This is a genomic window from Streptomyces sp. NPDC101776 (genome assembly GCF_044766845.1).
Classification (GTDB): Bacteria; Actinomycetota; Actinomycetes; order Streptomycetales; family Streptomycetaceae; genus Streptomyces.
On sequence record NZ_JBIWMV010000005.1, the window covers coordinates 230,687 to 461,372 of the forward strand.

The window sequence follows — 230,686 nt, forward strand, 5'->3', positions numbered from 1 at the left end:
CCGCCCAGGGTGCGACGGTCGCCGTGTGGGACCTGGACGGCACGAACGCGCACGAGACGGCCGACGCGATCGGCGAGGCGCGCGGAAAGGCGGTCGCGGTCGTCGGCGACGCGGCCGACGCCACGGCCGTGGCCGCCGCCGTGGACCGCACGCACGCGGAGTTCGGTCCGGTCACGATCCTGGTCAACAACGCCGGGATCACCAACTACGTGCCGTTCCCGGATCTCACCGAGGAGACCTGGGACCGGATGATCCGGATCAACCTCAAGGGTCCTTTCCTGGTCACACGGGCCCTCGTGCCAGACATGCTGACGGCGGGACACGGGCGCATCGTCAACATCTCGTCCTCGTCCGCCCAGACCGGCGGTCCCGCGGTGTCCCACTACGCGGCGTCGAAGGGCGGGGTGATCGGCCTGACTAAGGCCCTCGCCAGCGAGTTCGCCGACACCGGGATCACCGTCAACAACGTGGCACCGAGCCTCATCGACACCCCCCTGCTCCGCGAGGGCTTCGACCCCGACGCACTGGGCGCGACCATGCCCATGAAGCGGGCCGGCCGACCCGACGAGATCGCCTACCTGGCGTCGGACGAGGCCGGCTACGTCACGGGCCAGACCCTCAGCGTCAACGGCGGCCGCTACTTCGTCTGAGCGGCCACGGGCAAGGCCACGACCAGGGCAACGAACCACGCCACAGACAAGGGACGACCATGACAGAGACCGTGCCGGACACCGCACCGACGCAGGAGTTGCCGGACTTCCCGGCACCCAGGTCGGGCGCCTGCCCCTTCGCTCCCCCGCCCGACCTTCTCAAGCTCCACGACACCGACAAGTCCGTGTTACGGGTGCGGAGTTGGGACGGCACCACCCCGTGGCTGGTCCTCACCCACGCCGCCCAGCGCGCGATCCTCGCCGACCCGCGGATGAGCGCGAACATCGGTGCGCCGGGATACCCGCACACCACCGCGGCCATGAAGGCGCACGCGGGCGAGATGCAGCCGTCGATCAACAACACCGACGGTGCCGAACACGTCCGCTGGCGGCGGATGTTGACCAGTTCCTTCACCCGCCACCGGATGCGCAGGCTCCAGCCGGCGATCCAGCAGATCACCGACGACCTCATCGACCGGATGCTGGACGGCCCCAACCCCACCGAGCTGAACGAGGCCCTCTCGCTGCCCCTGCCCTCGCTGATGATCTGCGAGCTGCTCGGAGTGCCGTACGAGGACCACGCGTTCTTCCAGAAGCACGCCGGTGTCACCAACGCGGTGAACAGGACCCCGGAAGAGAACGCGGCCACGGCGGGCGCCCTGCGCTCGTACATCGCCCGGCTCATCGAGGCCAAGATGGACGACCCGGACGAGGACGTGCTCTCCGACCTGGGGGCGCGGATCAAGGCCGGTGAACTCTCGCTGGAGGAAGCCGCGCCGCTGGGGCACATCCTGCTCGTCGCGGGCCACGACACGAGCGCCAACATGATCACGCTGGGGACGGCGCTCCTGCTCCAGCACCCCGACCAGCTCGCGGCGCTGCGCGAGAACTCCGGCGACCCCGACTACGTGGCGAAGGCCGTCGAGGAACTGCTGCGCTATCTGACCCTCCCCCACCTGCTGGCCCGCCGGGCGGTCGTCGAGGACCTCGACTTCGAGGGCGTGACGATCCGCGCGGGCGAGGGCGTCATCGCCAGTCTGCCGGCGGCGAACTGGGACCCCGAGGCGTTCCCCGACCCCGGCGCACTGGCCCTGGACCGCAGCGCGTCGCACCATCTCGCGTTCGGCTGGGGCCCCCACCAGTGCGTCGGACAGCAGCTGGCCCGCATCGAACTCCAGGTGGTCTTCGGCACGTTGTTCCGCCGCATCCCCACCCTGCGCCTGGCGGCCGGTCTCGAAGACCTGTCGTTCAAGGAGGACTCGCAGGCCTACGGCATCTACGAACTCCCCGTCGCCTGGTGACCGCCGATCCCGCACGGCACGTACGACAGACCCGAGAAAAGGGAGGCCCGTCATGACCGACGGCGGCTTTCGCATGACCCGCCTGTACCACCCCAGCCATCATGTGACCGATCTCCGGGAGGCGGAGGCGTGGTTCGAGCGCGTCTTCGGACGACCGAGCCGGCCGATGGCCGAGATGCTGCGCGGCGCACCCGCGAGCGAGGGCTATCCGACCGACTACTCGACGTTCACACCGATCCAGGACGTCCTCTTCGACACGATCGACCCGAAGCGCTACGTCCTCGACGGCGTCCAGCGCTACCCCTCGGTCGACCAGCCGCACCTGAAGGGGTTCGGCTGGTACGTCGACGGGATCGGCGACGCCTATCGCGCGCTGAGGGCACTTGGCATCGGCATGGTCGGTCAACTCGACCAGATCGCCGAGGGAGACGACCCCCCGACCGCGCCCAACTCCCCGATGCCGATCTTCTTCACGGTGCCCGAGGACGCGGGCCTGCGCTACGAGTTCCTCCCCCAGATCCCGTTCCCGCTGGACCACCGGCTCGCCCCGGACTGGGAGTTGCCGCCGGTGTCCGACGACGATCCGCTCGGCATCGAGCGCTGCTCGCACCACACCGTGCTGACCGACCGCGTCGACCGTGCCCTGCGGCTGATGGTCGACGGCCTGGGCGGGACGGTCGTCCACACGGGACGCAACGACGTGCTGGGCACGCAGAGCACCTACGTCCACCTGTCCGACGCGGTCTTCGAGTACGCGGTGCCCGACGAGGGCACGGCGGCACACGCCGACTGGGCCGCCGGGGCGCCCAACGACACGTACCACTCGATCACTTGGAAGGTCGCCGACCTCGACCGGGTCGCCCGTCATCTCGAAGCGCAGGGCGTGGGAGTGCGGACGCGGACGGACGACACGCTCGTGACCGACGCCGCCACCGCGCTCGGCATTCCCTGGGGTTTCACCACCCGGCTGACGGCCGGCGACCCGCGCAGGGGGTGAGTGAAGTGGCGGTCCCTACAGGGGACTTGCGCCGGATGGATGTGGATCTGGTGGTGATCGGTGCCGGGGTCACCGGTATCCATCAGCTCCAACGGGCCCTCGACACAGGGCTGTCCGCGCTGCTGCTGGAGGCCGGTACCGGGGTCGGCGGGGTGTGGCACTGGAACCGCTATCCGGGCGCACGCCTCGACTCGGAGAGCTACACCTACGGCTATCTGTTCTCGAAGGAGCTGTTCGAGGGCTGGGAGTGGCGCGAGCGGTTCGCCGGGCAGCCGGAGAACGAACGCTACTTCAACTACGCCGTCGACGCGCTGGGCCTGCGTGACCGCATCCGGTTCGGGGCGCGGGTCAACTCCGCTCTGTACGACGAGACTTCGGCCACCTGGCTGGTGCGGGCCGACGACGGCACCGAGGTGCGGGCGCGGTTCGTGGTCGCGGCCACCGGTGTGCTGTCGGTGCCGGTCTTGCCCGACGTGCCCGGCCGCGAGGACTTCGCGGGCGTGGCCCATCACACCGGCCTGTGGCCCGACACCCCGGTCGACTTCGCGGGCAAGCGGGTCGCGGTGGTCGGCACCGGTTCGAGCGGCGTCCAGGTGATCCCCTCCATCGTCGAGGACGTCGCCTCCCTGACGGTTTATCAGCGGTCGCCGAACTGGTGCACCCCGCTCAACAACGAGCCGATCAGCGCCGACCAGCAGGCTCAACTGGCGTCCGGCTTCGAGGAGTTGCGCGACACCCTGCACGCTTCGGCGAGCGGGTTCCTGCACGAGCCCCGCGATCGTACGGCCTTCCAGGACTCCAAGGACGAACGCTGGGCGGTCCATGAGCGGATGTGGAACAGCCCGGGCTTCGCCAAGGTGATCAGTCACTACGCCGACATGCTCACGGACAAGGCGGCCAACGACGACTGGTGCCTGTTCATGGCCGAGCGGATCCGCGAGCTCGTCAAGGATCCGGCGACGGCCGAGAGGCTCATCCCCACCGACCACGGCTGGGCCGGGAAACGCCCGCCGTTCGTGACCGGCTACTCCGAGACGTACAACGATCCGAGGGTGAGCCTCGTCGACCTCCGGGAGAACCCGTTCGTCCGGGTGACGCAGAGCGGGATCGAAACGACCGACGGGCTGCGGGAGTTCGACGTCATCGTCTGGGCGTCGGGGTTCGACTTCGGCACCGGCGCGCTGAACCGGATGGGCGTGCGCGGTCGCGGCGGGCTGGCCCTGGAGGACTACTGGGCCGACGGGCCGCGCACGTTCCTGGGGCTCATGAGTCACGGCTTCCCGAACTTCTTCTTTCCCGGCGGCCCGCACGGCGCGGCCGGCAACAACCCGCGCTACGCCGAGGACCAGGTCGACTTCATCGCCGACGCGATCGTCTATCTGCGTGAGCACGGCCATCGGGCGATCGAGGTTCCCGCCGACACGGAGGCGGGCTGGAACGCCATGGTCGAGGAACTCGCCGTGTATTCGCCCTTCGGCGAGCACAGCTATTTCTACGGTTCCAACATCGCCGGAAAGCCCCGGCGGTTCCTGCTGAATCCCGGCGGACGCCCGAAGTTGCGCGAGTTCATGGGCGAGGTTCTCCAGTCGAAGTACTCGCGCTTCCTTTCCTGAACTGGACCGGAACCGGACCGGAAAGAAGGCATGGTTATGCCACAACACCTATTCGACGACCGCGTCGCGGTGGTCACCGGCGCGGGACGCGGAATCGGGCGGGCCTACGCCCTGCTGCTCGGCGAGTTGGGCGCGAAGGTCGTCGTGAACGACCTGGGCGGCTCGATGGAGGGCTTCGGCTCCGACACCGGTCCGGCCGAGTCCGTCGCCGCGGAGATCAACGACGCGGGCGGTACGGCGATCGCCGACACGAGCGACATCTCGACGGCCGAGGGCGGCCGAGGGGCCGTAGCAGCCGCTGTCGAGGCATTCGGGCGGATCGACGTCGTCGTCAACAACGCGGGAAACGTACGGTTCGCCGGTCTGCCGGACATCGACGCGGCGAACATCGAGAGCCATCTCGCGGTCCACGTCCTCGGCGCCTTCCACACCACCCGCGCCGCCTGGCCGTACATGCTGGAACGGAACTACGGCCGGGTCGTCCTCACCGGTTCGATCGGCATGTTCGGGCTTCCGGACAACCTCGGTTACGCCACCGCCAAGGCGGCCGTGATCGGGATGGCCCGCAGCATGACGGCGTCGGCCGGCGGCCACGACATCAAGGTCAACGTCATCGCCCCCAACGCGATGACGAGGATGGGCGGCGGCCCCTCCGAGGGCATGGACGCGCTGCGGGAACAGGGCCACTCGGGCGGCAACGCGATGGATCCCGCGCTGGTGGCGCCCATGGTGGCGTATCTCGCCCACGAGGTGTGCGACGTGAGCGGTGAGGTGTTCCTCGCCGGAGGCGGACGCTTCGCGCATCTCTTCGTCGGCGTGACCGAGGGCTGGCTGCCCGCCGATCCGCTCAAGGTCACGGTCGAGGACATCGCCGGGAATCTGGACCGGATCAAGGACCACTCCGGCTATCACGTGCCCGGCGATCTCATGGAATGCGTCGGCCGTTACATGGCACATCGGCAAGGAGAAGAGGGACAAGCGTGAGCGCAGAGAAGGTCTGGCCTCATCACGAACTCGGCAAGAAGCTCAACAACTGGGGTCGCTGGGGGGACGACGACGAGATCGGCACCCTGAACTTCGTGACCCCACAGAAGCGGATCGAGGCGGCTCGACTGGTCCGCACCGGCAAGGCGTTCGACCTGGGCATGGCGTTCGACAGCGACGGGCCTTTCAAGTCAGGAGGGTTCCGCAACAACCCGATCCACGTCATGACGCTGCTTCCGTCCGACACGGCGTTCGCGCAGGACGGTCTGATCTCCGCCGACGACATGATCGTCACCGGTCTCCAGGCCGCCACCCAGTGGGACGGTCTCGCGCACGCGGGCTACGGCGGGGCCTTCTACAACAACGTGCCGGCCGCCGCGGTCAACAACTTCCAGGGCGCCAGCCGCAATTCGTTCCACAAGGCCGTCGACCGGCTGATCTCCCGGGGCGTGCTGCTCGACATCGCGCGGCTGAAGGGCGTGGACCGGCTGGAGGACTCGTACGAGATAACGGAGGCCGACCTGCTGGCCGCCGAGGAACGCCAGGGCGTGCGCGTCGAGTCCGGTGACATCGTGCTGTTGCGCACGGGCTCCTACCAGTGGTTCCTGGAGGGCGACCGCGAGCACTTCCTCGGCAACGCTCCCGGGCCCTGTCTCGACACCTGCAACTGGCTGTACGAGCGCGAGGTCGCGGCGCTCGCGATGGACAACCACTCGGGCGAGGTGTGGCCGAGTCCCGTCAAGGGCGCGACGATCCCGTTCCACCAGGTGGTGATCCGGGACATGGGCCTCACCCTCGGCGAGATGTTCAACTTCGAGGAACTGGCGGCCGACTGCGAGGAGGACGGCGTGTGGGAGACCCTGTTCTGCGCGCCAGGGCTGAAGGTGACGGGTTCCGTCGGCTCCCCCATCACTCCGATCGCCCTCAAGTAGGCGCGGCCGTGCCGGAGTTCGCCGAGGTGAACGCGGGCGTGCGGGCGACGATCGGCGCGCACGCCCAGGCGCAGGACGAGGGCCGCACCGCGGACATGGTCGCGCTGTATGTGCCGGACGCCGTGGTCGAGATACCCGGCTTCGCCGCACTGGTGGGTGCCGACGCCATCCGGGAGGCGTTCTCGCAGCCGGGGTGGCGACCCGATCCGAGCAGGCCCCAACGCCACATGGTCGGCAACACGCTCCTGACGGAGTGGGACGACCGTACGGCGAAGGCGACCAGCGATGTGGTGCTGCTCGTCCACGACGGTTCCGCGTGGTCGGTCGCCGTCGTGGCGCGTTATCACGACACGTTCGAGGAGTCGGCGGGGCCGTGGCTGCTGCGGCGCCGGGTGGACGAGTACGTGGGCGATCCGCCCTGACCCCGGGGGGCATGGCAGCAGGTCGGCGCGATCCCGTTCCCGGTGGTCGCGCCGACCTCGCCGTGCCTAGCGTGCGCGTACCGCGTAGGTCAGGTGCGTCACGCGCGACGACGGCTCCGAACGGACGGGCTCCAGCGCGACCTTGGACGCGTCCACGCCGTCGAACAGGCGGGTGCCGGCACCGAACAGCACGGGCGACAGCGTGATCGAGAACTCGTCGACCAGGCCGGCGTTCAGGTACTCCAGGATCGTCGCGCCGCCGCCTGCGATACGGATGTCGCGGTCGCCGGCGGCCACGCGGGCCTGGTCGAGGGCGGTCTCGATGCCGTCGTTCACGAAGTGGAACGTGGTGCCGCCGGGCCGCTCCCACGGATCACGCTTGGTGTGCGTCACGACGAAGACCGGGGTGTGGAAGGGCGCGTCCTCCGGCCATGACCGCTCGCCGAGGTCGAACATGCGCCTGCCCATGACGCTCGCGCCGGTGCGCTCGAACGTCTTTTGCGCCATGTCGTTGTCGAGGCCCTCCTCGCCGCCCTCGCCCAGCTTCAGGTTCTCCCGGAAGAACCGCAGCGGGAACACCCACTGCTGCAACTCCGTCCACTGCGCCATCCAGCGCCGGACGTCCGGGTCGTCCTGCCTGTCGGGCGAGAAGAGCTCGTCCTGGGCGGGCACGGGCTCGGGTGCGACGAAGCCGTCCAGCGACATCGACACGCTGAAGAACACCTTTCCGGCCATCAGCTCTCCTCCTCCTTCTTCTGCTCCGTGAGACCGGCGACGTAGGCCGCCAGTCCGCTCAGGGTCTGCTGGCCGCCCTCGATCGCGTGGTACTTCTCGACCGCCTCGTCGCGCAGTTCCTTGGTGGGGAACACCGTGCGCATCTCGATCCGGGTCGCCGCGCCGTCCGGCGTGAACGTGAGGACCGACCGGAAGGCGTTCGGGTCGTCGCGGGACTCGCCGTGCAGCAGTGCGATCCGCTCGGGCGGGGCGATGTCGGTCCAGGAGATCCACTCCTGGTAGTCGGTCCCGTCCGGTCCGTGCATCACGAAGTCCCACACCCCGCCGGCGCTGAACTCGAAGGACCGCGTGGTGGTGGTGAACCCCTCCGGACCCCACCATCGCGACAGGTGCCGGACCTCGGTGAAGGCCTCGAAGACCAGCTCCCGTGGGGCGTCGATGACACGGGAGATCACGATCTCCCGGTCGGCCGTCGCCGGCTCCGCCCCCGTTTCCCGCCTTGCCGCTGCCATGGGTCATTCCTCCTGACGTGCCTGTTTGAGGTCCTGCACGTAGGTGTCCAGCCGGTCGAAGCTCTCGTTCCAGAACCGCTCGAATCCGCCGGCCCACTCGTGGACCGGGCGCAGCCCGCGGGCGTCCAGGCCGTACAGGCGCTGCTTGCCCGCCTTGCGGTCGCGCACCAGCCCGACCTCCCGGAGGACCCTCAAGTGCTTGGACGCCCCGGGTTGGCTCATCCCCAGCTCCCGGGCCAACTCGGTCACCGGCCGCTCACCTGTCCGCAGCAGTACCAGGATCTCCCGGCGCTGCGGTTCCGCGATCGCGTTGAACACGTCCGACGTCGTCGCTGCTCGTGCCATGCAGTCATCGTATGCCCATATCGGCATGCGTCAAGCCGGGAGCGAGTCGGAGGGCAGCCCGAGCGTCGACAATCTCAGAGCTGCACGACGATCATCTTCGTCGCGGTGAAACCGTCGAGGGCCTCGACGCCCTTCTCCCGGCCGTAGCCGGACTTGCGGAACCCGCCGAACGGCAGTTCCACGCCGCCGCCCGCGCCGTAGGTGTTCACATAGACCTGGCCGGCCTCCACTTCGGCGGCGACCCGGTGGGCGCGGCTGAGGTCGTTGGTCCAGACGGCGCCGAGGAGGGCGTATTCGGTGCCGTTCGCGAGGGCGACGGCCTCCTCCTCGGTCGAGAAGCGCATCGTGGTGAGGACGGGGCCGAAGATCTCCTCCTGGGCGATCGGTGCCGCCGGGTCGACCCCGTCGATCAGGGTCGGCATGAAGTAGGCGCCGTCGGCCAGGCCTTGGGGCTCGGCGGCCGAGCCGCCGAAGACGATCTCGCCGGTGCCGGCCGACCGTACATAGCCGCGTACCCGGTCCTGCTGTGTGCGGGAGACGAGCGGGCCGAGGTCGGGGTCGTCGAGGCCTCGCCCGATCGTCACCTCGGCGAAGTGCCCCGCGATGCGCTCCACCAGCTCGGCGTGCACGCTCTCGTGGACAAGTACCCGTGACCCCGCCGAGCAGGTCTGTCCGGCGTTCTGGAGGATCGCGGCCGCCGCGACCCGGGCGGCCTTCTCGACGTCGGCGTCGGCGAACACCAAGTGGGCGGATTTTCCGCCGAGTTCGAGCGTCACCGGTGACACCCGCTCGGCGGCGGCCGTGGCGACGAGTGCGCCGACCCGGGTGGAGCCGACGAAGCCCAGATGGTCGATGCCGGGATGGGCGGCGAGCGCGGCACCGGCCTCGGCGCCGAGGCCGGTCACGACGTTGAACACCCCCCGCGGCAGGCCCGCTTGGACGGCGAGTTCGGCTACGGCGACCGCCGTGCGCGGGGTCTCGTCGGCGGGCTTCACGACGGCGCAGTTGCCGGCGGCGAGGGCCGGTGCGACGCCACGGGCGAGAAGTTGCAGGGGGTAGTTCCAGGCGAGGATGTGGCCGGTGACGCCGTGGGGTTCGCGGCGCGTGTACACGTGGAGGTCGGGGCGCAGGGGCAGGCTCAGGCCGTAGTACGAGTCGATGGCGCGGCCGTAGAAACGGAAGTAACGGGCGCACACCCGGGCGTCGTTGCGGGCCTGGGACAGTGGCTTGCCGGAGTCCTCGCTCTCCAGGCGGGCGAGCTCCTCCGTCCGGCTCTCGATCAGGTCGGCCAACCGGCAGAGCAGGTCGGCGCGTTGCTCCGGTGTCGTGGTGCGCCACGCCCGCTGTGCCGCGCGTGCCGCGGTGACCGCCCGGTCGATCTGCTCGGGGGTTCCTCTGGACACCTCGCCGAGGGAGCGTCCGGTCGAGGGGTCGATGTTCTCGTAGACCTCGGGTGTCCCGACCGACACCCCGTCGATGAAGGACTCGGTGACGTGCTTCAAGTCCCCTTCGCTCACATCGAGTTGACTCATTGGGGTCTCCCGTTCCAGTACCGGTGTTCCGGATCGCTTCGGGCTTCAGATCACGCCCTGCTCGGACAGTTCCCGGCGCCGGTCGGCGTCGAGGCCGAGGAGTCCGCCGTAGATCTCGTCGTTGTGTTCGCCGAGAGCGGGGCCGAGGTGGCTGATGGCTCCCTGGGTGGCCGAGAAGCGGGGTACCGGTGCCTGGACGCGCATCGCGCCGAGCTGCGGGTCCGGGACCGACCGGTAGACGTCTCGGGCCACCATCTGCGGGTCGGCGAGGAGTTGGGCGGCGTGGTAGACGGGGGCGGCGGCGACGTCGGCCGCCTCGAAGACGGCCATCGCGTCGTCCAGGGTGTGGGCGCCGATCCAGTCGGCCATGATCGCGTCTATCTCGGCGGCGTGGCGCAGGCGTTGCTGTGCCTCGGCGAACCGTGGGTCCTCGGTCAGTTCGGGGCGCCCGACCGCCTGGAGGGCGCGCTTGGCGATCGTGGGGGCGCTGCCGGACATGGCGAGCCAGTGGCCGTCCTTGGTGAGGTAGACGTTGCGCGGTGCGCTGATGTCCCAGCGGTTTCCCGTGCGGTTGGGGACGCTGCCGAGTTGGTCGTAGGTCAGGACCGACTGTTCCAGCAGCCGGGCCAGCGGGTCGATCAGGTTGATGTCGACGAGTTGACCGTCGGCTCCGTGCACGTCGCGGTGGTAGAGAGCCATCATCACCGCGTAGGTGGCGGTGAGTCCCGCGACGCCGTCGGCGAGCATGAAGGAGGGGAGGGTCGGCGGGCCGTCCGGGCTGCCGGTGAGGTGGGCGAATCCGCTCATCGCCTCGCCGAGGGTGCCGAAGCCGGGGCGGTCGGACTTCGGGCCGCCCGCTCCGTACCCGGTGACGTGGACCATCACCAGGCGGGGATTCTCGGCGGCGAGACTCGGGTAGTCCAGGCGCCACTTCCGCAGGGTCGACGGGCGCAGGTTCAGTACGACGACGTCCGCCTGCCGGGCGAGCCGGCGCAGCAGGTCCCGTCCGGTCTCGTGGCGCAGGTTCAGGGTGACGCTCTTCTTGTTGCGGCCCACGCTCTTCCACATCAGGCCGACGCCGTCCTTCTGGGCGCCCCACTGCCTCAACGGGTCACCGCCGTCGGGCTGTTCGACCTTGATGACGTCCGCGCCGTGCTCGCCGAGCCAGGTGGCGATCAGTGGTCCGGCGGCGAGGGTGGCGGCGTCGAGGACGCGGAGTCCGGCCAGTGGTCCGTCACTCATGGTGCGTTGCCTGCCTTTCTGTTGGTCGTCGTCCAGTGGTGCTCCGGGCGAGTTCCGCGTGCGGCACCTCCGAGGGTCGGCGCGTGCGGGCCGGGGTGAAGTCACCGGCGGCGGACCCGAGTTGCCGCATCGTCGCGCCCATGGGACGGACCGCCACGCTAGTGCGGCTCGCGTGCTCGCCCCGGGTGCGTTCCCGCTCAGCGGGCACGGGACATGACGCGCACCGGGGACCTTCCTATGTTGATCGGGAGCGCCTCGGCGCTTCTTGTGTCGATCAAGGGACGCCCAGGCCTGCCGGGTGACGCGTCGTCAACCCGCCCTGGGCGTACGCCATATGACGAGGAGCGAAGCATGCGGACCGACTCGGCGCCGACCACCGCGATCACCCGGCTCGCGGCGAAGCAGGAGATCACGGAGGTGCTGTACCGGTACTGCCGTGGCCTCGACCGTATGGACCGCGCGCTCGCCGACACCGTCTGGCATCCCGACGGCACGGCCGACTACGGCCCTTCCTACCGGGGATCCGCGGCGGGTTTCCTCGACTTCGTCTGGCCTTATCACGACCAACTCGCCGCGCATTCGCACCTGGTGTCCAACGCGCTCGTCGAGGTCGACGAGGCGGCGGAGACCGCGGCCAGCGAGTCCTACGTCTCGGTGTGGCTGCGGACGCGCCCGGTCAACGGTCTCGTCACGGACCTGTTCCATCGGGGCCGGTATGTCGACCGCTGGTCGCGGCGGGCGGGCGTATGGGCCATCGACCACCGGGCCTATGTCGGTGACCTCTACCGCGAGGTGGCGCACCTGCCCGAAGCCGTCGAGGCGCCCTCGGGACGTCGGGACGGCACCGACCCCTCGTACGAGGTGTTCCGCTGACCCGACACGGCACCGGCCTCGGATCACCGCCCCTCGCCTCCCTGTTCACGAAAGGCCCCGATGACCACGTCACGCGGTGACCAGTTGACCCTGGTCGCGTTCCTCCAGGCGTCCAACGTGTCCGTGTACTCCGGCTCCTGGCGCTATCCCAGCGCCGCCGCGGACTTCCTGGACCTGCGCTACTACCAGCGGATCGCGCGCGTGCTGGAGGAGGGCATGTTCGACCTGATGTTCTTCGACGACCGGCTGGCGATGCCGACGATCTACGGCAACTCGCCCGCCGACGCGGTCCGTTACGGTGCGCGCCCCGTCAAGCTCGACCTGAGCACGGTGCTGGGTGCAGTCGCGGGCGTCACCGAACACATCGGTCTGGGCGCGACGTACTCGACGACCTACTACCAACCCTTCCATGTGGCGCGGACGTTCGCGACGCTCGACCACCTCAGCGGCGGTCGGGCCGCGTGGAACGTCGTGACCTCGGTGAACGACGCCGAGGCCCAGAACTTCGGCCTGGACGAGCACCTCGAGCACGACAAGCGGTACGACCGGGCCGAGGAGTTCGTCGAGGTCGTCTCGAAGCTCTGGGACTCGTGGGAGGACGACGCCATCGTCGGCGACCGTACGGCCGGGATCTTCGCCGACCCCGACAAGGTCCACGAACTCGACCACCGGGGTGAGTACTTCAGCGTGCGCGGGCCGCTGACCGTGCCGCGCACCCCGCAGGGGCGGCCGGTGATCATCCAGGCCGGGCAGTCGGGCCGGGGCCGGCTGTTCGCGGCCAAATGGGCCGACCTGATCTTCACCGCCGACCCGAGCCAGGAGATCGCGCGCGAGCACTACCAGGAGCAGAAGGACCTGATCGCCGAGGCCGGACGGGACGCGGACGCCGTACGTCTGCTGCCCATGGTCTACACGATCGCCGGCGAGACGGAGGCGATCGCCCGGGAGAAGGAGGCGCTGTTCCTCGACGAACTCGTGCATCCCATGGCCTCGTTGACCCTGCTGTCCGAGGTGACCAACCACGACTTCGCGGGCCACTCGCTCGACGACGTCGTCACGGACGAGCTCATCGACTCGGTCTCCGGGATCCGCGGGCTGGTCCAGGGGGTACGGCGGCATCTGGGCGACCGTCAACTGACCCTGCGCGTGCTGGCGAACCACCGGGCCACGCTGCTCCAGGGCCCGCGTTTCGTGGGCACCGGGCCGCAGATCGCCGCGCAGATGCGGCAGTGGTTCGAGTCGCGCTCCTGCGACGGTTTCGTCCTGGCCGCCACCCATTTCCCCGGTGCCTTCGAGGACTTCGTGCGGCTGGTGGTGCCCGAACTCCGTCGGCTGGGGCTCGTCCGCAGCGAGTACACGGGCAGCACCTTGCGGGAGAACCTCTCCCTGGACCGCCCGGCGAACCTGTTCACCGAGGAAGAGGCCACGACACGATGACCGTCCCTCCCCTGCGCCGCTCGGAGCTGGCCACCCCCGCCTCCAACGACCACATGTTCGCCAAGGCCGCCGCCTCGGACGCCGACCTGGTCTTCCTCGACCTGGAGGACGCGGTGGCCCCCGCGCTGCGCGAACAGTCCCGGGGCAAGGCCGTACAGGCGTTGAACGAGTACGACTGGGGCACCACCGTCCGTGCCGTGCGGATCAACGGGATCGACACGAAGTGGGCCCACGGCGACATCATCGAGGTGGTCGAGGGGGCCCGGGAGAACCTGGACACGATCATCGTCCCGAAGGTCACGGCCGCGCGGGACGTGTGGTGGGTCGACGTGCTGCTGAACCAGTTGGAGGAACGGCTGGATCTGCCCAAGCGGATCCGGCTGGAGGTCCTCATTGAGGACGTGGCCGGCGTCGCGCACGCCGAGGAGATCGCGACCGCGAGCAACCGGCTGGACGCCGTCATCTTCGGCGCGGGCGATCTCTCGGTGTCGCAGGGCGCCCGGGTGGACACCAACTTCCGTCCACGGGAGCCCTATCCGGGCGACTTCTGGTACTTCGCGCGGATGCAGGTGCTGACCGCGGCGCGCATCGCGGGCATCGCGGCCATCGACGCCCCCTATCCCGACTTCCGGGACCCGGCCGGCTACGAGGAGGACGCGCGCTCGGCGGCCTCCCTGGGGTTCGACGGCAAGTGGGCCATCCATCCCTCGCAGATCGAGATCGCGAACCACGTCTTCCGCGCGAGCGACGACGAACTCCGACGGGCCCGGCGCGTCCTGGAGGCGTATCGCGCCGCCGAGGCCCAGGGCCTGGGCGCGACCAGCGTCGACGGTCAACTCGTCGACGCCGCCCACGTGAAGCTCGCGGAGAACGTCCTCGCCCAGCACGCGGCGGTCACGGGCTCAGGCCGAGAGAGTCCGCAGCGGTAGTTCGACGATCGCGTACGCGAGGAGCGCGCAGGGCACCGCTGCCGCCAGGGTGAGCGCGCGCTCCCGGTGTGTGCGGGCCAGCAGCAGGGGGAGCAGGACGAACACCGTGCCGCAGGCCCAGGCCTGCGGCATGTAGTGCAGGACCCGGGCGTACATCGCCCCCTCCATCCCGAAGAGTCCGGCGAACGCGGCCAGTCCCGCGATACGGCTCCACGCGCGCGTGCCGTGTCGCCACGCGTGGGCCGCGACCCCGAACAGCGGTCCCGCCACGCAGGCCATGCCGAGCCAGACGAGCGGGAAGTACAGTGAGCCCATGCCGTCGCGCCCGAACTCGGCATAGCCGTAGTACCCGACGACGAGCCCAACTTCCGCGCACAGTCCCGCTGTTACGGCCCGGAGTGCCGTACCCCGCTCGGCGAGCAGTGCTCCGGCGACGAACGCGGCGGCCGACCAGACGGCACCGGAGTTGGCGAGCTGGTTCCAGGCCCCCGGGAGCCATCCCTGGGCGAGGTTGGTGAGCACGCCGAGCAGCAGCCCGCCGACTGCCGCCGTCGTCAGGGCGGCCCCCGCACCGGGACTCCCGACCTCTTCCGCCAGGTCGTCCGGGATCGCCGTCGCCGCCATGCCACCCTCCACGGTCACGCTCGCTTCCGACGCACCGCGTGTGCGCCGCGACGGACTATACACACCACGTATACGTGCGGTGTATAGCCGTCCGGTGAAGCGCATCGCGGAACGCTCAGGGGCGAGTCTCGGCGGCCTGGACCCGTAGCCGTTCCCGCAGTTCGTACTTGCGGACCTTGCCCGAGGGGGCGAGCGGCAGTTCCGTCACGACCTCGACGCGCTCCGGTGTCTTCTGCGGGGCGACCCGGTGCCGGGCGAACAGTTCGCGGACCTCCTCGATGTCCAGCGTGCCGCCGTCGAGGACGACGAACGCGGCCACGCGCTCGCCGTAGCGCGGGTCCGGCTCGGCGACGACGGCGGCGTGGCGCACCCGGGGATGGGTGGCGAGGATGTCCTCGACCTCCTTGGAGGCGATGTTCTCGCCGCCCCGGATGATGATGTCCTTGATGCGGTCGGTGATGGTCAAATACCCCTCCGCGTCGAGCCGTCCGACGTCGCCGGTGCGGAACCAGCCGCCGGGCACGAACGCCGACGCGTCGTGGACGGGGTCGCGGTAGCCGACGAACTGGCTCGGGCCGCGGGTCAGGACCTCGCCCTCCTCCCCCGCCGGCAGCTCACGCAGCTCCTCGTCCACGATCCGTACCTCGTCGCCGAAGCGCACCACGCCGTCGGTCAACGACCGCTTCGACGCGGGGGCGTCCAGCGGGGAGGTCGCGCAGCGCGGATGCTCGGTGCTGCCGTAGGCGCGAGCCACGACGATGCCGGCGGCGTCGGCCCTGGCGACCAGCGCGGGCGGTACGTTGGCGCCGCCGACCTGGACGAAACGCAGGCTGGAGATGTCCCGGCCGTGCTTCTCGGCCGCCGTGAGGATCGCCTCGACGTGCAGCGGGGTGCCGCTGGTGATGGTGCAGCGGAACTCCTCGACGAGTTCCACGGCGTGGGCGTCGTGCCAGCGGTCCATGTGCACGGTGTCCGTGCCGCCGGTGATTCCGCAGCACGCGGCGAGCAGGCCCGCGACATGGCCGGAGGGCCAGGGGATAAGCCGGGTGTCGCCCGGTGCCGTCTCGTTCATCAGGTCGCCCTTGCGCAGTTCGCGCAGCAGCGAGTTGTGGGTGTGCTGCACGCCCTTGGGCACGCCGGTCGTCCCCGAGGTGTAGATCACCGCGCACACGTCGTCGGCCCGTACGCCTTCGGGTGGTCGTATCTCCCCCTCCCCCGCGAGGAGTTGGGCCCAGGGAACAGTGTCCGGCGCGGGCCGCTCGCCGGTCATCACGACGTGCTTGAGGGCGGGTCCCGGATCGAGGCGGGCCAGGCGGGCGGTGAAGTCGATGGAGCGCCAACTGTCGGGCAGGATCAGCACCTTGGCGCCGGCGTCGCGCAGGATGGCGCCGACCTCGGCCGAGTCGTAGATGTGGGTGATGGGCAGCACGACGGCGCCGACCAGCCAGGCGCCGAAGTACGACACCACGAGTTCCTGCCGGTTGGGGATCTGTACGGCGACCACGTCACCGGGCTTCACTCCCCTTCGGCGCAGTCCGGCCGCCGCGCGCCGGCCGAGGGCGAGCATGTCGGTCAGGGCGAGCGTGGTGCGCGTCGCCTCCGAGGCGAACACGAACCGCGTCATCGGGAAGCGCGTGCCCGCGTCCTCCAGGGTCTCGGCCATGGTGCGCGAGGAGTGGTGGCCCTCCTGGTACCAGCGGTCCCGCAGCGCCGCGAGGTCGTGCTGTCGCTGTTCTGGTGTCACGGGGGTCACTCCTGGATCCGGATCGCGAGTGCGGGGCACACGGCCGCCGCGGTACGGACGTCGTCGGCCACCTCCGGCGGTGGGTGCTCGGTCAGCAGGACGACGACGCCGTCCTCGTCGCGCTGGTCGAACACGTCCGCCGCCGCGGCGACGCACTGCCCGGCGGCGACGCACTTGTCCTCGTCGACGACGACCTTCATGAAGCCCTCCCAAATGGCTTGGCGTACGGACCCGGGCCGCGCCTCCCCGGCGGGGAGACACGGCCCGGATCACGCTGACTCAGTGGTAGCGGGACAGGGGAACCCGGGCGACCATGCCGTCCACGGCACCGCCCTCACGCGCGTCGGACCAGGTGACGTAGGCGTACTTGCCGTGGATGAGGATCCGCGACCACTCGTCACCACCGCTGCCGAGGAAGGTGTACGGCTCGCTCGTCCGGTTGACCTTCACGGTGCGGGGGAAGGTCTTGCCGCCGTCGAAGGAGACGGTGGAGTAGGTGTCGACGAGCCCGCCCGCCACATGTCGCCACATGATGCCCAGCGTTCCCCCGGGACCGAAGTCGATCCAGGGCTTGGACGCGCCCGGTGCCGCGACCACGGCCGGACCGGTCCAGGTGCGGCCCGCGTTGTTCGTGACGTACACCTCCACGTTGTCGCCCCGGGGCAGCAGCAGCGCGAACCGGTTGGTCCTGGTGGGGTCGGCGGTGACCCAGGGGATCGGGTCCGACGCCAGCACTCTGGTGTCCGGCACGAGGTCGCCCGAGGGCGGTGCGACCTGGACTCCGTGGCTGTCGGTGACGGGGTACGCGGTACGCGGTGAAAGTCAGCGGTCCGCCGTGATGGGTTGGTCGATGGGCGGCGGCGGCACGCTGGAGAGCGCCGCGAACACGCCCTCGCTCAAGGCGGCCATCGCCCTGACCCCCTGGGACATCACCAATCCCGCCGGCCAGATCACGGTACCCACCATGATCTTCGGCGCCGACGGCGACAACGTCGCCCCCGTCTCCGCCTTCGCCCTGCCCGCCTACAACGCGCTGACGAACGCCCACGACAAGGCGTTCGTCGAGCTCAGGAACGCCGACCACTTCACCTTCGCCAGCCCCAACACGACCGTCGCCGAGTACAGCATCGCCTGGCTCAAACGCTTCGTCGACAACGACACCCGCTACGACCAGTTCCTCTGCCCGACCCCGAGCGACCCCAACACCGTCGCCTTCCTGAACACCTGCCCGCTGTAACCCCGACGAGAGTGCGGCGGGCACGGGCGCTCACCGGCGCCCGTGCCTGCCGCGACGTCGCACCGTCTCCGATTCCGATGACACTCCTGATCCACTGACGAGGCGATGCCGCGATACCGGTCCGACCCGATGCGACTCCGACCTGCTTGTTCCACTGGAGGGCGAGGCCATCGGAGTTGCCTGACTCGGCGACTTCGCTGAGCGCTTCCAGGAAGATTGCCCGTCCGATGGGCCCTGCGGACTGGGGCGACCTCTCCGCTCGGCGCGTGCGGTGAGGCGTCCGGCCGGTCCCGCTACTTCACGCCATTGCCGTCGGAGTGCCGTGCCCTGCTCGGAGTTGGACGGGTCACGATCCTGGAGGCGGAAGGTACGCGGCGCTCGGCGCCAGGTCGCGGCCGACCCTGCGATCCCGACTTGGCGCCACCGGGTTCCACTCCGTGCCCCCGGAGTCGAGACGGCGACTGCGTCAGCGGATAGCGCGCAGCGGCCCGGTGCAAGGACACGCCGGCGAAAGCGAGCATCTGGCCCCAGCCCGGGGGCAGTTGCGACTGAGAGACGCTCATCTCCAGCGGCAGACGCGAAGGCCGGCTGCGCCATCGGCCCGATGATCGCGAAGAAGGTGCGCCAAGGGCCCGCCCCGTCGAGGCGGGCGATTGTCCCGTTGCGGGCGTCCGTTCAGTCGTGGCGGGGCCCTCCGGCCGCGATCTCGCCGGAGCCCCGCTCGATCAGCCGGGTCGGAACGGTGACGATGCGGGTGGGTGACTGGTCGCCGTCCAGTCTGCGGAAGAGCATCTCGGCGGCTGTCCTGCCCAGTTGCTCGACGTCCTGGGCGATGACGGAGATCCCGGGGCTGAGCAGGTCGGCCAGGGGGAAGTCGTCGAAGCCCACGTGGGCGACGGTGTCCTGCAGGCCGAGTGCGCGCAGCGCGCGCAGCGCCCCGATGGTGACCAGGTTCTGGCTGGTGAACAGCGCGGTGGGCGGGTTCGGCAGCGCGAGGAGTTGTTCGGTCGCGCTGATGGCGGACTCCTCGCTGGCCCCTGTGTGCCGGACGATCTCGTCGGCGTACTCGATGTGCTCGACTTCCAGGGCGTGCCGGTAACCGGCGAAGCGCTGGGCGGCGGTGGGGATGGTCGCGCGGTCGCCGAGGTAGGCGATGCGACGATGGCCGGCCCTCAACAGGTGGTTGACGGCGGCGAGGGCGCCCTGCCGGCTGTCGGAGAGGACGGTGTCCGCGTCGAGCAGGCTGGGCTCGCGGTCGACGAAGACCAAGCGGGTGCCCGAACGCTGCTCGCTGATCAGATAGCTGTGGTCGCGGCCGGCCGGCACGATCACCAGGCCGTCGACCCGCCGGTCGATGAGAGCCTGGGCCAACTCCCGTTCCCGGGCCGGGTCCTCGTCGAGGCTTCCGACGAGGACGAGCACTCCGCGCTCGCGTGCCACGTTCTCGACGGTGCGGGTCAGGGCCGCCGAGAAAGGGTTCGCCGAGTCCTCGACGAGCATGCCGATCGTGGCCGTCCGGCCGTCTCCACGGCGCAGGCTGCTGGCGGTCAGGTTGGGCCGGTAGCCCAGTTTGTCGGCCGCGTCACGCACCCGGGCGGCAATGGCCGGATCGACGGTGGGAACCCCGTTGACCACGCGCGACACCGTCTTGATGGCGACGCCGGCCAGCGCCGCCACCTCGCGCATGGTGGGACGGCTGCGGGGGGACCGGGGCGGCGACTCGCCCAGAGTCATCGTTGTCTCCAACTGATTGCGCGTTACCTACTCGTTGCCGACCCATGTCTACCAGTGCCTTGACGCGCTCGTCCATACGGGCCCAGTATCCCGTCGAGTCAACGTTGTCTCAGCGTCGACCACGGGACGGCTCCGAAAGGGATCACGCCATGAACCTCTCCTCCAGCCAGGCCTCGGGCCTTCGCAGTCGGCGCACCCGGGCGGCAGCGATCGGCATCACCGTGTGCCTCGGCGCCACCCTCGCGGCCTGCGGTTCTTCCGACGGAAGCTCCTCATCGTCCGGCAGCGGGAAGGTGGGCGTGTCACTGATCCTCAAGACACTGAGCAACCCGTACTTCGTGAGCATGGAGAAGGACGCCAAGACACAGGCCGCCAAGGACAACGTGGGCCTCACCGTGGCGGCGGGCACGTCCGACGGCGACACCCAGACCCAGATCACCGCCATCGACAACGCCGTCTCGCGCGGCGACAAGGGCATCCTGATCACCACCAACGGCGACGCGGTCAACGCCGCGTTGAAGCGCGCCAAGCAGGCCGGCCTGTTCGTGATCGCCCTGGACACCGCGCCGAACCCGGCGAACGTCGCGGACATCACCTACGCCACCGACAACGAGCAGGCGGGCAAGCTCGACGGCCAGTACGCGGCGGCGGCCCTGAACGGCAAGCCCGCGGTCATCGCCATGCTCGACCTGTTCAACAACCAGGTCGTCTCGGTGGACATCGACCGCGACCACGGCTTCCTGGAGGGCATGGGCATCGACCCGGGCAGCAAGACCGAGAACGGCAAGGAGGCCAAGTCCGGGAAGTACACCGGCGGTACGGGCGGTACGTACACGATCGCCTGCCACCAGCCCACCCAGGGCGCCATCGACGGCGGACGCACCGCGATGGAGAACTGCCTGTCGGCCAACCCGGACATCAACGTCGTCTACGCGATCAACGAGCCGGCGGGCGAGGGCGCGTACAACGCGCTGAAGGCGGCGGGCAAGGAGAAGAACGTCGCGATCTACGCGATCGACGGCAGCTGCTCGGGCCTGAAGAACGTCACCAGCGGCAAGTTCGCCGCCGACGCCGTGCAGTACCCGGGCAAGATGGCGGCGCTCGGCGTCAGCTCCATCGCGAAGCTGGCCCGTGGCGGCAGCAAGCCCGGCGTGACCACCGGCAAGTCGTTCTACGACACGGGCACCGCGCTGGTCGCCGCCAAGTCCATCGGAGGTCTGACGGTCCAGTCCCCGTCGCAGGCCGCTTCCGCCTGCTGGGGCAGCTGACCCGGTCGGCCGCCGGTGCCGCCGGTACGGCGCCGGCGGCACACCCGCACCACACGCGCCCATGAGCCCCTACGAAGGCCCGCACGAGGGAAAAAACCGGAAGGACCCCCTGTGACCACCCACGTGGACAGTGAAGCGACACCGGCACCGGCGGAGGACTTCCTCAACCGGCCCGCCACGCCAGCCCAGCGCATCCACTCGGTGCTGCACCGCCAGCCGGCACTCAGCCCGGCGATCGTCCTGGTGCTCGCCGCCATCGTGTTCTCCCTGGTCAACGACCGCTTCTACGCGTTGCAGAACCTGTCGCTGGTCGCCCAGCAGACGGCCGTCATCGGCTCGCTGGCCGTCGGTCAGACCGTCATCATCCTCACGGCCGGCATCGACCTGTCCATCGGCGCTGTCATGGTGCTCGCCTCGCTGCTGATGTCGAAGCTCGTCGCGGACAACCACCTGCCGGGAGTGGTGGCCCTGCTCGCGGGAGCGGCCGTCGCCATCGCCGCACAGGCCGTCAACGGGCTGCTGGTGACCAGGATCAAGCTGCCGCCGTTCATCGTCACGCTCGGCACCCTCAGCATCTTCACCGCGATCACGCTCATCTACGCCAAGGGCCAGACCGTCTCCCTGCAACCGGGCAGCATCCTCATGTGGAGCGGCGAGGTCGTCTCCATCGGGCAACTGAACCTGACCAACGGCGTTCTGCTCATGATCGGCCTGTACGCGGTGATCGGCTACGCGCTGCGCTACACCGCCTGGGGCCGCCACCTGTACGCCGTCGGCGACGACATCGAGGCCTCCCGCCTGGCCGGCATCTCCGTCAACCGGGTACTGCTGAGCGCCTACTTGGTCGGTGGCTTCGCCATCGCCGTGGGCGCCTGGATCCTGGTCGGCCGGGTCGGCGGCGGCGACCCGAACAGCGGCCTCAACGCCAACCTGCAGTCGATCACCGCCGTCGTCATCGGCGGCACCAGCCTGTTCGGCGGACGCGGCGTGGTGCTCGGCTCGTTGATCGGCGCGCTCATCGTCCAGGTCTTCGTCAACGGTCTGGCACTGGCCGGGATCGACCCCAACTACCAAGTCCTGACAGTCGGCGTCCTGGTGATCGCGGCTGTCTCCGTCGACCAGTGGATCCGGAGTGTGAAGTCGTGACCACCACCGCCCCCGTTCTCGAAGCCAAGGGCCTGGTCAAGGTCTTCGGCCGGGTCGTCGGCCTGAGCGACGTCGACCTCACCCTCTACCCCGGCGAGGTGCTCGCCGTCATCGGCGACAACGGCGCCGGCAAGTCCACCCTGATCAAGTGCCTTTCCGGGGCGCTCGTCCCCGACCGGGGCAGCATCCTGGTCGACGGATCCGAGGTGAGCTTCAAGCGGCCGCAGGACGCCCGCGAGGCCGGCATCGAGACGGTCTACCAGACACTCGCCGTGGCCCCGGCCCTGGACATCGCCAGCAACCTCTTCCTGGCTCGCGAGATCCGGCGCAAGGGTGTGCTCGGCTCGGTGTTCCGCATGCTCGACACCGGCGAGATGAAGCGTCAGGCGTCCGACCACATCAAGCGGCTGGGCATCAGCACCCTGCAGAACATCAACCAGGCCGTGGAGACACTGTCCGGCGGCCAGCGGCAGTCGGTGGCCGTCGCCCGGGCGGGCGCCTTCGGCGGCCGGGTCGTCATCCTCGACGAACCCACCGCCGCCCTGGGCGTCCGCGAGACAGGCCAGGTGCTCAAGCTCGTCCGCGACCTGCGCGACCAGGGCCTGGGCGTCATCCTGATCAGCCACAACATGCCCAACGTCTTCGACGTCGCCGACCGCATCCACATCCAGCGCCTCGGCGGCTGCGCCGGAGTCATCACCCCACGGTCGCACTCCATGGAGGACGCGGTGGCCATCATGACGGGCGCGAAGAAACTCGTCCCGGAAGCCGGCTGAGAGGCAGCGGCGGGATGGCCGACGAGTACCGGATCGCCGAAGGCCGCCTCGGCGGCGAACCCACCGTGACCGTCTCCGCGCCGGAGGGACTCGTGTGCGCCGTCCTCGCCCTGCGCGGGGCGACGCTGTTGAGCTGGCAGGTCGGACGCGGAGCGGCCGGGCAGTTGACGGAACTGACGGACGGCTACCGCGACGAGGCCGAATTGCTGTCGCAGGACGGCGTGCGAGCAGGCCTGCTCGCGCCGTTCCCCAACCGCGTAGCCGACGGCCGTTACCACTACGGCGGCCGCGACCACGACCTGCTGCCCGGCCGCCGCGCGGACCGCCTGATCTACCACGGTTTCGTCAGAGAGTTGCCGTTCGAACTCATCAGTGCCACCACGACGGCCGACTCCGCTCGCCTGCTGCTGCGCACCACGAGCATCAGACCGGGCAGGTACTCCGGCTACCCGTTCGCGCTCGACCTCGACGTGGAGTACACCATCGGCCCCCGCGAACTCGGCATCGAGATCCGGGCGACGAACGTGGGCGGCACCACCGCCCCCTACGCGTCGGGATGGCACCCGTACTTCACCCTCTCCCGCCCCGTCGATGACCTGGTCCTCCAGATCCCCGCCCACACCCTGATCCGCACCGACGCGTCCCTCATCCCCCTGCGCGGAAAGGACGCCTTCCTGCCCCTGGACCGCTGCCCCGACCTGGACTTCCGCACGCCCAGGCGGCTTGGCGACGCCGTCGTCGACGCCTGCTTCGCCGACCTGGCCCCCGGCCCCGGCGGCCGGACCGAGACGGTGCTGAGCGACCCCGTGACCGGCGACGGACTACGGGTGTGGCAGCACGGCGGCTACCTGCACGTCTTCACCGGCGACACCCTGGCCCGCGACCGGCGCACCTCCATCGCCCTGGAACCCGTCGAGGCACCCACCGACGCCTACAACCGTCCTGAACACGCCACCACCCTGGCACTGGAGCCCGGCCGGCAGCGGGAATTCCGCTTCGGTGTCACCTATATGCCCTCAACGCACTGAGCCTCTGTCAAGCCAGCGGTGCAGCCCGCGAGTTGGACTGTCCTGCGCAACGGCGAAGCTCTTGGTAGACGGGTAGTCGACCAAGGCGCGGGTGTAGGGATGTTGTGGAGCCCGGTGCCCTGGCCGAGATACTGCGTGAGGTCCGCTCCACGGTGCCCGGCGCGGTCGTCGGCACCACCACGGGTCTGTGGACCTGTTCGGGCCCCGAGGAACGGTACGCGCTGCTCGCCTGTCCACGGAATTCACCTTCCCGACGACGCCTTGGCGTCGGACAACAGGGCCCTTGTCCGCGCCGCCCGCGCCGTGGCGACCTGACGACGGACGAGACGGTCCCGCGCTCGCCGTGGACGGCCGGCGCGGGACCTTTGGCGGTCGACTCAGCGAGCGGTCAGCTTCCACAGGTGGTCGGCGGTGCCGTTGTCGGACCACTGCAGGACCTGGGCGCCGGAGGTGGTGCTCATCTGGTCGACGCCGAGCAGGAGTCCGCTGTTGTAGTTGGCGATCTTGGCGTAGCCGTCGCGGGCGGGGATGACCTGCCAGAGGTGGTCGGCGGTTCCGTTGTCGCCCCAGATCAGGGCGGTGCCACCGTTACTGGTACCCGCGTTGGTGATGCCGAGCAGCAGGCCGCTCTTCTGGTTGACGATCTTATAGAGGCCCTGGCCCGCGGCCACGAGGGTCCAGTTCTGGTCGGTGCCGGTGGTGGACGTGGCCTGGACGACCGAAGTGCCTTGCGTGGTGGCCGCGTTGAGGGTGTCCAGGGCGAGGCCGCTGTTCTTGTTGGTGATCTGGTAGCGCCCGGCCAGGGACGTCGAGGTGCCGCTGGGGGTGATCGTCAGGTGGTAGCCGTCGGTGGCGTTCATCGTGACCGGCACCGTGATGGAGCCGTTCGAGACGGAGTAGTCGGTGTCGGAGATCGTGATCGGACCCGGGGAGGCGGTGGTACGGCCCGTGTCGGGGCTGTACTCCAACTTCACGTGGACGGTGCTGCCGTACGCCGGCAGGGAGGAGAGCCCGTTGACCGTGACGGCGCAGGAGCCGGTGCAGCCACCCGCGACGACGCTGATCTGGTTGCCCGCGCCGTTGAGGGAGGCGAGACCGTCGATGCCGGTCTGGGCGGGCGGTGTGGTGGTGAGCATGTTCCCGGACATGCCGCCGTACCACTTGTACGTCCAGTAGGAGCCGTTGGGCGAGCCGCCGGTGTCGGTCAGGGTGTCGCCGAGGGTGCCGTAGTGGTTCCAGAAGGCCAGCTCGGCGTCGCGGACTCCCGCGCGCTCGAACTTGGCGGCGTAGCCGACGAGGGCGCCCGAGTTACCCATTTCGGCGGGCGTGCCGTACTCCTCGATGTCGATCGGGCGCGGGCTGATGCCGAGGCTGCTCTCCAGTGAGCGGTAGGCCGCGACATGGGCGGCGATGGCGGAGCTGCCCTGGAGCTCGTGCCAGGCGATGACGTCGGGGACCGTACCGCTGGCCTTGGCATCGGTGAGGAACGTGGTCATCCAGGACTGGTTCCACACCGAGTAGCTCGGGCCCTGGATCGGGGTGGTGGTGTCCTTGGCGCGGACCTCCTTGAACGTACGGGCCCAACCGGCGTCGAACGCCCCCGCGTTGGCGGTGTCCCAGGTCCAGTCCGGCTCGTTCCACAGCGCGTACGCGCTGATGTTGCCGGCACCGGAGGACTTCACAGCGGCGACCTGCTGGTCGACCGCCGAGAGCCAGTTGCTCCAACTCACCCACTGGTAGGGGAAGTTCGGGTACCAGTCCGGCATTCGTACGACGACCTTGGCACCCGCAGCCGCGGCCTTCGGGGCGACGACCAGGGCGTCGCCCGCGGGTGCGGGTTCCCCGTTGGGGAGTTGGCTGCCGCCGGGCGCCATCTGGACGAACGTGTTGGGCTTCAGGGCCTGTACGAGGCTGTCGGTGGGGGTGCTCGCAGTGGCGAGGCCGTAGAGGCTGCCCGTGCCGACATGGGTGACGGAGCGGAGGTTCTGCGCGGCGTTGACGATCAGGGTGGTGGACGAGGTGGGGGTGGCCTGGGCGGGTGTGCCCGTCAGGGCGACGGCGGTGGCGGCCATGGCTGTGGCCATCGCGGCGGCGCCGACGCGGCCGAGGGGCGCTCTCGAACGGTGGCTCAGGTATGACATCAGCGGCTCTCCTGAGGAAGGGGGGACTTGACGAGTGCGGTGCGGTGACATGCGGAGGCGGCTCGGAGGGCAGCCGACCGATGGCCGGGAGTGACGGCGCGGCATCGGCGGCCCGCGGCCCCGCCCGACCGGTGGGCCGGGGGCGGCCGGCACTGTGGATCAGTCCTTGACCGCGCCGGCGGTGACACCCGCGGCCACATAGCGCTGGGCGAGGACAAGGAGGACGGCGGCCGGGATCGACGCGACGACGGCGGTGGCCATGATCGCGTTCCACTCCTGGTTGTTGTTGCCGATGTACTTGTAGATGCCGAGCGTGATCGGCCGCCAACTGCCGCCGCCGTCAAGGGTGTTGGCGAAGACGAAATCGGACCAGGCCCACAGGAAGCTGAAGAGCGACACGGTGACCACCGCGTTGCGGCTGACCGGCAGCACGACGGACCGGAAGGTGCGCCAGGTGCCGGCGCCGTCGATGCGGGCCGCGGAGATCAGCTCGTCGGGGATGCCCGACATGAAGGCCGTGAAGATCATCACGCCGAACGGCACGGCGATGGTGGAGTCCGCGACGATCAGCCCCCACCAGGAGTTGAGCAGACCTAGGTCGAGGAAGATGCCGTAGAAGCCCATCGCCATGACGATGCCCGGGATCATCTGGGCTACCAGTAGGGCGAGTCCGAGGGTGCCTCCGCCCAGCGGGCGCAGTTTGGCCAGGGCGAATCCGGCCGGGGCGGCGAGGACCAGGGTGAGGGCCACCGTACCCAGGCCGATGAGCAGGCTGGTGCCGAGGTAGGGCAACTGGTCGTTCAGGACGGCCCGGTAGCCCTCGAAGGTGGGGTGCAGGGGCAGCAGGTCGGGCGGGGTCTTGCGCATGTCCTGCTGCGGGGTGAGGGACACGTTCAGCATCCAGTACACCGGGAACAGCATCACGGCGGTCAGCAGGACGCCGATAACGGTGTAACGGCGCTTGCCCGTACGGGACTTCACGCTTCCTGCCTCCTCTGGACGCGGATGTACAGCAGGCCGAAGACGAGCGCGATGAGGATGAGGATGTTGCCGACGGCCGCGCCGGGGCCGAACTTCGGCAGCAGCGTGCCGAAGCCGAGCTGGTACGACCAGGTGGCGAGGGTGGACGACGCGTCGCCCGGACCGCCCTTGGTCATGATCCAGATCAGGTCGAACACCTTGAGGGTGTAGACCAGCCCGAGGAGCAGGGTGATCGCCGACACCGGGCGCAGCAGCGGGAAGGTGATCCTGCGGAACTGCTGCCAGGCACCGGCCCCGTCCAGGGACGCGGCCTCGTACAACTCCCCGGGAATGTTCTGGAGTCCGCTGTAGAGGATGACGAGGTTGAACGGGATGCCGATCCAGATGTTCGCGATGACGACCGAAGTCAGCGCCCAGTTCGGCGAGTTGAGCCAGTCCACCGGGGACACGCCCACGAGGTGCAGGGCGTAGTTGATGACTCCGGACTCGCTGTTGAACATCCACGACCAGGTCGACGCCGACACGATCAGCGGCAGCAGCCAGGGGATCAGGAACAGGGCACGCAGGGTCGCGGCCAGTCGGAAGTGCCGGTTGAAGAAGACGGCGAGGGCGAGCCCGGCCACGTATTGGAACGCGATCGACGCGAAGGTGAAGATCAGGGTGTGGCGCATGGCCGGACCGAACGTGGGGTCGTCGAGGACGGTCCTGAAGTTGTCGAGGCCGGAGAAGGGCGCGTCCCCCTGCACGAACGACCGGACGGTGTAGTCGCGCAGGCTCAGGTCGAGGTTGCGGTAGAGGGGATAGAGGTAGAAGGCGGCGAGGTAGGCGACCAGTGGGGCGATGAAGGCCAGCGCGGTGAGTCGGCTGCCGCGACGCTGTCGGCGCCGCAGGTCCGACGCGTCCGTCCGTTGTCCGGTGCCGGTCGCCCCGGACCTGGCCGGGGACCGCTGCGAGCGGCGGTCGACGCGGGCGATGGTCATGCGTACTCCTGGCTGAATGCGGGTGGCGAGTCCGGGCGGCGGGGTGTCCGGGGGCGGCGGTTTCCGGGCGGGCGCGACTTCTGGGCAGGCGCGACTTCTGGGCGGGCGGCGATTCCGGGCGGATGCGGTTTCCGGGCAGGCGGCGATTCCGGGCGGGTGCGGTTTCCGGAGAGGTTCGGGAGCCTGTGTCAGCCCTTGCTCGCGGCGGTTTGAGCGGCGTCGAGGGCTGCCTGCGGGCTCTTGCCGCCGGAGAGTGCGTTCTGTACGGCGGTCCACAACGGCTGGGAGATTGTCGGGTACTTGGTGCCCAGACCGTCGCTGGTGCGGCCGCGAGCCGCCGCCACCGCGCCGACCCACGCCTTCAACTCGGGGTTCTGCTTGACCTGTTGGGCCTGCACCTGGGCGGTGGGCGCGACGTACGTCAGGGTCGTGTCGGTGGTCAGCAGGTTCGCGGAGTTCGTCAGACAGGTGACGATCTTCTTGCTGACGTCGTAGCGGGAGGAGTCCTTCTGCACGGGGACGGTGACGAACTCGCCGCCGGTCGGCACCGGGGCCGAACCGCCGTTCTGCCCGGGGATGTTGATGACGCCGTACCCGAAGCCGGCCTTGTCCGCGTTGCCGAGCTGCCAGGTGCCGTTCTCGCTGAACGCGTAGTCGCCGGTGGCGAACTCCTGCCAGCTGGTGGTCTGGGTGTTCTGCAGCACGTCCTTCGGCGCGTATCCGCCGTCGACCCACTGCTTCCACAGCGACAACGCGGCCACGCCCTTCGCCGAGTCGAGCTCGGTCAACTCGCCGCCCGCGCCCCAGAACCACGGCAGGAACTGGAAGCTGCCCTCCTCCGTGTTGATCGCGGAGAAGGTGATGCCCTTCTTGCCCGCGGACTTGACCTTCTTCAGCGCCGCCGTGAGCGAGGCCCAGTCCTTGATGGACGCGGGGTCGACGTGGGCCGCGGTCAGGATCTTCTTGTTGTAGTAGAGCGCGAGGGTGTTGGCGCCGATCGGCACCCCGTAGGAGGCGTTGTCGATGACGCCGGCGCCGAGGATGTTCTTCTGGATCGACGACGTGTCGAGGCCGAGGTCGCCGGTCTTGTTGAGGATTCCCGCCTCGACGAGCGTGGAGACGACCGGGTTGTCCACCAGCATCACGTCGGGGGCGTTGCCCTGCTGGGCGGCGAGCAGCGCCTTGTTGCCCAGGTCCGTGGTGTCCATGCTGGTGCGCTTGACCTTGACCCCGGCGTCGGTGCCGCACTTGGTGACGAGCTTGCCCCACGCCGAGGAGGCGTCGAACTGCGGATACGGGTCCCAGAAGTTGTACGTCCCGCCGGTCTTCCCGGAACCGGAGGCGGAGGAGTCGGAACCGCCGCCGCAGGCGGCGACAGCGGTGAGCGCGCCGACGGTGGCGACGGCGGCGAGAAGGGTGCGGCGGGTGTTTCTCACGGTGACCTCGTTGTCTTGGTGCGGCTCGTAGGAGGGGACAGGGGACGGGTGTTGCGGGGTCAGGAGGTGGGCAGCCAGACGCGCATGCCGCCGTCCTGGCGGTTGGCCCACGCGTAGTAGGGAATGGCGGTGAGCTCGAACGGCGCGCCGTCCGTTGCCGGTGCCTCGCTGTCGGCGGAGGTGTACGGCCACCAGCCCGCGTCGGGGAGTTGGCGCCGCCGGCCGATCGCCGTCACCGTCGTCACACCGCCCAGCAGGTCGGGCCGGTGCCGCACGGCGAGCGGACCGGTGCGGTCCAGGACGATGTCGTCCAGTCCACCGCCGGGGTTGTCCACCTGCTCCAGGCAGTAGACGAGCGGCCCACGCTCGATCGCGACGCAACCGCGCACGGCGTCCACGCGGGGGTCGGCCGCGGTCAGGCGCGGCGCGAGGGCGAGTTCGAGGACGACCTGGTCGCCCGGGGCCCAGGTGCGCTCAAGTCGTAGCCAGCCGTCGGCCACGGGGGCGTCGGTCTGGTCGTACTCGGTGTCCCCGCACCGCACTCGGTACTCGGCGCACCACTGCGGGACGCGCAGCGAGAGGGTCCAGGGGCGGTCGGCCGGGGTCTCCTCGACGGTCAGGCTGATCGCGCCCTGCCACGGGTACCCGGTCTCGACGCTCACCGCGACCGAGCTGCCGTCGAGGTCGCCCGTGTAGCGACCGGTCGTGTACTGGTGGATCTGGAGGCCGCCGGTGTCGCTGGTGGCGAGGTAGTGCTCCAGCGAGGCCAGCAGCCGCATGACGTTCGGCGGGCAGCAGGCGCAGCGGAACCAGCGGGTGCGGCGGGCCGACTGGTCGCCGCCGGGGTCGGTGTGGCCGTCGCGGACCTGGAGCGGGTTGACGTACAGCCAGCTCTCGCCGTCGAGCGACACCCCGGCGAGGAAGCCGTTGTACAGGGTGCGTTCGATCAGGTCGGAGTAGCGGGCCTCGCCGGTGAGCAGGGCCATCCGCCAGCTCCACAGGACGGAGGCGATGGCCGCGCAAGTCTCGCAGTACGCACGCTCGTTGGGGAGTTCGTACGGGTCGCCGAAGTCCTCCTCGTCGTGATGGGCGCCGAGGCCGCCGGTGAGATGGGTCTTGGTGGTGGTCATCGCCCGCCACAACTTCTCGCCCGCCGCCCGGAGTTCGGCGTCCCCGGTCTCGGTCGCCAGATCGGCGGCGGCCGCCAGCAGGTACAACTGCCGTACGGCGTGGCCCTCCACGGTGTCCGCCTCGCGCAGTGGCACCCGGTCCTGGCAGTAGGCCTCGCCGCCCAGCAGGCCGTGACCGAAACGGTCGACGAAGTAGCCGGCCAGATCGAGGTAGCGGCGCTCGCCGGTCTCCCGGTACAGCTCCACAAGGGCGGTCTCGACCTCGGGGTGGCCGTCGATTCCGTCGATCTCCTTGCCGCTGCCGGGAAGGCCGAACACGGAGTCGATGTGGTCGGCGAACTTCAGTGCCACGTCGAGGAGTTCGGGCCGACCGGTGGCCCGGTGGTGGGCTACGGCCGCCTGGATGAGATGACCGGCGCAGTACAGCTCGTGACCCCAGCGCAGGTCCTTGTACCGCTCGCCGCCCTTGACCAGTTGGAACCACGTGTTGAGGTAGCCGTCGGGCTGCTGGGCATCGGCCACCAGGGAGACGATCCGCTCCACATCGGCTTCCAGCCCGGCCGAGGATCCCTGGGCCAACTGCCAGGACGCGGCCTCCAACCACTTGTAGACGTCCGTGTCCACGAACGGGTACGCGCCCCGGAACTCGCCCTCGGTCGCGCCCGCCGCCAGCCTCAGGTTGTGCAGATTGCCCGCGGACTCCAGCAGTTCGGGGCCCTGCGGGAGCGAGACACTCGCGTTCACCTCGCGACGGGTGCTCCAGAAGCCGGCGCGTACCTCGACCGCGGCAGGCGCGAGTGCGGCCTTGGCGCCCGGTCCGAGACGGACTGGTCCGAGGCGGACCGGCCCTGGGAAAGTGCCTGCCTCTTCGGACGGGGCCGGGGCCGAGGAGGAAAGCGCGGTGGAACGTGGGCGGGGCATGGCTCTCCGAAGAGGTAGGTGGGAAGCGGGTCGGGGAGCCGACGCGCGACGAGCGTCAGGGCCGCAGGACGTCCCTGAGGTCGGACGGGCTTAGCTCCATCTCTCGGACTCGCTGAGGAAAACGTTTTTCTGCCCGGAAAGGTAGGAACGGGTCCGAGTGCGCGTCAAGGGCTGTGGCAAACAATTTCTCTGCTCGGCCAGATCTGGCCAGCTGCCGCGAACGATGCCAGGATGCGTCTGACGACGTCATCCAGGAAAAGGGTTGCGTGTGACCGCCGTGCCAAGTCTTCCGCCCACCGGGCGGGCAAAGCTCACCGACGTAGCGAAACTGGCCGGCGTCAGTGTCGGGACAGCCTCAAAGGCGCTGAACGGCAGTGGGAGCATGCGCCCGGAGACCCGGCAGCGGGTCCTGGACGCCGTCGAAGAGCTGGACTTCCGGCCCAATCAGCAGGCGCAGAGCCTGCACACCGGCCGCAGTTGGACCGTCGGGCTGATGACGACCGACGGCATCGGTCGCTTCAGTACGCCCGTCCTCCTCGGGGCCGAGGACGCGCTCGGCGCCGGAAAGATCTCCGTGCTGCTGTGCGACACCCGCGGCGACGCCATCCGCGAGCAGCACCACCTGAGCAATCTCATGGGCCGCCGGGTGGACGGCATCATCGTGACCGGCCGAAGGACCGACCCGCGCCCGCCGCTGAAAGGTGTCGAGCCGATCCCGACGGTCTACGCGCTCTCGCCGTCCACCGACCCGGACGACATCTCCGTCGTGTCCGACGACCGGAGCGGCGCACAACTGGCCGTCGAGCACCTGCTGGCCACCGGCCGCACCCGCATCGCGCACATCACCGGCCCGGCCCACCACGCCGCTGCCCGCGACCGGGCCCACCACACCCTCGAACTGCTCAAGCTCTCCGGCACGGAACTCGCCACCGGCCGCGTCCACTTCGGGGAGTGGAGCGAGGCATGGGGCCGCCGCGCCGCCGACGCGGTCCTGCGCACGGCACCCGACACCGAGGCCTTCTTCTGCGGCAACGACCAGATCGCGCGCGGTGTCACGGACGCGCTGCGGGAACGCGGGGTGAGCGTGCCCGCCGACATCGCCGTGGTCGGCTACGACAACTGGGACGTCATGGCCCTGGCCTCGCGTCCGCCCCTCACCACGATCGACACGAACCTGGCCGAGGTCGGCCGCCAGGCCGCCCTTCTGCTGCTGGACGCCATCAGCTCCAAGCCGGCGCCCGGCCTGCACACCGTTCCCTGCCGTCTTGTCGTCCGCGAATCCACCTGAGCCGTTGTGGACGGGGCGGGGAGGACCGAGCACGGATGGTCCGGGGGTGTGGGGTGGCTCGGCCGAAGCCGTGGAAAGTCGATGACGCGTTGCGTGCGGTATTCGAGCCGCTGTTGTCCAAGGCTGAGCGTCGGGCCCGGCCTCCGGGACTCGAGCGACATCCGGACCGGCTGGTGTTCCGGGGCATCCTGTTCGAGCTGCACACCGGCATCTCCTGGTAACACCTGCCGCAGGAACTCGGCTTCGGCTCGGGCATGACCTGCGGGCGCCGCCTGGCCGAGTGGACCGAGGCCGGGGTATGGGCCCGACCGCACGATGTCCTCCTTGCCAGGCCGTGCCACCGGCGCAGGCAAGCGCGGCCGGCCTCGGCGCCGCCCGGACGTGGTGCTGGGTGACCGTGGCTACGACCACGACAAGTACCGCCGACCGGTCTGGGACCTCAACGTGAAGCCGCTGATCGCCCGCCGCGGTCTCCGCCGTCGACGCGGACCCGATCAGCGCGGCTCGGCCACGGTGCGGCGGACGATGAGGTGCGGAGCGAGAACGACCTCTCGGGGCTCCGTACGGCCCTGGTCGAGGCGTTCCACGGCGGCGGCCACCGCGTAGCGCGCCTGCTCCTCCGCTCCCTGGCTGACCGTGGTCAGGTCGAAGCAGCTCAGGCGGGAGAGTCTGTCGTCGTCGTATCCCGCGACGGACACCTCGCCGGGGACGGAGACACCCGCACGGGCGAGACCCGCCAGGACACCGATCGCGCTCTGGTCGTTGAACGCGACCACGGCGGTGGGCAGTTCACCCGCTTCGAGGAGGTGGCGGGCGGCACGCTCGCCGGCCGCCTCGGTGTGGTCGCCGCGCAGCACACTGATGTGCGCGTCCAGACCGTGGCGCCGCATGGCGGTGCGGTATCCGCGACGCCGGTCGGTGGCGATCACGCCCTTGCCGCCGTCGACGTACGTGATCTCGCGGTGCCCGAGCGCCACCAGTCGGTCGACTATCTGCCCCACGCCGTCGTCGTCCGCGGTACGCACCACGTCCAGTTGTCCGTCCTCGATACGGCGGCCCACGACGATGACCGGCGCCTTGCCGTCGAGTGCGGCGAGCGTGTCGACGGGGGTGGTCGGGCCGAGCAGGATCAGTGCCTCGCTGCGGAAGGCCAGCAGCGTCTCGACGGCGGTGCGCTCGTCTCGGGTGCGGGTCTGGGTGCTCAGGACGAGGTCGTAGCCGACCTCCTCTGCGGCCGAGTGGAGGTGCTCGACCAGGTCCGCGTGGAAGGGGCTGTGGATGTCGACCATGACGCCGAGCATCCTTGTGCGCCTGCTGGCCAGCAGGCTGGCGGTGCGGTCCACCTGGTAGCCGAGGTCCGCGGCGGCCTTCAGGACACGCTGCCGAGTGCGTTCACTCGGACCCGCCACACCGCGCAGCACCAGGGAGACGGACGCGGTGGACACACCTACGCGTGCCGCCACGTCCTCCAGCCTCGGGCGCTTCTTCGCGGCTGTCCGGCGACGTTCCGCCCCGACGTCCTCCACTGTGCCTCCCGGCCGCAATCTTCTCGCGCAACGCCCTTGACACGCTCTCGAAACGAGTCGATAGTACCAGGAATTAAAGCGCTTTAAATTGTCCTGATGTTCCGACGAAGACCGTTGGCGCATCGCCCGCGATCGGCGGGGACACTCACTCACCGACGACACCGCCCACAAGGCGAACAAGCGGTCACGGCCGGCGCGTCCGGCCGCCACAGCTCCCGGTGAGCCGCCTCCGATCCCCCGTCCCGAATCCCGACCCCGGCCCATCAAGCAGCTGCGGACCTACCGCCCTGCTACCTCTTTCAGTCGCACAGCGAGGTGCACGAACCATGAGCCGTACATCCCTTCCCCGCTCCCGCTCCCGCAGAGTCCTCCCCGTCGTGGCCGCCGCCACCGTGGCCGCGCTCGCCCTCGCGGGCTGCTCCAGCGACTCCGGGGGCAAGAAGTCCGAGGAGTCGACCGGCAACGCGGCGGCGGGCAAGGCCACCACTCCCCGTATGACGATCGCGATGGTCACCCACGCACCCTCCGGCGACACCTTCTGGGACACCATCCGCAAGGGCGCCGAAGCCGCCGCGGCCAAGGACAACGTCAAGCTCATCTACTCCAACGACGAGACGGCCGCCGACCAAGCCAACCTGGTGCAGAACGCGATCGACCAGAAGGTCGACGGCATCGCGGTCACCCTCGCCAAGCCCGACGCCATGAAGGCCGTCGTCGCCAAGGCCGAGCAGGCCGGCATCCCCGTCGTGGGCTTCAACGCCGGGCTGAGCGAGTGGAAGAAGCAGGGCCTGCTGTCCTTCTTCGGGCAGGACGAGGCCGTCTCCGGCCAGGCACTCGGCACCAAGCTCAACTCCACCGGCGTCAAGCACACGTTGTGCGTGATCCAGGCTCAGGGCGACATCAACCTCGAACAGCGCTGCGCCGGCGTGAAGAAGACCTTCAGCGGCAAGACCGACATCCTGTACGTCAACGGCACGGACATGCCGTCGGTGAAGTCGACGATCACCGCCAAGCTCACCCAGGACAAGACCATCGACGACGTGGTCACCCTCGGTGCGCCGTTCGCACTGACCGCCGTGCAGGCGGTGTCCGACGCGGGCAGCAAGGCGAAGGTCGCCACGTTCGACCTCAACAAGGACCTCATCTCCGCCATTGAGACGGGCACCATCCAGTTCGCCGTCGATCAGCAGCCGTATCTCCAGGGCTACTTGGCGGTCGACTCGCTGTGGCTCTACAAGACGAACGGCAACTACAGCGGTGGCGGTGAGGCCCCTGTGCTGACCGGTCCTGCCTTCGTCGACAAGACGAACGTCGCCAAGGTCGCCGAGTTCGCCGCGAAGGGCACCCGGTGACGGGCATGACCCAGCACGCCGAGCCGGCGGTGACCTCACCGCCGGCCCCCGGCCCGAAGGAAACCGACGGCCGGACCTCTGAACGGCCCTTGCCGATAAGGCTGTTGGCCCGGCCTGAAGTCGGAGTCTTCCTCGGGGCCCTCGCGGTGTACGTGTTCTTCTTCGCCGCTGCTCCGCCGGTGCGCGAGGGCGCCTCGATGGCGAACATCCTCTACGGCTCGTCGACGATCGGGATCATGGCGCTGCCGGTGGCACTGTTGATGATCGGCGGGGAGTTCGACCTCTCCGCCGGTGTCGCCGTCATCACCTCCGCCCTGACGGCGTCGATGCTCAGCTACCAACTGACCATGAACGTATGGGTCGGTGTCATCGTCGCGCTGCTGGTGTCGCTGGCGATCGGGTTCCTCAACGGCTGGATGGTCGTCAAGACCGGACTGCCGAGCTTCCTGGTCACCCTGGGCAGCTTCCTGATCCTGCAGGGCGTCAACCTCGCGGTGACGAAGCTCGTCACCGGGAATGTCGCGACCGACGACATCAGCAACATGGACGGCTTCGACCAGGCGAAGAAGGTTTTCGCCTCGTCGTTCGAGGTCGGCGGCGTCAACGTGAAGATCACCATCGTCTACTGGCTGGTGTTCGCGGCGATCGCGACGTGGGTGCTGATGCGGACGAAGTACGGCAACTGGATCTTCGCGGTCGGCGGGAACAAGGACTCCGCCCGCGCCGTGGGTGTGCCGGTGGCGTTCACGAAGATCTCGCTGTTCATGCTGGTGGGCTTCGGTGCCTGGTTCATCGGGATGCACCAGCTGTTCTCCTTCAACACGGTGCAGTCCGGTGAGGGCGTCGGCCAGGAGCTGATCTTCATCTCGGCGGCGGTGATCGGCGGGTGTCTGCTGACCGGCGGGGCCGGCTCGGCGATCGGCCCCGTCTTCGGGGCGTTCATGTTCGGCATGGTCCAGCAGGGCATCGTCTACGCCGGCTGGAACCCCGACTGGTTCAAGGCGTTCCTCGGCGTGATGCTGCTCGGCGCCGTCCTCATCAATCTGTGGGTCCAGCGCACCGCGACCCGGAGGTGACCTTCATGACCGACAACACGACCGGCACCCACGGTGCGATCCTGACCGACACCGTGCCCGAGGGCGGCGACCACCCCCTCGTCCAACTGCGCAACGCGGGCAAGGCCTACGGCAACGTCCGTGCCCTGCACGGCGTCGACCTCACCGTCCGCCCCGGCCAGGTCACCTGCGTCCTCGGCGACAACGGCGCCGGCAAATCCACGCTGATCAAAATCATTTCCGGGCTGCACCAGCACACCGAGGGCGAGTTCCTCGTCGACGGCGAACCCGTCCACTTCACCACCCCCCGCCAGGCACTCGACCGGGGCATCGCGACGGTCTACCAGGACCTGGCGGTCGTGCCGCTGATGCCGGTGTGGCGCAACTTCTTCCTCGACTCCGAGATGACCAAAGGGCCCTGGCCCGTCCGCCGTCTCGACATCGAGCGGATGAAGAAGACCGCGGACGAGGAACTGCGCAACATGGGCATCGTCCTGGACAACCTCGACCAGCCCATCGGCACCCTCTCCGGCGGCCAGCGCCAGTGCGTCGCCATCGCCCGCGCCGTCTACTTCGGCGCCCGCGTCCTCATCCTCGACGAACCCACCGCCGCCCTCGGCGTCAAACAGTCCGGTGTCGTCCTCAAGTACGTGGCAGCGGCCCGCGAACGCGGACTCGGAGTCATCTTCATCACCCACAACCCCCACCACGCCTACATGGTCGGCGACCACTTCAGCGTCCTGCGCCTGGGCACCATGGAACTCTCCGCCGAACGCAGCGACATCACCCTCGAAGAACTCACCAACCACATGGCCGGCGGCACCGAACTCGCCGCACTCAAACACGAATTGTCCCAAGTACGCGGCGTCGACATCGGCGAACTCCCCGAAGGCGAGAACGTCACGGCCCCGGCCGAAATCGCCAGCTGACTGCGCCCCGGACACCAGCCGCACCCCGCGCGAGCGGACCGCTTCGTCCGACGCACCCCCCCCGCTCCCCCTATACCCGAAGGCATTCCCTCATGAAGATCGCCCTCGACCCGTACATGATCCGTCATGTCCCGCTGCTCGAACTGCCCGGTGTGGTGGCCGAGTTGAGCTACGAGTGGATCGAGTTGTCGCCCCGCGAGGACTTCATCCCGTTCTTCCGGCACCCACGGGTGGACGACGCGACCGTGCGCAAGTTCCGCAAGGCGCTGGACTCGGCCGGCGTCGGGATCTCCTCCCTGCTGCCGCTGTTCCGCTGGTCCGGTCCCGACGAGGACGCCCGGCAGGCCGCCGTGCGCTACTGGAAGCGGTCGATCCAGATCGCCTCCGAACTGGGCGTGGACAGCATGATCTCGGAGTTCAACGGCCGGCCCGAGGAAGCGGACCGCAGCGAGGCCCAGTTCTGGAAGTCGATGGACGAACTCCTCCCGCTGTTCGAGCAGGAGGGCATCCAACTCGCCCTGGAACCGCACCCCGACGACTTCATCGAGGACGGCCACCAGGCGGTCGACTTCATACGGGGCATCAACCACCCGAGCGTCAGCTTCCTGTACTGCGCCCCGCATACCTTCCACATCGGCGACGACGCCCCCGGGATCATCCGGCACGCGGGCGATCTGCTCACGCATGTCCACCTGGCCGACGCGTTCGACCACAACGCATCCTCCGGCAACCGCTACATCCTCAACCCTCCCGGCACCACCGCCCGGATCCACCAGCATCTCGACATGGGCGAGGGCGAGGTCGACTTCGGCGAACTGTTCCGGGCCCTGCGGGACAACGACTTCGACGGCACCCTCACGGCGTGCGTCTTCGCGTGGGAGGAACGGGCCAAGGAGTCCTCGTTGTTCATGCGCGCGAAGATCGACGAGTACCTCGCCGCAGCGTCGTAACACACCATCGACATGACATTTCAGCGCGGGCGCAGCGCTTCGCCGGATTTGCCGAGGTCTCCTCCTTCGGCGGTCACCTCGGCGGCAGCGGCCGCTACGACTTCCCGGCTACGCCCGAGTCAGCAGACCGGGAATGCTCCGGCTTCGGGCTCCTGACTCTGAAACCGGGCGAGGCACACACCCTGTCGACCGGAGACTCCGAGTTCCTGGTCCTGTATCTGCCGCGCGCCTCCGCGGCCCTGATCAGCAGTGCGGACGGTGGGACGTTCGCGCTGCCCTCCGCCCGTACCGAGCGGAGCTCACTCTCCGCTCGGTACGGGCCCAAGGAGGACGTGTCCGTCGTGCCGCTCGGCGCCGGGGCGGGCGCCCGTCAGGTCACCAACCACTGCCCACGTCGTGCCACTCCTTCCGCGGCTGGGAAGCCGCTCTCATCGGAGACTCCCCCGTCCACGGCACCGAGGGCACCCGCACCCGCACCCGCCCCGAGGTCGTCACCACCCGTCGGCCGCAGCCCGCCAAGCAGGTCGCCGCCGGCTTCGATTTCCCCACCTCCAGCTGACCTCTCTTCTCTTCTCAAGGGACACCTCATGACCTCCTCCGCCAAGCCCTTGTCCGTCGCGGTGATCGGAGCCGGTATGGCCGGACGCAGCCACGCCGCCGGATACCGCAACGTCAACACCGTGTTCGGGGCTGGGCTGCCCCCGGTCCGGTTGGTCGCGATAGCCGACGCCAACACCGCGCTCGCCGAGGACGCCGCCCGCCGCTACGGCTTCGAGAAGGCGCCGCCGAGCTGGGAGGCCGTCGCCGAGGACCCGACGATCGACGCCGTCAGCATCGTCGTAGGAAACGCTTTGCATCGGCCGATCGCCGAGGCGTTGGTCGCCGCCGGAAAGCATGTGCTGTGCGAGAAGCCGTTGGCCGGTTCGCTCGAAGACGCCCGTGCGATGGCCGAGTTGGAGCGGTCGGCCGATGTCGTCACCGCCGTCGGATACACCTTCCGCCGCTCCCCCGGCATCGCCGCGATCCGCGACCACGTGCGGCGTGGCGAGCTGGGTGACCTCACCCTGTTCAGCGGACGCTACTGGTGTGACTACGCCACCGACCCCAGGGGGCCGCTGAGTTGGCGTTTCAAGGGGGGTGCCGGTTCCGGCGCGCTGGGCGATGTCGGCTCGCACGTCATCGACTCCGCCGAGTACGTCGCCGGGCCCATCACCTCGGTCTCCGGTGCCACGCTCTCCACGCAGATCCCGAAGCGTCCGCTGCCGCTGGGCGCGGTCGTCGGGCACAACGCGGCTCCCGTCTCCGACGAGTTCGGCGAGGTGGAGAACGAGGACACCGCGTCCTTCACGGCCCGTTTCGAGTCCGGGCTCGTCGGCACCTTCTCCGTCACCCGCACCGGTTTCGGGCTGCCCAACGGGCTCGCGTTCGACATCCTCGGGGTCGGCGGGCGGGCCGCGTTCGACCAGCACCGGCCGGCCGAGTACCTCTTCGACGACGCCCAGCCCGAGGCCCGTACCCGGGGTGCCCGCCAGATCATCGCCGGGCCCCAACTGCCGTACTTCGCGGGCGGGGTGCCGATGGAGGCGCCGGGCGTGGGCGCGAGCAACGCCGACAACTTCACCTACCAGGCCCGTGCGTTCCTCGACCAGGTCGCCGCAGTCGCCGAACCACTGCCCGCCTGCGCCTCGTTCGCAGAAGGGCTGCGGACCATGGAGATCATCCGCGCGATCGTCGAGTCCTCGCAGGCCGGCGGCGCCGCCGTCACCGTCGCTCCCTCCGTCTGACCACCCGCACCGCACCCATGCCAAGGAGTACCCGTATGTCCCTCAAGCTCGGCGCCTACACCGCCTGTCTGCACGACCGCCCCCTGGCCGAGGCCCTCGACATCCTCAAGGAGAACGGCCTGACCTCCGTCGAGGTCAACACCGGCGGGTTCATCCCCTCCCCGCACTGCCCGGTCGACCTGCTGCTCTCCTCGGTGACCGCGCGCGAGGAGTACCTGGCGGCCTTCGCGGACCGCGGGATGGAACTGACCGGCCTCAACTGCAACGGGAATCCGCTGAATCCGCTCCCCGGGGTCGGCACGAAGCACTCGGACGACCTGCGCCGTACGATCCGCCTCGCGGGCCTGCTCGGTGTGCGGCACGTGGTCACCATGTCCGGCACCCCGGGCTCCGACCCCGACGCCAAGTACCCCTCCTGGGTGGTGAATCCGTGGGACGGCGTCTACATGGACGTCCTGGACTACCAGTGGGGTGTGGCGGTCGAGTTCTGGAAGGAGATCGACGCGCTGGCCCGGGAGAACGACGTCCGGGTCGCCATCGAGATGCACCCCCACAACCTCGTCTTCTCCCCCGTCACCCTGAAGCGGCTCGTCGACGCGACCGGCGCTACCAACGTCGGTGCGGAGATGGACCCTTCGCACCTGATGTGGCAGGGCATGGACATCGTCGCCTCGATCAAGTGGCTGGGCCCGCTGGTCTTCCACGCCGCCGCGAAGGACGCGACGCTCTGCCCCGGCGCCGACATCCGCGGCGTCCTGGACACCTCGTTCACCCGCGTACCGGCCGACGCACCCGACAAGGTGCCCACCGGCTACGGCTTCTGGTGCAACTCCTGGCCCGAGGACCCGGCGTGGAAGTTCGTCGCCGTCGGCGTCGGCCACGACGTCGCCTACTGGACCGAGTTCCTGCGCGCCCTCGCCGAGGTCGACCCGGACATGGCCGTCAACATCGAGCACGAGGACGCCGCCTACTCCCAGACCGAAGGACTCGCCCTGGCCGCGAAGAACCTGCACGCCGCGGCGGCCGCCGTCTAGGGCCGACTCCCCAACGCCGTACGGGACCGCGCCCGGTCAGCCGGGCCGGTCCGCCGTCCTCGGCCACCCACCCTCACGACGGCGACTCAGCCGTGGCTCTCGAACTCGTCCGGCTCATCCGTGGTCCTCCGTAGGGCGCGTGAGGGCATCGCACGGCGCGGTGCCCTCGGTCCTGGCCTCCAGGGCGCGCACCACGGCCACCATGTCCTCGCTCCCGTGACCCCGCGCGACCGTCTCGCCGTACAGGGCATGGCAGACGTCGAGGAGCGGGGAGGCCAGATTGGCCTCGCGGGCGGCCTCCGCGATCAGCCGGTTGTTCTTCAGCACGTCCGCGGCCGCCGCCTGGACGGTGAAGTCGCGGGTCACCAGCTTGGGCCCCTTCATCCGGGAAACGGAGCTGGCCAGCGGTCCCGCGTCCAGGACGTCCCGGAGCAGGCTCTGGTCGAGCCCGTGCCGGTCGGCGAAGTGGAAGGCCTCGGCCAGTCCGGTGACCAGCGTGATCAGGAACAGGTTCACCGAGAACTTCATCAGCAGGGCGCCCGGAACCGCGCCGCAGCCGAACGTCTCCTGGCAGACGTGGACGAGCAGCGGCCGTACGGCTTCCACGGCATCGGCGTCCCCGGCCAGCATGCCCACCAACTTCCCCTGCTCTGCGGGGACTCGGGAACCGGAGACCGGAGCCTCGACGTATCTCCCGCCGGCGGACCGGATGTCGTCCTGGAGGCCCGCCGAGTACTCGGCCGAGGTCGTGCCCATGTGGACGAGGGTGTGTCCGGCTACCCGTGGGACGAAGTCCGGAGTGCCACGGCCCAGCACCGCGTCCATGGCCGTCTCGTCGGCCAGCATGAGGAACACGATGTCGTCGGCCAGGTCGAAGACCTCGGCTGGGTCCGCCGCGATCTCGGCCCCGGCAGCCGCGACGGGTTCACATCGGCCGGGCGTGCGGTTCCAGACCACGATGGGTGTTCCCGCGCGGGCGAGGTTGAGCGCCATGGGCTGCCCCATGACTCCGAGGCCGACGAATCCCACGTACGCCACGATGTACCACCGTTTCCGTCCTGCGACGAAGCGGAACGTCTCCGTCGTCGCCGATCATGACGGCCGTCATGGTAATCCACTCTATGACGACGGTCATAGAGTGGACTCCGGACAGCACGCGGAACGGTGACGGAGGTCGGGGAGAGCGATGGCAGAGGTGTCCGGACATGGGCCACGCGAGCGGATGGTCTTCAGCGCGGCACAGCTCATCCGACGCGACGGCGTCGCCTCCACCGGCATGCGCGAGGTCGCCGCCCACGCGGGCGCGCCGCGCGGTTCGCTCCAGCACTACTTCCCCGGCGGCAAGGAACAGCTGGTCAACGAGGCGGTGAGCTGGGCGGGCCGCTACGCCGGCAACCGCGTCGCCCGCTTCCGCGACGCGCCGGCCGAGCCGACGCCGAGCGGGCTGTTCGGCGAGATGGTGCGCCAGTGGACCGACGAGTACGAGAGCGCGGGTTTCGCGGGCGGCTGCCCGGTGGCCGCCGCGACGGTGGACTGTGCGGAGACGGTCGTCTCCACGCGGGAGGCCGCGGCCGACGCGTTCACCGCCTGGACGGGCCCGGTGGCACAAGCCCTGGTGGACATGGGCGTGCCCGAGAAGCGGGCGGGTTCGCTCGCCACACTCATGATCAGCGCCCTGGAGGGTGCCCTCCTCATCGCCCGGGCCGAGCAGGACGTCCGCGCCCTGACGACCGTGGCCCGTGAACTCGGCCCGCTCCTCGACTCCGCGACGGGCGAGGCCGACTGAGCGGTTGCCCCATCAGGCCCCCGCCACGGCTGTCGTGGTCACGAAGTTCTTCCCGCCCGTGCCGTCCAGCTCAGTGCGGCGGCCCTGGCCAGATGCAGGTGTGCGCGTTCCTCGGGAAGTCCCGGCCCGTGCATGCGGTCGTGGTGAAGATGCAGCAGCTCCGGGAGCAGGTCCTGCGGGGACAGCGTGCCCGCGTCCTCAAGCGCGCTGCGGTAGGCGGCCAGCGCGGTGCGGCGTGTGGACCAGCTCGCGGTGACGCGCGCGTCCAACACCGGGGTGCCGGGCGCCTGGAGCAATGTCGTCAGGGCGATGGTCTGGTCGTAGACCGCTCGGGGCGGGGCGCTCCTTTCCGTGTGGGTGTGCCCGACCAGCCAGCGCATCGCCTTCGCGTCGTCCCCGAGCAGGCCGACGGCGATGTCGACCATGCTCGCGGCGGTGACCGCACGCGCGTCGGGAGCCTCCGGGCCGGTCCGCGCCGTCAGTTGGGCGAGGACGGCGGCCGCGTCGGCGGCAAAATACAGCTCGGCCGCTTCCATCGCCGCGGGGCCGCCGAAGCGCGCGGTCTGCGGGTAGTACGTCTCCAGGCTCGCGTGGGTGATCAGGCCCGCGTTCCGAAGCCGCCGGGTCCACTCGCCGACCTGCCCGACGACCGTGCCGAGTGAGCCGGGCGCGCAGGACAGCCGGAGACGGAGGTGGTCCTCGGGATCGCGGTGGCGGACGAACCACCAGCGGGGCTCTCCCAACTCCCCCAGCAGGGACGGCAGATGCCGGGTCAAGAGCGCATCGTGACGGTCGCGGTGCCCGTGCAAGCCGATGGCGAGCAGGTTGTCGCAGCCCGGCAGACGGCCGTGCTCCCGACCGACAGGATCGACGACATCGCCCGACCCGCGGACGGGTGCGCGGGTCCCGTCCACGGCGGCCAGGGGGATGACGATCTCGTGGGCGCGCCCGCCGGTCCAGCCCAGGTCCCCGGGTTCCGGTGCGGCACGCAGCAGCGCCTTGCCGTCGCGCTCCACATGGGTACGGAGCAGGACGCGGTGCGAGGGTTCCGCCAGGTCCAGGTTCATGCGCCGGTCTCCGTCACCCAGGTACACGTGTTCGGGCAGGAGCACCTCACGACGCCACTCGGCCAGAGCCTTGTCCCACTGCGGCCACGGCGTCCGCGCGTCGGGCAGAACGTCCTGGCCAAGTGTCCAGCGCGCCGGGGACAGGACCGTGCGGCCGTAGCGCAGCGCGGGGAGGAACGGCAGGCCGGAGACGGCGGCTCCCCACGAGAACCCGGTGCACGGGACGGCCAGTGCCACCGGTGCCTCGATCAGGAACCGCGCCAGCGGATGGGTGTGCCGGGTCAGATCCACCGCGTTCAGCAGCATCGTGTGCACCGGGCGGCTGCGGGAGACCGAGACCAGGTGCAATTGCCCGGCATCGGCGGTCACGGCCAGGTCCGTCACCGGCAGCCGGCCCGTGTCCGGGCCGTGGTACTCGCCGAGGGGGATCACCCACTCCGCCATCTGCGGGGTGTGCGCGACGTTCGCCGAGCGTATGTACAGCGGGGTCGTATTGATCTGCGCGATCAGCGCGCCCTGTTGCACGCCGGGCAGGCCGGCGTACACGTCGGTCATCCGGCGGCGGTCGTCGGCGTCGAACAGGTGGAGAAAACGCCCGGTGGCCGTTCCCGCCGCACGGGCCACGCCGACGACGTGCAGCGTGAACTCCCCTTGTTCCAGGGCGGATACGCTCGCCGCGTGGATCCGCACGGTCACTTCGGTGCTCGGCTGCACGGGCCGGCCGGGATCCACCACCGCCAGTTCGTCGATCGCCGCATCATCCAGTCGGACCTGCCGGCGACGCCTTGTCGCCGCGGTGTACGCGAGCGCCAGCAGCCGGCTGTCACGGGCGGTCAGCGTCGGGCCCGTCGTAGTAGCTGTGGAACCGAGGTAGCCGGCCGGGTAGCCGAGAGAGTCGATGGCGTCCAGGACGGGCACCACCGCTCCCGGGCCGTAGCGCTCGAGAAAACGGCCGTGCCAGACGACCCACGCGGGGCTCAGTGCCGCCCTCGGTGCCAGGCGGGTCAGCGCCGCGGCCGCCGACGCCGCCTCCTCGGCCACCGCCTCCGGGATCACCAGGTCCCAGTCCAGTCGCAGATCGAGGGCGAGCGCGGGTTTCGCAGCGGGACTCAGCCGTCTCATCACGGCGCTCACCCGCGCACGTTCAGCGCGAGCACCCACACCCGCGGCGGTCGCGTCGTCGTGCCGTGCCAGTCCCTCCGCGACCTCGCGCAACTCGGTGAGCTCAGCCTCGGGCAGGTGCTGTGCGTGGCCAAGCAGAGCGGCGATCGGATCGGAGGCCATGACCGCGGGACGCAGGCTGGTGATCAGGAATCGTTGTCGCACGAGGTTCGCGAGCAGGTTCTCGATCGCGGTGGGAGAAGCGTCCGGGAAGCCCGCGGAGAGAGTATCCGCGAGAACTGCCCACAGAACGGGCGTCCGTGCGCCGTCCATGGCCATGCGCACCGGCCCGGACGCGCGTATCCCCACATGCACGGGGTCGCCGCCGTGCGCACTGCTCGATCGGTGCTCGATCATCAGGCGTCCGTCGCGCTCGAACGCGAGGCTGGAGGCGAGCAGCGTCAACTGGGGTCGGAGCTCGCGGTGTTCCTCCAACCGATCGACCAGAGCCGCGGTCCACGCGGTGTCCGGTCCGGTGACCGCCCGGTGGCCGGAGCCCGCACGCAGCAAGGGAGTCGCCCCGGTACGAGCGGCCTCGACACCGGCGAACAGGCCGAAGGGAGTGGCACGTGAGCGGGCACGCAGCAGGTAGCGCAACACCGACAACACCGCGCGCCGCACGGCGGGTTCCGGCACCGGATCGCCGACACATATCTGATGCACCCGCCTCGCCAGGTCCGGGCTGGAGAACTCGACCGCGATGGCGAAATCCGTTGCCTGCCACAGGTGTTGAAGCCATGCCCGCCACGACTCCGTGTGCGCGGACGGGCCGTTCAGGTCCGGCCAGCGCACCGGGTGGTCCGGACACCAGACCGCCGCCCGCACCACGGCCGCATCGACATGGCGGTACAAACGGTCCTCCAGCAGCTCAACGGCGGTGCCCTCCATACGGCGTTGTCCGCGATTCTTCCGAACCACCCGCTGCCGAGGGCGATTATGAGTCATGGTCATCGTCGCGGGTGCTGCGCCACCCCGGTGCCGCAGAGTCTCCATGAGCCGCTGAACTGGCTGAATGCCGTCCCAACTAAACGACGACGTATGGGCTGTTGACGGACGTGCGGTCTGGCTTAGCCTGGGCGCCGCACACGGCAAACGGCACATTCCCATCACGTTGACGAAGGGGAGAGAATCATGACCGCTGTGTCTCCTGAGAAACTCGCCGATGAGGAATTCGGTGAGCTCGAAGAACTCCAGGTGATCGATTCCAGCGAGCTGAAGCTCGGCGCGGCGTACCACACGTACACCTACATCGCGGCGGAGAGCACGGAGGACATCCCCGACTAGGACGTCCGGGAGCCGAGGCAACTCTCCGACGGACGAGACCGGTGGGACGAGGAGGTGGGTCGTGCCGTCCAGCCAGTCGGCGGACCCTACCCGCACCGACGTCCTGTTGATCTTCCCACCGCAGACCGAGGCCAGGTTCTTCCCGTATCTGAGCCTGCCCTACCTGACCGGCCATCTGCGGCGCCTGGGTCGGCGGGTGCACCAGGCCGACTTGAACATCGCCGTGCTCCACGAGCTGCTGCGAAGTCCCGCGCTGCTGGACGACGCGGTCCGCGCCCAGGACACGGACGGCGACGCTACGGCCGTGAGCGACTGGTACCGCCGGGCGGTGGCCGACGTATTCGCCGCGCACATCGGCGAGTTGCGCGCCCACGTCCTGCACAAGGAGCCGATCGGCGAGCTGGGCCCGGACCGCGCGGTCCGGCTCGCCACCCTGGCCCTCGAGTTGCTGGTCCGCGACACCTTCCTGGTGCGGACCTGGGAGGACCTCGGCCGGCTGGACGACGCCGTACGCCGGACCGCGGAGCAGCCGCCCACCGCGTCGGACGTACCGATCGCATCGCTGCACCACCTCGTAACCGAGCTGCTCGACCGGCATCGTCCCCGGGTGGTCGGCCTGTCCGTGGCGTTCTTCAGCCAGCTCGCGCCCGCGCTGCTGATCGCCGCCTGGGTCCGGCGGCTGGCGCCGGACACCCAGATCTGCCTGGGGGGCCAGCAGGTGATGCTCCGTCACGACAGCCTCGCCCGGCTGCCCGGAGTCCGAGAAACGGTCGACGCCCTGTGCCCGACCGCTGGGGAACAGCCGCTCGAACGCTGGCTGGACGCGCTGGACGGAACGGTTCCGCTCACCGCCGTCCCCGGCATGACCTGGCTGCCACGCTCCGGGGCCGAGCCGCGCACAGGGCCCCCGGTGACCCTGCGCTTCCGTGACCTCGGACCACCCGACTTCACCGGACTGCCGTTCCGCTCCTATCTCAACGACGCCCTGGAACTCGCGATCGTCTCGTGCGTCGGCTGCTACTGGGGGCGGTGCGCGTTCTGTTCGTACGGCAACCGGTCGCTCCCGCAAGGGAGTTACCAGCAGGGCACCGCGACCCAGATCGCCGACGCCGTGGAGACCGTCGTCCGCGCCACGGGTACCCGTTTCGTGTCGGTCGCGGACGAGAACACCAACCTGCGGCTGATCCAGAGAGCGATGCGCGCGGTACGCGAACGCGGCATACGGGTCCGGTTCGGCGTGCGCAGCCGGCTTGAGTCCGCCCTGACCGACCCGGGGTTCTGCCACGATCTCGCCGCGGTCGGCTGCGCGATGATCTCGGTCGGCTACGAGGGCACCTCGCAGCGCCTGTTGGACCGGGTGGACCGGGGTGTGCGCGCGGCCGACTACCAGCGGATCCTCGACAACCTCGACGCGGCGGGCATCACCGTCCGGTTCACCGTGATGGGCCAGGTCCTGGACGAGACGCCGGACGAGTTCGAGGCGTCCCTGCGCTTCCTCGTCGACAACGAGCGGCGGATCGGCATCGACGCGCTGGAGCTGATGGTGGCGGAGCCCGGCAGCAAGCTCGTAGGCAGCCCGGAGGAGTACGGGCTCACCCTCGACACGTCGGACCGCCTCGTGGGCAACCCCGAGCTGAGCTATCTGTCCGGCCGGGTCGGCCACCCGCTGTCCGTCTCCGGCGGCCCGACGCGCCCCGAGGCCCTGAGCCGGCTGGTGCGGATCTTCGACACCGTCAGACCGGGCCGGGCGAGCGGCCCGGCACCGTCGCGCCGCACCCCGAACGGCCATGGCACACCCGCCGTCGCGGCCCTGCGCCCGCACACGTGGGTGCGCGCCGTGCCCGCGTACGCCGACGACCGTACGGCCGACCGCGTCACCCTCGCCGACCTCGTCCGGGAGCGGTTCTACGCACTCCCCCGCAGCGACGTGGAACAGCGCCCCGACGGCCTGCTCACGGCCCGCACCGACCGCGGCCGCCGACTGCTGGCCCGCCTGGTCGACGCGGCGGCGGGCACCCCCGGCCCAGCACATTCAGCCAACCCGGCCCCCTCAGCCAGGAGTTCGTCATGACGCACCCGCCGCGCACCGCACCCGGCGGCACTCGAACCGTCACAGTGACCGAAGCCCCGGGCCGGATGGGCCTGGGGGTCCTGATGGACATGCCATGGGGCGGCGGACGCCTCGGCAGGCGCGGCATCGGATTCGTGGAGAGCGACGACGGCGGCGGAGACGTCACCGACCGGGTCCGCGCCTTCCTGCACCGCCACGGCGGCGACTTCGCCTACTCGGCCCTCGCGTTCCAGCCGCGCTCGCGCGCCCGCGTACGGTCGGCCGACTACGTGCGCGCGTACGACCGCTTCTTCGCGGCGGTGCCCACCGGGCTGGCCCGCGCCTTCCACCAGACCGAGTTGAACATGGGCACGCCCGAGCGCTACGACCGCCGCCCGGCCGCCGAGTTCACCAACGAACTGGCCGCCCGCTACGGCTTCTCCTGGGTGGTCGAGGACCTGGGGATCTGGAGCCTGCGCGGCATACCGATGCCGTATCCGCTTCCGCCGCCGCTGACGGAGCCGGGCCTGGAGATCGCCACCCGGAACGTGGCGGAGGCGGCCCGGCTGCTCGATCCGCCGCTGCACGTCGAGTTCCCCGGCTTCACCGAGGGCGGTTCGTTCGTCCTGGGGCACATGGACGCCTTCGAGTACTTCGCCCGGCTGGCGGACGACGCCGATGTGCGGGTGACGCTCGACGTCGGCCATCTGCTCAGCTACCAGTGGCTGAGGGGACGTACCGGAAAGAGCATGTACGACGGGATCGAGGCCCTGCCCCTCGACCGTTGCCGTGAACTGCACTTGTCGGGCTGCCAGATCGTGGGCGGCAAGTTCCGCGACCTGCACCACGGCGTCCTGCTGGACGAGCAGTTGGAGCTCACGGAGTATCTGCTGCCGCGCTGCCCGAACCTTCTCGGGGTGTCCTACGAGGACCCGATGTACCGCGAGAACGGGCAGTTGGTCGAGAAGTCCCGGCGGAACTACGCGCGGCTGCGGGACCTGGTCGTCAACTGGCAGCACGGGGAGGCGGCGTGACCGCGGTGGAGCCGGGCGCGTCGCTGGACGGCGAGCAACTGACCGACCTGCTCATGCGGTTGCTGCTGGACGCGGACCTGCGGGCCCGGCTCGCCGACGAGGGCGCCGAGGCGGTAGCGGCGGAACCCGGCGAGCTGGAGTGCCTGGCCTCCGTCGACCTGGCCGAACTGGACACCACGGCGCGGCGGTTGCGCTCCCAGGTCTGGCGGCCCGGCAGCGGTGGCAGCCTCGCGACCACGTTCCCGCGCAGCCTGCGGCTGCTCCAGGAGGCCGATGCCACGGAGTCCGACCTGCTCACCGGCTTCCTCGGCTCACCGCACTTCGCCCGGTACCGGCTGATCCCGTACACCGCCCCCGGGTTGTCGGCGGAGGAGGCGTTCGCGTCCTACCTGGTGGATGGCGTCGGGTCAGGGGTGCTGCGCGACACCGTGACGCACGAGCTGATGATCGCCCTGTTCACCTCGCTGACGTGCGAGCAGCCGCTGTCGTTCGTGATCGAGGCGGAGGGGATCGTCCCCACCGACCGGGGCCATGCCGCCGTGCGTGCGTATGCGGTGGCGTCCGTGGCCACTTGGGCGGCCACCACCGGTGGGCGCCCTTCCGGGGAGACCCAGGGCGCGGACGAAGTGCACTACGCGTACTTCACCACGTCCGCCGGGCTGGCTCACGGCGTGGTGTCCGGCCGGGTGGCGGACGCCTTCGAGGCCGAAGCGACGGACCGGCGCGAGACCGCGCGGCGGGCACTGGCACGCCGCGGACTGTGGTGACGGGGAGAGGAACCGCCTTGCACATCGTGTTGGTGGACATGCCGTGGTCGTCGCTCGACGCGCCGTCCCTCGCCCTCGGCATTCTCAAACGCCGGATCCTCGACGTCTTCCCCGACGGCGCCGCGGACGTCGAAGTGGTGCACGCCAACCTCGACTTCGCCGACTGGGTGTCCGCTCGTACGGAATACGGCTTCGACGAGTACGAGTTCTGCTCGACCTCGTACTTCTCCGGCCACAGCGAGTGGATCTTCTCGGCCGCGCTCAACGGTCAACCCCGTTGGCGGGTGGCCGAGTTCACGGAACACTTCGGCGAGAAAATGCCGGAGCACATGCTGGCCAAGGCACGGGAACTGCACGAACTCGCGCCGCTGTTCGTCCGGGAGACTGCCGCCAAGATCGCCGCCACGGCACCGGACGTGGTCGGCTTCACCACCACGTTCGCGCAGAACGCGGCGGCCCTCGCCGCGGCCCGCGTGGTCAAGGAACTGGCACCCGGCACCACCACCGTCTTCGGCGGCGCGAACTGCGACGGCCCGCAGGGCGCAGCGCTGCACCGCAACTTCGAGTACGTCGACTTCGTGGTGCGCGGCGAGGGCGAGATCGCGTTCCCACGACTGCTCGCCGCGCTCCGCGACGGCGACGCCGACGACCTGGCGGCCATCCCCGGCCTGTGCCGCCGCGATGAGCGGGGCCGGTCCGTGGCCCACCCCATGGACGCCGCCCCGCTGCCTCCGGGAGCACTGGTCACCCCCGACTTCGGGGACTACTTCGAGCGGCACGCGCAGTCCACCGCGGGTGGGTGGGTGGAGCCGCGGCTGGTGGTGGAGGCCTCGCGCGGCTGCTGGTGGGGCGAGAAGCACCACTGCACCTTCTGCGGCCTCAACGGCTCGTTCATGGAGTTCCGCAGCAAGGACCCGCGGCGGTTCGTGGACGAGATCCTCGGCCTGGTCGAGCGCCACCGCATCCTCGACGTGTGGGTCACCGACAACATCCTCGACATGGCCTACCTCAACTCCATGGCCCCGCTGCTCCAGGAGTCCGGGTACGACCTGCGGCTGTGCTACGAGATCAAGTCGAACCTGCGGCGCGAGCAGTTGGCGACGCTGTACGCGGCCGGAGTCAGCTACGTGCAGCCCGGTGTGGAGAGCCTCAGCAGCCGGGTGCTGAAGCTGATGGACAAGGGGGTGACCGGCTGCCAGAACGTACGGCTGCTGCGGGACGCGGAGACCGTCGGCGTCAACCTCAGCTGGAACTACCTCTACGGCTTCCCCGGGGAGACCGACCAGGACTACGACGAGATCGTCGAGCAGTTGCCCGCGCTGCACCATCTCGGACCACCGGCCAACTCCACCCGCCTGAAGGTCGAGCGGTTCAGCCCCTACTTCGACCGGCCGGAACTGGGCTTCGCCGACCTGCGCCCCGCCTCGCACTACCACCACATCTACGACCTGCCGGAGCACGAACTCGCCGACCTGGTGTACATCTTCGACTCCACGAACCAGGGCATCGCCGGCGGCTGTCTGGACCGGCTGCGCACGGCCGTCGCCGACTGGACGCGGGCGTACCCGCGCAGTCGCCTGACCCACTGCGACCTCGGCACACACATCGTCCTGGTCGACACCCGGCCGGACTTCTCCTGGCGGCTCCTCGACCTCACCGACCCGTTCGAGGTGACGGTGTTCCGGCTGCTCGACACACCGCACAGCCCAACTGCACTGCTGCGCAAGGCCGCTGCCCGGTGCGCGGACGCGCGGGAGCCGGCCGGACAGGTGACGGAGGAGCGCGTCGCCGAGCTGCTGGCACGCTGGCGCGCCCTCGGCCTGGTCTTCGCCGAGGGCGGTCATCACGTGCAGGTCGCGCCCGCGGTGGCCAACCAGGACCTGCTGCGGCTCGACGACGCCGGACTGCACGGCGACGACACGGCGCTGGTCCCGGCTCTGGCAGCCCCTTCCACGGGAGACACGCGATGAAGCCGGAGCTGACGCTGTGGAAGGACCGCGACCCGGCGGCCATGCGCCTGCCGGGCATCCACTGCGGCACCCTCGACGGACCGCCGGACAACCCGGTGGACGCCGTCGCCCAACTCGCCGCCGACGGCGTCCAGTTCGTCCAGGTGCACGAGTCCGTGGACCTCACCGATCCGGACAGCGCGTCAGCGGTAGCCGTTCTCCTCGTCATCCGGGAACTCACCAGCCACGGCATCGCGGTGGACTGGACCCTGCGTATGCCCGACCCGGCCGAGTGGCAGGCTTTGAGTCATCTGCACCCTCCTGCGGCCATCTTCCGAGGCTCGCGGGGAGCGGAGAACGAGGACCACGTGGTCACGGCATGGCGCGGCTCGTTCCACATCGCGAAGTGCGGCTACCGCTGCGGCCCCGGTTTCCTGGAGATCCGCGACCACCGCTGGGGCTCCTTCCGGCGCCTGGTCGTCAACGCCCCCCGGAGCACGGCGTTCCAGGGGCTGCTGGACGGCGTCCCGGTGGTCGCGTCGGCGTCGACGGAGCGGGTCCTGGAGCGTCATCTGCGCGAGAACCTGCTCCATCGCGCCGGGCGCCACCTGTGGTGGACGCCGTACCGCCTACGACGCTGGCCGCTCAGCACGACGATCCCGTAGGAACCTCTCGACCCACCGTTCCGTCACCTCGTCGGCCTGACGCCTGATCCCCGGAGCCGGCAGCGACGCGGGGGCGCCGACACCGAGGAAGTCGAGACAGCCCGACAGGCCCGCCTCGTAGTCCGCGACGAGGTCCTCGTAGACGACGGTGTGGGGCGTGACACCGTGCCGGCCGAAGTAGTCCTCCCAGACCGCCGCGTCGCGGTCGAGCATCCGCAGATGTCGGCGGATCTCCTCATAGCTGTACCGGGGAGCGGCACGCGTGCTCCCCTCCGGCAGAAAGGTCCCGTCCAGGATCCAGACACCGGTCTGCTCGGCCATGGTGTACGACACGGCCTGCCGCAGCCGGTCCCCGCGCTGGATCCAGATGTACCGGGGTGCCTGGAGGACCTCGTACGGGTCGATCTCCAGGTTCCCGAGATGTCCCGCGTGGATCCGCAGCCCGAACACGCCGTTGGGGCTCGTCCGGTACGTCATCAACCGCCGCACATAGCCCGCCGCCGACTCCTGCGGATCGCCGGAGTCGAACCCCCACCGCTCGAAGTAGTCCAGCACGAAGGCGTCGGCGAAGTAGTCCTCGGCGAAACCGGCCAGCCCGGTGTGCCACAGGGCGCGGGCGAGCATGTTGCTGCCGCACCTGGGTGTCGACGCCAGCACGTAACGGACCGGCGGCAGACCGGAGAAGGGCGGGAAGTCGAACTCCGGACCGTTGGTCCGATAGCGCAGCACCATGAGAACACCTTCGCGCCCGGCACGAGTCGTTGTCACCGGGTCCGTCGCGTTCAGCGCGCGGTGCACAACAGCGAGCCATCGCAGTCTCGGGCCGCGAGCTTGCACCTCCGAGCAGCGACTACGACGATGCCCATCCCCGCCGATCCGTACAGCGTGACCAACGTTCCCTGCCAGTAAAGACTGCGTCGCTTCAGCTCTTGGCCGAACATCACCTGCCGGTAGGTGCTGGTGCCGATCGAGTGGCCGGTCTCCGTGTCGTAAGAGAGCTCGCACCTGTCGCCACGTCTCATGGGCTCGGGATGAGACTCGCCGTCCGCGCCCAGCACAAGCCCTGGGCAGTCGGCCCCGTAGGCCGATCCGGCTCTCAGGAGCGACACCGCCCCCCACAGCAGCGGAATCAGAAACAGGATGAGGAACGCGACTCTGTATCGCACGGCGTCACCTTCGACGGGTACAGCCCTCAACACCAGCTCGGAGGGCCGGAATCGGTACGGGGGTCGGATGTGAACCTGGAGGGACGGCACGGCCCTCGGATGCCGCACGAACTCAGTGGGTGATCCGGAGCTTCGACTGACCGTGCGGAAGCTGTTCCCAGTCCTCCATGAAGTGGGCCTTCAGGCCGTGTTGTGCGGCCAGCGCGACGAGGGTCTCGGTGCGGTAGTAGAAGTCCTCCCGCAGCACGTGGTGTTCCCGGCCCTCCGTGCGGTCGAAGGTGAAGTCGAACCAGCCGCCCGGTGCCAGGACGCGGCCGACGTTGGCGAGGCATTCCTCGATGACCGGAAGCGGGGAGTGCGAGAACACGCTGTGCGCGTGGACGACGTCGAAATGCGCGTCGGGCAGGAAGCGCAGGGTCAGGTCCTGTACGGGCGTGAGGACGGGGAGGCGCTTCTGCAGGCCCATCTCGACGAGCGTGTCCTGCGCGGCGGCCAGGATGTCGGGCGAGATGTCGAGGCCGTAGTAGTGCCCGGGATCGAGGTGGCGGATGAAGCGCCAGCCGCCGCGCAGGTTTCCGCAGCCGATCTCCAGCATGCGGTGCTCGCGGCGCAGACCGTGGCCGAGGAGGTAGTCGAACTGCATCGCGCCCAGGGCCAGCCAGCGTTCCCGGCCGGCGCTGCCGACCGCCGCGTCCGGGTCGGCCCGGGTGTCGGAGCGCATCACGGCGCGGTAGTAGGAGACGTGGTCCGGGTGACGGTGGCGCAGCCAGGCGTCCCGGGTGGCACGGGCCAGGTGGCGGGGGACGCGCTCGGGGTGGCGCAGGGCGTAGCCGATGCGGTGGCTGAGGGCCGCGCGGTTGGCGGTGAGGTTCTTGGTGGGCACGAGGTCGTCGCCCTTCCGAGGTGGGTGGTGGGGTGGTGATGCCAGCCTCGGTGCGGCGACGGGGTGCCCGGCTCGGTCAAGGGGCGCTGATCCGGCGGCGGTTCGGGTGATCCGGATGTCAGCCGATCGGTTGATGCGCCGTCCCGTCCATCGCGTTAGACACGAAGGATGGAGCACACGAGACAACGCGCGACGGCACACATCGATCCGGAGGAACGGCTGTTGCCCGTGGTCGTGCACGCCGCGTTCTTCCTGCTGCTCGGCTCGTCGTTCGTGCGCTTCCTGACCCGTGACCAGGGAGGGGTGCGCGCAGACTGGGCGCCGGCGCTGTACGCGGTCTTCTGTCTGCTGTACGTCCTCGGGCAGTTCCTGGCGCCCGCACCCCGCCCGGGGTCGGCGCCCACCGTGCGTCATCTCGCCTGGCTGGGTTCGGTGTCGGCGGTCTGGACCGTGCTGCTCGCCCTCGCGCCGAGTGCCACCTGGTGCGCCATGCCCCTGCTGTTCGGCGGCCTGTACGCGCTGCCCCCACGGTTCGCGGTGCCGCTGGCCGCCGCACTCACCGCGCTCGTCGTCGCCTCCGAGATACGGGTGGCCGACGGCACGCTCAACCCCAACATGGTCGTCGCCCCGCCGGCTCTCGCGGCGGTCGCCACCGCCGTGCTGGTGCGGTTGCGGCGCCAAGCGGTCCGCCAGCGCGTCCTGATCGACGACCTGGTCCGCACCCGTCGCGACCTCGCGGCCACCGAACGGCGGGCCGGCGTCCTGGCGGAACGGCAGCGGCTGGCCACCGAGATCCACGACACCCTCGCGCAGGGCCTGTCGAGCCAGCAGATGCTGCTGCAGGCGGCCGAGCGCGTGTGGCGGACCGACCCGGAAGCGGCCCACGGACACATCCTCAAAGCCACCGAGATCACCTCCCGCGGCCTCGCCGAGGCACGCCGGTTCGTCCACGACCTGGCACCGGCCGACCTCGTCGAGCACTCCCTGCCGGCCGCCCTGGGTGCGCTCGCCGAACGGGAGAGCGGTCCCGGCCTGACGGTGGAGTTCCGGTTCGACGGCGATCCGGGCCCGCTGCCCCAGCGGGCCGAGGCGGCCCTGCTGCGCATCGCCCAGGGCGCGTTGGCCAACGTCCGCGAGCACGCTGCCGCCACCCGTGCCGCGCTGACCCTGACCTGGCTGGACGACCAGATCTCCCTCGACGTCGCCGACAACGGCCGCGGTTTCGACGCCACCGCTCCCCCGGTCTCCGCGCCCGGCCGGACACGCGGCCACGGACTGCCCGCGATGCGGATCAGAGCCCGGCAGTCGGGCGGCACCCTGAACGTGGAATCGACCCCCGGCGAAGGAACTGTCGTCTCGGTCGCCGTACCCGTCGTCCGTGATCTGCGCGAGGAGCTCGTCCCGTGAACACACCCGCACCCGTACGCCTGCTGCTGTGCGACGACCACGCCGTCGTACGGGCCGGGCTGCGCGCGCTGCTGTCCAGCGCCGACGGCATCGAGGTGGTCGGTGAGGCGGGCAGCGGCGAGGAAGCCCTCGCCATGGCCGCCCGGGTCCGTCCCGACGTGGTGCTGATGGACCTCCAACTCGGGGACGGCATGGACGGAGTGACGGCCACCAGGAAACTGACCGCCGGGGAAGGCCCTCGTGTTCTGGTCCTCACGATGTTCGACACGGACGCGGACATCACCCGTGCCGTCGAAGCGGGCGCCACGGGCTACCTCCTCAAGGCCGAACGTCCCGAGGAACTGTTCACCGCGATCCACAGCGCCGCATCCGGTCGTACGACGCTGTCGGCCCCGGTGGCCGACCGCCTCCTGGACCGGATGCGCAACCCGCGCCCCACTCTGTCCGAGCGCGAGCGCGAGATCCTCGGCCAGCTGGCCCGCGGCCTGGGAAACCGGGACATCGCCCGGGCCCTCTTCATCAGCGAGGCGACGGTCAAGACCCATCTCGGGCGGATCTACGGCAAGTTGGAGGTGGAGACGCGGGCCGGGGCGGTGGCCGTCGCCAAGGAGCGACGGCTGCTGTCATGACGCCGCAGCGCCAGAGCTTCCTGGTCGAAACCTCCCAGGGCCTCTTCACCCGGCCGCGACCGTCCTCGGACGCACGGTCGGCTGCGCCGGCCATGGGTCGGCCACGGCCGCCGCAGCCCCGACCTGGTACCCGCATGTGTCCGGGGCGCGTCAGCGGCGTCGCTGGTCCGCGCGGAGTTCGAAGTCGCCGTAGCTGTTGTCGACCGGGTTGACCGTGACGCCGGGGGCGACGATCTCGTCGATGGCGTCGAGCACGTCGGTCGACAGGGTGATGTCGGCGGCGGGCAGGAAGGCCTCCAACTGGTCCATGGTCCGCGGTCCGATGATCGCCGCGGTGACGCCGGGGTGGTTGACGACGAAGGCGACGGCCAGCTCGATCAGGGTGAGGCCCGCCTTCTCCGCCAGAAGCGCGAGCTGTTCGACGGCGTCGAGCTTGCGTTGGTTGGCAGGGGTGCTCATGTCGAAGCGGGCCTGGGGGCGGGCGGCGGAGGCGGGGCCCTCGGCGGCGTTCTTGCGGTAGCGGCCCGACAGCCAGCCGCCGGAGAGCGGGCTGTAGGTGAGGGTGCCCATGCCGTGCCGGCGCACCGTGGGCAGCACGTCCTCCTCGATGCCGCGGACCAGGATCGAGTACGGCGGCTGCTCGGTCACGAACCGCTCCAGGTTCCGTTCGCGCGCGACCCACTGGGCCTCGACGATCTGGGAGCCGGAATAGGACGAGGAGCCGATGTAGCGGATCTTTCCCTGGCGCACGAGGTCGGAGAGGGCGCCGAGGGTCTCGGCGACGTCCGTGTCGGGGCTGGGGCGGTGGACCTGGTAGAGGTCGATGTGGTCGGTGTCGAGCCGACGCAGGGAGTTCTCGACCTCGCGGATGATCCAGCGTCGTGAGCCGCCCCGCTGGTTGGGGTCGTCCTGGCCCATCGGCATGAAGAACTTGGTCGCCAGGAACACGTCCTCGCGACGGCCCTTGAGGGCCTTGCCGACGATCTCCTCCGAGACACCGGCGGAGTACACGTCGGCGGTGTCGACGAAGTTGATGCCCGCGTCCAGGGCACGGTGGACGACGCGGATCGAGTCGGCCTCGTCCTCGTTGCCCCAGGGGCCGAACATCATCGCGCCCAGGCAGAGCGGGCTGACGTGGACGCCGGTGCGGCCGAGCGGTCGGTAGTGCATGAAGTGGTTCTCCTCGGATGTGCTCGGTGGTCGTCTGTGGTGGTCAGTCGTTCGCGGTCGGTACGACGGTCCCGGCCTTCGTCCAGCTGGCGAGCAGGCCCAGGGCCTCCGCCGCCGGGGAGTCCGGTTCGGGCGTGTAGAAGTTGAGGCGCAGGCCGGGATCGGCCGGCAGCTCCATCGCCTCGTAGGGCAGTGCGAGATCCCCGACCAGCGGGTGGTGCAGGTTCTTCACTCCCGAGCGGTGGAACTTCACGTCGTGGCGGGCCCAGCGGCGGGCGAAGTCGCCGCTCCTCGTCGTGAGTTCGCCGATCAGGTCGGTCAGTGCCTTGTCGTGGGGCGCGCGTCCCGTCTCGATGCGCAGGAACGCGACCGAGTCGTCGGCTCCCTTGTCCCAGTCGACCCAGAAGCCCTGGCTCGCGGGGTCCAGGAACAGGAAGCGGGCGCTGTTGACCGGGCCGCGCTGGGCGAACAGCGGCGAGTCGAAGAGGGGCGCGTACAGCGCACGGCCCAGTGTGTTGGCGGCCAGGATGTCGAAGCGCGCGTTGCGCACGTAGGCCGGAACATCGGTCATCGAGTCGAGCAGGCGCAGGATCGTGGGCCGTACGCGGGACGCGGTCACCGCCGGACGGCGGCCTGAGGGTGTCGCCGCCCGGGCCAGGTCGTAGAGGTGGGTGCGTTCGGCCTCGTCCAGTTGCAGTGCGTGGGCGAGGGACTCAAGTACCGAGTCCGACGCGCCGGAGAGGTTCCCGCGTTCGAGGCGTACGTAGTAGTCGACGCTCATCCCCGCGAGGAGCGCGACCTCCTCCCGGCGCAGGCCCGCGACGCGGCGGTTGCCGCCGTAGACCGGCAGTCCGGCCTGTTCGGGGGTGATCCGCGCACGCCGGGTGCTCAGGAACTCACGGACCTCGGCGGCCACGCTCTTCTTGTCTCTGTCTGCCATGGTCCCGTTCCTGACATCGCTCCGCCGTCGACGCTCACGCCCCGGGCGGACGGTCCCGCCTCGGACTTCACCGTAGGCCGGTCCGCGAGGACCTGCGAGGTACTGCCAGTACCTGGAAGATCAGTGACTCCCACGGACGCGCCCGCGCGGGGTCGTCTCCAAGGGAACCGAGAGGCCGGGGCCAGAAGCGGTCCCTCACCCTGAGACGGCGGCGAGGGACACCACCATGAGCGCAGCACTCGAGTACGACGGGACCCGACATTCGTATCGGGCGGGTCGTAGACCCGGCCCGCGAGGAACCTGCGGCCCCGGTCCGGGCGACACTGATCCTCGCGATCGTCTGCGTCGGCAACTTCATGGTCGACCACCTGACCGCTCTGCTCGATGCCACCACCGTCGTCCCCACCGCCAATCCGTTGGAGATCCACCCCTACTTCCGTCCCGGAAGACCCGGTCGTCACCGCGATCGCCGAGAACATCGACGCCTTCGACTTCGCCCTCACCTGGAGGAACTGAAGGCCCTCACCACCTACGGGCGTGCCGTCCCGGAAGCCCGAGATTCCCGCCAACACCCTGAAATCGGCGCGGACTTGGGCAACGAACCAACTCGGACGCGTCGGCCGCCAGGGCCGAATCGCCGCGCCACCCTTGCCGAAGCCGTCCGCAGTACGGACGCGCAGGTCACCGTTCGTACGGACGGAGCAGGCGAAGTCAGTCACGCCCGAGCGGCTCGACGGCGATCAGCACTGCGAACCCCTCGGTCGGCAGAGCCACCCTCAGCGCCCGACCGCCCTCGTCCCATGTGACGACCGCTCGCTCCCCGGCCTCGAACAGCACCCGGGGCCGGGCGTTCACGGCGGCTGCGGGCAACGGGACCGTCACCGTCGAAGGCGCCCCATCCCGGCGCCACAGGGAGAGGGGTGTCATCCCGTCCCGCGCGACCAGCGCCAGGGCGAGCCGGCCGTCACGCCAGCCCGGCAGGTCCAGCGGCCGGTGCGGGCGGGTGTCGGGCAGGAGGTGACGGTAGCTCTTGTACGTGGTCAACGCCGCCCGCACCAGAGCTATCTGATGCTGCGTCAGTTAGTCGGGGCAGCCGCTGAGAGGGACCCGCCCGAACAACGCCGACACCAGCACCGTGCCGAGTTCGGCGTCCGTGTGGCCGAGTTGCGGGTAGGCCCAGATCGCCCCCTGTTCCGAGGTGACCGCGGTGGGCGCGGCGGCGGCGAGCGCAGGGATCAGCCGGAAGTCCCGCTGATCGGTGACCGAGTGGATGGGCAGCCGGGCCGGAAGAGGATCGCGTGGTCGGTGCGACTGCCGCCGGCCGCGCAGTTCTCCAGGACCAGGCCGGCATGGCGGTCGAGAACGTCGTCGAGCCGGCGGAGGTACGCGCGGTTGTGGCCGAGCTCTCCCCCGCCTGGCCAACGACAGCACCCTGGCCTATCCCGCTCTCGTCACCTCGCCGACCCTCAGCGCCGCCGCCATCGCCATCGGCAACATGACCGACGGCGACTTCAACACCACCAGCGGCGATCCGCAGGCCCCGTTCGTCCTCGACTTCGGTGTCGACTACCGCTTCACCGCGACTGCATTCGGACTCCAGGCGCGCTACAACTTCGCCAACCGCTCGCAGGGCGCCAACGTCTACGGCTCCAACGACAAGCTCACCTGGACGAAGCCGACCGTCACCGAGACCACCGACACCACGGACGACGACTTCGCGATGGAGACCATCGACGTCCTCGACACTCTGCGCGAGGTGCAGTACCGCCAAGGCCCAGACGATCCTCCCGTGGCAGAACCTGGCCCGCACCGACACCTCCGGCGCCCCAGTGCCGTACCGGTACATCCGCCTGTCGGACACGAACATCATCGGCGTCGTCGAACTGCGGTTCTTGGGCGCCTGCACAGCACCCGGCACAAGCTGACGGCTCACCGTGCGGTGACGTCCGTGCGTCGGTTGTCCGGCTTGAAGGGCAGCGTGGTGACCGTCGCCCGGATCTCACGCTGCGGGGTGCCCGGGCGGCCCCACAGGACGACGACCTCGGTGCCGGGCGTCGCGTGCGCGGGATCGAGTACGCAGAGCGAGATCATCGCCCGCAGGGTCGGGCTCACCGTCCGGCCCGTGGCCACGCCCACCGGGTCACCCGACACCAGGACCTGGTCGAAGTGGGGACCGCGTCCGCGCGGCATCTCCATCTGGTCGGGCAGGTCGGCCTCGCTCAGGAGCGAGGTGAGGATGCCGGCGACGTCCTGTCCGTTCCAGCGCAGACCTGCCAACTGCCGTGTGGGTACGGCGCTTTCGGCATCCCTGACGAGTGCGTCCCGGCCGATGAAGTCACGGTCGGGGACGCCCTTGCGGAAGCCCCAGCCGAGCTCGCCCGGCTTGCGGAAGTAGTCGGTCACCCCGCCCGTCGGGACGAAACTTCCGGTGGGCACGCCCTTGCGGAACTGCCTCGGCGCACCCGGTGTGAGGATCGACGCCGGCAGATAGTCCAGCCCGTTGGTCGCGATCCCGGCCTCGATGTGCTGAACAGGCTGGGCCCGGAAGCCGAGTTGGCGCATGCCGACGTCCTGCCCGCTCGCCACGACCGCCGCCCAGATCTCGTTGGCGTGTGCGGTCGGCCCGTGCAGCTCGTACCCGAGTTCGCCCGAGATCCCGGTACGCAGGACCCGTACCGGAACCCCGTCGACCGTCGACATACGGCTGCGGCTGAAGCCGATGTCGCGGAGGTCGTCCCCCGTCAGCTTCTCCAGCGCGTCCAGGGACGCCGGACCCTGGACTCCGAAGATGAACACGTCGGGGCTGAGGTCGGTGGCGGCGGCGTCCCAACTGCCCTGGCTCAGCTGCCACAACAGCCAGTCGCAACTCCCCGCGGTATAGACGAACTCGTCAGGTCCGAGTCGGCACAGCACGCCTTCCGAGGCCACCCAGCCGTTCTCGTCGAGCTGCACATGGTGCTTGATCTGCCCGGTCTCGAAACGGGACAGGTCCCGCATCCCCAACCGGCTCAGGAACGCGAGCGCCTGCGGGCCGTGCACCTTCACCTTGTGCAGAGAGCTCCAGTCGCCGACGTAGCACGAGCCGACATGGGCGGCGCTCTCCTCGACCCAGTCCGAGTACTCCTCGGGGAGCAGGAGCTGCGCGAAGCGGCCGTAGGTGCCGCGTGTGTTGCCCTCGTCCTGGGCCGCTGCGGCCGGGCTGAACATCGCCGGGCGCTCGGTGATGAACGGCGCGCCGTTCAGTCGGAGGACCGCTTCGTAGGTGCTGCGCTGCTGTGAGACAGGGTTCATTTCACTCTCCGTCGAGTGGCGGTCGTCCAGGGTGCCGTCCGAAGGGTCACCCCGTGCTAGATCGATTAAGTCGGACCGTAACAGGAGGTCCGTGGCGAGGCGAGAGTCATGACGCACCGTTGATCGGTCGCGCGGCGCAAGCAATGCGGAACTTCTCCGTGATGCCGGTCGGTCCCGCCACCCGTGGCCATACGGACGTCACCACCCGATCGTGGGAATCGGGTTCTCCGCGAACCACTGGGCGAGGAAGTCCAGGAAGACCGTGATCTTGCGCCGGGTACCCGGGCCGGGTCCGTGGATCGCGTAGAGCGGCCGGTCGGGGGCCGCCAGTTCGGGCAGCTGGACCTGCAGGGCCCCGGAGCAGACGGTCCATGGCGTTCCTCCGGTCGTCCACGGCGCCGGTGTCCCTCCGGGCCGTGTCGAACACGGGGTGATGCGGCGGGGCGGAGCCGGGCGACACATTTACGGCCACTAAATCGATCTAGTGACCGTAACAGACGCCCCTCATGACCGGGAGGTTCTGGCGTCCCGGTGCGCGCCGGGTCGGTTCGCCCCGCCGCATCGCCCGCGAGTCAGTGCTTCTTCGTCGCGAACGGACGTGCCATGACCGTTCCGCGCACCCGGGTCTGGGCATGGCGCTCGACGGCCGGGTTGGGCGAGCCGCCGTTCGGCTCGCCCCAGACGATCTCCACCTGGTCGCCGGCCGCGGCCGTCGGGCCGATCGTGCCGAGCGAGATCCAGCCGCGGACGTTCGCCGAGTACGAGGTGAGCATCGCCGCGCCCACGAGTTCGCCGTCCTTCTCCACCCGGTCGAACTGGCAGGCGGTGTAGAACGCCGCCGGCATCTCCATGTACTTGAAGCGCCCCTCGCCCTTCTCGTACATGCTCGCGAAGATCCTGCCGACGTCGTCGCGGTTCCAGAGCACCCACGCCTTGCGGCGGTGCGGCCGGTCCTTGATCGCCTCCAGCCCCTCACGGCCGACGAAGTCGTGGTCGAACTTGAGGATGTGGCCGTAGCCGAGGTCCCACGGGGTGGTGTAGTACTCCTCGATCCGGTCGGCCACGAAGCTGCCGCCGAGGGCGAGGTTGCCCTCGAACGAGCGCGCCGACTGCCACTCACGGAACGCCTTCGTGTCCTCGCCGGAGTAGGTCGCCGGCAGGGTGTTGGCGATCCAGCCCGACTCGGTGGCGACCGAGGCGTAGGCGCGGGCGCCGATCTGACGCAGGCCGTACTCGGCGCCGGCCTCCACGAGCAGGTCACGCACCGCGTCGATGTCCGCGTAGGGCCCGGTGAACTCGTAGCCGGGGAAGCCGGACATGCGATGGTTGAGCGCGGTGACCTCGTGCGGGCCGATGTTGAAGCGGCCCATGGTGAAGAACGGGATGTCCGGCATCGGGCCGCCGTTGACCTTCTCGAAGATCGCCGCCGCATGCGGGCCCTGGAGCTGGAGGCGGAACAGGTCTCGGCCCTTGGGGTTGTTCACGGTGCGCTCGTCTCGGCGGACGGTGACGTCCCAGTCGCCGGTGGCCGCGTTGAACTGGACCCAGTTGAGGGCCGGCGGCCGGCCGACGATCCGGACATGGCGGTCGCCGACGCAGAACAGGATGCAGTCGCCGATCATGTAGCCGTCGGGGCGGACCGTGATGAGCTGCTTGGCACTCCCGGGGCCGAAGCCCTGGAAGCTGTTGGCCCCGAGGTGTTCGAGCAGCCGGTACGTGTCGGGTCCCTGCACGACGAGGTCCGTCATGTGGTGCGACAGGTCCATCAGTGCCGCACTGTTGCGCCACGCCTCCTGCTCGTCACGCCAGTTGCTGAACTCGGCCTTTATCGGAAACGGGTACGCCCCAGAGCGCCCCTGTCGAAGCAGGGCGAGCGCCCCTCCAGCCTTATTGATCTCTTCTTCGAGACTGGGCATGGGATTCCTCTCGGTCACCGGTGCGCAGCCTCGTCGCTGCGCCCTGCGACCGTACAACAGATGACTGCAAAGTTTTAAGACGTCTGAAACAATGTTCTCGGGCGGATACTGACGTCCCGTACAGACGGAGGGCGACGATGGCTTCAGCGAAGGACAGCACGGGTCCGGCATGGCAGGACGGACTTCCCCATGTGCTGTGGCGGACACAGCAGGCCGTGCACGGTCGCCTTCAAGACGCGCTGGACGGACTCGACGTCACGGTGACCCAGCTCGGCCTCGCCGTTCACCTCGACGAACTCGGTCTGATGTCCGCCTCGGACCTGTCCCGGCTCTTCCACATCACGCCGCAGAGCGTGACGACGGCCCTGTCGCAGCTCGAACGCGTCGGGTGGGTACGGCGGTTGCCGCATCCGGTGCACAAGCGCGTCATCCTGCACGAACTCACCGAAGCGGGCCTCGCCGGAGTCGCGGACGGCCGGGCACGCATCGCCGAGGTCGACGGCGCCCTCTCCGAGATCCTGGGTGACGGAGGCAAGGACGAGGTCGTCGGACAGCTGCGGAAGCTGCTCTTCGCGTTGGAGGGGGAGGATCCCGCGTACTCGGGGATGTGGCCGGTGGTCCGCACCACGCCGTGAGCGACGCGCGCCCCCGGCGGTCACACCGACGCGCGTGCCACGATCCGGCCGGCCACCGGCGCCAGCCCTCCGGTGCCGATGCCCAGGGCGTTGCGGGCGGCGATCCGTCCGAGGACTTCGGCGTCGATGTGGACAGTGGTGAGCGCGGGCGTGGAGAGCGAGCCGTACTCGGTCTCGTCGAAGCCGATCACGGCGATGTCCTCGGGCACCCGGAGCCCGAGATCCCGGAGGGCCGCGAGGCTGCGCTGCGCGATGTCGTCGTCGAAGGCCGCCAGCGCTGTCACGTCGGGGTGAGCCGCCAGGAACGCCTGGATCGCCGCCGCACCGGCGTCCCTCGGCCTCGGTACGACGATGCGTTCCAGGGGCGGAAGTCCTCGACGCCGGGCGGCTTCCTGGGAGAAGTCGAGCCGGGCCTCGGTGAGCGGGAAGTCGTGGTCGGGCATCGCCAGGGCGATCCGGGTGTGCCCGCGGTCGACTAGGTATCCGAGTTGCAGCGCCGCGTTGGCGGCGAACCCGTTCTCCCAGTCGTCCTCGGTCGGTTCGTGGCCCTGCATGTAGGCCTCGCCCAGCCGCAGTACCGCCCGTGGCGCGATGGTGTCCAGGACCTTCTGCGTGGCCTCGGGGATCGAGTGGCCGTGCCGGACCAGCAGGATGTGGTCGTGTTCGGCCAACTCCTCGTCCAGACCCCGGACATAGCTGCGGGAGAAGTTGCCCTCCATGCCCCAGTCGACGTTGAGCACCACGATGCGCGAAGACCCCTCGCGCAGTGCGCGGGCGATCCCGTGCGGGACGTACCCCAGGTCCTGGGCGGCCTCCATGACCCGTTCCTTGGTGGCGGCGGAGATCGTCTGGCGCGGGTCGTCGTTCAGGACGAAACTCACGGTCGCCCGCGACACACCGGACGCCTTGGCCACGTCGGTCAACGTCACTCGGCCCGAACGGCCCATGCCCGCGTACTCCCCTCGTCAGCCGTGCACACTGCACGCCCCCGTCGGCAGGCATCACCAGCCGGCCTTCGGCACGTCGGGTTTCACTCTACGCGCTAGATCGATTCAGCCCTCCACGACAAGACACCGGTCGGACGAACCTCCGCTCGCGACGGACAACAACCGGCGTGCCTTCAGTTCGGTCTCCTCCCATTCCCGCTCGGGTTCCGAGCCCAGTACGGCCGGTTCCCTAGATGGGCCCCGACTCCAGCTCTCTCCCGGTGCGCCTCAGGAAGAGTTCCGGCGAGGCGGTGGCCACCTCCACGCCCTGGCGGGACAGGCGGACGACACCCGCGTAGGTGCGGGATTGTGCCGTGCCAGCAGGCCGGAGAGTGCCAGGACATCGGTCTCCGGCGCGATCGGGGCGGACAGCACCCGGCACAGAGTGGCCTGGTAGACCTCGCCGGCGGCGATGTGCTCGCGGATGCGCGTCACGCCGTCGGTGTAGGCGACGCGGTCGAGTGAGGTGGTCCACGCGTCGGGACGAGGGCCACGCCACGGCACCGTAGAAGGTCGATGGTCGGGCGTCCGTCGTACGTCGCGGAAGTGGGCGCATGTCAGGCGGCCCTCGAAGTCTGTCACCACGGCCCAGAAGCCCTGGGAGTCCAGCGCGGCGGCGTCGTGGGTGACGTCCGCGAGACCGGTGGCGAGGTGTCCCCCGAACAGGGCCAGGGCAGGGAAGTCGTCCATTCCGAACCTCCTTCGTCACGAGCAACTCCCCGCTGTCGAGCCGATGTTCCGGCCGGTGCTCACGCCGCGACGGCCTCGGCACCTGAACTCCACCGGGCTGCTTGCAGCGTGTTGACCAGCAGCATGGCGATGGTCATCGGGCCCACGCCGCCGGGGACGGGGGTGATACGAGCGGCGATTCCGTCGAGCTCGTCGGAGCGGACGTCGCCGGTCAGGCCCGAGGGTGTCCGGTGGATGCCGACATCGATGACGACGGCGCCGGGCCTGACGTGTTCGGGGCCGATGAGCCCGCGGACGCCGGTGGCGACCACGACGATGTCGGCGGGGCGCGTGACCGCGGCGAGGTCGAGGGTGAACTCGTGCGCCACCGACACGGTCGCCCCGCGCCGCAGGAGGAGGTGGGTCAAGGGCTTACCGACCAGTTCGCCCCAGCCGACGACCGCGACCTTCGCCCCCTGGAGCGGAACCCCTTCGGCATCCAGCAACGCGATGACTCCGCTGGGCGTGCAGGGGCGCAACCCCCGCTCCCCGCGGGCGAGGAGGCCGAGGCTGGCGGTGGTGAGACCGTCCACGTCCTTCGTGACGGGGATGCGGTCGATCAACGTGGCGGCGTCGAGCCGTGCGGGCAAAGGGAGTTGGAGCAGGATGCCGGAGACCTGCGGGTCGGCGGCCAGTTCGTCGATGACGGCGGCCACGTCGTCGTGGGTCGCGTGCCGGGGCAGGTGGCGGTGGAAGTCGCGCATGCCGGCTTCCTTGATGGCCCGGCGTTTCGCGGCGACGTACACGGCACTGGCCGGATCGTCGCCGACGAGGACGGTCGCCAGTGCGGGGACTCCTCCTGACATCGTGGCCGCGGCAACCTCCTCGGCGACCTGCGCGCGGATCCGCCGGGCGATCGCGGTGCCGTCGATCCTGGTGGTCATGGTCGGACCGCTTTCTTGTGGTGACGAGGAACGATTCGCCGGGGCCGCAGGGGCGCGCTGTACGCGGTCGCCGCGACCACGGTCGTTCGGCGTGCGGGGCGGAACTTCCGGCCGCTACGCGAAGACGATGGTGTGGTTGCCGTCGCGCATGACCCGGTCCTCGGCGTGCCACAGCACGGCGCGGGAGAGCACCGCGCGTTCCACGTCGGCGCCGCGGCGGGTGAGGTCGGTGGCCGAGTGGGCGTGGGTGACGCGGACGACGTCCTGCTCGATGATCGGGCCCTCGTCGAGGTCCTGGGTGACGTAGTGGGCGGTGGCTCCCACCAGTTTCACGCCCCTTTCCTTGGCCTTGGTGTAGGGCCCGGCGCCGATGAAGGCGGGCAGGAAGGAGTGGTGGATGTTGATGATAGGGATGCCGACGTTCTCGATGAAGTCTCCCGAGAGGATCTGCATGTAGCGGGCCAGGACGACGAAGTCGACGTTGCCCTTGAGCAGCCGCAGGTGTTCGGCCTCGGCGGCGGACTTGTCGGCGCCCTGGCAGGGCACGTGGAAGAAGGGGATCCCGAAGCCGCGGACCTCCTCGGCCACGTCGGGGTGGTTGGAGATCACCATGGCGATGCTGACGGGCAGTTGACCCTGCCGGTGCCGCCAGAGCAGGTCGAGCAGGCAGTGGTCGGACTTCGAGGCGAAGATCGCGACCCGCTTGGGCACCGACAGATCGCGCAGGGTGTAGCTCAGTCCGAACGCGTCGACCAAGTGCTCGTCGAGTTCGGCGCGGAGTGCGGGCAACTCGGCCTGGAGACCGTCGAGTCCGAAGACCGTGCGCTGGAAGAAGGCGCCGCCCTGCGGGTTGTCGGAGTACTGGTCGAGGGAGACGATGTTCGCGCCGTGGCGGCTCAGGACGGACGTCACGGCGGCGACGATGCCGGTGGCGTCGGCGCCCTGGAGGACCAACGAGGCCTGCTGGGCAGGGCGCTTGGCCGTGGCGGTACGGGCCGGGGCGTCTTGGGTGAGGGTCATGCATGGCCGTCCTTCCGGAAGCGGGCGGCCCAGTCGGAGGTGGCCTTGAGCCCGCCGAACGTATAGAAGTGGATCTTCAACTCGCCGTGGCGGCCGGGGTCGTGGGCCGCGGCGAGGTCACGCAGGAAGCGGTCGGGTCCCGCCGTTCCCATGAGGTTGCTCAGGGACAACCCGTATTTCTTGACGACCGAGGCGCTGGTCCCGACTCCGAAACGAGCCGCGTACGACATGAGCCGGCGCACTCCGGCCGGCCCGGGGACGCCGATCCGGACGGGGAGCTCGACACCTCGGTCCCGGACCTGTTCGACCCAGGCGAGCACCGGCTCGACGTCGAAGCCGAACTGCGTGATGATGCCGCCCTCCAGGGGCTGGGCGGCGAGCGAGGCGTGCTTGTCCCGCAGCGCGGACCAGAGCACGCCGTCGTCGATCGAGGGATGGCCTTCCGGATATCCGCTGACGCTCACATGACGGACGCCGTACTCCTGGAGCAGGCCCGTCTCGATCAGGGACAGCGAATCGGCGTAGGGCCCCTCGGGGTCCGTCGGATCTCCCCCGACGACGAACACGTTGTCGGACGTACCGTCGTCGCGCAGGCCGGACAGGAACTGCTCGAAGTCGGCGCGCGAGCCCAGGCGGCGGGCCGATATGTGGGGCACCGGAACGAACCCGAGCCGTTTGACCGCCCGGGCCGCCTCCAACCGCATCCGGAGGTCCTCGTTGCCGAGGAAGGTGACATTGATCCGGGTGCCCTGCGGGATGCTGTCGCGGGCCTCTTCCAGTTTGGGGACGTCCTTCCCCGTCATCTCCAGGGAGAAGTCCTCGAGCAGCGAGGTACCGACCGCTGTTCGTACGGTGCTTGCGGGATTCATCGTCTTTCGTCTCACTCTCTCGTCTGCGGGGCCGAGTTCAAGGGCGCGCCCGCGGCACCGCCGGCGCGGCCCGGGCGACATGACGTCGCGTCAGGGCCGGGCCGGAACGGTGCCGCACGGTCGGCCGGGGTCAGCGGTCGCGGCGGTAGAGGGTGCGCGCGTGCTGGTTGAACGGGGAGGGCTGGACGGTGGCACGGATGCGGGGGAAGCCGAGGTCGGCCTCGGGGTCCGTGCCGGAGCCGGGGTGCTCGCCCCAGACCACCGTCACCTCGGTGCCCGGCGTGGCGTGTTCGGGGTCGATCAGGGTCTGCGCCAGCACCGCACCCACCGGGTCTATCGAGGCGCTCTGCATGGTCACGCCGACCAGACCGGTGGCGTTCTCCACCCGGTGCCGGGCGTAGGAGAGGACGAAACCGGGGGCCTCGCCCTGTCCGACGACGGCGCGCACGTCGTCCGGGTCGAGGACGAGGGTGACCTTGGTGCGGAGCGGTTCGTCCCTGGCCTTCAGCAGGGCGTCCCGGCCCACGAAGTCGTGACCGAAGTGGATCACCTTGCCGTAGCCCAGTTCGTACGGGGAGACGTAGTAGTCCTCGATGTCCTCCGAGAAGTAACTGCCGTTCAGCGGACGCTTGCCCTCGATGCCGAACAGGGGAAGGTACCTGCGGTATTCCAGCAGGTCCGGGTCGGTGTAGATGGCGGGGACGGGCGAGGGGATCCAGCCGCTCTCCACACTGGGCGTGGCGTACGCGAGGGCGCCGATCTGGATCAGTCCGAGCGGCTCGCCCGCCTTGAGGAAGGCCTCGTGCACGTACGCGGAGTGCTCCCACGGGCCGATGAACTCGAAGCCCGCCTGGCCGGCCATGCCGTGCCGCAGGGCGCGCAGGGCGCGGCCGTCGAGGGAGACCGCGGCGGAGTGGAAGAACTTCGTCTCCGGCAGCGGCCCGCCGAAGACCCGCTCGACGAGTTCCGTCGCCAGCGGTCCCTGGATCTGGTACCGGAACAGCTTCGGATCGCCGCCGCCCGGACGGAAGGCGGAGGACGGGTCGGTGACGAAGCCGACGTCGTAGCCGCCCTTCTCGGCGTGGTACTGCACCCAGTGCTGCGCGGCCGGGATCCCGCTGAGGAGGTACTTGTTCTCCCCCTCCCGGGCGAGGATCCCGTCGGTGACGATATGGCCGTGTCGGGTGACCGGCACGTACTGCTTGGCCTGTCCGATCGCGAACTTCTCGAAGTTGTTGGCCCCGTGGTCGGCGAGCACCTTCGTGGCGTCCGGTCCCTCGATCCACATGTCGAACATGTGGTGCGAGAGGTTGAGGAGTGCCACACCCTCGTGCCAGGCGGCCTGCTCCTGGCGCCAGCCGGAGTACTCGCGCTCGACGACTTCGGGGGTCCACGGTTCGGCATCGGGCTGCCACAGCAGCTTGATCGGCGAACCGGCCCGGTCGATGGCGTCCTGGAGCGTGGGGATTGCCATGGTGACTCCTTGCTCGTAGCGACTCTCAGCGGTCTGACCCAGGAAAGCTAAATCGATCTAGTACGACAGCGAAGGACCCCTTGTCCGGCTCGACAAGTTCCGGGGACCGCCCCACTGAAGCGATCTGATGAAAAGGGCGGAGCGACCTCGCTCAAAGCGAGTGCCGGTCGGCAGGTTTCCTACGGCGCCCGGTCGAGGTGTGCGCGGAGGCGGCGGCCATGCGCACCGCGTCCAGGCCGGCGCGGACATCGTGGACGCGCACGCAGAACGCGCCCGCGACGGCGGCGAGCGCGGAGACCGCCGCCGATGCCACGTCCCGCCCCGCGGGCGGCACCTCACCGGCGCCTCCGGCCGCGAGGGCCGCGCCGATGAAGCGCTTCCTCGACGCGCCGACGAGCAGCGGACACCCCAGGCGCCGGAGAGATCCCAGGTGGGCCAGGAGCGTCCAGTCGTGCTCGGGCCTCTTGGCGAAGCCGAGTCCCGGATCGAGCACGACACGGGCCGGGTCTACTCCCGCGTCCGCCAACTGCCGGACACGTAGGCCGAGTTCGGCGATGACGTCGTCGACGACGTCTCCGTACTCGGCATGGCGGTCCATCTCGCGGCTCGGCGCACGCCAGTGCATGGCGATGTACGGAACACCGGCTGCGGCGACGGTCGACGCCATGGCCGGGTCGGCCAGGCCGCCGCTCACGTCGTTGACCAGACGGGCGCCCGCCTCGACGGCGGCCCGGGCCACAGGTGCGTACATGGTGTCGATGCTGGTGCACACGCCGGCCCGGGCGAGTGCGCGCACCACGGGGACGGTACGGGCGAGTTCCTCCTCCAGACCGACGGGGTACGCCCCCGGCCTGGTGGACTCGCCGCCCACATCCACGATGTCCGCGCCCTGAGCGGCGAGTGCCAGTCCCCGGTCGACGGCTCGTCCGGTGTCGGCGTACAGGCCGCCGTCGGAGAACGAGTCCGGTGTGACGTTGAGGATCCCCATGACCAGACATCGGCCAGGGCGGGGCAGCCCTTCGACTTCGGTACGCGTTCCCGGCCGCCTGACGGCGACGTCTTGCATGGTTGGCATCGGTGGCAACCTCCTTGATCCCGCGTCCCGCCGCGAGAAAGGATTACTAAATCGATTAGGGCGTCAGGTTAACGGAGAAAGCTTAATCGATCTAGTGCTTCGGGGCGACCAACTTTGCGGGGCGGGCGAGGGGGCTTCGCGGGGGCTGTATCGGCACCGTCGCGCGCCTCACCGCGCAGCAGACGGCCTCAGTCCACAGAGATCGCCGCGAGCACGGAAGGGATCGTCTTCACTTCGGCCGAGCGGACGAGGTCCGCCATCATGGCCTCGTACTGGTCGCCGACGTAGGCCTGACGGACCTGTTTGCGGGCCTTGGCGAAGGTCAACGTCTGTACGCCGGAGCCATGGGTGGTGGAGCTGGTGTGGTGTCCGAGCTGGAACTCGCTTCTGTGAGCCGCGTAGTAGGCGCGCAGCGCGCTGTCCGGGGTCTTGATGACGCCGGTCCGGGACAGTTTCTCGGCGAGGTCGAAGTCGATGTTGCCGAGGATGTAGGTGAAGTAGTTCGGCTCGGTGTACTGGACCGGCCCGTAGATGACCTGGTGTGCGGCGACGGCCTTCTGTCGACGGGCGTTCTCCGATCGCCAGTTGACCAGGAAGGCGGCGTACGACGGGTTGTCGAGCAGGCCGTGGCGGTGGGCGAGAGTCAGTTGGACTGTGGCTTTGGTGACGTCGGCCAGTGCGTGCTTCTTGAGGTAGTCGGCGGGGGTCTGGCCGTCGTGCGCGGTGGTCCAGAAGGCCGGGCCGTCGTCGGCGCCGTACTTCTGCTGGAAGTGGCTGAAGGTGGCCGCCCGCTCCTGGGCGAGGTACAGGTTCAACTCCCTTACGGGGATGGCCTGTCCGTCGATCGTGGCGACCGTGGTCGCGAGCGCGGGGGCTGCGGCTGGTTTCGGGGTGCTGTGCGTGGTGAGCAGGGAGACGGTGGTGATCGCCGCCGCGAGGGCCAGTGCGGTGGCGGCGAGCAGCCACCATGGCAGCGGGCGGTGTTGCGGGCGGGTCGGCGTAGGCCTCGGGCGGGTCGCGGGCTTGCGTATCTGACGGACCTTCGTACTCATCCCCTGCTCCTCCAAGTCGCCATGGGCGGTGGCGGGGGGGGGGCCCCCCCCCCGGGGGGGGGCGCCCCCCCCCCCGCCGGGGGGGGGGGGGGGCCCCCGGGGGCGCGGGGGGGGGGGGGGGGGGGGGGGGCGGGGGGGGGGGGGGGGGGTGTGTTTTTGGCCCCGACGGGCCCACCCCCCCCCCCCCCCCCCGGCCCCCGGGGGGGGGGGGGGGGGGCGCCCCCGGGGGGGGGGCGGCCCCCCCCCCCCCCGCCTGGTGGGTGCTCGTAACCGGCGTCAGCCGGCGGCGAGTTCCGAGATCTCGGTGGTGGTCAGGGCTCGCTGGTAGAAGTGGACGTCGTCGATGTAGCCGTTGGTGAAGTCCACCTCGTTGGTGTTCCACCAGGCGCTGCCGATCTGCGTGGCGCCGACGGCCTTCCAGGGCGAGGAGAACGAAGTGCTCGACTGGAGCGTGCCGTTGACGTACAGGCTGATCGTGCCGGCGCTCGCGTCGTACACGCCGGTGACGTGGTACCAAGTGCCGGTGCTGGCCGACGAGTTGGCGACCACCTGGGTGTAGGCCGCGGATGTCGAGTCACTGGCCCGCTCGGTGAACGCGAACTTGCCGCCCGTGAGTTGGAGGTAGAAGGGGCTGATCGTGCCGCCGTTGATGCTGGCGATCGTTTGGTTGCCGCTGACGGTGTTCAGCTTGACCCAGGCCGCCACCGAGTAGCTGGCGCTGGTGTCGATCACGGTCGCGGGGATGGTGACCTGGCTGGCGGTGTTGCCGGACAGACTGACCGAGTTGCCGCCCACCTTGCCGCTGCCGGTCCAGGCCGAGTTGCCGACGAGGCCGCCCGGGGCGCTCAGCCCCATGAAGTTGGCGGTGCTCGCGCCGCTGCCCTCGTCCAGCTCGTAGTAGGCGGTCGGCACGGTCGCCAGGGCGACGGCCTCCTGGCCGCTGACGGCCTTGGAGTACATGCGCACGTCGTCGATCGCGCCGTTGGTGAAGTCGACGTTGGCGCCGTTCCACTTGCCGCGGCCGATCTCCGTGTCCCCGGTGGCCTTCCAGGCCGAGGTGAACGAAGTGGAGCCCTGGAGCACGCCGTTGACGTAGAGCTTGATCGTGCCCGCGCTCGCGTCGTACACCCCGGTGACGTGGTACCAAGTGCCGGTCGATGCCGAAGAGGTGGCCAGCACCTGGGCGTAGGTCGAGGACGTGGAGTCGCTGCCGCGGACGGTGAACGCCAGCTTGCCGCCGGTGAGTTGGAGGTAGAAGGGGCTGATGGTGGTGCCGTCGATGCTGGCGAAGGTCTGGTTGCCGCTGACGCTGCTCAGCTTCACCCAGGCCGCCACCGAGTAGCTCGTGCTCGTGTCGATCGCCGTGGTGGGGACGTCGACGTAGCTCGTGCTGCCGCCGGTCAGACTGACGGCGTACGAACCGACCTTGCCGGTGGTCCACGACGCCCCGGCTTGCAGGGTCGCGGTGTTGGCGTGGTTGGTGGCGTCCGCCGACGTCGTCCCGGTGCCCTCCTCGAAGGGCCAGGTCGCGCCGTAGCTCTGGGTGGCCGCGACGCCGCTGCCGTTGTAGGCGCCGATGTTGGGGGCGGCCGTGGAAGAGACGGTGTTGCCGAAGAAGTCGGTGCCGCCGTTGCCGGATACCAGGGTGCCGGCGCCGATGACCGGTGAGGTGGACTTGACCTTGTACGCGACGGCTGTGCTGATGCCCGTGCCCGCGCCGCCGGGGGCGATGAACTGTGGGTCGGTGGTGATCGCCGAGGAGTCCGTCGGCTGGGTGCTGTCGTGGTGGCCGTAGAAGTTGTTGTGCGTCCAGGTGCCGGAGGAGGAGTAACTGCCGCCTGAGCCTTGGTTGTCGATGATGTTGTTGGAGAAGGTGACGTTGTTGCCGGCCGCGGTGGTGTTGGTGACGGCGCCGTTGTCACCCGGCCCCATGTAGATGGTGTTGTTGTACACCTTCGTGGTGCCGCCGGAGGCGATGCCCTCCAGGGTCGGCAGGACCGCTCCCATCGCGCCGTCGTTCTGGCTGATGTTGTAGCGGACCACCGAGTTCGTGGCGCCGAACGTGCTGGAGCAGCAGTACTCCTGGAACCCGAACGGGTTGTCGTGGCTGTAGTTGTACTGGATGACCACGCCGTTGTTGTCGTGGTCGATGTCGAAGGCCTCGCCGTCCCACAGGGCACGCCACTGGCGGGAGACCTCGTTGTTCTGCCAGACGCCGCCGTTGTTGAGCGCCATCCAGTAGCCCGCGCCCGAGTAGCGGTAACCGCTGTTGGTGGTCGTGTTGTTCTGCACCACCGGGGAGTCGCAGTAGACGCAGACCACGTCGTTGCCGCCGAGGTCGGACATCGTGTTGTTCTGGATGACGACGTTGGTGGTGACGATGGAGTGCCCGGTGCCGTTGAGCGAGCCGATGTAGATACCGCCCGCGTCGTCACTGTTCAGGGTGTTGCCCTGGATCAGCAGGTCGTTCCAGCCGTTGGTGGTGTACGAGTCGCTGAGGTTCGCGGCGATGCCGGACGAGGTGCTGGGCTGGACGGTGCCGTTCACGGTCCAGTAGCCGAGCACGTTGTGGATGTTGTTGTTGAGGATGTGGATCCCGTTGAGGATGCCGCTGGTGTCGTTCTGGAGCTGGATGCCGCTGCGCAGCGCGGCGCTCGTGGTGGTGTTGGTGATCTCCAGGTTCTGGATCGTCCAGTACTGCTGGTTGTCCAGGTAGACGGCCGCCGAGGCACCTCCGCCCGCGATGATCGGGGCCGAGCCGGTGCCGTAGTTGGAGACGACGATCTGGCTGCCGCTGGAGCCGGAGCCCTGGGGTGCCAGCTTGCCGGTCCAGGAGCCGCCGGCCTGGAAGAGGATCTGGTTGCCGGCCACGAAGGTGGTGGCGTTGACGTTGGTCAGGGTCTTCCACGGAGTGCTGGAACTGCATCCGTCGTTGCTGTCGCTGCCTGCGGACGAGGAGACGTAGTACGTGGTGCAGGTCGTCGCCGCGTGCGCCTCGGTGGTGGGTACGATCGCGAGGCCCACGGCGGCTGCCGCGCTCGCTGCCGCCGCCAGAAGGCGGTGTCGCCATCTTCGCATTGCGTTCCTCTTTGAACGTGAGCGGATGTGTGAGGTGGTGCGGACCGGTGGTCACGACACGCGAAACCGGGCAGGTGGGAGCGCGCGGTGGCCACCGGCCGATCGGGGAGGGGAAGGGGCTCGGGACCGGGTTCAACCCTTGACGGCGCCGCTGAGCAGGCCTGACATGATGTGGCGCTGCACGGCCAGGAAGAAGACCACCATCGGGACCAGCGCCATGACGCTGAGCGTCAGGAAGGCCGGCCAGTCGACCTGGAACTGACCCACCGAGGTGTAGACCTCCAGCACGATCGTGCTCTTGGCGGGGTCGCTCAGGTACACGTTCGGGGTGAAGAAATCGTTCCAGATCCACATGGTCTGGAAGACCGCCACCGTCACCAGGATCGGCCGGATCAACGGCAGCACGATCCGCCAGAAGATCATCCACGGGCCGCAGCCGTCGATGCGGGCGGCCTCGATGATCTCGAAGGGCAGGGTGGCCATGTACCCCTGGATGATGAACCAGCAGAAGATCGAGCCCGCGCTGTAGACCAGCACCAGTCCGTTGAGACTGTCCACCAGGCCCAGGTGGACGAAGAGTTGGTAGACGGGGATCAGGGTGGACTGGGTGGGGATCACGAAGGCGATCAGCAGCAGTTTGCCGAAGCGCTTGTTGAATCGGGTCGGCCGCATCATCAGCGCGTAGGCGGCCATCGCGCCGATCAGCACCATCAGGGCCACCGAAACCACGGTGACGTACGCCGTGTTGGCGAAGGCCGCCGCCACCGGGACCTGGTCCAGGACGCGCCGGTAGCTGGAGAAGTCCGGCGAGGTCGGCAGGCCGAGTGGGGAGGCCGCCGTCTGCTGCTGCGTCTTGAGGGTGTTGACCAGGACGTAGTAGAAGGGCAGCGCCATCACCGCGGACAGCGGGAGCATGTACCCGCTGGTCAACCAGCCGCGATGGCGAAGCCACATGAGTACGGCCATCAGCGGAACCTCCTTTCCAACCGCCGGGTCGCGGCCAGTTGGGCGGACAGCACGGCGGCGACAGCGAGCAGGAAGAGCATGCTCAGGGCGGCACCGAGGCCGTAGTTCCCCTCGCTCACGCCGCGTTGCACGAGCACCTGCGTGAGGGTGTAGGTGGAGTAGCCGGGGCCGCCCTTGGTGAGCGTGAACGGCAGGTCGTAAACCCGCAAACCGTTGATGAGCAGCAGGAACTGACTGACCGTCATGGCCGGTGCGAGCAGCGGCAGGGTGATGCGGAAGAACTGCTGGCGTGGGGTGGCTCCGTCGATGGTGGCGGCCTCGTAGTAGTCCTTGGGAACCGACTGGAGGTAGGCGAGGTAGAGCACGGCGTGCCAGCCGACCTGCGCCCAGACGCCGACGAGAATCACCGAGACCTTGGCCAGGTCGTTGTCCGACAGCCATGGCACCGGGCCGACGCCGAACAGGTTCCCCAGCACGGAGTTGATCACCCCGGAGGACAGCGGGGACAGCACGAACGTCCACACCAGACCCAGGATCGCCATGCTCGGCACGGCCGGGAAGAAGAACGCCGCGCGGACCAGATTCCGCCCGGGGAAGCGGCGGTTGAGGACGGCCGCGAGCGGGATCGCCAGCACGGTCACGACGATCGTGGTGGCGATGGCGTACAGCAGGGTGAAGCCCAGGCCGCCCAGCATCGTGGGGTCGGTGAAGATCGTCCGGTAGTTGGCCAGTCCGATCCAGTGCCGGTGCGGGGAGAAGCCGCTGTAGTCGGTGAAGCTGTAGTACACCGACTCGGCCAGCGGGACCAGGAACAGCACCACCAGCACGACGGCGATCGGCAGCAGGAACGCCTGGGTGGCCAGCCGCTCGCGGGTCCCGCGGCGGGTGGCGGGAGGGCGGGCCGGGCGCGCGGCGGGTGCCGCGGCGCGGGCGCGCACCTCACGAGGGAGGCCGGAGGTCTCGGTCGCCATGGTGCCGCTACTTCCCGTCGAGCTGCTTGAGCTTCTTGTCCAGGAGCGCCGGGATGGCCTGCGGCTTGATCTTGCCCTGCACCATGGTCTGCATCCGGGCGTTGAGCTCCGCGCTCAGCTCGCTGGAGTGCCGCGGCCAGGCCACGACCGGCAGGTAGATCTTGCCCGAACGGGCCCCGGCGGCCTGGTTGGTGAGGGCCGCGGTGACCGTCGGCGTGTAGTCGGCGGTGGTGGTGATGGCACCGCTGGAGGTGCCGTACGCCTTCACGCCCGTCGGGCTCGCCATGAACTCCAGGAACTTCAGGGCCGTTTCGGGGTTCTTGGCCTTGGCGTTGACGGCGTAGCCGGGGCTGGCGGCGCCGGTCCAGTAGGTGGTGCCGGACTTCAGTCCGGGGATCGCCTCGGTCTCGAAGGACAGGTCCGGCGCGCTCTTCTGCACGGACGGGACGTTCCAGGTGCCCGCGCCGAACATCGCCACCCGGCCGGCCGCGAACTCACTGACCACCTGATCGCCGGTCAGGCCCAGGATGCTCTTGGGCGTGAGGTTGTCGGTGTAGAGCTTGCTGTACGCGACGAGGGGATCGGTCCACGTGTCGGCGAAGGTGGTCTTGCCGTCGAAGATGTCCTGGTCCGGGAAACTGCCCTGGTCGGCGAAGTAGCCGCCGAGCAGTCCCCAGAGGGACATGAAGTTCCCTTCCTGGACGGTGTCGTAATAGGGAGTGATCCCCTTGTCCTTGAGCTTGCGGCACAGGGCGAGGAAGCCGGTCCAGCTGTCGGGGAGTTCGGTGGCGCCGACCCGGGCGAGCAGCGCCTTGTTGTACATGATGCCGCCGGCCCAGGAGGAGATGGACAGGCCGTACACCTTGCCGTCGACCGTCATGAAGTCCCGGTTGGCCGAGTTCATGGTCTTCAGGAAGCTCTGGCCGGACAGGTCCTTGACGAAGCCGCCGCCGACCGCCTGCTTGTCCTCGGCGGTGAGGATGAAGACGTCGGCCGCTGTCTTGGCCTGCAACCGGGTGGTGAGGGTGGAGACGTACTGCGGGACCGGCGGCGCGTAGGAGAAGGAGACGCCGAGGCCGGTCTCCTTGGTGAAGGCGCTGAGCACCGGCTTCATGACCGTCTGGGTGTCCCAGGAGAAGAAGGACACCGAGCCCTTGCCGGAGCCGGCCGTCGCGGTGCTGGTTGAGCAGGCGGTGGTCGCGAGCGCGCTGCCACCCAGGAGCGCGGCGAGCGCGCTGCCCTGGACGAAGCGGCGTCTGCTGAGGTGCGCGGGGCCGGCCCCGGTGCTGTTGAGGGACATGGCTTCCTCCTGAAGGAGACGTAAGGGGGAGGGGATCAGCGGGGAGGGAGGGGATGAGGGGGTGGTGCGGATCAGGGCAGCGGGAGGGCGTCGAGCGCGGCGGTGTCCCGGTCGAGCAGGAGCCGGTCGCCGTGGCGGGTGAGCCGCACCACCGAGCGGCGCTGGCGCGGGCCGTGGCTGTCCAGCAGTGCCGCGTCCCGGTCGGGGTGGGTGAAGTAGAGGACCCAGGCGGCGTCGGCACCGGCGACGACGTCGACGTGGTGGCCGATGCCCTGGTCGCCGGGGCGGGTGCCGGAGCCGTCGAAGAAGCGGCCGGCGGGGGTCCAGATGTCCAGGTCGGCGGAACGGAACACGTCCTGGCCGTCCTGCACGACGACGGGGTCGGTCGGGCCGGCGTGGACGGGATCCTCGTACAGCGGCGCGGGGGCGGGGAGCGGCGAGGTGGCCATATGGTGCCCTTTTCCTACCGGCCACGGCCGGCTCTCGGGGAAGCGGCATCAGCATGTCCGCCGAGTACATCGTCGTCAATACCTTTGTGTCTGTGTTTTTTCCTCCGGGTTTCGCCGCTGGACATGTGACGCCGATGCCAAGACCTCGGTTTGCCCAGCTCGAAGGCGAGGATCGGGGCCGTAGGCAGGAAACACGGGCGCTCCGGACGACATTCTCGGGATGCTCGCCATGACAGGAGTCGTTGACAACGTTGAATCTCCGATGCGATGCTCACGCCACCCCAGACCTCACACAGACGAGGAGACGCCACCGTGCCGCATCGCATCCGCTACGGTCCCCAGGTCCACGCCGAGCACGACCGTGCCGCACTGCCCGGACCGGCCCGGGACGGAGCATAGAGTTCTGCCATGTCCACGATGCATGACGTGGCCCAGCGGGCCGGGGTGTCCCTGAAGACGGTCTCCCGGGTGGTCAACGAGGAACCCAGTGTCAGCGAGCGGACCCGGCAGCGCGTCACCGCGGCCATAGCCGAGCTGGACTTCCGTCCCAACGCGGTCGCCCGCAATCTGCGCACCGGCCGGACCGGCCTGGTCGGACTGGCACTCCCGCGCCTGACCCAGCCGTACTACTCCACGCTCGCCGAGGCGATCATGCGTGAGGCCGAACGCCATGAGCTGACCGTGCTGATCGAACTCACCGACGGAGACGCGGAGGCCGAACTCGAGCTGGCCCGTGAACACGGACCGCACCTGGGTGGACTGCTGATGTGCCCGCTGGGGCTGTCGGACGCGCAGGCCCGGACCGTCGCCCAGACCGTTCCGACCGTCTTCATGGCGGAACGCGCCTACGACGCCCCGGTCGACCGCGTCGCCATGGCCAACCAGGAGGGACTGCGGGCCCTGGTCGGCCACATGGTCTCCCTGGGGTACACCCGGATCGCGGTGCTCGGCGCCGACCACTCCGGCCGGCCGGACCAGGCAGCCGCCCATCTGCGGCTTGCCGGCTACCGGGACGGGCTGCGCGAGGCGGGCCTGCCCTATCTGCCCGAACTGGTCCACGAGGTGGGTACCGCCGACTGGAACCGTGAGGCGGGGGCGGCAGGGGTACGCCTGCTGATCGAGCGCGGCATCCGGTTCGACGCGGTGGTGGCCTTCGCCGACTCCATGGCGCTGGGCGCCCTGCACGCCGTACAGGAGGCGGGGTTGAGGATCCCCGCGGAGGTGGCCGTCGCCGGTTTCGACAACATCGACGACGCCCGCTACTCCTATCCGGCGCTCACCTCGATCGGCCCGGGCACGGCGCAGATCGCCCGTGAGGCGCTGACGCTGCTGATCGACCGTATGAACGGCACGGCCACGGCGGACACTAGCCGGCTGATCGTGGCCGACTTCGATCTGACGGTCCGCGAATCGACGCTGGGAGGAATGTCAGCATGGGGCGGGGCGTGACGATGAGCACCGTGGCCGAACGGGCCGGGGTGTCGACGAAGACGGTCTCCAACGTCGTCAACGGCACCGGCTCCTTCAGCGAGGAGACCGAGCAACGCGTCCGCGCGGCCATCGAGGAACTCGGCTACCGGCTCAACCCCTTTGCCCGAGGCCTGCGTTCCCGGCGCACGGGCACGATCGCCCTGGTGATCCCCAACGTCTACCAGCCGTTCAACGCGGAACTGGCCGAGCAGATCATCAGCGCCCCGGAGGCCCAGGGACTGAAAGTGGTGCTCGCGCCCACCCGGGGGGACGCGCGACGGGAGCGGACCCTGCTGTCCACGTCACACGGCGAACTCGTGGACGGGGTCATCTACGTGCCGCACGCCCTCGCCCCGGAGGACTACCTGTCGCTGCCCGTGGCTCAACCCACGGTGGTCCTCGGTGAGCGCCCCGCCGAGGCCGCCGGGCTGAACCTGGACTACGTCGAGATCGCCGACGAGGAGGGCGCGCACGCGGCCGTCGCCCACCTGCTCGCCCAGGGCCGGCGCCGCATCGCCGCCATCTGCGAACAGACCGGCCCACGGGCCGGCGGCCGACGACTTCACGGCTACCGCCGAGCGCTCGAAGAGGCCGGTGTCGGCTACGACGACTCGCTGGTCCTCGGTGTGGACAACGCCGACCTGTGGTCGGCAGGCGTAGGAGCCGCGACCCGGCTGCTGCGTACCCGCGTCCACTTCGACGCCCTGTTCTGCTACAACGACGTGGTCGCCATCGGCGCGCTGTCCGTACTGGAACGCAGCGGGATCGCCGTCCCGGACGACGTGGCGCTGACCGGCTTCGACGACATCGACGCGGCCCGCTTCACCTCACCGCCCCTGACCACCGTCGACCCGCAGCGCGGGGCCATCGCCCGCAAGGCCGTCGCGCTGCTGCGCTCCCGCATGGCCCTGAGCGACTTCCGCGAACTGCCCGGCCGGACCGATGGCGCCGGGTTCGAACTCCGTGTCCGCGCGTCGTCGTCCGCGCGGACGAAGCCGACGGACACCGGCCACACGCCGTGACCCCGGCGACAGTCCCGGCCGCCGCCCGGGCATGAGCTCGCTCCCCGCCCGGGATCCCACTCCCCCGCGCCGCCCCTTGAAACCACCCACTCGACATCCCTGGAGCACGTCCATGTCCACTGCCACCGCGGTCATCAACCTCGACATCGAGGGCCCGACGATCAGCCGCCATCTCTACGGCCACTTCGCCGAGCACCTCGGCCGCTGCATCTACGGCGGTTTCTGGGTCGGAGAGGACTCGCCGATACCCAATGAGGGCGGCATCCGGCTGGACGTCGTGCAGGCGCTGAGGGACCTGAACATCCCCAACCTCCGCTGGCCGGGCGGCTGTTTCGCCGACGAGTACCACTGGCGGGACGGCATCGGGCCGCGCGAGGAGCGGCCCCGGATGGTCAACACGCACTGGGGCGACGTGGAGGAGAACAACCACTTCGGCACCCATGAATTCATGGCCCTGTGCGAACTCCTCGGCGCGGAGCCGTACATCAGCGGCAACGTCGGCTCCGGCACCGTGCAGGAGATGAGCGAGTGGGTCGAGTACCTCACCCGCGACGGCGACAGTCCGATGGCGCGGCTGCGCAGGGCCAACGGCCGCGACGAACCCTGGCGCGTGAAGTTCTGGGGCATCGGCAACGAGACCTGGGGCTGCGGCGGCAACATGCGTGCCGAATACGCCGCCGACCTGTCCCGTCAGTACGCCACCTACTGCCGCGACCACGGCGACAACAAGCTCTACCGGATCGCCTCGGGCGCCTCGAACGACGACTACAAGTGGACCGAGACGCTGATGCGGCAGATCAGTTGCTTCGGCTGCGAGGCCACCCCGAAGAACTTCTTCCAGGCCCTGTCCGTGCACTACTACACGATGGCCGGGCCCTGGGAGGCCAAGGGCAGTTCCACGGTCTTCGACACCGACGACTACTACCGCACCATCGCCGCCGCCCAGAAGCTCGACCGCGTCCTCACCGGCCACTCCACGGTCATGGACTGCTACGACCCCGGCCGTACGGTCGGCCTGGTCCTGGACGAGTGGGGCACCTGGTGGGACGTCGAACCGGGCACCAACCCCGGGTTCCTGTTCCAGCAGAACACCCTGCGCGACGCCCTGGTCGCCTCCACCCACTTCGACATCTTCCACAAGCACGCCGCCCGTCTGTCGATGGCGAACATCGCCCAGACCGTGAACGTCCTCCAGGCGATGATCCTCACCGACGGCGACACCCTCGTCCTGACCCCCAGTTACCACGTGTTCGAGATGAACAAGGGGCACCAGGACGCCACTTCACTCGCCGTCCACCTGCGGACGCAGGACGCCCGTCGTCAGGTGGGAGACGCCGAGCTTGACTCACTGTCCGCCTCGGCCAGCGTCAAGGACGGGCAGGTCCTCATCTCGCTGACCAACCTGGACGCGGAGGAGCCGGCCGAGGTGACGCTCGACCTGCGCGGCGGCCTGCTCGGCGAGCCGACCGCCCGCCTCCTGACGGCCGATCAACTCCAGGACCACAACAGCGCGGACACACCGGGAGAGGTTTCCCCTCGCCCCTTCGACGCTCTCAAGGTCGTCGACGGGGGTCTGACCGTGACGTTGCCGCCCCACTCCTTCCTCACCATCAGCGGGCTGGTCAGCGGGCGGGCCTGAAGTTGTAGATCGGCGGTACGGCGGCGAACTCCTGCGGGGTGAAGGTGATGTTCTTGCTGGTCGCGTAGTTGTTCTGCACCGAGTCCCAGGGCGCGTTCCAAGCCTGGTCGACGAGGTAGGTGTTGAGCTCCTTGAACAGCGAGTCCTGCTTCACCCCGGTCGCCGCCTGGGCCTGCTCGATCAGGGACTCCGCCTTGGGATCGTCGGTGTGCAGCGGGTTCCACAGGGATGCCTTGGTCACCTGGAGCTGGATGGTGTCCCAGGGGCGGAAGGAGGCCAACACCATGTAGGACATGGGGTACTTGCCGGCCAGCAGCCTGCTCAGGACCTGGTCGACCGGTACCTTGTCCAGCTTGACCTTGACCCCGATGTCCTCCAACTGCTGTGTCATGGCGGCCTGTTGGTCGGGGAAAACGGCCGAGAAGTCCGGCATGGTGACCGTGAAGCCGTCCGCGTAGCCGGCCTCCGCGAGCAGCTTCTTGGCCTTGGCCGGGTCGTAGCTGTACGTCGAGTCCAGCGACTTGTCGAAGGCCGAGCCGGCCGGGTTGAAGATCTGCGTCGTCGCCTGGCCCATGCCGCCCTTGGCGGTCTTGACGATGGTCTCCCGGTCGAAGGCGTAGTTCAGTGCCTGCCGGACCCGGACGTCCCCGAGGGCCTTGACCTGCTTGCCGGCCCGGTCCCAGATGTACAGGCCTTCGACGTCGCCGGACGTGTACTTGGTGATCGTCAGCCCGCTGTTCCTGGCCGGCGCTATGTTCTTGGCGCTGGTCAGCACCGCGCCGTTGACCTGCCCCGAGCGCAGCGCGTTGAGGGTGGCGGTGGGATCGGTGAGGGGCTTGAGGACGATCTTGTCGAAGGGGAAGGCGGACTTGTTCCAGTAACCGGGGTTGCGTACGAAGGTGTAGGTGCTGCCCGATGTGGTGGCCGACTTGTCCAGGGTGTACGGGCCGGAGCCCACCGGTGCGGACTTGAGCGTCCCGGCGGCGATGGCCTTGGGGCTGGCGATCATGCCGGCCACGTTCCCGAGGTTCGCCAGCAGTGAGGGGTCGGGGGCCGCGAGCTTGATCCTGACCGTGGACGCGTCGACCACGTCGACCCCGCTGATGCCCTTGAGCTGCCCCGCCGCTTCGTTGGTGCCGCCCTTGGTGTGCAGCAGGTTCGTCTTCACCGCCGTCGCGTCCAGTGCGGTGCCGTCGGTGAACTTGACCCCGGAGCGCAGGGTCAGCGTCAGTGCCGTGCGAGCGGCGTCGTACGACCACTTGGTGGCCAGGTTGGGCGTGACCTCTGCGGTCGGGGAGATGCGGAACAGGGAGTCGTAGACGGGCTGGTAGTACTGGGTGTTGTTGCCGAGACCGGCGTCGGCCAGGTCCCACGGCTGGGCCTGGACGAGGGGGGCCAGGGTCAGCGTGCCCCCGGTGGCACCTTTTCCGCTGCCGCTGTCCGAACCCGAGCCGCAGGCCGTCGCGGCCAGGGCCAGGGTGACCGCCACAGCCGTCAGTGTGATGCGTCGCATGGGTGTCTCCGTGTTCATGGAGGGCGGCGAGGCAGGGCCTCCCGCGATGTCTGCTGAAGAAGGGGGAGTCGAGGAGAACGCGGCAACTGCCGTCGCCAGGACGTGCGTTGCCTAGCGCGAGGGTGACGAACGAGATACCGGCCGCGAAGTTGGCGGGGCGACGCACGCCATGATCTATCTGCCGCCCGTTTCGACGGCACGTGCCACCAACCGCACCGCGATGTAGGGGCGGGCCGGCAACGGCAGGGTGAAGACGCCCTCGTAGGTGCCCGGGAGCGGGGTGACGGTCATGTTCCAGGTGTCGATGACCTCGGCCTCGTAGCGGACGCCCGGGGCCAGTGCGAATGTGCGCCGGCGGGGCTGCATGAAGCCGAAGTAGGTGAGGTAGTAGCGTCCTTCGACGCCGCCGGCCGGGACGTCCCAGTCCGAGGGCAGCGGGTCGATGCCGTCCCCCGGGGTCTCTTCGAGGATGTCCCGCAGGAAGGCGATACGGGCCGGGCTCTCCCCCTTGAGCTCTCCTCCCTTGGACCACCACAGGACGTCGTCGTCGGCCAGATAGGTCTCACCGTGGGCGACATAGCCGCCGCGTACCGCGCCCTCCCAGCAGCGGCGGACCATCTCCTGCGGGGTGAGGTTTCCCCAGCCCTGGTCGATGTCGCCCTCGTAGCCGCACTCGTCGACGACGACGGGCTTGCCCCAACGGGTGCGCCACGCATCGGTGTTCTCTGCAGTGCGGTAGACGTCCACGCGCTGCACGCTGGAGTGGGTCACCCAGTCGATGCCGTTGTCCCAGAACTCCTGGCAGTTGTGGACGCCGAGCAGATGGCCGTGCGGATCGCACTCCTTGACCGTCGCGGCGGAGCGGTGCCAGTGGTCCATGTCCTTGGCCCACATGAGGTCGTACTCGTTGGCCAGGGACCACCACACATTGGGGTACGCCGCCAAGCGCGACACCACGTACCGCAGATAGCGCTCGTCGGCGACGGGCCCCATGTCGGAGAAGCCCCAACGGTCGTACGGGTGGAAGAGGATGAGGTCGGCCTCGACGCCCAGTGCGCCGAGTTGGGCGATACGGCGCTCCAGATGCCTGAAGTACGCCGGGACAGGGCGCCGGAAGTCCCAGCCCTCCTGGGGCGAGCCCGCGAACGGGTACAGCGGGGGCTCGTTGGTGTTGAAGAGGTAGGCCTTGGGGAAGACGCACATCCGCACCTTGTTGAACGGGCCGGCGGCCAGGCTCCGCAGGGTCCGTTCCTCCAGTTCCTCCCCTTGATGGGTCCAGGCGTACGCGGTGGTGCCCACGGGCAGGTGGCGGGTGCCGTCGGCGTGCCGGAAGTGGTAGGTGCCGTGGACGCGCACCGGGCCGTGGTCACCGGGGGCGGGCGGGCCGCACGTGAAGTCGCCCGCGACCGCGTCGAGCGAGCGCGCGTTGCTCGTCGTGCGGAACGACCACGCGCCCTCCTCGTCGGGCAGGAACCGGATCCGGTGGACGCCGTCGCCGTCGTAGAACCCGTGGGCGGTGAGCGTGCGGTCGCCGTGGCGGAACTCGGCTCGCAGGGCGACGTCCGTGAACGGGTTGCCGTGCGCGGGTCCGTGGAGTTCGAGCTCGAAGGTGCTCCAGCGGGTGGCCGTCGGTGGGTGCACCGGCCGGGCGCCGCCGACCGGCACGTCCGCCGGCTCGTAGTCGGGTGACGGGATCGTCCTCGCCTCGGTCGGGCGGGACGGTTCGACGGCGGTCTCGTCGACAGTGGCCAACTCGGCGTAGAAGGCGGCACGGGCGACGGGGTCGGCGCGCATCGTCTCCAGGAAGCCGGTGACCTGTTCCAGCGGTGCGTACCGGAGCTGGATCTCCAGCGGCGCGTTGACGATTCCGGTGAGGTGCTTGCGCACCACCGCCTCGGCCCGCTTGTCGCGCAGCACGTCTCCGAGGAGTGACGAGGGGCCGTAGGACATCAGGGGCTCCCGCAAAGGCAAGGGGGTTGGAGAAGGTGGGGCATCGCGACACCGCCTAACCGAGCAGGGCGGTGCGGACGATCCGCTGGACGGCCATCGCGTCGTGCGCCTCCTGCGCGGCGCGCAGGGCGTCGAGGGGCAGTGCCGCGGCCTTCGTCTCCAGGGCGCGCAGGGTGGCGACCGACTCGCGGACCGCGTCACCCGGGTCCTCGCGGTAGGGGAAGAGGTCCAGCTTGAGGGGCTTGTCCCAGCCGATCTCCCGTACCACGTGCAGGAATTCGAGGGTCTCTACGAGGTGCAGGGCGCCCGCCGTGAGGTCGTCGTCCCACTCGCGGTAGTTGTCGTCGAGTTCGATGTCGACGAGCCGGCCCATGGAGTGGGCGAGGGTGAGGGCCTCGGCGGGGTTCTCCTTGGCGAAGAGCGAGTGGCCGAAGTCGACGACCAGGCCGACGTTGTCCACTCCCATCTGTTCGATGGCGAGGAGACTGGTGGCGGCCGTGGACCAGAACAGCCGGTTGCGGGGTTCCTTGAGCTTGTACTCGATCGCGAAGGTGACGTCGGGGAAGGCGCGGGCCACGTCCCGGATGCCCTCGATCGCGTGGCGGCGCAGGGTGGCGTAGTCGACCTGGAACGGGTAGTCGTAGCCGTCCTGGCCGGGCCAGAACTTCACATAGCCGGCGCCCAGTTGGCGGGCCGCCTCCACGGACTCGTGGGCCAGGTCCAGCGCGCGGGTGCGGGTGGCCGGGTCGGCGGCGGTGAACGAGCCGCTGCGGAAGCCGCGGTCGTAGATGACGGGCGTGACACAGACCGCCGACAGACCGTGTGCGGTGAGGGACTTGCTCACGTCGTCGACCGACACCCCTGCGTCGAAGGGGTAGTTGAGGTCGAGGCCGACCAGTTCGCCCGACTGCGCGGCCAGTTCGATGGTGTCGAGGGTGGACACGGCGGGGCCGTAGCCGTCCGTCGCGTAGCGGTCGATGATGCGGCCGAACGTCCACATGCCGCCGGTGAAGGTGCGGGGAGCCGGAGGGGAAGTCACGGCAACTCCTTCTGAATATCTATTCACACAATGTTACCTTCGATGGCCGGGACCGTAAAATCCGCCGACCACTCATGTCAAGGGTGGTGCGGTGATGAATGCCGAACGGTACCCAGGCGACTAATTTACCTATTCCGCCCCTGACGGTTGACCCCTTGACGATCCCGAGGAGCCGAGCGCATCATCCGGTTGCGTAGAAATTAATAGCCTGAATGGATATTCACATGCTCGCTGTCGATCATTCCACCGCGGCGGACCACCACGCGCTACGGCAGGCCGTCCGCGCCGCCGAACCTCCGGACGCCGTAAGCCTGTTGCGGGCCCTGTCCACCGAAGTCCGTCTGTCGATCGTCGACATGATCAGCCGGGCGCGGATGGGACACATCGGCGGCGACCTCTCGGTGACCGACATCCTCGTGACGCTCTTCGGCGCCGTCCTCGACGTCGACCCCGAACTGCCGCAGGCACCCGGCCGGGACCGGCTGATCCTCAGCAAGGGCCACTGCGCCGCCGCCCTGTACGCCACCCTGGCCCACTGCGGCTACTTCCCGGTGGCCGAGCTGGCCACCTTCATGGCCCCGTACTCGCCCCTCAACGGCCACCCGAACCGCCGCAAGGTCCCCGGCGTCGAGACCAACACCGGTCCCCTGGGGCACGGTTTCCCCGTCGCGGTCGGCTGCGCGCTGGGGGCCCGGCTGCGCGGCGACGGCGCGCGCACGGTCGTCGTGCTCGGCGACGGCGAACTCCAGGAGGGCAGCAACTGGGAGGCCGCCATGTCCGCGAGCCACCAGCGCCTGGACCGGCTCTGCGCCGTCGTGGACCGCAACCGGCTGCAGCAGGGCGCCCGCACCGAGGACACCGTCCAACTCGACCCGCTGGCGGACAAGTTCACCGCGTTCGGCTGGGAGGTCCGCGAGACCGACGGCCACGACCACGGCGCGCTGCTCGACGCCTTCGCCCCCTCCACCACCGGTCGGCCGGTCGCCGTCGTCGCCCACACCGTCAAGGGCAAGGGCGTCTCGTTCATCGAGGACCGCGTCGAGTGGCACCACAAGGTGCCGACCCAGGACCAGGTGCACACCGCGATCGAGGAGCTGACCCGTTGACCGAGACCCATGCCCCGGTGCTCACCGACGCCCCGGTGTACGACTGCCGCACGGTCTTCGCCGAGGAACTCGCCGCGCTCGCCCGCGAGGACGAGCGTGTGGTCGTCGTCTGCAACGACTCCGTGGGCTCCAGCAACCTCGTCGGCTTCCGCGAGGAGTTCCCCGACCGGCTGATCAACGTCGGCATCGCCGAGCAGAACATGGTCGGCGTCGGAGCCGGCCTGGCCAACGCGGGCCTGGTCCCCTTCGTGTCCGCCGCCGGCCCCTTCCTCACCGGCCGGGCCCTGGAGCAGATCAAGGCCGACTGCGCCTACAGCGGTTTCCGGGTGATCCTCTGCGGCCAGAGCCCCGGCATGGCCTACGGCGAACTCGGCCCCACCCATCACTCCGTCGAGGACCTGTCCTGGCTGCGTGCGGTGGCCGGCCTCACCGTGGTCGTCCCGGCCGACCGCGCCCAGACCCGGGCCGCCCTGCGCTGGGCGTACGCCCACGACGGGCCCAGCTACCTGCGCATCCCGCGCTTCAAGGTCCCGGACGTCACCACGCCCGACACCCCGTTCGCGCACGGTCGCGCCCAGGTGCTGCGCGAGGGCGACGACGTCACCCTCGTCGCCATCGGCACGCTGGTCTCCCGCGCCCTGACGGCCGCGGAGCGGCTGGCCGCCGAGGGCATCTCCGCGCGGGTCCTCAACGTGCCGTTCGTCGACCCGCTCGACACCGACGAGATACGGCGGGCCGCCGAGGAGACGCGCGGGCTGGTCGTCGCGGAGGAGGCCACGCTGAGCGGCGGCCTGGGCACGGCGATCGCCTCGTTCACCGGCCAGCACCGCCCGGTCCCGCTCAGGCTGCTGGGCGTCACCGGTTTCGCCCCGACCGGCAGCGCGGAAGGGCTCCTGGAACACTTCGGGCTCACCGCCGACGGTGTCCACCGTGCCGCACGCGACGTCCTCGGCCTGTCATCCTCGGCGTCATGAACCAGCCGCTGCTGCTCGCCGTCGACCAGGGCACCTCCGCCACCAAGGCGCTCCTGGTGGACGCCCATGGAGGCGTCGTCGCCTCGGCGTCCGCCCCGCTCGGCATCGACCATCCGCGTTCCGGCTGGGTGGAACAGTCGCCCGACAACATCTGGGACAGCGTCCTGGAGGCGGTGGCGAAATGCCTCACCGGACACGATCCGAGCCGAGTCGTCGGCATCGGGCTGTCCAGCCAGCGCGAATCCTGCCTGCTGTGGGAACGCGCCACCGGACGCCCCCTCGGCCCGATGATCGGCTGGCAGGACCGGCGCACGGTGGACCGCTGCGCCGTACTCCTCGCCGACGGTCTCGACGAGGAGGTCCGCCGCGTCACCGGTCTGCCCCTGGACCCGATGTTCAGCGCGCTCAAGGCCCAGTGGCTGCTCGACACCCACGACCCCGACCGCACCCGGGCCCGGCGCGGTGAGCTGTGCCTGGGCACCGTCGACTCCTGGCTGCTGTGGCGCCTCGGCGGCGGCCGGGAGCATCTCGTCGAGGTCGGCAACGCCGCACGCACCCAACTCCTCGACGTGCGCCGCCGCGACTGGGACGAACGGCTGCTGGACGTCTTCGGCATCCCGCGCGAGGCACTCCCCCGGATCACCGCGTCGACCGGCCCCTTCCCCGCCGTGCGCGGCCTTCCCCCGCTCACCGACGGCACTCCGGTCCTGGCCGTGCTCGGCGACTCGCACGCCGCGCTGTTCGGACACCGGGTCTTCGTGCCCGGCAGCGTCAAGGTCACCTACGGCACCGGCTCGTCGGTCATGGGCCTGATCCCCGGCCCCGAGCACGCCGACAGCTCCCCGCTGTGCCTCACCCTCGCCTGGGACGACGGGACACCCGCCTACGCCCTGGAGGGCAACATCCGCTCCTCCGGCGCCACCCTGCGCTGGCTCGCCGGACTGCTCCGGGTCGGCGAGGCCGAGTTGGCCGGGCTGGCGGCGGCCGACTCCGGGGGCGTGCACCTCGTCCCGGGCTTCGGCGGACTCGCGGCTCCCTGGTGGGACAACGACACCACCGGCCTCCTGTCCGGGCTCACCTTCGCGACGGGAGCACCCCAACTGGCCCGCGCCGCCCTGGAGTCCGTCGCCTTCCAGATCGAGGACGTGGTCGCCGGGCTCGACACCGCGACCGGGCGGGTCACCTCGCTGCTCGCGGACGGCGGCGCCACCGACAACGCCGCCCTCATGCAGCTCCAGGCGGACACTTCGGGGCGTGTCGTCCGGCGGCCCCGTGACCGTGACCTGTCCGCTGTGGGTGCGGCGTACCTGGCCGGCTGCGCGGCGGGGGTCTTCACCAAGACCCGGCTCGCCGGGCTCACCCGTGCCGAGGAGGTGTACCGCCCGGGGCGATCGGAGCCGGATCAGGAACGCGCCCTCCAGGGGTGGCACGACGCGGTCGCCCGGGCGCGCGGTGCTTCCGCCGCCCAGAAGCCGGCACGTCACGAGGGGGCGGCCGTGCGTCATGAGCACCGCGACGACCGACGTGGGGCCCAGTAGGGTGCGTCCTGTGTTCCAGCATGCCGACCTCAACAGCAGCGAGTCCGCCGACAAGCTCAGGCTCATCGTCCGTGTAGCACGCATGTACCACGAGCGTGGGCTGCGCCAGGCCGAGATCGCCAAGGCCCTCGGGCTCTCCCAGGCAGGTGTGTCCCGACTGCTGCGCCAGGCGACCGAACGAGGGGTGGTCCGTACGATCGTCGTGTCTCCGCCGGGTATCCACAGCGAACTCGAGGACGCGCTCGCCGACCGCTACCAGCTCACGGACGTGGTGATCGTCGACAGCGACGACCTGCCGGAACATCCCCGCACCCTGATGCGCGCGCTGGGCTCGGCGGCGGCCACCTACTTGGAGGGTGCCTTCCGGCCGGGCGACGTGATCGGCGTCTCCACCTGGAGCGAGACGCTGCTCGCGGCCGTCGAGTCGATGCAGCCCTCCCGGATGCAAGGGGCCGAAAAGGTCGTGCAGTTGATGGGGGGCATGGGCGACCCGCAGGGGCAGGTGCAGGCGACCCGGCTCGCCGCGCGGCTCGCCGAACTCATCGGCGCCAGCCCGTTGTTCGTCCGGGCCCCGGGGCTGGTCGGGTCGGCCCAGGCCCGGTTGTCCCTGCTGCACGACTCGACGGTCCTCGAAGTGGGCCAGGCCTGGGACCGGTTGACCGCCGTCCTCGTGGGCATCGGCAGCCTCCAGCCCTCCCCCCTGCTGCGCCTGAGCGGCAACGCGGTCGCCGACACGGAGATCGCGCGCCTGCGCCGGCTCGGCGCGGTGGGCGACATCTGCCAGCGCTTCTTCGACGAGGACGGCGTCCATGTCGACGCGGGCCTGGGCGAGCGGACCATCGGCGTCTCCGTGGACCAGCTCCGCAGCGTCCCGCGCCGTATCGCCGTCGCGGGCGGCGACCACAAGTACACCGCGGTACGGGCCGCCGTGCGCGGCAACTGGATCACCGCGCTCGTCACCGACATCACGACGACCCGGCGACTGCTCGACGAACCCTGACCCGGCCGACGACGGAGGCGCCCGCCGCCGGCCGGCGGGAACGGCCGGTCAGGCCTTGCCGAGCAGCCGCCAGATCTGGTTCTTCTTGGTGCTCAGCGCGCTCGCCGCGTCGCAGGTCCACTGGTGGATCTTCGCGCCGGCGGTCGTCGAGACATTGCTGACGTCGACGCACTTCCCGCTGTGGACGGCGACCAGTTGGTAGTCGTGGCTGTTGCCGAGCGCGGTGACCGGGTTGAGGGTGAACCGCTGATTGGTGGCCCCGTTGCACGTGTACTGGATGACGGCGGCGCCGTCGGCGGTGGACGCGCCCGAGACGTCCAGGCACTTGCCGCTCAACTCGTCGACGACCGTATAGGTGTTGGTCGTGCCGCTGACCGGCTTGAGGTCGAGCATCTGCTGGTACCCGCCCTCGCAGTAGTACTGCTGGTACTGCGTGCCGTTGGCGGTGGAGAGGTTGGTGTCGTCCAGGCACTGGCCGCTGTTCTGGCTGACGGCGACCGTGGAGACGGTGGTGTCGGACGGGGGCAGCAGCGTGACGGTGTAGCCGTCCTTGGCGTTCGTCCAAGGGAGGCTCACCGAGGCGGCGTTGCCGCTGACCGTGAGGGTGGTGTCGGCGACGGTCTCCGGTCCGGTGACGGCGGCCCCGCTGTTGTAGGGAATGCGCTGGACGACGGCGCGGACCTGGTTGTTCGCCACGACCGACGTGGTGTTGAGCCCCGTCAGCTTGACGGTGACCGTGCCCGTGTTTCCGCTGCTGCCGAGCAACACCTTCGCGTTTCCCGCCAAGTTGTCCTTGGTGGCAAGGCCGTCCGTGCCGGTGCCGGGGATCAGGTTGACGATGTTGCCGCTCTGGGAGCCGTAGTAGCGGTACATGAACCACTCGCCGAGCGGCAGATACTGTCCGGCGCCGTTCTTGGTGAGGAGGTTGGCCTCGTCGTCGTGCAGGCCCGTGCCCGAAGCCCAGTTGCCGCGCAGCCCGTCGGCGCCGGCGCGTTCCAGGCGGCCGATGAACCAGGCTCCGCCGCCCGGGGACTGCATGGACAGGGTGGCGTACTCGTTGATCTGGTACGGCCTGGTGTTGGTCAACCCGGCCGCGGAGATTGTGGAGTTGGCGCGGCCTACGTCCGTGACGGGGTCGCCGGGCTCGTCGTGCCAACTCCAGATGTCCGGGGCCACGTTGTTGGCCTTGGCGTACGTCAGGAAGGTCGTCCACCAGGTGTTGGAGGAGTTGGGCTGGCCGGCGATGCTGGGTCCGACGACGAGCTGCGCGGGGAAGGCGGCGCGCACCCTGGCGTAGAACCGGGACCACATCGCCAGGTACTGCGACTGCGAGGCGCCCCAGAAGCCGCTGCCGTCGGGCTCGTTCCACAGGTCCCACTGGACCGTCATGTCGTTGGCCTTGACGTCACCGATGAGCTGGGTGACGAAGGCGTCGAACTGCGTCCAGTCGCCGTTGTCGCCGGGCCAGCCCTGAGAGGTGGTGCCGTCCGCGCCCCACAGGTCGTGCGGCAGGAGGACGAAGGTGCCGCCGAGGGCGGCGGTGCGCTTGTACTGGGCGAGAGTCGACGCCCAGCGGGTCTGGTAGTCGGCGAGGCTGGTGGCGTAGCCGCCGCTGTTGAGCTGGGCGCCCCCGGCCCGCATGAAGTGCCACTTGATGTCGGTGAAGAAGTGGTCCTGCGGCAGCGAGCCGTCCGGTGTCATTCCGTAGATCATCCCGGAGGCGTGGTACGTGGGGGCGCCGCCGGCCGTGGCGAAGTCGACGGTGACGGAGGTGTCGGCGGCGTGGGCCGTGGTCGCGGGGAGCGTGACAGCGGCGAAGGAGGCGAGGAGCGCGGCGATCACGGCCGTCCTGCGGGTTCTCGGGACGGATCGTCCGAAGCCGGGATGGAGGCGAGGTATGCGCATGTGCGGATCTCCCGAAAGGGGTACTGCCTGGGCGCGGCTCGCCCAGGAGGTCTGTCAGCCGACGGCCTCCGTGGCCTCGGCACGCCTCAGCTCATGGGCCTCGGCGAGGAGCAGATAACTGCTGGCGGTCCAGGTGTAGGCACGGTCGCGCAGGCCCGCGCCGGTGAGGGCGTCGAAGTTCTCCGCGAAACCCGAGGTCTCGCAGAGGGCGCGGAAGCGGGCGCTGATCTTGTCCGCGAGGCGGGTGCGGCCGGCGCGGCGCAGGCCGTCCTCGATCAGGACGGTGGCCGGTGCCCAGATCGGGCCGCGCCAGTAGCCGTCGTCCAAGTACTGCGGAGACGTGGGGAGTTCGGTCGCGAGGCCGTGCGCGGTGAGGTGCTGCTCGATCCGGTCGGCGAGCACGGCGGCCACGTCCGGCGGCAGGTGCTCCCCCAGCACGACGGGCACCAGGTCGAGCAGGCCGGCACTGCTCCAGGCGTCGCCGCTGCGGACACCGCGGGCGACGAACCGGTCGCCGGTCCAGAGCTGGTCGAACATCGACGCCTGGGTCGCGTCGGCCGTACGTGTCCAGCGACGGGCGTCGTCGGGTTGCTCCAACTCGGTGGCGAGGTCGGCGAGTTCGCGCATCTGGAGGACGAGGAACGCGGCGAGGTCGGCGGTCACGACGACACGCTCGGGGTCGAAGGTGGTGGCGTTGTCCCAGCCGCTGTCGTTGCCGTGCTGGTAGTGCGGCAGGGCGGCGCCTGGGGCGCGGCGCGCGGTGAGCCAGAAGTCGGTCCACCGCTCCAACCCGAGGTAGGTCTCGGCGAGTTGGTCCCGGTCGAGGGGCTCGGGGAGCCGGCTGCGCAGCCGACCCAGCGCCCAGCCATGGATGGGCGGTTTGACGAAGTTGTGGAGGACCTCGGAGTGGGCGACCGAGTCGGGCAGGGCCCCGCTCGCGTCCTGGTGGTCGAAGGGCAGCGCGAACTGGTCCCGGGCCAGCTCGGGCGAACCGGGCGCCAGGGCAAGGGCGTTGAAGCAGTGGTCCCAGCTCCAGACCTTGTCCATCCAGTGCTTGGACATCAGGACGGCGGGCCGGGTGACCAGTCCGGCCGGGCGCACGGTCGCGGACCACAGCACGTACGCGGCGAGTTCGGCGGCCGGGGTGTCCGGCGAGCGCCAGGGCGCCACCGTGTCGACGAAGGCCGCGAACGAACGCCGAGCGGCGGTGACCACCTCGTCGAACGTCGCCGGGGAGGTGAACGGCGGTCGCGCCGTGTCGAGTTCCTCGACGGCGGCCTCCCAGACGCCGTCGGCACCGGCGGCGATCGTGACACCGCGGTCGGCGCGGCCGAGCTCCTGAGCACCGGCGATGTCGGCCAGGGTGCCGGACAGGACGGTGATCCGGTAGCGCCGTCCGGTCTCGTACGAGGTGAACACGTGCGCGTCGGCCACGGGGTCGTGGAAGAAGTACGTACCGCTGAACGGGGTCAACACCCTTGCCGCCGCACCGACTTGCAGCCCGAGACCGGTACCGCGCAGCCGCACGGTGTCCGGCGACTCGTAGGCGAGGTCGACGCGCCCGCCGTCCCCGGTCCAGCTGAGCAGCCCCGGTGTCGCCCGCACGCCGGCCTCGGCCCTCTCCCCCGCCACCGGGTCGAGCGGCACGAGACGCAGAACGGCATGCATGCCGTTCTGGTGCGAGACGAGATGGAGGTCCTCGGCGCGGGTCTTCTCCGCGAGGACGGGAGAGATACCGAACCAGGATCCGTGCGTGCTGAACGGGATGTCGTGGACGGAGAAGGCAGGACCGGAACAGGCGTCGGTCATGGAGACGTGACTCGTTTCTCAACGGGGTTTCTACGACGGACAGGTGACGGAGTGTCAGTCCTTGACGGCGCCGGCCGTCACGCCCGCGGCGACATAGCGCTGGGCGAGGACGAGGATCACCGCGGCGGGCAGCGAGGCCACGACGGCGGTGGCCATGATGGCGTTCCACTGCTGGTTGTTGTTGCCGATGTAGTGGTAGATGCCGAGGGTGATCGGCTCGTGCGCGCCGCCGTTCGCGAGGGTGCTGGCGAAGACGAAGTCGGACCAGGACCACAGGAACGCGAACAGGGACACGGTGACGATCGCGTTGCGGCTCATCGGCAGGACGATGGACCAGAAGGTGCGCAGGGTCCCGGCGCCGTCGGTCCGCGCGGCCTGGAGGAGTTCACCGGGGATGCCGGACATGAACGCGGTGAAGATCAGTACGGCGAAGGGCACGGCCAGCGTCGAGTCCGCGACGATGAGACCGGGCACGGACTGGAGCAGACCGAGGCTCAGATAGATGGCGTAGAAGCCCATCGCCATGATGATCCCGGGGATCATCTGGGCGGCCAGGAGGACGAAATCGAGGATTCCGCCGCCGCGCGGGCGCAGTTTGGCCAGGGCGAACCCGGCGGGTGCGGCCAGCGCCACGGTGAGGACGACGGTGCCCAGGCCGATGACGAGACTGGTGCCGAGGTAGGGCAACTGCTGGTCCAGGACGGCCCGGTAGCCCGCCAGGGTGCCGTGCGCCGGGAACAGGTCCGGTGGGCTTTTGCGCATGTCCTGGTCGCGGGTGAAGGACACGTTGAGCATCCAGTAGACCGGGAAGAGCATGATCCCAGTGAGCAGCAGGCCCAGGCCGGTCTTCCACCACGTACGGGTGCGGCGGTTCATGACAGCCTCTGCTTCCGCTCGGCGCGGACGTACACCAGGCCGAAGACCAGGGCGGCGACGACGAGCAGGTTGCCGATGGCCGCGCCCGGGCCGAAGGCGGGCAGCAGGTTGCCGAAGCCGAGTTGGTAGGACCAGGTGGCGAAGGTGGTGGACGAGTCCGCCGGGCCGCCCTTGGTCATGATCCAGATGATGTCGAAGACCTTGAGTGTGTAGACCAGGCCCAGCAGGAGGGTGATGGCGGAGACCGGGCGCAGCAGCGGGAAGGTGATGTGCCGGAACCGCTGCCAGGCGCCCGCGCCGTCGAGGGCGGCGGCCTCGTACAGGCCGGCGGGGATGGACTGTAGCCCGCTGTGGAGGACCACGAGGTTGAAGGGAACGCCGATCCAGGTGTTCGCGATGATCACCGAGGTCAGCGACCAGTCGGGCGAGGTCAACCAGTTGACCGGCCCGATGCCGACCGCGTGCAGGGCGGCGTTGACGATTCCGGAGTCGCTGTTGAGCATCCACGACCAGGTGGAGGCCGACACGATGAGCGGCAGCAGCCACGGTACGAGGAACAGGGCGCGCAGGGTCGTGGAGAGCCGGAAGTTCTGGTTGAAGAAGACCGCGAGGGCCAGGCCGATGGCGTACTGGAGGAACAGGCACACGACGGTGAACACCACGGTGTGCACGAGCGCGGGGACGAAGGTCGGGTCGTCGAGGACGGTGCGGTAGTTGGCGAGGCCGGTGAAGGGCGCGTCGCCCTGGACGAAGGAGCGGACGGTGTAGTCGCGCAGGCTCAGGTCGAGGTTGCGGTAGAGCGGATAGGCGTAGAAGAGGACAAGGTAGAGGGTGACCGGGGTGAGGAACGCCCAGGCGGCCCACTGCGGGGAGACCGGGCGGCGGCGGGCCGGGGGGGTGGCAGGCGTCCCGCTCTGTTCGCGCGCTGTGGGCCGGTCCGGCAGTTGTGTCGGGTGGTTGGTCAACACCCCTCTGCGGACGGTCACTTGACGGCCGACTGGGCGGTGGACAGCGCGTCCTTCGGCGACTTCGAGCCACTCAGCGCGGACTGGACCGCCTTCCACAACTGCTCGGAGATCTTGGGGTACTTGGTGCCCAGGTCGTCGCTGGTGCGCCCCTTGGCCGCCTTGACCGCGTCGACCCAGGGCTTCAACTCCGGGGCGGCCGTGACCTGCTTGTCCTGGACCTCGGTGGTGGGGGCCACGTAGGAGAGCGTGGTGTCGGTGGCGAGGAGGTTGTCGGTGCTCGTCAGGCAGGTCACGATCTTCTGGGAGGTGGCGTAGCGGGCGGTCTTTCCCTGGACCGGGACGGTGACGAACTCGCCGCCGGTCGGGGCGGACGCGTTGCCGCCGTCGGCCGCGGGCACAGGAATGACTCCGTACCCGAAGCCGGCCTTCGCCGCGTTGGCGAGCTGCCAGGTGCCGTTCTCGCTGAACGCGTAGTCGCCGGTCGCGAACTCCTGCCAACTGGTCGTCTGGGTGTTGTTGAGGACGGAGTTGGGCGCGTAGCCGTTGCTCAGCCAGTCCTTCCACAGCGTCAGCGCGGAGACCGCCTTGCCGGAGTCGAGCGTGGTGAGCTGTGCGCCCGATCCCCAGTACCAGGGCAGGAACTGGAAGGTGCCCTCCTCGGTGCCGATCGCGGAGAAGGTGATGCCCTTCTTGCCCGCCTTCTTGACCTTCGCGAGCGCCGCCGTCAGCGACGTCCAGTCCTTCACCGTGGTGATGTCCACCCCGGCCTGCTGGAGGACCTTCTTGTTGTAGTAGAGGGCGAGGGTGTTGGCGCCGATCGGCGTGCCGTACGTCTTGCCCCCGGACTGGCCGGCCGCCAGCAGGTTGGGGTCGACGGCCGAGGTGTTCAGCTTGTTGTCCTCGGTGGTGGTGAGGACACCGGCCTCGGCGAGGGTCGACACCACGGGATTGTCGACGATGAGGACGTCCGCGGAGTTGTCCTGCTGGGCCGCGAGCAGTGCCTTGTTCGCGAGGTCGCCGGTGTCGAACGCGGTCCGCTTGATCTTCACCCCGGCCTTGGTGCCGCACGCGTCGATCAGCTTCGCCCAGGCGGAACCCTTGTCGAACTGCGGGTACGGGTCCCAGACGGTGTAGGTGCCGCTGCCCTCGGTCTGCGCGGAGCCGGTCGAGCCGGACGAGCACGCGGTGGTGCCCGTGGCGATGGCGACGACGGTCAGGGCCACGGCGGTGAGACGCCGTCTGGCGGCGGGGGTCGTGGATGTGTTCATGGCGCGGTCCTCTTCGTTTTCGGGCACAGCGATGCCCGGGAGGGGTGGCGTGGGGTGATCGGGGCCTGCCGAACGGGGCCGCCGAGTTGTCCGGGCGGCCCTGCTGGAAGGGAGAGGTGATGGTGAAGGGGGTGGGTGGGCAGTGACGTGCGGGATTCGACGGTCGTGAATCAGGCGGCCGGAAGGCCGGGGTCAGAGAGCCATGGGTCAGAAGGTCAGGAGTTCGTGTCGAGGCCCGCGTCCGATGCGGCACCGTCGGGTGAGGTACCGGCGGGGCCCGTGCTGGAGCGCAGCGAGATGGGCGGGGCGAGGAGCCGGTGCCGGGGCGGTGCCTCGGGGTGGTCGAGCCGCTCGACGAGCAGGTCGACGGCGAGCCGGCCCATCTCCGCCGCGGGCACGTCCGCGGCGGTGAGTTGCGGGGTCACCGTCTCCGCCCAGCGGCCGGCCACGACCCCGGTGACGGAGAAGTCGCGCGGCACATGGCGGTCCGCCGAGGCCAGTCCGCGGTAAATCCCGCCCAGCGCCGCCTCGTTGAGCGTGACGAGTGCGGTGGTCGCAGGATCCTCGTGCAGGATCCGTTCGACACAGGTCTCACCGGAGGCCGCGTCGTCACCGCAGCAGTACGTCCGGACGGTGAGCCCGCGCTCCGCCGCGGCCTTGGTGAAGCCGTCCAGCCCCCGTTGGGCGGACTCGTACCCGGCCCGCAGGAGTTGCTCGGGCCGGTTGACGAAGGCGACCCGGCGGTGGCCGAGGTCGGCGAGGTGGTGGACGCAGGCCGCCGCCAGCGCGGTGTGGTCCAGGCCGACCCACCAGCCGCGCTCCGGGTGTGCGGTACGGCCGATGGCCACCGAGGGGAAGCGCAACGCGTCCAGGTGGTCGACCCGGTCGTCCTGGAGTCTGATCTCCATCAGGATCGCGCCGTCGACCCGCCGCTCGCCCAGCAGCCGCTGGAAGGAGCGGTCGCTGTCCACGCCGCTCGGGGAGAGCAGCACGTCGTAGTCGTGGGCCGCGGCGGCCTCCGTCACGCTGCCGATGAAGTCGAGCTGCATGCCGGTGTAGTGGTTGCCGGCCGGTGGGAAGACGAGGCCGAGGGTGCTGGTCCGGCCGTTGGCAAGGGCCCGCGCACTGGCGTTGGGCCGGTAGCCCAGTTCGTCGATGACCTGCTGGATCTTCAGCCGGGTCTCGTCCGACACGGGACGCTTGCCGCTCAGCGCGTAGGACACGGTGCTCCGCGAGACACCGGCCCGCTGGGCGATCTCACCGATGTTCACGGGCTGACTCCTTGCTCGAACCGGTTCGATGCTCCCGGTGGGCGGTGGACGGGCGGAACCGGCTGTCGAACCGGTTCGCGTGAAGTGAAGTTAGGAGCAGCTTCGGACCGGTGTCAACGCCTCGGGCCGAACTTTCGCAACGCCTCGGAAACCTGGTCGGCGGTGTTGCCCGTCGATATGCCCGGTGCTAGCTTCTCCGAACCGGTTCGACAAGGCGCCGCAATGACGAGCGTTGCCCACAAAGGGCCGATCCTTCGTGTCGCCACGCCACCCTCCCCCATTGTCGAATCGGTTCGACTCTCCGCCGTGCCCCGCGCCGCCCTCGCGCCGACTCCTGCGGCGGCGCCAGAAGCACGCGGCACCGCACTCCCCGCACCGGGCTATCGGACCTGCCGGGCCACGAGGCGGAAGCCGCATGCGTGATCCGCGGCTCGTCCCGACCCGGCGCACACGCCTTCGTGAACTCGGCTCACCTCGCGCCTCCTTGAATCGTTGTCGTTTCCCTTGACCTCTGCTCGAAGGGCGAATTACGGTTCCGGAGCCTGCATTGAGTGAAACGATTCAACACCTGTCCATACGTGACAAGTTGGGGCTGAACCATGCGCAAAACCCACCCGCAGCGTGGCGGTGCGACGCGTCGGTCGGTACTGGCGGCCGGTCTGACGACGGGCGTTCTCGCGGCACTGGGTCCAGTGGCGAGCGCCGCCGCCTCCGGGACGGCCCACTCCACCGGAGCCGCGCCCACGGCGAGTTGGTTCGCCCGACCGGCCAAGGAGGTTCGGCCCAGGTTCCGTTGGTGGTGGCCGGACGGGCTGGTGGACCCGGTGGAGATCGCGCGGGAGATCGACCGGATGGCCGACGCGGGGTTCGGCGGCGCCGAGATCGCGGCCGTGCACCACAGCATGACCGACACCTCCGTGCTCGACACCGCCCACCACGGGTGGGGCAGCCCGGCCTGGCGCGAGGGTGTGACGGCCGCGCTGCGGCAGGCCGCCCGCCGCGGACTGACCATCGACCTCACCCTCGGCCCCAGTTGGCCCGTCGCCGTGCCCGGAGTGACTCCCGACGACGACGCCGCGGTGAAGGAACTCGCCTACGGCAAGGCCACGTTGACCGGCGGCGCGGCCTACGACGGTCCGGTGCCGGCCTCCGTCTACGCGGCCCCTTCCGGTGTCACCGTGCAGAAGCTCTTCGCCGTCCAGGCCGCCCGCGTCAACACCGCCTACTCCAGCGGCAAGGCGACCGGCCTGGACGCCGACAGCGTCACCGACCTGACCGACCGGGTCTCGGGCGGCCACCTGAGCTGGACCCCGCCCGACGCGGCGACCTGGGTGATCCTGTCGTACTGGCAGCGGGGCTCGGGCCAGCAGCCGGAGGCGGGACCGCACTCCTCGCCCGCCGCGTACGTCGTCGACCACTTCAGCGCGGCCGGGACCGCGGCCGTCACCCGCTACTGGGACTCCACCATCCTGGACTCCACACTCCGCAAGCTCCTCAGATCGGCGGGCAACACCTTCTTCGAGGACTCCGTGGAGCTGGAGACCAAGGGGCTCCAGTGGACGCCCGGCCTGCCCGCCGCCTTCCGCGAGCACACCGGACGGGACCTGCTGCCGTATCTGCCGGCCGTCGTCCTCGACAACGGCAACCAGGTCTTCGCCTTCGAGGCCCGGCTCACCCAGGAGATCCGGCACGACTTCTGGGAGACCGTCTCCGGGCTGTTCAACGAGCACCACCTCGGCGCGCTCAAGTCCTGGGCGCACGGACACGGCATGAGACTCCGCTCCCAGCCCTACGGTCTCCAGACCGACGCCATCGCCTCGGCGGCCCTTCTCGACGTCCCCGAGGGCGAGTCGCTCGGCTTCAAGAACCTCGACGACTACCGCTGCCTGGCCGGCGGACGGGACATGGCCGGCCACCGCATCCTGTCCTGCGAGGCGGGCGCGTACGCGGGCGGCGCCTACAACACCACCTGGGACAAGTTCCTGCGCACCATGGGCGGCGCGTACGCGGCGGGCGTCAACCAGACCGTGATCCACGGCTTCTCCTACGCCACCGCGCCGGGCGTCAGCTGGCCCGGCTTCGCCGCGTTCAGCCCGTACGGCGGAGCCCCGGGATACGGCGAGTCGTGGGGCCCGAGACAGCCGACCTGGCGCCATGTCCCCGACATCACGGGCTATCTCGGCCGCGTCCACGAGGTGCTCCAGTCGGGCACCGCCCGCGCGGACATCGCGGTCTTCCGCCAGACCGGCTACACGGCGACCGGCATCGGCGCCTCCTGGCTGACCTCGACGGGCATCCCGCTCGGCTGGACCCACCAGTTCCTGAGCGGCCCCCTGCTCGACCTCCCCGCGGCCAAGGTCTCCGGCAAGCGCCTCGCATCCGACGGGCCCGCCTACAAGGCCCTGTTCCTCGAAGGCGACTTCTTCTACGGCTCCAATCCCACGCTCGCCGTCGCCGACGCCCGCAGACTCCTGGAGTTCGCGCGTGCCGGGCTGCCCACCGTGCTCCTCGGCGCCTTCGACCAGGCACTCACCCCGGGTCTCCCCGACGACGGGGAGCAGGCCGAACTGCGTTCTCTGACCGCCCAGTTGCTGGCCCTGCCGAATGTCCGCCGGATCACCGACAAGACGTTGGTCGGCGCGGCGTTCGCGGAACTCGGCGTGACCTCCGACGCCGTGTACTCCGTGTCGTCGACCCTGCTCAACGCCCACCGGGTCACCGACGACGCCGACTTCTACTACCTGTGCAACGGCAAGCACGCCGAGACCGTCAAGCCCGCCGTCGCCCTCATCGACCACGACGTCACCTTGCACGCCACTCACCGCAAGGGCTCTGGAACGGTCCCCTACCTGCTGGACCCGTGGAGCGGTCGGGTCAACCGGCTCGCCCAGTACACCCAGGACGGCGACGCGTTCACGTTCCGGGTGACGCTCCAGCCGGGCGAGACCCTCGTCGTCGCGCTGGGCGACCCGGGACTGTTCCGGGACCGCTGCGGCAGCCGTCCGCACGCGGTCGCCACCGACGCGGACAGCGTTCTCTTCACGGACGGATCACTGGTGGTGCGCGCCTTCACGGCCGGTGCCCGCACCACCACCCTGTCGACGGGCCGAAAGGTCACCACGAAGATCCCCGAGGTCCCGGCGACCGTCACCCTCGACCGGTGGACGCTCTCGGTCGACGACTGGCAGCCCGGCGCCACCGTGACCACCACCAGGATCGTCACGCACACCCTGGCACTCGACGCCCTGCTGCCGTGGTCGCAGATCCCCGAACTGGCCGACGTGGGCGGCGTCGGCCGCTACCGGACGACGTTCGCACTGCCGGGCACCTGGGTCTCCGGCACGGGGGCCCTGCTGAAGCTGGGCAGTGTCACCGACACCTGCCGGGTCACCGTCAACGGAACCCTGCTCGACCCCGTCGACCGGCTCAACCCCGTCGTGGACCTCGGCGGACATCTGCGCCGGGGCGCCAACACCATCGAGATCGAGGTGGCCACCCCGCTGTTCAACCGGCTGCGGATCAGCAACCCCGCCGTGTTCGGCACGTCCGCCCGGCAGAACTACGGCCTGGTCGGGCCGGTCCAACTCACGCCGTACGTGCAGCAGACGGTGGCCTGATTCCCGTCACCCCCCGGCAGCCGTAGACATGAACGGCTGCCGGGATTCGTGGGACCGCTCCTCGACCGCTGCCGCCCTCCGTGTCGACGAGGGTCAGGGAGCGATCCCCACGCTCTCGATCCGGCTCCACGCCCGCTCCTGGTCCGCGGTCATGGCGGGCCAGGCGAGCCCGCCCGGCCGGGGACGGATCCGCGAGGCGTACGGGGCGGGGCGGAAGGCGGGGTCGTAGAAGCAACCGCTGCCGTAGGTGCGGTCGAAGGCCGGGCAGGAAGCCGCGACCGAGCGCGCGGTCGGCTTGCGTCCGTGGCGTACCCAAGTGTCCAGCGCCGCAATGGAGTTGGCGTACTCGGAGTCGCTCAGCGCACTGTGCTCGGTCTCCGTCGTGAAGGTCTGGACGAGGTTGCCGCCCCGGCCGGCGCCCTGGAGAGTGGCGCGGTAGGCCGTCTCGTGCTCGACGAAGGCCGTCGGATCGTCGATCGCGTGCAGGGTGAGGACGGGGATGGAGACCTTGCCCGTCAGGTCGCCGTCGTAGGAGAGGTCGCGGCGCGCGGTGGGATCGGCGGAGAACCGTTCGACGCCCGCGTTGAGCGCCTTGTCGTCGTGTGAACCCGAGTACCGCACGCCCTTGTTGCTGAAGGGATTTCGGCCGCCGAGTCGGGTCGACACGATGTCCCGGAACGTGAAGGTCGCGAACCGCAGATGTGATTCGAGCGAGCGCTCCGGGATGCGGGTGACGGCGAGGATGTCGTCGAGGTTGCGCTGCTGGAGCGCGGTCCGCTCCGCGGGGGCGGAGGAGAATCCCGTGCACTCCTGGAGGCGGGCGCGGAGCCCGGCGCTCGTCATGGTGGAGTCCGCGCGAAGCCCCTGCCACAGCGGGTACTGCGGCTCCGTCGGGCGGGGGTGGTTGTGGCAGTAGTACTGGTAGACCACCCGTAGGTCGACCCGGTAGTCGTAGCCGCGCGAACCGCCGCCGAGGACGCCGCTCGTGAGCAGCGCGCCGTCGTAGGCGCCGGGGCGTCTGCCGTAGGTCTCCGCGACCTTGGCGGCGACGTCGCCGCCCCAGGACTGGCCGTGCACATAGGTCCGCTTCGGCTTGCCGAACGTCGAGACGAAGAGTCTGCGGACGTTCTCGGTGTCGGCGGCGGCCATCCGGGTCCCGTACCCACCGCGGCGGTAGGACGAGCCGGCCCAGGCGTACCCCTCCTCGACCATCACCGCCCAGCGCCCCAGATCGTCGGTGCTGCGCGCCGGGTCCGAGGAGTCACCGAAATCGGGTCCGCCGTGCGCGTGCACGACGAGGGATCTGTTCCAGCGGGTCGGAACAGCCATCGCGTAATACGCCCCGTTGGCGTCCTGGCCGGTGTAACACGTCGCCTTCCCGATCAGGTCGGGCGGACAGGCGGCTACGGCGGGCGGCGCGGTCTGCGCCGGGGGCGCGGGGGCGTTGCCGAGCGTGCCGAGGAGTGCCGCGGCGAGGACTGCGGCGAGTGCGGCCCGACGGTGGCGAGGGGCCGAGAGCCGTCGGCGTACCGGCACGGGCGCGTCAAATGTGGTCACGGGAGCGGCTCCTATGAATTCACTGTGCGAAGTTGCCCTGCGATCCGAGATGTTAGGAAGCGCCGCATGCGGGGACCAGTCGTCGATCATTGCGTTCATAGTGTTCGCCCGCCCCACCAAGGGGCCCCGTCCTGGCCGACGGCGCGATCCGCGTCCCGACCCGCACCACGAAGTACACCGACCAGGGCACGCTCACCTCCTGAACCCCGCTTCCGGCGCCTCCCGTCGGCGGGGGGGAACTCCTGACGGCAGGCCGAGAGCCGTACCGCCGGTCTGATGACGCACATGATCGGCACGCCGTACTCCCCGTATCTGCGGGTCCTCACTCGGCGTCGAGTCCCGGCGCTGCGCGGCGTGTGGGCCGCGGGTCCCGGTGGCGCCGTCCTCGTCGACGACAGTGGTCCACTCCATCAGGACATGCAGGTCGCGCCTGTACCCCGATCGCGTTGAGACGCCGACGTCCGGAAGGCCGAGCGGCCTCACCGGGAACAGTTGGTCCGGTCGGCGCGGTTGCAACGGCCGAGGGACCGTGCCGCGCGGGCGGGGAACAGGAGAGCGCAATGTCGTCCGCCCCGCGCGGATCCGGGCCCCGGATCGCGGTACACCCACCGCACTATTTGGACCACGACGTAATTTCTGCAGGAGGACTTTTCATGACTGGCCGGCCCTTGACGCTCATGGCAGTGCACGCCCACCCCGACGACGAGGCCACCGGAACCGGAGGGGTCCTCGCGCGGTACGCGGCGGAAGGCATCCGCACGGTTCTCGTGACCTGTACCGACGGCGCTTGCGGTGACGGACCGGGAGGTGTCAAGCCGGGCGATCCCGGCCACGATCCGGCGGCCGTCGCCCTCATGCGCCGTCAGGAACTCGAAGCGAGCTGTGAGGTCCTGAAGATCAGCGATCTGGAACTGCTGGACTACGCCGACTCCGGGATGATGGGGTGGCCGACCAACGACGCCCCCGGCTCCTTCTGGCAGACCCCCGTGCAAGAAGGCGCGGCCCGACTCGCGGACCTCATGCGGCACTACCGTCCCGATGTGGTCGTCACCTACGACGAGAACGGCTTCTACGGCCACCCCGACCACATCCAGGCCCACCGCATCACCATGGCGGCGCTGGAGATGACCGGACTGGCACCGAAGGTGTACTGGACCACGATGCCCCGCTCGGGGATGCGGCGATTCGGGGAGATCATGCGCGAGTTCCACCCGGACATGCCGGAGCCGGATCCCGCCGAGGCCGCCGCGATGGCCGAGATCGGCCTCCCCGACGACGAGATCACCACCTGGGTGGACACCACCGCGTTCAGCGGCCAGAAGTTCGACGCCCTGGCCGCGCACGCCAGTCAGGGCGACAACATCTTCTTCCTCAAGCTGGGCAAGGAGAGGTTCGGCGAGCTGATGGGCATCGAGACCTTCGTACGCGTCCAGGACACCACCGGCACGGCCGTACCCGAGAACGACCTCTTCGCCGGACTACGCTGATCCGCCCTCCGGCGAGGTCGTCAAATCCACGTATCGCCCCGTTCAGGCTCCGGTGATGGGCGATGCCGACGAAGTTCCGGCTTAACTGGATTAACACCGGGCGGCGTTAAGGAGTCAGCCCCTCAACGGCAATCGCTCACATAACGGTCGGCGGTCGCGTGCGGCAGGCTCTGTCACTCCGGTTCCGGAGGGCGAAGTCGACCGCACGCACTGCCCGTTGGCGGGTCCACAGGCCACGGGCCATGCCCCTCGGGCGGCTGCTGCGGGATTTCGAAAGCGCGGCCAGCTGCCGGTAGGGCTCGGACGGTGCTCACAGCGCTCCGTGACGGGGTAGCCGAACACCCGGATCGTCAAGTCCGCGTATGGCTGGGGGGGTTCCGCCCTCAAGCGGCTGCCGAGACCCCAAGAACACCAGGTGCCGACACCTACGGATCGACTTCACGGCCACCTGGCCCGACGGACAGCCCTCCTACGACCAGGCGGTGCGTGAAGCGCCGGAGTACGCCGTCTGCGGCGGGGCCGGCCCTGTGATCGGCTGATCGACACGAAGCCCGTGGAGCGCGGCGCAAAGGTCGTCGGCATGAAGGCCTCCGTCATCGAGAGCCACGGCTGACGCGCCCCCGTACGCCCATCACCCACGAGGAGTTCCGCATGACCGCCCACGACGCATCGCCCCCGAACGCCCGTCTCAGGCGGCAGCATGCCCCGGCGCCTTCCACCCCTTCTCCGTCGTGACCAGCACCCGCTGACCGGCGAGGCCGCGGTCGCCGGCGATCTCGACGAGGGCACGCGCTACGTTCGTGAACGGGAGGGTGGGCAGGCCCGGGACCTTGGCGACCTGGTCGAGGCGCTTGACGGTGGCGGCGGGGGCGGCCGGGGCCTCCTTGAGGTTGACCGGGTGGACGATCGTCCAGTTCAGGCCGCTCGCGGGCAGGCTCCGCTCCGAGAGCTCCTTGTCCTTGAAGATCGCGGCGACGACCGTCTTGTAGACCAGCCGCCCGAGGAGCGACGCCTTCACTGCCGTGTCCCCGACGCCGAACGCGGAGACGAGCACGAACCGCTCGACACCGGCATCCCGCACGGCGGCGGTGACGACCGGCAGGGTGCGCTGCATCAGGTCGACGGGCTTCTTCGCGCGCAGGGCGACCCCGATATCCGAGATCACGGCGTCGCTGCCGACGAATGCCTTCGCCATCGCGGCCCGGTCGTCGCGGGAGCCCTGTACGACGGTCAGGGCGGGCCGCGTCTGCACCGCGTCCGGGTTACGGACGTAGGCCACCACCTGATGGGCAGACCGAGTTGATCCAGCCGCTCAACGACGAGCCGTCCCTCTACAAGGACTTCCTGGACGCCGGACACGAGGGCGCGCAGCACGTCGCCTACTGGACCAAGGACTACCAGAAGCTCTACGACCGTGCCCTGTCCCTCGGTTACACCGTCGCCCAGGAGGCCGCGATCCAAGGTGGCCGCTTCGCCTACCTCGACACCGAGACGCACCCCGGCACGGTGATCGAGATCTCCGACATCGGCGGCGCCAAGGGCGAACTCTTCGCCGCGCTACGGGAGATGGCGGCCGCGTGGGACGGCACCAACCCCATCAACAAGGTCGGCTGACCCCGCCGTACGCACGAAGGAGAGGCCTGATGAGCATGGACTACCCCGACCTGACCGAACTCCCCGCCGACCTGCGGAAGATCGCCGCCGAGCGGTCGGCCGTGAACATCTACCGCATGGTGTTCCACTCGCCTGCCCTGGCTCCCGCCTTCCTTCAGATGGCCGACGCGATCTTCCAGGGAGCGCTGCCGCATCCCTTGCGCGAACTCGCCATCCTCCGGGTCGGGCACGCCTACCGGGCGCCGTACGAGATCCATCACCACGAGAACATCGGCCGGCTCCTCGGGCTGGACGAGGCCGGCATCGCTGCCGCTGGAACCGGTTCGGCCGAGGGTCTGACGGCGGAGCAGACGGCGATCCTCCACCTCACCGACCGGTTGCTGGCGCAGCACACGCTGACCGAGACCGACCGCGCCGAGGCGCTCTCGTTCCTCACCGCCGGGCAACTCTCCGACCTGGTCCTGACGGTCGGCTTCTACCAACTGGTCTGCAAGTTCCTGAACACCTTAGACGTGACGACCGAGGGCGAGAAGGCCCCCTACTAGAACCCCGAAACACTTGCCCCCATCGTCCAGGAGGACCGGTGAAGCTCGCCTGGCAGAACTCCGACGTCCTCGACATGCCCACCCTGGGCACCCGCGTCACCGCCTTCGACGGCCTGACCGAGGTGCCCGGCGGCTACGGCGCCCGACTCGCCTGGGCCCGCGATCAGGCCAAGGTCTTCCGCACCGAGTTCGCCGCCACCGGCACCCCGGACAGCGTCACGACCTGCGACCTGATCACACTGCCGTACCCCACCAAGTTCGGCCTGTTCAGGGCCAGTCGGGCGATCGCCCCGTTCCTGTCGATCACCAACCGCATGCTGGTCGTACGGTGGGCGGAGAGCGACGGCCGCAAACGGGTGCTGCTGTTCGAGCCCAGCGACCACGAACCCGGCCAGAACACGCCCTACTTCGCCGCCTTGATCCGCCGCACCCCCGGGCCGCTGCAGTCGCTGCTCACCACCGAACACGGCACGGTCCTGGGCCACTTGGCCCGTCTCGGCATCAGGCCGGAGGATGTCGACTACCTGGTCTTCGACCATCTGCACACCCAGGACCTGCGCCGCTGGGTGGGGACGACCGGTCCGCAGCGCGACCTCGGCGGCACCGTGACACCCGCGTTCCCCAACGCGAAAGTCATCGTGCAGCGCCACGAGTTGCTGGCCATGTCCCAGCTGCACCCACTCCAACGGCCCTGGTACCAGCCGGAGACCTATCAGGACGTACGGCCGGACGCGTTCCTCCCTGTCGACGGTTCGCTGATCCTCGGTCCGGGTGTCGCCGTGGTCGAGACCCCCGGGCATGTGTTCGGCAACCAGACCATCGTCCTCAACACCTCCACCGGCGTCTGGGCGAGCAGCGAGAACGTGATCGCCGCCGAGTGCCTGACCCCCGAGCACTCCCGCATGCCGGGCATCGCCCGCTGGGCCCGCACCTGGGGCCAGGAGGTCGTCCTCAACGCGAACACCATCGAGACGACCGCCGACCAGTACAACTCACTGATCGTCGAGAAGACCCTGGTCGACCGCTCCCAGACCGATCCCCGCTTCCTCCAGTTCTTCCCCTCCAGCGAACTGACCGCCTCCTGGGCGAACCCGGGGACGTCGCCCACCTTCACGCACAAGGAGATCGCACACTCGTGACGGGGGCACGTTCCGGCTCGGCGCGGCTTCGCCCCGCTGTTCAGGAGACAGATCGGAGGGCGCACAAGTGGTGACGATATAGTTGTCCGTTGGGCCGGAAACACGGGACAAGGGGGGTACAGGGTGCGGCAGGCAGGTGTGCTCGATGTCGGGTGCCACAGTGCTCTGCTGACGGTCGTGCGGCGGAGCCCGGGCGCGATGCTGGAGCCGGTCTTCTCCCGCAAGGTACGGCTGAGGCTGCACGAGACCCTCGACCACAAGGGACGGCTGGACCAGGCCGGCGTGGAAAGCGTCGAGCAGGCGGTGGCCGAGGCCGTGGCCGCGAACCCGCGTCCGCGCGGGCCGGAGGTGTTCGCGTTCGCCACCTCCGTCATCCGGGACGCGCCGAACCGTGACGCGATCATCGCGAGCGTGGCGCGCACCACGGGTACCCGCCTTCGCGTGCTGACCGGTGAGGAGGAGGCGCGGCTGGCCTACGTCGCCGCTCGTCAGTGGGCGGGCCCGGAGGCCGGTCCACTGCTCGTCCTGGACGTCGGCGGCGGCACCCTGGAGATCGCCTCCGGCACCGGGGACCAGCCCCGTACCGTGCACTCGCTGCCGCTGGGCGCGCGCAGGATCACCCGGGACTGGCTGCCCGGCAACACCGTGCCGTCCCAGCGCCGCCTGGCCGAGATCCGCAAGCATCTGCGCCGGTCCCTGGAAGCCGTTCCCGGCCTGCCGCTCGCAGAGCCGGGCGTGCGGGTGCTGGCCTGCTCCAAGACCTTCGAACAGCTCGCCCGGCTCGCCGCGGCGCGGGGCCCGTCGCCACGCACCGGGCGGAAGCTGGCCCTGCCTCACCTGCGCACGTCGGTCGCCCTGCTGGCCGGGGCGAAGCCGTCCCGGCGCGGCAAGCTGCCGGGCATCTCGCGCCATCGCGCCGAACAGTCCCTGGCCGGAGCCCTGATCGCGCAGGCCCTCATGGAGGCGTGTGGGGCCAAAGCCGTCGAGATCTGTCCTTGGTCCACGCGCGAAGGGCTGCTGCTGGAACACCTCGGCGCACCCCGCGCGACAACCGGCGGCTCCCGCCTCGCCGGCTGAACTCCAGCGGACTCGACGGCGGCAGAACCGCCCGTGTCGGTGTTGGCCGGGGACCAGTTGCCTTCCTGCGGGTGGAGGTCCGGAGCGCGTGTCGGCGACTGGGCCACGGCGGGCCGGCCGGCATGGGTCTCGATGAACTTCCGCAGTGGCGCGACCAGTTGCAGGCGCAGGTGGTCTCGCACCGCCACGATCGGACCAAGCCCCTGCGGTTCTTCGTCGCGGCCCCGGCAGTTACGGATCGCGCGGAGCGGACCGGACCTCGGGGGGCCACGGCGTACCAGGAACGGACGACCAGGAAGCCGGTGGCCCGCAATCGCACGGGTACCCGTCCGACGCGCCGCGCCGAACGCGGTACGTCACGTGCGTCCGTGCCGTCAGCCGGCCGCCCGTGCTGCGGTGACCGCCGTGCGGGCCGCGCGTTCGACCGCCGCGATGCCGTCCGGCATCGACGCGTTGCCGTCGGAGAGGACCGCGACGAGGTAGTGGTGTGTTCCCGAAGTGACCTGGCCGACGCTGTTGATGTCCCACAGGCCGGTGGTACTGCGTTGCAGCCAGCCGTTCTTGAGGGCCCATCCGGCGTCGGAGGCCGCCGAGACGCCCCATGACTGTCCGGCGGAGATGCGGGTCATCAGCGTGCGGATGTAGGTCTGGGACGTCGTGGTCAGTACGGGCCCGCTGGAGGCCGAGGTCCCGCCGCCGGCGAACACCGCGCGCAGCAGGCGGATCTGGTCGGTCACCGTGGTGCGCGTGAGTCCCCACATTCCACCGGCCCCGCCCACGGTCGAGGTCAGGCCCAGGCGCTTGTTCACCGCCTCCAGGCCGGGTGCGAGGCCGATCTCGCGCCAGAGCGCGGTCGCCGCGTCGTTGTCGCTGCGCTCGATCATCGCCTCGGCCTCGGTGCGCTCGTGCTGGGTGAGGCCGCGTCCGGCGTCCTGAGCCTGGAGAAGCAGCGTGGCGAGGATGTCGACCTTGATGATGCTGGCCGTGTCGTAGGGGACGTCATTCCCCCGTACCTGCGGATTCCGCGCGGGGTGGTCCAGGTCCAGCACGGCGGTCGTCACGCGCGCCTCGCTGGTCGCGGTCGGCTGCGCGGTGCCGGCGGATGGCTCCGACGTCCCGGTGACGGCTGCCGCCGGGCCGACGACACCGACCGCGAGGACGGTGGCTATGGAGCCGGTGAAGAGCGCCGTGCGGAGACCGGCACGCCTGGCGTGTCGGCCGGGCGTGCTCGTGTTCGTGCTCCGCGTGGTCGGTCGAGGGTTCGGGCGGTGCGGCATGAGGCCTCGGTGGTTCGGGGGCGGGGACACAGAGGTGCGAACGTAGACGAGGCGACGGTTTCGTGAGGTGACCGGTGCCACGAAAAGGCCGTAATCAAGTGATTTGTGAGGATGACCACAGCTACCGGACCGCCGCCCGGGATCGAGCTGAGAAGGTCGACGGAGTTGGCGCGGTCCCCCGGCCGACCGGGAAAGGCGCCCCGAGCCGACAAGTGGCACAGTGCGGCTACGGCGGGCGGGACACGGGATCCGCAATCCCCCTGCTTCGCCACCAAGGAAGACGTCCTGTTGGTCATGGTGGAGGACCACTCCTGGCACACACGGGACGCCCTGGCGGGACGGCCGGACGACGAACCGGTGTGGACAGCACTGCGGTACGCCCCGGAGCCCGCCGTACGCCAAGAGGGCAAGGACACCGCCGCCGCGCTGCAGACAGCCCGGGCCATCGTCCGATCACCCTCGGTCCGCAGCTACTACCAAGAGCGCTAACTGCACCTGCGAGAACTGCTCCATCCCGAGGTCGTCCGCCGGCTCGCACCGCCGGACCCCGCACAGGCCGATCCAGGCGCATCGGCTCCCATCGCCAGCGCCCTAAGTTGTCTCGACGCGGCCATGGAGACCTGGGTCGAGCCGCGGCGGCACATCGCCCCTGCCTCAGTTTCTCGACCAGGCCATGGGGGCGGTTCATCCGCTCGGACCCCCGTCGGTGAGCGGACTTCGAGCCCCGCGCTCGCGCTCTCGCGGTTGCTGACGCAGTAGGACAGAGGACTCAGGTCCCGGGAGTGCCGACCGCGTCCAACCCCTCGCCGGTGGAGAGGCGCGCCCGGACCGTGACGCGCGGGTCGTGCGGGGCCGGTACGGCGAGGGTGCGGGCCTGCTTCGTGATCGTCACGTCTCCGGTCACCGAAAGGCGGGTGACGGCTCGGCTGCCGGCGGCCAGCGCGAACCAGTGGCCGTTCGGGGAGCGCCAGCCGCTCACGGCCACGACGTGCTGCCCGAACCGGCTGCACGCGGCGGTCGCGTGGGCCCGTGCGACCGTCCGGGCCGGCGCGCCGGGCGCGTACCCGCTCGTGCGGAAGGACACCGTCACGTCGCCGGAACCGCGCCAGGTGTCGGCGCGGGCGCAGGTCCACACGGCGTGGCCGCCGCCGTCGGGCAGGTCCTGTTCGGCGAAGTCCCAGTTGTTCACGGCGCGTACACCGCTGTCGCGCAGGGACCCCAGGGAGCAGGCCTGGTGGGCCCAGGCCAGGAGTGCCTGCGGGCCGGTGGCTTCACGGGGCTGACGGGCGGGCGGTGTGCCGTGTCCGGGCAGCGGGGTGAAGGTGAGGTGGACCGGGGACAGGTCGCCCAGCGGGGCGAGCAGGAACGCGTGGTGTTCGGCGATGCGTTGCGAGGAACGCAGTTGCAGGACCGGCCGACTGTCGCACTTCCCCGACGCGGGCACGGTGGGGACGGGGTCCGTGACGCCGTCCTTCGCGGTGTGCAGCGGACGGGCGAGGACATCGGGGTGCAGCAGGTCGCGGGTCTGCGACTCCGCCACCCAGGGGGCCAGGAGGTAGCGGGCCTTGCCTCCCGGCGGGGTGAGGGTGACGGCGGCGGCCGTGGTGACGTCAGCGTCGTCGGCGCGGGCGACGCTCAACTCCGCGTCCCGCGCCCCGGATCGGGCCTCGCCGTAGCGGGCGAGGCGCTCTCCGTCGTAGAGCAGTACCACCGCGCGGTCGTCGATGTTCCCGGCGTAGAGCAGTTGCGGTGCGGTGGCCGGAGGGGTCGCGGTCGTGGCGGGGGTGAGGTGGAGGTGTGTGCGGGAACGCGGGTGTGTCCATGCGGACAGGGCGCGGTCGAGGAGGCTCTGGTCGTGGTTGCGGGAGCCGCGGGCCGGCCAGGCGGTGAAGTCGACCCGTGAGGTGTTGTCCCACACCCCGGCGGCCGTACGCACCAGGTCCGCGGGACCGGGCACGGTGCGTGCCGCCGGCGCCTGGGTGTCCGCCCGGTGTGCCGTGCCGTCACCGGCAGCGGCGAGGGTCACCACCGTGACCAGCCCGATCGCCGCCGCCCCCAGGACCAGGCGGGCCCGCCTGGTGCGGCGCAGCAGATCGGTGGGACCGGCCTGGAGGGCGCAGGCGTCGAACTCCTGCGACGCGAGCAGCGCGGCGGGCGATCTGCGCGAGTTCTCCTCCAGGACGCCCGCGATGCGCAGGGCCGCGGGCACATCCGGGACGTCCGCCGACTCCAGCAGGTCACGGACGGAGTCCACGGAAAGGCCGTGGACCGTGCGCAGCAGGAACGCCGCGCGGGCCGCTGCGGGGGCCGCGGACAGCCGCTGCGCCAGGGCGAGTTCGTCCACTCCGCCCGAACGCGGGAACAATCGCAACCCCCAGACCAGAGGCAGCCGGGGCCGCAGCGCGCCCGGGTGAACCCACCCCGCGGGCCACATCCGCGGACGCCTGCCGTACGTCAGCGTCGCGCGCAGCACCTCCACCAGGAGGCGGCGCTCGACGGTGTCGCCTCCCCCGCCTCCCCGTGACTCCCCGCGCGGGGAGGGGACGCCGGGTTCGGTACGTACCGTGCCCGCGCGGCGCAGCGCCCGCTGGACCAGGGAGTGCGCCACGAGGACCCGCTGGTGCCGGCCGAGCGAGGCGGGCAGGACGAGGTGTGCCAGGCGGACCAGATCGCCGTACTGCTCGACGAGGACGGACTCGGCCTCCCGAACCCGGGACCTGACGCCCCCGGCGTAGGGCCGTAGCGAGCGAAGCTGCATGGATCGGGACGCTTTCCGGGAGAGGGGGCGGCGATGTGCCGTTGCGTCAAACGAGTGAATCCCGGACAGGTCACCGTTACCTGCCGCAGAGCGCGCCGCCGCACTCCCGTCCGCGCACCGGCGCGCCCCCTGGTCGGCGACCTTCGCCGGCGACTCGGCGAGGTGATGCGCGCCGGTGCAGTCGGCCGTGCGCCCAGGGCACTGACCAGTGAGCAGATGCCAACCCGGCTGCGTGGACTGGGTGATCACCGTCGCTCCCGGGCTGCTCACCGCACCGGCACTCCCGCCTTCGCTGCCCACCTACCCGATGTCCGGCCCCACGCCGCAGAACGTCGCCTGCTGCGGGAGAACTACCGGGACGCCCCGCCCGTAGGCGGTTCGGCGACCAGGCGGAACAGGTCGCGTGTCGGGTGCACCTCGACCGGGATGCTCGTCCCGACCTCGATGATCTTCTCCCCGGCGACGAGGTGGCTCGTGGTGAACGGCGGCCGGCCCGGCACGGTGACCAGCATCCGGACCCTGGTGCAGCGGTCGTCCTCGCCGGACCACACGTGCTGCGCGGACGTGACGTCGCCCATGGCGCGCACGCCGGCCGTGTCCAGGTCGCGCCACACGCGCTGATCCCGCACCGTGCCGACGACGGCCAGGATCAGGACGACCACGGTGAGTGGGGTCCAGACGAGACCGGTCACGACGACCGCAAGCCTGTCGTCGTCGGGGACGTACCCGCCGACACCGGCCAGCAGGATCAGGGGACCGGCACACACGACCAGGAGCCCGAGCGCGGTCCAGACCGGCTGCTCGGAAAACCCCGCCGGACGATTCACCGGACCTTCGGCCTCGGGTATCGCACCACTCGTCACGGCGTGGCCCGCCCACCGCGGGGAAGGGAATCCGAAGCACTGCGCGAGCAACCTGACACAGGCGGATCATAACGGTCCTGGTCCGGTCGTCATGGCGCGGCGTAGCGCGGGCCGATCGCGGCAGTGACCAACTGGGCATCGACCGAGTCGAGTTGGGCGTCCGCAGTCCGGGTCCAGGTGGGCGAGGACCAGCCCTTCAGACCCGGAGACGAGAAGCACGCGCTTGGGCAACGCCCGGACGGGCCAAGGGCGTTGCCGAACCGATCGCATACCGTACTGGCACCCCGCCCACATCCGATCCGCCCGGAGGCTCCGTCCGATGGCCCGCCTGTACGTCCGCTCCGGCCTCGCCCCCGACAACCCGGACGCGGCCTTCCCCATCCTCGTCGTCGATCCCGACGGCACCCCCGGCGAACGTGCCCTGAGCCGACTCGGCGGGCACTGCCACGAAGGCGAGAGTGCGTTCCATCTCGTACGGACCGACGGCTGGGCCGAGCGGTCGCTCGACGCCAAGGCCCTGGTGGTCGGCGTCGCCGTCCACCCCGTGCTGCTCGGGCAGGCGGGCGTGGATCCGGCCGACTTCCCCGAACGGTCGGCGATCGACCCGGACGCCGTGCTGCTTCTGTCGGCCCGGACGACGGCCGATCCGGCGCTCCGCGCACGCCTCGGCGAGCCGACCGCCGTGTTCACGGCGGGACCCGACGTCACGCTCGACCGGCTCCTCGCCGACGACGAGGAGTGGCCCATCATGCTGGCTCCCCCACCGTCCCGGACCTGAGCCTCTGCCGGACTACGGGGAGTCGGGCACCCAAGCATCGGCCCCACCAACTGCCCACCGCCAACCGCCGGTTTCCGCGTCGTAAGTCATCGACAACAGGGCATGGTGATCCAGTGAGCGACGACAACACGACCGCACCGGCCCCGCAACCGACCTCCGAGGAGAACCGGCACGCCAGTTGGTTGGAACTGTTCTTCGACCTGGTCGCCGTGGCGGGTGTGGCGCAGATCGCGCATCTGCTGCACGGAGTTCCGGACGTGTCCGACCTGGGCCTGTACGCGCTGCTGTTCCTCGCCTTCTGGACGGCTTGGATCTGCTTCACCCTGTACGCGAACGTGGCCTACGAGAACACCCACGTCCGTACGGTGCTGGCCGCGATGTTCGGCATGGCCGTCATGGCCGCGGCAGTGGCGGGGGTGCACGAGGGGGACGACCGGCACGCGCGCGTGTTCGCCCTCGCCTACGTACTGATCCGGGTCCTGGCGAGCCGGGCCTGGCAGCACCGTCGCCAGATCCTCGTCGACTGGCCGGCCGCTCAGATGTCGCTCGGCGTGATCCCGTGGATCGTCTCCCTCTGGGCACACGATCCGACGCGCTACTGGCTCTGGGCCCTCGGTATCGCCCTCGATCTGTACGTCACGTTCGCGGTCTCCGCGCGCGACATCGTCGAGCACCAGGAGGCCCGGGAACGCCACGGCAAGAATCGGGAACGCGACGACAAGCAATCCGCTCGGCGCGACTCCGCGGGGCGCACGTCGCTCGCGCGGCCCCAGTCGGAGCACCTGAGCGAACGGCTCGGCCTCTTCGTCATCATCGTGCTGGGCGAGGGCGTCGCCCAGGTGGTCGCGGCCACCTCGGACGCGGAGTGGGACAAGAAGCTGTACATGCTCGCCGTGGCGTCGTTCTTCCTGCTGGCCACGCTGTGGTCGTTGTCCTTCGGGCACGGCTACGCGGGGGTGCCGCACCTGACGGCCGGAGTGTTGCCCGCCCGCGCGGCCCTGCCCCTGCACTGTTTCGTGTCCGGTTGCCTCGCCGCTCTGGCCGCCGCGCTGGGAGCCGCCGCCGAGCATCTGGAGACGCTGCCGGACGCCACCCGGTGGCTGCTGTGCTCGTCGCTGGCCGGGTACTTCCTGCTCAGCGGACTCGCCTGGCTCGGCCAAGCCGAGCGGGAACGGCGGTGGCTGCTGTCCGTGGCGCTCCCCTGCTGCGTGCTGCCCCTGCTGCTGGCGGTGTTCGGCACACATGTCCGCACCGTGTCCGTGGTCTGGCTGCTCGTCCTGATCACCTTTTGGCCGATCCTCTACGAGCGACGGGCGGCGAAGTCGTCCAAGAGGGCGGTGCGGACCGGGAGTTGAGCCATGGGGCGAGGTTGTACCGGCGGCGCGGACTCGGGCAGGCTGGCTTCCCCGTCGCCAGAGGAGCGGGTCGACCAGAAGGAGTCGCAGGCATGATCGACTGGGTGCCTCTCCGTACCGGAGCACGGCCCGTCCCCTCGCCCATGGCCACGCCGCTGGTCTGGGCCGCGGCGTCCGGCGGCGCGCTGGTGCTGGTGGCGCTGCTCAACGCGCTGATAGGTACCGATCGGCCCTCGCCCGCGCTGGCCGCACTCTCCTTGCTCTCGGTGCTGCTCGGCCTGTGCGCCCGCTTCACGGCGGCGCCCGGCACCGCGGTGCTGTGCTGGCTCTTCCTCAACGGCTTCGCCGTCCCGCCCGCCGGCACCCTCACCTGGACCGGACACCGTGACGCGCTCTGGCTCGCCTGTCTGTTCACCGCCGCCCTGGTCGGCACGGCTCTGGCCCGCCTCCTCCACGCCCGGGCCGCCTACCGCCGTCTCACCACGGACATCGGCGGCCCGACGGAGACCGGACCATGAACGGCGTGGCCGCTCACCGGGCAATACCATCGCGGCGCCGCCCAGGACGGCCTCCGCGGGCAGGCCACTCGGTCGAGTGACGGCCTAGGGCATCGTCACTGCTCACCGAACCGAAAAGAGCCGTTTCCGGGCTTCATGGCCAGATCCCTCCTATCGTGGAGCGACACAGTGACCCTCGGCGTCGAACGGGCAGGCCATGCAGGATCCGGAGATCGACTACGCGGAGATTTTCCGCGCCCTGCCCGGCATGGTGGCGCTGCTCACCCCCGAGCTCGTCTACCTCGATGCCAACGAGGACTTCGAACGCCTGTCGGGACGTAAACGCGAGGAACTGATCGGCCGCTACATCTTCGACGTCTTCCCCGAGAACCCCAAGGACCCGGCGGCGGCCGGCATGCGCGAGACCCGGGAGTCGATGCTGCGCGCGGCGACCTCCGGGGAGCGCGACACCATGGCCCTGCTCCGCTACGACATCGAGGACCCCCAGGGGTCCGGCCGCTGGGTGGAGCACTTCTGGAGCCCGGTCAACGCGCCCGTGCGCGGCCAGGACGGCAAGGTGACGCTGATCGTCCACCGGGTCGAGGAGGTCACCGAGTTCGTCCGGGCCTTCGGCGGCCGTGCCGACGACAAACGGGCCCGGATATTGGAAGCCGAGCTGTACACCCGGGCACGCGAGCTTCAGGAGGTCAACGAGCGGCTGCGCACGGCCCACGCCCATGAGCGCGAGGTGGCCCTGACCCTCCAGGCGGCGATGCTGCCACCGCCGCGCCCGGTCGGCCACCACCGGGCGGCCGTCCGCTACCGGCCCGCCGTGGGTGCCCTGAACGTGTGCGGCGACTGGTACGACCTGGTCGACCTGCCCGCCGGCGGGATGGCGGTCGCCGTCGGTGACGTCGTCGGGCACGGCCTGCAGGCCGCCTGCGCCATGGGTCAACTCCGCAGCGCCCTGAGCGCGGCCTGCCGGGTCGCCGACGGGCCTGGCCCCGCCCTGGAGGCTCTCGGTCTGTACTCGCGTTTCGTCGAGGGCGCCGAGTCGGCCACCGCGGTGACGACGTTCATCGACTGGGACGACCACATCATCACCTACAGCTGTGCGGGCCATCCGCCCCCGGCCCTGCTCGCCCCCGACGGCACGGTGACCTTCCTCGACCAGGCCACCGACCCGCCCCTGGGCGCCAGGCCCGAGCATGTCGGCCGGGTGCAGACGGGCGTCCCCTTCGCCGAGGGCGCCACCCTCGTGCTGTACACCGACGGACTGATCGAGCGTCGTACGGAGGACATCGACCGCGGCCTCGCCCGCCTCGCCGACTCCCTCGCCCGGCACCGGGACGCGGAGCCCGAGCCCCTGGCCGACGCCCTGCTCGCCGATCTGCTGCCGGCCGAGGGCAACACCGACGACACGGCCCTGATCGTCCTGCGTCTGTGACGGCACGTCCGTTCCGGGCAGGCGCCGTACGTCTGGCCTGAACTCGTGGCCCGGCGAACCGCCCGCCGGCCCTGCGCGAGTACGGAGAACGAGCGTGGAGATACGCCCTGTTCGCCGGTTTGAGAGGTGTCTCGTCTCAGCCCGTCCACAGCTTCCCCGGCCGATTGTCAGTGATCGCCGCTAACGTTCCACTTGTCGTCGCACAGAAGTCGGGGTATCCCGGCTGAACTGTGCTTTCTTCTGGCTGTGTTGATGTGGGAGGCGGGGGCATAGTGGGTTGGCTGTCGGCGGGTGACGGGTATGAAGTCGCCCTGGTGGAGGGGCGGGTGGCGGCGCGAGCCACCGGGGGCCGGGCAGCGGGGCGGCAGTTGAAATCGCTGCCGCGCGCACTCAAGGACCACCCGGAGGTGGACCGGCTGCGGCGGTTCGCCGAATGGCTGGATCGGCACGCCGCGGCGTGCGTCGCACAGGTCGACGCCTGGATGGTGTCGTCGCTGCCCGTCCCGACCGACCTGCTGGTCCGCGTGTGGCCGGACGAGGCCTGGCAGTCGGCGCTGCGCGACCTGGCCGTGGTCGGCGACGACCCCGACGAGGTCGGCTTCCTGCGGGGCACCACCGAGGACGGCGAGCTGCGGGTGGTGAACCTCGACGGCGAGACGGTACGGCTGTCCCCGCGCACGGTGACCCTGCCGCACCCGGTGCTGCTGCCGGACCTCGACGACATACGGGAGTTCGCGGCGGAGTTGGGCATAGTCCAGCGCGTCGAGCAGATCCACCGGGGGACCTGGCGGCGTCCCGACGAGATCGCTCCCAAGGCCACCGAGGTGCGCGAGTTCGCCGGCGGCTCGTTCCGTTCCCGCTTCGCCCTCGCCGCGCGCGCCAGTTCACTGGGTTACCGCGTCTCCGGCGGCTACTCCACGGCCCGGGTGCGCGACGGCGGGCGCACCGTCGAGGCCTCCGTGTGGATCGGGGAGCCGTACTGGGAGGACACGGTGGAGACCGGTGGCCTCAGTTGGCAGGACCAGGACGGCCGCGCGCTGCCGTTGCGCGAGGTGGGCCCGGTGGCCTGGTCCGAGGGGATGCGGATGGCGGCGGCGCTGTACGCCGGCCGTGACATCGAGGAAGGCAAGGACGCATGAGCGGGGGGACGCAGGTATCGTATGAGGACATGCTCGCGGCGGGGGCGGTGCTCCCGCCGGATGCGGAGGACGCCGGTGAGCGGGCGGTGCCGCTGACGGCGCGCACCTACCGTCACCCGGGTCTCGACGACCGGGTGGTGGTGCGGCTGGTCGCCGGTGAACTCGGCGCGGCGGAGGACCTGGCCGCCGGTTTCCTCGGCTTGGAGCAGGCTGCCGAACCGGCCGTGGTGGGGCTCGGGTTGCGTCAGTCGCTGGGCTTCCCGGAGTGGGTGCTGGTGCACCACCCCGAGGACGGGCATCACGCGCTCGGTGTCGTACCGGACCTGGAGCGGGCGGCCCGGCAGGTGAAGTCCCGGCCCAAGACCGCCCTGGACGCCTATCTGGAGCTGGGCGCGCGGCTGGCTGCCTCCGTTCCGCACTTCCTGCCGACGTTCTACGAGCAGGCGGGCCGCGTGTTCCTGGCCGAGGAGAACGCCACCTACGCGGCCCAGTTGTTCACCCGGGCCCGCAAGGCCGAGGCGGAGCACGGGCTGGTCATCGAGGAGGACCGGCTGGACGCGGTGTTCCTGGAGTTCGCGCTGGCGGGCGCGCTGCCGGTGAAGGTGCTGTCCGCCTACGGCAAGGAGTTGGGCGCCCGGGTGCCGGCCGAGGAGGCGCTGCGGCGCTTCACCCGGCTGTGTCTGCGCCGCACCGCGGGCGGTCTGCCGCCGTCCGCGCAGATGGCGGGCGACCTGCGCAAGCTGGCTCGGGCCGCGGGGCAGGACGCCGACCTCGCCGAGCAGGACTATCTGTCCGAGCTGCTCGGTCTGCCGGCCACGCTGCGTGCCGCGGCCGGCTGGTGGAAGGGCCACCGTGCCGCGCTGGTGGCCCTGGCCACGCGGGAGCGGCAGGTGCGCGGCACCCTGCTGGACATGCTCCCCGCGGGCTCGGACGACGAGATGCCCGCGCTGTGGCTCCAGGTGCTGGAGGACTCCGGTGCCACGGCGGGGTTGTGGGACGCCGCCCTGCCCGAGGAGGAGCGTCCGAGGGACGGTACGGCGGGCTGGCTGGAGCGCTTCCTGACGTTCCGGGAGCGGGCCCGGTCGTGGCGCGGCTCGACCCGGATGCCGGAGCTGTACCCGCTCGTGGAGCGGGCGGTGGACCTGTTGCGGGCCGAACTCGCCGCGTCCGGCGGCGCGTTGAAGGTCACGCACGACATCGATCTGATCGACCTGCTGCTGTCCCTGGATGTTCCGGTGGCCGCTCCCGAGCGGAACGACGGTCTGCCGCTCCAGCAGTGGGCCGTGGGCGAGGAGCAACGGGACCTGCTGTTCCTGGGTGCCGACGCCCGGTTCCACGACGCGTTCCAGAAGGGCGCGGACCGGTTCGGCAACGACGACCAAGGTCTGCGCGCCATCCGGCTGTTGGCACAGTCGCCCGGCTGCCGTCCGCTGCTGGCCCAGTGGGTGCGTACGGTCGTCGAGCGGTTCACCGCGGTCGGTCTGCCGCAGTTGCCCGACGCGCTGTCCCGCCTGAAGTGGCTGCCCTCCGAGGCGCTCGCGCTGGCCGAGGCGGACGTACGCGCGGCGGTCGCCACCGACCTCGCCCCCGTGCTGGCGCGCACCCTGCGCGCCGGGCTCTTCGACGAACTCGGCTGGCCCGCCTGGGAGGACGCGGCGGCCTCCCTCGTGCCGAAGAGCAGCGTGGAGGACCTGATCGTCGCCGACGCCTGGCCGCACCTCGTGGTGGCCGGAGAGGCCCAGGCCCGGGTGATCGGCGCCGAGGGCACCCTGCTCACCCACGACCTGCGCGTCCCCAAGGACGACCGGTACGGCGACCCCGGCTTCCACCATGTCGACGGCGAACTCCTCGTCTACTGGAACAGCCGCAACGACGGACTGCGCGGCTACTGGCACACCCGCGCCGACCGCGTCGAGAAGCTCGAAGGCCCGAGCGGTACCCGCGGCACCGAAATGGACTGGTACAAGGGCAACTTCCCCATCACCCTGCCGCTGCCGGGCGGCGGCCGGACCACCGGCGGCGGAGTGCTGCACGCCGGGGACACCACCGTGCCCGAGGAGCGTCCGCTGCTCTTCGACGGCTCCGCCTACTGGGTCTGGCAGGCGGACTCCGAGGACCGGGAGGCGCACGGCTGGTACGAGTACGACCCGGCCACCGACGAGCGCGGACGGATGAGCCGGCCCGCCTTCCTCGCCGACGCGCTGCGTGACGCCCCTGCGGGCAGCAGCTTCGCCGGCGGCCGGCTGCGCCCCTCCCCCACGGCCGAGGCAGCCCCCGCCTCGGCGCCTGTCGACGGCCTTGTGGGCCTGCGCAGGCTGGAACTCCCCGACGGCTCCACGCGGGTCGAGGATCTCGCCGGACACACCCTCACGCTGCCCGCCGACACGGGCCGGCCGTTCACGCTGGTGATGTTCCCTGGCGCCGAGCGGCCCACCGCGGTCGTGCACAACGGCTGGCAGCTCGACCTGGTCGACGCGGACGGTGTCGTCACCGCCTGGGGGAAGACCGACCGTACGGCGGGCGTCTTCGGTGAGGGCTCCCTGCTGCTGCCGCCGGTGCAGTACTGGGAGTGCCTGACCCCGCGCGACCCGGCGGGCTCCGCGGGACTGCGGCAGATCGACCGCGACACCACCGCCGCCCTTCTGTCGGCCGCAGGCGACAAGGAACCGGAGGCGCTGCCCACCGCGATCCGCACGCTGCTGCCCGTCACCCACCCCGCCCTGCTCGCGGGCATCGCCGGGGTCGTGCGGTACGCGGCGGCCCAGCAGGCGGTCCTGGACACGGCGGCGACCCGGCTCACCCTGGCCCTGGAAGGCGGGGTGGAGGAGGAGGGCCCGGCCGGTCCGACGGACAGCCTGCTGCGCGACGCGATGAGCGGACTCGGAGCGTCGAACGGCTACTGGTGGAACCGCGACGACCAGGCCGACAGCGTCTTCCGCGCCCTGCGGGTGCTGACCCGCGCCGCCGACGCCGTAGCGGAACCGTCCGATGGCCGGCTCCATCTCGACGGACCCGAACTGCTCACCGGGCAGCCCGAGTTGCGCACCCTGATCGGGCGGACGACAGCCCTCGCCCACCGGGCTGCGGTCGGCACCACCACGGACGAGCACCGTGAGGCACTGCGGCAACTGCTCGCCGGATTCGACCAGTTGGGGCTGGGAGGGTCCGGAGCGCCCGGCCGCTGGCGCACGGTGACCCTGCATCTGGACGCGCACCGGCTGCGGCTGGCCTCGGGCGACTGGCGCGAGGGCTCCTGGACCGGCCTGCTGCCGCTGGCGGACGGTGCCTTCGTCGCGGTGACCGGACACGGGTCCCGGGGCGACGACGGCTGTGACTTCACCGGTCTGTTCCACGATCCGGCGGGACGGTTCGAGGCTCCGGAGCCGTACAAGATGCTGGCCTGCGACCCGATCGGCGAGGACGAACACCCGGGCCGGCTCGGTGTGTTCCTCGCCGCGCTGGCCGAGCGCGGTCCGGCACCGTGGTTCCCGGACGCCCCCGAGGAGTTCGCCCGGCTCACCGGCGTCACGGAGACCATGGCCCGGCTCGTCGTCGCCGGACTTCCGGGAGTCGACGCGTACGAGCGGACGTTCCTCAGCACCGAGGCGCGCACCGTCATCGGGGTGAAGGTCGCCCCGGCGGCGGTCGCCAAGGACGAACTGCGGAGCATCGACAGTGCCGTCCGCGCCGCGGTCGTGGCCGCGTTGCTGCCCGCCGACCCGGTCCTTCTGTGGACCGAGGGCCCGGATGTGGCAGCGGCTGCCGCCGTCTGGAACGACAGGCTCGGCCGGCGTCCCGCCATCCCCGAGGATCTGCTCAGCGATGCCATACGCGCCCTCAAGCACGCACCGTGGGCGGTACGGGAAGCGCTGCCCGCGCTGCTGGAGCCGACCCGTGCCCCGGAGCTCAGCCGGGACCTGCGGTGGGCGGTCATCGGCGACCGGGTGCGGCCGGTCGGCGACGACACGGCCGGATTCACCTCGCAGACTCTGGTCGGCTCGGTCGGCCTCGCCGCCTGGCTCGCCCACCGGCTGCCCGCCGGCGACCCGATCCGGGCCGCGCTGCCTCCCGTGCTCACCGCCGTGCGCCAACGCCTCGCGGGACCCGGGTTCATGCTCGACCTCGGCGAGTACATCAGCCTCCCCGCGTTCCGGAAGACGGCGGGCACCCCCACCGAGACCGGTCCGGGCTTCGAGCGCTACGGCGCCGTCGTCCTCGCCACCCAGGACGACCAGCCCGCCCCCGGCGTCCGCGTCGACCTCCTCGACGAGGCCGGGCAGGACCCCTACCTGCCCGCGACCCGCGTCAACGACCAGCCGTACCGGGCGGAGATCGCCCTGCGCCTGGTCCGCGACCCCCGTTTCGCGGCCCTTCTCGCCGATCCCGGCGAGCCGATGGCGGGCGCGTGCGACAAGGACGGCACCTGGTGGCCGCAGGACCCGGGCCGCTCCGTGCCCGACCTGGTCATCGAGGTGGCCAAGGAGTACGGCCTCGGCGAGGACGCGGCCACGCTGTATCTGATGCTGCTCGCCATGCCCGACCCGACCGACCGGACGACGGCCCGGTGGACGGGATGGAAGCCGGCCCGGCTCAAGGCGGCCCGCGCCGAACTGGCCGCCACCGACCTCGTGGTCGAGGCCACCCGGACCAGGGCCGGCCGCTCGCTGTTCCTGCCCGGCGGCTGGGCCGAACAGCCCGCTCCGCGCGTTCCCCTGGAGCGCTGGAAGCTGCCGCTGTTCGACATCGTCGACGGCAATCTCGCGTTCTTGGGCGTGATCGTGCCGACCGAACCGGTCGCGGACCTCTACCGCAGAGCCTGGCAGCGGGTCCGGGAGGGCGACGCTCCCCGGTTCGAGGAGCTGAAGGTGCGCCGGGGCCGCCGCCGCTGACGGACGCCGTACCGGGGGGCGCCGGACCTCATCGGCGCCCCCTCATCATCGACCAACAGACCTACCCAGCAAGGACTTTCATGACCCCGACCGACACGGCGACGGCCCTGCCCGCCCGGCAGACGTTGCCCGCCGAAGAGCGCCACGCCACCGAACTCGCCTTCCTCGCCGCCCACGACGACGGCCCGCGTCCGCCCGGCTGGCTGCTGACGCCCCGATCCGCCATCACCTTCGTGTGCGGCAGCGCGGGTGAAGCCCTCAAGCTGGCCAAGCCCCACGAGACGCTGCCACGCGAACTCGTCATAGCCCCCAAGTTCGTCGGTGAACGCGCCCTGGTGGAGCGGTGCGTGGTCACGCTCGCCGGGGAACGCGGGCTGCTGCTGGTCGGTGAGCCGGGCACGGCCAAGTCGATGCTCTCCGAGCTGCTGGCGGCGGCCGTCTGCGGCACCAGCGCCCTGACCGTGCAGGGCACCGCGGGCACCACCGAGGACGCCCTGCGCTATGGCTGGAACTACGCCCTCCTCCTCGCCCAGGGACCCACTCCCCAGGCGCTGGTGGACTCGCCCGTGCTCGCCGCGATGCGCTCCGGACGCGTGGCGCGCGTCGAGGAGATCACCCGCTGTCTGCCCGAGGTGCAGGACGCGCTGGTGTCGATCCTCTCCGACCGCCGGATGAGCGTGCCCGAGCTGTCCGGCACGGACGACGCACAGGTCGCCGCCGCGCCCGGCTTCACCGTCATCGCCACCGCCAACCTGCGCGACCGCGGTGTGTCGGAGATGTCCGCCGCGCTCAAGCGCCGCTTCAACTTCGAGACGGTGCACCCGATCTCGGACGTCGACGCCGAGACCGCGCTCGTCAAGCGACAGGCCACCGCGGCCGTCGAGCGGGCGGGAGCGGCCTTCGCCGTGGACGACGCGGTGCTCGACGTCCTGGTGACCGTCTTCCGCGACCTGCGGGCCGGGCGCTCGGCCGAGGGCTGGGACGTGGAGCGTCCCGGCACGGTGATGTCCACGGCGGAGGCGGTGCAGGTCGCCGTGTCCCTCGGGGTGGCCACCGCCTATCTCCCCGCCGGCGACACCCTCGATCTGGTTCCCGGCCATCTCCTGGGCGTGGTCCGCAAGGACGATCCCAGCGACCACGCACGCCTGTTGGGCTACTGGGACGGCCCGGTGCGCCGCCGCGCCGAGGACGGCTCCGCGACCTGGCGCCGCCTCTGGGACCTGCGGGAGAACCTTCGGTGACGACCGCTCAGGACCCCAGGACGGCGCTCGACGCCCTGGCCGACTCCGTGGCGCCGTACCTGCTGGGCGTACGCCACCACAGCCCGGCACTCGCCGCCGCCGTGCCCGCGCTGCTGGACGCGGCCGGCGCCGAAGTCGTCTGCGTGGAGCTGCCGACGGACTTCCAGCCGTGGCTGACCCATCTCGGCGCACCCGGCACGATCGCGCCGGTCGCGCTCGCGGGTGCCGGCCAGGACGGACGGCTGGGCTTCTACCCGTTCGCCGACTTCTCCCCCGAACTCGCCGCGGTCCGCTGGGCCCGGGAGCGGGGAGCGCAGGTCGTCTGCTGCGATCTGCCGATGGCCGACGCCCGCTGGCACACGGAGGCACCCCTACGCGCCGAGGCGGCCGACCGTCCGACGCCGGTCTCCTTCGCGCAGGCGCTCACCGCGGCCGGTACCGGACGTGACGGGGACGACCTGTGGGACCGCAGCGTGGAGGTCCTCGCCCCCGGCTGCACCCCCGAGTCGCTCCGCCGGGCCGCCCTCGGCGTCGGCTGGGCGCTGCGCCAGGACGCCGAGTCGTCGGGCGGCGTACCCGCGGTGGACCTCGCGCGCGAGGCGCACATGCGGGAGACGATCGCCCTCGCGGCGGCCGGCGGACGCCGTGTCGCGGCGGTGATCGGCGCCTTCCACGCCTCGGCGCTGGCCGACGGCACAGCGGTGGAGGGGACGGCACCGGTGTTTCCCGGGGTGCCCTCGCCCGTCACCACCTCTCTGGTCCCGTACGCGTTCGATCTGCTGGACTCCCGGTCCGGCTACCCGGCCGGGATCCGCGACCCGCGCTGGCAGCAGGCAGTGTTCGGCGCGGCGGGCGATCCCGAGTTGTTGTACGACGCCGCCGCGCGGGCCATCACGGGGGTGTGCCGGGAGTTGCGCGCGGCCGGGCACACCGCCGGGACGGGCGAGGCCCGCGAGACGCTGCGCGTGGCCTGCGACCTCGCCCGGGTGCGCGGCCTCCCCGCGCCCGGCCGGGGCGAGGTGCTTGAGGCCCTGACGTCCGTGATGGGTCAGGGCGAGCCGCTCGGCCGGGGCCGTGCTCTCGCGCGGGCCCTGGAGGTGGTCCTGGTGGGTACCGATCGCGGCCGGGTCGCACCGGGCACCCCGCGCTCCGGGCTGGGCCCGTCCGTCGAGGCCGAACTCACCGCCCTGCGGCTGCCCGGTCCGGACGATCCCGAACGGCGTGAACTGCGCCTGGATCCGCTCCGTTCGCCCCTCGACAGCCGGCGCGAGATCCTCCTCCGGCGGCTCGACGTGTGCGGGGTGGGATACGGCGAGGCGGTGGAGGTGGCCGGTACGGGCGATGCCGCCGCGCTCAGCACCCGCTGGCGGCTGGCCTGGGTGCCGTCCGTGCCCGTCCGCCTCGACCTGGCCGGGGTGCGGGGCGTGACCGCCGCGCTGGCTGCCGAGGGCACCCTGCGGGAGACCTTCCGCAGGGAGTCGGCGGAGGGTGGCCCCACAAGTGCCCTCGTCCTGACGGGACTTCGGGACGCCGCCCGCTGCGATCTGCCAGCCCTCGTCGCCCAGCGGCTGGCCGAGGCCGCAGAGGTGCTGCCCGCCTCCGCGACGCTCCCCGAGATTCTCACCGGCCTGGATCTGCTGGAGGCGCTGCGCCGGGGCCATCTGCCCGGCACCACGCCCGAGACCGGCCGGGCGGCGGGCGTGCTCGCCGCCGATCTTCTGGAGTCGGCGGTACGGTCCCTGCCCGGTCTGGCGGGAAGCGACGACCCGGAGGAGGCGGCCGCGCTCGTCGCCCTGGCCGCACGGGCCGGTGAACACCGCCTGGGGCTGCGCATGGACGAGGCCCTCGGCGGCCTCGCGCGCACCGGCTCGCCGCTCGTCCAGGGGGCCGCCCTGGCCTGCCGGGTCCTGCTCGACCTGGACGACGCCGACGCCCTCGGCGCACGGGCCGCCGGTTGGATCGATGCCGCCACCGGCCCCGACGCACGGCACGCGCTGGCCCGCAGACTCGCCGGACTGCTGACCGGAGCCGCACCCCTGCTCCAGTCGGCACCGACCGCGCTCGACCCCCTGCTCGACCGGGTCGACACGCTGACCGACCAGGCATTCCTCGACCGGCTGCCCGCCCTGCGCGGCGGCTTCGACACGCTCTCTCCGGCGGGCCGTGACCGCCTGCTGCACACGGTCACGGAGAAGCTGGGTAACCGCCTCGACCTGACCCTGGCCGCCTCCCCGCGACTGCTGGCCCTGTGGGCGGCGGCGGACGAGGCCGGCCGTACGGCGGTGGAGGCGCTGCGGTCGACGCCTCCGATACCCCGGCCCGCCGACGATCCGGCCCCCGGGACCACCACCCCACGTCCCGTGCCGGTGCCGGACCCGCCGGTCAACGGCCATGACGAACTCCGCCTCACACCGACGGACCGGTGGCGCCTGCTCCTGGGTAGCGAGAGCGACAAGTTGCCTCCGGGCGCCCGCCGTTACGCGCACGCACTCGACGAGCTGTACGGCAGGGGGAGCGGCGAGGGCTCCTCGGACCTGGGCCGGGACACCGGTCCAGGCGGCGGACAGGACGCCTCCTTCCCGACCGCGCGCGAGTGGTCCGAGGAACTCCAGGCACTGTTCGGAGCTGAGGTGCGCGAGGAGGTCCTCGCACGCGCCGCCGACCAGGGGCGCAGCGATGTACTGGCCGAGCTGGACCCCAACGCCGTACGTCCCTCGGTCGATCTGCTGACCTCCGTGCTGTCCCTCGCGGGCGGCATGCCCGAGCAGCAACTGGCCCGGCTGCGCCCACTGGTGCGCCGGCTGGTCGACGAACTGGCCAAGGAGCTGGCCACCCGGCTGCGCCCCGCGCTGTCCGGACTGGCCACCCCTCGCCCGACCCGCCGCCCGGGAGGCCGGATCGACCTGCCGCGCACCCTGCGGGCCAACCTGGCCCACGCCCGCAAGAGGCCCGACGGCAGCACCCTGGTGGTGCCGGAACGGCCGGTGTTCAGCACGCGTTCGCGCAAGGAGGCGGACTGGCGGCTGATCCTCGTGGTCGACGTGTCCGGGTCGATGGAGGCCTCCGTGATCTGGGCGGCGCTGACCGCGGCCGTACTGGGCGGAGTGCCCACGCTCAGTACGCACTTCCTGGCATTCTCGACGGATGTGATCGACCTGACCGACCGGGTCGAGGACCCGTTGTCCCTGCTGCTGGAGGTGCGGGTGGGCGGCGGCACCCACATCGCGGCCGGTCTGGCCCACGCCCGCTCCCTGGTGACCGTGCCCAGCCGGACCCTCGTGGTGGTGGTGAGCGACTTCGAGGAGGGCTACCCACTGGGCGGACTCCTCGGCGAGGTACGGGCGCTAGCGAGTTCCGGGGTGCACCTGATGGGCTGCGCCGCCCTGGACGACAGCGGAACGCCGCGCTACTCCGTGCCCGTCGCACAGCAACTCGTCGCGGCCGGGATGCCCGTCGCCGCCCTCAGTCCTCTCGCCCTCGCCCGCTGGGTGGGCGAACGCCTCCGCGGAGAGACCCGATGAACCCCCAACTGCCCCCGGTGGCACCCGAGGTGGCCGCGGCTGCCGTGGAGGTCCTGACCTCCCGCCTGCGCAAGAAGCTGGACGCGTCGATCGAGACGTACGTGGCCGCACCCGTCACCGTCGAGGGCGCCGTACGACGTGTGCGGTGCGGCGAGGACGCGGAGGTCGTCCTCACTCCGGGCCCATCGGGTGCGGTCACGGACGCCGAACAGGCCGTGTGCAGTTGCCTGTTGGCGCCACGGTGTCTGCATCGCGCCGCCGTGCTGGGCGCGTGTCCGGTGGCCGACGCGGAGACAGCCGTAGCCCAGGAGGGCGAGCCGCCGGCGCAGAACACCGTCGAAGCCGACGTCGGTGTGTCCGGAGTGGACACCTCCGTAGCATCGCCGCAGTCAGGCCCCACCGACGCGCAACTCGCAGCCGCCCGCTCGCTGTGGGCCGCCGCGTCAGCGGTACTGGCCGCCGGGGTGCCCGCGGCCGGTGCGGTGGCGCAGGCTGAGGTGCTGCGTGCCTCGCACACCGCGCGCCTCGCCGGGCTGCACCGCGCCGAGGCGGCGGCGCTGCGGGTGGTCCGTGGAGTGCGCGGCGCCCGGTCCCGCAGCGACGGCCACCGACTGGCCGGCCTGGTCGCCGATCTACGTGAACTCCTGCTCACCACAAGCCTGTTGGCGGCGGCCGATCCGGCCCCGGCACTGGTCGGAACCGCCCGCCGCGCGTACCGGCCGGAAGGCTCGTTGCGCGTGCACGGGGTGTGCCGGGAGCCGGTGATCTCCGCCACCGGGTACGGCGGTGTGGTCACGCATCTCATCGCCGACGACGGGCGCTGGTTCAGCGTCGCGGACGTGAAGCCGGGCGGGGTCGCCCGTGCGCGCGGAGCCGCCAAAGCCACCGTCGCGCCCGGTTCGGGCAGCCTCGACCATGCCGGGCTCTCCCGTGGCGGGCTGCTGATCTCGGGGGCGACGCTGTCCTCGGACGGCCGTCTCGGCGCCGGCAAGGGAGTCCGGGCGACGCCGGTCCCGGGCCTCTCCTGGACCTCGGGCCCCTTGGCCGCCCTGTTCGCCCGGCCCCTCTCCGAGGCCGTCGCCGCCCGGCTCGGCAACGCTCCGGTGAGCGACCCGGAGGAGGCCGAGCGGACGGACGGTGAGCTGATCGGCTGCGATCTGGTCATCGTCGGAGTGGTCGACCACCATTTGCTCGCACAGGAGTTGAGCGCCGGCCGGCCGGACATGGACGGTCTCCTGATCCGCTTGTTGCCGTCCAACGGCCACCCCGACCTCGCCCACACCGCGAACCTCCGCCGGCTGGCGTCCCGCCCCGGGCTGCGGCTGCGCGTCGTCGGCCGTCTCGACCCCGATCGCGCGGCCACGCTCCGGCCACTCGCCGTCGCCCCGCTGCCGGACGAGACCACGGCGACGCTGCGTCTGCCGACGGAGTGGCTGGGGCACGCCGATCTCGGCTACGACCGCATCGAGGGGATTCATCTGCCGCCCGCCGACGCTCTGCCGGAGACACCCGGGCTCCTCGCCCTGCCGCCGGACCCGGTGGCCGAGGCTCCGTTGTGGCGGCTGCGGCGGTTGGTCGAGGTCGCCGTGTCCGGCGGCCGCAGGGCCGCCGCCGAACCCGCGCGCGACGGCGACCGGTCCGGGGCCGTCGTGGCGCTGCGGCGGGCCGGCTTCCGGACGGCCGCGGACCTGTCGCACGGCCTCGCCTCGGAGGCGGACCGACGCAGCCGCGATGTCTTCGGCCGTACGGAGGAAGCCGACCCGGAGGGCTACGCACGCGCCTGGCTCGCCGCGGCCGTCTACCTGGCCGGTACGGAACGGGCCCTGGTCCGGGCCACCTGGCAGCCGCCGGACACGAACTGACCACCGGCCGATTCCCTGAGCGGTGACCACCGAGGCCACCTGCACCGCTCGGGGCTCGCTGGAGGCGGCGGGCTGACGGACAGACCCGGTCCCCAGCTCGCCCTCTCTGCCGAGGCCAGTCCTCAGTCCCCCGTTTCCGGCGCCCTGGCGCCCCTCAACTCCCCCTTGTCGGCGGGCAGTTCCTGTTGGACTCCGCGGCGCAGGCCGAACAGGGCGACGACGAAGGCGACGGCCATGATCACGCCCATGCCGAGGAGAACCGAGCGGGTGGCCTCGGCCACGCCCAGCCGGACGAAGTGCGGAATGGACTCGGTGCCGCTGCCGCCTTGCCCTGAACTCAGTTGGGAGATCGACTTGGCCTGCCGGCTCGCCTCCCCGTGGCCCATTCCCTGCGAGATCAGGGAATCGGTGATCCGTGACTGGAGCACCGAGGCGAAGATCGTGCCGAGGACGGCCAGGCCCAGGCTGGAGCCGTAGTTGCGCAGGGTCTGGGTGACTCCGGTCGCCTCGCCGTAGGATCGCTGGGGTACCCGGTTGACCGCGTCGGTGTTGGACTGCCCCAGCATCAGCCCCATGCCCGCGCCGGTGAGCACGATGTACCACACGATGCGGCTCTCGCTCAGCTCGGTCACCCGGCCCGCCCACAGGAAGAAGCCGGCGCAGGCCAGTGCGCAGCCCAGCACCACGGGCCGCTTGGCGCCGATCCGGTCGAGCATCCGTCCGCCGATCTGCGCGGCCACCACGAAGCCGAGGAAGAAGTAGAGCAGGTCGAGGCTGGCCGCGGACGCCTCCTTCCCGAGGGCGACCTCCGCGTACACGCTGGTGAAGAAGAACACCGGCACGAAGGCCGCCATGGCCACGCCCAGCACGACGTTCTGCACGGAGAAGGTCCGGTCACGGAAGAGGTCGACGTCCAGCAGCGGATGGGTCGTCCGCTTCTCGACGAGGACGAAGACCACGAGCAGCAGCAGACCCACGACGATGCACAGCCAGGTCGCCGCGGAGTGCCAGCCCCACAGATACGACTGCTGGAAGCCGAAGATGCTCAGGCCCACACCGGCCACGATGAGCGCCAGTCCGCGGTAGTCCATCGGAGCCGGCCGGTTCGGGGTGTGCGGACGTGCCATAGCGATGAGCACCAACGCGACGACGGCGACGGGGATGTTCACCCAGAAGATGGCCCGCCAGGTCCACTGCGTCAACCAACCGCCGAGGATCGGTCCGACCGCGGTGAGACCGCCCGCGATCCCGAAGAAGAGGGCGAGCGCCTTGCCGCGCTCCTGCAACGCGTAGGAGTCGACCACGATGGCCAGCGCCGCCGGGTACATGAGCGCGCCGCCCGCACCCTGGAGCGCCCGGAACCCGATCAGCCACCCCTCGGCGGCGCCGCCCTTGGGCGTGAGCCCGCACAGCGCGGACGCCACGGCGAAGACGACCACGCCGAGGACGACCATGCGCCGGTGCCCGACCGTGTCGGCCAGCCGCCCTCCGAAGGCGAACAGGGCGGCCATGGCCAGCAGGTAGGAGTTGATGGCCCACTGCACGCCGGTGTTCGACAGCCCCAGCTCCGCCTGGATGTTCGGTGCGGCGATGGACACGATCGTCTGGTCGATGAACGTCATCGCCACCGCGAAGATCATCGCGGCCAGTGTCAGCCGACGCGACGAGGAGGTTCCAGTTCCGGACATCGGTGTCCTTTCCGAGGCGTGTGCTTGCGGGTCGGCGGTCGCCTACGCCGAGCCCGGCGCCCGGGGCCGGCGGTGGCCGGAGGCAGAACACGTCATACGGGCGACTCCACTCGCCCCGATGAGGCTCATGGTCGCCTCCAGCTGCGACTTCCGCATCCGTCGGCCGGGCCGGCACCGCCGGGAGACGGCGGCGGCAACCGCTTCTCGGCGCGACGGCAAGGGGAGACGGCACCGCTTCGGAACCCTCGGACCAGCTGCGTCCGAGCGGGTTGGAAACGGCCCGGTACTCCGCCTCCGGCCACCCCACGGTGCTCGGGCCGATCGACGATCCCGCCCCGAGCCCCCCGACACCACGCCGACAAGCGGCGACGGCCGCGCTCCGTCATCTCACGTCGACGAAGTCACCTGCCGCCGTGGACGGGCCGGTGGTGCCCGTACCGGTGAAGACGAAGCGGAAGTAGCCGTCGGACTTGGCCTTGGTGGTGGTCTTCAGCTTGCCGCCGACGCCGCTGCTGACGGTCTTCAGCGTGGTGTAGACCGAGCTGCCCTTCTTACGGAACTGCAACTGCACCGGCCGACTCTGGTAACCGGTATACGTGCCGCTCTCCCAGTTGGCGCGGGTCAGCTTCCCGGTGACCGTGATCGTCCTGCCCTTCTTCACCGGCTCGGGCGAGGCGTTGACGGTCACCTTGGCGGACCGCTTGAAACTGGCCGTGCCGGTGACGTCGGTCTCCGTCCAGTCGTCGGTGGTGTCCTGCGCCCCGGCGAGCACCTTCCAGGCACCGGCGAGGGCGTTGTGGTCGAAGTCCCGCGCGGCGTCCACAGCGAAGCTCACCTTGCACGTGGAAGTCGTCGGGTCGGCCGCCGACACCACGCACGTTCCCACCGGTGGGTACAACGGCAGGATGCCGTCCGCGTCGTCGGTGTTGGGACCGTGCCACAAATAGGCCCAGGACGCGGCGACGCCCTCCGGGTCGCGGGCCGTCCATGTGATCGTGACGGTCTTTCTGGTGGTCAGGCCGAGCACGAGGTCCTTGCCGCCGTTCACCACGACGTTCGAGAACGTGGTCTGGTCGGCAACGGCCGTGTCCGCCGCGTGGGCGGTGGCCGGAAGCACCGATGCGGAAAGGGCGGCCGTCAGAAAAGTGACGGCGACGGTCGGGCGCATGCGCATGAAGTCCCCCCTCGGGACGCTGGGTTCGCCGCCTCCCCGTACGACGAAACCTGATGGTGTGTCATCGGTGAGTAGACCCACGAGGGGCGGTTCCGGTTGCCCCGCTCTTCGAACCAGTGTCCGCATCCATCTACGTCTTCGCATGCGTCGAGCGCTGCCGGAAGCGATGCGCGCCGGTGACAAAGCCGCGGTGAGCGCCCTTCGCACGACCCTTGGCGCGCTCGTCACTCGCACGTCAACGTCGGCGTCCCCCAATCCCCGTGGTCGTTGCCGTTGCCGTCGCCCGCGTCACCGACCTTGAGGTCGATCACCTGGGCGCCGCTGACGTCGACGTCGATCGCCACCGCGGCCTGTTTGCCGTGGATCGTCGGCGTGGTGACCAGCGTCTTGCCGTCGGCGATCACGGAGAACGTCACCGTGCCCGCACCGCCGGTCTCGTCGTCGACGCCGACGTCCGCCGTCAACCGCGAGCACTGTCCGGCGAGGTAGAGCTCGACATCGCTGACGGAGTTGGTGCCCAGCCCCTTGGCGTAGCCGACTCCGGCGATGGTGATCGGACGACCGTCACCGGCCGCCTGCTCGCCGACGCTGGTGTCCCGTTCGACCGGACCCCACCCGTTGGTGGACGAGAGGAACGACAGGGCGCTCACATCGCTCGGCCCGGCCGGTGGGGCCGGCGGGATCCCGCGGACGATGCGCTCGTCACCGCCGACGGCCTTCCGCCCGTTCTGCCGATAGTGCACGGAAGTGGTGAGCGCCGACGCGGATGGCAGCGTCCCGGTCGGCGGCTGGACCGTCCAGGTGAAGGTGGCCGACGCACCGGGTCGCACCCGCTCGACCGACGTGGGGCTCGCGGCACTCACACTCCAGCCGTCGGGGGCGGAGAGCGACGCCGTCAGTCCGGACGCGGCCGGCCGGTCCTTCGGCACCCGCACCGTCGCCCGGGCGGTGAAGGCCTGCCCCGGCTGGGCGGTGTCCGGCACGTCCAGGGTGACATCCGCTCCCGGGCGCTTCGGCATCGCGTAGGTCCGGGCGTCGTAGCGCGGACTGTCGTTCTGCGCGACGCGCAGGGACGAGGCGTAACTGCCGTAATTGGTCAGCGAGACCTTGCCGAGGCCGCCGGTGCTGCCGTCGAGGTTCCACACCGCGATGGCGATGCTGTTGTGGCCGTTGGGGTTCAGGATCCCGTTGGGGACCGGGAACGTGTGCTGCGGGCCCAGGTAGTTGACGTAGTTGCCGACCTGCCAGCCGTTCACGAAGATCGTGGAGCGGTACTTGCGTGCCGGGTCGTCGGTGAACGTCAGGCCGAGCGAGGTGTCCTGGCCGTGCGGCAGATCGAGCTTCGCGTCGGTCCGGTACCAGGAGACTCCGGGGGTCGTGTCGGTCGTCGGGAGGGACACGCGGTTCCAGTCGCCGTCCGGGTAGCCCGGCAGGGACCAGCCGGCCCGTTCGCCGTAGAGGCCGCCCGTCGACAGCGGGCCGCGGACCGTGTCCTGGAGGTCCTCGCCGCCCCGTACGCCCTGGAGGCGCCAGGTGACGGACGTCAATGGTGCGCCGACGAGGGAGGCGCTGGTCAGGCCGCGCGCGGTCTTGTTGCCGTTGGTGGAGTTGTAGTCCTCCTCGTGCCCCATGTTGACGGTGAGCACGGAGAGGACGTTGTCGCCCGTGGACTTCACGGAACCCGCCGGGAAGGCGAAGTCACCACTGCCGGTGGTGGAACTGCCCAGGAAGGTCCCGTTGAGCCACACGGAGAACGCCTGCGCACCTCCCCCGGAGTCCGACACCAGGTGGATGCCGTCCTCCTTGCCGGTGGCACGGAAGCGGCCGCGGTACCACGTGTTGCCGGTGTGGAATCCGTAGTCGTCCGCGTAGAGCACCGGAAGCGAGTTGACGCCGGAGACGCTGTTGGTGGTCGCCTTGTCGGCCACCTGCCAACTGGTGTCGTCGAAACCGGGGGCAGCTTCGGGGGATTCCTCGGAGTGCTTCCAACTGGTCAGCGTCGGCAGGTGGATCGGGGCGGCCACCGCGATCTTCCCGGTGCGACTCCCCGTGTTGATTGCCTTGCCGCCCAACGCCCTGCCGTTCCAGGTGACTTGGGCGGCGGAGGTGAACACCTCGATGTTCTTGTCGTCGGCGTTGTCGCCGGTGAGCGCCAGGGTGCGGCCGTCGTGCAGGCTGGTCGCCGTCCGCAGCAGGTGGGTGCCGCGCACGAGCACCGGGCCGCTCGCCGTGTCCTGACGCCAGAAGGTGTTCGCCGTGGCCTTGTCGCCGACGAGCAGGAGCAGCGGGCGGTTTCCGCCGCCGTTGACGCTGATGCGGATCAGGCCCTTGTGCGTGTAGTTCAGGCGGAGGTCCCCGGTGGCGGGGTCCCAAGTGGTCGTGACCGAACCGCCGTTGGCGGTCACGGTGGGCTCGGTGGCGTAGCGCAGCACGGTCTCGCCGTCGCTGTCCTCGTCGCCGTAGAGCACGGAGACGTCCCGGTCACCGATGGTCGCGTCGGTCATGATCTCGGAGGTCGAGTACTGCAACTGCGCCTCGCCGAGGCGGTAGTTGGCCACGATGACATGCGAGTCGCGTCCGTCGAGCGTGATCGCGGTGCCGGGCTGCTGCGGCACGACCGGGTAGGTCGGCTCCGCGCCGGCCTCGGCCGTCGGTACGTCGATGGCGTCTACGGCAACGTAGTTGTCCGTGGAGCCCGAGGCGTGGTTCCCGGCGACGACGATCTTCAGCGTGTGCGTGCCGGGGGTCAGGCCGGTCTTGTGGAAGACCACCGCCTGGCTCTCACTGCCGGAGTCGTCGACCGTCGCCACCTTGGTGCCGTCGAGGTAGACGTCGGCGTAGCCGTGGTTGTTGGTCTTCGAGCCGATCCAGCGGATCGCGGTGCCGTCGAAGGGGACGGTGAGCGAGTCACCGGCCTTGTTCGAGAACGACTCCGTGTGTTTGTAATCGCCGCCGGTGTAGCTCGTGTCGGCCACGTGCGACCACGAACCGGCGTACTGCAGCGCGGAGTCGGGGTCGTCCCAGGTGTAGGTGGTGTCGGCGGACAGCTGGGCGTTGAAGTCGAGCGAGATGTGGGTCTTGTCGACGGCGGTGGAGGTGGAGTTGCCGTGCCGCAGGACATGGAACTGCGTCTTGGTGTCCGGGTTCATACGGGCGGTGTCCACGACCGCCGAGTCGTCCGGCGGTGTGGCCCTGATCGTCTCGGTCTTGGTCAGCGGGGCGACCGCCTGCGTGAAGTACCCGATGAGCTTGTCCTCGTAGTACTTCGGGTCGAGCTGGCGGGTCTCCCGGATCGCGGCCCCATAGTCGTACGACGTGTAGTTCTGCGGCATGCCCAGCCAGCCCCAGTTGGTGCCGCCGTAGGTCATGTAGAAGCTCTGCGCGGTCGCGCCCACGGCGATGTTCTGCTTGTAGAACACGTTGGCGAACTGGTCGTTGATCAGCTGGGCGCACTTGTCGTAGCCCGGTCCGCCCCAGGGGTCGAAGGCGCCGCCCTGGAACTCCGGTGAGTACAGCGGCTTTCCGGCGGGGTGGTCGTAGCTGATGTCCGGGACGCCGTTCCACTTCGAGGGGTTGGAGCAGTCGAAGCCCTGGGGGTAGGAGTCCGGGCCGTCCACGTCCAGGGCGCCGGTGCCGGAGTTGAAGGTGCCGTTGTTGTTGCCGGTCAGCGGGACCGTGATGCCGTCGGCGCGGGCCTTGTCCTCCAGGTGCTGCATGTAGGAGCGGCCGGCGGTCGAGCCGTTGTAGTACTCGTTCTCGACCTGGTACGCGATAACCGACCCGGTGCCGTTGGTGAGTTGGTGGCGGGCGATGATCCGGTCGATCCGGGTCAGCCACTCGTCCGCGTACTTCAGGAACTGCGGGTCGTCGCTGCGGTTGTTGCCGGCCTTGGTGGTCAGCCAGCCGGGCAGTCCGCCGCTGTCGACCTCCGCGTTGATGTACGGCGCCGGGCGGGCGATGACGTAGAGGCCGGCCTCCTGCGCCATGTCGAGGAGCTTGTCGACGTCCCGCACCCCGGTGAAGTCGTACACGCCCGGCTTGGGCGAGTGGTAGCCCCAATCGAAGTACAGGGAGGTCGAGTTGAAGCCGGCGGCCTTCATCTTCTGGAAGATGTCGCGCCACAGGTCCTGGCTCGGGAGCCGGAAGTAGTGGAACTCGCCGGACCACAGATAGGTGCGCTTGCCGTCGACGAGGAACGAGTAGCCGTCGAGAGTCACGGTGTGCGCCTGCGGACTCACGGCGGGCGGCTGCTCTCCGATGTCCTGCGCCGCCGCCGTGGCGGGCGCGGTCAGGCCCGCCGCCAGGGCGATGGTCGCGGCCGTCGCGAGGACCGCCCTCCACCACCGGCGCCGACCGGGTCTCGCACTCTCTGAACCGTTCCGACTACCCCGCACGGCGGCCTCCAGACCGACTGGGCGAACAGCATCAAACAGACTCAGGCAAAGTCGAACAGTAGGGGTGTGCAGGGCGCACCACAATGGGGCGGGAGAAGACAGTTGAGAGGTCGCACCGGCCGACGTACCGCGAGCGCGCCACACGAAACCGGCCGCCCGTCCACGGGGACGAACCGTGGACGGGCGGCCGGTTCCTGTGACCGTCAGCCTTCAACCCGTCGGTGTGGTGTCCGAGGTCGTGGGCGACGGAGCGCCGGTTCCGGCCCCGGTGCCCGAGCAGTCGGAGAGTGACAGACCGTCGGGGCCGCCGGTGAGCGCCGTGGCCGTGACCCAGCCGGTGCCGCCGGCGCTGAGGAGCAACTCGGCCCACAGGTCGCTCGTGTAGCCGTGGGCCCGCACCGACTCGCCGTGCGTCACGCACACCGCCCGGTACTGGGCTCCCGGCTCGATGTGACTGGCCTGTTCACCGGTCGTGCCGGGGGCCGTGCGTACGGGCGCGTAGGCGGCGGCCTCCACCAGGGTGGTCGCCGGCTCCACGGTCTCGGAAGGCTGCCCGGAGGGATCGTCGGTGCTGCTCGACGAAGACGAGGGCGAGGGCGAGGATGAGGGTGCGGGCGCCGTGGCCGCGACATACACCGTCGTCGGCGACCGTCGGCTCACCGTCACATGGTCCCCCGGCCCCGGTGCGCCCTCGTCGACCGGGGGCAACCGCACCGGGTCGGCCGAGCCCTCGGTCGGGATCACGACCCGTGCGACGGTGCCCTCCGTCACGCCGTCGGCCGGCTCCGCCGCGTACTGGACCTGAAGGCAGTCGGCCGTCAACTCCGCGACGGTGTCGGTGACTTCGGCTCCCGCGGACACCTCGGGGAGCGTGATGCCGATGGCGTCGGTCCCCGCGCAGGAGGACGCCGTGCCGGAGGGCACGGGTGAGTCCTGTTCCTCGGTGTCGGCTATCTGCACCTGGGTCACACTGCCGGGCTTCGTCCGCGTGGCGTCGACGACGATCGTGCCGCTCTTCGCCAGGGCGAGCGGCTGTCCGTTCAACGCGGGCTGGACACTACGGCCCTCCGCCGCGATCTTGTACAGGGAGTAGACCGAACTCCCGCTTTCTTCCGTGTAGTTGGCGGAGTCCGTATGTTCCGCGTACGCGGCGTGGACCGGCCCCGTGGTCCGGTCCACGAACGCGCTCTGGTCGGCTCCCGTGCCTCCTGCCAGATGCCGGATGGCCGCCACGAGATACGGCTTGGGGTTGCCCAGCTCCTGCTGGAATCCCGACACCGACACCTCACCCAGCGGCGTGACGATCGACGCCTCCGCGGAGACACTGATGTGCCCCGACGAGTCGATCGTGAACGTCACCGGCAGGAAGGCGGGTTTGAAGGAACCCGACACATCCCCCGCCGGCTTCTTGCAACCGGTGACCACCAGTGCCGCCAGCAGTACCGGCGCGAGCAGCCTCACCATGGAACCCCGCATACGTTCCCCCCGAAAACGAATCCCGATCCGCGGGTCGTACGCCGGGCCATGCACCCCCGGTCGCCCCCGCGTCCATGAGCTGTCCGACCAGTGTGAATTCGCGGCGGGTACGGGTCTTCGGGGCAACCACCCGTCCCGGGACCGGAGTTCTCAGTGCTGGCCCTGATGCCCTCGCCCACGGGATCCGCCAGCATGGGGACATGGGCCGCAGCGTGCTTGTCGTGGACGACGATCCCGCCTACCGAGCCGCCGTACGGGCCTTGTTGGAGGCCGACGGTGCGTACGCCGTCTCGGAGGCAGCTTCGGCCTCGGCCGCCGTCGCGAGGATCGCCGGGGGGAATCGTCCCGACCTCGTGCTGCTGGACCTGGGGCTCCCGGGCGAGGACGTGTTCGCCGCCGCCCGGGAGCTCAACGCGCTGGCGGCGGAGGTGGTGATCGTGCTGTGTTCGGTGCGGGACGCCGACGAGTTCGGCGGGCGGATCGCCTGCTCCCCGGCGGCCGGATTCCTTCCGAAGGCGAGGCTGTCGGCCACCGCGCTGTCCCGCTTCGCAGCGGAGTCCTGAGGCGGCGGAGTTGGTCATTCAGAGCGGTCGGACTGCAGATATGTGAGGACGGCGAGGACACGCCGGTGGTACTCGCCTTCGCTCTCGTCGGGGAGTTCGAGCCGCCTGAAGACGCTGCCCACGTGGGTCTCAACTGTCTTGACGGTGACGACGAGTTGGCTCGCGATGGCCGGGTTGGTCAGGCCTTGGGCCATGAGTTTCAGCACCTCCAGTTCACGCGTGCTGAGCCGGGCCAGACCGTCGTGCTGGTGACGGCCGTTGAAGAGGAGCCGTAGAACCTCCTGGTCGAACTCGCACTCCCCCAGGGCGATGCGGCGCACCGTGTCCAGGAAGTGTTCGTCGGCCACCCGCTCCTTGAGGAGATAGCCGACGCCTCTGACTCCGGAACCCGTCAGTTCGCTGAGATGGGTGACCTGGACGCTCTGGGAGAGCAGGAGAATCCCCACACCGGGGTGGGACTGCCGGATGTCCACCGCGGCCCGTAGGCCCTCCAGCCGTTTCGTGGGCGGCATCCTGATGTCGATCACCGCGAGGTCGGGATCGGTGCGGGCGACCGCGGCGCGCAGCGCGTCTGCGTCGCCGACCTGGGCGGTGATCCGGTGTCCTCTGCTCTCCAGCAGCGCGGCGAGCGCGGACCGGAACAGCCGCTCGTCGTCGGCGAGCACGATACGCAAAGGGCGTGTCCTCGGTGCGTCTGCCTTGGCTGTCCACTCCGGCGGCGTTCCCGAAGCCGTCATCCTCGTCCGTCCTCCCCCTCGGCCGGAGCCGCCTGCCCGATTCGCGCGTCCTCGGAACCTGTCCACCCGAAACGTCCGGTCACCAACTCGGCCGCCACGACCGTCCCTTGACCCGGCGCGCTGGTGACCGTCATCTCGCCGTCGAACACCGCGACCCGGTCGCGAAGACCGAGCAGCCCGGTGCCTGCGTCCGGGTCGGCGCCGCCGACACCGTCGTCGGTGACCGTGAGGCGCAGCACGCCGTCCTCGTGCCGGACCTCGATGCCGATGCTCGTCGCGTGGGCGTGCTTCAGAGCGTTGGTGACCGCCTCCGCAGCCACGAAGTACGCGGTGGCCGCGAGGGGCCGCGGCAGTTCGGGCACCGCCGTCGCGCTGATCCGGACCGGACAGGGGGACCGGGCGGCGATCATCTCCAGGGCCGGTACCAGTCCCGTCTCGCTGAGGACCGCCGGGTGGATTCCGTGCGCGAGGTCGCGCAGTTGGTCCATGCCCTCGCCCATCAACTCGGCGATACGGTCCAGTAGTTCGGCCAGCTCGGCTGGCTCTGCGAGCCCCGGCTCGGGCGCCCGCTGGTTCGCCAACCGCTGTCGGGCCAGCCGCAGCGTCACCAGCGCGGTGACGAACCTCGACTGCGCTCCGTCGTGCAGGTCGTGCTCGATGCGCCGCCGCTGCTCGTCGCCCGCCTCGACGATGCGGGCACGGGAGGCCCGGACCTCGGCCAACTGCGCCCGCACCTCGGCGGCGAGCCGCTGATTGTCCAGTTCCAGGGCCACCGCGGACACCACCGCCTCCAACACGTACCGGTCCTCGCGCAGCGCCGGGTCGTGGAGCAGGACACCGACCCGTCGGCCGTTCCGTTCAAGCGGGCTGACCTGCTGTCCGGGCGCGGCGCTGAGCGTACGGCCCTGGGTGTCGACGTATCCGGGCGCGTCCGGGGCGGGGAATCCGACCTGTACGGAGCTGTCGCCGAGGGCTCTCGCGAGCGCGTCCCGCAGTTGCTCCTTCGACGCGAGCGGCATCCGACGGAGCAGATCCGCCACGGCGGTCCGGCCCATCCGAACATGCCACACCCCGGCCAGGAACGCCAACGGCAGCAGCAGTACGGCCACATGCGCGATGTTGATGAGGGGGGTGTGCGTCCATGAGGGCCCGGTCCCGAGCATCCCGTCCAGCGCGGAGGCGAGACCGCCCACCAGACCGACGGCGAAGAGCGGGGCGAGCACACGCCGGGCCGGACGTGTGGCGGTCGTCCAGCGCACCAGCAGTACGGCGACCACCGCTCCGCTCATGACGAACTGGACCACGTCGGTCACCTGGCGCAGCCACTCCACGGGGTGCACCAGCAGCAGGTTCTCCACGACCGAGGTGGAGAACAGCACGCTCACCGGCATCAGCCCGAAGGCCGTCAGATATCCGGCACCGGCCAGCACCCGATCGGTCCGCGACCTCAACAGGCCGTCCGGGAACATCAGCAACAGCGGAATGAGGAAACCGCTCGACGCCGAACGAACAAGCAGCCCCACGGTGTGCACGACCGGATCCAGGCTGATCTGCAGATCCTCCGCGAACCAGCCGATCCCGACCAACAGCATCATCAGCCCGACGCGATTGGCGGGCCGACGCAAACGCGCCAGCAGCCCAGCGCCCAGATACAGGCCGCCGACGGCTCCCGAGAACAGGATCGTGGTCGTGGTGGTGTACCGGCCCGGTGCGGTCACGATCAGTACGTACGTCCCGAACACCGCGCCGGAAAGGGCCAGGGCGACGGCCTCGCCCCGAACCGACAACCGCCGCCGTAAGGGTGCGGCCCACCACCCTGGCCGGGGCGAGCCGGCGGAGGCCGCCACAGCAGGCCCCGCGCCCGACGACGGCACACCCGCGGCACCGGACAAATGAGCCGCCCCCTCCCCCACCGACGCGACTACTCAGCGTAGCGCCGAAGCGACGGCTCCAGCGGCGGAATCCGCATATTCCGGTAACTCCGTCCGCAGTCGGGCGAGTTGCGTCGACCACCCAACGGCGTGGCCTTCCAAGTAGGCAGGCACTGCGCGGCAGTTCAGCCTTCCAAGTACGCGAGCACTGCCAGAATGCGGCGATGGTCGTCCTCGGACGGTTCGAGGCCGAGCTTGGTGAAGATGTTGTAGCTGTGCTTGCTGACGGTCTTCTCGCTGACGTACATCCGGGCGGCGATGGCGGCGTTGGTGCGGCCCTGAGCCATCAGGGAGAGGACCTCGTGCTCGCGCGGGGTCAGTTCCAGCAGGCGGGGGTCCGTCGAGCGGTGGGTGAGGAGGGCGGCGACCACGTCGGGGTCCATGACCGTGCTGCCGGCGGCGACCTGACGGACGTTGGCGACGAACTGGTCGACCGCCATGACCCGGTCCTTCAGCAGATAGCCCACCGCTCCGGCGCGGTCCGACATCAACTCCCTTGCGTAGAGCTGCTCGACGTACTGCGAGAGCACCACGACGGGCAGGGCGGGGATCAGCTTGCGTGCGTCGATCGCCGCCCGCAGCCCCTCGTCCGTGAAGGTCGGGGGCAGCCGTACGTCGACGACCGCGACGTCGGGCCGGCGGGTCGTCAACGCCCGTATCAGGGAAGGTCCGTTGTCGACCGCGTCGACGACCTCGAAGCCGTTGGCCCGGAAGATCCTGATCAGGCCGTCGCGGAGCAGGGCGAGGTCTTCGGCTATGACGATGCGCACGGCAGCGACATCCTTATCTCGGTGGGTCCGCCGAGCGGACTGTCGGCGGTCAGGGTGCCGTCGAAGGCCGACAGACGACGCGCGACGCCCCGCAGACCGGTACCGGCGTCGAGGGCGGCGCCGCCGCGGCCGTCGTCGTACACCCGCATGGTCAGCAGCCCCGCCGTCGTACCGGGGCGGGACGTGAACTCCACGCCGATCTCGATGTGTTGGGCCCGGGCGTGCTTGATGGCGTTCGTCAGCGCCTCGGCCACGGCGAAGTAGGCCGCCGACTCGACCGGCGCGGGCAGCCGTCCGGGCAGGCGGGTGACGACGGTCGTCGGTATCGGGTTGGCCAGCGCCAGGGCTTTCAGGGCGCCGTCGAGGCCGCGGTCCGCGAGCACCGGCGGATGGATGCCGCGTACCAGGTCCCGTAGTTCGGCCAGGGCACCGGCGGTCGACGCGCGGGCCTCGGCCAGCAACTCCGCGACGGCCTGCGGATCTTGGGGCAGGAGTTGTTCGGCCAGGCCCAGGCTCATGCCCAGCGACACCAGCCGGGCCTGTGCCCCGTCGTGCAGGTCCCGTTCGATCCGGCGCAGTTCGCCCGCCTGGGTGTCGACGGTCTCGGCCCGCGAGGCGGCCAACTGCGCGACACGGGCCCGTAGTTGTGCCTGCGCGGTGGGCGCAAGCAGGGTGCGGATCACCAGCGCGTTGAGGTTCGCCAGCCGTACGGCGGTGGTGTACCAGAGCAGGAGGAGCACCGGGCCGATCGGCACCACGGCGAACGACTCCTGGACGCTGTGCAGCCGGAAGCCGTTGCCCAGCGGTGTGCGAAACACCGTAGGCGGGGTCAGCGCGATCAGCAGTGGATAACTCAGGTAGACGACACCGCAGACGAAGAACAGGAACGACAGCCCGAAGGCGAACCACCCGGTGATCGAGTTGACCGCGAGCCAGGCCCAGTCCCGCCAGGTCGCCGGGTCGCGCACGATGGCCCACAGCTGTACCGGCCAACTGGCGTCGGGTGTCGGCGAGTAGGGCCGGGCCACCGGTTCGCCGAGTCGGTCGGCGGCCCATTGGCGGTGTAGGTCGGCGAACCAGCGCACCAGGACGGTCGAGAGCAGGGTCAGCGGGACACCGACCCAGAACACGACGACCGTCAGCGAGGTGGTCCACAGGGTGAGCAGGGTGAAACCCAGGACCGAGCCGAGCAGCAGCACGAACGACCAGCCCAGCAGGCTCACCCGCAGGACGAGAGCGGCCCGCCAGCCGGCGCCGGGCGTGGGACGTTCCCCCACCCGCCCTGCGCTGAGCGGGACTTGATGCTCGCCGGTATAGGTCATCACGCTCCATCGTCGTGCTTCGGTACCGCGTCGAACGGCCGACCGACGGGAAGTCGCCGTGACGGGAGGGCAGTTCATCACGCGCCGGAAGTTGATGATGACCCGCCGACTCCGGTCCGCGCACTGGGGATACCTCCACCATCGCCGGGGCCCAGCATCAGTGTTCTTCGTCCGCGTCGCCGGAAGCCTGGAGCCGTCGGAAGGCGATGGTGCGGCAGCCCCCAGGGATCCGCTCCTCGGCCGTCCCGGCAACCCGTGCCCCGTATCGAGGAGAACACCTCATGCCCCGGAACATCCCCTACCCGCGCTCCACTCGGCAGGTCTGTCCGACGCTGGCCCTGGCCGCGGCGCTGACAGGCACGCTCACGGCCTGCACGGCCGCCGACGCGGCGCAGGACACCGCCCGTACCCCGGCCGGACGGCCTGGCGTGACGGCACCTCAGGAGGCCCGACTGACGACGCTCGCCCAGCAGGTCGTGGACGCCGGTGCCCCCGGCGTGCTCGTGCGGGTCGACAACGGCCGCGGACAGCCGACCGTGATCGCCCGGCAGACGTCCTGGGCGAGGACCGACCACACCCTGACCGTGAGCGACGAGTTCCGGATGGGCTCCAACACCAAGACGATGATCGCCACCGTCGTTCTCCAACTGGTCGCCGAGCACCGGCTCAAGCTGACCGACCCGGTCGAGAAATGGCTGCCCGGCCTCGTCCCCGACGGGTCCGCGATCACCGTGCGGATGCTGCTCGACCACACCAGCGGTCTGTACAACATCATCCCTGACGACGCCGACGTCCTGAAGACGTTCACCGGTCAGGACAACCGGCAGTGGACCCCCGAGGAGCTGCTCGCCGTGGGCGTAGGGCACGACCCGCTGTTCCCGCCCGGTACGAAGTACTCATACAGCAACACCGGTTACATCGCGCTCGGCCTGGTCGCCGAGAAGGCCACCGGACATCGCCTGAGCGACTTGCTCCAGGAGCGGATCGCCGGCCCGCTGCACCTCAGGAACACCTACTTGGTCAACGGCTCGGATCGGACCGACAGCCCCCGTCTCACCCACGGCTACGAACCCGACCCGAACCATCTGGCCCCGGTGCTCTGGCCCGGCATCCCCGCCGGGACCGTGTTCGTCGGCCCCGCCCGGCCCGCCGGCTACCTGGACGTCACCGGGGTCAACGAGAACACGGAGTGGGCCGCCGGGAGCATGGTCTCCTCCGCAGAGGACTGGGCCCGGTTCGACACCGCGCTCATGTCCGGCAAGCTCCTGCCGGCCGCCCAGCTCAAGGAGATGAAGACCACCGTCGCGGAGGAGAGCGGCAACCCGAACCGCTACGGCCTCGGTCTGGAGAAGAGGGCCACCCCCTGTGGCCCGGTCTGGGGCCACGACGGCCAGGCCCCCGGCTACTCCAGCTGGGACTACACCGACAGCACCGGCCGACGCACCGTCTCGGTCTTCGTCCCGACCATCTTCGGCATCGCGGCACCCAAGCCCGCCGCCGCCACCGAGGCCCTGCTCAACACCGCGGTCTGCACCATGCTCGACAAGCCGCTGCCCGCCACGCCGACCGGCTCATGAGCGCGGAAGCCGTCCCAGCCCACTTCCCGCACTAGCCAACTCCCCCTACCGCAAAGGACGTTGTTCAGCCATGTCCGCACTGGCCACATGGTGTTTCCGGCACCGCCTCCTCGTCATCGGAATCTGGGCCACCCTGCTGGTCGCGCTCGCCGTGCCGTACGCGACGCTCGGCACCAGTTACTCCGACGCCTTCAGCCTGCCGGGCCTGGAGTCCTCGAAGGCACAGGCGCGGCTCGAGGCGTCCGAGCCCCGACAAGCCGGGGACACCGACCAGATCGTGGTGCACCTGCGCCATGACGGTTCGATCCGGGACACCGCCGTACGACACAAGGTGACCTCCATGCTCGACCGGGTCGCCACGCTCCCCTCCGTCGCCTCGGTCAGCAGCATGTACGGCGCCGAAGGCGCGGCCCGGATCAGCGAGGACGGCCGGACCGACTACGCCACGGTGACGTTCGACGCGCAGGCCGAACGGATACCGGCCGCCGATGTCACCCGGGTCATCGACACCGCCCGGGCCGCTCGTGACACGGATCTCCAGGTGGAACTCGGCGGACAGGCCATCAGCTCCGCCGCCGAGGGCAGGACGCGCGGCACCGAGGCGATCGGGCTGATCGCCGCCGGCATCATCCTCTTCGCCGCCTTCGGCTCACTGCTCGGCATGCTCCTGCCCCTGCTGGTCGCGGTCGCGGCGCTCGGTGCCGGGCTGCTCACCGTCGGGCTGACCTCGCATGTGATGACCCTGGGCAGCGATGCCCCGACGGTCGCTGCCCTCATCGGGCTCGGAGTCGGCATCGACTACGCCCTGTTCATCGTCACCCGGCACCGCACCGGCCTGCGGAACGGACTGACACCGGAGCAGGCCGTGATCCGCGCACTCGACACCTCCGGGCGGGCGGTGGTCTTCGCCGGACTCACCGTCGTCACCGCCCTGCTCGGCCTGCTCGTCCTGCGGATCAGCCCGCTCAGTGCGATGGGCATTAGCGCCGCAACAGCCGTACTGGCCACGGTGATCGCGGCGATGACCCTGCTGCCTGCCCTCCTCGGCCTCTTCGGCAGACAACTGCTGACCAGGCGTCAGCGACGAGCCCTGACCACCCGCACCCCGGAGACGGGCGAGCTTCAACAGCACGGTACGACACGTCCCCGAGGCCGCTGGGCCGAGCAAGTGGAGCGCCACAAGGCCCTGTTCGCCCTGATCGCGCTCCTCGTCGTCACCGTGCTCTCCCTCCCCACGCTGTCCCTGCGTCTGGGAACCTCGGACGCCGGGAACGATCCCAAGGGCACCACCACCCGAGCCGCCTACGACCTGCTCGCCCAGGGCTTCGGCCCCGGCTCGAACGGCCCGCTGGTGCTGGTCGCCCAACTGGCCGCGCCCGGCGACCAGTCGGCCCTCGACAAGCTGCTCTCCGCAGTGCGCGCCACCCCCGGGGTGGCTTCGGCCAAGGCGGAGCCGGTCACCGCCGGGACACGCCTGTCCGTCATCGACGTCGTACCGACCGGCGCACCGCAGGACGAGTCGACCAGCACCCTGATCACCCACCTTCGCAACGACGTTGTCCCCGCCGCCGAGCGGGGAAGCGGTCTGACGGTCCACGTCGGCGGCTCGACCGCCGCCGCCGGAGACCTGGCCGATCTGCTGGCGGGCAAACTGCCGATGTTCCTCGCCGTGATCGTCGGACTCGGCTGTCTGCTGCTGATGGTCGCCTTCCGCAGCATCCTGATGCCGCTGACCGCCGCCGTGATGAACCTGCTCGCGTCGGCCGCGTCCTTCGGGGTCGTGGTCGCCGTGTTCCAGTGGGGCTGGGGCTCCGAACTCCTCGGCCTGGGCAAGGCGGGGCCGGTGGAGGCCGAGCTTCCGGTGATCATGCTGGCGATCCTGTTCGGCCTGTCCATGGACTACCAGGTCTTCCTGGTCAGCCGGATGCACGAGGAGTGGGAGCGCACCCGCGACAACCACCGCGCCGTCCGCGTCGGCCAGGCCGAGACCGGCCGGCTGATCAACGCCGCCGCCCTGATCATGATCTGCGTGTTCACCGCCTTCGTCCTCGGCGGTGAGCGGGTCATCGCCGAGTACGGCGTGGGACTGGCCGCGGCCGTCGCGATCGACGCCATCGTCCTGCGCACCGTGCTGGTCCCGTCGCTGATGCACCTGCTGGGCCGGGCGAACTGGTGGCTGCCCGCCTGGCTGGACCGCGTCCTGCCCCACGTGTCCATCGAGGGCGCACGGCAGGGGAGTTGGACTCGCCCGTCGGTGCCGCCGCCGCTACGACAGGTCGGCGCGCCGCGTGCTCCGAGGTCGGTCGCCGTGGCGTACGTCTGGTGGTTCTTCCTCGGTCTTTTCGGAGTTCACCACTTCTATCTCGGCAGGACCCGCCTCGGGCTGCTGCACCTGTGCACCCTCGGTATCTGCGGCCTGGGCTGGCTGGCCGACGCCTTCACCCTCCCCCACCAGGTCCGCAGCGCGAACGCCCGCACCGCCTGACTCCAGCGCCGCCGGCAACCCCTCGGCCAGTAGCGTGGTGGGGAGCGAGTCACCCCGGTCTGCCAACACACGCACGACAGCACGGAGTTGAGCGCCTTCGCTCGCGTCGGTGAACCGGGACCCCGCTCAGGCCTCCAGCCGGGAGCCGTTGACGGCCACCCGGCGCCCCTCGCGGGTGTGCGGGAAGTAGTCCCAGACAGCGTGGTGTTGGACGCTGCGGTTGTCCCAGAGGACGAGGGTGCGCTCCTGCCAGCGGACCCGGCAGTGCAGCAACGGGGTGCGGGCGATGTGCGCGTACAGCATCTCCAGCAGCGCGTCGCTCTCGGTGCGGGAGAGTTGGGTGATGTGCGAGGTGTAGGGGGCGTTGACGAACAGCAGCTTGCGGTCGGTCTCCGGGTGGCGGGCGACGACCGGCTGTTCGGTGCGCGGCACCTCGTACTCGGGCGGCGGGGTCTGTCCGGCGGCGGTCCAGGGCAGGGCTCCGTCATGAACGGCGGTGAGGCTCTCGAGGAAGCTCCGCATCGCCGGCGAGAGCACTTCGTAGGCGAGATGCATGTTGGCGAAGACGGTGTCGCCGCCGCTGCCGCCCTCGGGGATGGTGGTGATGTACAGCAGCGAGCCGAGGGAGGGTTCGGCGTCGGCGGTGCCGTCGGCGTGCCAGCCGTTGCCGGCCACGGCCTTGGACTCCTTGGTCGCCTTGATCTCCAGGATGTACGGGTCGGATCCCTCGGGCGCGAGGGCCACGGGGTGCAGTTCGCCGAAGACGCCCGCGAACCGCTTGTGTTCCTCGGGGGTGATGTCCTGGTCGCGGAAGACGAGGACGTGGTGCGTGTGGAACGCGTGCTTGAGTTCCTTCTCCTGCTGGGGTGTCAGCTCCCGGGACAGGTCCAAGCCGGTGACCTCGCCCCCCAGCAGCGGGGTGATCGGGGCGACGGACAGGGTGTCGTAGGGCTCGGCGGGGCGGGTGGTGAGCCGCTCGACGGCCTTGAGTGCGTAGTCCTCCATGAGGGACCTCCGTGGCATCGGTGGGGTGAGGAAGGGGGCGAAGGGCCTGCAACTACAAGCCTCGGTCGAGGAGTTCGGATACGACGAGACGCCCGAAGGCAGATTGCCGTGGATCGTGTCGTCCACCTGGCAGAAGGCGGGGCGTTGCAGGCCGGAGGCGTCGATGACGCGGTCCCTGAAGTCAACCAACTCTACGCCGCGCGCTGTGAGTTCGGTGGCGAGAACGTGCTGCGCGGCGAAGAAGGCACCCGGGTCGGCCATGACGGGGGCGTCCTGGCCGATCGTGAACTTCGGCGTCCACAGGTCGGTGATGTCGAGCGCGTCCGGTTCGGCGACCGCGGTCCGCCACAAGAACCACTCGGGCAGGCGGGTGAAGGGATGCTGCACGGTGACCTCCTCAGGATCGTCCGGCGGGGCGGAGCAAAGCACCCTCCGGCAGGGCCGCCGTGAGTAAGGCGGCAATCGCCTGTACGTGGGGTTCCGCGACGAGTTCGTAGTGGGTGGCGTCGACGTGGTGGAGGCGGAACGGGCGGGCCAGATGGGCGTCCCACGCGCCGGGCGCGGTCGGCTCCGGCGCCAACACCCCTTCTTCTACGGGACGTTCGGCGAGCCATACCTCGGCGGGCGTCCGGTGCAGTCGAGGCAGTCGGTGGTCGGCCATGGCCGCGAGATTCGCACGGCAGCAGTGCGCGAGTCGTTCGGCGTACGCGCGGCCTGACTCGGACAGCCGTCCGCCACCACTGTGGTGTCCGTTGCCGCTCAACTCCCGTGCGAACACGGCGTCCAGCTGTCGTTCGTCGTAGGCGGCGAGCCGTTGGCCGGCGCCGGGCGGTGGCGGATCGAGGAGGTGGACGGCCTCGACAAATCCGCCGTCGGCCTCGGCAAGTGCCGCCATGGACAGGGCGGTCCAGGCACCGAACGACCAACCCGCCAGACTCAGACGGACGTTGGGGTCCGGGAACGCGGCCCGCACGGCTGCCAGGTAGTGCGCGGCGCGCTCGGTGATCGACCGCGCGGGCCGCGCCGGGTCGCGCAGTTTCGGGTCGGCGATCAGGCAGACCGTCAACTGGTCGGGCAGGGCCGCGACAAGAGGCCGGTAGGCCTGGATGTCGCCGCCGACCGGATGGACCAGGCACAGGACGTCCGTGCCGGTTCCGCGCTGCCACACCTCGACGTCCACGGCGACGGCGGACGCGCGGGTGCCGGTGTCGAGATGACCGAGCACCTCGGCGAGGCTGACCCGGTGGCTGAGCCGGGACAGGTCGATGTCGGTGCCGTAGCGGCGTTTCACCTCGTCGAGGAGTTCCAGCAGGGTGAGCGAGTCGGCGCCGAGGTCGTACAGCGCGGCCTCCGGGTCGACGGTTTCCACGCCGAGCAAGTCGACCAGGATCTCGGTGAGTTCGGCCGTGGGGTCGGTGGACGCGGGTTGCGCGGAGGACACCGGCGCGGAGTCGGCGAGCGGTTCGCCCTGGCCTTGGTGCTCGCCCTCGTGCTCGTGCCCGTAGAAGAAGCGAGCCTCCGTCAACGCCGTGGTGTTGACCATCAGGTGGGGCAACTGCAGATGCAGGGCCCGTTCGAAGATCGCGGCGCCGTCCTCGGGAGTGAGCGCCACCTTCAGGTGTTCCTGGTGGCGGGCGTCGGTGGTGAGGGCTTGCTGTGCCATGCCCACGTCCCGCCAGACATCCCAGCCGATGCTCATACGGACGGTGGTGGCGTCGTCGGCGGGAGGTGCGTGATGGGCGTAGGCGTCGAGGCAGGCGTTGGCCGCCGCGTAGTCGAACTGTCCAACTCCCCCGAACTCGCCTGCCATTGAGGAACAGTAGGCCGCGTAGTCGGGGTCGTACTCGGCGATGAGCTGTTCGACGAGCAGGGCGCCGCGCAGCTTGGCGGCGGTGGCACGGCGGGCGGTGACGGGGTCGCGACGGAAGAGGAGTCCCCCGGCTGCCGTGCCCGCCGCGTGGACGATGCCGGCGAGGCCGTCGAGGTGCGGGGCCAGGCGGTCCGCGACCGTGCTCAGGTCGTCGTCGGCGAGGTCGGCCGAGACGACCGTGACGCGATCCTGGTGTGCCCGCAGCGCGGGCGGTGTCCCGGTGCCTCGGGCGACGAGGACCACGCGGTTGCCGGGGTGTTCCAGGAGGCGTGCGGCCAGGGTGGCGCCGATCCCGCCGGTGCCGCCGAGCACCAGATGGGTTCCGGGTGCGGCCGAACGGACGGCGGACGCCGGGGAGTTGAGGGCCGCGACCGGCTGGAGGGTGCGCTGCCACCAGAAGCCGTCGCGCAGGGCGGTCGCCGCTTCGGTGATCGTGTCGTCGAGGAGCAGATCGGCGAGGTGGGCCGCCCAGTCGGCCGGGCGGGGGCCGGGCAGGTCGGTCCAGCGGAGAGTCACACCCAGTTCCTGCCGGGGCACTTCGAGGGCGGCGGCGAGCAACCCCGCCTCAGGGGTGCGTACGGCGCCGGTGACCGGCTGCGCCCCGTGGGACAGCAACCAGGCCCGGGGCCGTACGGCGGCCGGGACGTCCGCGAGGGCACGGGCGAGTGCGGCGACGGTGTCGAGGCAGGCCAACTGGGCTGCCTCCAGGGCGTGTTCGTCGAGGCTGCCGTCGAGGGCCAGCGGCAGTGTGTGCAGCCAGTCGACGCCGGGGCCGGTGTCTCGGGTGAACTCCGCCAGCACGGCGGCGAGTTGCTCGGTGTCGGCCGGGTCGGCCTCGTACCGGTCCGCGTCGAGACGGGCGAAGGTCTCCCCGGCGGACACGGTCACCACCCGGGCGTAGTGCCGTTCCAGGAACCGCCAGGACGCACCGCTCGCGTCCGTGACCACCACGGCGGTGCGCCGTCGTTCCTGGGCGCCGGTGCGGGCGCGTCGCAGCCGCGACCACTGCGGCTGGTGAAGCCACTGGTCGGCGGGCAGCCGCTGCGGTCCGGCCGACGGCATGGGCGCGCGCCGGAAGTCGTACTCCGCCGTGTCGAAGGCGGGCGGCGGGAAGTCCCAGGGCGCGGGTGCGGGACCCTCGGGCCAGACGAGGGTGTGACCCGCCGTCCATGCCTCGGCAAGGACGTGCGGATCCCGGCCCTGAGCGGGGTCGCCGGTACGCGGGTGCGGTGCCGTGATGTCGGAGAGCGTTTCGAGCCAGTCGACGGCGGAGGCGGCGTCCGCGCAGACCGTCGCCGCGCGGTGGGCGAGCGCCGGCCGTCCGGCCTGGAGGTGCCGCAGCACCTGCGGGTAGGTGTCGGGGCGCGCCCTCAGGTAGGCGGCGATACGGCGGGCGTCCGCGCGTACGGCGGCCTCTGAACTGCCGGACAGCACCAGGCACGGCATCGGCGCGTACGCGGTGGGTACGGCGGGTCGGGTGTCCGCGTGCTCCAGCAGCAGGTGGGCGTTGGTCCCGCCGATGCCGAAGCTGCTGACGGCGGCGACCCGTGGCCCGTCCTGCGGCCAGGGTTCGGCCGTGACCGGTATGCGGAACGGGCCGTCGTCGATCTCCGGGTTGAGCCGGTCGAAGTCCGCCGTGGGCGGGACGATCCCGTGGTGCACGGCGAGCACGGCCCGCACCATTCCGACGACGCCCGCGGCGGCGCCCAGGTGCCCGATCTGGCTCTTCACGGAGGACAACGCCACCCGCGAGTCGTCCGTCAGTCCGTACGCCTGGCGCAGCGCGGCCGCCTCCACCGGGTCCCCGAGCCGGGTGCCGGTGCCGTGCGCCTCCACATAGCCGAGATCGGCTCCGCTACGACCACTGCGGTGCAGGGCGGTGCGAAGCGCGGCGCGCTGTCCGGCCAGGGCGGGGGCGCTGTAACTGAGCTTGTCCGAGCCGTCGTTGTTGATGCCCGAGCCGGTGATGACGGCGTAGACGGTGTCCCCGTCGCGGCGGGCGGCGGCGAGGGGCTTGAGGACGACCACTCCACTGCCGCTGGCTCCGACGGTGCCGGCGGCGTCCGCGCTGAAGGGCCGGCAGTGGCCGTCCGGCGAGAAGATGTGCTGTGGCCGGTAGGTGTAGCCGTCGGTCAGGTCCACGTCGACGAGGACACCGCCGACGAGCATCACATCGGCGTCGCCCTGGCGCAGCAGTCCGGCCGCGACGTGTACGCCGACGAGCGAGCTGGAGCACGCGGACTGCACGGTGAAGGCGGGTCCTGTCAGACCGAGGTGGTAGGCGGCCTTGGTGGCCAGGAAGTCCTTCTCGTGATGGAGCGCCAGTCGGAAGGCGTCGGGCAGTTGAGCGGGGTCCGCCTCGCGCAGCATGCGCTGGAAGTAGGTGTTCTCCCCGCAGGCGGCCAGCAGTCCGACCCGCTGGGCCGAGGGGTCCCCGATACCGGCGTGGGCGAGTGCCTCGACGCAGTTCATCAGGAGGTGTCGTTGCTGGGGGTCCATGAGCCGGGCCTCGTGCGGGCTGATCGTGAAGCGGCCCGGGTCGAAGTCGAGGAGCCCCGCGAGCTGGCTGCGGGCGCCGACCCGGCCGTCCGTCGTCGGGAAGTGCACGATGCCTCGGCGGCCGGAGACCACCAGGTCCCAGAAGGCGGCCAGGTCGGGGGCGCCCGGCAGTCGTACGGCCATCCCGATGACGGCGACGGGTTCCTCGGCCCGCTCCCCCGGCGGCCGGGGGGCGTCGGAGACAACCGCGGTCGTGTCGGTGCCCTCCCTTGCCCGCGCCTCGATGAGGCGGGCCAGTGCGCGGAGGCTGACGTGCTCGAACAACTCCGGGACGGTGAAGGCGAGTTCGTCCTCCCCCGCGCAGCGGAGCTGGAAGCGCATCAGGTCCAGGCTGGTGGCGCCGGCGTCGAAGAACCGCTGCTCGACGCCGACCGCCTTGCCGGTAACGGACTCGAAGAGGGTGGCCAGCCGTCCTTCGAGCGACGAGAGGGCGGGAGCGGTCACGTCGGTCGAACGCAGCTCGCGGCCCGGGGAGGTGAGTGCCGCCCGGCGGTCCAGTTTGCCGCTCGGTGTGCGCGGCAGCTCTGTCAGACGCCGGAAACGGCTGACGCGCACATAGGCCGGCAGCAGCCCGGCCAGGTGATTCGCGAGGTCCGCCACCTCGGGGTCGCCGCCCCGGCATCGCAGACAGGCGACCAGACGCCCGTCCGCCACCGCCGCGACCGCGTGGGTCACTCCGGGATACTGCAGCAACGCGGCCTCCACCTGCCCCAACTCCAGCCGGTGGCCGCCGAGTTTGACCTGGCCGTCGTCGCGGCCCGCGTAGTGCAGCAGACCCCGCTCGTCGAACCGGGCCAGGTCGCCGGTGCGGTAGAAGGTCCCGAGGTCCGGGTCGTCGGTGAAGCGGTCGTGCTGCGGTGTGTCGTCGCCGACGTAGCAGCGGCCCGCCATGATCCCGGCGATCAGCAACTCGCCGGTGACACCGGGCGGGACCGGCAGTCCGCCCTCGTCGACGACACGCAGGACGGCGTTGGCCACCGGACGGCCGATCGCGGGGCGCAGCGGCCAGCCGGCGGGGTCGCCGTCGAGGCACAGGCCGCTGACGACATGGGTCTCGGTGGGGCCGTAGTGGTTGAACAGCCGGGCGTCCGGCAGGCCGGCGAACCAGCGGCGGATCGCGTCGGTGCACACCAACTGCTCCCCGGCGGTGACGACTTCACGCAGCCTGGACGGGAACTGCCCGGTGCGCACCCCGTGTTCGGCGAGCAGTTGCAGAGCGACGTACGGCAGGAAGATCCGCTCCGCTCCCCCGGTCTCCAACTCCCGCAACAGAGACGGGACATCGTGCCGCCAGGCGGGTTCCACCAGGCGCAGCAGGCCGCCCGAGCACAGGGTGGTGAGGATCTCCTGGAAGGAGACGTCGAAGGACAGCATGGAGAACTGCTGGGTGACGGCGGGCCCGCTCAGGCCGCCGTCGGTGCGCTGCCAGGTCAGCAGGTTGCACAGGGTCCGGTCGGAGACCTGAACTCCCTTGGGGGTACCGGTGGAGCCGGACGTGAACAGGGTGTAGAGCGGGCGCAGCCCCTGGCGCGCGGGCAGTTGGGGCGCCGCGGTGGGGGTGTCGGCGAGGGTGAGGAGGTGCCGGGGCAGCGACGGTGGGGCGATCGCGGCGAGGACGGCCTCGTCCTCGGGTGCCACGAGGACGCACAACGGGTCGGCCCGTTCGAGCACGTGCCGCAGCAGGGGCGGTGGATAGGCGGGGTCGAGGGGGACGACGGTGAGGTTGAGACGGGCCGCCGCCAGGAGCGCCACGACGTGTTCGGCGGAGGGCTGGAGGTAGAGCGCCACGGCTGCCGGGGCGGCTGGGTCTGCCGGGAGTCGGGTGCCGAGCACGGCGGCCAACTCGGCTGCCTGTGCGTCGAGTTCCGCGTAGGTCAGGGTCACCTCGCCTGTGGTGACGGCCGGGGCGTTCGGGGTGCGGGCCACCTGCCGGGCAAAGCCGTCGGCGACAGTGGTGAAGTCCGGTGCCCGCGCTGGGCCTTGGCCGTGCTCGGGCAGGGTACGGCGGTAGTCCGCGACCAGTTCGTGGACGGTGGTGTCGGTGTCGCCGGTCAGATGGTCGAGGGTCTGGCGGAAGAGACGGGCGGCGGCTCGGGCACGTTCGGCGCCGAGGTCGTCGCGGTACTCCCACAGGCAGTCGAAGCCGCCCTCGTGCTCCACCACCGACAGCGTGAGGGCGCACTTGGCTCCCAGCGGCTCGGGCCACAGCGGCCGTATCTCACAACCGTCCAGGCGCAGGGCCGAGAAGTCGGTGTTCTCCAGGACGAACAGGTAGTCGAACAAGGGAGTTCGCTCGCGGAAGGCGCGGTCCGCGAGGACGTCGGCGAGGGCGACCTCCTGGTCCTGGAGCACGGTGTGCACGGCGGTGGAGTGGGCCGCGAGTTGAGCGTCCAGGGAGCTGTGCGGCTCCATCGGCAGGTCCAGGAGCACGGTGTTGGCGAACATGCCGACCGTGTCCGCGAATTCGGGGCGGGACCGGTTCACGACCGGCGTGGCGACCAGCGGACGGCCCTGCCCGGTCACGCCATAGAGGCTGGTGGCGAAGGCGGACACCAGCAACTGGAAGCGGGTCAGGCCGAGTTGTGCGGCGCGCCGGTCCAGCGCGCTGCGGCGGACCAGGTCTAGCGAGGTGCGCAGCAGGCGGGCCCGTGCGGCGGCGGGGGCCGGCAGGGCGGGTGACGGTTCGCCGTCACGGCCGTAGTGGGAGCGCAGCCGTGCACGTCGGTCCTCGTAGGCGGGGCTGGTGTGCCAACTGCGTTGCCAGTGCGCGAAGTCGAGAGGGGTGAGGGCGGCGGACTGCTGGGCCCTGTTGGCAATGGAGATGTCGGCGCAGGCCTCGGCGATGTCGCGGAGGAGGAGGTTGAGCGACCAGCCGTCCACGGCGACATGGTGCAGGTGCAGCAGGAGCAGTCCGCCCTCGTCGTGCGTCACCCAGGCGGCCCGCAGCATCCGGGCGTCGCCGAGGTCGAAGCGATGGCCGAAGAACCGGTCGGCGGTGGCCTGCCACTCCTCCCCCGGGCGGGCTTCGAGCGCTTGCCACGGGTCGTACGGATCTCCGGTCCGCTGGAGCAGCCCGTCAGGGGTGGGGACCAGTCGGGTACGCAGGGCCACATGCCGTTCCACCAGCGTGCGCACCGCGCGATGCAGTGCCGTCGCGTCCACACGGCCCCGGACGCGGAAAGCCAACGGCACGTCGTAGGACGGGTTTTCGGGCTCACGCTGGTGCAGCAGCCAGAGGCGTTCCTGTTCGCTGGTGGCCGGCGCGGACCGTTCGCCCGAAGGGCCGGGCACAGGCGGGTGTTCGCCCGCGGTCCTCTCCGGGGCGTGCACGGCGTCGGCCAGGGCGGCGAAGTCGGCCCGCAGGACGAGGTCGTGCGGCAGATCGACGGCGAAGCGGCTGAGGATCTCGAAGCGGAAGCGCAGCGCCTTCAACGAGTCGCCGCCACTCGCGGCCCAACGGTCGCCGGGGCGCAGGCCGTTGACGGCGAGAATGTCCTCCGCGACCTCCAGCACCCGCCGTTGCTCGTCGCTGACGGGGAGGTCACCGTCCCGCGCACCGCGCCACGGGGTCCCGGACGCGCGTAGCAGTGCCTCGCGGTCGACTTTGCCGTTGGCGTTCAGAGGCAACTCGGCGACGAGGTATGTGTGATGGGGGCGCATGTAGGAGGGCAGGGCGGCGGTGAGGTGGCGGTCGTAGGCGTCGTAGGAGAGTTCGTCGCCCAGGACGAGGAAGGCGAGCAGTTCGCTGCGGTCGGCCTCGTCTCGGCGGGTGCATATGTAGGCCTGGCGGACGGCCGGTCGGGCGAGGATCTGCCGCTCCACCTCGCCCGGTTCGATCCGGAAGCCGCGGACCTTGACCTGGCGGTCGGCCCGGCCGACGTAGGTGATCCGGCCTTCGGTGTCCTGGCGTACGAGGTCTCCGGTGCGGTACCAGCGACGCCCGCCGCCGTCCTGGTGCGGCAGCAGTACGAAGCCGCGGTCGGTCTGCTCCGGGAGGTTGCGGTAGCCGAGGGCCAATGCCGTTCCGGACAGCAGGAGTTCGGCGACCTCGCCCGGTTCGGCGGGGCGGTCGTCCTCGGTGCGCAGGAGTAAGCCGGTGCCGGGGAGCGGGGTGCCGATCGGGATGGTGTCGTCGGCGAAGTCGCGTGGGATGGGGTGGCAGAGGGCGAAGGTCGTCGCCTCCGTCGGGCCGTACACGTTGTGCAGGACGGTGCGGGAGGCGGCGTTGGTCTGATACCAGCGGCGGACGATCCGCGCGTTGAGCTGCTCACCGCCGACGAGTACCTGTCCGATGGTGGCGAAGCAGTCGGGCACCTGCTCGACGACCGCGTTGAACAGGGCCGTCGTGATGAACAGTGTGTCGATGCGGCGGTCACTGAGCACCCTGGCGAACTGGGGCGCGCTGTGCACCTGGGCATCGTCGAGTACGACGCAGACGCCGCCGGTCAGGAGGGGGACCCACACCTCGAAACTGAGCGCGTCGAAGGCGGGATTGGCCAGGCTGGCGAAGCGGGCGCCGGGCCGTAGGTCGAGGTAGCCGGGCCGGGCCAGGCGCAGCACTCCGTCGTCGGTGACCTCGACGCCCTTGGGGCGCCCGGTGCTGCCGGAGGTGTAGAAGACGAAGCCCGTGGCGGTGTCGCCGGGGGCTTCCGGGGATACGGCGGGCAGGCCGGTCCCGTCACCGTCCAGCAGCAGATGGACGTCCAACTCGGCAACGTGTTCGGACAGTTGAGGTGCGTGCCCGCTGTCGTGGACCACGGCGACGGCGCCCGAGTCGTCGAGGATGTGCCGCTGTCGGTCGGGCGGGCTGAGCCGGTCGAGGGGGACGACGGTGGCTCCGGCGCGGCGGATGCCGAGCATGACGCAGACCAGTCTCCAGGAGCGGGGCAGGTGTACGGCGACCGCGTGGCCGGGGCGAACTCCGGCCGCGTACAGGCGTGTTGCGACTCGGCCGCCGGCTCGCTCCAGTTCGGCGTAGTCGAGGACGCGATCGCCGTCCTCGACGGCGACGGCGGAGGGGGTGCGTCGGGCCTGGGCCAGCACGGCCTCGGCGAGGGAGACGGTTCTCGTGGGGACCGGAGAGACTCTGCGGGCGGGACTGAGACCCATCACGCCTCCCGTATCAGCTGGGTCGACTGGGTCACCTGAGCTCCGTGGTAGGCCAGTTCGGCAGTGAGCAGGGTGCCGACCTGGGCCGCTCCGACGCCCTCCAGGATCTCCCAGTGGTCGCACTCCATCGTCTCGACGCGGTAGTCGCCCTCCGCGCGGCGCCGCCAGAAGGCTCGGACCTCGGCGTGGAAGGGGGTGTCGTCGCCGTCCGGCACGGCCTGGGCGAGGACCAGGCGCGCCGGGGAGGCCGCCGGGAGGTGTTCGCGGGCGGTGAGGCGGTTGTGGTTGTAGAGGTGGAAGTAGCGGTCGATCTGGGCGTCGTCGATTCCGGGGTACATCCCGTTGAACCTCACGAGTTTGTCGCGGAATTCGGCCGCGTCCACGGCGCCGATCTCCGCGCGTGCGGACGCGTCGTCGGTGGCCTGGGTGTCGAGGAGGACGACACTGACGGCCCGGTGTCCGGCACGGGCCAGGAGGCGTCCCATCTCATGGGCGACGAGGCCGCCGTAGGACAGACCGGTCAGGACCAGGGGCGTTTCGCGGTCGGGTGCGAGCAGGCGCAGGTACTCCTCGGCCATGGCCTCGACGCTCGGCAGGAGGTCCTCGCCGGGGTTCACTCCCGGGGACTGGATGCCGTACAGGCCGACGTTGTCGGGCAGGAGCGTGGCCAAGGGGAGGTAGCAGAAGGCGGTACCGCCGGCGGGGTGGACGCAGACGACGCGCGGACCGGTGCCGGGGCGGAACTCGATGAGGCTGCCGGGCGTGCGGGCGGTGCCGTCCTCGCGCAGCAGCGCGGCCAGGGTCTCGATGGTGGGGCGGGTCATCACCTCGCCCACCGGCAGCCGGCGGCCGAAGGCCTCGGTCACGGCGTGGGCCATCTTGATGGCCGAGAGCGAAGTGCCGCCGATCTCGAAGAAGTTGTCGCTGACACCGATGTCGGGGTGGAGCAGGATGCGCTGCCAGATCCGGTACAGGCCGTGTTCGACGTGGTCGCGTGGGCTGGCCGTGTTGACCTGGTCGGAGGTCGACTCCTGGGCCAGGCGCAGCAGTTGGGGCCGGTCGAGTTTGCCGCTGCGGCTGAGCGGCAGGGCGTCGAGGTCGAGGAAGACGGCGGGGATCATGTAGTCGGGCAGTCGGCGGGCGAGGGCGGTGCGCCAGTCGTGGGTGGTGCGGGCCGGTGCCGTGCCCCGGCCGATGCCGGCGAGGAGGCGGGGCTGGCCCGTCGCGTCGTGGTCGACGAGGACGGCGGCCTCGCGGACGCCGGGCAGAGCCATGAGCGCGGCCTCGACCTCCGCCGGTTCGATACGGAATCCACGGAGTTTGACCTGGTCGTCGGCGCGCCCGCTGTAGTGCGCCGCGCCGTCCGGCAGACGTCGGGCGAGGTCTCCGGTGCGGTAGACGCGTTCGCCGGGCACGAACGGGTCGGGCAGGAAGCGTTCCTTGGTGAGGTCGGGGCGGCCCAGATAGCCGCGCGCCAGCGACGCTCCGCCGAGGTACACCTCCCCCACCACACCGGGCGGGACGGGTTCCATCCGGCCGTCGAGCAGGTACATGCGGGTGCCGGGCAGCGGGCGGCCGATGGGGCAGGGCTGTTCCAGCGGGCGGGGTTCGTAGTGGGCGGTGCTGTAGAGGGTCGCTTCGGTGGGGCCGTAGCCGAAGCAGATCCGCAGACCCGGTATGTGCTGGGTCATGCGGTGCAGCGCGGCTTCGGTGAGCGACTCAACTCCCGTGAGCAGGGTGCGGAGTTGCAGCCCTCGCAGTCGTACGGCGGGGTCCTCGTCGATCCACTTGACGTAGGCGGGCGGCAGGAACGCCTGGGTCACCGTGTGTTCGCGCATCCACGTCAGCAGGGCCTCGGGGTCGCCGCGCAACTCCTCGGGGACGATGTGCAGTTCACCGCCGGTGGTCAGGGGCAGCAGCAGTTCGTGGATCGAGGCGTCGAAGCCGATGCTGGACCAGGCCGAGCCGACCTCTCCGGGGGCGGTGCCCATGCGGGCGTGCCAGGTGGCGAAGAGGTTGAGGACGCTGCGGTGCTCCACCGCGACGCCCTTGGGCCGTCCCGTGGATCCGGAGGTGAAGATCACGTAGGCCAGGCGGTCCGGCGCGTGGTCGATGTCCGCGGGCGGTCCCTGCCGGGATGTTCCCTCGGCCTCCACGGCCTTCAAGTCGACCCATTCGGGGGCACGTTCAGCGCTGTCGTGGTCGCTCAGCACGAGGGGGCAGGCCGCGTCCTCGACCATCCGCGCGAGGCGCTCGGCGGGCTGGCCGGGGTCGAGCGGGAGATGGGCGGCGCCCGCCTTGAGGATGCCCAGGATGCCGACGGCCAGGTCGCAGGACCGTGTCGCGTGGAGACCCACGACGTCGCCGGGGCGTACGGACCGGGAGATGAGGGCGTGCGCGAGGTGGTTGGCTCGGCGGTCGAGGGCTGCGTAGTCCAGTGAGGTGTCCCGGTCGACGACGGCGGTCTGCGTGGGGCGTTCGCGGACCTGGGCCTCGAAGAGTTCGACGAGTCCGGACGCCGTGCGCAGGCCGACTTCCCCCGGGTCGGGGCGAACGACGGTGCCGGGCCGCGTGGCGTCACCGTCGAGCAGCACCTGTCGGCGTTCCTGAGGATCCATCAACTCCAGGGCCCGGATGTCCCGTTCGGGGTGGCGGACCATGTCGGTGAGCAGTTGCCGCAGATGGCCGGCCCAGCGCTGGCCGGTGGCGGGGTCGAGGAGGGCCGTCGCGTAGTCCAGGTGGCCGGTGATACGGCCCTCGGACTCGGTCGCCGACAGGGCGAGGTCGAACTTGGCCGGCGCCTGGGCGATGGGCAGGGGCTGGGCGTCGACTCCGGGCAGGTGCAGCAGGTCCCGCCGGTCGGGCTGCCAGGCCAGCATGGTCTGGAACAGCGGTGTGCGGGAGGCGCTGCGCGGGGGGTTGACCAGTTCGACGATCCGCTCGAAGGGCAGATCCTGGTGGGCGAGTGCCTCGCGCACGACGGCGCGGGTGCGGGTGAGGGCCTCGGACGCGGTGAGGGAGCCCGACAGATCGATGCGCAGCGGGAGGGAGTTGACGAGGAAGCCGATGAGTCCGGCCGCTCCCGGGCCGCGCCGGTTGGCGAACGGGCTTCCGACAACGATGTCCTGCTGTCCGGAAAGGCGTGACAGGAGGATCGCCCAGCCTGCCAGGACGGCCACGAAGGGGGTGGCACCGTGCTGTCTGGCCAGGGCGCGGAGCCCGGCGGTGACATCGGCGTCGAGGCTGAACTCGGCCCGGCCGCCCGCGTATCGCTGTTCCGGCGGGCGTGGACGGTCGGTGGGCAGTTCCAGGACGGGCGGCGCGTCGAGCAGCGCGCGCTGCCAGTACTCCTCCTGGGCGGCGAGTCCGCCACCGAGGACCGCCTGTCGCTGGGTCCGCGCGTGGTCGGCGTACTGCGCCGCGAGCGGCGGGAGGGGGTTCGGGGTGCCTGCCGTGAACGCCTCGTAGAGTTGCCCGAGTTCGTCCATCATGACGTTCATCGAGACGCCGTCGTAGATGCTGTGATGGAACGTCAGCAGAAGTGCGTGGCGCTCAGGCCCCACGGCGAGCAGGCGGCCGCGGCCGAGCGGGCCGGCTTCGAGGTCGAACGGCCGTCGCGCCTCGCCGAGTTGGCGGGCGGCCACCTGCGCGTCGGGGTCGACGCCGGTGGCGTCGACGAGGTTCTCGAAGGCGAGGGAGAACCCCTCTCCCGGCGGGTCTATGTGCTGGCGCACCTCGCCTTCCGTGGCCACCAGCCGACTCCGCAGAGTCTCATGACGGTCCGTCAGGGCATCGAGGGCGCGGGACAGCACCTCGCCGTCGAGCGGGCCCGTCAGTGAGAAGGCGATCGTCTCGTTGTACGCGGCGTTCGCGCCCGGCAGTTGGGACAGGAACCACAGTCGCTGCTGGGCGAAGGAGGCGGGCCGGACGCGGGGTGCGCGTGGAGTGGGGACAGGGTGGGGGGTGTTGTGCACCGGCGGTACCTGGCCTTCCCATCGGTGTGGGGCTGGGTGACATCGGGCGCGACAAGCCGGGATCACCGGACTGCCGACCGTCCGGAACAGGGTGTGCCCGCCGTCGGGCAGGCATCGCGAGGGAGTGAACGCGGGGCCGACGTACGGGATGCGCGGGGCGCCGTCACCACGGAACGATCACCGGGAGACGGGGCACACGTCAGGTCGTTGATGAAGGGACGAGCCCACGGGGCGAGGCGGTCGAAAGCGGCCAGGCGATTCGACAATTCGATTCTCGAAATCGCTGGCCAATTACCTGGTCACATCACTTTCCTGCTCACTCGGATTTCCTCCCGGATCTCCGTGACACAGTCGTAATCATCGATCACGGTCTCAGCGCATGTCAACACTCGACATTCCGCGGCACTTCGCATAGCACCCACACCGAAAAAGAGTCCCATGAAATTCGCATACAGGAAGAAAGGCTAACTTGTCCGCTCTTCCGCGCGCGGTACGGCGTAGCCGGGCACAGAAGGCCAGCGCACGGTCAGTACCACGGAATCGTCCTCGGCGGCCCAGGAGTGATCGACGCCCTGGCCCCAGACGACATAGTCGCCCTGTTCTTCCAGCAGCACGCTACGACCGGGGAACTCCATACGGAAACGCCCTGAAATGAGAACCAGAAGAGCTGTACGCACTTCGCCCTTCACCCACTGCGCTCGCTGATCGCCTCGTGGATGGACGCCCCATTTGACCTCCAGGGCGTCGCTGTGGCGAGGATCACCGTCCTCCTTGAAGTGCCCGAGCAGCCATCCCCGGTCCAGTGCCGCGTCTTTGCCCGCATTACCCACGTACACGCCGTCGTCCATGCGCCGGAACGCTAGCAGCCGACTATCGCGTCACCCGCAGCGCGCCCAGCAGCAGGTTCGCGGCCACCGCCGCTCCGTCGGTGCGGATCGTGCCGCCCAGGGCCTTGGCCCGTGCCCGGGTCTCCGGTGCCAGGGCCGTCTTGAAGGCGACGTCCAGGGACTCGGCGGTCGGCGACGGACTGTCGAGTGCGGCACCGAGTTCCAGGGCCGCGACCTGACCGGCCCAGTACGGGTTGTCCGCCAACTGGAGAGGTACCACCACTTGGGGCGCCCCCGCGCGGGCTGCCGTCTGCGCGGTGCCGGCGCCGCCGTGGTGCACCACGGCGGCAACTCTCGCGAACAGCCGCTGATGGTTGACCTCGCCGATGGCGAGGCAGTCGTCCCGGCCGTCGACGAGGTCCAGGTCCGCCCAGCCTCGGGAGACGAGCACCCGGTGATCCTGTGCGCGGATCGCCTCAACAGCCCTGCGGGCGATGTCCGGTGACGGGCGCATGCTGCCGAAGCCCACGTAGACCGGCGGCGCGCCAGCGTCCAGGAACGCCAACAGGTCTGCGGGGAGCGGGCGTTCGTCCGGCAGGGTCCACGCACCGGTCTGCGTCACGTCGAGGCCCGCCGTCTCCGGCCACGGTCCGAGGAGCGGGTCCGCCGCCAGCCAGGGCCGGTCGGTGAGGACGTGGTCGCGGACGTTGTCCACGGGTGGCAGGCCGAGCGCGGCCCGGTGGCCGTTGAGCACCTCGGCGAACTGCGCGTTCACGTTCTGGGCGTCGAGTTCCCACAGTGTCCGGTTGTCGCTCGCCGCCGGTTCCGGCCAGCCCGGACGGGGTGGCGGGGCGTGGTGCGGCGACGGCAGGTTGACCGCCGAATAGCTCGTGTAGACGTAGGGGACGCCCGCGGCCTCGGCCACGGACCGCGCGGCGATCTGCGCCAGGCCGGCCGCCACCAGCGCGTCGCATCCGTCGAGCGCCGCCGGAAAGATGTCGAACTGCGCGTCGACCATCTCGGTCCGGTACCGCGCCAGATCCGCCGCCGACGGCAGCGTCGCCCCGCGCATCAAGTCCCGTACCGGCGGCCCGATCGGCACCAGGTGCACCCCGAGACCTGCCAGCCGCTCCGCGAACTCGTCGTCCGGCGGAGCGCACATCCGTACGTCCACGTCGAGTTCCTGGAGCCGCACCGCGAGTGCCACCAGCGGTTCGACATCGCCACGCGTCCCGTACGTGGATAACAGCACCCGCATTCCGTGTCCTCTTCCGTTCGGTCTTCCGCACGTTGCAGCTCGTGCCCGCCCGGACTTCGGGCGGTCCTCGTCGACGGCGACGGGTCGGCCGTAGCGGGTGCGCGGCAGCACTGTACGTCGCGTGGCACCGAACGCGACAGTGGTCCTCGAACACGGAGGTGCGGGGAGCCAGGCACGCCTTGCCCTCACCCGGGCGCGTTCGCAAGTCGACGCCGTCGTAAGCAAGTTGAGGAACGTCGGCGACGGGCAGGCGGCGGTCACGGAACGCCGTGCGGTGGCCGGTCTCGTAGATCAAACGTTCCGCTCCCTCTCGCGTGGAAGCGTCCTCGGTGACTACGGTGAGCGCCGATGTTGCTTCCAGGTCGACGCCGTGCGGCGTCAGCCCGGGGCCGCCCGTACCCGCACCCGACGAAGAGCGCAAGGTTCCCGATCGTCACCACAATCTGAGAGCCACTCCATGCCTAGTTCGTCCGTGCCCCTCCCCGATGTCTCGATCATCTTTCCCTGTGCCGGATCAGGAACGCGCTTCGGAGCGCCCTACTCGAAGGAGCTGCACTGTCTGGCTCCGGGGATCACCGTGCTGGACCGCAGTCTGGAGCCCGTTGTCGAGCTGGCCAAGAGCGGACTGAACGTGCGCCTGGTCGTCGTGTTCGGGACACACAAGCTGGACACGGTGAGCTATCTCGCCCGCTACGCCGAGATCTTCCACTTGGTCTTCGTCTATCAGGACCAGTCGTTGGAACCGGATCTCGACGGCGCGATCCGGTCCGCCCTGCCGATGACGCACGGGCCGGTGGCTCTCGTCCTGCCCGACATCGTTGTCTCCGGCGTGGGCAGTACCGGCAGTCTTCTCACCGCGTTGCGACAGACGGAGGTGGCGGGTTGGAGTGTCGTGGCCGCCGAAGAGCGGGATCCGGAAACGCTACGGCAGATGGGCGCGCTGGCCACGGTGGAGGAGGGCGGCGTCATGAGGGTCCGGGCGGCCTGCGACAAGCCGTCGGACCCTGTGGACTTCAACGCGTTCTGGGGCATGGTGGCGGCCACGGAGGAGGAGGCTCACCGGTTGCCTGACGTGGTGAGCAAGGGGGCGGACAGCCCACTGTCCGGTGCGGTCGCCCTCCTCGTGGAACGAATCGTCAACTACAACACCGCCACGGGCTGACTCTCCGGGCGCGGACGGGCTCGTGCGCGGTCGGCGCTGCGCACGCTCGGACGGTCGCCGGCCGACCTGATGCCGCTCGACGGGGTCGGCCGGGAGGGGCCGACGCCGTCGACGTGTGACACGCGGGACTGTCGGTCGAGCCGGGAGGAGGCCGCTACCGGGGCCCAGGCCCGGCACAAGCGCCTCCGGGCGGCCCGGCCCGCGGAGCCCTGCGCATTCCCACACCCGTGCTCGGCTCCCGTCATCCCCGGAGGTCGGCATACGGCGCTCCGTCACGCCCCGGAGACGTTCGGCTCCTCCGCACGGACCACTCGCTCGTCCGGGACCACCGCAACCCCCAGGATCTCGATCATCGCCTCCGGCTGCCACAGCGCGGTCGTGCCGATGCCCGCCATCGCCGGATAGACCGGCCCCGCCAGCTCGCGCCAGGCCTTCCCGATCTCCTTGCCGTGGGCCTGGTAGTCGGGGATGTCGGTGAGGTAGAGCGTGAGGCTGACCAGGTCCTCGGGGATGCCGCCGGCCGCCCGCAGCGTGGTGAGCACGTTGCCGAACGCCTGACGGAACTGCTCGACGATGCCACCGGGAACGATCCGCATGTCCGCGTCCAGGGCCGTCTGTCCGCCCAGGTACAGCGTGTTGCCGCTCAGCGTGCCGTGCGAGTAGCCGCTCGGTGCGGGGAGCGAGGGCGGGTTCACCGGGATCGGAGTCATTGCGGGTTCCTCCTCGGACGGACCGGACGGGACGACACAGGCAGCGTAACCCATCTATTGACTGTTTTCGACGGTCGTGAAAATCTCGCTATATAGCGACCCGGTCACCCCGGCCGTCGTTGCTGTCGCCACCACCGCCGTCACCGCCGCCACCCCGAGGGAGAACGACCATGAAGCTCGCCACCGTGGCCCACGACGGCCGCACCACGGCCGCCGTGCTCGACGGCGACCGCTGGCGGGCACTGCCGGCCGACGACCTCTCCGCACTGCTGACGACGACCACGACCGACCGCATCGCGGACCTCGCGGGGGTCGAACTCCCGGGCGCCGTACCGGTGTTGCCGCTGCCGTCACCGCGCAAGGTGATCTGCTGCGGTCTGAACTACGCCGACCACATCACCGAGATGGGCCGCGAGCTGCCGACGCACCCCACGCTCTTCGCCAAGCACGCCGACACGCTGACCGGCCCCGAGGACGACCTGGTCCTGCCGCCCGGCCTCGACGTGGACTGGGAGGCGGAGCTGGCGGTCGTCGTCGGGGCCGAGCTCACTCGGGCGGACCGCGAAACGGCCGGGCGGGCGATCGCCGGGTACACGGTCGCGAACGACATCAGCGTGCGGGACTGGCAGAAGCGCACGCTCCAGTGGTTCCAGGGCAAGGCATGGGACCGCACCACCCCGCTCGGGCCGGTGGTCGTCACCCCCGACGAGCTGGACCCCGTCGCGGGCGTCGAGGTGATCTGCCGGGTCGACGGCGTCGAGCGGCAGCGCGGAAACACGAGCACGCTGGTGTTCGACGCCGCCGATCTGCTCGCCTACATCTCCACCTTCACGGTCCTGCGCCCCGGCGACCTCGTGCTCACCGGCACCCCCGGTGGCGTGGGCTCGGGCATGAACCCGCCGGTCTTTCTCGCCGACGGCGATCTAGTCGAGACCGAGATCCCCGGCATCGGCACCCTGCGCAACCACTTCGGCCACACCGACTCCAGGAGCTGATCATGGAACCCGATTTCTCCAAGTACGTCCTAGAGGGCGACAACTCGTCGTACGCGAACGAGTCCGGCCTGGTCGTACCGGTCGTGACCCGGGGTGGTCTGGAGGTCGGTGCCACCGGGCAGTCCGCCGGGGCGACCCGGATCTCCGGTGTGTCCGTCCAGCACACGCCGGCGACGAAGCTGTGGTTCGGGAAGGTGAGCAACGACTCGGGCTACCGCTCGGTGCCGCACCACCACGGCGAGGCCGAGACCGGCGGCTACGTTCTTTCGGGGCGGGCCCGGATCTACTTCGGCGAACGGTTCGAGGACTACCTCGACCTCACGGAGGGCGACTGGGTCTTCGTCCCGCCGTTCATGCCGCACGTCGAGTGCAACCTCGACCGCAACAACCCGCTGACCTGGATGACGACCCGTACGCCGGAGAACATCGTGGTCAACCTGGCCGAGGTGGCCGACGCCGACCTGCGCGACTGGCTGGACCGGCCGTGAACGACACCCAGAGCACCGACACCGGCGTCCGCGCGGACGCCCGCTCCACCCCCACCTCGGCCAACTTCACCGACGCGATCGCCCTGACCCCCGTCGAGCCCGAGCACTTCGACCTCGCCTTCACCGCGACCACCCAGCCCTGCCCCTGGCCGAAGGCCTACGGCGGCGACATGGTCGCCCAGGCCACGGCCGCCGTGCTGCGCTCGGTCGAGGGCAAGACGCTGCACTCGATGCACTCCTACTTCCTGCGGCCGGTCGACATCGGCGCCGAAGTCCGTTACGAGGTCGAGCTGTTGCGCGACGGGCGCGGCTACGCCACCCGGCAGGTCCGCGGCTTCCAGAACGGCAAGCCCGTCTACACCTGCCTCGCCAACTTCGCCGCGGGCGAGCCGGGCGCGACCTTCGCCGCCGAGCCCCCCGTCGGCGTCCCGGATCCCGCCGAACTGCCCAGCTCCGCCTCGTACTTGAGCGACACCGCCGCGCCCCGGGGCACGATGACCGACACCTCCGAGGCGTACTGGAGCGGCGGCCGCAGCTTCGACATGCGGCATGTGCCCGGACCCGTCTACCTCACGGTCGAGGGTGAGCGCGTCCCCCAACAGGCCCTCTGGGTAAGGCCGTTCGACACCCTGCGGCCCGTCGAGGGCCTGACCGACGAGCAGCGCGACCTCGCCGCGCTCGCCTACGTCTGCGACTACACGATCCTCGAACCCGTCCTGCGCGTGCTGGATTTGCCGTGGGCGCTGCCGGGTCTCGTCACCGCCAGCCTCGACCACGCCATGTGGTTCCACCGCCCCGGCCCCATCGACGGCTGGCTCCTCTACGCCCAGGAGGCCGTCGCCGCCGACGCCGGTCGCGGCCTCGCCCTCGGCCGGTTCTTCACCCGTACCGGTACCCACCTGGCCACGGTCGTCCAGGAAGGCCTGATCCGCGGCTCCGGACTCCCGCGCAGCTCCTGATCCCTGCACGGCCCGCCCCCGGCCTGCGGAAAGGAACCTACCGATGGACCAGTTGGACCCGATGGACCTCTCGCCCTCCGCCTATCCGGACACGTTCGCCCGCAACCATCTCCCGCCGCGCGCCCAGTGGCCGGTCCTGGAGTTCACCACCGACGAACTCCGGTACCCCGAGCGCCTCAACGCGGGCACCGAGCTCATCGACGTGCCCACCGCCGCCTTCGGCCCGGACCGTCCGGCCCTGCGCACCCCGGAGGGCGAGGTGTGGACCTACGGCGAACTGCTGCGCCGCGCCAACCAGATCGCCCACGTCCTCACCGACGACCTCGGCCTGGTCCCCGGCAACAGGGTGCTCCTGCGCTCCCCCAACAACCCGTGGGTCGTGGCGTGTTGGCTCGGCGTCCTGAAGGCCGGCGGCATCGTCGTCACCACCATGGCCGCCCTGCGGGCCCGCGAACTCACCCCGGTGGTCGACAAGACCCGCCCGGCCGTCGCACTCGTCGACCACCGCTTCACCGCGGACGTCGAGGCCGTACGCGACACCGTCCTGCCGGACCTCAAGATCGTGGCGTACGGCGGCGACGCGGCCGACGACCTGACGCGCCAAGTGGCAGCGAAGTCAGGGGAGTTCACCGCGGTCGACACCGCCGCCGACGACGTCGCCCTCTTCGGACCCACCTCGGGCAGCACCGGCGTACCGAAGATCACCACCCACTTCCACCGCGACATCCTGTCGATCGACAACACCTTCGGCCGGCACACCCTGCGGCTGCGGCCCGACGATCTCGTGTCGTGCACCGCGCCGCTCGCGTTCACCTTCGGGCTCGGCATCCTGGTCGTCTGCGCCCTGCGGGCCGGTGCGTGCGCGCTGCTGACGGAGGCCGTGGCGCCGGAGCCGCTGGCCGAGTTGGTCGCCGAGGCGGGCGTCACCGTACTGGCGACCGCGCCGACGGCATACCGGCAGATCCTCAAGGCCGGGAAGACGGACCGGCTGCACGGTCTGCGCGCTGCGGTCAGCGCCGGGGAGCACATACCGGAAGAGGTGTGGCAGCAGCTCCACGAGGAGACCGGGATCAAGGTCATCGACGGCATCGGCGCCACGGAGATGATCCACATCTTCATCTCCGCCGCCGGCGACGACATCAGGCCCGGTTCAACCGGCAGGCCGGTCCCCGGATATCGGGCCACCGTCCTCGACCTCGACGGCGAGGAGGTCGGCCCCGGTGTCGAGGGACGGCTGGCCGTGATCGGCCCGGTCGGCTGCCGTTATCTCGACGACCGGCGCCAGGAGAACTACGTCGTGAACGGCTGGAACGTCACGGGCGACACCTTCGTGCGCGACGAGGACGGCTACTTCTACTACCGCACCCGCACGGACAACATGATCGTCTCCTCCGGCTACAACATCGGCGGTCCCGAGGTCGAGTCGGCGATCAACACCCACCCGGACGTCGTCGAATCGGCGGTGGTCGCCAAGCCGGACCCCGAACGCGGCTCTGTCGTCTGCGCGTTCGTCGTCCTGGCCGAGGGGGTCGTGGGCGACGCGGCAAAGGTCAAGGACATCCAGGACCACGTCAAGGCGCACCTCGCGCCGTACAAGTACCCCCGCGCGGTGCGCTTCTGCGACGCCCTGCCGCGCAACACCAGCGGAAAGCTTCAGCACTTCCTGCTGCGGCGGATCGTCGAGAAGGAGAACCAGGCATGAGGATCGCGATCGTGGGCGGCGGGCCGGGCGGTCTGTACCTCGCCGCGCTGATGAAGCAGTTGGATCCCGGCCATGAGATCACCGTCTGGGAGCGCAACGCGCCCGACGACACCTTCGGCTTCGGCGTGGTCTTCTCCGACGAGACCCTCGGAGGCATCGAGAACGCGGACACCGTCGTCCACGAGGCGATGGAGAGCCGGTTCGCCCGCTGGACCGACATCGACATCGAGTTCGACGGCCACCCCTTCACGGTCGGCGGCCAGGGCTTCGCGGCGATGGCCCGCAAGGACCTCCTGCACATCCTCCAGGAGCGGGCCGCCGAACTCGGCGTCACGGTCCACTACCGCACCCTCGCCCCGGACGTCGACGAACTGCGCCCGTCCTACGACCTCGTGGTCGCCGCCGACGGCATCAACTCGGCCGTACGCACCAAGTACGCCGACGCCTTCGTCCCCTCGCTCGACCAACGCACCAACAAGTACATGTGGCTTGGCACCGACCGGGTCTTCGAGGCGTTCCAATTCCTCGTCAAGCAGACCGAGTTCGGGACCATGCAGATCCACGGCTACCCCTTCTCCGACGGCGGTTCGACCTTCATCGTCGAGATGGCCGAGGACGTGTGGCGCGGGGCGGGCCTCGACTCGACGGAGGGCACGCAGTTCCCGCCCGGCGTCAGCGACGAGGACTCGGTCGCCCGGATCCGCGAGATCTTCGCCGGGGAACTCGCGGGCCACAACCTCCTTACCAACAACTCCCGTTGGCTCAACTTCACGACGGTCCGCAACGAGCGCTGGCACCACCACAACGTGGTCCTCCTCGGCGATGCCGCCCACACCGCGCACTTCTCGATCGGCTCCGGCACCAAGCTGGCCATGGAGGACGCCCTCGCGCTCGCCGCGTGTCTGCACGAACACCCCACCGTGGACATGGCGTTGACGGCGTACGAGACCGAGCGCCGGCCGGTGGTGGAGTCGACCCAGCGCGCCGCGCAGGCCTCGCTGGAGTGGTTCGAGAACATCGGCCGCTACGCCGGGCAGGACCCCGCGCAGTTCTGCTTCAACCTGCTGACGCGTTCGCGCCGGATCACCTTCGACAACCTCAAGGACCGCGACCCGGGCTTCGCCGACCTGATCGAGCGCGGCTTCGCGAACGCCCAAAGCCTGCCCGAGTCCGCTCCGGCGATGTTCCAGCCGTTCAGCGTCGGCGGACTGGAGCTGAAGAACCGGATCGTGGTCTCGCCGATGGACATGTACTCCGCCGTCGACGGAGTGCCGGACGACTTCCATGTCGTCCACCTCGGTTCCAAGGCACTCGGTGGCGCCGGCCTGGTGATGACCGAGATGGTGTGCGTCTCCCCCGAGGCACGGATCACCCCGGGCTGCACGGGCCTGTGGAACGACACGCAGCGCGAGGCGTGGACCCGGGTGACGTCCTTCGTCCACGACCGCAGCACGGCGAAGATCGGTCTCCAGTTGGGCCACTCGGGCCGCAAGGGCTCGACCCGGCTCATGTGGGAGGGCATCGACGAGCCCCTCGACGCGGACAACTGGGAGGTCGTGGGCCCGTCCTCGCTGCCCTACGGCACCGGCTGCCATGTACCGCGTGAGATGACCCGGGCCGACATGGACGCCGTGGTCGCCGACTTCGTGTCCGCCGCCCGGCGGGGCGCCGACGCGGGCTTCGACCTGCTGGAGGTGCACGCGGCCCACGGCTATCTGCTCTCCTCCTTCCTCTCCCCCGTCGCCAACCACCGCACCGACGAGTACGGCGGCGACCTGGCGAACCGGCTGCGCTTCCCGCTGGAGGTCTTCGACGCCGTACGGTCCGCGTTCCCCGCCGACCGCCCGGTGACGGTACGGATCTCCGCCACCGACTGGACCCCCGACGGGAACACCGAGCACGACGCGGTCGAGATCGCGCGCGCCTTCGTCACGCACGGCGCGGCGGCCGTGGACGTGTCGTCCGGCCAGGTCACGAAGGACGAGAAGCCGGCGTACGGCCGCTCGTACCAGACCCCGTTCGCCGACCGCATCCGGCACGAGGTCGCCGCTCCTGCGGGGGCGGCCGTGATCGCCGTAGGAGCGATCTCGTCGTACGACGACGTCAACTCGATCCTGCTCGCCGGGCGGGCCGATCTGTGCGCGCTCGGCCGTACTCATCTGTACAACCCGCAGTGGACGCTTCAGGCGGCGGCCGAGCAGGAGTACCGGGGTGCGGGTGCCGACTGGCCGGCGCAGTTCGCGGCCGGACGGCGCAAGCCGCCGACGTCGCGGACCGACGCGGTCCGGCCGCGTCTCGCGCTGCTGCGGGAGACTCCCCGGGATGCCGTGCATCTGCGGTGGACCCCGGGCAGGGCGGCGGAATGAGCGGCCCCTTCGCCATCCACCGGACCCGCCTGGAGTGGATCGACACCGACGCGGCCGGGATCTACCACAACACCACCGTCGTCCGGTTCGCCGAGGCGGCGGAGGCCGAGCTGATGCGCGCGTACGGCGTCCCGGGGTACTTCCCGGTGGCACCGCGGGTGCGGTACGAGGTGGAGTTCGAGGCGTCGATCCGGTTCGGCGAGGAGGTTGAGACGCGGGTCGAGCTGATCCGCCTCGGCCGGTCCTCGATGACCTTCGGTTTCGAGGTGTGGAGCGACTCCGAGGACGGCGGGCGACACCGCCGTGCCGCCCACGGCAGCTATGTCACCGTGCACGTCCCCGACAAGGAGACCGGTTCCAGTGCGCCCTGGCCGACCGCCTGGCGTACGGCGCTGGGCACGACGGACGTCCGGGCCGAATCGGACAGCACCAGGGCGCACTGAAATACTACGATCGTGACGGCAAGCGACCTCGAAGACGACAGCCCGGGCCAGCCCGCACCGCCGCGATCCCTGATCGTGACGGTGTACGGCCTCTACGCGCGCGAGGTCGGCGGCTGGATCAGTGTGAGCACCCTGATCCGTCTGCTCGCCGAACTCGACGTGGACGCCCCGGCGGTCCGCTCGTCGATCTCGCGGCTCAAGCGCCGCGAGATCCTGGTGGCCGAGCGCCGGGACGGCCGTGCGGGCTACGCGCTCTCGCCGTACGCCCGTTCCGTGCTGGAGACCGGTGACCGGCGCATCTTCGAACGTCACGCCGTCACCGACGACGGCTGGGTCATCGCCGTCTTCTCGGTACCGGAGAGCGAGCGCCAGCAGCGTCACCAACTCCGGTCACGGCTGGCCTGGTTGGGCTTCGGCACGGTCTCGTCGGGGATCTGGATCGCCCCGGCCCACGCACTCGACGACACCCGCGACCACCTGCTCCAGCACGGCCTGGACCAGTACGTCGACCTCTTCCGCGGCGACTATGTGGCCTTCGGTGACCCCGCCGAACAGGTGGGCCGCTGGTGGGACTTGGCGGCGCTCCAGAAGCTCTACGACGATTTCGTCGCCGAGTTCACCCCGATGGCCGGGCGCTGGGCCGGGCCGGGCAAGGTGTCCGACGACCGGGCCGCGTTCGTCGACTACATCCAAGTCCTCACCGCCTGGCGCCGGTTGCCCTACCTCGACCCGGGCCTGCCGAGCACCCTCCTCCCCGCCTCGTGGTCCGGCACGACGGCGGCCGATCTCTTCGCCGAGCTCCGGCACACCCTGGCGGACCCGGCGCACGAGTTCGCCCGAAGCCTGCTGGCCGACTCCGCGTGATCCGGTGGGGTCACTTGCCGAACGCCTGGCGGAACTCGGCGATGTCCTTGGGTGAAGCCTCGATCGCGGCGCACATCGGGACGAAGCCGTCCTTGGCGCCCACGATGTAGTGCCCGCCTTCCGCATACGTCAGCGTCTCGGGGATCCGGGTGTCGCTGGTCAGGACGACCGTCTCCGCGTCACCGCCCTTGAACCACCGGTCCACACGGAAAATGGCCGTCGAGCCCTTGACGGAAGTGACCGTTCCTTCGAAGAGGATCGGGTACTTGCCCAGGGTGTCGACGCTGGGCACCACGCACTTCCCGGAGCCGCCCTGGGCGGTGAGCCGCAGCGCGCCGGTCGAGGCCGCAGGTACCTTGGCGTTGCCGCCGTCGCTGCCGTCGTTCGCCATGATTCCTCCGGCGATGCCGCCGCCGAGCAGGAGAACCGCGGCGGCCGCCGCGAGTCCGAAGACGTGACGGCGTCCCCGTGCCGCCGCCGTGATTCCGGCGGCGGCGGTCGCCGACCGAAGTGCGGTGTCGGTGTTCAAGGTGTCCTCCACAAGGCGGTTGACGTCGGGTGGCGGAGCGCTGCCGGTCAGCGCCGGGTCCGCGGACTTCAGCCTGGCCAGCAACTCGTCGTCGTTCATCGACTGCTCCTTCCTTCGTCCCTCTTGTGTCCGGGCCGTTCGGCATCCTTTCGCCCGAGCCGGTCGGCGAGTCTCGCCTTCGCCCGACGGAGCCGGATGCTCACCGCGTTGGACGTCAGCCCGGTCGCCTCGGCGATCTGCCGCGGCGCCAGTCCCTCCCACGCCCACAGCCGTACCACCTCGCGGTCCAGCGCGCCGAGGGCGTCGAGCGCGGCATGCAACTCGCCGTGATCGGCGGCCTGTTCCGGTGACTGCTGCCGGCTCCGGATCAGCCGCTCCATCAGCCGGAGTCTGCGGTCATCGGCACGGCGGGCATTCGCCAGGCACCCGCGTGCCACTCCGTAGCACCACGGGAGCACGTCGTCGGGATCGGGAGGCGGTTCGGGGTCGGAACCCGCTCCGAGCCCGGGCACGTCGTCGAGTCGACGCCACAGCACGAGCATCGTCTCCGACAGCACGTCGTCGACCATGTCGGCGCTCGTCCGTCGCCGCAGATACCGGTGCAGCGGTTCCACCACCAGGTGTGCCAGTCCTTCGAAGCGCGCCCGCCGCATCCGGCGCGCTTCCTGTTCCGTCATGGATTCCACACCCCGTACTGTCCGGCAGCCACAGGTTCCTTTCGGCGCCACATCTTGTTTCAAGCTACACGTAAGTGCATAATGCCGTTATGCATAAGCGGGTTATGGATCCCACACCTCCCGAGGCCCCGACGGAGGACCTCATCATCGCCGTGGAGCGGATGGTCCGTTACGTCCGCCGGAGCGCCGTCACCGGCGGTCTGAGCATGGCCGCCTCCGCCGTGCTCGGGCGGCTGGGCCGTGAGGGTCCGTGCCGGCTGACCGATCTGGCCCGGGCCGAGGGCGTCTCCCAGCCGAACATGACGCAGCTCGTCACCCGACTGGAGCGCGCGGACCTGGTGCGGCGCACCGCGGACCGCAGTGACGGCCGGGGCGTCCTGGTGGAGGTGACCGACACAGGTCTTGAGGTCTCCCGGCAGCGGCGTGCCGAACGCGCGCACGCCCTGCACCTGCTCATCGAGGAGTTGACCGGCCCGGAGCAGCAGGCCGTGAAGGTCGCCCTCCCGGCCCTGGCCCGAGCGATCCAGGACCGCCAGGCCCGCTCCTGACGTTCGCCCCTCCCCCTCAACTCCCTGGAGGACAAGCCCACATGAGCGCACCGCACGGAACTGCCGCCAGCCCGTTCCGGCAGCCCAGGGCCGTCTGGGCCGTCGCGTTCGCCTGCGTGATCTCCTTCATGGGGATCGGGCTCGTCGACCCGATCCTGCCCGCCCTCGCCGACAGCCTGCACGCCACGCCGAGCCAGGTCTCCCTGCTGTTCAGCAGCTACCTGATCGTGACGGCGGTGGCGATGCTGTTCGTGGGCTGGTTCTCCAGCCGCTTCGGCGCCAAGCGCACCCTCGTCACAGGCCTCGCGGTCATCGTCGTCTTCGCCGCCCTGGCCGGCACCTCCGGTTCCATCAACGGCATCGTCGGCTTCCGCGCGGGCTGGGGGCTGGGCAACGCCCTGTTCATCGCCACGTCGTTGGCCGTCATCGTGGCGTCGGCCAGCGGCGGATTCGGTGGCGGGATCATCCTGTACGAGACCGCGCTCGGCCTCGGCATCGCCGTAGGGCCGCTGCTCGGCGGCGAGTTGGGCGGCATCAGCTGGCGCGGCCCGTTCTTCGGCGTCGCGGTCCTCATGGCCGTCGCGCTCGTCGCCACGGTCGTCTTCGTGCCGGACCTGCCCAAGCCGAGACGGGTCACCTCGCCCCTCGCGCCGCTGAAGGCACTGCGTCACCGCGGTCTGCTGACGATGGGCATCATGGCGCTGCTCTACAACTGGGGCTTCTTCACCATGCTGGGCTACGCCCCCTATCCCATGGAACTGAGCGCCCACAAGCTCGGCCTCGTGTTCACCGGCTGGGGACTGCTCGTGGCCGCGTTCAGCGTCTTCTTCGCCCCGCGCCTCCAGGCCCGGTACGGCACCGCGCCCGTCCTGTACGTCAACCTCGCCGGCCTCTCCGTCGTGATGGCCGTGATCGCCGCCGGTGTCGCCACGCCGACCGTGGTCATCGTGGCGGTCGTCGTCAGCGGCGCGTTCATCGGCATCAACAACACCCTCACCACGCAGGCCGTCATGCTCGTCTCGCCGGTGGAACGCCCTGTCGCCTCGTCCGCGTACGGCTTCCTGCGCTTCATCGGCGGCGGGCTGGCGCCCTACGCGGCCGGCAAGCTCGCCGACGCCACCGATCTGAGCGTCCCCTTCTACCTGGGCGCCGCCACCTTCCTGCTCGCGATACCGGTCCTGGCCAGCGGCCACGGTCTGCTCCGCGAGGCCGAACAGCGCACCGGCGAGGGCGAGTCGGTCGCCCCGGTCCTCCTCCCCGTCGGCAGGACCGCGAGCGGGGGCACAGCTCCGGTCGTCGTCGCCGTGGCCGCCCACGACTGGGCGCCCGCCATCGTCGACGCCGCGGCCCGGCTCGCCCGCGACACGCACAGCCCGCTGGAAGTCGTACACGTCCAACTGACCGCCGTCGTAGAGGAACTGGCCATCGACACGGAGTCGCACGACCAGGCCCGCGCCGCCGTGACCGCCCACCTCGACCGCCTCGCCCGACAGGGCGTCGCCGCGACCGGCCAGATCCTCACCAGCGTCGGCGACCACACCGCCGCCGGCCGTGTACTGGCCCGGCACGCCACGGCCACGGGTGCCCGTGCCATCGCCGTGGGCCGCTCACCGCACGGCCCCCTCACCCAGTTCGCGGAAGGCAGCATCACCACCGCCCTCACCCACGCGGCCACCTGCACCGTCGTCCTCGTCGACCCGGACAGCGCACCGCGCCCCTTGACCTCGGCCTCCCTGCCCGCGCTGCGGGACGGGGCGGTCTGACCGTCACCTCAGGAAATCTCCCGGGCAGCGGCCTCCAACTCGTCGATGCCGCCCGACATGATCGTCCGCACGTGCTCGGTGATGTGTTGTGCGGGCCAGTCCCACCAGGCCACCGCCAGCAGGCGGGCGATCTCCTCCTCGCTGTACCGGGTGCGGACGAGGCGGGCCGGGTTGCCGCCGACGATGCCGTAGTCGGGTACGTCCGCGGTGACCACGGCCCCGGCGCCGATGATCGCGCCGTGGCCGATCCGCACGCCGGGCATCACCTTCGTGTCGTAGCCGAACCAGACGTCGTTGCCGACGACGGTGTCCCCGCGACCGGGCAGGCCGGTGAGGAGGTCGAAATGTTCCGACCACGAGCCGCCCATCGTGGGGAAGGGGAAGGTCGAGGGGCCGTCCATACGGTGGTTGGCGCCGTTCATGATGAACCGCACTCCCGTGCCCAGCGCGCAGAACCTGCCGATGATCAGCTTCTCCGGACCGTAGTGGTAGAGCACGTTGCGCGTCTCGAAGGCGGTCGCGTCGTCCGGGTCGTCGTAGTAGGAGTACTCCCCGACCTCGATCAGCGGGGACTTCACGAGCGGCTTGAGGAGCACCACCCGCGGCTGTCCGGGCATGGGATGCAAAACCGTCGGGTCGGCCGGCACCTGCATGGTGAGTGGTTCCTTCCGGTCTGCGCCTCGGTGTCCGTTCCATGATCGTGGCATCGCGCTCGCCAGGACATCGAATTACGTCGGCTCGGAGGAGCGCGCGGGTTCAGTCGGTGCGGTCCTGTTTCGTGTCTCCGATGGTCAGGACCGTCGTGCGGAACGAGGCCACGACCGGGCGGAGATCGATCCGGTGCCAGGCCGCCCACAGACGCACGGACCCCTGGAACCAAGGGAGTTCACGGACCGTGACGCCCGGGGTGGTGCCGTGCAGCATGCTCTTCTGCACGAACGCGGTGCCCAGGCCGGACGCGACGAGGCCGAGTCCGGTGAGGGGTTCGGGGGCTTCGAGCCGGATGTCGGGGGTGAATCCGGCGGCGGCGCAGGACGCGACGAAACTGTCCCGCCAAGCGTGGTCCTGACTGTTCTCGATGGCGATCCAGGGCTGGGCGTCCAGGTCTTCCGGCAGGATCTCCGCGGCGTCGGCGAGGGGATGGCCGCTGGGCAGGGCCAGGAGCAGCGGGTCTTCGAGGAGGAGGGTGCCACACAGGTCCGGGTCGGTGGCCGGCGGCGGCTCCTGGACGAGGGCGATGTCCAGGCTGCGCTGGCGCAGTCCCTCGAACTGCTGCGGGGAGGTCAGGTCGTAGAGGGCGACATGGATTCCGGGGCGTTCGTCGTGCAGGGTGCGCAGGGCCCGGGGCAGGAGGCCGGTGTGCATGGCGTCGCCCACGTATCCCACGCACAGACCGCCCTCCTCGCCCCGGCCGAGGCGTCGGCCCAGGTTCTCCAGCCGGTCGGCGTGCCGCAGCAGGGCCGTGGCCTCGGTGAGGAAGACGCGGCCGTCGGAAGTCAGCCGGATACGCTGCTGGCTCCGCTCGAACAGCGTCAGGCCCAGGGTCTTCTCCAGCTGGGCGATCTGCCGGCTCAGCGGCGACTGTGAGATGTGCAGGCGTTCGGCGGCCCGGCCGACGTGTTCCTCCTCGGCGACGGCCACGAAATACCGGAGTTGGCGCAGGTCAAGCACGTAAGACCTCTCGGGACTCAAGTGTGTCCAAGCAAGTCTTGGACAGTCTCATCCCTCGATCCCAACCTCGACAGAGCAAGAGCCGCGGATCGGATGAAAACCCCCGAACTACGCGTCACGTCATGGAGAGAAGGATCTTCGTCATGGGCATCAAGTCCCTTCTGCCGGGCCCCCTCGGCTTCGGTACCGCACCCCTGGGCAACATGTTCCGCGCCATCCCGGACGAGGAGGCCGCGGCCACCGTGGAGGCCGCCTGGGACCAGGGCATCCGCTACTTCGACACCGCCCCGTTCTACGGCGCCGGTCTGGCCGAGATCCGGCTGGGCGAGGTACTGGCCGACCGGCCGCGCGACGCGTTCGTGCTCAGCACCAAGGTCGGTCGGGTCATCCTCGACGAGCTGGAGGACACCAGCGCACGCGACCTGGGCGAGAAGGGCGGTCTGTTCGAGCACGGCCGCCCGAACAGGATGATCGACGACTACTCGGCGGACGCCACCCTGCGTTCCGTCGAGGACAGCCTCACGCGCCTGCGGACGGGCCGCCTCGACATCGTCTGGGTGCACGACATCGCCCAGGACTTCCACGGCGACGACTGGCTGGCCGTCTACGAGACCGCGCGCACCGGCGCCTTCCGCGTCCTGCGGCGGCTCCGCGAGGAAGGCGTCATCAAGGCCTGGGGCCTCGGCGTCAACCGTGTCGAGCCGATCGAGCTGACCCTCGACCTGGACGAGCCCCGCCCCGACGCGTTCCTCCTGGCCGGTCGCTACACGCTGCTCGACCACGAGCGGTCCCTCCAGCGCCTGCTGCCCACCGCCACCGAGCAGGGCGTCGACATGGTCGTCGGCGGCCCGTACAGCTCCGGTGTCCTCGTCGGCGGCCGGCACTTCGAGTACCAGGAGGCCCCGGCGGAGATCCTCGCCAAGGTCGGACGGATCAAGGCGCTCGCCGCCGAGCACGGGGTGAGCGTCAAGGCCGCCGCGTTGCAGTTCGCGCCGGCCCACCCCGCCTCGGCGGCCGTCGTACCCGGCGCCACCCGTCCCGGCCGTATCGCGGAGGACGCCGCCGCCCTCGCCGAGCACGTGCCGGCCGCCTTCTGGACCGCGCTGCGCGAAGAGAAGCTCATCGCCGCCGACGCCCCCGCCGCCTGACCTCCCACGGCACACCACAGGAAGCACCCACCATGGCCACCACCACTGTGTCCCTCGACATCCCGCAGAGCCCCGACCGCGTCTGGCGGCTCATCGGCGGCTTCGGATCCCTGCCCGACTGGCTCCCGTACATCCCCGAGAGCGAGCTGCGCGAAGGCGGCCGGGTACGCCGTCTGACCAACCAGGACGGCTGCGTCATCGTCGAACGCCTCCAGGCCTTCGACCACGAGGCGCGCGGCTACTCCTACGCCATCGAAGAGGCACCGTTCCCCGTGACCGGCTATCTCTCCACGCTGCGCGTGCACGCCATCCCCGGCAGCCCCGGCGTCTCGCGCGTCGAATGGTCCGGCACGTTCACGCCCGTCGGCGTCAGCGACACCGACGCCGAGGAGCTCTTCCACGGCATCTACGCCGACGGCCTCGCCGCGCTGCTGGAGACCGTGGGCGCCGTCACTCGTCGTTCACCCAGCGCATGAGCCGTTGCAGCGGATAGAACCCGTCGTGGGAGAGGCCCGGCGGCATCCCGCCCGCCCTGCCCAACGAGACCACGCGCTGCACCCCGGCGCAGGCCAGGGCGTCGCGCAGTTCCGCCTTGCGGGTGTCCGGGTACACGCCGACCGTCTGTGTGGCGACCCCGGCGTGGGTGACCGCTTCCGTCAGTTCGGCGACGGGGACGACGTCGACGATCTTTCCGTCCGGGTGAAAGTCCACCGGTTCGGGAGAGCGGATCACCAGGCCACGCCCGTCATAGCCGCCCCACACCCGGTAGTCGGGGGTGAGGGACCGCAGGACGTCGATCTCCTCGCGCAGAGACGCGGCGACCCTCGGGCCGCCCGCCGAGCTGAACTCCCTTGTCACACCCAAGCGTTCGCACAGCAGCGCGGCATAGCGGTCGGCGTCCTCCCAGGAACCCTCGACGAACTGGAAGCGGCTCGCCACACAGGCCTGTTGGTTGAAGAACGTGGCGTCGGCGGCGCCCGCGTCAGCGGCTCGGGCGAGGGTCTCGGGGGACTCGAACGCCTCGCGGCCGATCAGCGAGATGGACGTCTTGGGGTCGAAGGAGACGAGCTCGAATCCCGGACCGACATACCGCAACGCCCCGCGGATCGTGGACTCGCCGCCCCAGGCGACCAGTTTGTCGAAGAACTGCGGGCGGAACAGCACGCTCTCCACCGTCTCGTCGCCGCCGCGCCAGTACACCGCGGAGAACGAGCGCACCACGGGGTGGTCCGGGGCCACCGCCGCCATCGTGCGCAGGATCGCGGTCGCCGTGAACAGGTCGTTCGAGGGCAGCTTCAGCAGGTTGACGCCCTTGGTGAGGGCGCCGCGCACGACGGACATCGCGGCGACGCCGGGCGCGTTGCCCGCGATGATGTGCACCAGGCGCGGCGGGAACGCCCGGGTGGCCGCGGTCCGGTTGTCGGGCAGGTGAACCTCGCGCCAGCCGTCGAGCACGTCCGCCCCACCGAGTTCGTGGTCGATCTGGGCGTAGAGGCCAGGGCGTTGGAAGCTGCGCCAGAGCACGGCGTAGGCGCGTTCGAGGACCTCGGCGGGCAACGGGCTGACCCCGACCATACGGTCGAGGGCCTCGGCCAGCAGTCCCTCGCGGTCCGCCTTGAGTGCCTCGCCGGTCTCCACCAGCAGGTCGACTATCTCCGCGACGGGCACGTGGAAGGCGGGGCCGGGTTCGGTGCGCGGCCACACCAGACGGTCCAGGTCGAGTGCCGGCGCGGTGAAGGCCGAGCCGACCCGGCCGTGGCTGACGGGCGGGGCCTGGTCGACCTCGCCGCGCACCACGTGCACGACGTCCGTGTGGGTCGTGGTGCTCATCCGTGGATCATCCCCCGCACATAGGAGTCGAGTGTCGCGGCGCAGGTGATCTTGTCGTCGCCGCCGAGGTCGCCGTAGCGGCGGATGTCGGGCAGGACGGTCGGGCCCGTCCGGCCGCAGGCGCACGGCGAGAAGTCGACGAAGACCCGGTCGCCGCTGATCAGTCCGCCCCACCGGCCCTCCAGCGATACGTCGAGGAAGGCGAACCGGCCCTCCACCAAGCCCTGTTCGGTGTTGAGCAGCTTCTCGCCCGGCTCGTCCAGGACCAGCGGGATCACCCACGGCGGGACGTGGTAGTTGCCCAACTCGCAGGCCAGGCACGAGCCCTGAAGTTCCGTCATGCCATAACTGCGCACCCGCCGTACGCCGTCGTAGAAGGCGGCGAACTGCTGCTGGTAGTCGTCGGGGAGGGCGCCGCCCTTGTTGCCCCCGCCGCTGAGGACCAGCGTCTCGGGGTGGAGGCTGCCGTCCGGCACGCCGCACGCCCGTAGCGCCTGGATCAGGGTGAACTGCTGGTTGTTCATGCCCGCGATCAGCAGCGGTTCGGCGCGATGCGCGGCGATGTCGTCGACGATCCGGGCGACGGCCGCGCCCAGTTCCTCCTCGCGGGCCCCGGACGCGCTCTCGAAGGTGCTGATCTCCTGCGGGGTGGCGGTGCCCTCCGCCATCCGGCGGCGCAGCAGGGCGCTGCTCATCAGCTCGGAGACCCGCATCGGTTCGTCGGTCAGCAGGTGGGTCTCGCCGGGGCGGGCGAAGACGTCGGCGTGCCATCGGTAGCCGTCGATGGAGCGCATCGGGCCGCTCGCGGGTGCGAGGAGGTAGCCGCGCCGGGTGGGTTTCGGCGGGAGCGGGTCGGGCCAGCAGGTGAGGTTCTCCAGGATGTCGTGCAGAAAGGCCAGGTCGGTGGCGTCGCAGTTGAGGAAGGAGACCTTCCCCGAGGTGCCGCTGGTGATGTAGGGGCGGTGGCCGGCGGCGGTGATGCGGTCGGTCCATTCGTCGATGTCCTGGACGCCTTCGACGTCGACGTCACCCGGCTCGACCACGGAGACCGTCGTGTACCAGCGCAGCAGCCGGTCCCATCGGCCGCCGGTGATGAGGGAGAGGGGGTACGACTTGTAGCTGGTGTGGGAGAACAGCAGGGGTACGAGGTCGTCCGCGCTCTCGATCGCGTGGACGCCGCTCTCCTGTGCCCGGGTGCGCAGCAGCGGGATGCGCTCGCGGTGGGCGGTGAAGGCCTCCCGTGCCGCTTCGAGCTGCAACTCCTTTATGTAGCGGGCGGGTTGGTCGAAGGTCTCGCCGGACCGGGCGAGGGCCCGGATCTGTTCACGTGCGCTGGGCACGGCAACCACCTCAATCAGTCAGTCATGACGTCGGGTTGTTCGCGAGGTAGGAGGATTCGATGGCGTCGAAGTCCCCGCGCAGTTCCTTCGGGGTGCCGGTCATCACGACCCGGCCCCGGCGCAGTACGTAGACGCGGTCGGCGATGTCGAGGACCTTGCGTACGTGCTGTTCGACCAGCAGTGCGCCGAGGCCCTGGTCGGCCGCCTCGCGGACGGCGCGCAGGAGGCGGTCGACGACCAACGGGGCGAGACCGAGGGAGAGTTCGTCGGCGAGGAGGAGCCGGGGGGTGCGGCACAGGGCACGCGCCAGCGACAGCATCTGCTGCTCGCCGCCGGACAGCATGCCCGCGCCGGTCCTCAGGCGTTTCTCCAGTTCGGGGAAGAGGGCGACGGCCCGGTCGGGCGGTACGCGTCCGACCCGTAGGTTGTCGGTGGTGTCGAGGCGGGTGAAGACAGCCCGTTCACCGACGTAGGCGAGGCCCTCGCGGGCGCGGCGGTGCAGGGGTGCGTGGCCGGGGGTGCCCAGCCAGCGGACCTCGCCGCTCATCGGGGTCAGGTCGCCGGACAGCGTCCTGAGGGTGGTGGTCTTGCCCGCGCCATTGGGGCCGAGCAGGGCGACGACCTCGCCCGGCCTGACCTCCAGGTCGAGGTCGCTCACGACGGGTCGGGTGCCGTATCCGGCGGACAGGGCGCGGGTCGCTATCAAGGGCACGGTGGTGTCGGACACGGGATCTCTCCTAAGCCGGAGTCGGCGCGGGTCGGCTGGAGTCGGCGCGGGTCGGCCGGGGTCAGCCGTGCGACGCGGCCGTCAGCACCTTGCGGACGTCGACGAAGGTCGACCCGGCCTTGGCCCACTCGATCTTCCCGTCGCGGATGACGAGTTCGGTGGCGGTGGTGTTGTGGATGCGGTCGAGTCCCTTGATGGGCAGGGCAGTTGATGCCTTCCAGTTCAGTGGCGGGGTCAGGCCGCCGGTGTCGATACCGGAGGTCGTGTCGAGTTCCTGCACCAGCGCCTTTGCCGTGATCGTCGGCAGGTTCTTGGCGGCCTCGGTGAAGACCTTGAAGGCCACCCAGGTCGTCGCGTTCGCGCCGTTGGTGGTGTCGATGTCCTTGCCCTTGGCCGCCGCGACGAAGTCCTTCCACACGGCGTCGGAGGTCGGCGGGTAGTAGCCGGTGATGGCGGCGCCCTCCAGCGGACTGCTGCTTCCGCCGGTGCTCGCGGCCAGTTGGGGCGTGAGGTTGCCGACGACGCTGGCCAGCTTGGTCTTGTCGCCGGACTGGACGTACGACTTGACGAACAGGTCCGAGGCGGTGCCCAGGATGACGCTCACGCAGTCGCTGCCCTTGGTCGCGGCGACCTGCGGGGCGAGGTCGGTGGCGGTGAGCGGCACCTTGAGGTCCTTGGGCGCCGCACCTCCGGCGGAGACCGCGCCCAGGGTGAGGAACTGCGAGACCACGGCCGCGGCGGCCACGTCGTACCGCACGCCGGTGATCTTCTTGCAGCCCTGTTCCACCAGTTGACGGCCGTGCGCGGCGAAGACCACCGGGGTGCCGCCGTTGACCGGGAAGGACAGCGGGTTGGAGAACTCCGCCGCGGAGACGCCGGTCCCGCCGATGTAGGGGATGCCGGCCTTCTGCAGGATGGGCATGTAGCGGTCCCCGGAGAGGCTGTAGGAGCCGACGACCGCGGTCACCTTGTCGGCGACGGCCTGCTGGGCGCACTTCTCGGCCTCGTCGGGGTCGCCCTTCTCGTTGCAGAACTCGACCTTCAGGGGGCCGCCCTTGATCCCGCCGTTGGCGTTGACCCACTTCTCGTAGGCCGTGGCGGTGAGGTGGATACCGGGCTGGGCGCTGCCCTGGGTGTTCTCCGGGGCCCAGACCATCACCTTGACCGGGGTGCCCTTCAGCGACGAGGTCTCGGCCGAGCTGCCGGCCGCCTCTCCGCCGCATCCTGCGGCGAGCAGGGCTCCGGTCACCGCCAGCGCGCTCGCTGCGGCAGTTCTGCGTCGGCGTGAGTCGTTCATGGTCCCTCCACGGGGCTCGCGCCCAAAGTGGGCGACGTCGAGATGCCGAACAGCATGGGGTGCGTTTTGGGGTTAGTGAAGTACTCTCGGCACAATTATTTAAATGAATACACCTTCTGACCCCACTCCTGGGAGGTTCCTCGGATGGACGACGTCCTGCGCTTCGCGCTGCTCGGCCTGGGGCTCGGCGCCCTCTACGCGCTCACCGCGCACGGCATCGTGCTGGTCTACCGGGGCTCCGGTGTCCTGAACTTCGCGCACGGCGCGATCGGGATGGCCGGCGCCTACGTCCAGTGGGAGCTCACCGTCAACCACGGCGTGCCGTACTGGCCCGCCACCGCCTGCGGTGTGCTCACCTCCGCGCTGCTGGGCCTGCTCACCCACCTGCTGGTGATCCGTCCCCTGCGCAGGGCGTCCACGCTCGCCCGGCTGGTCGGCACCCTCGCGGTGTTCATCGTCCTCACCGCGATCGCCGTCAAGCGCTACGGCGACAGTCTGCAACTGGTCCCGGGCAAGCTGCCCACCCGGCTGCTGACGATCGCCGGGGCGACGGTCTCCGAGGACCGTGCCTGGCTGCTCGGGATCGCGATCGCCGTGACTGCCGTGCTCCATCTCCTGTACCGGCGCACCCTGTTCGGCCTGGGCACCACCGCCGTCGCCGAGAACGAGGCGGCCGCCGCCGCGCTCGGCTGGTCCCCCGACCTGATCGCCGCCGGCAACTGGGCGCTGGGCTCCGCGCTCGCGGGCCTCACCGCCATCCTGATCGTGCCCGTGATCGGCCTCTCGGTGACCGGGCTGACCACGCTGCTGCTGAGCGCGCTGGCCGCCGCGCTGGTCGGCAGGTTCTCGTCGTTCCCGGTCACCCTGGCCGGCGGTCTGGTCATCGGGGTCGCGCAGTCCGAGCTGACGCGCTTCGGCTCCGGTGTCACCGGACTCGCCTCGTCGGTGCCGTTCCTCTTCATCGCCCTGGTGCTGGTCGCCCGCGGCCGGGCGCTGCCGCTGCGGGGCACGTTCCTCGACCGGCTCCCGGCTCTGGGCACCGGCAGGGTCCGCCCCGTACCGCTCGCCCTGGCCGTCGTCCTCGGGCTGGTGCTGGTGAGCCTGTCGACACCCCTGTGGGCCGACGCGATCACCAGCACGCTGGTGCTCTCCCTGATCATCCTGTCCGTCATCGTGGTCACCGGCTACGCGGGCCAGGTCTCGCTCGCGGCCTACGCCCTCGCCGGGACCGGCGCCTTCATCGCCGGGCACGCAGCGGCGGACTGGGGCTGGCCCTTCGAACTCGCCCTGCTGGCAGGCGTGTTGGGCACCGTGCCGATCGGCCTGCTGTTCGCGCTGCCGGCCGTGCGCACACGCGGGGTCAATCTCGCGATCATCACGCTCGGCCTCGGCACCACCCTGGAGGCGATGGTCTTCCAGAACACCGACCTGTCGACGACACCCGGCAGCGACGGCATCGCGGTCGGCAAACAGACACTCTTCGGCATCAGCATCTCCGGGGTCGACCATCCGCAGCGCTACGCCGCCGTGGTCCTGGTCCTGTTCGTCGCCGCCACGCTCGTCGTCGCCAACGTCCGGCGCGGCAGGACCGGCCGCCGACTGATCGCCGTACGGGCCAACGAACGGGCCGCCGCAGCCCTCGGCATCGACGTCCGCGCGGCCAAGCTCTACGCCTTCGGCCTGTCCTCGGCCATCGCCGCGCTCGCCGGAGTGCTCACCGGCTTCCGCTCGACCTCGGTGGTGTTCTCCGACTTCGCGAGCTTCGACTCCGTCACCGCTCTCGGACTCGCCGTCATCGGCGGCGTCGGCTTCCTCGTCGGCCCACTGTTCGGCGCCACCTTCGCCGCGGGCACGGTCGGCGCCCGCTTCGGCGACCTGGTGCTGCCCGGGCTGAGCGAGTGGATGCCGCTGATCGGCGGGATCGTCCTGGTGCTCACCCTGGTGGGCAACCAGGACGGCATCGGCAAGGAACTCGGCAAGCAGGTCAAGGGACTTGAGCGAAAGCTGCGCCCGCAGCGCACTGCCGTCGTGCCCCCGGAGGAGCCGGGCCCCCTGCCGGACGTACCGCGCGCCGCCCCACTCCCCCTGCATGTGCAGGACCTCACGGTCCGCTACGGCGGTGTAGTCGCCGTCGACTGCCTCTCCCTGGATGTCGAACCGGGCCAAGTGGTGGGCCTCATCGGCCCGAACGGCGCCGGCAAGACCTCCGCGATCGACGCCGTCACCGGCTTCACCCGGGCCGCGTCGGGCAGCGTCCGCCTGGGCGCACGGGACGTGACCCGGGTGCCGGTGCACCGGCGGGCCGGGGCCGGGCTGAGCCGGTCCTTCCAGTCGCTGGAGCTGTTCGAGGACATGACGGTCCTGGACAACCTGTACGCCGCCTGCGAGCGACCGGGCCGCTGGACCTGGCTCACCGACCTGGTCCGCCCCGGGAGCCGTCCGCTGCCCGCCCATGTGCTCGTCGCGGTACGGGAGTTCGGGCTGCGGGACAGCCTGGACCGGCCGGTGGGCGACCTGTCGTACGGCGAGCGACGGCTGCTCGCGATCGCGCGCGCGGTGGCCGCGTCACCGTCCGTACTGCTGCTGGACGAACCGGCGGCGGGGCTGTCCGACGAGGAGACACGGGAGTTGGCCCACCTGGTGCGGCGGCTGGCCGAGGACTGGGGCATGGGGGTGCTGCTCGTCGAGCACGACGTCGACATGGTGATGAGCGTCTGCGACCAGGTCGTGGTGCTGGACTTCGGCCGCCGGATCTGCGCCGGCACCCCGGACGAGGTGCGCCGCGACCCGGCGGTCCGGGCGGCCTACCTGGGCGATCTGGAACCGGAGACGACGGCCTGAGAGCGGACGGCGCCGGGGCCAGATCAATGAGGTCCGTCACGTGGTTCGACCGGCCTGCGGCATCTCGCGCCGCAGGCCGGTCGAACCACGCGATCCCGACTACGTCATGCGTCGCGCAGGTCCGCCACATAAGGCTGGTGGGCGAGGAGTCCGCCGTCCACCCGCAGGGTGTGTCCGGTGATGAAGGCGGACTCGTCGGAGGCGAGGAAGACGACCGCCGAGGCGACGTCCTCCGGCAGTCCCAGGCGCGGGGTGAGGTGATGGCGGAGCATCTTCTCCCGGATCGCCCCGTGCGCCGAACCGGCGCTCGCCGGTGTGACGATGAACCCCGGGGCGATGGCGTTGCAGCGCACGCCCTGCTTGCCGTACTGCGTGGCGACGTACTGCGTGAGGTTGATGAGGGCGGCCTTGGAGGCGCCGTACGCGGGGTTGCGCAGATCGCCCGCGAGGCCGGCGCCGGACGAGGTGTTGATGATCGAGCCGGCGCCGCGCGCGATCATGTGCGGGACGGCGGCCTGGATGGCGACCATGGTGCCGCGCAGGTTGATCCGCATGGTGTCGTCCCAGACCGCGGGGTCCGCCTCCAGGACGGCGAGGTCCTGGCGGGCGGCGAGGTGGGTGGCCGCCGCGTTGTTGTGCAGGACGTCGAGGCCGCCGTAGACCTCGACCGCCGTGGCCACCATGGCCTGTACGGAGTCGATGTCGCCGAGGTCGACGGGGACCGCCGTGGCGGAGCCGCCGGTGGCGCGGATCTCCTCCGTCACCGTCTTGGCGCCGTCGAGGTTCAGGTCGGCGACCACGGTGTGCGCGCCCTCGGCCGCGAGGCGGCGAGCGGTGGCGGCACCGATGCCCGACGCCGCTCCGGTCACGATCGCGATCTTGTCGTCGAGTCGTCCCATGGCCGAACCGCCTTTCCTAGTCGGTGAGTTCGCTGCCGACGACCGACACGAACGAGACGCACTCGCCGGGTCCGCCGCCGAGGTTGTGGGTGAGGGCGAGGGTGCGCCCCTCGGCCACCGATCCGACCGTCCGCTCGGGCGGTGCCTCGCCCCGCAGTTGGAGCCAGGCCTCGAACATCATGCGCAGGCCGGAGGCGCCGATGGGGTGGCCGAAGGCCTTCAGACCGCCGTCCGGGTTGACCGGCAGGGCGCCGTCGAGGTCGAACGCGCCGCTGGTGACGTCCTTCCATGCCTGTCCGCGCGCGGAGAAGCCGAGGTCCTCCATGAGCACCAACTCGGTTGGTGTGAAGCAGTCGTGGACCTCGGCGAGCGCGAGTTCGGCGCGCGGGTCGGTGATGCCCGCCTGCCGGTAGGCCTCCTGGGCGGAGACGACGACCTCGGGGAAGGTGGTGAAGTCGTAGTCCGGGTCGAGGAGTCCGTCGGCCGGTCCTGCGACGAAGGACAGCGCCTTCACGAAGATCGGCTTGTCGGTGTACCGGTAGGCGTCCTCGGCCCGTACGACGATCGCCGCCGCCGAACCGTCGGAGACCCCCGAGCAGTCGAAGACGCCGAGCATGCCCGCGATGATCGGCGCCGAGCGGATGCGCTCCAGCGGCACCTCCTTGCGGAACTGGGCGCGGGGGTTGCGGGCGCCGTTGACGTGGTTCTTCCAGGCGATGCGCGTGATGACGTCCTTCAACTCGTCCTGTTCCAGGCCGTACTTGGCGGCGTAGGCGGGGGCGAGCAGGGAGAAGTTCGCCGGGGCGGTGATCTCGCCGCGGCTGTCGTCGCCCGCGCCGGGCATCGTGGTGCCCGAGAGCCCGGACATGCCGGAGTCCTTGAGCTTCTCCACGCCGACGGCCATCGCCACGTCGTAGGCGCCCGAGGCGACCGCGTAACAGGCGTTGCGCAGCGCCTCGGAGCCCGTCGCGCACATGTTCTCCAGGCGCGTGACCGGCTTGTACGGCAGGTGCAGGGGGCGGCTGAGAGTCAGTCCGGAGACTCCGGACGCCTGGGTGCCGAGCCAGAACGCGTCGATGTCGTCGAGGGTGATGCCGGCCGAGGTGACCGCCTCGCCCACGGCGTCGATCAGCAGATCGTCCGCCGAGCGGGTCCAGTGCTCGCCGAAGGGCGTGCAGCCCATGCCGACGATCGCGACCCGGTCCCGGATTCCGTGCGAGCTCATCCGTGTGTCCCCTCGGTCTCGCCCGTGCGCACCGGCCGGGCTTTCCAGAAGTAGTTGTGGACGCCGGCGGCGGTGACCGTGCGCCGGAAGGTCATCTCGACCCGCGCGCCGATGACGGCGTCGGCCTCGGTGGCGTCGGTGAGCTGGCAGCGGAACCTGCCGCCTCCGTCGTAGTCGACGACCACGACGAGCATCGGCGGGCTCGGGGTGTGGGCCAGCCGGTCCACGGTGAAGGTGGCCACCGTGCCGGGCACGTGTTCCATCGGCTCGTCGGTCATCGCGTCGACGCTCCGGCAGGACGTGCACACCCGGTCCGGTGGCAGATGCCGGGTCCCGCACTTCTCGCAACGGGAGGCGACGAAGCCGTACTTCCAGCTGTTGCGGCGGTGCGCCGGCGGGGCGTAGGGCGGCTCGGGATCCGGCCGACGGGGTGGTTCACGGTCGAGGAAGCCGCGCCAGGAGAGATAGGTGGCATACGGCATGGGGGCGCTGCCCGCCGCGATCTGCGCGGCGACCGGGCGGTCGGCGCGGTGCGCGGGGAGGGCGTCGGTGGTGCGCAGCAGCAGGACTCCGGCGCCGTCGCCGAGCACGACGAGCGCGATGATCCGGCCGGGTTCGGCCCGGTCGAGGACGTCGGCGAGAAGCAGTCCGGGCTGGGCGGTGCCGGCGTTCCCGATCTCCGCGGCGAGGTCCGCGGTCGCGGCTTCGGCCCGTACACCCGTAGTACGACGGACCGTGGCGCACGCGCGCGCGTGCAGGCCGGAGACGATGAAGTGGTCGATGGCGGCGCGGTCCAGGCCCGCCTGGTCGAGGGCGGCGGTCAGCGCCTTGTCCGCGAGGGACACGTAGATCTCCTCGGCGAAGCGCTCCTCCCAGACGCGGGAGGCGGGCGCGCCGGGCAGCCGCCAGCGGTCGAGGATCTCGTCGCTGACCGTGTCGTGGGCGAGCAGTTCCGCGATCACGGGGGCGCCGTTGCGGTGGCCGCCGAAGGCGAACGCCGCCGCGCCGTCGCCGCCCGCGCTCTCCTCGGCGCCGCCGGGCAGGCCGGTGCGCAGGTCGGACAGGACGGCGAGGGTCGGCACCGAGGAGCGGGCGGCGGTGACCAGCGCGCCGAGGCCGGAGCGGACGGAGCCCGCCATGTCGGCGGCGAGGACGTGCGGGTCGAGGCCGAGTGCGGCGTGCACGGCGGTCGCGTTCGTCTTGTCCAGGTAGGCGGGCGCGGCGGTGGCGAGGAACAACTGGCCGATGCGGGTGCGCAGTCCGTCCCTGGCCAGGGCGGACCGGGCCGCCTCGACGGCCATCGAGGTGGTGTCCTCGTCGTATCCCGCCACCGCGCGCGTGCCCCGGGCCGCGCCCGTCCCGAGGGTGGCGGCGATGTCGGCCCGGGCGAGGCGGTGGTACGGCACGTAGGCGCCGTATGCGATCAGTCCGGCCATCAGCGGCCTCCATTGGCGTCGGTTGCGGGCGTCCGTTCGAAGACGGCGGCGAGGCCCTGGCCGCCGCCGAGGCACATGGTCTCCAGGCCGAACCGGGCCTGGCGGCGGTCGAGTTCGCGGAGCAGGGTGGCGAGGATGCGGCCACCGGTCGCGCCGACGGGATGACCCAGCGAGATCCCGGAGCCGTTGACGTTGAACCGCTCGAAGTCGGCCTCGGTCAGGGCCCATTCGCGAGTGCAGGCGAGCACCTGGGCGGCGAATGCCTCGTTGAGTTCGATCAGGTCGATGTCGGCGAGCTTGAGCCCCGCGCGGTCAAGTGCCTTGGCCGTGGCGGGTACCGGGCCGATACCCATCGTCTCCGGCGGTACGCCCACGACGGCCCAGGAGACCAGGCGGGCCAGGGGGCGCAGACCGAGTTCGGCGGCGCGCTCGGGGTGGGTGACGACGCAGAGGGCGGCGCCGTCGTTCTGTCCGCTGGCGTTGCCCGCGGTGACGGTGGCCTCGGGATCCTGCCGGCCGAGTACGGGACGCAGGCTCGCGAGTTTCTCCAACGTCGAGTCGGGGCGCGGGTGTTCGTCGGTGTCGACGACGATCTCGCCCTTCCGGGTCCGTACGGTGACGGGCACGATCTCGTCGGCGAAGCGGCCCTCCCGCTGGGCGGCGACCGCCTTCTCGTGGGAACGAAAGGCCAGTCGGTCCTGCTCCTCGCGGGGGATCGTGTACTCGCGTCGCAGGTTCTCGGCGGTCTCCAACATGCCGCCGGGAACAGGGTGGTTGACGCCTCCCGAGGTGACCCGGCCGCGGGCGAGCCGGTCGTGCAGGGTGGTGCCCGCGCCGCGCACACCGAAGCGGACGCCGGTGGTGTAGAACTCGGCCTGGCTCATGGACTCGACGCCCCCGGCCAGCACCAGGTCGCTCGCGCCGGTCTGCACCTGCATCGCGGCCGTGATGACCGCCTGGAGTCCCGAGCCGCAGCGGCGGTCGATCTGCAGCCCCGGCACCTCCACCGGCAGACCGGCGTCCAGGGCGGCGACGCGGCCGATGGCCGGTGCCTCGCCGTTGGGGTAGCACTGGCCCAATAGGACGTCGTCCACGAGGGCGGGCGGGATACCGGTGCGGTCAAGTACGGCGCGTACGACCGCTGCGGCGAGTTCGGTCGCGGGCACGTCGCGGAAGACGCCTCCGTAGCCGCCGACGGGGGTACGCACGGGTTCGCAGATCACCGCGTCACGCAGGAGGGCGGGCATCAGCCATGCCTTTCTCGAGGGTCACATGTACCGGCCGCCGGTCACTTCCAGGACGGCTCCGGTGACGTAGCTCGCCATGTCGGAGGCGAGGAAGAGGACGGTCTGGGCGACCTCGGCGGGCTCGCCCGCGCGGCCCAGGGGGATCTCGGCGAGCTTGGCGTCCCAGGCGGCCGGCGGCATCGCCTCGGTCATGGCGGTGCGGATCAGGCCGGGCTGTACGGCGTTGACGCGGATGCCCGCCTTGGCGAGTTCCTTGGCGGAGGCCTTGGTGAGGCCGACGAGTCCGGCCTTGGCCGCGCTGTAGTTGGTCTGGCCGAAGTTGCCGACCTTGCCGGCGATGGAGGAGATGTTGACGATGCTGCCGCCGAGTCCGTGCGCGCGCATCGCCTCGGCGGCATACCGGGTGCCGTTCCAGGCGCCGGTCAGATGGACGTCGACGACCGCGCGGAAGTCGGACAGGGCCATCTTGCGCAGGGTCGCGTCCCGGGTGATCCCGGCGTTGTTGACCATGACGCCGACCGGGCCGAAGGTGTCGGTGCAGTGGGCGACCAGGGCGGCGACCTCGTCCTCGTCGGTGACGTCGCAGCGCAGGGAGGTGGCGGCGACACCGTTCTTGGCGAGGCGTTCGGCGGCTTCGGCGGCGGCGTCCCCGTTGATGTCGCCGAGGACGACGGATGCCCCGGCGGCGCCGAGTACACCGGCGATCTCGAAGCCGATGCCCTGTGCGCCGCCGGTGATCACGGCGTTCCGGCCGTCCAGCAGTCCCATGTCAGCCCGCTCCCGCCTCGACGCTATTCCTCTCAAATAGATAACCTATTATGCTGAAACAATCAATACAGCGACCGGCTGGACGAGCGGGGCCGGGCGAGGGGAGCACACGGGTGGACATCAGCTATCCCGCGGAGACCGAGACGTTCCGCACCGAGGTCAAGGAGTTCCTCGCCGAGGCGCTGCCGCCGGACTGGAAAGGCATCGGCGCCCTCGACGAGGAAGCCGCGTGGGCCTTCGCCCGGGACTGGCGACGCCTGCTCGCCGAGCAGCGCTACCTCTCCCTCACCTGGCCGGAGCAGTGCGGCGGGCGTGGCCTGTCCAAGCTCCACCAGGTGGTCCTGATGGAGGAACTCGCCCTGGCCGGTGTGCCGTTCGGGCTGCCGCAGGACACCTTCGGCGTGAAGATGCTGGCGAACACGCTGCTGCGCTGGGGCACGGACGAGCAACGGAGTCACTTCCTCCCTCGCATCCTCAACGGCGAGGACACCTGGTGCCAGGGCTACTCGGAGCCCGACGCGGGCTCGGACCTCGCCTCGCTCACGACACGCGCTGTCCGCGAGGGCGACGAGTGGGTGATCGACGGCCAGAAGGTGTGGACGTCCGGCGCCCACCACAGCGACTGGATCTTCGTGCTGGCCCGTACGGACCGCGAGGCCTCCAAGCACCGCGGCATCTCCTTCCTCCTCGTCCCGCTGGACCAACCCGGCGTCGAGGTCCGCCCGTTCCGCATGATGAGCGGCCAACTCCACTTCAACGAGGTCTTCTTCAACGGCGCCCGCACCCGCGCCGATCTCGTCGTCGGCGGCGTCGACAACGGCTGGACGGTCGCCCAGAGCCTGCTCGGCGTGGAGCGTGGCGAGGAGGCGGCCACCAACCCGATCCTGTTCCGGGCCGAGGTGGAACGCCTGGTGGAACTGGCCCGTCTGTACGGCAGGGACCAGGACCCCGTCATCCGGCAGCGGATCGCCTGGTGCTGGTCCAAGGTCGAGATCATGCGCTACCTCGGCTACCGCGTTCTCACCGGCTGGCTCAAGGGTGCCGAGCCGGGCCCCGAGTCGTCGATCGCCAAGCTGTACTGGAGCGAGTACCACACGAAGGTCACCGACCTGGCGATGGACATCATGGGCCTCCACGCCCAGGTGCCGGTGGGCCGACCACCCCTGCGCACCTACCGCACGGACGACCCCGGCGCCGCGAACTCCTCGGCGTCCTGGTCCACGACGTACCTCATCGCCCGCTCCGGCACCATCTACGCGGGCACCTCCCAGGTACAGCGGAACATCCTCGCGGAGAAGGTGCTGGGGCTGCCGCGCGAGCCGAGGGCGACGGCTGGTTAGGGCGGGCCGGTTCGGCGGCGGACCAGGGCTGCCGCCGTGCCGGCCGGCTCGATGTGGGCCTCGTCGAGAGAGCGATGACGACGATGCCGAGGGGCAGGTCTGCGCCCAGATCCTTGTCGTCCGGTCGGGCATCTGCCGGCCGACCGGACGACAAGGATCGCGACGACCCCGGTTCAGCCCAACGTGCCGTGGACCGACGCTTCCCGAGGGAGACGAGCCCCGCCGGGCGAATTCCGCATCAGCGCGATCGGTCTCGACCACCCTGGCCCCGCCTTCGCGCGGCCGCCCCTCAGCCCCGCGGCCTCACTCGCCCGTCTCGAACGTCCCAAGCCCGGGCACCGGACGCGGCCCGACCCCCGGGCGCCAGCCCGCGTCGAGTTTGCGTAGGCCCACGCCGTCCGGGGCCCAGATGTGGCAGCTGTTCAGCACTCCGGCCGTGGCGCGGGGGCCGTTCGCGGGTTCGCCCGCGTCACGGCGGCGTGCGTTGGCCGACATGGCCGCCTGCACCACGGCGGGGCCGAGGACCCGGGTCAGTTCGTAGAGGTGGGAGCAGCCGGAGACACCGCGGAAACGCTCCTGGATCGCCCGGTTGTATCCGGCGGTGACGCCGAGGCCGATCAGGCCGTCGAAGACCGGGGTGATGAAGGGACACTCGGCGTGCGGGAACGTCAGCATGTCCGCGTCGGCGGCCACGACGGTCATGTCCGCGAGGCGGACGCGCACGGTCAGCACCATCCGGTGGATGTCGGCGGCCGTCGGCTCGGCCCACGGCCGCTCGTCGCGCAGTTCCGCCTCGACCGAGATCTCGTCGCCGCCCGGCTCCTGGTAGGCCGTCACGGTGATCGTGCGTCGGTGCAGCGGGAGTTGGGCGCGGCTCATGACGAGGCCTCCGCCGGTTCCGGCGCGTTCTCCCCCAGCCCGGCGAACTCCGGTGGCCGCCGTTCGATGAAGCTGCGCACGCCCTCGCGATAGTCCGGCGCGCGTTTCGCCGTGGCCAGCAGCGCGGCGGCGCTGTCACGGCTCTCGGTGAAGCTCCTCGACTGGTCGTCGGCGAGCTGCCGTTTGATGAGGGACATCGCGTACGGGCTGGCCGAGCGGGCCAGCTCCGTGGCGTAGGCGAGCGCCACCGGGAGCAGTTCCTCGGGGTCGGCCAGACGGTTGACCAGGCCCATCGCCTCCGCCTCCGTTCCGGTGATCCGGCGTGAGGACAGCAGCAGGTCGCTCGCGTTGCCGTAGCCGACGAGCCGGGGCAGGAGCCAGGACACACCGTCCTCCGCGACCAGACCGCGGGCACTGAACGCGGCGGCGAACTTGGCGCCCGGCACGGCGAACCGTACGTCGCACATGAGCGCCTGGTTGAAGCCGATGCCGGCGCAGGCGCCGTTGACGGCCGCCACCAGCGGCTTGGGGAACGACATGGGCCGGGTGCGTGGCGGCAGCCGGTCGGTGGGCCACGGGCGCGCGCCCGAGGACGCGCCGTCCAGCACGCCGATGTCCATGCCCGGGCAGAAGCTGCGGCCCGCGCCGGTGAGCACGACGGCCCGTACCGCCGGATCCGCCTCGGCACGGTCGAACAGCTCGTTGTAGAGCAGCTCCATCTCCAGCGTCCAGGCGTTGTGCCGCTCGGGCCGGTTCAGCGTGAGCAGCATGACCCCGTCGTCGGTCAGCTCGCTGAGGATCACCGGGGTCGCCTGCTCGGTCATCGCGGTCACTCCCAGAGCCAGTTGGCTTTATAGCTAGATGAATCATCTATATACCCAACGACGTCCCGAACGCCAGATCAGGTCCCGTCAGGAGAAGATCACCCAACCCTTGACCTGGTACCCTCGATGCACTAAGACGATTCATTTTGCTATATGAGGAGCCCACCGTGGCCGAGGCAGCCCGTGCAGGAACGCCGATCGTGCCCGTCCCCTCGCGCGCCCGCGTCGGACGCCAGGTGCGCGTCCCGAAGACCGCCGAGCTGGTCGCGGCACATCTGCGCCGCCAGATCGTACGGGGCGAGCTGAAGCCCGACGACGCCCTGCCGCCGGAGTCGGGGCTCATGGAGCAGTTCGGCATCTCGCGGCCGACGCTGCGCGAGGCGTTCCGCGTGCTGGAGTCGGAGTCGCTGATCACGGTGCGCCGCGGCGCGCACGGCGGCGCCCGCGTGAGCGCCCCGGACTCCGATGTGGCCGCCCGCTTCGCCGGCCTGATCCTGGAGTACCGCGGCGCCACCCTGGGCGACGTCTACCGCGCCGCGGCCCTCATCGAGCCGCCGTGCGTGCGCCAACTGGCCGCCAAGCACACGGCGGACGACATCAAGCGGTTGCGTGACGCGGTGGCCGCCGAGAAGACCGTGCTGGAGGACCCGCTGGGTCTCGTCGAGGCCCAGGACACCTTCCACGCCCTGCTGGTCGAACTCACCGGCAACCAGACGCTGATCCTCCTGTGCGGCATGCTGCGCAACATCATCGACCGGGCCAACGCCTCGTACACCGCGGCCGCCACCGACGCCGAGACCCAGAAGGCGCAGGCCCTCAAGGGGCACCGGGCCCATGTGCGACTGGTCGGTCTGATCGAGTCCGGCAAGGCGGACGAGGCCGAGAAGCTGTGGCAGCGCCACATCAGCGGCGCCGACGACGTGGTGAACGGCGCCGGTCCCAAGACGGTTCTCGAACTCATCGACTGACCGGACCGCCGAGCATTCGCCGAGCCGTTTCCGCCGTCACCCCTTGCGTCTCCGAAATAGTTAGATAATTATAGGAGGCGTACTGAATAGATCTGGGGTCCGGAGGCGACGGCCATGGCCGAACAGCGCAAGCGAATCTTCGACTGCGACCAGCACATGTACGAGGAGCGGGACTCCTTCACCCGCTACCTCCCGAAGGAGTTCCTCGGCCAGGCGGTCGCACCGGTGACACTCCCGGACGGCCGCGAGGTCATTCTCGCCGGCGACCGGATCGTGGTCTGCCTGGAGCCGGAGTTCGGGCAGGTCTACCGGCCCGGCTCGCTCAAGGAGATGCTCAAGGCGATGGCCTCGGGCAACCCCGACGAGACGTACCAGTTCGAGCCGATGCACGAGTCGTACCAGAACCGCGAGGCCCGGCTGCGCGTCATGGACGAGCAGGGCCTGGACCAGACGATCATCTACCCCGGTGGGTGGGCACTGGTCGCCGAGGAGTACGTACAGGGCATCGAGCCGCTCTACGCCAACTACCACTCGTTCAACCGCTATATGAACGAGGTGTGGGGCTTCAACCACCAGGACCGCATCTACTCCCCCGCCCTGCTGTCCCTGCGCGACCTGGACAGCGCGGTCAAGGAACTGGAGTACGTCCTGGAGCGGGGCGCCCGGTTCATCATGCTGCCGACCGGGCCGCAGTACGGCCGCTCACCGGGCGACCCCTACTTCGACCCGTTCTGGAAACTGGTCAACGAGGCCAAGGCCAGCGTCTGTTACCACATCAGCGAGTTCTACTACAACTCGAACGTCGCCCCGGCCTGGGGCCACGACGCGAGCCCGATCCACTTCCGGATGTCCGCGTGGCAGTGGATGAACACCTACGGCCAGCGCCCCATCGAGGAGACGCTGTCCGCGCTGATCTTCGACAACCTCTTCGAGCGCTTCCCCGACATCAACGTCCTGGTCTCCGAGTTCGGCGCCGAGTGGGTGCCGCACTTCGTCCGGCACATGGACAAGAGCCGGGGCATGGGCCGCAACGGCCCCTGGATCGGCGGGCAGTTGGCGGAGCGCCCCAGCCAGGTGTTCCGCAAGCACATCCGTGTGGTGCCCTATCCGGAGGACGACATCCCGAGCCTGGTCAAGCGGCTCGGCTATCACGAGTCGATCGTGATGGGCTCGGACTTCCCACACGCGGAGGGCATCGCGAACCCCGCCGACTACCGCAAGCTCCTCGCGGAACTCGACGAGTCGGTCCAGGACGACATCATGTACAACAACGCACAGCAGCTGATCAGCCGTTGAGCGCCTGACACTCCAACAGGGCGGGCCCGGTGCCGATTTCGGTACCGGGCCCGTTCTCCTTCGGGTGGTGCGTCAGACGAGGTCCGCCGCCAGGTTCGCGATGTTGGTGAGCAAGGCCGTGCCTCGCCGGGAGTGGTCGTAGCCGGAGAGCGGGTAGCCGTTGCTCAGGCAGGCGAAGGACAGGCCGGACTCCGGGTCCATGAAGCCGAGTTGGTAGGCGGCTCCCGCGCTGCCGAAGAGTGACGGCGAGCCCGTGGAGGGGAGTTGGCTGCCGGCGTCCGGGCCCGCCACCGTCACGAACAGGCCCATGCTGGTACGTCGGCTGCCGCCGCCCCCGTAGATCTGCTCCCCGTACGGGAGTTGGGTGAGGCGGATCCGCGTGCCCTCCGCCACCGCCTCCGGTTTCCACAGGCCCGAGTGCTCCAACGCCTGGAAGTACAGGGCGACATCGGCGGCGGTGGCGACCAGGGCGTGGCTGGGCTCACCGGCCGCCAGAACGCGGGGGTCGGAGAGGTACCAGGGTCCCCAGGGGTCGGGTTCCTGGGCGTCGTCGGTGCGGTCGGTGGCGATCATCGGGGCGACGGTGCCCGGTTGGCGCTCGACGGGGACGCCGAGTTCGATCGAGGACAGGCCCAGCGGCCGGGTGATCCGCTCGCGGAGGTGGTCGGCGAAGGGCAGCCCCGTGCGCCGCTCGACGATCTCGGCGATCAGCCAGGCGGCGGCGGTGAGATGGAACTGGAAGCGGGTGCCCGGCGGGGTGTCGAGCCGCCAGCGGCCGAAGGCGGCCAGCCGCTGCTCGCGGTCCAGCATCTTCGGGTAGCCGAGGGGTGCGAAGGGGAAGCCGGCGGTGTGTGTGAGCACCTGCTCGACCGTCACCGTCTCCTTCCCGTTCGGTGCGAACTCCGGGATGATCGCGGCGACTTGCTCGTCCAGACGCAGGAGACCCTCGCCGAGCACTTTCCACACGACGCCGGCGACGATCGACCGGCCGACGGACTGCAGGACGTACCTGGTGTCCGGACCGGCGTCGCCCCAGGTCTCGAAGGCCACCAGACGGCCCTCGCGGGCGACGGCGACCTGCGCGGACGGCAGCGGCCCGTGCTCGACCTCCAGCCGGATCCGGCGCAGCAGGACGTCCAGCCGGTGCGGGTCCACGCCCACGCTCTCCGGATCGACGACCAGATGGTCAGTCATGTGCTCCTCCTTGGCCGGGCTCGCGCAGCAGGCGCCGTACGACCTTGCCGTTGGCGTTGCGCGGCAGGTCGTCCACGATCCACCAGCGGACGGGGACCTTGAATCCGGAGAGCCGGCCGCGCACGTGTGTTCTGAGCGCGGCCGGTTCCGGTGGGGCGTCGGGGTCGGCCGGCACGACGAAGGCGACGACGGTCTGGCCGAGCCGTTCGTCGGGTGCGCCCGTGACCGCCACGTCCGCGACGCCGGGGTGTGCGGCCAGGACGGTCTCGACCTCCAGCGGGTGGACGTTCTCGCCCCCGCGGATGATCATGTCGCTGCCCCGGCCGTACAGGTAGAGGTAGCCGTCCTGCGCCACCCGGCCCAGGTCGCCGCTGTGCAGCCAGCCCTCGGTGTCGATCCGGAAGAAGTGGTCGGCGCGGGCGTGGATCTCGCCGATGCCGTCGGGTCCCGCGTCCCGCACCCGCAGTTCGACGCCGGGGGCGGGCCGTCCCACGGACCGCAGCAGTTCGGGGCGTCCGGCGACCGCCTCGCGGTGTTCCTCGGGGGTGAGCACGCTGATGGGCGAGCCCTCGGTCTGCCCGAACATGTTGAGCATGCGGACGCCGGGCATCGCCTCGTACGTCCGCCGCAGGGTGTCGGGGCGGATCGGGGCGCCGCCGTACTGGAGCACCCGCAGCGTCCCGTGATGTGCCTGGCCGGCGGCGAGCAGGGTTTCCAGCATCGCCGGGACCATGCTGGTGTGGGTGGCACCGAGTTCGCGCAGGTGGGCCCAGCCCTCGACGGTGAAGCGGGGCAGTCCGGTGATCAGCGCGCCCGCCGCGAGGGCGACGGCGAGGTTGCCGAGGCCCGCGATGTGATGGAAGGGGGCGCTGCCCCCGTAGAAGCTGTCCGGATCGAGCGTGCAGAGAAGGCCGTTGACGCGGGCGCGGGCGGCCAGGCGGCGTTGGGTCATGCGGACGGGTTTGGGGAGGCCTGTCGTGCCGGAGGTGTGCAGAACGGCGGCGAGGTCGTCCGGTTCGGCGGTCAACGGCCTTGTGCTCGGGCGCAGTTCGGGAACGACGACGGCACGGCGGCCGGACAGTCGGGCGACCTCTTCGCCGAGTCGGGCGAACTCCGGCTGCACGAGGAGGAGTTGAGCACCGGTCGCCTCGACCACGGCCGCGGTCTCGTACGGGGTCATACGGACGCCGAGCGGGGCAAGCGGGTGGGCGGACCCGGCGCCGCCGATCACCAGCGCGAGGGCGTCGGCGGAGGTCGCGGCCAGGGTGGGTACCGGGGCGCCGGGGGCGAGGCCGAGGGTGTCCAGCCAGTCGGCGGCGCCGGCCGCCCGGTCGAGGAGTTGGTGCCCGGTCCAGGTGAGGTCCCCGAAGCGGACGGCGGGACGGGAGTGGTCGTAGGCGGCGGCCACCATGGCCGTCCAGGTGAACTCCGCCTCGGCGCCCATCGGTTCAGGGTTCCAGTCGGGCCGTCGCGGTGCCGGTGACCACCTCGGCGCCGTCCTGGGTGACGGTCCGCACGGAGAAGTGGGCGAGCGGTCCGTCCGGCGTGTCCTCGACCGACTCGACGGTCGCCGTGGCGGTCAGGGTGTCACCGGGCCACACCTGGGCCTTGAAGCGCACCACGAAGGTCAGCAGTGACTCGACACCGACCCAGTCGGTCAGGACCCGTCCGGTCATGCCCATCGTGAGCATTCCGTGGGCGAAGACCCCGGGGTAGCCCGCGACCTCGGTGGCGAATCTCTCGTCGGTGTGCAGCGGGTTGTAGTCGCCGGACGCGCCCGCGTACTGCACGATCCGGGTCCGCTTCAGGTCGTCGACCAGCACGCTCTCGCGCGTCTCACCGACCTTGATGTCGTCCGCGTTCAGGCTCATCGGGCGTCCTTACGGGTTGCGGGGCCCTCGGGCACGACGGCCACCGTGCGGGCGCTGACCACGGGTTCACCGGCGGCGTCCCGGTACTCGGTGATGCGCTCGCTGAAGAGCAGTCGGCCGGTGCGGCCCTGCTTCTCCCAGCTGCGGCCGGGGACGGTGGTGGCGTACAGGGTCTCCCCCGCGCGCACCGGCCGGTGGTACGCGAAGTGCTGCTCGGCGTGCAGACCGCCACCGCCCTCGGGCATCACGCCGGGTCCGGCGCCGGAGCCGAACCACTCCTCGCCCGGCTTGGGGCGCAACCGGTAGTCGGGGTCGTGCTGGGCGCTCGCCATGGTGAAGGTGGGCGGCGCGAGCGCGCTCTCGCCGACGTAGGCCGGGTTCTCGTCACCGATGGCCCGGGCGAACATCAGGATGTGCCCGGCCTCGACCGGGAAGGGCTGCCCTGTCATCTTCCAACTCCTCGGTCAGTACGGCAGGAACGCGTCACGGGTGGCCTCGTCCGGATCGAAGTCCGGGGGCAGTCCCTCGAACTTGGGCTCCCGCTTCTCCACGAAGCTGGCCACTCCCTCGCGGAAGTCCGGCGAGCCCGCGAAGAACTCCATGGCGGAGTAGGAGCGGGCGAGCGCGTCGGTGAAGGGCCGGTCGAGGTCGCCGTAGACCTGGTGGCGTACGACGGCCATGGCGCGCGGTGAGCAGTTGCGGGCGATGTCGCGGGCGTAGGCACGGGCGGCGTCGAGCAGGTCCTCCGGCTCGACCACCCGGCTGACGAGGCCGAGTTGCTTCGCCTCGTCGGCGTCGAAGACCCGGCCGGAGAGGAGGAGGTCGAGGGCGTTCTCCAGGCCGATGACGCGCGGCAGCACATACGGGAGGTTGTACTCGCCGGCGAGGCCGCGGCGGGTGAAGGCGGTGGTGAAGCGCGCTCCGCGGGCGGCGAAGCGGACGTCGCAGATCAGTGCCTGGACCAGTCCGATGCCCGCGCACGCGCCGTTGACGGCCGCGATGAGCGGCTTCGGGATGCTGCGCCTGCTGTACATGGGCACGCGGGCCTGGAGGTTGAGGGACTGACCCGGCTGCGCGTTCTGTTCCAGGCGCTGGACGTCCATGCCGGGGCAGAACGCCCGGCCGGCGCCGGTGACGATCACCACGCGGACGGCCGGGTCGGCGGCGGCCTCGTCCAGGAGGGCGAAGAAGCGGCGCTCCATGGGGATGCTCCACGCGTTCTTGCGCTCGGGCCGGTTGAGGGTGACGGTGGCGACGCCGTCCTCGTCGACCTCGTACAGCACCAGGTCCCGGTCGGGTTCGTCGGGCATCGCGTCACTCCTCGGTCAGCGGTTCGATGGGTTCGCCTACGCCCGGGCGCTCCCCCGAGATGGTCACCACGACCTGTCCCCGGGCGCAGACGACCCCGTCGGTCATCACGTCGACGTCGGCGAAGTGCAGCCTGCGGCCCCGGCGGACGCAGCGCGCGTAGGCGACGGCCTCCGTGCCCCGGGCGGGTGCGAGGTACTGCACCGACATCGAGACGGTGCTGAGCCGACTCCCCTTCTGGAAGTCGTGCCCGGCGATCACGGCTCCGGCGCCCGCGGTGTCGATGAGCGCGGAGAGCACTCCGCCGTGGAAGACGCCTTCGTGGGCGGTGAGTTGCTCGGCGTAGGGAAGGACGACCTCGACGCCGTCGGGGTCCCAGCGGACCATCCGCAGCCGACAGAGGCGGTTGAACGCGACGCCGCGCTCCCAGCGGGCCCGGAACCACTCGCGGCGTTCGCGCTGTTCCTGGTCGGTGAGGGGTCTCGCTGCGACGGTCATCCGCACGCCCTCCGGTCTCGGCCGGTCAGCCGATCCATATAGTTACATGAATTGGATAGTTGAAGCAATCACACAAGACGCGACCAGCGCGCCAGATGTTATATTTATATAACTCATTCGATGCCTGTGAACAGAGGGAGACCTCGATGCCGTCGACCGCCCTGGCCGGGATCCGCGTCCTCGACCTGTCCCGCATCCTCGCGGCACCGCTGGCCACCCAGATGCTGGCCGACCTCGGAGCCGAGGTCATCAAGGTCGAGCGGCCCGGCACCGGCGACGACTCACGGACGTACGGTCCGCCCTTCGCCCCCGGGACGGATGCCGCGGCCTTCTACCTCTCCTGCAACCGCAACAAGCAGTCGGTGACCGTCAACCACGCGACCGCCGAGGGGCAGGAGCTGATCCGCGCCCTCGCCGCCCGCTCGGACGTCCTGGTCGAGAACTTCCGCGCGGGAACGCTGGCGAAGTACGGCCTCGACCACGAGAGTCTGCTGGCGCTCAACCCGCGCCTGGTCTACCTGTCGGTCACCGGCTTCGGCCAGACCGGCCCGTACGCCCAGCGTCCCGGCTACGACGGCATCTTCCAGGCCATGTCCGGGATGATGAGCGTCTCCGGCCACCCCGACGAGCCGATGAAGGTCGGGGTCAGCATGGTCGACATCCTCACCGGCCTGTACGCCTCCACCGCCGTCCTGGCGGCGCTACGGCACCGGGACGCCACCGGGGAGGGCCAGTTCGTCGACCTCTCCCTGCTGGACTGCGGGCTGGCCTCGCTGTCGCACTTCGCGATGAACTACCTGGTCTCCGGGGAGGTTCCGCGCCGACGCGGCAACGGCGGCTACGGCGGGATCCCGTCCCAGGCCTTCCAGTGCGCGGACAAGCCGCTCTTCCTCGTCGCGGGCAACGACAAGCAGTTCGCCGCGTTCTGCACGGCGGCCGACCGCACCGACCTGCTCCAGGATCCGCGCTTCGCCACGACCTCCGCCCGGATCACCCACCGCGAGGAGATCCTGCCGGTCCTCGAAGACATCATGCGGACCAGGACCCGGGACGACTGGCTGGCCCTGCTGGACCAACACGACGTGCCGGCAGGCCCGTTCAACGAAATGCCCGAGGTCTTCGCCGACCCCCAGATCCAACACCGGGGGATGCTGGTCGAGGTCGAGGACCCGGTGTCGGGCCGGCTCCCGCTGCTCGCCAATCCGATACGCCTCACGGCGACCCCGGTCGAGGGCTACGCCCCGCCGCCCGCACTGGGCGAGCACACGGCCGAAGTCCTGGGCAGGCTGGCGGAAGTGACGGAGGATCAGCTCGCGGGGCTGCGCGCGCGGGGTGTCGTGTAGCGACGTCACCCGATGAGGGTGCGGCCGCCCTCCAGCATCAGTGTCGCGCCCGTCAGATAGGCCATGTCGTCGCTCACCAGCGCGGCCACCGCCCGGCCGATGTCCGCCTCCGGGTCACCGAGCCGGCCGAGCGGGATCTCCCGCGCCAGCTCCTCCGCCTTCTGCGGATGCGCGGCCAGATAGTCCTCCGCCGCCGGGCTGAGCGCGGCCGGGCAGACGACGTTGACCCGGATCCCGTAGGGTCCCCACTCCCGCGCGGCGACCCGGCTCAGACCGCGGATCGCCTCCTTGGCCATGGCGTACGCCGCGAAGGTCGCCTCGCCCTGCACAGCGGCCGAGGAACCCAGGTTGACGACGCTGCCGCGGCTCTCCCTCAGATGGGGCAGGGCGGCCTGCATCGCGTGGAAGACGGCCAACGGCCCGCTGCGGTAGGTGAGTTCGACATCGTCGTACGACGTCTTCTCCAGTCGTCGCTGCACCGACGACTGGGCGTTGTTGACGAGCACGTCGAGGCCGCCGAACTCCCGTACCGTCTCGGCCACCATCCGGTCGACGTCGTCCCGCTCCCCCACGTCCCCGACCACGGTGTACGCCCGCCCGCCGCGCTCGGCGATCTCCTCGGCGGCGTCCTTCAGTTTGCTCCCGGTACGGCCGGTGATGACCACGGCCGCACCCTCGGCCGCCAGCGCCAGGGCGATGCCACGGCCCACGCCCTGGCCTCCACCGGTGACCAACGCGGTCCTGCCTGTCAGCCGTGCCATCACGTCTCCTTCCAGAAGGGCGTCCAGGTGGGGAAGGCGTCCGGCAGTGCCGGTTCTCCCGCGCCCTCCCACCCGTTGAAGCCGACCGACTGCGGGCGGTCGGTCACATCGGCCGCGTACCAGTGCTGTTCGCGGCGCCGGGAGAAGTACCAGTCGCCGTCCACGCGCGCGTAGTCGTCGAAGTAGCAGATCGCCATGACGATCCAGCGGTCGCCCACCTCGTGCTCGGCGCGGCAGTAGACCGCGCCGGTCGCGGTATCGCGGCCGGTGAACTCGACGCGGTGGCCGCAGATCTGGTGGACCGAGCGATGGAAGCCGCGTACGAGGGGCTCGATGTGCCGGCGCAGGACCTGCCGTCCCCGGCCGTGGCGCCCCATGTCCACGTCGGGCCGGAAGCAGCCGACCCAGGCGTCGAGGTCGCGGGAGTCCACCGCCAGGGCGTAGCGGATGGGCAGTTGCTGGATGGCCTGGTGCGACTCGACGCGGTCGAGGCGGTCCTCGATCGAGGTCACGGCCGTGGCTCCTTCGGCAGACCGAGGAGCTGTTCCCCGATGATGTTGCGCTGGATCTCGCTCGAACCGCCGTAGATCGTCTCCGCGAGGGAGAGCAGGAACGAGCGCTGCCGGGTGTCGAGTTCGTAGTCCTCGCCGACGATCTGTCCGGCCGGTCCGGCCAACTCCATGGCCAGGTGGCCTAGTTGCTGGTGGCGCGTCGAGGCGTAGAGCTTCGCCGTGGTGGCCTGCGCGCCGGGTGTGCGGCCCGCGGTCAGTTCGGCGAGGGTGCGCAGATTGGTCGTGCGCATGATGCGTACGGAGATCCAGGCGTCCAGGATCCGGCGGCGCAGCATGGGGTCGTCCAACGCGCCCCGCGCACGGGCCAGTTCGATCAGCGCCTCGGCCTCCCGCTCGAAGCCGAGTTGCTGGGGCAGCAAGGTGGTGCCGCGTTCGATGCCGAGGGTGGCCATCGCGGTGCGCCAGCCCTGACCGACCTCGCCGACGGCCATGTCCGCGCCGGTGCGCGCGTCGGAGAGGAACACCTCGGCGAACTCGTCCTGGCCCGCGAGGTTGCGGATGGGGCGGATCTCCACACCCGGCTGGTCGGTCGGGACGAGGAGCAGGGTGAGGCCTTTGTGGCGCCGGGAGTCGGGGTCGGTGCGGGTGAGGACGTAGAGCCAGTCGGCGTGGATGCCGAACGAGGTCCACACCTTCTGCCCGTTGACCACCCACTGGTCGCCGTCGCGCTCGGCCCGGGTACGGACGGATGCCAGGTCGGAGCCCGCGCCGGGTTCGCTGAAGCCCTGCCCCCACAGTTCCTCGACGGCGACGATCGGCGGCAGGAAGCGCTTCTTCTGGGCCTCGCCGCCCATCGCGAGGAGCAGCGGGCCGAGCAGGTCGAGGGCGTTGACGGTGGCGCGGTAGGGGGCGTTCGCGCGGGCGTACTCATACTCGAAGACGATCTCCTCGATCAGTCCGAGGCCGCGTCCGCCGTACTCCTTCGGCCAGCCCACGCCCAGCCAGTTCCCGGCCGACAGCTCGCGGTCCCAGGCGAGGCGTACGTCCCAGGCGGCGCCGTCGGTGGGGCCGCCCACGCCCCGGTGTTCGGCGAACTCCCCCACGAGGTGGTCCACGAACCAGTCCCGCAGTTCGTCGCGGAAGTCGCGTACGGCGGGCCCGAAGTCCACTTCCATGTCTGCTTCTCCTGGGTGTCAGATGCCGAGCCGGGCCGCGAGCAGCTCCCGGTGGTACGCGGGGGTGCCGAGCAGCACCTCGGAGCTCTTGGCACGCTTGAGGTAGAGGTGTGCGGGGTGTTCCCAGGTGAAGCCGATGCCGCCGTGGACCTGGATGTTGTCGGCGGCGACCCTGGTGAACGTCTCCGAGCAGTAGGCCTGGGCGACGGCGGCCGTCACGGCGATCTCCGTCTCGTCACCCGCGTCCAGAGCCCACAGTCCGGCGTAGGCCGCCGAGCGGGCGGACTCGATCTCGACGAGCATGTCGGCGCACTTGTGCTTGATGCCCTGGAACGAGCCGATCGGGCGGCCGTACTGCTCGCGGATCCTCGCGTACGCGACCGCCATGTCCAGCGCGGCGGAGGCGCCCCCGACCTCTTCGGCGGCCAGGAGGACGGAGGCTGTGGCGAGGGTGCGTTCGAGGACCGGCCAGGCCGTTCCGTCGGTGCCCAGCAGGCGCGCCGGGGTGTCCGTGAAGGTGATGCGCGCCTGTTTGCGGGTCTGGTCGAGGGTAGGGAGGGGTGTGCGGGTGAGACCCGGGGCGGCGGCCGCCTCGACCGCGAAGAGGCTGATGCCGGCCGGGGTGCGGGCGGCGACCAGGAGCAGGTCCGCGAGGTGTCCGTCGGGGACGTAGGTCTTGGCGCCCGTGAGCCGCCAACCGGCCGCTGTGTGGCGGGCGTTGAGACGGATGCCCGGCTCGTCCCAGCGGCCGTTCTCCTCGGTGAGCGCGAGGGTGGCCACCGTCCGGCCGGCCGCGATGCCCGGGAGCAGTTCGGCGCGGGCGGCCTCGTCGTCGCAGCGCAGCAGTGCCTCGGCGGCCAGGGCGACGGTGGCGAGGTACGGGGCGCACAGCAGGGCTCGGCCCGCTTCCTCGAAGACGACGCCGAGGTCGACGTAGCCGAAGCCCGAGCCGCCGTACTCCTCGGGTACGGCGAGTCCCTGCAGTCCGATCTCCGTGGCCAGACGGCGCCATACGACCGTGTCGTAGCCGCGCGGGTCGGCGGCCAGGCGGCACACGTCCGCCTCGGCGGAGTGCCGGGTGAGGAACGACCGTACGACCTTGCGCAGTTCGTCCTGTTCCTCGCTGAAGGTGAGATCCATGCCGAGCTTCCCGTCCTCGGTACGGCACGGGTACCGGCCGCTTGCCGCCCGCCCCTCGATACAGTTAGATAATTATAGTATCCGCACTGAATACACCAGGAGTGCGACGTGACCGATTCCTACGCCCCGTTCACGAGTCTGACCTTCGAGCGGCCCGCGCCCGGTGTGCTCCGCATCGTGCTGGACGCGCCGAACCTCAACGCCGTGGATCCACGGATGCACGGTGAGCTGGCGGATGTCTGGCCGGTCGTCGACCGGGACGAGCAGACCCGCGTGGTACTGGTCCAGGGAGCCGGCAAGGCGTTCTCGGCCGGTGGGACCTTCGACTCCATCGAGGCCATGACCGAGGACTACGCCGTGCGTGCCCGGGTGATGCGGGAGGCGCGGGACATGGTCTACGGGGTGATCAACTGCTCGAAGCCCGTGGTCTCCGCGATCCATGGACCGGCGGTCGGTGCGGGGCTGGTCATCGGCATGCTGGCGGACATCTCGATCGCCGGACGCAAGGCGAAGATCGTCGACGGGCACACCCGGCTCGGGGTGGCGGCCGGTGACCACGCGGCCATCTGCTGGCCGTTGCTGTGCGGCATGGCCAAGGCCAAGTACTACCTGCTGACCTGCGAGGCGCTCACCGGCGAGGAGGCCGAGCGGATCGGCCTGGTGTCGAAGTCCGTCGACGACGAGGACGTGCACGCCGAGGGGCTGCGGGTCGCGACCCTGCTGGCCGCCGGTCCGGCCAGCGCGCTCAGCTGGACCAAGCGGTCCCTCAACCACTGGTACCGCACGGCCCAGCCGCTCTTCGAGGCCTCGCTCGGGCTGGAGTTCTTCGGGTTCGGCGGGCACGAGGTCGTCGAGGGGCTCGCCGCGCACCGCGAGAAGCGCGCACCGGACTTCGAGGGCGTGGCCGCCAAGCACCCGATCGACCTGTGACCCACGTACGGATGAGGAGCACCCGATGACGGCAGAGCAGATCCGCACCGAAATCCCCCCGCTGGTAAGGGGGTTGACCTACGAGGAGATGCCGGTCGGGCAGGTCTTCCGTACCGCCCGCCGTACGGTCACCGAGACCGACCTGGTCAACTTCGTCACCTGGGGCGGCTTCAACGAGCCGCTCTTCTGGGACGCCTCGCACGCGGCCGACGGCGGCTACACGGGGCGGCTGGTACCGGGCGCGCTGACGTACTGCATCGCGGAAGGGCTCGTACTCCAGACGAACGTGCTGCACGGGACCGGGCTGGCGTTCCTGCACATGGAAATGACCGTGCGGGGCCCGGTCTACGTCGGCGACACGCTGTACGCCGTCGTGGAGACCACGGCCTCCCGGCCGTCCGGCAAACCCGGCCGGGGTGTCGTCACCAGCCGGATCACCGTACGCAACCAGCGGGACGAGGACGTGCTCGTCTACACGCCGGTGCGGCTGATCCGGGGCCGGGACTACGAGGCTCCGACCCGGTGATCCCCGGGGCCGGGCGGGACCAGGGTGAGCCCGGGCCCCGCGCCCGGCGCCTCGGGGCCCGCGAAGGCTCCGGCCCGCAGCCAGTCGGAGGGCATCGGCGGGCGCGGCGGCGGCTCGTGGTCGGGGACTGCCATCGCGTAGAGGCGGGTGTAGCGGAACTTCGCCTCCAGGTTGTCGAGCACCGACCAGTACTCGTAGCCGCAGACGTCCACACCGCGCTCGATCACCCGGCCCAGCCAGGACAGCCTGGCGCGCAGCAGGGACCGGCGTCGCGCGTCGTCGCTGTAACCGGCCTCGTCGACGAGGTCCAGATCGCCCATGCCGTTGTCGACGACGGACAGCGGGGGCAGCAGGTCGCCGTAGAGGTCGTGGAGGTCCGCGACGGCGTCGGCCAGGCCCTCGGGGAGGATGGGCCAGCCGTACGCCGTCGTCTCCACGTCGTCGAAGGGGACGACGGCGAAGCCGAGGCCGACGAGGAGACGGTTGACCTCGTTGAGCCTGCTCTGGCACTTGTCGGCCGGCAGCGCGCGGGCGAGGTTCTCCGGTGCGGTGACGCGGAACGGGGTGTGCCAGGACAGACCGAGGAGGTCCTGCGGGGTGGCGATGACGTCCAGGTCTCCGGGGCGGACACAGCCGGTGTCCTCGATCGGTGAGACGTCGTCCTCGGTCACCATGTGCTCGGCGAGCAGCAGGGGGTCGAGGAAGAGGCGGTTGGTCCAGCTCAGCAGGCGGTCCAGGGCGAGCCGGTCGAAGGGGTCCTCGGTGGCCGGGTAGCCACCGACGAGGGTGACCGTGGTCCCGATCGAGCCGCCGGCGCCGGCGGCTCGCAGGGCGCGGGTCGCGAGTCCGTTGGCGAGCAGGATGTGGTGGACCGCGGGCAGGCCCGCGCGGCCGATGCCCCGGCCCGGTGTGTACATCCCGGCCACGTGGTCGGCGAGGGTGGGTCCGGCCAGGTCGGTGGAGGTGATCCAGCGGGTCACGCGGTCGCCGTAGCGGCGGCCCAGCTCGGCGGCGAAGGCGGCGAAGTGCTCGGCGGCGTCGCGTTCCAGCCAGCCCCCGGCGTCCGCCAGCCAGGGCGGCAGCAACCGGTCGAACAGGGTGAGACAGGGGCGCAGCCCGAGTGCGAGCAGGGAGTCGAGTTCGCGGTCACAGCGGTCCAGGGCCGCGCGGTCCCAGCTGTCGGGGCCCTCGGGCTGGAGGAGTGGCCAGCCCGCGACCATCCGGTGCGTGTCGGGTGTGACGCCGACCAGGTGCCGGATGTCGTCGGTCCACTGCCGGAAGTGGCCCCCGCGTTCCGCGAGAGGCGGCGGCGGGGCCGCGATGGCGTCCGCGGTGGCGACTCCCCAGTCGACACCGTGGAAGGACTCGTGCAGGAAACCATCGCTCATGGTCACCGTCCTGGAGCGGAATAGCTAACGCATTCAACTGAATGCCCGCCATCCGGACGCTAACACTTCAGGCAAACGACGACAATGTTTCGGACAGGTCTCATCGGTCTGTCAAAGTGTCCCGCCCGGGTCTGCCCTTGTCCAGGGCGAGGTCGGACGCCCGGCGGGCCGTGGCCATGATCGACCTGTCGGGGTCGCCCGAGACCATGGTCGGCCGGTTTCGGCCATGATCCGGGCTGCGGTCGGGGCGATCCGGGAGCGGCGCGTGCCCCAAGAAGGCTGCCCCCGCCCCCGGTGACGCCTACTCCCCCAAGGGCCGGAAGTCCTCCTCCCGCCACCACGGATAGACGGCCGGCAGGTCCTTGCTGACCCGGCCGGGGAACGCGGGCGGCCGCTTGGCGAGGAACGACTCGACGCCCTCCACGGGGTCCGGGCCGCCGCCGATCTGGCTCATGATCCGCGAGTCGAGGCGGTGCGCGGTCATCGGATGGGGCTCGCCGAGCATCCGCCACATCATCTGGCGGGAGAGGGCCACCGAGATCGCCGAGGTGTTCTCGGCGATCTCGCGGGCGAGCTCGTAGGCCGCCGGGAGCAGTTCCTCCGGTGGGTGGACGGAGCGGACCAGCCCGGCGGACAGGGCCTCGTCGGGGCCGAAGACACGGCCGGTGGCCACCCACTCCATGGCCCGCTGCATGCCCACGGCCCGGGGCAGGAACCAGCTCGCCGCGGACTCCGGCACGATGCCCCGGCGCGCGAAGACGAAGCCGAACTTCGCCGAGGTCGAGGCCAGCCGGATGTCCATGGGCAGCGTCATGCTCGCCCCGACACCGGCCGCCGGACCGTTGACCGCCGCGATGACCGGCTTGGTGCTGGAGAAGATCCGCAGGGCGACCCGGCCGCCGGTGTCCCGGTGCCAGGCACCCGCCCTGCGGTGGTCGAAGGACGAGCCCCCGGAGCTGACATCGGCGCCGGCGCAGAAGCCGCGACCGGCCCCGGTCACCACGATCACCCGTACCTCGTCGTCGGCGTCGGCCGCGTCGAGGACGTCGAGGAGGTCGCCCATCATCTGCGGGTTGAAGGCGTTCAGCTTCTCGGGCCGGTTGAGCGTGACGGTGAGGATCCGGTCCGCCACCTCGGCCCGCACGGTCTCGTACTCCTGCTCCGGCATGCGTGTCCTCCGTCGACCTCGTCACCCTGCGATCCGGTTCTCATAAAGCTCAATTAGTTATAGCATTCAACTCTACTGACCTGTTCCTGAACGGTGGCGGTGAAGATGACGGATCTGGTGGTGACGGCCCTCGGGCCGGTCCGGCTGATCGAGCTGAACCGGCCGGACCAGCTCAACGCGATGAGCGAGGAACTGCACTCGGGCCTCGCGTCGGTCTGGGACACGGTCGCCGACGACCCGGACGCGCGGGTCGTCGTGCTCACCGGGCGCGGCAGGGCGTTCAGCGCCGGCGGCAACTTCGACATCATGACGCGGGTCCAGCACGACCCCGCCTTCCGGCAGCAGAACGTGGACGAGGCCCGGCGGATCATCACGGGCCTGGTCCGCTGCCCGTTGCCGGTGATCGCGGCGGTCAACGGGCCCGCCGTGGGCCTGGGTTGCAGTCTGGCCCTGCTGAGCGACCTGGTGCTGATCGCGGACGACGCCTATGTGGCCGACCCGCATGTCCAGGTCGGTCTCGTCGCGGGTGACGGCGGCGCTCTCGTCCTGCCGCTGCTCGTCGGCCTGCCCCGGGCGAAGGAACTCCTGTTCCTGGGCGAGCGGGTGAGCGCCGAGGAGGCGGTCCGGCTCGGCGTCGCCAACCGTGTCGTACCGAAGGACAAACTCATGGACGAGGCCATGGACCTGGCCGGACGGCTGGCCGCGCTGCCCGCGCAGGCCCTGCGCGGCACCAAGCGGGCCGTGAACCTGCATCTGGAGCAGGCCATGACCGCCGTACTGGAGCCCGCGCTGCTCGCCGAACGGGACAGCATGCACGACCCGGACCACATCGCCGCGGTGGAGAAGATCATCGCCTCGCGCGCGCGTCGCCGAACCGGTGCGGAGGGCTGAGCGGCATGGACTTCGCGTTCAGTGACGAGCAGGAGCAACTGCGCCGCACGGTACGGGCGTTCCTCGCGGACACCTCCCCCGAGACCGAGACGCGGCGGCTGATGGAGACGCCGGAGGGCTTCGACCGGGCGCTGTGGCGCCGGATGGGCACGGAACTCGGCCTTCAGGGGCTGGCCGTCCCCGAGCAGTACGGCGGTGCCGGGTGCGGGCCGGTCGAAGTGGGCGTGGTCATGGAGGAGTTGGGCCGCGCCCTACTGTGCGCGCCCTTCCTCTCCTCGGCCGTGCTGGTGACGACCGCACTGCTGCGCTGCGACGACGAGGACGCCCGCAAGCGCCTCCTACCGGGGCTGGCCTCGGGCGAGTCGGTCGGGGCACTGGCGCTGACCGAGGACTCCGCACGCTGGGACGCGACCGGCGTCCAGCTCAACGCCCGCGCCTCGGACGGGCATTGGCTACTGACCGGACACAAGATGTTCGTCCTGGACGGCGCTGCCGCCGATGTCGTCCTCACCGTCGCTCGTGCCGACGACGGCATCGGAGTCTTCTGCGTGGACGGCGACGCGCCGGGACTGACCCGCGCTCCTCTGCCCACGATGGACCCCACCCGCCGACAGGCCCGCCTCGACTACGACGACGTACCGGCGACCCGGTTGCGTACGCACGGCGACGGCTGGGACCTGGTCTCGCAGGTGCTGGACCGGGCCGCGGTGGCGCTCGCCGCCGAGCAGGTCGGGGTGGCCTCCCGCGCGCTGGACATGGCGGTGGAGTACGCCAAGGTGCGGCACCAGTTCGGGCGGCCCATCGGTTCCTTCCAGGCCGTGAAGCACCTGCTCGCCGACGTCCTCCTCGACGTGGAGTCGGCGCGTGCCGCCGCGCACTACGCGCTGCTCGCCGCAGCGGACGAGGACCCGGACCTGCCCTCCGTGGCGAGTCTGGCCAAGGCGTTCTGCTCCGACGCGTGCCTGAGCGCGTCGGAGCAGAACATCCAGGTCCACGGCGGCATCGGCTTCACCTGGGAACACCTGGCCCACCTCTATCTGAAGCGGGCCAAGACGTCACAACTCCTGTTCGGCGACCCGGCGTACCACCGCGAACTGCTCGCGGGACGCATCGGGTTGGACGCGGTCACAGCAGAGGGAGCGGTATGAAGGTCGACGGCAAGCTCAGTGTGTGGGGTACGACGGAGGTCGTGGCGGAGGCGCGGCACCACGAGAAGGCCGGCTACGACGGTCTGTGGGCCTCGGAGTCCCAGCACGACCCGTTCCTGCCCCTGCTGTTGGCGGCCGAGCACACCGAACGGCTTGAGGTCGGCACGGCGATCGCGGTGGCGTTCGCCCGCTCGCCCATGCAACTCGCGTACACCGCACACGACTTGCAGGCCTACTCGGGGGGCCGTTTCTCGCTCGGTCTCGGCAGCCAGATCAAACCGCACATCGAGCGGCGCTTCGCCATGCCGTGGAGTCGCCCGGCCGCGCGCATGCGGGAGTACGTGAGCGCGCTGCGCGCCATCTGGGCCGCCTGGAACGACGGCGAGAAGCTCGACTTCCGCGGCGACTTCTACACGCACACGCTCATGTCCCCGTTCTTCTCGCCCCCGCCCGCTCCCGGCGGCGCCCCGAAGGTCTTCGTGGCCGCGGTCGGGGAGGCGATGACCCGGGTGGCGGGCGAGGTCGCCGACGGGCTCCTCGCACACGGCTTCACCACCGAGCGCTATCTGCGGGAGGTGACCCTGCCGACCGTCGCGACCGGCCTCGAACGGTCCGGCCGCACGCGGGGCGACTTCTCCGTCTCCCATCTGCTGCTCACCGCGACCGGCCGCACCGAGGAGGAACTGGCCCGCGCGATCGACGGCACCCGCCGCCAGATCGCCTTCTACGGCAGCACGCCGGCCTACCGCGGCGTCCTGGAACTGCACGGCTGGGGCGAACTCGGCGACGAGCTGAACGCCTTGTCGAAGTCGTCCCGCGAGGACAAGTGGGAGGCGATGGGCGGCCTCGTCGACGACGAGGTCCTGCACACCTTCGCGGTCGTCGCGGAGCCGGAGCGGGTGGCGGACGAGATCAGGCGCCGGTACGGGGCGCTGGTGGACCGGGTGTCCTTCTACACCGCGTACGACATCGACGCCGAGGTGTGGGAGCCGATCGTGCAGGACCTGCGCGACAGTTGACGGATCGTCAGCCGAGCAGGTCCAGGACCGTCGTCATGGACCTGCTCCGCAGCAGGTAGTCCTCGGCCTCCTGGAGGTGGAGGTGCCACAGCTCCTCGGCGGCCTCGGCCCGGCGCCCGGCGACCAGCTCGACGAGAGCGCCGTGGGCGCGGAAGCCCCGGCGGTTGGCCCGGATGTTCTCGGGGCTGCCCGCGTCGAGGTCGACATGGGACCAGTTCGCCTGGTCGATGATGTTGCGGACCATGCCGTTGAGGACGCTCAGCGTCTCGTTCCCGGCGAGTTCGACGACGAGGGCGTGGAACTCCATGTGGGCGCGGATGAAGGCCGAGGGGTCGTCCATGAGTCCCTCGGCCGCGGCGACGGAGGCCCGCAGCCGCTCCAGGTCCCGGTCCGTGCGGCGCTGGGCGAGCAGGCGGGCGCAGGGCGCCTCGATGACCGTACGGGCGTCGTAGACGTCCTTGAGGGTCGTGCCGCGGTACTCAAGGACCACCCCTGCGTAACGCGCGGCGACCGTGCCCTCCGGGATCTGCACGCGTGCCCCGCCCCGGGCGCCACGGCGCACGCTGATCAGGGACTCGGACTCCAGTACCCGGAACGCCTCGCGCAGTGTCGGCCGGGAGACGGCGAACTCCGCCATCAGGGCCGTCTCGGCGGGCAGCGCCTCTCCTTCGGCCAGCTCTCCGCGCACGATCTTGCGGCGCAGCTGTGCCGCCACCAGCTCGGCCATCTTGGGGACCCGTACCGGCGTGTTGGTCACGGCATCCATCTCCTTCAGTCGGCGGGGACCGGTACGAAGTACGGCAGCGTGATCTCCTCGGTGAGAGGCCGGAAGTCCACGCGTACGCGCAGGCCGATGACGACGTCGTCCGGGTCGCCGGCGTCGACGTGGGTGAGCAGGGTGGCGCCGTCGTCGAGGTCGATCACGGCGAGCGCGAAGGGTGTGTCGAAGCCCGGGCCGGGTGCGCGGTGCACGACGGTCACGGAGTAGACGGTGCCCCGGCCGGCGCTGGGCACATATCGCCAGTGCGTCGACATGCAGCCGGGGCAGGCGGGTTCGGGCACGAAGAAGCGCAGCCCGCAGGCCGGGCAGTGCGGGACGACCAGGTCACCGCGCCGGGCCGCGTCCCAGAACGGCCGGGACAGTTCGGTGGGCACGGGCACGGGGCGGCTCATCGTGTCCTCCCCAGGACGCTCATCTCGTAGTGCTGCGCGCCGGAGCCCGCGTTGCCGACGACCGCCAGTTCCGCGCCCTCGACCTGGTGGACGGCCGTGCCGCGCAACTGCCGTACGGCCTCGACGACTTTGAGGGTCATCTGCTGGGTTCCGTTCCACGCGTACGCCAGGCAGCCGCCGTCGGGATTGACGGGGTGCTTGCCGCCGACGGCGATGGCGCCGCTGGCGGCCAGCGGGCCGCCCTCGCCCTCGCCGCACAGGCCGAGGATCTCCAACTGGCGGATGATCTCGAAGGAGTTGGGGTCGTAGAGGGAGAAGACGTCCACGTCGTGCGGGCTGACGCCGGCCATGGCGTAGGCGCGCTCGGCCGCGTCCCGGCCGAGTTGGCCGACCTCGCGGTACAGGGCGGGATTGGCGTACGCGGCCTGGTGGTACTCCATGCCGCCGCCGAGCACGGCGACGGGCGGGTGGGGCAGGTCCCGGGCGCGTTCGGCGGTGGTCACCACGAGGGCGGCGCCCCCCTCGCCGACGATGCAGCAGTCCAGCAGGTGGAACGGTGTGGCCACCATGCGGGAGGCGAGCACGTCGTCGGCGGTGTACGGACCGCGGCCGTACATCATCGCCTCGGGGTTGGTGGTGCCGTTGTTGCGGATGGTGGCCGCGACCTCCGCGAGCTGCCGGGAGGTCGTGCCGTACTCGTGCATGTGCCGGGCCGCCACCAGGGCGAACTGGGCGACGACGTAGCTGCCCCAGACGTCGGCGAACTCCAGCGGCACCCCGGCGCCGACGGGGCCCGCGCCGCGCGCGACCAGTTTGCAGCCGCCGACGACGACGGTGTCGGCGAGCCCGGCCCGTACGGCCGCCGCCGCCTTCAGCAGACCCCGCGAGCCGGCGTTGTCGAGCATCGAGTCGCTGGTCCACCGCAGGTCCCGGCCGAGCATTCGTGCCCAGGAGCTGCCCTCGCCGGGGACCCCGCCCGGGCCCGGCCAGTCGACCTGGGCGCCGTCGATGTCCGACGGGGCGAGCCCGGCGTCCTCGATCGCGCCGCGCACCGCTTCGAGGGCGAGGCCCATCGCGTCGCGGTGCGGGAGGGACAGTGCCTGTTCGGTGGCGTGGACGCCGACGACGACGGGTTGGCGGTCGCTCACCGGGTCACCGCCCCGCGCCGAGTGTGTCGCCGCCGGGATAGCCGCCCCCGCCGAAGCGCTCGTCGAGCACCTCGTAGTCCTTGGCGAAGTCCTTGGTGCGCGGCAGCGCCTCGACGAACTCGATCGTCTTGGGCTTCTTGTACGAGGCGATCCGCGCCCGGCAGTGCTCGATGACGTCCGCGGCCGTGACCGGTCCGGCGTCGGGGTGGAGGACGACGATCGCCTTGACGTCCTGGGCCCAGCGTTCGTTGGGCACACCGATCACGGCGGCCTCTTTGACGGCCGGGTGCGACTCGATGCAGTTCTCCACCTCGGCCGGGAAGATGTTCTCCGCCGCCGACTTGAGCATGCGGGTCGTGGTGCCGAGGAAGCTGATCGTGCCGTCGCTCTCGCGCCGGCCGAGGTCGGTGGTGTGCCACCAGCCGAAGCGGAAGCGCTCCTCGTTGATCTCGGGCCGGTTCCAGTAGCCGAGGTGCACCAGGTCGCCGCGGACGCAGATCTCGCCCGCCTCGCCGACCGCGCGTTCCTGGCCGGCGCCGTCGAGGACGCGTACGGCGGTGAAGGGGCCGGGCCGCCCCGCGTTGCCCGTGCCCGCGCCACCGTAGGCGCCGGTCACCGCGAAGCCGGTCACCTCGGTCTGGCCGTAGCCGCGGCCCTCGCCGCCGCCGTTGCGGGTGAAGCGGCTGGTGTCGGTGGGGACCGTGCCCTGCCAGAGGGGGGCGGCGACGCTGGCCCGCAGATGCGAGAGGTCGTGGCCCGCTTCCCGGTTGAGGGCGACGAGTTGGGCGATCGTCGGCGGCATCAGGTAGGCGTGCGTGCACTGCTCGCGTGCCAGGAGCGGGAGCAGTTCCTCGGCAACGACGCGGCGGACGACGACGTTCTTGCCGCCGTGCACGAAGGCCGGGACGCCCCAGAACTGGTAGTTGCCGATGTGGAACATGGGCCCGGCGCCCAGGAAGGCGGTCTCGGTGCCGATGTCCCCCATCCAGGCGGCGCTCGCGCCCATGGCGAGAAGGTTGCGGTGCGAGAGCATCGAGCCGGACTGGCGTCCGGAGATCGCCGCCGTGTAGATGACCAGAAGCGCGGAGTCCGGGTCGACGTCGACCGCCGGGTCCTCATCCGTGCCCAAGGCCAGGAAGGACTCGTAGGAGCCGGGGCCCTCGGTGTCGTGGCGCAGCCACAACGCCTGGTGGTCGCTGCCCAGTTCGGCGCGTGCCTTGGCGACCGTGTCGCCGATCTCCTCGTCCTGCCAGAGGACGACCTTGGGGTCGAAGTCCTCGACGGCGAACGCCATTTCGGGCGCGGCCCAACGCCAGTAGCCGGGACAGACCATGGCGCCGATCTTCGCGGCGGCGCCGAGCAGCTCCCAGATGCGGAAGGAGTTCTGCCCCAGCCACAGGATCCGGTCGCCGGGGCCGACCCCCGCGCCCGTGAGGGCCTGGGCGAGGCGGTTGGTGCGCTCGTCCAACTGCGGCCAGGTCAGCCGGACTTCACCGTCGACCAGGGCGACGCCGGTGGGGAAGGACCTGCGGTGCTCACGGATGATGTCGCCGAACGTCAGGCGGCGGGCGGAATGCATGCTCTTGGCTCCAAAGGCTTTCGGGAGATGGGGAGTCAGACGCGGCCGACGCCGACACCCTTGACGCTGACGAACTCGTCCAGACCGGCCTTGCCGCCCTCCCGGCCGAACCCGCTCATCCCGACGCCGCCGAACGGCGTGGTGGGTGAAGTGATGGGATTCGGGCCCGGGTTGACGTAGACCGTCCCGGCTTTCAGACGTGGCACCAGGCGGTTGACGCGTGCGATGTCACGGGACTGGATGTAGGCGGACAGGCCGTACTGGGTGTCGTTGGCGAGGGCGACGGCCTCGTCCTCCGTGTCGAAGGGGGTGATGGCCAGGACGGGCCCGAAGATCTCCTGCTGGGCGAGGTCGCTCCGGTTGTCCACGTCGGCGAACACCGTCGGGGAGACGAAGTAGCCCTCGGTGTCGACGCGTTCACCACCGAGCACGAGCCGCCCGGCGCCGGCCTCGACCGCCTTGTCGATCATGCTCTGGACGCGGTTGCGGGCGGCTTCGGTGATGAGCGGCCCGATGTACGTCGTGGGGTCGAGAGGATCGCCGACGGGCAGGTGGGCCACGACACCGGCGACGCGCGCGACGACCTCGTCGTAGACCGGCCGTTCGACGAGCAGTCGGGTGGGCAGTGCGCAGCCCTGGCCGGTGTTGCTCATGGCGAAGGCCGCGCAATAGGGCACGACGGTGTCCAGGTCGGTGTCGGCGAAGAGCAGGTTGGCCGACTTGCCGCCGAGTTCGAAGAGGACGGGTTTGAGGCTCAGCGCGGCGTCGGCCATGATGCGGCGCGCGGTGGCGGGGCCGCCGGTGAAGGAGATCTTGTCCACGCCGGGGTGTGTGACCAGGGCCGATCCGGCGTCCCCGAGTCCGGTGACGACGTTGATGACCCCGTCGGGGATACCCGCCTCACGGGCCAGGTCGGCGAAGAGCAGCGCGGAGAACGGCGTGGACTCGGCCGGTTTGATGACCACGGTGTTGCCGGCGGCGAGCGCGGGCGGGACCTTCATCGCCAGGGACAGCGCGGGCGAGTTCCAGGTGATGATGTGGCCGATGACGCCGTAGGGCTCGGCGATGGTGTATTCGACGTTCTCGTGCGGGCTGTAGGCCGCGCCGACCATGCCCTCGATCTTGTCGGCCCAGCCGGCGTAGTACTCGGTCCACTCGGCGACGTGTGGACCGACGTTGTCCGCCCAGCCGCCTATGCAGACGCCGTTCTCCAGCGGGCAGATCGCCGCGAAGTCGGGGATGTGGTCGCGCAGCAGCCCGGCGAAACGGGTGAGCAGTCGGCGGCGCTCGGCGGGGCGCATGGCTCCCCACACCTCGAAGGCCTGACGGGCGGCGGCCACGGCCCGGTCCACCTCGGAGGGGCCCGCGAGGGGGATGCGCGCCTGCACCAGTCCGGTCGCCGGGTTGCGGTGCTCGTAGAGACCACCGCTCGCGTCGGCGATGTGCCTGCCGCCGATGATCAGCCTGGGTTGCGGCAGGTCGTTCTCCGCCCTGTCCTGGTGCAACTTCACATCGACGTCGACCACGGATGCCTCCTTCAGCCCGTCCGTTACCGTGCACCCATCAGGTTAAATAGCTAACCTATTTACCCAAGGTAGTCAATGCATGTATCAGCAGTCAGAGCCCCAGAGACCGCCCGATGATCTCCTGCATGATCTCCGAGGTCCCGCCGAAGACCCGCTGCACCCGGCTGTCGCGCCAGATCCGGGCGATCTCGTACTCGTTGACGTAGCCGTAGCCGCCGAAGAGCTGCATACAGCGGTCGATGACCTGCCAGCCGGTCTCCGAGGTCCAGTACTTGGCCGCGGCGGCCTCCTCGGCCGTCAACTCGCCCTGGAACAGGGCCAGGATGCAGCCGTCGAGATAGACGCGGGCGGCGCCCAGCCTCGCCTTGATGTCGGCGAGGGCGAACCGGTTCGCCTGGAACTCGCCGATCGGCTGCCCGAACGCCGTGCGGGTCTTCGCGTAGTCCAGCGCCAGCTCGAAGGCGCGCTCGGCCGCCGCCAGCGAGGAGACGGCGATGGCGAGGCGCTCGGTGGGGAGGTTGCCCATCATGTGGTAGAAACCGCGCCCCTCCTGCCCGATGAGGTTCTCGGCGGGGACCCTGACGTCGTGGAAGAAGAGCTCGGCGGTGTCCTGCGCCTTCATGCCGACCTTGTCGAGCTTGCGCCCGCGCTCGAAGCCTTCGGCGCCGCGTTCGACGACGATCAGACTGATGCCCTTGTGCCCGGCGTCGGGGTCAGTCTTGCAGGCGACGATGACGAGGTCGGCCAGGATGCCGTTGGTGATGAAGGTCTTGGACCCGTCGATCACCCACTCGTCGCCGTCCCGGCGGGCGGTGGTGCGGATGGCCTTGAGGTCGGATCCGGCGGCCGGCTCGGACAGGGCGAGCGCGCAGATCGTCTCGCCGCTGGTCACTCCGGGCAGCCAACGGGCCTTCTGCTCAGGGGTGGTGAGGTGTGTCAGATAGGGCGGGATCACATCGTTCTGGAGCCCGAGTCCGATGCCGACGGAACTGGTGGCCGCCATCTCCTCCGCCATGATGGCGTTGTAGCGGAAGTCCCAGATCCCCTGGCCGCCGTACTCCTCGGGGAACTGCCAGCCGATGAGCCCGGCCTTGCCCGCCGCCGCCCACGCGGCGCGGCTCACCTGCCCGTCCCGCTCCCACTGCTCGCCGTACGGGGCGCATTCCCGCAGGTAGTAGGAGCGGGCGGTGTCCCGGAACAGCTCGTGCTCCTCGGTGAAGATCGTACGGCGCATGCTCGACTCCGCTCAGGCATCTCGCTTATTCAGCTGAAGTAGTTATACAATAGCGCGGTATCGACAGCCGGGCGAGGGAGGCCGCGTGAGCGTACGGGACAAGGTGGCACTCGTCACCGGAGCGGGCCGTGGCATCGGCGAGGCGATCGCCGACCGGCTCGCCGCCCAGGGAGCCGCGGTCGCCGTCTGCGACCTCGACGCGGAGGCGGCGGGCAAGGTCGCGGGCCTCCTCACGGAGCGGTACGGCGTGCGCACGGTCGGAGTCGGCGCGGACATCTCCGACAGTGCGGCTGTCCGCACGGCCGTGGAACGCGTGGCCTCCGCACTCGGCCCGGTGGACGTCCTGGTGAACAACGCGGCCGTCGATGTCATCGGCCGGTTCGTCGACAGTGCCGAGGAGACCTGGGACCGGATCATCGCCGTCAATCTGCGCGGCACGATCACCGTGACCCGAGCCGTCCTCGACCCGATGATCGAGCGCGGCGGCGGCCGGATCGTCCATATCGCCTCGGACGCCGGCCGGGTCGGCTCCTCCGGTGAGGTCGTGTACTCCGCGACGAAGGGCGGTGTCATCGCCTTTGGCAAGGCCCTCGCCCGTGAGGTCGCCCGGCACGGCATCACCGTCAACAGCGTCTGCCCGGGGCCGACCGACACCGCGCTGCTCGGGCAGGTCGCCGAGTACAGCCAGAAGATGTACGACGCGACCGTGCGGGCGATCCCGCTGCGCCGCGTCGCCCAGCCCGCCGACATCGCCGGCACGGTGGCCTTCCTCGCCTCCGACGACGCCGCCTACCTGACCGGGCAGACGCTCTCGGTCAGCGGCGGCCTCACGATGGTCTGAGGTGGGCACCGTGCTGCGTGTCGAACTGCGGGACCACATCGCCGTGTTGACCCTCGACCGGCCCGGGCAGCTCAACGCGATCGGGTCCGAGACCGTGGACCGGCTCACCCGCGCGCTGAACGAACTGCGCGACAACGACGACGTACGCGCCCTGGTCGTGGCCGGGACGGGCCGGGCGTTCTCGGCGGGGGCCGACATCGGTGAGATCGAGTCGTTCACGGCGCCACGGCAGTTCCATTCCTTCGTCCAGCGACTGACCGACGCCTACGCGCTGTTGGAGGACTTCCCCAAGCCCTCGGTCGCGGCCGTCCACGGGTTCGCCTTCGGCGGCGGGCTCGAACTGGCCCTCGCCTGTGACCTGCGGGTGGCGGAGCGGGGCGCCCGGCTGGGCCTGCCCGAGATGAAGCTCGGCGTGCTGCCGGGCGCGGGCGGCACCCAGCGGCTGCCGCGGCTGATCCCGCCCGCGATCGCCAAGCAGATGATCCTCACCGGCGAACCGATCGACGCGGAGCGGGCGCACGCGCTCGGGCTGGTCAACGAACTCGCCGAGCCCGGTGGGGCGTTGGGCGTCGCCGAGACGCTCGCCGCCACCCTCGCGGCCGGCGCCCCGCTGGCACTCGCGGCGGGCAAGCGGCTGATCGACTACGGCCTCGGGATGGACCTGGAGGCGGCGATCTCGTACGAGCGCGAGACCGTCTCGGTGCTCTTCTCCACCGAGGACCGGGTCGAGGGACTGAAGGCTTTCCGGGAGCGCCGACCCGGCGACTTCCAGGGCAAATAGCAGGCTGACCGACAGACAGGGAGGTGGGTTGTGCGGCCACTGGAAGGCATTTCGGTCGTCGAGCTGGGCATGTGGGTGGCGGCGCCGGCCGCTGCCACGATGCTCGCGGACTGGGGCGCGGACGTGGTGAAGGTGGAGGCGCCGACCGGCGATCCGAACCGCTACACGCTCCGGCACGTCGGGCAGGACATCGACAGCGCGCCCCCGTTCGAGACCGACAACCGCGGCAAGCGCGGGATCGTCCTCGACCTGCGTTCCGCGGACGGAAAGGCTGTCCTGGAACGGCTGTTGGAGCGTGCCGACGTCTTCGTCACCAACCTCCGGCCCGGCGCGCTGGAACGGCTGGGTCTGGCCCCGGACGAGCTGCGCGTCCGCCATCCCCGCCTGGTGGTCGGCACGTTGACCGGTTACGGCTGGACGGGCGCGGAGCGCGATCGTGCCGGGTACGACGTCTCCGCCTTCTGGGCCCGGCCGGGCATCGCCGCCATGCTGAACCCGGCCGGCGAGCCACCGCCCGGAATCCGTCCGGGACTTGGTGACCGTACGGCCGCGGCGAACCTGGTGGCGGGCGTGCTCGCCGCGCTGCTGCGCCGCGAACGCACCGGCGAGGGCGGCGTGGTGGACGTGTCGCTGCTGCGGTCCGGCACCTATGCCAACGGCAACGACCTGGCCCTCCAGAACTTCTTCGGCAGGCGCGGCCGTACCCGGCACCGCACCGAACACGAGTCCCCGCTCTACAACTCCTACCGGGCCGCCGACGACCGCTGGTTCTGGCTGGTCGGTCTGGAGGGCAACCGGCACTGGCCCGGCGTGATCAAAGCGCTCGGCCGCGCGGACCTGGAGAGCGACGAACGGTTCGCCACCGGCAAGGCGCGACGCGGCCATGTACGCGAACTGATCGCCGAGTTCGACGCGGAGTTCGCGACTCGGCCACTCGACGAGTGGGCGGAGCGGTTCGACGCCGAGGGCGTGTGGTGGGCGCCGGTGCAGACGCTCGCCGAGGTCGCGGCCGATCCGCAGGCCGAAGCCGTGGGGGCGTTCGTCGAGCAGCCCGGCATGGGGGACGCGCCACCGCTGCGGACGGTGGCAACACCCGTCAGTTTCTGGGGTGTTGACGACAAGCCGCGCGGCGGCGCGCCGACGCTCGGCGAGCACACCGACGACGTACTCCGCGAACTCGACACAACCGGGAGGTAGCAGGTGGGCATCCTCGACGACAAGGTCGCCATCGTGACGGGCGGTGGCAGGGGTCTTGGCCGGGCGCACTGTCTGGCGCTCGCCGAGGCCGGCGCGACCGTGGTGGTGAACGACCTCGGCGCCGGCGTGCACGGGGAACAGACCGGCGACTCCCCCGCCGACGAGGTCGTAGCCGAGATCACCAAGCTCGGCGGACAGGCGGTCGCCAACCACTCCTCGGTGACGGACTGGTCGGCGACCGAGACCATGGTCGCGGACACCGTCGCGGAGTTCGGGCGCCTCGACATCGTCGTGAACAACGCGGGGATCGTCCGCGACCGCATGCTGTTCTCGATGACCGAGGCCGAGTTCGACACGGTGATCGCGGTGCATCTCAAGGGCACGTTCGCGCTCACCCGGCACGCGTGCGCGTACTGGCGCGAGGCGTCGAAGCGCGGTGAGC

Annotated in this window: 183 protein-coding genes and 3 pseudogenes (2 of these 186 cut by a window edge); 85 read left to right on the forward strand and 101 right to left on the reverse strand. The window is 70.5% G+C overall.

Annotated elements, in window-relative coordinates; translation table 11 throughout:
* The 7 genes in view from ACIRRY_RS19530 to ACIRRY_RS19560 are tightly spaced (at most 59 nt apart) and all read left to right on the forward strand, a layout consistent with a single transcriptional unit that may run on beyond the window.
* Positions 1–650, forward strand: partial view of an SDR family NAD(P)-dependent oxidoreductase gene (locus tag ACIRRY_RS19530; RefSeq protein WP_403974094.1) — the 3' portion only. 79 nt of this gene lie to the left of the window's left edge; only the last 650 of its 729 coding nucleotides appear in the window; its start codon lies beyond the left edge, outside the window; its stop codon occupies positions 648–650.
* A 59-nt stretch (positions 651–709) separates the two neighbouring features.
* A complete protein-coding gene (locus tag ACIRRY_RS19535) occupies positions 710–1,951 on the forward strand; it encodes a cytochrome P450 (protein ID WP_403974096.1) in 1,242 nt (413 codons plus the stop codon).
* A 52-nt stretch (positions 1,952–2,003) separates the two neighbouring features.
* Positions 2,004–2,948: a hypothetical protein gene (locus tag ACIRRY_RS19540; RefSeq protein WP_403974098.1), complete on the forward strand. Its 945-nt coding sequence runs from the start codon at positions 2,004–2,006 to the stop codon at positions 2,946–2,948.
* A gap of 35 nt (positions 2,949–2,983) precedes the next feature.
* Positions 2,984–4,561, forward strand: coding sequence for a flavin-containing monooxygenase (locus ACIRRY_RS19545; RefSeq protein ID WP_403974101.1), 1,578 nt, complete (start codon positions 2,984–2,986; stop codon positions 4,559–4,561).
* A 36-nt stretch (positions 4,562–4,597) separates the two neighbouring features.
* Positions 4,598–5,545, forward strand: coding sequence for an SDR family NAD(P)-dependent oxidoreductase (locus ACIRRY_RS19550; RefSeq protein ID WP_403974103.1), 948 nt, complete (start codon positions 4,598–4,600; stop codon positions 5,543–5,545).
* Positions 5,542–6,477 carry a cyclase family protein gene (locus ACIRRY_RS19555; RefSeq protein WP_403974105.1) on the forward strand — a complete coding sequence of 312 codons (936 nt, stop codon included), beginning with the start codon at positions 5,542–5,544 and terminating at the stop codon, positions 6,475–6,477. Before ACIRRY_RS19550 ends, ACIRRY_RS19555 begins: the two co-directional genes overlap by 4 nt.
* Positions 6,478–6,485: 8 nt before the next feature.
* Complete coding sequence (locus ACIRRY_RS19560) at positions 6,486–6,899, forward strand: nuclear transport factor 2 family protein (protein WP_403974107.1); 414 nt, start codon at positions 6,486–6,488, stop codon at positions 6,897–6,899.
* Between the two features lie 66 nt (positions 6,900–6,965).
* Here ACIRRY_RS19560 and ACIRRY_RS19565 read toward each other — a convergent pair whose 3' ends face one another.
* The 5 genes from ACIRRY_RS19565 to ACIRRY_RS19585 all read right to left on the reverse strand — a co-directional run bounded on the left by ACIRRY_RS19565 (position 6,966) and on the right by ACIRRY_RS19585 (position 11,265).
* On the reverse strand, positions 6,966–7,634 hold the full coding sequence (locus ACIRRY_RS19565; RefSeq protein WP_403974109.1) for a dihydrofolate reductase family protein: 669 nt from the start codon (positions 7,632–7,634) through the stop codon (positions 6,966–6,968).
* A complete protein-coding gene (locus tag ACIRRY_RS19570; RefSeq protein WP_403974111.1) occupies positions 7,634–8,146 on the reverse strand; it encodes an SRPBCC family protein in 513 nt (170 codons plus the stop codon). The genes ACIRRY_RS19565 and ACIRRY_RS19570 overlap by 1 nt, the downstream gene beginning before the upstream one ends.
* A gap of 3 nt (positions 8,147–8,149) precedes the next feature.
* Positions 8,150–8,491 (reverse strand): ArsR/SmtB family transcription factor, encoded by a 342-nt coding sequence (locus ACIRRY_RS19575; protein ID WP_403974113.1) that lies wholly within the window; start codon positions 8,489–8,491, stop codon positions 8,150–8,152.
* Between the two features lie 74 nt (positions 8,492–8,565).
* Positions 8,566–10,023 carry an aldehyde dehydrogenase family protein gene (locus tag ACIRRY_RS19580; protein WP_403974115.1) on the reverse strand — a complete coding sequence of 486 codons (1,458 nt, stop codon included), beginning with the start codon at positions 10,021–10,023 and terminating at the stop codon, positions 8,566–8,568.
* A gap of 45 nt (positions 10,024–10,068) precedes the next feature.
* A complete protein-coding gene (locus ACIRRY_RS19585; protein WP_403974117.1) occupies positions 10,069–11,265 on the reverse strand; it encodes a CaiB/BaiF CoA transferase family protein in 1,197 nt (398 codons plus the stop codon).
* A gap of 351 nt (positions 11,266–11,616) precedes the next feature.
* On the opposite strand from ACIRRY_RS19585, the gene ACIRRY_RS19590 reads away from it, so the two are divergent.
* From ACIRRY_RS19590 to ACIRRY_RS19600, 3 genes are read left to right on the forward strand one after another with little or no spacing between them, the layout of a single operon-like run.
* Positions 11,617–12,138: a nuclear transport factor 2 family protein gene (locus ACIRRY_RS19590; RefSeq protein WP_403974119.1), complete on the forward strand. Its 522-nt coding sequence runs from the start codon at positions 11,617–11,619 to the stop codon at positions 12,136–12,138.
* A 60-nt stretch (positions 12,139–12,198) separates the two neighbouring features.
* Entirely contained in the window at positions 12,199–13,575 is a 1,377-nt protein-coding gene (locus ACIRRY_RS19595; RefSeq protein WP_403974121.1) for an LLM class flavin-dependent oxidoreductase, read from the forward strand.
* On the forward strand, positions 13,572–14,504 hold the full coding sequence (locus ACIRRY_RS19600; protein WP_403974124.1) for an HpcH/HpaI aldolase/citrate lyase family protein: 933 nt from the start codon (positions 13,572–13,574) through the stop codon (positions 14,502–14,504). Before ACIRRY_RS19595 ends, ACIRRY_RS19600 begins: the two co-directional genes overlap by 4 nt.
* Here ACIRRY_RS19600 and ACIRRY_RS19605 read toward each other — a convergent pair.
* From ACIRRY_RS19605 to ACIRRY_RS19620, 4 genes are all read right to left on the reverse strand, one after another.
* Positions 14,478–15,146 carry a DUF6518 family protein gene (locus tag ACIRRY_RS19605; protein WP_403974127.1) on the reverse strand — a complete coding sequence of 223 codons (669 nt, stop codon included), beginning with the start codon at positions 15,144–15,146 and terminating at the stop codon, positions 14,478–14,480. The genes ACIRRY_RS19600 and ACIRRY_RS19605 overlap by 27 nt on opposite strands.
* A gap of 97 nt (positions 15,147–15,243) precedes the next feature.
* Positions 15,244–16,872 carry an AMP-binding protein gene (locus tag ACIRRY_RS19610; protein ID WP_403974129.1) on the reverse strand — a complete coding sequence of 543 codons (1,629 nt, stop codon included), beginning with the start codon at positions 16,870–16,872 and terminating at the stop codon, positions 15,244–15,246.
* A gap of 5 nt (positions 16,873–16,877) precedes the next feature.
* Positions 16,878–17,072 (reverse strand): 4Fe-4S domain-containing protein, encoded by a 195-nt coding sequence (locus tag ACIRRY_RS19615; protein ID WP_329264604.1) that lies wholly within the window; start codon positions 17,070–17,072, stop codon positions 16,878–16,880.
* A gap of 79 nt (positions 17,073–17,151) precedes the next feature.
* Positions 17,152–17,622: a hypothetical protein gene (locus ACIRRY_RS19620; protein WP_403974131.1), complete on the reverse strand. Its 471-nt coding sequence runs from the start codon at positions 17,620–17,622 to the stop codon at positions 17,152–17,154.
* Here ACIRRY_RS19620 and ACIRRY_RS19625 point away from each other — a divergent pair.
* Complete coding sequence (locus ACIRRY_RS19625) at positions 17,612–18,109, forward strand: dienelactone hydrolase family protein (protein ID WP_403974133.1); 498 nt, start codon at positions 17,612–17,614, stop codon at positions 18,107–18,109. The two genes, ACIRRY_RS19620 and ACIRRY_RS19625, sit on opposite strands and share 11 nt — an antisense overlap.
* A 675-nt stretch (positions 18,110–18,784) precedes the next feature.
* On the opposite strand, the gene ACIRRY_RS19630 is transcribed toward ACIRRY_RS19625, so the two are convergent.
* Positions 18,785–19,843, reverse strand: a complete 1,059-nt coding sequence (locus tag ACIRRY_RS19630) for a LacI family DNA-binding transcriptional regulator (protein WP_403974136.1) — start codon at positions 19,841–19,843, stop codon at positions 18,785–18,787.
* Between the two features lie 149 nt (positions 19,844–19,992).
* On the opposite strand from ACIRRY_RS19630, the gene ACIRRY_RS19635 reads away from it, so the two are divergent.
* The 4 genes from ACIRRY_RS19635 (at position 19,993) to ACIRRY_RS19650 (ending at position 24,061) form a co-directional block, all read left to right on the forward strand.
* On the forward strand, positions 19,993–21,111 hold the full coding sequence (locus ACIRRY_RS19635; RefSeq protein ID WP_403974139.1) for a substrate-binding domain-containing protein: 1,119 nt from the start codon (positions 19,993–19,995) through the stop codon (positions 21,109–21,111).
* A gap of 111 nt (positions 21,112–21,222) precedes the next feature.
* Complete coding sequence (locus tag ACIRRY_RS19640) at positions 21,223–22,257, forward strand: ABC transporter permease (protein WP_403974141.1); 1,035 nt, start codon at positions 21,223–21,225, stop codon at positions 22,255–22,257.
* Positions 22,254–23,033, forward strand: a complete 780-nt coding sequence (locus tag ACIRRY_RS19645; RefSeq protein ID WP_403974143.1) for an ATP-binding cassette domain-containing protein — start codon at positions 22,254–22,256, stop codon at positions 23,031–23,033. The genes ACIRRY_RS19640 and ACIRRY_RS19645 overlap by 4 nt, the downstream gene beginning before the upstream one ends.
* A gap of 14 nt (positions 23,034–23,047) precedes the next feature.
* On the forward strand, positions 23,048–24,061 hold the full coding sequence (locus tag ACIRRY_RS19650; protein ID WP_403974146.1) for an aldose 1-epimerase: 1,014 nt from the start codon (positions 23,048–23,050) through the stop codon (positions 24,059–24,061).
* Between the two features lie 377 nt (positions 24,062–24,438).
* On the opposite strand, the gene ACIRRY_RS19655 is transcribed toward ACIRRY_RS19650, so the two are convergent.
* The 5 genes from ACIRRY_RS19655 to ACIRRY_RS19675 form a co-directional block, all read right to left on the reverse strand.
* Entirely contained in the window at positions 24,439–26,202 is a 1,764-nt protein-coding gene (locus ACIRRY_RS19655) for an RICIN domain-containing protein (RefSeq protein WP_403974149.1), read from the reverse strand.
* A gap of 159 nt (positions 26,203–26,361) precedes the next feature.
* Entirely contained in the window at positions 26,362–27,183 is an 822-nt protein-coding gene (locus tag ACIRRY_RS19660; protein ID WP_403974151.1) for a carbohydrate ABC transporter permease, read from the reverse strand.
* A complete protein-coding gene (locus ACIRRY_RS19665; RefSeq protein ID WP_403974154.1) occupies positions 27,180–28,163 on the reverse strand; it encodes a carbohydrate ABC transporter permease in 984 nt (327 codons plus the stop codon). The genes ACIRRY_RS19660 and ACIRRY_RS19665 overlap by 4 nt, the downstream gene beginning before the upstream one ends.
* 188 nt (positions 28,164–28,351) lie before the next feature.
* Positions 28,352–29,599 (reverse strand): extracellular solute-binding protein, encoded by a 1,248-nt coding sequence (locus tag ACIRRY_RS19670; RefSeq protein ID WP_403974157.1) that lies wholly within the window; start codon positions 29,597–29,599, stop codon positions 28,352–28,354.
* Between the two features lie 59 nt (positions 29,600–29,658).
* Positions 29,659–31,650 carry a glycoside hydrolase family 127 protein gene (locus ACIRRY_RS19675; RefSeq protein ID WP_403974160.1) on the reverse strand — a complete coding sequence of 664 codons (1,992 nt, stop codon included), beginning with the start codon at positions 31,648–31,650 and terminating at the stop codon, positions 29,659–29,661.
* A 268-nt stretch (positions 31,651–31,918) separates the two neighbouring features.
* On the opposite strand from ACIRRY_RS19675, the gene ACIRRY_RS19680 reads away from it, so the two are divergent.
* Positions 31,919–32,938, forward strand: a complete 1,020-nt coding sequence (locus ACIRRY_RS19680) for a LacI family DNA-binding transcriptional regulator (protein WP_403974162.1) — start codon at positions 31,919–31,921, stop codon at positions 32,936–32,938.
* A 53-nt stretch (positions 32,939–32,991) separates the two neighbouring features.
* A pseudogene (locus tag ACIRRY_RS19685) lies at positions 32,992–33,409 on the forward strand (transposase); the annotation flags it as partial.
* A 23-nt stretch (positions 33,410–33,432) separates the two neighbouring features.
* Here ACIRRY_RS19685 and ACIRRY_RS19690 read toward each other — a convergent pair.
* Positions 33,433–34,410 (reverse strand): LacI family DNA-binding transcriptional regulator, encoded by a 978-nt coding sequence (locus tag ACIRRY_RS19690; protein WP_403974587.1) that lies wholly within the window; start codon positions 34,408–34,410, stop codon positions 33,433–33,435.
* 380 nt (positions 34,411–34,790) lie between these two features.
* Here ACIRRY_RS19690 and ACIRRY_RS19695 point away from each other — a divergent pair, with 380 nt between their 5' ends.
* From ACIRRY_RS19695 to ACIRRY_RS19720, 6 genes are all read left to right on the forward strand, one after another.
* A complete protein-coding gene (locus ACIRRY_RS19695) occupies positions 34,791–35,816 on the forward strand; it encodes a sugar ABC transporter substrate-binding protein (RefSeq protein WP_403974165.1) in 1,026 nt (341 codons plus the stop codon).
* A 5-nt stretch (positions 35,817–35,821) separates the two neighbouring features.
* Positions 35,822–36,892 carry an ABC transporter permease gene (locus ACIRRY_RS19700; RefSeq protein WP_403974167.1) on the forward strand — a complete coding sequence of 357 codons (1,071 nt, stop codon included), beginning with the start codon at positions 35,822–35,824 and terminating at the stop codon, positions 36,890–36,892.
* Positions 36,893–36,897: 5 nt separating this feature from the next.
* Positions 36,898–37,800 (forward strand): ATP-binding cassette domain-containing protein, encoded by a 903-nt coding sequence (locus ACIRRY_RS19705; RefSeq protein ID WP_403974170.1) that lies wholly within the window; start codon positions 36,898–36,900, stop codon positions 37,798–37,800.
* Positions 37,801–37,892: 92 nt separating this feature from the next.
* Complete coding sequence (locus ACIRRY_RS19710; protein WP_403974173.1) at positions 37,893–38,750, forward strand: sugar phosphate isomerase/epimerase family protein; 858 nt, start codon at positions 37,893–37,895, stop codon at positions 38,748–38,750.
* A gap of 587 nt (positions 38,751–39,337) precedes the next feature.
* On the forward strand, positions 39,338–40,534 hold the full coding sequence (locus ACIRRY_RS19715) for a Gfo/Idh/MocA family protein (protein WP_403974175.1): 1,197 nt from the start codon (positions 39,338–39,340) through the stop codon (positions 40,532–40,534).
* A gap of 35 nt (positions 40,535–40,569) precedes the next feature.
* Positions 40,570–41,568, forward strand: coding sequence for a sugar phosphate isomerase/epimerase family protein (locus tag ACIRRY_RS19720; RefSeq protein ID WP_403974177.1), 999 nt, complete (start codon positions 40,570–40,572; stop codon positions 41,566–41,568).
* 114 nt (positions 41,569–41,682) lie between these two features.
* On the opposite strand, the gene ACIRRY_RS19725 is transcribed toward ACIRRY_RS19720, so the two are convergent.
* On the reverse strand, positions 41,683–42,606 hold the full coding sequence (locus tag ACIRRY_RS19725; protein ID WP_403974179.1) for an NAD(P)-dependent oxidoreductase: 924 nt from the start codon (positions 42,604–42,606) through the stop codon (positions 41,683–41,685).
* A 148-nt stretch (positions 42,607–42,754) separates the two neighbouring features.
* Here ACIRRY_RS19725 and ACIRRY_RS19730 point away from each other — a divergent pair, with 148 nt between their 5' ends.
* The gene (locus ACIRRY_RS19730) at positions 42,755–43,354 is read left to right on the forward strand and encodes a TetR/AcrR family transcriptional regulator (RefSeq protein ID WP_403974181.1); all 600 of its coding nucleotides are present in this window, start codon (positions 42,755–42,757) and stop codon (positions 43,352–43,354) included.
* Between the two features lie 38 nt (positions 43,355–43,392).
* On the opposite strand, the gene ACIRRY_RS19735 is transcribed toward ACIRRY_RS19730, so the two are convergent.
* Complete coding sequence (locus ACIRRY_RS19735) at positions 43,393–46,470, reverse strand: lantibiotic dehydratase (RefSeq protein ID WP_403974183.1); 3,078 nt, start codon at positions 46,468–46,470, stop codon at positions 43,393–43,395.
* A 243-nt stretch (positions 46,471–46,713) separates the two neighbouring features.
* Here ACIRRY_RS19735 and ACIRRY_RS19740 point away from each other — a divergent pair, with 243 nt between their 5' ends.
* The 6 genes from ACIRRY_RS19740 to ACIRRY_RS19765 all read left to right on the forward strand — a co-directional run bounded on the left by ACIRRY_RS19740 (position 46,714) and on the right by ACIRRY_RS19765 (position 53,331).
* Positions 46,714–46,866: a hypothetical protein gene (locus ACIRRY_RS19740; RefSeq protein WP_280882897.1), complete on the forward strand. Its 153-nt coding sequence runs from the start codon at positions 46,714–46,716 to the stop codon at positions 46,864–46,866.
* A gap of 61 nt (positions 46,867–46,927) precedes the next feature.
* Positions 46,928–48,937: a B12-binding domain-containing radical SAM protein gene (locus ACIRRY_RS19745; protein ID WP_403974185.1), complete on the forward strand. Its 2,010-nt coding sequence runs from the start codon at positions 46,928–46,930 to the stop codon at positions 48,935–48,937.
* Positions 48,934–49,950, forward strand: a complete 1,017-nt coding sequence (locus ACIRRY_RS19750; protein WP_403974188.1) for a DUF692 family multinuclear iron-containing protein — start codon at positions 48,934–48,936, stop codon at positions 49,948–49,950. Before ACIRRY_RS19745 ends, ACIRRY_RS19750 begins: the two co-directional genes overlap by 4 nt.
* Positions 49,947–50,717, forward strand: coding sequence for a hypothetical protein (locus ACIRRY_RS19755; protein ID WP_403974191.1), 771 nt, complete (start codon positions 49,947–49,949; stop codon positions 50,715–50,717). The genes ACIRRY_RS19750 and ACIRRY_RS19755 overlap by 4 nt, the downstream gene beginning before the upstream one ends.
* Positions 50,718–50,743: 26 nt before the next feature.
* Positions 50,744–52,687 carry a RiPP maturation radical SAM C-methyltransferase gene (locus ACIRRY_RS19760; protein ID WP_403974589.1) on the forward strand — a complete coding sequence of 648 codons (1,944 nt, stop codon included), beginning with the start codon at positions 50,744–50,746 and terminating at the stop codon, positions 52,685–52,687.
* Positions 52,684–53,331 carry a DUF5825 family protein gene (locus ACIRRY_RS19765; RefSeq protein ID WP_403974193.1) on the forward strand — a complete coding sequence of 216 codons (648 nt, stop codon included), beginning with the start codon at positions 52,684–52,686 and terminating at the stop codon, positions 53,329–53,331. Before ACIRRY_RS19760 ends, ACIRRY_RS19765 begins: the two co-directional genes overlap by 4 nt.
* Here ACIRRY_RS19765 and ACIRRY_RS19770 read toward each other — a convergent pair.
* The 3 genes from ACIRRY_RS19770 to ACIRRY_RS19780 form a co-directional block, all read right to left on the reverse strand.
* A complete protein-coding gene (locus ACIRRY_RS19770) occupies positions 53,296–54,063 on the reverse strand; it encodes a Stf0 family sulfotransferase (RefSeq protein WP_403974196.1) in 768 nt (255 codons plus the stop codon). The genes ACIRRY_RS19765 and ACIRRY_RS19770 overlap by 36 nt on opposite strands.
* 50 nt (positions 54,064–54,113) lie before the next feature.
* On the reverse strand, positions 54,114–54,497 hold the full coding sequence (locus ACIRRY_RS19775) for a hypothetical protein (protein ID WP_403974199.1): 384 nt from the start codon (positions 54,495–54,497) through the stop codon (positions 54,114–54,116).
* 112 nt (positions 54,498–54,609) lie between these two features.
* Positions 54,610–55,380, reverse strand: coding sequence for a class I SAM-dependent methyltransferase (locus ACIRRY_RS19780; protein ID WP_403974201.1), 771 nt, complete (start codon positions 55,378–55,380; stop codon positions 54,610–54,612).
* A 168-nt stretch (positions 55,381–55,548) separates the two neighbouring features.
* On the opposite strand from ACIRRY_RS19780, the gene ACIRRY_RS19785 reads away from it, so the two are divergent.
* Together ACIRRY_RS19785 and ACIRRY_RS19790 are read left to right on the forward strand one after the other, a co-directional pair.
* Positions 55,549–56,787 (forward strand): sensor histidine kinase, encoded by a 1,239-nt coding sequence (locus ACIRRY_RS19785; RefSeq protein ID WP_403974204.1) that lies wholly within the window; start codon positions 55,549–55,551, stop codon positions 56,785–56,787.
* On the forward strand, positions 56,784–57,416 hold the full coding sequence (locus tag ACIRRY_RS19790) for a response regulator (RefSeq protein ID WP_403974206.1): 633 nt from the start codon (positions 56,784–56,786) through the stop codon (positions 57,414–57,416). The genes ACIRRY_RS19785 and ACIRRY_RS19790 overlap by 4 nt, the downstream gene beginning before the upstream one ends.
* Before the next feature lie 150 nt (positions 57,417–57,566).
* Here ACIRRY_RS19790 and ACIRRY_RS19795 read toward each other — a convergent pair whose 3' ends face one another.
* The 6 genes from ACIRRY_RS19795 to ACIRRY_RS19820 form a co-directional block, all read right to left on the reverse strand.
* Entirely contained in the window at positions 57,567–58,586 is a 1,020-nt protein-coding gene (locus ACIRRY_RS19795; RefSeq protein ID WP_403974208.1) for an aldo/keto reductase, read from the reverse strand.
* 43 nt (positions 58,587–58,629) lie between these two features.
* Positions 58,630–59,526 (reverse strand): helix-turn-helix transcriptional regulator, encoded by an 897-nt coding sequence (locus ACIRRY_RS19800; RefSeq protein ID WP_403974210.1) that lies wholly within the window; start codon positions 59,524–59,526, stop codon positions 58,630–58,632.
* Positions 59,527–60,237: 711 nt separating this feature from the next.
* Complete coding sequence (locus ACIRRY_RS19805) at positions 60,238–60,570, reverse strand: hypothetical protein (RefSeq protein ID WP_403974213.1); 333 nt, start codon at positions 60,568–60,570, stop codon at positions 60,238–60,240.
* 885 nt (positions 60,571–61,455) lie between these two features.
* Positions 61,456–62,817 (reverse strand): glycine cleavage T C-terminal barrel domain-containing protein, encoded by a 1,362-nt coding sequence (locus ACIRRY_RS19810; protein ID WP_403974214.1) that lies wholly within the window; start codon positions 62,815–62,817, stop codon positions 61,456–61,458.
* Positions 62,818–63,015: 198 nt separating this feature from the next.
* Positions 63,016–63,279 carry a hypothetical protein gene (locus ACIRRY_RS19815; protein WP_403974215.1) on the reverse strand — a complete coding sequence of 88 codons (264 nt, stop codon included), beginning with the start codon at positions 63,277–63,279 and terminating at the stop codon, positions 63,016–63,018.
* Between the two features lie 110 nt (positions 63,280–63,389).
* Entirely contained in the window at positions 63,390–64,733 is a 1,344-nt protein-coding gene (locus tag ACIRRY_RS19820; protein ID WP_403974217.1) for an aminomethyl transferase family protein, read from the reverse strand.
* A gap of 137 nt (positions 64,734–64,870) precedes the next feature.
* Between ACIRRY_RS19820 and ACIRRY_RS19825 the strand changes: the two genes are divergently transcribed.
* Positions 64,871–65,368 carry a MarR family winged helix-turn-helix transcriptional regulator gene (locus ACIRRY_RS19825; protein WP_403974219.1) on the forward strand — a complete coding sequence of 166 codons (498 nt, stop codon included), beginning with the start codon at positions 64,871–64,873 and terminating at the stop codon, positions 65,366–65,368.
* A gap of 20 nt (positions 65,369–65,388) precedes the next feature.
* Here ACIRRY_RS19825 and ACIRRY_RS19830 read toward each other — a convergent pair whose 3' ends face one another.
* The 13 genes and pseudogenes from ACIRRY_RS19830 to ACIRRY_RS19890 all read right to left on the reverse strand — a co-directional run bounded on the left by ACIRRY_RS19830 (position 65,389) and on the right by ACIRRY_RS19890 (position 80,221).
* Positions 65,389–66,315, reverse strand: a complete 927-nt coding sequence (locus ACIRRY_RS19830; RefSeq protein WP_403974221.1) for a LacI family DNA-binding transcriptional regulator — start codon at positions 66,313–66,315, stop codon at positions 65,389–65,391.
* A 232-nt stretch (positions 66,316–66,547) separates the two neighbouring features.
* Positions 66,548–67,044: pseudogene (locus ACIRRY_RS19835) on the reverse strand (chorismate-binding protein); the annotation flags it as partial.
* A 59-nt stretch (positions 67,045–67,103) separates the two neighbouring features.
* Positions 67,104–67,967, reverse strand: coding sequence for a bifunctional 5,10-methylenetetrahydrofolate dehydrogenase/5,10-methenyltetrahydrofolate cyclohydrolase (locus ACIRRY_RS19840; RefSeq protein ID WP_403974224.1), 864 nt, complete (start codon positions 67,965–67,967; stop codon positions 67,104–67,106).
* 114 nt (positions 67,968–68,081) lie between these two features.
* Positions 68,082–68,987, reverse strand: coding sequence for a formyltetrahydrofolate deformylase (purU, locus tag ACIRRY_RS19845; protein ID WP_403974227.1), 906 nt, complete (start codon positions 68,985–68,987; stop codon positions 68,082–68,084).
* Positions 68,984–69,856, reverse strand: coding sequence for a methylenetetrahydrofolate reductase (locus ACIRRY_RS19850; RefSeq protein WP_403974230.1), 873 nt, complete (start codon positions 69,854–69,856; stop codon positions 68,984–68,986). Before ACIRRY_RS19850 ends, purU begins: the two co-directional genes overlap by 4 nt.
* A gap of 130 nt (positions 69,857–69,986) precedes the next feature.
* The gene (locus ACIRRY_RS19855; RefSeq protein ID WP_403974233.1) at positions 69,987–71,330 is read right to left on the reverse strand and encodes an aminomethyl transferase family protein; all 1,344 of its coding nucleotides are present in this window, start codon (positions 71,328–71,330) and stop codon (positions 69,987–69,989) included.
* A gap of 151 nt (positions 71,331–71,481) precedes the next feature.
* Positions 71,482–72,405 (reverse strand): dihydropteroate synthase, encoded by a 924-nt coding sequence (folP, locus tag ACIRRY_RS19860; RefSeq protein ID WP_403974235.1) that lies wholly within the window; start codon positions 72,403–72,405, stop codon positions 71,482–71,484.
* Between the two features lie 188 nt (positions 72,406–72,593).
* Positions 72,594–73,457, reverse strand: a complete 864-nt coding sequence (locus ACIRRY_RS19865) for a hypothetical protein (protein ID WP_403974237.1) — start codon at positions 73,455–73,457, stop codon at positions 72,594–72,596.
* 276 nt (positions 73,458–73,733) lie between these two features.
* The gene (locus ACIRRY_RS19870) at positions 73,734–76,535 is read right to left on the reverse strand and encodes a LamG-like jellyroll fold domain-containing protein (RefSeq protein WP_403974239.1); all 2,802 of its coding nucleotides are present in this window, start codon (positions 76,533–76,535) and stop codon (positions 73,734–73,736) included.
* Between the two features lie 132 nt (positions 76,536–76,667).
* Positions 76,668–77,501, reverse strand: coding sequence for a carbohydrate ABC transporter permease (locus tag ACIRRY_RS19875; RefSeq protein WP_403974242.1), 834 nt, complete (start codon positions 77,499–77,501; stop codon positions 76,668–76,670).
* The gene (locus tag ACIRRY_RS19880; protein ID WP_403974245.1) at positions 77,501–78,472 is read right to left on the reverse strand and encodes a carbohydrate ABC transporter permease; all 972 of its coding nucleotides are present in this window, start codon (positions 78,470–78,472) and stop codon (positions 77,501–77,503) included. Before ACIRRY_RS19880 ends, ACIRRY_RS19875 begins: the two co-directional genes overlap by 1 nt.
* 7 nt (positions 78,473–78,479) lie before the next feature.
* Entirely contained in the window at positions 78,480–79,772 is a 1,293-nt protein-coding gene (locus ACIRRY_RS19885) for an ABC transporter substrate-binding protein (RefSeq protein WP_403974248.1), read from the reverse strand.
* 71 nt (positions 79,773–79,843) lie between these two features.
* Complete coding sequence (locus ACIRRY_RS19890) at positions 79,844–80,221, reverse strand: hypothetical protein (protein ID WP_403974250.1); 378 nt, start codon at positions 80,219–80,221, stop codon at positions 79,844–79,846.
* A gap of 408 nt (positions 80,222–80,629) precedes the next feature.
* Here ACIRRY_RS19890 and ACIRRY_RS19895 point away from each other — a divergent pair, with 408 nt between their 5' ends.
* The 3 genes from ACIRRY_RS19895 to ACIRRY_RS19905 all read left to right on the forward strand — a co-directional run bounded on the left by ACIRRY_RS19895 (position 80,630) and on the right by ACIRRY_RS19905 (position 84,352).
* On the forward strand, positions 80,630–81,670 hold the full coding sequence (locus ACIRRY_RS19895; protein WP_403974252.1) for a LacI family DNA-binding transcriptional regulator: 1,041 nt from the start codon (positions 80,630–80,632) through the stop codon (positions 81,668–81,670).
* Positions 81,671–81,672: 2 nt separating this feature from the next.
* Complete coding sequence (locus ACIRRY_RS19900; protein ID WP_403974592.1) at positions 81,673–82,713, forward strand: LacI family DNA-binding transcriptional regulator; 1,041 nt, start codon at positions 81,673–81,675, stop codon at positions 82,711–82,713.
* 112 nt (positions 82,714–82,825) lie between these two features.
* Positions 82,826–84,352, forward strand: a complete 1,527-nt coding sequence (locus tag ACIRRY_RS19905) for an alpha-N-arabinofuranosidase (protein WP_403974254.1) — start codon at positions 82,826–82,828, stop codon at positions 84,350–84,352.
* Here the strand turns inward: ACIRRY_RS19905 and ACIRRY_RS19910 are convergent.
* The 3 genes from ACIRRY_RS19910 to ACIRRY_RS19920 form a co-directional block, all read right to left on the reverse strand.
* Entirely contained in the window at positions 84,336–85,865 is a 1,530-nt protein-coding gene (locus ACIRRY_RS19910) for an ABC transporter substrate-binding protein (RefSeq protein WP_403974257.1), read from the reverse strand. The genes ACIRRY_RS19905 and ACIRRY_RS19910 overlap by 17 nt on opposite strands.
* A 174-nt stretch (positions 85,866–86,039) precedes the next feature.
* A complete protein-coding gene (locus tag ACIRRY_RS19915; protein WP_403974260.1) occupies positions 86,040–87,815 on the reverse strand; it encodes a DUF5605 domain-containing protein in 1,776 nt (591 codons plus the stop codon).
* 55 nt (positions 87,816–87,870) lie between these two features.
* Positions 87,871–88,854, reverse strand: coding sequence for a sugar phosphate isomerase/epimerase family protein (locus ACIRRY_RS19920; RefSeq protein WP_403974262.1), 984 nt, complete (start codon positions 88,852–88,854; stop codon positions 87,871–87,873).
* A gap of 224 nt (positions 88,855–89,078) precedes the next feature.
* Between ACIRRY_RS19920 and ACIRRY_RS19925 the strand changes: the two genes are divergently transcribed.
* The 4 genes from ACIRRY_RS19925 to ACIRRY_RS19940 are packed head-to-tail and all read left to right on the forward strand — an operon-like array spanning position 89,079 to position 93,472.
* Positions 89,079–89,960, forward strand: coding sequence for a transketolase (locus tag ACIRRY_RS19925; RefSeq protein ID WP_403974264.1), 882 nt, complete (start codon positions 89,079–89,081; stop codon positions 89,958–89,960).
* A complete protein-coding gene (locus ACIRRY_RS19930) occupies positions 89,957–90,934 on the forward strand; it encodes a transketolase family protein (protein ID WP_403974266.1) in 978 nt (325 codons plus the stop codon). Before ACIRRY_RS19925 ends, ACIRRY_RS19930 begins: the two co-directional genes overlap by 4 nt.
* Entirely contained in the window at positions 90,931–92,472 is a 1,542-nt protein-coding gene (locus tag ACIRRY_RS19935; RefSeq protein WP_403974268.1) for an FGGY family carbohydrate kinase, read from the forward strand. The genes ACIRRY_RS19930 and ACIRRY_RS19935 overlap by 4 nt, the downstream gene beginning before the upstream one ends.
* 10 nt (positions 92,473–92,482) lie before the next feature.
* Entirely contained in the window at positions 92,483–93,472 is a 990-nt protein-coding gene (locus ACIRRY_RS19940; protein ID WP_403974270.1) for a sugar-binding transcriptional regulator, read from the forward strand.
* A 48-nt stretch (positions 93,473–93,520) separates the two neighbouring features.
* Here ACIRRY_RS19940 and ACIRRY_RS19945 read toward each other — a convergent pair whose 3' ends face one another.
* From ACIRRY_RS19945 to ACIRRY_RS19970, 6 genes are all read right to left on the reverse strand, one after another.
* Positions 93,521–95,377, reverse strand: coding sequence for an RICIN domain-containing protein (locus ACIRRY_RS19945; RefSeq protein WP_403974272.1), 1,857 nt, complete (start codon positions 95,375–95,377; stop codon positions 93,521–93,523).
* A 54-nt stretch (positions 95,378–95,431) separates the two neighbouring features.
* Positions 95,432–97,186, reverse strand: a complete 1,755-nt coding sequence (locus ACIRRY_RS19950) for an amylo-alpha-1,6-glucosidase (protein WP_403974275.1) — start codon at positions 97,184–97,186, stop codon at positions 95,432–95,434.
* A 54-nt stretch (positions 97,187–97,240) separates the two neighbouring features.
* A complete protein-coding gene (locus ACIRRY_RS19955; protein ID WP_403974278.1) occupies positions 97,241–98,062 on the reverse strand; it encodes a carbohydrate ABC transporter permease in 822 nt (273 codons plus the stop codon).
* On the reverse strand, positions 98,059–99,006 hold the full coding sequence (locus ACIRRY_RS19960; RefSeq protein WP_403974595.1) for a carbohydrate ABC transporter permease: 948 nt from the start codon (positions 99,004–99,006) through the stop codon (positions 98,059–98,061). Before ACIRRY_RS19960 ends, ACIRRY_RS19955 begins: the two co-directional genes overlap by 4 nt.
* A gap of 38 nt (positions 99,007–99,044) precedes the next feature.
* Positions 99,045–100,298: an extracellular solute-binding protein gene (locus ACIRRY_RS19965; protein ID WP_403974281.1), complete on the reverse strand. Its 1,254-nt coding sequence runs from the start codon at positions 100,296–100,298 to the stop codon at positions 99,045–99,047.
* Between the two features lie 215 nt (positions 100,299–100,513).
* Positions 100,514–101,569: a LacI family DNA-binding transcriptional regulator gene (locus ACIRRY_RS19970; protein WP_403974284.1), complete on the reverse strand. Its 1,056-nt coding sequence runs from the start codon at positions 101,567–101,569 to the stop codon at positions 100,514–100,516.
* 599 nt (positions 101,570–102,168) lie between these two features.
* On the opposite strand from ACIRRY_RS19970, the gene ACIRRY_RS19975 reads away from it, so the two are divergent.
* Positions 102,169–105,186, forward strand: coding sequence for a glycosyl hydrolase (locus ACIRRY_RS19975; protein ID WP_403974287.1), 3,018 nt, complete (start codon positions 102,169–102,171; stop codon positions 105,184–105,186).
* Positions 105,187–105,279: 93 nt separating this feature from the next.
* Here the strand turns inward: ACIRRY_RS19975 and ACIRRY_RS19980 are convergent, their stop codons facing one another.
* Positions 105,280–106,722, reverse strand: coding sequence for a hypothetical protein (locus tag ACIRRY_RS19980; RefSeq protein ID WP_403974597.1), 1,443 nt, complete (start codon positions 106,720–106,722; stop codon positions 105,280–105,282).
* A gap of 674 nt (positions 106,723–107,396) precedes the next feature.
* Here ACIRRY_RS19980 and ACIRRY_RS19985 point away from each other — a divergent pair.
* Positions 107,397–108,230: a PIG-L family deacetylase gene (locus ACIRRY_RS19985; protein WP_403974290.1), complete on the forward strand. Its 834-nt coding sequence runs from the start codon at positions 107,397–107,399 to the stop codon at positions 108,228–108,230.
* 688 nt (positions 108,231–108,918) lie between these two features.
* Here ACIRRY_RS19985 and ACIRRY_RS19990 read toward each other — a convergent pair.
* A pseudogene (locus tag ACIRRY_RS19990) lies at positions 108,919–109,515 on the reverse strand (NAD(P)-dependent oxidoreductase); the annotation flags it as partial.
* 14 nt (positions 109,516–109,529) lie between these two features.
* Here ACIRRY_RS19990 and ACIRRY_RS19995 point away from each other — a divergent pair.
* The 4 genes from ACIRRY_RS19995 to ACIRRY_RS20010 all read left to right on the forward strand — a co-directional run bounded on the left by ACIRRY_RS19995 (position 109,530) and on the right by ACIRRY_RS20010 (position 112,605).
* Complete coding sequence (locus ACIRRY_RS19995; RefSeq protein WP_403974293.1) at positions 109,530–109,844, forward strand: VOC family protein; 315 nt, start codon at positions 109,530–109,532, stop codon at positions 109,842–109,844.
* A 29-nt stretch (positions 109,845–109,873) separates the two neighbouring features.
* Entirely contained in the window at positions 109,874–110,389 is a 516-nt protein-coding gene (locus ACIRRY_RS20000; RefSeq protein ID WP_403974296.1) for a carboxymuconolactone decarboxylase family protein, read from the forward strand.
* Between the two features lie 38 nt (positions 110,390–110,427).
* Entirely contained in the window at positions 110,428–111,528 is a 1,101-nt protein-coding gene (locus ACIRRY_RS20005; RefSeq protein WP_403974299.1) for a hypothetical protein, read from the forward strand.
* Positions 111,529–111,651: 123 nt separating this feature from the next.
* On the forward strand, positions 111,652–112,605 hold the full coding sequence (locus ACIRRY_RS20010; RefSeq protein WP_403974302.1) for a Ppx/GppA phosphatase family protein: 954 nt from the start codon (positions 111,652–111,654) through the stop codon (positions 112,603–112,605).
* A gap of 374 nt (positions 112,606–112,979) precedes the next feature.
* Here the strand turns inward: ACIRRY_RS20010 and ACIRRY_RS20015 are convergent, their stop codons facing one another.
* Complete coding sequence (locus tag ACIRRY_RS20015) at positions 112,980–113,882, reverse strand: serine hydrolase (protein WP_403974305.1); 903 nt, start codon at positions 113,880–113,882, stop codon at positions 112,980–112,982.
* 111 nt (positions 113,883–113,993) lie between these two features.
* Here ACIRRY_RS20015 and ACIRRY_RS20020 point away from each other — a divergent pair, with 111 nt between their 5' ends.
* On the forward strand, positions 113,994–114,371 hold the full coding sequence (locus ACIRRY_RS20020) for a hypothetical protein (RefSeq protein ID WP_403974308.1): 378 nt from the start codon (positions 113,994–113,996) through the stop codon (positions 114,369–114,371).
* A 280-nt stretch (positions 114,372–114,651) separates the two neighbouring features.
* Here the strand turns inward: ACIRRY_RS20020 and ACIRRY_RS20025 are convergent, their stop codons facing one another.
* A complete protein-coding gene (locus ACIRRY_RS20025) occupies positions 114,652–116,640 on the reverse strand; it encodes a hypothetical protein (RefSeq protein WP_403974311.1) in 1,989 nt (662 codons plus the stop codon).
* A 350-nt stretch (positions 116,641–116,990) separates the two neighbouring features.
* Complete coding sequence (locus ACIRRY_RS20030; RefSeq protein ID WP_403974313.1) at positions 116,991–117,467, reverse strand: hypothetical protein; 477 nt, start codon at positions 117,465–117,467, stop codon at positions 116,991–116,993.
* 355 nt (positions 117,468–117,822) lie between these two features.
* Here ACIRRY_RS20030 and ACIRRY_RS20035 point away from each other — a divergent pair, with 355 nt between their 5' ends.
* From ACIRRY_RS20035 to ACIRRY_RS20075, 9 genes are all read left to right on the forward strand, one after another.
* Positions 117,823–118,281, forward strand: coding sequence for a hypothetical protein (locus tag ACIRRY_RS20035; RefSeq protein ID WP_403974316.1), 459 nt, complete (start codon positions 117,823–117,825; stop codon positions 118,279–118,281).
* 113 nt (positions 118,282–118,394) lie between these two features.
* On the forward strand, positions 118,395–119,636 hold the full coding sequence (locus ACIRRY_RS20040; RefSeq protein WP_403974319.1) for a low temperature requirement protein A: 1,242 nt from the start codon (positions 118,395–118,397) through the stop codon (positions 119,634–119,636).
* 92 nt (positions 119,637–119,728) lie between these two features.
* Positions 119,729–120,154, forward strand: coding sequence for a hypothetical protein (locus ACIRRY_RS20045; protein ID WP_403974322.1), 426 nt, complete (start codon positions 119,729–119,731; stop codon positions 120,152–120,154).
* Positions 120,155–120,350: 196 nt separating this feature from the next.
* Positions 120,351–121,580, forward strand: a complete 1,230-nt coding sequence (locus ACIRRY_RS20050; RefSeq protein WP_403974325.1) for a PP2C family protein-serine/threonine phosphatase — start codon at positions 120,351–120,353, stop codon at positions 121,578–121,580.
* A gap of 272 nt (positions 121,581–121,852) precedes the next feature.
* A complete protein-coding gene (locus ACIRRY_RS20055; RefSeq protein ID WP_403974328.1) occupies positions 121,853–122,719 on the forward strand; it encodes a DUF4132 domain-containing protein in 867 nt (288 codons plus the stop codon).
* Complete coding sequence (locus tag ACIRRY_RS20060; protein ID WP_403974331.1) at positions 122,716–127,608, forward strand: DNA-binding protein; 4,893 nt, start codon at positions 122,716–122,718, stop codon at positions 127,606–127,608. Before ACIRRY_RS20055 ends, ACIRRY_RS20060 begins: the two co-directional genes overlap by 4 nt.
* 80 nt (positions 127,609–127,688) lie before the next feature.
* A complete protein-coding gene (locus ACIRRY_RS20065) occupies positions 127,689–128,849 on the forward strand; it encodes an AAA family ATPase (RefSeq protein WP_403974334.1) in 1,161 nt (386 codons plus the stop codon).
* The gene (locus tag ACIRRY_RS20070; protein WP_403974337.1) at positions 128,846–132,370 is read left to right on the forward strand and encodes a DUF5682 family protein; all 3,525 of its coding nucleotides are present in this window, start codon (positions 128,846–128,848) and stop codon (positions 132,368–132,370) included. Before ACIRRY_RS20065 ends, ACIRRY_RS20070 begins: the two co-directional genes overlap by 4 nt.
* Entirely contained in the window at positions 132,367–134,232 is a 1,866-nt protein-coding gene (locus ACIRRY_RS20075; protein ID WP_403974339.1) for a hypothetical protein, read from the forward strand. Before ACIRRY_RS20070 ends, ACIRRY_RS20075 begins: the two co-directional genes overlap by 4 nt.
* A 122-nt stretch (positions 134,233–134,354) precedes the next feature.
* Here the strand turns inward: ACIRRY_RS20075 and ACIRRY_RS20080 are convergent, their stop codons facing one another.
* The 4 genes from ACIRRY_RS20080 to ACIRRY_RS20095 all read right to left on the reverse strand — a co-directional run bounded on the left by ACIRRY_RS20080 (position 134,355) and on the right by ACIRRY_RS20095 (position 142,952).
* The gene (locus ACIRRY_RS20080; protein WP_403974341.1) at positions 134,355–135,920 is read right to left on the reverse strand and encodes an MFS transporter; all 1,566 of its coding nucleotides are present in this window, start codon (positions 135,918–135,920) and stop codon (positions 134,355–134,357) included.
* A 382-nt stretch (positions 135,921–136,302) separates the two neighbouring features.
* Entirely contained in the window at positions 136,303–137,094 is a 792-nt protein-coding gene (locus tag ACIRRY_RS20085; RefSeq protein ID WP_403974343.1) for a hypothetical protein, read from the reverse strand.
* Between the two features lie 224 nt (positions 137,095–137,318).
* Positions 137,319–141,488 carry a beta-galactosidase gene (locus ACIRRY_RS20090; protein ID WP_403974345.1) on the reverse strand — a complete coding sequence of 1,390 codons (4,170 nt, stop codon included), beginning with the start codon at positions 141,486–141,488 and terminating at the stop codon, positions 137,319–137,321.
* A 210-nt stretch (positions 141,489–141,698) separates the two neighbouring features.
* A complete protein-coding gene (locus ACIRRY_RS20095) occupies positions 141,699–142,952 on the reverse strand; it encodes a hypothetical protein (protein WP_403974348.1) in 1,254 nt (417 codons plus the stop codon).
* 212 nt (positions 142,953–143,164) lie between these two features.
* Between ACIRRY_RS20095 and ACIRRY_RS20100 the strand changes: the two genes are divergently transcribed.
* Positions 143,165–143,527, forward strand: a complete 363-nt coding sequence (locus tag ACIRRY_RS20100) for a response regulator (RefSeq protein WP_403974350.1) — start codon at positions 143,165–143,167, stop codon at positions 143,525–143,527.
* A gap of 14 nt (positions 143,528–143,541) precedes the next feature.
* Here the strand turns inward: ACIRRY_RS20100 and ACIRRY_RS20105 are convergent, their stop codons facing one another.
* From ACIRRY_RS20105 to ACIRRY_RS20120, 4 genes are all read right to left on the reverse strand, one after another.
* Complete coding sequence (locus ACIRRY_RS20105; RefSeq protein ID WP_403974600.1) at positions 143,542–144,192, reverse strand: LuxR C-terminal-related transcriptional regulator; 651 nt, start codon at positions 144,190–144,192, stop codon at positions 143,542–143,544.
* A gap of 68 nt (positions 144,193–144,260) precedes the next feature.
* Positions 144,261–146,051, reverse strand: coding sequence for a sensor histidine kinase (locus ACIRRY_RS20110; protein WP_403974352.1), 1,791 nt, complete (start codon positions 146,049–146,051; stop codon positions 144,261–144,263).
* A 269-nt stretch (positions 146,052–146,320) separates the two neighbouring features.
* Positions 146,321–146,965 (reverse strand): LuxR C-terminal-related transcriptional regulator, encoded by a 645-nt coding sequence (locus tag ACIRRY_RS20115; protein WP_403974354.1) that lies wholly within the window; start codon positions 146,963–146,965, stop codon positions 146,321–146,323.
* Positions 146,950–148,287, reverse strand: coding sequence for a sensor histidine kinase (locus ACIRRY_RS20120; protein WP_403974356.1), 1,338 nt, complete (start codon positions 148,285–148,287; stop codon positions 146,950–146,952). The genes ACIRRY_RS20115 and ACIRRY_RS20120 overlap by 16 nt, the downstream gene beginning before the upstream one ends.
* Positions 148,288–148,568: 281 nt before the next feature.
* Here ACIRRY_RS20120 and ACIRRY_RS20125 point away from each other — a divergent pair, with 281 nt between their 5' ends.
* Complete coding sequence (locus tag ACIRRY_RS20125) at positions 148,569–149,864, forward strand: serine hydrolase domain-containing protein (RefSeq protein WP_403974358.1); 1,296 nt, start codon at positions 148,569–148,571, stop codon at positions 149,862–149,864.
* Between the two features lie 70 nt (positions 149,865–149,934).
* A complete protein-coding gene (locus tag ACIRRY_RS20130) occupies positions 149,935–152,349 on the forward strand; it encodes an MMPL family transporter (protein WP_403974360.1) in 2,415 nt (804 codons plus the stop codon).
* 126 nt (positions 152,350–152,475) lie between these two features.
* Here the strand turns inward: ACIRRY_RS20130 and ACIRRY_RS20135 are convergent, their stop codons facing one another.
* From ACIRRY_RS20135 to ACIRRY_RS20155, 5 genes are all read right to left on the reverse strand, one after another.
* Positions 152,476–153,354, reverse strand: coding sequence for a TauD/TfdA dioxygenase family protein (locus tag ACIRRY_RS20135; protein ID WP_403974602.1), 879 nt, complete (start codon positions 153,352–153,354; stop codon positions 152,476–152,478).
* Positions 153,355–153,751: 397 nt separating this feature from the next.
* Entirely contained in the window at positions 153,752–162,892 is a 9,141-nt protein-coding gene (locus ACIRRY_RS20140) for an amino acid adenylation domain-containing protein (RefSeq protein WP_403974362.1), read from the reverse strand.
* The gene (locus ACIRRY_RS20145) at positions 162,892–166,866 is read right to left on the reverse strand and encodes an amino acid adenylation domain-containing protein (protein WP_403974364.1); all 3,975 of its coding nucleotides are present in this window, start codon (positions 166,864–166,866) and stop codon (positions 162,892–162,894) included. The genes ACIRRY_RS20140 and ACIRRY_RS20145 overlap by 1 nt, the downstream gene beginning before the upstream one ends.
* 464 nt (positions 166,867–167,330) lie before the next feature.
* A complete protein-coding gene (locus ACIRRY_RS20150; RefSeq protein WP_403974367.1) occupies positions 167,331–167,714 on the reverse strand; it encodes a signal peptidase I in 384 nt (127 codons plus the stop codon).
* A 22-nt stretch (positions 167,715–167,736) separates the two neighbouring features.
* The gene (locus ACIRRY_RS20155; RefSeq protein ID WP_403974370.1) at positions 167,737–168,951 is read right to left on the reverse strand and encodes a glycosyltransferase; all 1,215 of its coding nucleotides are present in this window, start codon (positions 168,949–168,951) and stop codon (positions 167,737–167,739) included.
* 457 nt (positions 168,952–169,408) lie between these two features.
* On the opposite strand from ACIRRY_RS20155, the gene ACIRRY_RS20160 reads away from it, so the two are divergent.
* Positions 169,409–170,113, forward strand: coding sequence for a hypothetical protein (locus ACIRRY_RS20160; protein WP_403974373.1), 705 nt, complete (start codon positions 169,409–169,411; stop codon positions 170,111–170,113).
* A gap of 272 nt (positions 170,114–170,385) precedes the next feature.
* Here ACIRRY_RS20160 and ACIRRY_RS20165 read toward each other — a convergent pair whose 3' ends face one another.
* On the reverse strand, positions 170,386–170,823 hold the full coding sequence (locus tag ACIRRY_RS20165; protein WP_403974376.1) for a RidA family protein: 438 nt from the start codon (positions 170,821–170,823) through the stop codon (positions 170,386–170,388).
* 170 nt (positions 170,824–170,993) lie between these two features.
* Between ACIRRY_RS20165 and ACIRRY_RS20170 the strand changes: the two genes are divergently transcribed.
* The 7 genes from ACIRRY_RS20170 to ACIRRY_RS20200 are packed head-to-tail and all read left to right on the forward strand — an operon-like array spanning position 170,994 to position 178,640.
* Positions 170,994–171,818 (forward strand): fumarylacetoacetate hydrolase family protein, encoded by an 825-nt coding sequence (locus ACIRRY_RS20170; protein ID WP_403974379.1) that lies wholly within the window; start codon positions 170,994–170,996, stop codon positions 171,816–171,818.
* 2 nt (positions 171,819–171,820) lie between these two features.
* Positions 171,821–172,306 carry a cupin domain-containing protein gene (locus tag ACIRRY_RS20175; protein WP_403974382.1) on the forward strand — a complete coding sequence of 162 codons (486 nt, stop codon included), beginning with the start codon at positions 171,821–171,823 and terminating at the stop codon, positions 172,304–172,306.
* Positions 172,303–173,265, forward strand: coding sequence for an acyl-CoA thioesterase (locus ACIRRY_RS20180; protein WP_403974384.1), 963 nt, complete (start codon positions 172,303–172,305; stop codon positions 173,263–173,265). Before ACIRRY_RS20175 ends, ACIRRY_RS20180 begins: the two co-directional genes overlap by 4 nt.
* A gap of 43 nt (positions 173,266–173,308) precedes the next feature.
* On the forward strand, positions 173,309–174,967 hold the full coding sequence (locus tag ACIRRY_RS20185; protein ID WP_403974387.1) for an AMP-binding protein: 1,659 nt from the start codon (positions 173,309–173,311) through the stop codon (positions 174,965–174,967).
* On the forward strand, positions 174,964–177,333 hold the full coding sequence (locus ACIRRY_RS20190) for a bifunctional salicylyl-CoA 5-hydroxylase/oxidoreductase (protein WP_403974389.1): 2,370 nt from the start codon (positions 174,964–174,966) through the stop codon (positions 177,331–177,333). The genes ACIRRY_RS20185 and ACIRRY_RS20190 overlap by 4 nt, the downstream gene beginning before the upstream one ends.
* Entirely contained in the window at positions 177,330–177,776 is a 447-nt protein-coding gene (locus tag ACIRRY_RS20195) for an acyl-CoA thioesterase (protein WP_403974391.1), read from the forward strand. The genes ACIRRY_RS20190 and ACIRRY_RS20195 overlap by 4 nt, the downstream gene beginning before the upstream one ends.
* A 12-nt stretch (positions 177,777–177,788) precedes the next feature.
* On the forward strand, positions 177,789–178,640 hold the full coding sequence (locus ACIRRY_RS20200) for a PaaX family transcriptional regulator C-terminal domain-containing protein (protein ID WP_403974393.1): 852 nt from the start codon (positions 177,789–177,791) through the stop codon (positions 178,638–178,640).
* 10 nt (positions 178,641–178,650) lie between these two features.
* Here the strand turns inward: ACIRRY_RS20200 and ACIRRY_RS20205 are convergent, their stop codons facing one another.
* Positions 178,651–179,268, reverse strand: coding sequence for a hypothetical protein (locus tag ACIRRY_RS20205; protein WP_403974395.1), 618 nt, complete (start codon positions 179,266–179,268; stop codon positions 178,651–178,653).
* Positions 179,265–179,846 (reverse strand): RNA polymerase sigma factor, encoded by a 582-nt coding sequence (locus tag ACIRRY_RS20210; RefSeq protein WP_403974398.1) that lies wholly within the window; start codon positions 179,844–179,846, stop codon positions 179,265–179,267. Before ACIRRY_RS20210 ends, ACIRRY_RS20205 begins: the two co-directional genes overlap by 4 nt.
* Positions 179,847–179,950: 104 nt before the next feature.
* On the opposite strand from ACIRRY_RS20210, the gene ACIRRY_RS20215 reads away from it, so the two are divergent.
* Both ACIRRY_RS20215 and ACIRRY_RS20220 read left to right on the forward strand, forming a co-directional pair.
* Positions 179,951–180,394, forward strand: coding sequence for a MarR family winged helix-turn-helix transcriptional regulator (locus ACIRRY_RS20215; protein ID WP_403974401.1), 444 nt, complete (start codon positions 179,951–179,953; stop codon positions 180,392–180,394).
* A gap of 41 nt (positions 180,395–180,435) precedes the next feature.
* Complete coding sequence (locus ACIRRY_RS20220) at positions 180,436–182,157, forward strand: MFS transporter (protein WP_403974403.1); 1,722 nt, start codon at positions 180,436–180,438, stop codon at positions 182,155–182,157.
* A gap of 8 nt (positions 182,158–182,165) precedes the next feature.
* Here the strand turns inward: ACIRRY_RS20220 and ACIRRY_RS20225 are convergent, their stop codons facing one another.
* Entirely contained in the window at positions 182,166–182,810 is a 645-nt protein-coding gene (locus ACIRRY_RS20225) for a CatB-related O-acetyltransferase (protein ID WP_403974405.1), read from the reverse strand.
* A gap of 103 nt (positions 182,811–182,913) precedes the next feature.
* The gene (locus ACIRRY_RS20230; RefSeq protein ID WP_403974407.1) at positions 182,914–183,828 is read right to left on the reverse strand and encodes a LysR substrate-binding domain-containing protein; all 915 of its coding nucleotides are present in this window, start codon (positions 183,826–183,828) and stop codon (positions 182,914–182,916) included.
* Between the two features lie 143 nt (positions 183,829–183,971).
* On the opposite strand from ACIRRY_RS20230, the gene ACIRRY_RS20235 reads away from it, so the two are divergent.
* On the forward strand, positions 183,972–184,976 hold the full coding sequence (locus ACIRRY_RS20235) for an aldo/keto reductase (RefSeq protein ID WP_403974605.1): 1,005 nt from the start codon (positions 183,972–183,974) through the stop codon (positions 184,974–184,976).
* Positions 184,977–185,008: 32 nt separating this feature from the next.
* The gene (locus ACIRRY_RS20240) at positions 185,009–185,452 is read left to right on the forward strand and encodes an SRPBCC family protein (RefSeq protein WP_403974410.1); all 444 of its coding nucleotides are present in this window, start codon (positions 185,009–185,011) and stop codon (positions 185,450–185,452) included.
* On the opposite strand, the gene ACIRRY_RS20245 is transcribed toward ACIRRY_RS20240, so the two are convergent.
* The 4 genes from ACIRRY_RS20245 to ACIRRY_RS20260 all read right to left on the reverse strand — a co-directional run bounded on the left by ACIRRY_RS20245 (position 185,427) and on the right by ACIRRY_RS20260 (position 190,170).
* Entirely contained in the window at positions 185,427–186,806 is a 1,380-nt protein-coding gene (locus tag ACIRRY_RS20245; RefSeq protein ID WP_403974412.1) for an acyl-CoA reductase, read from the reverse strand. The two genes, ACIRRY_RS20240 and ACIRRY_RS20245, sit on opposite strands and share 26 nt — an antisense overlap.
* Positions 186,803–188,146, reverse strand: coding sequence for a hypothetical protein (locus ACIRRY_RS20250; RefSeq protein ID WP_403974415.1), 1,344 nt, complete (start codon positions 188,144–188,146; stop codon positions 186,803–186,805). The genes ACIRRY_RS20245 and ACIRRY_RS20250 overlap by 4 nt, the downstream gene beginning before the upstream one ends.
* A 22-nt stretch (positions 188,147–188,168) precedes the next feature.
* Complete coding sequence (locus ACIRRY_RS20255; protein ID WP_403974417.1) at positions 188,169–188,873, reverse strand: ABC transporter ATP-binding protein; 705 nt, start codon at positions 188,871–188,873, stop codon at positions 188,169–188,171.
* Positions 188,874–188,934: 61 nt separating this feature from the next.
* On the reverse strand, positions 188,935–190,170 hold the full coding sequence (locus tag ACIRRY_RS20260; protein ID WP_403974419.1) for an ABC transporter substrate-binding protein: 1,236 nt from the start codon (positions 190,168–190,170) through the stop codon (positions 188,935–188,937).
* A gap of 144 nt (positions 190,171–190,314) precedes the next feature.
* On the opposite strand from ACIRRY_RS20260, the gene ACIRRY_RS20265 reads away from it, so the two are divergent.
* Positions 190,315–193,011: an ATP-binding cassette domain-containing protein gene (locus ACIRRY_RS20265; protein ID WP_403974422.1), complete on the forward strand. Its 2,697-nt coding sequence runs from the start codon at positions 190,315–190,317 to the stop codon at positions 193,009–193,011.
* A 104-nt stretch (positions 193,012–193,115) separates the two neighbouring features.
* Here ACIRRY_RS20265 and ACIRRY_RS20270 read toward each other — a convergent pair whose 3' ends face one another.
* Genes ACIRRY_RS20270 through fabG form a run of 5 tightly spaced genes read right to left on the reverse strand, consistent with a single transcriptional unit; the run spans position 193,116 to position 198,586 of the window.
* On the reverse strand, positions 193,116–193,910 hold the full coding sequence (locus tag ACIRRY_RS20270; RefSeq protein ID WP_403974424.1) for an SDR family NAD(P)-dependent oxidoreductase: 795 nt from the start codon (positions 193,908–193,910) through the stop codon (positions 193,116–193,118).
* Between the two features lie 16 nt (positions 193,911–193,926).
* Positions 193,927–195,135, reverse strand: coding sequence for an acetyl-CoA acetyltransferase (locus ACIRRY_RS20275; protein WP_403974426.1), 1,209 nt, complete (start codon positions 195,133–195,135; stop codon positions 193,927–193,929).
* Positions 195,132–196,571 carry an OB-fold domain-containing protein gene (locus ACIRRY_RS20280; protein ID WP_403974428.1) on the reverse strand — a complete coding sequence of 480 codons (1,440 nt, stop codon included), beginning with the start codon at positions 196,569–196,571 and terminating at the stop codon, positions 195,132–195,134. Before ACIRRY_RS20280 ends, ACIRRY_RS20275 begins: the two co-directional genes overlap by 4 nt.
* Complete coding sequence (locus ACIRRY_RS20285) at positions 196,571–197,818, reverse strand: acetyl-CoA C-acetyltransferase (protein WP_403974430.1); 1,248 nt, start codon at positions 197,816–197,818, stop codon at positions 196,571–196,573. The genes ACIRRY_RS20280 and ACIRRY_RS20285 overlap by 1 nt, the downstream gene beginning before the upstream one ends.
* A gap of 21 nt (positions 197,819–197,839) precedes the next feature.
* The gene (gene fabG, locus ACIRRY_RS20290; RefSeq protein WP_403974432.1) at positions 197,840–198,586 is read right to left on the reverse strand and encodes a 3-oxoacyl-ACP reductase FabG; all 747 of its coding nucleotides are present in this window, start codon (positions 198,584–198,586) and stop codon (positions 197,840–197,842) included.
* Between the two features lie 113 nt (positions 198,587–198,699).
* On the opposite strand from fabG, the gene ACIRRY_RS20295 reads away from it, so the two are divergent.
* Entirely contained in the window at positions 198,700–199,926 is a 1,227-nt protein-coding gene (locus ACIRRY_RS20295; RefSeq protein ID WP_403974435.1) for an acyl-CoA dehydrogenase family protein, read from the forward strand.
* A gap of 303 nt (positions 199,927–200,229) precedes the next feature.
* On the opposite strand, the gene ACIRRY_RS20300 is transcribed toward ACIRRY_RS20295, so the two are convergent.
* Positions 200,230–200,805 carry a DUF2889 domain-containing protein gene (locus ACIRRY_RS20300; protein ID WP_403974438.1) on the reverse strand — a complete coding sequence of 192 codons (576 nt, stop codon included), beginning with the start codon at positions 200,803–200,805 and terminating at the stop codon, positions 200,230–200,232.
* Positions 200,802–201,629 (reverse strand): enoyl-CoA hydratase-related protein, encoded by an 828-nt coding sequence (locus tag ACIRRY_RS20305; RefSeq protein WP_403974440.1) that lies wholly within the window; start codon positions 201,627–201,629, stop codon positions 200,802–200,804. Before ACIRRY_RS20305 ends, ACIRRY_RS20300 begins: the two co-directional genes overlap by 4 nt.
* Before the next feature lie 167 nt (positions 201,630–201,796).
* Here ACIRRY_RS20305 and ACIRRY_RS20310 point away from each other — a divergent pair, with 167 nt between their 5' ends.
* Complete coding sequence (locus tag ACIRRY_RS20310) at positions 201,797–202,597, forward strand: FadR/GntR family transcriptional regulator (RefSeq protein ID WP_403974442.1); 801 nt, start codon at positions 201,797–201,799, stop codon at positions 202,595–202,597.
* A 114-nt stretch (positions 202,598–202,711) separates the two neighbouring features.
* Positions 202,712–203,893, forward strand: coding sequence for an amidohydrolase family protein (locus tag ACIRRY_RS20315; protein WP_403974444.1), 1,182 nt, complete (start codon positions 202,712–202,714; stop codon positions 203,891–203,893).
* A 72-nt stretch (positions 203,894–203,965) separates the two neighbouring features.
* Here ACIRRY_RS20315 and ACIRRY_RS20320 read toward each other — a convergent pair whose 3' ends face one another.
* Genes ACIRRY_RS20320 through ACIRRY_RS20345 form a run of 6 tightly spaced genes read right to left on the reverse strand, consistent with a single transcriptional unit; the run spans position 203,966 to position 208,764 of the window.
* The gene (locus ACIRRY_RS20320; protein WP_403974446.1) at positions 203,966–205,087 is read right to left on the reverse strand and encodes a serine hydrolase domain-containing protein; all 1,122 of its coding nucleotides are present in this window, start codon (positions 205,085–205,087) and stop codon (positions 203,966–203,968) included.
* Positions 205,080–206,531 carry a class I adenylate-forming enzyme family protein gene (locus ACIRRY_RS20325; RefSeq protein WP_403974449.1) on the reverse strand — a complete coding sequence of 484 codons (1,452 nt, stop codon included), beginning with the start codon at positions 206,529–206,531 and terminating at the stop codon, positions 205,080–205,082. Before ACIRRY_RS20325 ends, ACIRRY_RS20320 begins: the two co-directional genes overlap by 8 nt.
* Positions 206,532–206,535: 4 nt before the next feature.
* Positions 206,536–206,958 carry a MaoC/PaaZ C-terminal domain-containing protein gene (locus ACIRRY_RS20330; RefSeq protein WP_403974452.1) on the reverse strand — a complete coding sequence of 141 codons (423 nt, stop codon included), beginning with the start codon at positions 206,956–206,958 and terminating at the stop codon, positions 206,536–206,538.
* Positions 206,955–207,407: a MaoC family dehydratase N-terminal domain-containing protein gene (locus tag ACIRRY_RS20335; RefSeq protein WP_403974455.1), complete on the reverse strand. Its 453-nt coding sequence runs from the start codon at positions 207,405–207,407 to the stop codon at positions 206,955–206,957. Before ACIRRY_RS20335 ends, ACIRRY_RS20330 begins: the two co-directional genes overlap by 4 nt.
* 15 nt (positions 207,408–207,422) lie before the next feature.
* Positions 207,423–208,268 carry an enoyl-CoA hydratase-related protein gene (locus ACIRRY_RS20340; protein WP_403974457.1) on the reverse strand — a complete coding sequence of 282 codons (846 nt, stop codon included), beginning with the start codon at positions 208,266–208,268 and terminating at the stop codon, positions 207,423–207,425.
* 4 nt (positions 208,269–208,272) lie between these two features.
* A complete protein-coding gene (locus ACIRRY_RS20345; protein WP_403974459.1) occupies positions 208,273–208,764 on the reverse strand; it encodes a PaaI family thioesterase in 492 nt (163 codons plus the stop codon).
* Between the two features lie 146 nt (positions 208,765–208,910).
* Here ACIRRY_RS20345 and ACIRRY_RS20350 point away from each other — a divergent pair, with 146 nt between their 5' ends.
* Positions 208,911–210,107, forward strand: a complete 1,197-nt coding sequence (locus tag ACIRRY_RS20350) for a CaiB/BaiF CoA transferase family protein (RefSeq protein ID WP_403974462.1) — start codon at positions 208,911–208,913, stop codon at positions 210,105–210,107.
* A gap of 5 nt (positions 210,108–210,112) precedes the next feature.
* On the opposite strand, the gene ACIRRY_RS20355 is transcribed toward ACIRRY_RS20350, so the two are convergent.
* Genes ACIRRY_RS20355 through ACIRRY_RS20370 form a run of 4 tightly spaced genes read right to left on the reverse strand, consistent with a single transcriptional unit; the run spans position 210,113 to position 213,695 of the window.
* Positions 210,113–210,868, reverse strand: coding sequence for an SDR family NAD(P)-dependent oxidoreductase (locus ACIRRY_RS20355; RefSeq protein WP_403974464.1), 756 nt, complete (start codon positions 210,866–210,868; stop codon positions 210,113–210,115).
* Complete coding sequence (locus ACIRRY_RS20360) at positions 210,868–211,380, reverse strand: nuclear transport factor 2 family protein (RefSeq protein ID WP_403974466.1); 513 nt, start codon at positions 211,378–211,380, stop codon at positions 210,868–210,870. Before ACIRRY_RS20360 ends, ACIRRY_RS20355 begins: the two co-directional genes overlap by 1 nt.
* A complete protein-coding gene (locus ACIRRY_RS20365; protein ID WP_403974469.1) occupies positions 211,377–212,555 on the reverse strand; it encodes an acyl-CoA dehydrogenase family protein in 1,179 nt (392 codons plus the stop codon). Before ACIRRY_RS20365 ends, ACIRRY_RS20360 begins: the two co-directional genes overlap by 4 nt.
* An 18-nt stretch (positions 212,556–212,573) precedes the next feature.
* Entirely contained in the window at positions 212,574–213,695 is a 1,122-nt protein-coding gene (locus tag ACIRRY_RS20370; protein ID WP_403974471.1) for an acyl-CoA dehydrogenase family protein, read from the reverse strand.
* 108 nt (positions 213,696–213,803) lie between these two features.
* On the opposite strand from ACIRRY_RS20370, the gene ACIRRY_RS20375 reads away from it, so the two are divergent.
* Entirely contained in the window at positions 213,804–214,625 is an 822-nt protein-coding gene (locus ACIRRY_RS20375) for an enoyl-CoA hydratase/isomerase family protein (protein WP_403974473.1), read from the forward strand.
* Positions 214,626–214,650: 25 nt separating this feature from the next.
* On the forward strand, positions 214,651–215,151 hold the full coding sequence (locus tag ACIRRY_RS20380) for a MaoC family dehydratase N-terminal domain-containing protein (RefSeq protein ID WP_403974475.1): 501 nt from the start codon (positions 214,651–214,653) through the stop codon (positions 215,149–215,151).
* On the opposite strand, the gene ACIRRY_RS20385 is transcribed toward ACIRRY_RS20380, so the two are convergent.
* Positions 215,130–216,539 carry a family 1 glycosylhydrolase gene (locus ACIRRY_RS20385; RefSeq protein WP_403974478.1) on the reverse strand — a complete coding sequence of 470 codons (1,410 nt, stop codon included), beginning with the start codon at positions 216,537–216,539 and terminating at the stop codon, positions 215,130–215,132. The genes ACIRRY_RS20380 and ACIRRY_RS20385 overlap by 22 nt on opposite strands.
* Positions 216,540–216,840: 301 nt before the next feature.
* The gene (locus tag ACIRRY_RS20390) at positions 216,841–217,707 is read right to left on the reverse strand and encodes a crotonase/enoyl-CoA hydratase family protein (RefSeq protein WP_403974481.1); all 867 of its coding nucleotides are present in this window, start codon (positions 217,705–217,707) and stop codon (positions 216,841–216,843) included.
* A gap of 105 nt (positions 217,708–217,812) precedes the next feature.
* On the opposite strand from ACIRRY_RS20390, the gene ACIRRY_RS20395 reads away from it, so the two are divergent.
* The 3 genes from ACIRRY_RS20395 to ACIRRY_RS20405 are packed head-to-tail and all read left to right on the forward strand — an operon-like array spanning position 217,813 to position 220,765.
* On the forward strand, positions 217,813–218,598 hold the full coding sequence (locus ACIRRY_RS20395; RefSeq protein WP_403974483.1) for an enoyl-CoA hydratase/isomerase family protein: 786 nt from the start codon (positions 217,813–217,815) through the stop codon (positions 218,596–218,598).
* 5 nt (positions 218,599–218,603) lie between these two features.
* Positions 218,604–219,746 (forward strand): acyl-CoA dehydrogenase family protein, encoded by a 1,143-nt coding sequence (locus tag ACIRRY_RS20400; RefSeq protein ID WP_403974484.1) that lies wholly within the window; start codon positions 218,604–218,606, stop codon positions 219,744–219,746.
* Positions 219,743–220,765 carry an LLM class F420-dependent oxidoreductase gene (locus ACIRRY_RS20405; RefSeq protein WP_403974485.1) on the forward strand — a complete coding sequence of 341 codons (1,023 nt, stop codon included), beginning with the start codon at positions 219,743–219,745 and terminating at the stop codon, positions 220,763–220,765. The genes ACIRRY_RS20400 and ACIRRY_RS20405 overlap by 4 nt, the downstream gene beginning before the upstream one ends.
* Positions 220,766–220,772: 7 nt before the next feature.
* On the opposite strand, the gene ACIRRY_RS20410 is transcribed toward ACIRRY_RS20405, so the two are convergent.
* From ACIRRY_RS20410 to ACIRRY_RS20435, 6 genes are all read right to left on the reverse strand, one after another.
* On the reverse strand, positions 220,773–221,531 hold the full coding sequence (locus ACIRRY_RS20410) for a FadR/GntR family transcriptional regulator (protein WP_403974487.1): 759 nt from the start codon (positions 221,529–221,531) through the stop codon (positions 220,773–220,775).
* 5 nt (positions 221,532–221,536) lie between these two features.
* Positions 221,537–221,938, reverse strand: coding sequence for a Zn-ribbon domain-containing OB-fold protein (locus ACIRRY_RS20415; protein ID WP_403974489.1), 402 nt, complete (start codon positions 221,936–221,938; stop codon positions 221,537–221,539).
* Entirely contained in the window at positions 221,935–223,086 is a 1,152-nt protein-coding gene (locus tag ACIRRY_RS20420; RefSeq protein WP_403974492.1) for a thiolase family protein, read from the reverse strand. The genes ACIRRY_RS20415 and ACIRRY_RS20420 overlap by 4 nt, the downstream gene beginning before the upstream one ends.
* A gap of 4 nt (positions 223,087–223,090) precedes the next feature.
* The gene (locus ACIRRY_RS20425) at positions 223,091–224,665 is read right to left on the reverse strand and encodes an AMP-binding protein (protein WP_403974494.1); all 1,575 of its coding nucleotides are present in this window, start codon (positions 224,663–224,665) and stop codon (positions 223,091–223,093) included.
* Positions 224,666–224,700: 35 nt separating this feature from the next.
* Entirely contained in the window at positions 224,701–226,191 is a 1,491-nt protein-coding gene (locus ACIRRY_RS20430) for an aldehyde dehydrogenase family protein (protein ID WP_403974497.1), read from the reverse strand.
* A gap of 91 nt (positions 226,192–226,282) precedes the next feature.
* Positions 226,283–227,425: an acyl-CoA dehydrogenase family protein gene (locus ACIRRY_RS20435; protein ID WP_403974500.1), complete on the reverse strand. Its 1,143-nt coding sequence runs from the start codon at positions 227,423–227,425 to the stop codon at positions 226,283–226,285.
* Between the two features lie 85 nt (positions 227,426–227,510).
* Between ACIRRY_RS20435 and ACIRRY_RS20440 the strand changes: the two genes are divergently transcribed.
* The 4 genes in view from ACIRRY_RS20440 to ACIRRY_RS20455 are tightly spaced (at most 30 nt apart) and all read left to right on the forward strand, a layout consistent with a single transcriptional unit that may run on beyond the window.
* Entirely contained in the window at positions 227,511–228,266 is a 756-nt protein-coding gene (locus tag ACIRRY_RS20440; protein WP_403974503.1) for an SDR family NAD(P)-dependent oxidoreductase, read from the forward strand.
* A gap of 10 nt (positions 228,267–228,276) precedes the next feature.
* Complete coding sequence (locus ACIRRY_RS20445; protein WP_403974505.1) at positions 228,277–229,047, forward strand: enoyl-CoA hydratase/isomerase family protein; 771 nt, start codon at positions 228,277–228,279, stop codon at positions 229,045–229,047.
* 30 nt (positions 229,048–229,077) lie between these two features.
* Positions 229,078–230,244 carry a CaiB/BaiF CoA transferase family protein gene (locus ACIRRY_RS20450; RefSeq protein ID WP_403974507.1) on the forward strand — a complete coding sequence of 389 codons (1,167 nt, stop codon included), beginning with the start codon at positions 229,078–229,080 and terminating at the stop codon, positions 230,242–230,244.
* Between the two features lie 3 nt (positions 230,245–230,247).
* Positions 230,248–230,686 carry the 5' portion of an SDR family NAD(P)-dependent oxidoreductase gene (locus ACIRRY_RS20455; protein WP_403974509.1) on the forward strand. It continues 473 nt past the right edge of the window, so the window shows 439 of its 912 coding nt (coding positions 1–439); the start codon lies at positions 230,248–230,250; the stop codon falls past the right edge of the window.

What these genes read in the sequence shown, in the direction of transcription:
- ACIRRY_RS20135 (WP_403974602.1), bottom strand. Translation starts at nt 153,354, where the DNA reads ATGGAGGACTACGCACTCAAGGCCGTCGAGCGGCTCACCACCCGCCCC.
- ACIRRY_RS19695 (WP_403974165.1), top strand. Translation starts at nt 34,791, where the DNA reads ATGAGCCGTACATCCCTTCCCCGCTCCCGCTCCCGCAGAGTCCTCCCC.
- ACIRRY_RS19540 (WP_403974098.1), top strand. Translation starts at nt 2,004, where the DNA reads ATGACCGACGGCGGCTTTCGCATGACCCGCCTGTACCACCCCAGCCAT.
- ACIRRY_RS19700 (WP_403974167.1), top strand. Translation starts at nt 35,822, where the DNA reads ATGACCCAGCACGCCGAGCCGGCGGTGACCTCACCGCCGGCCCCCGGC.
- ACIRRY_RS20205 (WP_403974395.1), bottom strand. Translation starts at nt 179,268, where the DNA reads ATGAACGACGACGAGTTGCTGGCCAGGCTGAAGTCCGCGGACCCGGCG.
- ACIRRY_RS20285 (WP_403974430.1), bottom strand. Translation starts at nt 197,818, where the DNA reads ATGCCCGCCCTCCTGCGTGACGCGGTGATCTGCGAACCCGTGCGTACC.
- ACIRRY_RS20140 (WP_403974362.1), bottom strand. Translation starts at nt 162,892, where the DNA reads ATGGGTCTCAGTCCCGCCCGCAGAGTCTCTCCGGTCCCCACGAGAACC.
- ACIRRY_RS20095 (WP_403974348.1), bottom strand. Translation starts at nt 142,952, where the DNA reads ATGGTGAGGCTGCTCGCGCCGGTACTGCTGGCGGCACTGGTGGTCACC.
- ACIRRY_RS20410 (WP_403974487.1), bottom strand. Translation starts at nt 221,531, where the DNA reads ATGGATGCCGTGACCAACACGCCGGTACGGGTCCCCAAGATGGCCGAG.
- ACIRRY_RS20220 (WP_403974403.1), top strand. Translation starts at nt 180,436, where the DNA reads ATGAGCGCACCGCACGGAACTGCCGCCAGCCCGTTCCGGCAGCCCAGG.
- ACIRRY_RS20125 (WP_403974358.1), top strand. Translation starts at nt 148,569, where the DNA reads ATGCCCCGGAACATCCCCTACCCGCGCTCCACTCGGCAGGTCTGTCCG.
- ACIRRY_RS20225 (WP_403974405.1), bottom strand. Translation starts at nt 182,810, where the DNA reads ATGCAGGTGCCGGCCGACCCGACGGTTTTGCATCCCATGCCCGGACAG.
- ACIRRY_RS20305 (WP_403974440.1), bottom strand. Translation starts at nt 201,629, where the DNA reads ATGACCGAGCAGGCGACCCCGGTGATCCTCAGCGAGCTGACCGACGAC.
- ACIRRY_RS19985 (WP_403974290.1), top strand. Translation starts at nt 107,397, where the DNA reads ATGACTGGCCGGCCCTTGACGCTCATGGCAGTGCACGCCCACCCCGAC.
- ACIRRY_RS20210 (WP_403974398.1), bottom strand. Translation starts at nt 179,846, where the DNA reads ATGACGGAACAGGAAGCGCGCCGGATGCGGCGGGCGCGCTTCGAAGGA.
- ACIRRY_RS20320 (WP_403974446.1), bottom strand. Translation starts at nt 205,087, where the DNA reads ATGACTGACCATCTGGTCGTCGATCCGGAGAGCGTGGGCGTGGACCCG.
- ACIRRY_RS19895 (WP_403974252.1), top strand. Translation starts at nt 80,630, where the DNA reads ATGTCCACGATGCATGACGTGGCCCAGCGGGCCGGGGTGTCCCTGAAG.
- ACIRRY_RS19665 (WP_403974154.1), bottom strand. Translation starts at nt 28,163, where the DNA reads ATGACCATCGCCCGCGTCGACCGCCGCTCGCAGCGGTCCCCGGCCAGG.
- ACIRRY_RS20380 (WP_403974475.1), top strand. Translation starts at nt 214,651, where the DNA reads ATGACGGCAGAGCAGATCCGCACCGAAATCCCCCCGCTGGTAAGGGGG.
- ACIRRY_RS20240 (WP_403974410.1), top strand. Translation starts at nt 185,009, where the DNA reads ATGGCCACCACCACTGTGTCCCTCGACATCCCGCAGAGCCCCGACCGC.
- ACIRRY_RS19935 (WP_403974268.1), top strand. Translation starts at nt 90,931, where the DNA reads ATGAACCAGCCGCTGCTGCTCGCCGTCGACCAGGGCACCTCCGCCACC.
- ACIRRY_RS19785 (WP_403974204.1), top strand. Translation starts at nt 55,549, where the DNA reads ATGGAGCACACGAGACAACGCGCGACGGCACACATCGATCCGGAGGAA.
- ACIRRY_RS20355 (WP_403974464.1), bottom strand. Translation starts at nt 210,868, where the DNA reads ATGGCACGGCTGACAGGCAGGACCGCGTTGGTCACCGGTGGAGGCCAG.
- ACIRRY_RS19535 (WP_403974096.1), top strand. Translation starts at nt 710, where the DNA reads ATGACAGAGACCGTGCCGGACACCGCACCGACGCAGGAGTTGCCGGAC.
- ACIRRY_RS19740 (WP_280882897.1), top strand. Translation starts at nt 46,714, where the DNA reads ATGACCGCTGTGTCTCCTGAGAAACTCGCCGATGAGGAATTCGGTGAG.
- ACIRRY_RS20435 (WP_403974500.1), bottom strand. Translation starts at nt 227,425, where the DNA reads ATGCGCCGTACGATCTTCACCGAGGAGCACGAGCTGTTCCGGGACACC.
- ACIRRY_RS19590 (WP_403974119.1), top strand. Translation starts at nt 11,617, where the DNA reads ATGCGGACCGACTCGGCGCCGACCACCGCGATCACCCGGCTCGCGGCG.
- ACIRRY_RS19715 (WP_403974175.1), top strand. Translation starts at nt 39,338, where the DNA reads ATGACCTCCTCCGCCAAGCCCTTGTCCGTCGCGGTGATCGGAGCCGGT.
- ACIRRY_RS20260 (WP_403974419.1), bottom strand. Translation starts at nt 190,170, where the DNA reads ATGAACGACTCACGCCGACGCAGAACTGCCGCAGCGAGCGCGCTGGCG.
- ACIRRY_RS19880 (WP_403974245.1), bottom strand. Translation starts at nt 78,472, where the DNA reads ATGGCGACCGAGACCTCCGGCCTCCCTCGTGAGGTGCGCGCCCGCGCC.
- ACIRRY_RS19550 (WP_403974103.1), top strand. Translation starts at nt 4,598, where the DNA reads ATGCCACAACACCTATTCGACGACCGCGTCGCGGTGGTCACCGGCGCG.
- ACIRRY_RS20265 (WP_403974422.1), top strand. Translation starts at nt 190,315, where the DNA reads ATGGACGACGTCCTGCGCTTCGCGCTGCTCGGCCTGGGGCTCGGCGCC.
- ACIRRY_RS19890 (WP_403974250.1), bottom strand. Translation starts at nt 80,221, where the DNA reads ATGGCCACCTCGCCGCTCCCCGCCCCCGCGCCGCTGTACGAGGATCCC.
- ACIRRY_RS19730 (WP_403974181.1), top strand. Translation starts at nt 42,755, where the DNA reads ATGGCAGAGGTGTCCGGACATGGGCCACGCGAGCGGATGGTCTTCAGC.
- ACIRRY_RS19565 (WP_403974109.1), bottom strand. Translation starts at nt 7,634, where the DNA reads ATGGCCGGAAAGGTGTTCTTCAGCGTGTCGATGTCGCTGGACGGCTTC.
- ACIRRY_RS19580 (WP_403974115.1), bottom strand. Translation starts at nt 10,023, where the DNA reads ATGAGTCAACTCGATGTGAGCGAAGGGGACTTGAAGCACGTCACCGAG.
- ACIRRY_RS20370 (WP_403974471.1), bottom strand. Translation starts at nt 213,695, where the DNA reads ATGGATCTCACCTTCAGCGAGGAACAGGACGAACTGCGCAAGGTCGTA.
- ACIRRY_RS19575 (WP_403974113.1), bottom strand. Translation starts at nt 8,491, where the DNA reads ATGGCACGAGCAGCGACGACGTCGGACGTGTTCAACGCGATCGCGGAA.
- ACIRRY_RS19570 (WP_403974111.1), bottom strand. Translation starts at nt 8,146, where the DNA reads ATGGCAGCGGCAAGGCGGGAAACGGGGGCGGAGCCGGCGACGGCCGAC.
- ACIRRY_RS20390 (WP_403974481.1), bottom strand. Translation starts at nt 217,707, where the DNA reads ATGCCGGAGCAGGAGTACGAGACCGTGCGGGCCGAGGTGGCGGACCGG.
- ACIRRY_RS19855 (WP_403974233.1), bottom strand. Translation starts at nt 71,330, where the DNA reads ATGGCAATCCCCACGCTCCAGGACGCCATCGACCGGGCCGGTTCGCCG.
- ACIRRY_RS20275 (WP_403974426.1), bottom strand. Translation starts at nt 195,135, where the DNA reads ATGAGCTCGCACGGAATCCGGGACCGGGTCGCGATCGTCGGCATGGGC.
- ACIRRY_RS20335 (WP_403974455.1), bottom strand. Translation starts at nt 207,407, where the DNA reads ATGACAGGGCAGCCCTTCCCGGTCGAGGCCGGGCACATCCTGATGTTC.
- ACIRRY_RS19655 (WP_403974149.1), bottom strand. Translation starts at nt 26,202, where the DNA reads ATGTCATACCTGAGCCACCGTTCGAGAGCGCCCCTCGGCCGCGTCGGC.
- ACIRRY_RS19635 (WP_403974139.1), top strand. Translation starts at nt 19,993, where the DNA reads ATGAACCTCTCCTCCAGCCAGGCCTCGGGCCTTCGCAGTCGGCGCACC.
- ACIRRY_RS20020 (WP_403974308.1), top strand. Translation starts at nt 113,994, where the DNA reads ATGACCACAGCTACCGGACCGCCGCCCGGGATCGAGCTGAGAAGGTCG.
- ACIRRY_RS19545 (WP_403974101.1), top strand. Translation starts at nt 2,984, where the DNA reads ATGGATGTGGATCTGGTGGTGATCGGTGCCGGGGTCACCGGTATCCAT.
- ACIRRY_RS20185 (WP_403974387.1), top strand. Translation starts at nt 173,309, where the DNA reads ATGGACCAGTTGGACCCGATGGACCTCTCGCCCTCCGCCTATCCGGAC.
- ACIRRY_RS20405 (WP_403974485.1), top strand. Translation starts at nt 219,743, where the DNA reads ATGAAGGTCGACGGCAAGCTCAGTGTGTGGGGTACGACGGAGGTCGTG.
- ACIRRY_RS19720 (WP_403974177.1), top strand. Translation starts at nt 40,570, where the DNA reads ATGTCCCTCAAGCTCGGCGCCTACACCGCCTGTCTGCACGACCGCCCC.
- ACIRRY_RS19585 (WP_403974117.1), bottom strand. Translation starts at nt 11,265, where the DNA reads ATGAGTGACGGACCACTGGCCGGACTCCGCGTCCTCGACGCCGCCACC.
- ACIRRY_RS20045 (WP_403974322.1), top strand. Translation starts at nt 119,729, where the DNA reads ATGATCGACTGGGTGCCTCTCCGTACCGGAGCACGGCCCGTCCCCTCG.
- ACIRRY_RS20325 (WP_403974449.1), bottom strand. Translation starts at nt 206,531, where the DNA reads ATGGGCGCCGAGGCGGAGTTCACCTGGACGGCCATGGTGGCCGCCGCC.
- ACIRRY_RS19770 (WP_403974196.1), bottom strand. Translation starts at nt 54,063, where the DNA reads ATGGTGCTGCGCTATCGGACCAACGGTCCGGAGTTCGACTTCCCGCCC.
- ACIRRY_RS20175 (WP_403974382.1), top strand. Translation starts at nt 171,821, where the DNA reads ATGGAACCCGATTTCTCCAAGTACGTCCTAGAGGGCGACAACTCGTCG.
- ACIRRY_RS19615 (WP_329264604.1), bottom strand. Translation starts at nt 17,072, where the DNA reads ATGAAGGTCGTCGTCGACGAGGACAAGTGCGTCGCCGCCGGGCAGTGC.
- purU (WP_403974227.1), bottom strand. Translation starts at nt 68,987, where the DNA reads ATGACCCTCACCCAAGACGCCCCGGCCCGTACCGCCACGGCCAAGCGC.
- ACIRRY_RS19870 (WP_403974239.1), bottom strand. Translation starts at nt 76,535, where the DNA reads ATGCGAAGATGGCGACACCGCCTTCTGGCGGCGGCAGCGAGCGCGGCA.
- ACIRRY_RS20085 (WP_403974343.1), bottom strand. Translation starts at nt 137,094, where the DNA reads ATGCGCATGCGCCCGACCGTCGCCGTCACTTTTCTGACGGCCGCCCTT.
- ACIRRY_RS19595 (WP_403974121.1), top strand. Translation starts at nt 12,199, where the DNA reads ATGACCACGTCACGCGGTGACCAGTTGACCCTGGTCGCGTTCCTCCAG.
- ACIRRY_RS20300 (WP_403974438.1), bottom strand. Translation starts at nt 200,805, where the DNA reads ATGAGCCGCGCCCAACTCCCGCTGCACCGACGCACGATCACCGTGACG.
- ACIRRY_RS19925 (WP_403974264.1), top strand. Translation starts at nt 89,079, where the DNA reads ATGCTCGCTGTCGATCATTCCACCGCGGCGGACCACCACGCGCTACGG.
- ACIRRY_RS19840 (WP_403974224.1), bottom strand. Translation starts at nt 67,967, where the DNA reads ATGACCACCAGGATCGACGGCACCGCGATCGCCCGGCGGATCCGCGCG.
- ACIRRY_RS20365 (WP_403974469.1), bottom strand. Translation starts at nt 212,555, where the DNA reads ATGGAAGTGGACTTCGGGCCCGCCGTACGCGACTTCCGCGACGAACTG.
- ACIRRY_RS19900 (WP_403974592.1), top strand. Translation starts at nt 81,673, where the DNA reads ATGAGCACCGTGGCCGAACGGGCCGGGGTGTCGACGAAGACGGTCTCC.
- ACIRRY_RS19865 (WP_403974237.1), bottom strand. Translation starts at nt 73,457, where the DNA reads ATGAGTACGAAGGTCCGTCAGATACGCAAGCCCGCGACCCGCCCGAGG.
- ACIRRY_RS20270 (WP_403974424.1), bottom strand. Translation starts at nt 193,910, where the DNA reads ATGGGACGACTCGACGACAAGATCGCGATCGTGACCGGAGCGGCGTCG.
- ACIRRY_RS19885 (WP_403974248.1), bottom strand. Translation starts at nt 79,772, where the DNA reads ATGTCCCTCAACAGCACCGGGGCCGGCCCCGCGCACCTCAGCAGACGC.
- ACIRRY_RS20315 (WP_403974444.1), top strand. Translation starts at nt 202,712, where the DNA reads ATGGCCGAACAGCGCAAGCGAATCTTCGACTGCGACCAGCACATGTAC.
- ACIRRY_RS20100 (WP_403974350.1), top strand. Translation starts at nt 143,165, where the DNA reads ATGGGCCGCAGCGTGCTTGTCGTGGACGACGATCCCGCCTACCGAGCC.
- ACIRRY_RS20245 (WP_403974412.1), bottom strand. Translation starts at nt 186,806, where the DNA reads ATGAGCACCACGACCCACACGGACGTCGTGCACGTGGTGCGCGGCGAG.
- ACIRRY_RS20080 (WP_403974341.1), bottom strand. Translation starts at nt 135,920, where the DNA reads ATGTCCGGAACTGGAACCTCCTCGTCGCGTCGGCTGACACTGGCCGCG.
- ACIRRY_RS20215 (WP_403974401.1), top strand. Translation starts at nt 179,951, where the DNA reads ATGGATCCCACACCTCCCGAGGCCCCGACGGAGGACCTCATCATCGCC.
- ACIRRY_RS20280 (WP_403974428.1), bottom strand. Translation starts at nt 196,571, where the DNA reads ATGGCCGGACTGATCGCATACGGCGCCTACGTGCCGTACCACCGCCTC.
- ACIRRY_RS20015 (WP_403974305.1), bottom strand. Translation starts at nt 113,882, where the DNA reads ATGCCGCACCGCCCGAACCCTCGACCGACCACGCGGAGCACGAACACG.
- ACIRRY_RS19850 (WP_403974230.1), bottom strand. Translation starts at nt 69,856, where the DNA reads ATGAATCCCGCAAGCACCGTACGAACAGCGGTCGGTACCTCGCTGCTC.
- ACIRRY_RS20065 (WP_403974334.1), top strand. Translation starts at nt 127,689, where the DNA reads ATGACCCCGACCGACACGGCGACGGCCCTGCCCGCCCGGCAGACGTTG.
- ACIRRY_RS19915 (WP_403974260.1), bottom strand. Translation starts at nt 87,815, where the DNA reads ATGTCCTACGGCCCCTCGTCACTCCTCGGAGACGTGCTGCGCGACAAG.
- ACIRRY_RS19600 (WP_403974124.1), top strand. Translation starts at nt 13,572, where the DNA reads ATGACCGTCCCTCCCCTGCGCCGCTCGGAGCTGGCCACCCCCGCCTCC.
- ACIRRY_RS19875 (WP_403974242.1), bottom strand. Translation starts at nt 77,501, where the DNA reads ATGGCCGTACTCATGTGGCTTCGCCATCGCGGCTGGTTGACCAGCGGG.
- ACIRRY_RS19965 (WP_403974281.1), bottom strand. Translation starts at nt 100,298, where the DNA reads ATGAACACATCCACGACCCCCGCCGCCAGACGGCGTCTCACCGCCGTG.
- ACIRRY_RS20400 (WP_403974484.1), top strand. Translation starts at nt 218,604, where the DNA reads ATGGACTTCGCGTTCAGTGACGAGCAGGAGCAACTGCGCCGCACGGTA.
- ACIRRY_RS19750 (WP_403974188.1), top strand. Translation starts at nt 48,934, where the DNA reads ATGACGCACCCGCCGCGCACCGCACCCGGCGGCACTCGAACCGTCACA.
- ACIRRY_RS20425 (WP_403974494.1), bottom strand. Translation starts at nt 224,665, where the DNA reads ATGCATTCCGCCCGCCGCCTGACGTTCGGCGACATCATCCGTGAGCAC.
- ACIRRY_RS20350 (WP_403974462.1), top strand. Translation starts at nt 208,911, where the DNA reads ATGCCGTCGACCGCCCTGGCCGGGATCCGCGTCCTCGACCTGTCCCGC.
- ACIRRY_RS20075 (WP_403974339.1), top strand. Translation starts at nt 132,367, where the DNA reads ATGAACCCCCAACTGCCCCCGGTGGCACCCGAGGTGGCCGCGGCTGCC.
- ACIRRY_RS19675 (WP_403974160.1), bottom strand. Translation starts at nt 31,650, where the DNA reads ATGCCCCGCCCACGTTCCACCGCGCTTTCCTCCTCGGCCCCGGCCCCG.
- ACIRRY_RS20385 (WP_403974478.1), bottom strand. Translation starts at nt 216,539, where the DNA reads ATGAGCGATGGTTTCCTGCACGAGTCCTTCCACGGTGTCGACTGGGGA.
- ACIRRY_RS20190 (WP_403974389.1), top strand. Translation starts at nt 174,964, where the DNA reads ATGAGGATCGCGATCGTGGGCGGCGGGCCGGGCGGTCTGTACCTCGCC.
- ACIRRY_RS19815 (WP_403974215.1), bottom strand. Translation starts at nt 63,279, where the DNA reads ATGTGTCGCCCGGCTCCGCCCCGCCGCATCACCCCGTGTTCGACACGG.
- ACIRRY_RS20330 (WP_403974452.1), bottom strand. Translation starts at nt 206,958, where the DNA reads ATGAGCCTGAACGCGGACGACATCAAGGTCGGTGAGACGCGCGAGAGC.
- ACIRRY_RS20035 (WP_403974316.1), top strand. Translation starts at nt 117,823, where the DNA reads ATGGCCCGCCTGTACGTCCGCTCCGGCCTCGCCCCCGACAACCCGGAC.
- ACIRRY_RS19820 (WP_403974217.1), bottom strand. Translation starts at nt 64,733, where the DNA reads ATGCCCAGTCTCGAAGAAGAGATCAATAAGGCTGGAGGGGCGCTCGCC.
- ACIRRY_RS20050 (WP_403974325.1), top strand. Translation starts at nt 120,351, where the DNA reads ATGCAGGATCCGGAGATCGACTACGCGGAGATTTTCCGCGCCCTGCCC.
- ACIRRY_RS19705 (WP_403974170.1), top strand. Translation starts at nt 36,898, where the DNA reads ATGACCGACAACACGACCGGCACCCACGGTGCGATCCTGACCGACACC.
- ACIRRY_RS20120 (WP_403974356.1), bottom strand. Translation starts at nt 148,287, where the DNA reads ATGACCTATACCGGCGAGCATCAAGTCCCGCTCAGCGCAGGGCGGGTG.
- ACIRRY_RS19735 (WP_403974183.1), bottom strand. Translation starts at nt 46,470, where the DNA reads ATGGAGGGCACCGCCGTTGAGCTGCTGGAGGACCGTTTGTACCGCCAT.
- ACIRRY_RS19945 (WP_403974272.1), bottom strand. Translation starts at nt 95,377, where the DNA reads ATGCGCATACCTCGCCTCCATCCCGGCTTCGGACGATCCGTCCCGAGA.
- ACIRRY_RS19795 (WP_403974208.1), bottom strand. Translation starts at nt 58,586, where the DNA reads ATGCACTACCGACCGCTCGGCCGCACCGGCGTCCACGTCAGCCCGCTC.
- ACIRRY_RS20165 (WP_403974376.1), bottom strand. Translation starts at nt 170,823, where the DNA reads ATGACTCCGATCCCGGTGAACCCGCCCTCGCTCCCCGCACCGAGCGGC.
- ACIRRY_RS19710 (WP_403974173.1), top strand. Translation starts at nt 37,893, where the DNA reads ATGAAGATCGCCCTCGACCCGTACATGATCCGTCATGTCCCGCTGCTC.
- ACIRRY_RS19975 (WP_403974287.1), top strand. Translation starts at nt 102,169, where the DNA reads ATGCGCAAAACCCACCCGCAGCGTGGCGGTGCGACGCGTCGGTCGGTA.
- fabG (WP_403974432.1), bottom strand. Translation starts at nt 198,586, where the DNA reads ATGGGACTGCTGGACGGCCGGAACGCCGTGATCACCGGCGGCGCACAG.
- ACIRRY_RS20150 (WP_403974367.1), bottom strand. Translation starts at nt 167,714, where the DNA reads ATGGACGACGGCGTGTACGTGGGTAATGCGGGCAAAGACGCGGCACTG.
- ACIRRY_RS19825 (WP_403974219.1), top strand. Translation starts at nt 64,871, where the DNA reads ATGGCTTCAGCGAAGGACAGCACGGGTCCGGCATGGCAGGACGGACTT.
- ACIRRY_RS19800 (WP_403974210.1), bottom strand. Translation starts at nt 59,526, where the DNA reads ATGGCAGACAGAGACAAGAAGAGCGTGGCCGCCGAGGTCCGTGAGTTC.
- ACIRRY_RS20395 (WP_403974483.1), top strand. Translation starts at nt 217,813, where the DNA reads ATGACGGATCTGGTGGTGACGGCCCTCGGGCCGGTCCGGCTGATCGAG.
- ACIRRY_RS20000 (WP_403974296.1), top strand. Translation starts at nt 109,874, where the DNA reads ATGAGCATGGACTACCCCGACCTGACCGAACTCCCCGCCGACCTGCGG.
- ACIRRY_RS19630 (WP_403974136.1), bottom strand. Translation starts at nt 19,843, where the DNA reads ATGACTCTGGGCGAGTCGCCGCCCCGGTCCCCCCGCAGCCGTCCCACC.
- ACIRRY_RS20155 (WP_403974370.1), bottom strand. Translation starts at nt 168,951, where the DNA reads ATGCGGGTGCTGTTATCCACGTACGGGACGCGTGGCGATGTCGAACCG.
- ACIRRY_RS19910 (WP_403974257.1), bottom strand. Translation starts at nt 85,865, where the DNA reads ATGCGACGCATCACACTGACGGCTGTGGCGGTCACCCTGGCCCTGGCC.
- ACIRRY_RS20340 (WP_403974457.1), bottom strand. Translation starts at nt 208,268, where the DNA reads ATGCCCGACGAACCCGACCGGGACCTGGTGCTGTACGAGGTCGACGAG.
- ACIRRY_RS20160 (WP_403974373.1), top strand. Translation starts at nt 169,409, where the DNA reads ATGCCTAGTTCGTCCGTGCCCCTCCCCGATGTCTCGATCATCTTTCCC.
- ACIRRY_RS19765 (WP_403974193.1), top strand. Translation starts at nt 52,684, where the DNA reads ATGAAGCCGGAGCTGACGCTGTGGAAGGACCGCGACCCGGCGGCCATG.
- ACIRRY_RS20345 (WP_403974459.1), bottom strand. Translation starts at nt 208,764, where the DNA reads ATGACCGTCGCAGCGAGACCCCTCACCGACCAGGAACAGCGCGAACGC.
- ACIRRY_RS20415 (WP_403974489.1), bottom strand. Translation starts at nt 221,938, where the DNA reads ATGAGCCGCCCCGTGCCCGTGCCCACCGAACTGTCCCGGCCGTTCTGG.
- ACIRRY_RS19650 (WP_403974146.1), top strand. Translation starts at nt 23,048, where the DNA reads ATGGCCGACGAGTACCGGATCGCCGAAGGCCGCCTCGGCGGCGAACCC.
- ACIRRY_RS20170 (WP_403974379.1), top strand. Translation starts at nt 170,994, where the DNA reads ATGAAGCTCGCCACCGTGGCCCACGACGGCCGCACCACGGCCGCCGTG.
- ACIRRY_RS20025 (WP_403974311.1), bottom strand. Translation starts at nt 116,640, where the DNA reads ATGCAGCTTCGCTCGCTACGGCCCTACGCCGGGGGCGTCAGGTCCCGG.
- ACIRRY_RS19830 (WP_403974221.1), bottom strand. Translation starts at nt 66,315, where the DNA reads ATGGGCCGTTCGGGCCGAGTGACGTTGACCGACGTGGCCAAGGCGTCC.
- folP (WP_403974235.1), bottom strand. Translation starts at nt 72,405, where the DNA reads ATGCCAACCATGCAAGACGTCGCCGTCAGGCGGCCGGGAACGCGTACC.
- ACIRRY_RS20060 (WP_403974331.1), top strand. Translation starts at nt 122,716, where the DNA reads ATGAGCGGGGGGACGCAGGTATCGTATGAGGACATGCTCGCGGCGGGG.
- ACIRRY_RS19905 (WP_403974254.1), top strand. Translation starts at nt 82,826, where the DNA reads ATGTCCACTGCCACCGCGGTCATCAACCTCGACATCGAGGGCCCGACG.
- ACIRRY_RS19950 (WP_403974275.1), bottom strand. Translation starts at nt 97,186, where the DNA reads ATGACCGACGCCTGTTCCGGTCCTGCCTTCTCCGTCCACGACATCCCG.
- ACIRRY_RS20130 (WP_403974360.1), top strand. Translation starts at nt 149,935, where the DNA reads ATGTCCGCACTGGCCACATGGTGTTTCCGGCACCGCCTCCTCGTCATC.
- ACIRRY_RS20235 (WP_403974605.1), top strand. Translation starts at nt 183,972, where the DNA reads ATGGGCATCAAGTCCCTTCTGCCGGGCCCCCTCGGCTTCGGTACCGCA.
- ACIRRY_RS19955 (WP_403974278.1), bottom strand. Translation starts at nt 98,062, where the DNA reads ATGAACCGCCGCACCCGTACGTGGTGGAAGACCGGCCTGGGCCTGCTG.
- ACIRRY_RS20195 (WP_403974391.1), top strand. Translation starts at nt 177,330, where the DNA reads ATGAGCGGCCCCTTCGCCATCCACCGGACCCGCCTGGAGTGGATCGAC.
- ACIRRY_RS19810 (WP_403974214.1), bottom strand. Translation starts at nt 62,817, where the DNA reads ATGAACCCTGTCTCACAGCAGCGCAGCACCTACGAAGCGGTCCTCCGA.